A 230,686-nucleotide genomic window follows, 5' to 3' on the forward strand; every position below is an offset into this window, starting at 1 on the left:
CCTGCAAATGTAGGTCATAGTGCTAAAAATTCATCAAAAACGGCAGCAGAATATCTCCATGCTATTTTGTCAGATGATGTATTTAGGATTGACGGTATAAAAAGAGATGCATCAAAAATGAAGCTCCTTCTTAAATCCCTTGCCCGCAATGAAAGCAGTACGGCATCGAACCGCACCCTTAAAAACGATATCAGCTCAATAGATTACGAAGATATTGATATAGAAACTACCGCAACTTATCTTAATATCTTTGATCGTCTTTTTTTAACCGATAATCAATTACCTTTCTCTCATAATATGAGGTCTTCCGTGCGTATCAAACAAATGGAAAAAAGACATCTTGCAGACCCGTCTTTGGCTTGTGCCTTACTTGGGGCCGGAGAAAAAACTCTTTTATCTGATTTATCAACATTGGGTTTCTTGTTTGAGGCTCTATGCGAAAGAGACCTAAAGGTGTATGCCGATACCTTTGATGCATCGGTTTATCATTATCAAGATTATAAAAATCGGGAAATAGATGCAGTTATCGAAATGAAAGACGGTTCTTGGGCTGCATTTGAAATTAAACTTGGGACAAATCAAATAGATGAGGCAGCCGCAAATCTTATTAAGGTAAGGGATAGTTTAAAATCTGAGGGGGCCGGCTATCCTAAGCTTATGGGTGTTATATGCGGCTTAGCAAATGCCGCTTACTGCCGTAAAGACGGGGTGTTTGTAATTCCGATAACTTCGTTAAAGTGGTAAAAGGTCTTTCCAATTTAGACACTTGCTTCCAATTTGGAAGCCGCCTCTGCCCAGCTTTCCGAAAGTTCTTCAGCCCTTGTTCTTAGTTCTTCTATTTTTTTCTGAACAGCCTTGCTTTTTTCTCCGTTGGAATAAACTTCAGGTTGAGCTAAGATAGCTTCCTTTTCGGCTATTTCTTTTTCGCATTTTTCTATTTCGTTTAAAAGCCTTTCTTCTTCTTTTTCTAATTTTCTTCTTTCCGAGCGGAGCCGTTTTTGGTCTTCATATGAAAGCTGTGCCGATCCTTGCGGCTTTGAGCTTATTGCAGAGATATCCGAAATATTTCCTGATTTTGAGGCGGCAGGTTTATTCGGTTTTAGACTAACCTTATCTTCAGCCTCTTCTTGTTCGAGTCTGTAAAGATAATAATCATAGGTTCCCGGAAAATTCCTTATCCTTGAAGGTCCTAAGCCCTCTTCATCAGCCTTGAGCTCCAATACTCTTGTTGCAAGGCCCTGTATAAAGCCCTTATCGTGCGATACAAATACTACGGTTCCGTCAAAGCGTTTTAGGGCATCCAAAAGCACATCCTTTGAGTGCAGGTCTAAGTGGTTTGTAGGCTCATCCAAGATTAAAAGGTTTAACGGCTTTAAAAGAAGAAGGAGTAGGGCAAGTCTCGATTTTTCACCTCCCGATAAGACCGAAAGGCTTTTATAAATGTCATCTCCTCGGAATAAAAAGGCTGCAAGCATATCATAAAGTTTTGGAACAAGATCGGTAGGAGCCGAGCGCTCAAGGAGGCTGATGATGCTTTCGCTTCCCGTAATGGTTTCGGATTCGTCTTGAGAAAAATAGCCCATCCTCACACCGGCTCCTTCCTTTAAGTTACCCGTAAAGTTTTTATCCTCCCCTGCAAGAATACGCAAAAGGGTTGATTTTCCTGCACCGTTTTTTCCTGCCAACACAAGGCGTTCTCCTTTTTCGACGGTTAAATCCAAATTTTCGATTACCCTGTGAAGACCGCCGGTTTGGCCAAGGGATGGGCTTACAGCCGGGCTGTAAGCCCTGCTTCCAGCAATGTTATAGGCCTTGCTTATTCCTTCTGCCTGCAAGACTATTTTCCCCGAATGGGGGGCAGGAGGAAAACTGAAGCGTATTTTTTTTAGGTGCTCGGGAAGCTCTATCTTTTCCATTTTTTCGAGCCGCCTTATTCTGTCCTGCACCAAGGCTGCCCTGCTTTCGGTATACCTGAATTTACGGATAAAGTCTTCGGTTTTTGCTATTTCTTCCTGCTGCTGCTCATAGGCCTTTATAAGGCCTTCAACTTCAATAGTTCTTATTCTTTCATAATCGCTGTAGGTTCCCTTATATTTTTTTAAGTTTCCCTTAAAAAGCTCGTAAGTTTCGGTTACCGTTTGATCTAAAAAGTAGCGGTCATGGCTTACAAGTAAAAAGCCTCCCTTAAATTTTTTAAGCCAAAGCTCTAACCAAGATCGGGCTTCGATATCAAGGTAGTTTGTGGGTTCATCAAGAACAATTATGTCGGCATTTTGTAAAAGAACCTTTGCAAGAGCTATACGCATTTGCCAGCCCCCTGAAAATTCGTCCGTATTCTTATTAAAATCGGAAGAAGAAAAGCCTAAGCCGCGTAAGGTTTCGTCGATAAGTCCTTTTTTTGAATTCCAGCCTGAATTTTCAAGTCTTGTCTGCAAGGTGTGATAATCGTTTGCCAAGGCGAGGAGTTTTTGTTCATCCTTTTCTGTTTTCATTTTTTCGCCTATAGCGTCCATGGCCTTGATAATATCATAGCCGTAAGCAAAGGCCATTTCGGCTTCTTCCGCCAAGGTTTTTCCCTTATGGACAATGCCGGATTGAGGAAGATAAGCTATTGATGTATCTTTTTCTGATGCTATACCCCCTGAATCGGCTTTTATCTGACCTGCAACAATCTTCATTAAGGTAGATTTACCGCAGCCGTTTGCTCCCGTAAGGGCAGCCTTTGTTCCTGCTGTTAAAATGAGGGTTATGTCTTTTAAAATATCCCTGTCCCCAAAGGCAAGGGAAATTTTCGAAAGTTGAACAAAAGGCATAGCATTATTTTGCTGCAAAAAATAAAATCACAGGGTTCAAACTTCGGCGCATCACGATATTATCATTTATCCCTGAAGATTCCACCGCTTCAAGACGGAGTCCCTTTGAGGAAATACTGTACATAAATACAACAGGGTCTGCCGTTTTTTCAAATTTAAAACTTAAAACACCATCATAGTCGGATGAAAGTTTTTTATCCAAAAAATATTTTAAGCTTACTTTTCCCGAAGAACCCGCTCCCGAAGGTATAATTGAAGGGGTTATAAGGGTATACCCGCTCCAGATAAATTGCCCGTCAGACAGTATTTTTAAAGAACCGAAATTCTCCGATGTAAATTCGGATGAAGTTTTGGCTATTTTCTCTATTGCAGCCTCTCTTCTTTTTAGCTCATTATTGATTATATCTTCAGGTGAAGCATTTAGGGTGATAAAGTTTTCCAGCCTATGTTTTCCGCTGTCATCGGAGAACTCAAGGCTAATGATATCCTTACCCCTTATCTGCATCGAAAGGTTAGAGCCTTCAAAAAGATATTTGTTTCCTACTTTGATAACCTGAGTATATGGAAAAGAAAGCCTTGTGTTTTGAAGCTCTATTCTTGCAATACCTGAGCGTAAGCCGGGGAAAAAGCCCCAAGTAAGGCTCATTTTATCAAGATCAACTTGTCTGCTATTTATCATTTTTCTGTAATTTTCAGGGTACCAGAATTCATTTAAAACAGCCTCGAGCTCTTCATCTTTTTCTTGGGCTAAATTTATGCTTTCGGAGGAGCCTCTTTCCCGCTCATCATAGATATCAAGATTATATGAAAAACACCAGCCTCTTACACCGTCCTCGGTTATAACTTCATACCATTGGCCGTCCATAGGTTTCCCGCCTTTTAGAACAGGAATTCCTTCCCCGAACCATAGAATCTTTACAACTTGTCCTAATCTTAAGCGGTAAACCTGATTTGAGGTGTTGTCAGGGTTTGACCGCATCGGAAGGCCGTCTAATTTAACCCTTGCATAAGCATGTTTATGCTCGGCTAATCTTGCCTGAAACCTAGCTGCATCTTTTTTTGATTCAAAAAAGGTAAGCTGTGAAAGAGGAATTTCTACCCTCACTGTAGTTTTTTCGTTTAGGCCTACAATGTAAACTCTTTCAATATTTGATTTTACATAAACCGGTATTATATCTCCTGCAGCAAGGTTATATTCGGGGATTGACCAGTTTAATACACCGTAACCTAGATTTTTTGAACAGGAGATAAAAAAAATAGTTGATAGTGCAATAAAAACAAGCATTTTCCATTTTCGAAAAAAATTATTCATGCAAATACCTCAAAATATTTCTTAAAATATTTTTTTATAGAACGTAATCGACCCCGGCCTTCCACATATCAAGACAAAGCCTTGTGCGTTCTTTTTCTTCTTCCGAATCCCTTTCTCTTATGACTACATTGTTTTCGGGATGGGGCATAAGGCCAAGCACATTTCCCTTAGCATTGCATATACCGGCTATGTCAGCAAGAGATCCGTTAGGATTAAAAGGATATTCTCCTTTTGCCGGAATACCCTTATCGGCTTCCTTCCCTCCGTAAACTAAAGCAACCTGTCCTTTTTCAAACAACTCATCGAGAGTTTTTTGAGAATCCGTTAAAAACCGACCTTCGCCGTGGGCTATGGGGCAGCATATATTCCCTTTTAAATCTTTTGTCCAAATACAGTTTGATTTTTGAGGAATCATAGTTGTAAAACGGCATTCAAATCTTCCCTGTTTATTGTAGGTTAGGGTGGCCAGCCTGTTTTTATAGCCGTCCTTATCTAAAACTATCTTTCCGTCTTTTTCTTTTCCTGGCAAAATACCTGATTTTACCAATACTTGAAAACCGTTACAAATGCCTATAACGGGTTTTCCTGCCGATACGAATTCGCTTACCTCATCAAAAAAGTAATTGCTTAAATCGAGGGCAAAGAGTTTACCTGCCCCTAAAGCATCTGCATAAGAAAAGCCGCCGGGAATTACAAGAATTGCATAGTCTTTCCAATTTTTTTGCTTTGATTTAAGCTTATTTATATGTACAATCTCAGGTTCGGCACCTGCAAGTTCCAATGCCCTTGCCGCATCCCCGTCTCTGTTGGTACCTGTTGCATGTAATACTAAGGCTTTAGGTCTTATCATTATTCTTCCTCACTGTATTTGCATAAAAATAAATTTTTAATTTTATAAAAGTTTGAAGAGTCCAAAGGAGACTTTGCTCTATCGTCTGCCTTTAATTCGATATCAAATGAAAAATTAGTAGGGTCAAAGCCTTCTTTTTCAGCCTTTAGGACAAAAATAAATTTTTGGACATCTCCTGCATTTTTTTGCGGGAATTGCTCTTGGACAAAATGTATAAGCACCTGGGGTTTTGTCCGATATTGTATAGGGATTATCCCAAAGAATACTCATCTGGGGTACTAATTCTCCATTCATTTTAAGGCTTATTGTAACATTTTCCATAGGTTTAAAATTGCTTCCGTTTAAAATATTTCCGGTTATTGCCGGAAAGTTAAAAACAGGTGTGTTTTCGGTTTCAAATACGGGTTCACTGTCATGAGGCCTTTTTGTAGAAAGAACTCGATGCATGCCTTCAACTACCAAACTCGTAATATCTGCCATAATCTGTATTTTTTCCGTTTTTTCAAATTGTAAAAAGTGAGCCAGTCCTCTTCCCGATTTTATGTAGCGGGGTTTTAGCCTATTGAGTACATAGCACATGGTGTCAACTCTGCATTGCATACAACTGCATGTAAGCCAGCTTTCTTTTTTTTCTTCGGCTTCGTCAAATAGTTTGTTGACCTCATCATATACCAAGTCTTCCATAACATTATGAATGATCATAAAACTCTCCTTTAAGATTAGCTCATCGCTTTGTCAAAACAGCTAACCTATTTTACCCTATATTTAAAAAATCGGCAAGATTGTTTGCTTAAGATTTATGACTTTTTTATAAATTTTATCCGAAACGGCTATTCTTATTTTTCTTAAAGAAGGAACAAGGGTTTTGATAAATTCTTTTGAAAAAACCGTAGAACTTTCACTGAATATCTTTTTTTCATCCGCTATAAAAAGATCCGATTCAAAAGAAATACGCTCAGGTATATCTATAATGATGTCTTCACTTCCTGTTCGGGTTCCCGTTTTATTTGAAAAATATTCGGCTAAGGTTTCTTCTGCTGCCCGCCGTTTATATAAATCTTCCAATTCTTTATGCTTCGGATTCTCAGCTTGAAAGGCTTCCTCGTATATGATGCGGTATATTTTACCAAGTCTTAAATCTTCAGCCGTTTTTTTTTCGGGATAGTTATTTTTTTCCAAAAGTCTGAAAATACCCTCATCATCTTGATGATAAAGATCTTCAGGGCAAAATTTTCCCCTTTCCATTCCGGTAAATATAGCTTTTTTCATCATTGCGGTTGCTATACGCACATCTTTATGCCAGTAAACCGACTTATACATAAGATATTTAGAAAATAAGATACTTTCAACACTTATAATGGCTTTTGATTCTAGTTTTATTCCGTTTTTTTTATCGGGAATCAGCTGTGAAAGAATAAAATCCGTATCCTGAATTCCGTAAGGAACTCCGCAATAAAAAGCATCCCTGTTAAGATAATCCAGTTTATCCGGGTCTAGGACACCCGATAAAATTTTTTGAAAAAATAAGGTCTCGGCATCTTTTTTCCCTTTTCCTGTAATAATGGATGCTGTTTGTTCAGGGTCGGCTCCTGTTTTTGCCGCTGCAGAACGCAGAGGTTCTTTTAAAATCAGCTCTCCCGTCAGCTCCTCATGTTCTTTTAGGTTTAATTCTTTGAGGGAATGAGTAAAAGGAAAGTGTCCAAGGTCATGGAGAAGGGCTGCCGCCAAAAATGACATTGCTCCCTGCTGTGAAACCCAAGTATCAGCTCCTTTTTTTAAAAGAATATTAAGCATTTTTAAGGCTGTATTATAGACTCCGATACTGTGGGATGCCCTTGTGTGGCTGGCACCTGGATAAACAAGCTCGGTAGGCCCCAGCTGTTTTATATTATATAGCCGTAAAAATGGCTCTGCTTTAGTTATATCGTATAATTCATCGCTCATCCATATATGCTTCCATATCGGATCTCGAACGGCTTTTGAAAAATTACTTAATTCGGTCATAAAGTAATTGATATTCTAACATAAATCTGTTATAATGTCGATAACTGGGATTTTATATTTAAAAACCCCTGTAGAAACGGATTGAATTTGCCGATACTGATGGTGTACTTATTTTGCAAAAAATATTGTTTTAGGTTTGACAAATAATGTTTTTTACAATATAATACAACACAGAGTTTGAAACGAAACAAAAGGAGTTATACATGAAACATGGCGGTTTAGTTTTTGCGGGCATTGCTTTGATGTTGTTGTTCGCATTTGCACCTTTAACGGCGCAGCAAGGTTCGATTAATTATCAAACTTATATGGTCGATACATTTGATGATCCTGACGGTCAAGATTGGGCATATCAAGCAGTCGGCAGTAAATTTGTTACTGAAGGATATCCTGTTTTAAAGTATATTGACGGAATGCCGCATTCGGTTAGAGTAATGCAGGAAGATCCCGAAAAGGCTAAATTTCTTGGAATGCAAGTTAAATTTAACCGTAAAGGTGATAATTGGGTAGATATTATTCCGACAAAAAAAGGCGATAAAGGTGTAGAAGCCTATGAAATTCCCTTTAAAGGACATATTCATCGATTGGATATGTGGGTTTGGGGGGCAGGATATTATTATTATATAGAAATCCTCGTCCGTGACTGTGAGGGAAGAATACACGCATTACCTTTAGGTTATGTTAACTTTAAAGGTTGGCAGAATATGCATGTTACGGTACCGACTAATATTCCTCAAGCTTCAAGATATCTCGGAAATAAAAATAAGTTGGCTTTTGTCGCTTTTAGAATCAGAACATCGCCCACTGAAAGAGTAGATGACTTTAAAATTTATTTTGATCAATTTAAGGCTTTAACTGATGTATTTGTTGATTCATTTGACGGCTATGAATTGAGTGAAATCGATTTTGAACAAAAGACTGAATAGAACGGAGGTTAAAGTATGAAAAAGAGTATAGCTATAATTTTGTTTTTAGTAGGGTTTGTTGCTTTTTCTTTTGCTCAGCAAAATACAAATGAAAATGATTTTTCTACGATAGATGCTGCCGATCCTAATAAAGTAGGAATTGATACGGCAGAGCAGAGAATTAAAGAAGTTTCTATCGATAAGTTTGAAACCGAGGGTACATGGTATGCAAAGATGTCGGCTGATGAAGGCGTTATACGCTCCAGACTCTTTAACGGTAATCCGATGAATAAGAAACCTATTCCTGCCGAAGAAGGTCTTGAGCTGACGGATGAAAAGGTTTTGGGTGTAAAAGTTTCTTTTTATAGACGCGGTTATAACTCCTTTGAGGTTCATGCAACCAAAGCCCTTCCGGTAGAAGGAATAGCAAAAACTGCAAGTGTTTGGGTTGTAGGCCGAAGCTATCCGCACACAATGAAACTCATAGTAGAAGATTTTTGGGGAAAGAGATTTGAGCTTTATGTAGGAAAGTTAAATCATTCAGGTTGGAAACTTATGACCGTTGCAATTCCTCCGCAGAATTCGGCGGGAAAAACAGGTATTATCCAAAAAGATTACCACTATGGAACCAGCATGGGCTTGAAGATTGTAGGTTTCCGTGTTGAATGTGACCCGGAAGAGGCATACGGGCATTACTATATCTACTTTGATGATCTGCGCGTTGTAAGCGATTTGTACGAAGTTGATATGAGAGATAAGGACGATATGTCGGACAACTGGTAAAAATTACCGGTAAAATCCAATTTTACTATAAAGAAGGGTTAAAAATTTTTTAAGAAATTTTTTAGCCCTTTTTTTATAGATTTTTAATTTTTTGTACAGTGTAAACCGCTCTTTTTTTCCATCAGCTTTTATAATTCCTGCTTTTTTTAAAAACCAGCTTGTATAGGAAGTATATTTTTTTGCTCCAAGATTTTTTATGTCTTGGTTTGTAAATTCTTCAGGTAAAAAGTCTAATACCTTTTTACATATAGATTTAATGCTTGTATACTCTTCACTGCTGTGGATTTTAATAAGCTTTTTATTTATAACTCCTGGCCTTTGAGCTCTTCTTCTCTTTATCCCTCTATCGGTTTTTATAACCTCACAGCTTATATATACCAGTTTAAAACTCAAATTTTTATTATCTATGAGATGATAAAGGCCCGAAAGCTCTTTAAATATTTGAAAAAAGAATCCGTGTTTAGGGCTTTTTCTTCTATATCGAGTTGATCCGTCCTGGTTTAAGACACGTATATAAGAATCGACTGCTATAGGATAGACTATTAAAACCTTATGTTCAGGTAAAAATTTTTCTAACTTTAGTCTTAGAGCGCTTAAGTTTGAGGTTTGTATCTCTATTACTTGTCCCCCATCGCAGAGAATATCGCAGACACTTCTTAAAAGGGGCTGTTCTGTTTTTCCGTTTTTTGGACAAAAGTGTTCTTTTAGGCTTTTATGTAAGTCGCTTTCGTTATAGGTATTTATCATCTGCTGTAAGCGGTTTTAAATTTTTACGCATAATCTAAAAGTTCTTCCGCACTAAGCTGTTCAAGGATATATACGGTTTGAACTATTCCTCTTTCTTCTCTTGTTTGCTTTCCTTGGATTTGATAAACTATCATTTTATTTGTAGGAAGCCGACGCGGCAGCTCGTTTCCGTTTATATCTAAAAAGGCTCCTATGGATACGGGGCCGCTTATTTCTTGTTTTTCTCCATCAGGATAAATAATATAATATTCGTACAAAGTCATGGAATGATTTTACACTCTTTTTAAGTCATTGTCAATTTAGTAAAAATTTATGTCAAAATTTAGAAAAAATTGATTGTCAAAATTTGAAAAGTTAATATTTTATTATGTTATCTTATGTTATCTTATTTACATTTTTTTTTGAATGAGATATTATTTACTATTATGAATAAATTGGCTGAATTCCTTCCCGCTTTTATGCACTTTTCACGGCTTGAAAATACAAATCTTATTTTGCTGCTAGGCATAATTTTGCTTTTAGGCGCTATCGGCGGAACCGTATTTAAAAAATTAAAGATTCCTCAGGTCGTAGGTTACATTGTTATCGGAATCATAATAGGTCAGTCCGGTTTTCAGATTTTATCGTCTCAAATAATTACGGCTTTAGACCCCCTATCAAGTATAGCTCTTTCTCTTATAGGATTTTTGATTGGAGGAGAGTTAAAGACCAAGGTGATAAAAAAATACGGGACTCAGTTTGTGGGTATATTGATTTTTGAGTCAATAGTTCCATTTATAACGGTATCTATTTTTATTTCGCTTGTTGCATATTTGGTTACAAAGGATTTTGCTACCTCTGTTTCTTTAGGTTTAATCTTAGGCTCCGTATCTTCTGCAACGGCTCCCGCTGCAACTACCGATGTTCTACGTGAAAACAGAACCAGGGGTCCCTTAACAACAACGGTTTTAGGCATTGTTGCTATGGATGATGCTGTAGCTCTTGTATTATATGCTCTTGCTTCTTCAATAGCGGCTTCCCTTTTGGGAGCTCACACGGCAAGTTTCGGAAAACAGATTCTTATGCTTATTTACAATATCGTAGGCTCTATATGCTTGGGGAGCATAATAGGCTTTTTGTTAAGTTTGATTATCCGAAACATGATGACGGATTCAGGCCGTATTTTAGGCTTTTCGTTAGGAAGCCTCCTACTGTCAACTGGACTTTCTTATCTTCTTAATCTGGATACCATATTGGCTGCAATGGCTTTGGGTTTTTTTATGGTAAATTTTGCTCCTGCAAAAACTCGTTCCACTTTTACATTGGTAGAAAATTTTACGCCTCCCATTTATGTGCTTTTCTTTGTCTTGGTCGGGGCTAAATTGAATATTTGGAATGTAACACCCTTTGTTGCCCTTTTAGCTCTTTTATATATCTTTTTACGTACATTTGGAAAAACTATAGGGTCTATTTTCGGTTCATGGCTTACAAAGGCTCCCGAAACCGTTAGGAAGTATTTGCCTTTTTGTCTTTTAAGTCAGGCAGGAGTTGCCATAGGTCTTTCGATTTCGGCAGGCCATGATTTTTCGGACACCATCGGGCCGACCATCCTTCTTATAGTTACTGCAACCACTTTTGTAGTACAGCTGGTGGGGCCTATTTGTGTAAAATACGGAATCAAAAAATCCGGAGAATGCGGTTTGGATGTTACCGAAGAAGATTTGATGGAAACATTGTCGGTAGGAGATGTTATCTTAAACGGAAAAACGATTTGTTCTCCCGATTCTCCTGCCGTTATTTCTGAAAATGTTCCCTTAAGTGCTATAATAGATTCCTTTAGCCACAGTCCTAATTTGAATTATGCAGTTAGAAGCAGTGACGGCAGCCTTGCCGGTATGATAAGTTTGGATCATTTAAAGGAAACCTTGACAATGACAGGCATCTATGACTGTGTTTTTGCTATGGATATAATGCAGCCTGCAGATATTGTCTGTTCCGAAAAAACAGGTCTAAAAGATCTATATGAGCTTTATACCGAAAAAGATACCTATGCCGTTCCTATAGTGGGTGATAATGGAGAGCCTCTGGGCATGGCTGAAAAAGACACAATAGATCATTTTTTACATGGAAAAATAATAGAGCTTCATAAAACTGTTTCTGATGGGGACTAATCTATGTCTTGTTTTTCTCATGTAACCTATTGAAAATGTTTCTTTTTTATTGTATTATCACAACGTATTAAGCTTTTACGGCATTGGAATCTGTTTCGGCGATCCTTTGCAAGTCGGCTGGTCATTTGTTTTAAGATGAGCTTTTTTATAAAAATTATAAAAAAGCAGAGGTTTTCTATGCTCTTTTGAAAAAAAAGAAGGCTTATTTTAGGCAATGCAGATGGTATTGTCTAAAAACGCCGCGAGCGTGTAAAAAACCTCGTTTTATTGTATGTGTAAAGTCTTTTTAAGCTGACTTGTAGAAGTTTATTTTGCAATTGTACGCCTGTTATTTTGGAATGTGTGTTTTGTAGTTTTGAGTGGTGATATATGAATAATACCGAAGATATCCGCTGGAAGCAGCGATTTCAAAATTTTGAAAAAGCCCTTACCGTCTTTAAAGATAGGTGTTCGGACGTTAAGGAGAATCCAAAAGGTTCAAAATATTATGATGCTTTTCAGATGGCATTGGTGCAGGCTTTTGAAATTCTTATAGAGCTTTCTTGGAAGGTTTTAAAAGACTACCTTGAACATGAAGGGTATACGGAAGTCCAGACGGGAAAGAGAGCATTCCGCCAAGCCTTTCAAGATGGGATAATTAAAAATGGAGAGGTTTGGCTAAAAGCTCTTGAAATTAGAAATCATACAAGCCATATATATGATGTTTCTCTTCTTGAAGAGCTTAATATATTTATAGTTGAAAGTTTTTTACCTGAGGTTAAAAAACTCCATGATACACTGCAAGCGGAGCTTTAGTTTATGAGGTACGGCTTGCCTGAAGAACATATCAAAATAATTTTAGACTATATTTCAAGGTATAGCGAAATTGAAGAAGCCGTTTTATTCGGTTCCCGCGCATTAGGGACGTATAAGCCGGGTTCGGACGTAGATATTGCCTTAAAAGGAAATGAAGTAGATTCTTTTTTGGCTGCACATTTAAAATCGGAAATTGAAGAGGAAACATGCTTACCCTATTTTTTTGACTTTGTTGCCTATTCTAAATTGAACCATAAGGATTTAATCAGGCATATCGATAAGTACGGTGTGGTGTTGAAGTAAAGAAAATTTAAATTAGGTTAAGGGATTTTAATTATGAAAAAAAAGGTTTATCTTGGACTTACTGGAGATATTATTCATCCGGGGATTATCAACATTATCAATGAAGGTAAAAAATATGGACATCTTATAATAGGTCTATTAACCGATACGGCAATTGTTTCGCATAAGAGACTTCCGTATCTCTCTTATGAACAGCGTAAACAGGTTGTTGAAAACATTAAGGGTGTAAGCGAAGTCATTCCTCAGGAGGATTGGTCTTATATTCCGAACTTAAAAAAACTTAAGCCTGATTTTATTATTCACGGTGATGATTGGAAAAGCGGCTCTTTAAGTAAGATTCGGGATGAGGTTATCGAAGTGATGAAAGAGTGGGGCGGCGAGGTTATTGAAGTTCCTTATACTAAGGGAATTAATTCAAGCGCTCTTGCTTCAAATATGCACAGCATCGGTACCACCCCTGAAGTCAGAATGAAAACCTTGCGGCGTCTTATTGAAGCTAAGCCGATAGTTCGCATAATGGAAGCTCATTCAGGCCTTTCCGGACTTATTATAGAAAATCTTGAAGTACAAAAAGATGACGGTGTTCATCGTTATGACGGAATGTGGTCTTCCAGCTTGACAGACTCCACCAGTAAAGGAAAACCGGACATAGAAGCTGTTGATCTTACAACCCGTTTGCAAAGTTTAACTGATATTCTTGAATGTACTACCAAGCCTATTATTTATGATGGAGACACAGGGGGGAAAACAGAGCACTTTGTGTTTACTGTACGGACCCTTGAGCGCAATGGTGTTTCCGCCATCATAATTGAAGATAAGGTTGGCTTGAAGAAAAACAGTCTTTTCGGCACGGAAGCAAAACAGGAATTAGCATCTGTTGAAGATTTTTGTCATAAAATTTCCGAAGGAAAAAAAGCACAAGTTACAAAAGACTTTATGATAATAGCCCGTCTTGAGTCTCTTATAGCCGGACATTCCGTCGACGAAGCATTGGAGCGTGCTTTTGCCTATGTAAAAGCCGGTGCCGACGGCGTTATGATTCATAGTAAAGAAAAACACGGAAACGATATAAAAGAGTTTTGTGAACGCTTTAGAAAAGAATATGAGAAGGTTCCCATAGTCTTAGTTCCTACGACTTATAATCAGTTTACCGAAAAGGAATTGGCTGCATGGGGTGCAAACATAATCATCTATGCCAACCACATGCTGCGTGCTTCATATCCTGCAATGCTCAAAGCGGCAAAAACTATTTTAGAGGCTGAGCGTTCATTGGAAGTAAATGACATGTGCCTTTCGATTAAACAAATTTTGGAACTTATTCCGGGGACTAAATAAATGATAAGACCTCAGTTTTTTTATGAGTTGTTAAAAGAAAACGGTACCGGCTTTTTTACCGGTGTGCCCGATTCTCTTTTAAAAAACTTTTGTGCGTATTTAACCGATACAGCGGCAAGCAAAAATCATATTATCGCAGCAAATGAAGGCTGTGCCGTAGGACTTGCTGCGGGACATTATTTTGCAACAGGAAGAGTTCCGCTTGTTTATATGCAGAATTCCGGCTTGGGAAACACGGTCAACCCTCTACTTTCGCTTGCGGATAAGGAAGTGTATTCGGTTCCTCTGCTGCTGGTAATCGGATGGCGCGGTGAGCCGGGAGTTCACGATGAACCGCAGCATATAAAACAAGGCCGTGTTACCTGCTCTCTTCTTGATGCAATGGAAATTCCGTATTCCATCCTCTCGGATAAGGAAGAAGAGGCAAAACTTCAGCTTGAAAAAGCTTACTCGCATATAAAAGCTTCAAGTTCTCCTTATGCAGTTGTAGTGCGTAAAGGAATTTTTGATTCTTATACGTTAAAAACAAATGAGGCTGTCCCTGCCGAAATAAGCCGGGAGCAAGCTATAGAACAAATAATTCTCAATGCTCCTTTAAATGCCGTTTTTGTTTCAACTACGGGAATGGCATCGCGGGAACTTTATGAGCTGCGTGATAAACACGGCCAAGGTCATGCCAAAGATTTTTTAACGGTCGGCTCTATGGGGCATGCTTCACAAATTGCCCTAGGTATCGCTTTGACTAAAGAAGATAAAACCGTTTTTTGTATAGATGGAGATGGGGCTGCTATTATGCACTTAGGCGGCTTGACAGCAATCGGTTCACAGAGACCGAAAAATATGGTGCACTTTGTTTTGAACAACGGTGCGCATGATTCGGTAGGCGGTCAACCCACTGTAGCTCGAAAGATAAACTTATGCGCTGTTGCCGAAGCCTGCGGTTATGATAAGGTTGTGTCCGTTAAAACTCTTGAAGAATTACAATCAAGGTTAAAAGAACTGTGCACAAATTCCGGGTCTGTTTTTATCGAAGTTTTGGTATCAAAGGGTGCACGAGCCGATTTAGGAAGACCTAAGTCATCGCCTATTGAAAACAAAAAAGCTTTTATGGAATTTTTGGAGGGGAAAAAATGATTAAACAAGCTGTAATTTTGGCGGGCGGTTTGGGATCGCGCTTAAAAGATAAAACTAAGACTATGCCGAAGGGTTTTTTGGAAATAGGCGGTACTGCAATTGTTGAGCAATCCGTACAAAAGCTTCTTGCTCACGGAATTGAAAAAATCATAATCGGAACAGGACATTGCAGCGAATACTATGACCGTCTTGCAAAAAAATACCCTGCCATTATCACGGTAAAAAATGAAAATTATGTTGCTACCGGCAGCATGGGGACTCTTGAGGTTTGCGCCCCTCTTGCGGACGAAGATTTTTTGCTTTTAGAATCCGACCTTATTTATGATTCAGCCGGTTTATTTACGCTTATAAATGATGAACGGAAGAATCTTATTTTGGCAAGCGGTGCTACCCAATCGGGTGATGAGGTCTATCTTGAAGCCGATGAAAAAGCTTGTCTTACAGGCCTTTCTAAAAATAAAGAAACTTTGAAGAATGTTTTCGGCGAACTGGTCGGTATTACTAAATTGACAAAAGAAGCGTCAGATAAAATGTGTGCCTTTGCAAAAGCTCACCATACCGATTTACCTAAGATGGAATATGAACATGCGCTTTTGGAAGTTGCTAAAACGATGCCTGTTGCAATTAAAAAAATTGAGTACTTTGTTTGGCGCGAAATAGATAATGAAGATCATTTAGAGATGGCTGTAAAAAATATTTATCCGCATATTGTTGAAAACGAGCAGCTGCGTGCGGTACGCCGTGAGGTCTTACTTAATCCCGGGCCTGCAACAACTACCGACAGCGTAAAATATGCGCAAGTTTCTGCCGATATCTGCCCGCGTGAAAAAGTATTCGGCGATTTAATGCAGTGGCTTTGCGATGAATTAAAACTTTTTGCTCTAGGCTCTGGTACAAATCCTGCCGAATATGAAACTGTTATGTTCGGATGTTCGGGCACCGGTGCAGATGAGGTTATGGTTTCATCCTGTGTGCCTGATACGGGAAGACTTTTGGTAATAGATAACGGTTCCTACGGTGCCCGCATGGCAAAAATCGCACAAGTATATAAAATTCCGATGGACGTTTTTAAAAGTTCTACGTATGAACCGATTGATTTACAAAAATTGGAAGCGGAATTTGCAACAAAAAAATATACTCACCTTGCTTGTGTTTATCACGAAACTACTACAGGGCTTTTGAATCCCTTGCATATCATCTGCCCTATGGCGAAAAAATACGGCATGGTTACGATTGTCGATGCCGTAAGTGCATACTGCGGAATGCCTATGGACTTAAAAACACTCGGCATTGACTTTATGGCTTCTACCAGTAACAAAAACATTCAAGGAATGGCGGGCGTCGGTTTTGTTATCTGTAATAAGGCAGAACTTGAAAAGATAAAAGATTATCCCATGCGCAACTACTATCTTAATCTTTATGACCAATATGCTTATTTTTCAAAAACACACCAAACCCGTTTTACGCCGCCCGTACAAACCATGTATGCTTTGCGACAGGCTGTCTTAGAGACAAAACAGGAAACGGTTCAAAAACGTTATGAACGCTATACCGCATGTTGGAATATCTTAGTCGCAGCCGTTAAAAAGCTCGGTCTTAAAATGCTGGTAAAAGAAGAACACCAGAGTCATTTTATTACGGCAATATTGGAGCCTGAAACACCTAAATACAGCTTTGATGCCTTGCACGATTTTGCATCCGAACACAGTTTTACCATCTACCCCGGTAAACTCGGAAACATCAACACATTCCGCATTGCCAATATCGGCGATATCCAACCTGAAGAAATGCTCCGCTTTACAATGAAACTTGAAGAATATATGAAGGGGATTGGGGTAGGGGTGTAATGATATGCCATTTAGAATGGCATAAATATGTCGATGGTATTGACATATAATACGGAATAGAAATCATGCCTGCGTGGGAATATTTTGAATAATTTTTAAGGAACAGTTTATGACTCTAACAAAAACGGAAGAAACTTGGGATTTAATTATAGAACCAAAGCGTAAGCTTTTGGATATACCCATTCGCGAAGTAATAAGATATAGGGATCTTATTGCTCTTTTTATAAAGAGGGATTTTGTTACGCAGTACAAACAAACAATTTTGGGACCATTGTGGTTTATTATAAACCCGCTTATTTCAACGGTAATGTATGCTTTCGTATTCGGTAATCTGGCAAAGTTAAGTACTGACGGTGTTCCTCATATTTTATTTTATTATGCAGGCACAATGCTATGGTCTTTTTTTGCAGGCTGTTTTACCGATGCTACAAATATCTTTGTAAATAATGCATCTTTATTTGGAAAGGTTTATTTTCCTCGTCTGACTGTTCCTATAAGTAATATTGCGAGTAATGTTACAAGAATATTGGTGCAATTTTTGTGTTTGATGGGCTTTTTTGTTTATTATTTAGTAACTTCAGATGTTTTAAGACCTTCTTTGTTAGCTCTTCTTTTTCCGCTTATTTTGATTTGGATTGCATCTGTTGCAACAGGAATGGGAATGGTTATATCGGCTTTAACAACTAAGTATAAAGATTTAAGACTCCTAGTAAATTTTGCCTTAAATCTTGCAATGTATGCCACTGCTGTAGTTTATCCGGTGTCTCAAATTCCTCAAAGGTTTCATTGGGTATTATATGCTAATCCGATGAATGCTCCTATTGAACTTTTTAGACTTTGGTTTTATGGGGCCGGCGGAATTCCCTTTCAGGCAATTATTTCGAGTATTTTGCTGACTCTTTTCTTTTTGTTTATAGGGCTTATTATGTTTAATCAAAATGAGCGTAATTTTATTGATGTGGTGTAGGAGACATACAGCGAGCTTTAACAAGCAGGAATTATATGATGAAATCAATGATACGGGATTGCTTATGGGATTATAGTATCAGTGAACCGGAACTGCAGTCTATCATTACAGGCGGTGATATGAAAAAAAAGCAATGGCTTTTTAATCGCATTGTGTATAACTCGCAGGATAAAATCGGTGATTTGCTGTTGTTTTCCAAAAAGGATTTATGCACTCTTTTTGACGGCTTTACTTTTTCTCATCGTTCCGGTTTAACGTGGGAAGTATACATGGCCTTGAGAAACACAATGCTGAACGAACGGCAGTATATAGAAAAGTTACAATGGAAAAAACTATAGTGCAGAATTATGATGAGTTGTATGCTCTTCAAGATAGGGTATTAGGGATTGTCTTTTCAGAAGAAACGCCGTTTTATTTAACAGGGGGAACTGCACTCCATCGCTTTTATTGTAATGCACGTTATTCGGACGATTTGGATTTTTTTATGAACGGACAGCCCTATTTTTATGATGAAGTCAAAGAGATTATCTATAGGTTAAGAAAATACTTTGAGATTGAAACTGTGATAAATGCAAAAGATTTTTTGCGGATAAAAATAGGGCAATTGAAAATTGACTTTGTAAACGATAGAGTATATAAGTACGGAATTTCAAATAAAATATGCGATTTTGCAGTTGATAATGTGTTTAATATACTGGCAAATAAATTAACGGCAGTTATCGGACGTGATGAAGAAAAAGATGTATTTGATATTGTTTCCGTTTGTTTGATGTATGAGTTTGATTGGAAAATGATTTTGAAAGCAGCACATCAAAAAGAATACTTTGATGATTGTACGCTTATTGAGCGCTTAAAAACGTTTCCGCTTTGGTGGCTGGAAAATCTGAAATTGATAAAACCTATGCCTATAACGGAAACTCTGATTTTTACAATCTGTCATGATATAAGACAAAAGGATAAAAACTCGGTGTTTGGGATTAAATATGAGTAATACTGTAATAAAGATAGAGCATCTTTCAAAGATGTATAAACTGGGCCTAATAAACAACGATGCTCTTTTTAGGGATATTCAAAGTTGGTGGGCATTAAAACGAGGAAAGGAAGATCCTCATTCACAGATTGGTAAAGATAAATATCTAGGCTCCGATACCGAATTTTGGGCCTTAAAAGATTTAACATTTGATATTAAGCAGGGGGACAGGGTTGGTATAATCGGCAAAAATGGAGCTGGTAAGTCTACATTACTAAAAGTGCTTTCTCGTATAACTACTCCTACTGAAGGTTCTGTAAAAATAAGAGGAAAGGTTTCAAGCTTACTGGAAGTAGGTACGGGGTTTCACGGTGAACTTACAGGACGGGAAAATATTTATTTAAATGGAGCAATCCTCGGCATGAAAAAGGCTGAAATTGACCGTAAACTTGATGAGATTATAGATTTTTCAGGTATTGAAAAGCACATTGATACGCCTGTAAAACGGTATTCAAGCGGTATGTATGTCCGCCTTGCTTTTGCGGTTGCCGCCTATTTGGATAGCGATATTCTGATAGCTGATGAAGTGCTGGCCGTAGGAGATGTCGCCTTTCAAAAAAAAGCTTTGGGAAAGATGAACGAACTGAGTACGGGACAGGGCAGAACGGTACTGTTTGTAAGCCACAATATGACTATGGTTAGAAAATTGTGTGACAAAGGAATTTTTCTTGAAACAGGAAAAATTAAGTATGATGGCGATATTGAAAATGGGATTAAATTATATTTGGAAAAACATCCTGCTAATTTGAAAATTCACTATAACTTTGATGGGCAGATACGTAGCTTTTTAGATAGAGGAACCAATTTTATTATTCATGATTTTTATTTTTTAGATAAAGAAAATGCACAGTTTCTATCTACAGAACTAATGAAGTTTCGTATAAACATTGAAGCAAAACACAATTTTGAAAATTTACGTATTCGATTGGAGATACGAACTCTTGATGAAACGAATGTAGGAATGTCAGAATCAAAACCCTTGTTTTCAATTTATGCTGGAGAAAGCAAAATATTGGATTTTGGTTTTAATATTTCCAATCTGGCTGAAGGAATGTATACTCTGCGATTAACAATATTTGAGCTGAATCAATTGGGACTTCATAAGGGTTTTGATGAAACCACTGAACTTATTTATTTTGAAGTAATAGAATCGGAGTTGGATAGAACAAATTGGTTGCCGCAATATTGGGGACATGTAAAGCTATCACCGGTGCAAAGTCTCTTATAAGGAAAAACAATTATGAAAATAGGCATAATCACTTTATCAGCTTCGTACAATTGCGGTTCTATGTTACAGGCTTATGCTCTAAAATCAATCTTAAAAAAATATGGGGATGTAGAAATTATAAATTTTACTTCCGAGAAGTCCGAACGGCAATATCAAATTATACCTTCTTCAATTATTGATAAATTTAGATTTTTTAAAAATGATAGAAAACATTTTATTAAAGTGTTCTATGAAAAAAAAGGGTATACAGAGTTTCAACGATATAAGCTCAAACTTTCAAATAAAAAACTATATGCAAATCAATTATATACAATAGTTGAAAAGTTTGATGTCATTGTTGCTGGAAGTGACCAAATATGGAATGTAGATATGAATGATTTTGATGAAGCGTTTTTTTGTGACTGGTTTAAAGGAAAAAAAGTTGCCTACGCTCCAAGCTTAGGACAGACAGATATATCTACAAGTTCGAAAGCAGAAAAGTATAAAAAGTATATAGATTCTTTTGATTTTATTTCAGCTAGAGAAAAGTTTGGAAGTTTATGTTTAAAGAAATTGTTAAAAAAAGATATTCCTATTGTATTGGATCCTACGCTTTTGGTGACAAAAGAAGAATGGAAGCGCTTGATAGGGAAGCCTCTGATAGCAAGTGAATATATTTTCTATTATTCTTGGGCATATTTATGTAATGAATTAAATATATTAGTAAAAGAAAAAAGTGCAGGGAAAAAAATGCCTGTTTATGTTTTGGATGCTCATAAGTGGAGTAATTCTCATCATAAAAAATATGGTTTTAATTTGTTAAGTAGAGGCGGCCCGTCTGTTTTTTTAAATTTAATGTATTATGCAAAAGAATGTTATGTGGAATCGTTTCATGGTTTACTCTTTGCATATATCTTTAATAAGGATTTTTGGATCTTAAATGTATCTGAGAACCTTAAGGAAGATGATATCCGGTTATATGAAATGATGTCTTTGTTAAATGTACAAAATCGGTTATTATGGCCCAATAGGAAAGATATATCTTCCGATATATCTTTTAACTCTTCGAGATTGGATTTTTATGCTAAAAAATCTTTTTTATATTTGGATGAGGCTTTTAAATAAAGTATGAAATTTGCTTATTTGATTATGGCTCATGATAATCCAAACCAGTTAAAAATACTGCTTGAACTATTGGATTATGGGGTAAATGATATCTATTTGCATATTGATCCCAAAAGTAGTGAACTTAAAAAAATAGATTGGCTTAATTGGGTGAAATATGCAAAAATATTTGTATATTCAAAATATAATGTATTATGGGGAGATATAAGCCAAACAAAATGTCAAATGTTTCTATTAAAAGAGGCTTTATGTTTGCCGCACGATTATTATCATTTAATTTCAGGTAAAGACTTACCTATAAAACCACATACTGAAATAATAAATTTTTTTGAAAAAAATAAAGGAAAAGAGTTTGTTTTTTTTGAAGATACTGATTATTGTAAAAAAGATAGTTGTTTACATTATCATTTTTTCTATTATGTGGAAAATGAAAAAAACAAAATTTTACGAAATTTTAAGTTTTTATTAGATAATTTTCTTTTATGGATACAGAAGGCTTTAAAAGTTGAGAGAAAATTTTATTGCGGAGATAATTGGTTCAGTATAACGGAAAAATTAGCTTCAGATTTTTCTTCTAAAGGGAAAAAAATGATAAGGAAAGTAAAATTTTGTAAAAATTCAGATGAATTAATATTACAAACTTTTTTGTATCCAATTTATAAAGATTATGATTTATATTATAGAGGTTTTGACAGTAATCATATATCAATACTTCGCTATATCGACTGGGATAGAGGTAGCCCTTATGTTTGGAGATTGAAAGATTATGATCAATTGTGCGAATCTCCTTTTTTATTTGCTCGAAAATTTGATGAAACAATTGATAACAAGATCATACTAAAGATATACAATAAATTAAAAAACTGACATCTGTATGTTCAGACACCAAGAAAACTCGTTTTTGTTACCAGAAGAAGGTAGATTGTGAATTTTATTAAAAAAATAATACAAGGCAATGATTATAGATTAAATGACAAAAATAATAACATAAAACATTTGGATAATGTAAAGTGGATTCTGACATTGCTTATTGTGTTATATCATATCGGTTTACCCTATCAAAACAAGTATGAAAGTCTTTTTTATCTAATTAAGAATCTAGGGGATGGAGCCGTTCATGCCTTTGCTCTTATTTCAGGTTTTCTATTTTTTAAAACAGTTAAAAAATTTGAAGATTTGGAACATAAAATTAAAACTCGTTTCTTTTCATTAGTACTTCCGTATTTATTATGGAATTTTATACACACATGCGTACTTAGTATGATTAATTTATATAAATCGAACTATGCTGTGATTGATTTTAACATCAGAAATAATATTCTAAAATGGTCATCATCTCCCCATTTTTGGTATATATTTATGTTGATTTTTTGGACAGTTTTGTCCCCCATTTTATTTTTATTATTTAGAGATAAGAAATTACTCATATTACTTTTATTGTCACAGATTGGATATTATTTTTATAAAGGGAAGAATATTTTAGATTCAAGGTTTATATATATTCTATATACATGGGGGGGGGTAATCGGTTTTTATTATCCTGATTTAATTAATAAACTACAGGATATGAAAAAGAACTATAAAAAAGTATTATACTTTCTTGCGTTATTAATATTTATTCTTATCAGTTTTATACTTTTTAAATTTGATTTCGACATGCAGATTAAAACCTTATTATATGCTATAAAAGGTGCAGCTTCAATCATTTTAATTTTTAATTTACCACTACTAATTATTGGAAAGAAAACCGATTTTAAATATTCATTTTGGATTTTTGCTACTCATTTTTGGCTTGATTATTATATAGCTTATTATGTGAGTATATATATAGATAATATATTTTTTTATCAATTTATAACTTTTGTAGTCGTTTTTACTATATGTTTAGTATCCGGAATTATTGTTAATAAAACTATTCCGAAGTTATATACTTTACTTGTGGGTAACAGATCATAAAGTAAGATGTTAAATATTGTTATTTTGGAGGTTCATAAAAATGCATAACATTAAAACTTTTATCAAGTCGGTCTTACGTAAAAAGACAGCGTATGAAAAAGCTCTTACAGACGAAGAATGGGGAAAATTATACAACCCTTCTATCGTAGATAATTTAGTTAAGAATATTAAAGACAAAAATGTTTCTATATGGTCAAAACATCTAGTTGAAATAACTCAAAAAGATGAAAAAATACTTGAAATCGGTTGCGGAACAGGTATAACTTCGGTTTATTTAGCTATGTATGGCAGAAATTCTACTGCATTGGATTTTTCTAAAGAAGCCTTGGCTTGTGCAACAGAGTTGGCATCTCGGACAAATGTAGATATACATTCGACCTTTGCGGATGCTACAAAGCCCCTTCCGTTTAAGGAAAATGAATTTGATACGGTATTTCAGGCTGGTCTATTGGAACACTTTGATAGAGATGAGAGAATCTCTCTACTAAGAAATTGGGGGGGGGTAACAAAACGTATGATTTCTTTAATTCCCAATGCTGCCTCAATAGCATATAGAACAGGAAAAGCCATGATGGAAGCAAACGGTACTTGGCCGTATGGAAAAGAATGTCCGCAATACAGTTTGGCTAAAGAATTTGAAGAAGCAGGGTTTGAAAACATAACCGAATATACAATTGGAAAAGACCATGCTTTACAATTTTTACCAGAAGATAATTATTTGCGTATTGCTTTGGATAGATGGATAAAAGAGAATGCTTGTGAGGATGATTGTCATCAAGGGTATCTTTTGGTTACTATCGGAACCAAGAAATAAATTAACTACAAAAGGTAGAAAATATGGATAATATTCAGAGGTTTAAAAATTGTATTAACTGGATAAAAAATAATTCAATTAATGATTCCGGTATTGCTGTAACATCAAAACAAAAAAGAATATATCCCGAAGTAACCGGATATTACATACCTACTTTAATTGAATGGGGTTATAAAGGATTAGCAGCAAACTATGCAAAATCGCTATGTTCTCTGCAAAAATTTGATGGGGCTTGGTATGATTCAGGAAATATACATCCGTATATTTTTGATACGGCACAGATTCTAAAAGGATTGATCGCAATATATCCTGTAATGCCTGAAGTAAAAAAGAATATCATTAAAGGCTGTGATTGGATTTTGTGCAATATGACTGAAGAGGGGTGTTTAAAACCTGCTTTTGATAACTGCTTTCCTGAAGATGATTTTTTTTATTCGGAATTGGTCCATACTTATTGCCTTACTCCTTTAAAGGATGCCTCAAAACTTTTTAATAAGCCCGAATATGAAAAATCTGCAGTAAAAATAAAAGATTATTACATTGCAAACTTCAAGCAAAAAATTTTGAACTTTAATTTTTTATCTCATTTTTATGCATATGTTATGGAAGGTCTTCTTGATATGGGAGAAACCGAACTTATAAAAGAAGCTATGCATAATATTGAAAAATTCCGCAATAAAAAAGGCGGAATTCCCGGTTTAAATAATGTCGATTGGGTATGTTCTACCGGAATGTTTCAGTTGGCTCTTGTGTATTATAAATTAGGAGAACTTGAAAAAGGAAACAGCCTTTTTGAGTATGCCTGTTCATTGCAAAATGATTCGGGCGGCTGGTACGGAAGTTATCCGGTCTCATTTATAAATAAATACTTTACATTCGGCAATAAAAAAGCTCATTATTTTCCCGATGAAGAAATTTCTTGGGCAAATAAATATTTTTTGGATGCTTTGGCATATAAAGGAAAACTCGCATTTGAAAAAATGGCACCTGTTTTTATAGATACAATTAAAAAAACAGATGGTCGGTATCTTGCCGTAAAAAGTTTGTTGGAAGACTGCCAAAATAAAAACTCTTCTAATAACTCTGTAACTGTTTGCGATGTAGGATGCGGTAAAGGACGTTACTTAAATAATTTGATCGAAGATTATCCGTCTAATACATATTTTGCTGTAGACCTTTCAGAGACAGTAATGACAAAGATCAATAAAACTGTATCGAAAAAATCCGGACGGCTTACAAATATTCCGCATGAAAATGAAAAATTCGATTTTGTGTATGTATGTGAAGCATTAGAACATGCTATTAATATAAACGGTGCTTTACAGGAACTGTATCGGATAACGAAAAAAAACGGAACTTTTTTTGTTATTGACAAACCTATTGAAAAGCTTGGAGCTCTTGAACTTGATCCTTGGGAACAGTGGATTAGTGATAAGGATATGCATGATTTTGCCATTAGCCATAACTGTACCTTAGAAATAATACCGTCAATAAAATATGAGAATGGAAAAGATGACGGTTTATTTAGAGGCTGGATATTTAGAAAATAATATTTTGGGAGAACTGTAATTGAAGGTATTAGTTGTATTCGGTACCAGACCTGAAGCAATAAAAATGTGTCCTCTTATTTTAGAAATGAAAAACCGCCCTGAAATGGAAACTGTTATCTGCTTAACCGGACAGCATAAGGAAATGTTAAGACAGGTAATGGATGTTTTTAATATCAGTGAGTCATATAATCTCGATATAATGAAACATAGACAGACATTAACAAGCATAACGGCTTCCATTCTGGAAAAATTGGAACCCATTTTATTGAAGGAAGAACCGGATGTTGTCCTTGTTCATGGTGATACAACGACATCCTTTGCTGCAGCTTTAGCTGCATTTTATCAAAAAATTCCTGTCGGTCATGTGGAGGCGGGTTTACGAACTAACGATATGTATTCACCATTTCCTGAGGAAATGAATAGGCTTTTGACGGATAGGATAAGTTCTATCTATTTTGCTCCTACCGAACAAAATAAAGAGAATTTATTAAAAGAAGGTATCATAAATAATGTTTATGTTACAGGCAATACCGTTATAGACTCATTTGCAATAACTGTAAAAAAAGATTACACTTTTCATAATCAAACATTAAAGAGAATAGATTTTAGTTCAAAGCGTGTCGTATTAGTTACTGCACATAGAAGGGAAAATCTAGGAACCCCTATAGAAAATATCTGTGATGCAATTTCTAAGTTAGCAAATGAATACGCTGATGTTATTTTTATTTATCCTGTTCATTTAAACCCTGCTATACGTGATCTTGTTTTCGGTAAACTAGCCGGTATAAGTAATATTTTTTTAATTGATCCTGTTGATGTTTTGGATATGCACAATATGATGGCCAGATGCTATATGGTAATGACCGACTCAGGAGGAATACAGGAAGAGGCGCCTCATTTTGGAAAACCTGTTTTAGTGTTAAGAACCGAAACGGAACGCCCTGAAGCTGTAAAAGCCGGAACTGTGATGGTTGTTGGAGTGGATTCCGAAAAAATTTATAAGTCGGCAAAAGATTTGTTGGATGATAGTGTTTTATATTCCAATATGGCTAAAGCTGTTAATCCGTATGGTGACGGCCATGCCGGAAAAAGAATTGTCGATCTTTTATTACAAAAAGTTTTTTAAGGGAATTTTTATGCCTAGGGTCAGCATTGTTTTACCGACATTTAACGGATCAAAATATATTGCAGAATCATTAACAAGTATTATCAATCAAACTTTTACCGATTGGGAACTTATAGTAGTTAATGATTGCTCGACAGATAACACTTTAAATATAATCAATGAATTTTCTTTGAAAGATAGCAGAATAAAAGTTTTTACAAATAAAACAAATTTAAAATTACCTGCATCATTAAATGAAGGTTTTAAACATGCCTCCGGTATGTATTATACTTGGACCAGCGATGATAATAGATATAAGTCTAATGCTCTGGAAGAAATGGTTAAAATCTTGGATGTTAATCCGGATCTTGGACTTTTATACTGTAATATGGATATCATAAATGAAGCAGGTGAGGTTATTACTTCTTCCAATACTGTATCCCATCCAAGAAATATTGTAAATTATAATGTAGTAGGTGCTTGTTTTATGTACAGGGCGAATATTGCAAAAAAGATCGGGGGATATGAACCCGATTTTTTTTTAGCTGAAGATTATGAATATTGGTTGAGATTTTTTTTCAGTTCAAGTATTGATGGTTGTAATCTAAATTTATACGAGTACAGACAACATAATAAGAGTTTGACTTCAAGCAGTAGAGGACAGCAAATTCTTTTACAACGGGCGCGAGTTAAGTATAAGTATATTGCTCAATTTTTTGATAATATTTTTGATTTAGTTACAATACATGGCTTGTATTGTGAATTGGTATGCAATGGGATAGCATTAACAAAAAAAGATATAAATCTTTTTAAATCTAAGGATAAAAATATTAGAAGATGGTTTAAAGCCTTTGTTTTTTATAAAAACCATAAGCATATCGGGACAATTTTATATAAAAATTTTAATTTTGAACTACCTGATGGAATATTCGATTTTATTAACTTGCCCGAATCAAGCTTGATGAGGGTAATTAATATAGTTAAAAAAGCCGTAAAATGCATTTTACCTTATGGTTTTGTTAGAATCATACAAAAAATAGAACGACATTAAAAATAATATTTTTTGGAGAGCATAAATATGAAGAAAAAAACGGCAGTAGTAACCGGAGGAACATCAAATGACGTACCTGCAATGGCTTGTCTTGTAATGAATATAAAGGATACTAATCCTAATCTTGCAGATGAGATTGTAATTTTGCATGACGGTATTTCGGAAAAAGATCAGAAGTTGATTAATAGTATTTTTCCTACACGATTTATTTTGTATGAATCACCTTTTGAAAAAGTAGAAGGTTTTAAAGAAGTTATAACTAAATATTTTTCCTTGATGGTTTTTTGCCGTTACGAGTGTTTTAGATTGCTTGAGGATTATGAAATGGTAATATGGACGGATTATGATGTCGTTATTTTAAAAGATCTGTCTGAGCTTAAAAAAAACACGGATTCCGGTATGATATTTTCGTATACACTTGAACCTTTGAGCTCTCAGTTTTATCCTACAATTAGTCAAGTTATAAATACTGAATTTGATCTTACAAAAAAAGGAATCTGTATTCCGATTTTTGTATTAAATCATAAAATTAAGGATTATTTAATTTATTATCAATGGCTTATTGAAAATACTCCAATATATGCGGAGCATTTGCTTTTGCCGGAGGTCGCCATTGTAAATTTACTATTACAGAAATTTAATTTAAATTTTGATACATATATTACAAACAAGTATTATGCACATCCTGTTACGGATAAAGATATGCAGGATATAAAGATTCTTCATGCGTATGGTCGGCCGAAATTTTGGGACGGTATTCATAATGTAACTTGGGAAAAAAACTATAAAAAATGGATTAAAATGGGTGGTAGTCCGTATGAACATCGTACCTTAAAAAGTAAGATTAAAAGAACTTTTCTTTATAGAGGTTTACGAAAAGTGTTGAGGTCTTTTGTAAGATGAAAACAATAATTTTAGCGGGAGGACTTGGTACACGCCTTTCGGAAGAAACCGATTTAAAGCCTAAGCCCATGGTAGAGATAGGCGGAAAACCTATTCTTTGGCATATAATGAAGATATATTCTCACTATGGATATAATGATTTTATAATTTGTTGTGGATATAAGTCTTATTATATAAAGGATTATTTTTATCACTACTATATGCACTCAAGCGATATTACAGTAGATTTGGTTTCTAATGATGTTACCTATCACGATTCAGACTCGGAACCATGGAAAATTACATTGGTTGATACAGGTCTTAATACTATGACCGGAGGCAGAATCAAACGTGTTCAAAAATATATCGGTAATGAACCCTTTATGCTGACATATGGGGATGGCGTGGGGAATATAAATATACCTGAATTGTTGGATTTTCACAAAAGAAATAAAAAGTTGGTAACCCTTACTGCCGTATTGCCTGACGGTAAGTTTGGTGCTTTAAGTTTAAATAATGCTGATGATATAACCGAATTTAGGGAAAAACCTGCTGGTGATGGCAGCTGGATAAACGGAGGATTTTTTGTTTGCCAACCTGAAGTTTTTGACTATATTAAAAAAGGAGATTCGACCATTTTTGAGAGAGAACCATTGGAGGGGCTTGCTCGGGATAACCAATTAAAGGCTTATAAGCATACAGGTTTTTGGAAACCTATGGATACGTTAAAACAAAAAATGGAATTAAATGCTTTATGGAATTCTGATAATCCGCCTTGGAAGGTTTGGAAGTAGAGATGCTTAATTTTTATAAAAATAAACGTATTTTTATTACTGGACACACAGGGTTTAAAGGCACATGGCTTACACGAATTTTAGTTAATGCAGGAGCCAAAGTTACGGGTTATTCTCTTGCACCTCCAACTACACCTTCTTTGTATAAATTGACAGAAACGGATAATGATATAGACTCTATTTTAGGAGATATACGTGATGGTGTAAAGTTAGTTGAATCTGTAAAGGCTGCTAAACCTGATATTATATTTCATTTTGCAGCGCAGCCTTTGGTTCGTCTTTCTTATAAAGAACCTGTTGAAACCTATAGCACAAATGTTATGGGAACGGTAAATATTTTAGAAGCTCTCAGGCAATGTAATTCCATAAAATCTTTTGTAAATATCACTACCGATAAGGTATATGAAAACAGAGAATGGTGCTGGGGTTACCGCGAAAATGAAAATCTTTGCGGCTTTGATCCATATTCAAACAGTAAAAGCTGCAGTGAACTTGTTACCTACAGTTATAAAAATTCTTTTTTTATCGAGCCAGATAAACCTGCAATAAGCACTGCCAGAAGCGGAAATGTTATAGGCGGCGGAGATTATGCCGAAGACAGAATAATACCTGATTGTATCAGAGCTATTAAAAATGGTGAAACAATAGTATTAAGGAATCCAAATTCAACTCGTCCTTATCAGCATGTTCTTGAATGTTTATCCGGATACCTGCTTTTAGCAAAAGCACAATATGGAAACAAAAAGCTGGAAGGAGCTTATAATTTTGGTCCTGATGACGAAAGTAATGTTACAACGGGTGAGCTTTCGGATATTTTTTGTAAAGCTTGGGGAAACGGAGCCGCATGGAAAACTAATGCAGAAACTGATGCTCCGCACGAGGCAAACTTTTTAAAACTTGATAATACAAAAGCAAAAAACATATTAAGTTGGAGGCCTCATTGGAATATACGAACGGCTGTTGAAAAAGTTGTAGAATGGGAAAAAGCTGTAATAAATGGTGTATCTCCTAGAGAGATAACTGATAGGCAGATAGTGGAATATTTTAAAGGATTAACCAATGTTTGAAAATATAGTAAAATGGAAGCGCCTATTTATACTTGGTAACATATTTCTCGCTATAAAACATTATACAAGGATGTTTTGATCATGAAGATTCTTTGTACTGGAGCAACCGGTTTTATTGGAACAAACCTGGTATTGGCATTGTTGGATGATAAACATGAAGTCGCTATTTTGAAGCGTAGAACATCTGGTTTAAAACACTTAGAAGCGAAAAAAGATAGTTTAATAGTGTATGATTATTTAAATTATGAGGATATAGATTTTTCCATAAAAAACTATAAGCCGGATGTGATAATTCATTTAGCAACTTTATATATAAATAATCATACAAAAGATGAATTACAATCGTTGCTTGATTCAAATATTGTATTTGGTACACATTTATTGGAGGCAATGAAAACTAACGGCATAACTAAATTATTAAATTTCGGAACGCGCTGGCAGCATATAAATAATCAAATATATAATCCGGCAAATTTGTATGCAGCGACCAAGCAAGCTTTTGCTGATATTCTCTGTTGGTATAGTAAAAACGGTATTATGTCTAAGACCTTGGAATTATGCGACACATTCGGAAAAAATGATACACGAAAAAAAATCGTCAGTTTATTAGTTGATGCTTGTAAAAATAATGTTCCCGTTGAATTATCTAAAGGTGAACAAACTCTAGATATTATCCATGTCGATAATTTAATTCGATATATTATTTCAAATATCAAAAATGACGGTTTTTATGATAACACAGTAGAACAAATTATTGGAGAAGAAATAAAACTAAAAGATTTAGGATTGCTTATTGAAAAATTATATAAGGTAAAAGGACTATTTCTGTGGGGAGCTAAGGATTACCGTATGAATGAAGTAATGTATCCTCCATTGTGTGCAGATATTTCAAAGCATCATATATGCGGAAATTTGGAAACCGAACTCGGCCCCCCCCTGATTTATATGTAGCTAAATATTATTTTACCGGTCGAAAGGTTGCGTAATTATGGAAAAAATTATGCAACGCGGGATTTGTTTGATAACCGGAGTAAACGGTTTTATTGGAAGCCATTTAACAAATTTTTTAACCCAGAATAAAACAAAAGTATATGCAGTGGTAAGAAGTAAAAAATCGGATATTTCATTGCTGAAAAAAAACAGCTATCTTTCTATAATTTATTGTGATATGGATAATATTGCTGCTTTACCGGAGCTAGTACCGAACGAATATTATGATGCTGTTGTACATTTAGCATGGAACGGTTCCTGCGGAAAAATGCGAGCCGATTATCGTATTCAGTTGAAGAATGCGGAGTATACCTGCAATTTAATTTATACACTACAAAAAATAAAATGTAAAAGATTTTTATGTATGGGTACTGTATCTGAGCATTTATCAGAACAAATATTTAATGTTACCTTGCCCCCACCGAATTTAACCTATGCCGCTGCAAAAAAATGTACACATTTTTTAACGGATATAACATGTAAATTACTTAATCAAAAATATATCTGGATGCAGTGCGGCAATGTATACGGTCCTAAAAATTTTTCAGGGAACCTCATAAGTTATACTGTTTCTGAATTGGAAAAAGGACATAAGCCTGTTTATTCATCGGGAAAACAAATTTTGGATTTTGTATATATAGATGATGTTATAACGGCTATTTACTTATTGATATTTTCAACTGATGCGAAAAATTTTTATTACATAGGCTCGGGGAAATCAAAACCGCTCAAAGATTTTTTACATGAAATTGCACATATATATGGTAGAGAGGATGCTATCATATTGAATAAACTTCCCGATGACGGACTTGAATATAATCAGGAATGGTATGATATTTCCACTCTAACAAAAGATACGGGTTTCCATCCGCAATATGATTTCTCACGAGGAATAGCATTAACCATTAAAGGTATACTATGATTCAGCATTTTAATTTTACATTACAAAAAATTGAAGGCGTTTTTTTAATTACGCCCTTTTGTGCACAAGACAATCGTGGAATGTTTATAAAAGATTATTCCGTTGATATTTTTGAGCAAAATAATATACAGCATAATTTGAAAGAGGTTTTTTTACACATATTCTCGCAAAGGCGTTATACGTGCAATGCATTTTCAACGGGAAAAACAACAGGCAAAATTAGTACGGTGTATTAGTGGAAAAGTATTTGACGTTGTTGCTGATTTAAGAAAATCTTCAAAAACATTTGGCAAATGGATGAGTTTTGAATTATCACAAGAAAATCAGCATGAAATTTTAATACCGGAGGGTTGTGCACACGGTTATTTGGTTTTAGAAGATGCGGTTGTATCATATAAATGTGCTGAAGTGTTTTATGCCGAATACGATGACGGTATTATTTGGGATGATCCCGATTTGAATATACAATGGCCACTTGATTTAATTGGTGGAAAGGAAAAATTGATCCTTTCAGAAAAGGATAAAGGATTAAATTCTTTTATGAAATATAAGATGACTGGGTATTAAACTATGAATTTTATGCAAAATATGCTGCGTATTGCAAGAAAAATACGAGGTATCTTCTTCCCCCCCCCGTAGAATATGAAATTTTTTTGGAAAAATTCTATATGAAATTCAAAAATCCTAACTTTTGGCCTGCAGGGATATATGATATAAATAAAATGGAATTAAGTAAACACTCTTATGGAAGACTAAATCTTGCTTATGTGGATAGTGGTATCTTAAAAATAGGCAAATGTTGCTCAATTGCTGAAGATGTAGTTTTTTTATTAGGTGGACATCATCCTTATCAGACAGTATCTACCTTTCCATTTAATGTTTATTATTCCGAAAAAACAAAAAAAATACTAAAGATATATTTAAGAATCTTGATATAGAAAAATTAAAAGATGAAGAATCCATTACAGTTAACGATGATGTATGGATAGGGCATAAGGCTTTTATTTTACCAGGCATAACCATAGGACAAGGTGCTATAGTCGGCGCCTGTGCAGTAGTTACAAAGGATGTTCCACCTTATTCAATTGTAGCCGGTAATCCTGCACGAATTGTAAAATATAGGTTTAATGAAAATATCATAAAAGAATTATTATCTTTTGCCGATTATTCAAAGCTTACAGAGGAGAAAGTTATGAAGTACATGGATTTTTTGCTCACAGAGCCACTTACTGAGGAAAATATTGATAAATTTAGAGAAATATTTGATTAGGATATGTCTATGAAAAATGAAATTGTACCAAGGTATTCAATTATATTACCGGTAAAAAATGTAAGACCTTATATTGAGTCAGTCATTAATTCTGTATTATCACAAAATTATTCGGATTATGAACTAATTATTAGTGATAATCAATCCGATGATGGTACTTCTGAATATGTAGATACAGTCAATCATAAAAATGTAAAAATATTTCACACACCACGGTCTTTTACTATTGCCGAACATTTTGATTGGGCTCAGTCTCATGCTATCGGAACATGGCAGATATATTTAGGGGGGGATGATGCTCTTCAACCATATTTTTTTATTTTGGCTGATAAGCTTGCTGCAATAGCTGAATCAAAAAAAATACAAGCTATTTCAAGCAGACGCGTTTTTTATTTTTGGAAAGATTGCTATGAAAAATATGGTGACGTATGTATATCATATTCGGCAGAAAACAAATATAAAATATTATCAGCTAAAAAAGAAATGTATAAAGCTTTATACAGCAAATTACCGTGTGGATATTTTGATTTACCTCAAATGTATACAACATCACTTTTTCATAGGTCTCTTATAGACAATGTAAAAAAAGTACAACGAGGATTCTTTTTACATCCATATACGGTACAGGATGCTAATCTGGCAGCGATATCTGTATTGTTTTCAAAAAAAATACTTCGCTCTGAAATACCATTGGGCTGGGTCGGCACTTCTCCTAAAACAGCTTTGAGAGAAAAAACATGGAATGATAATTTTAAATTGAGATCTGAAACAGGAGATTTTAATATTGAATCTGCTGAATTATATTTATGGGATGCTTTATTAACTATTATGGAAACTGTTCCGAACTTAAAAATAAAAAAACTTTTTTCTTCTTTTTTAAAAGTTAAAATGTTTTCATCTATACTTGCAAATATTGAATATGCAAAAGAACCAAGTAAGTATGACGCTTTGTTAAAAGTAATAAAAGTAAATAATTGTAATATAACAGTTGTTAAATTATATAGTAAAATTTCTGTTATTTATATAAAAATTTTGAATTTCATAAGATGTATACTTTTTTTCCCTTGGCGTTGTATCAGATATATTTTAAGACGTATTCCTTTCACTAAAAAATACTTTATAAAAAACGATATTAGTCTGTATATTTCTTGGAATGATGATCCCAATATGACAATGCAAAAAGCATCAAAAATGGTTATGGATTTGATAAATAAAAACATAAATTTTGAAGAACTTAAAATGTAATAAACCTGTTTATAATTGATTAGTTAATTTTAATAAAAATTACTAAAATAAAATTAAAACTCAATGTTACTGTTATTGAGTTAAAAAATATAGTAATTGACGCCACTATGAATAAACTCACAGTCTTAATGCCTTCTTATAATCGAGGGGCATATGTTAATGAAGCAGTAACCTCCGTCTTAAACCAAAAAACTGATTTTGGCGTTAAGCTTATTATAACGGACGATTGTTCGACGGATGGGTCTATTGAAATAATAAAAGAACTACAAAGGCAATATCCCGAAAAAATTGAAATAATTTTATCCGAAAAAAACGAACGGCTTCTTGCTAACATTCTTAAAGCTCAAGTAAGGGTGCGGACTGAATATTTTTGTGTGCTCGATCCGGACGATTATTATACTGATGAGTTTTTTTTACAAAAAGCGGTTGATTTCCTTGATGCTCATAAAGATTTTACAATTTATAGCTCTAATTGTATGATGTTGTATGAGAACAAAACCAAAAAGCCGTTTATTGAAAGTAATGTAAAAGAAGCTATATTTGATTTTAATGATTTATTGCAAGATAAAGTTATTATAACGCAAACTGCCGGAAGCATTTTTAGAAATATCGTGTATAATAATGGTATTCCTCAGATAATAAAAGAATCTATAGGTACGCCGAGCGAATCGTCTTTTCGTGCCGATACCGAACGCTATATATTTCATTTGAAAAAAGGAAAGGCTTTTTTTAAAAATGAGATTGTTGCCGTATATAGGATACATAAAGATGGAATATGGACAAAAGAAAATCAATTTCACCGTAACTTACTTGCTGCACAGGCTTATTATGATTATTTTAGATACTTCAACTATACTCATGCCGAGTATTTTATACGTCATTCATTGTTTTATACAAAAGAATGTTTTGAAGAATTAAAAAAAGCAATAGATAAAAACGAATTTACACAAACGATTATGCAATCTGATGTAGAACAGTTATTTTCCATAATCATCGAAGATGAAAAATATTTTAACAAAACAGCTAAGGATAATGACAAATTTTATATAAAAAAAACTTTAACGGTAAGAAAAGTAATCAAGTGTCTGTTGCCATACGGTTTTGTGCGTCTGATTCAAAAAATAAGGAGATAATAATATGACTCTTCCCCCCCCAATAATTATAGGTACTTCCAGTTTTGCGCAATCAGGAGGTTCCGCTATTACAAATATTTTAGAAGAATTTTCTGCCTTTTCAGTTCTTAAGGGTGGAGCGGAATTTGAATGTAAATTTTTTACCGAAAATATATTTGCTTTGGAAACTGCTTTGAAAATAGGTAACGGTATAGATAAGGCTGTGAAAGCTTTTTTATATAATGCACTACAAGTTTCAAAGGATATTGATTATAAAAATAATTTCGGACCCGATTTTTTAAATTATACAATTGAATATGTAAATTCCGTTACGGAAAATTATCTAGGTGCCGTTCATAAAGATTATGATTATGCCTTTCTTGATCCGGCTGAACATGCTATATTCTCAAAAGCACAAAAGCTTTATAATTATAAGTACGGTAAACGCTCTTACGAAGCCTATGAACCGTACCATTGGGAACCTTCTTACGCTCCTTTTGGGAAAGTATATTACGGTAATTTTCCGAATGATTTTTATGATAAAACCCAAAAATATATAGAAAAAGTATTTTCGCCTCTTTATGAAAATGGAAAGAATTATATACTTGCAGATGCTATTTATAGTGCAACTACAATAACACCGCAAGAATTAATGTACTATAAAGATTCAAAGGCATTAATTGCCAATAGGGATCCTCGTGATTTATATGTGATGAATAAAGAAATATACGGCGAGTGGTTTATTCCGACTTGGAATGTAGAAGCTTGGATTAAATATTATAAAAATAGGCGGCAAAGTATTAAACCTCAAAAAGAAAACAATAAAGATAATATCTTACATCTTCAATTTGAAGAGCTTATTTACAATTATGAAGAAAGTTTAGCAAAAATTAAAGAGTTTTTAAACTTAAAAGATTCGGAGCATACAAAAAAAGGACAAATCTTTATTCCGGAAAAATCACAGACGAACACTCAAATGTTTAGAAAGTATCCGCAGTATTTAAAAGATATTGAAAAAATAGAGAAGGAATTGTCTGAATTCTGTTATCCTTACTCCGAAACTCAAATACGCCATTTTCTTCCCGAAGAAATAAAAAGTGAACACCGAGAAACACTGGAAGATATACGCAAAACTGTTTGTATTTTTCAAAAAACAGGAAAGTTGCCGTTTTCAAATATAAAAGGGGCAGGTATTTTTACAATTCTTTCTAAAAATATACAAACATTTAAAAACCGCAAGACTATAACGGCATATATAAAAGGTTGTATTAAAATTATAATAGGTTTGTGTCTTTTTCCATTTGATTTTATTTATCAGCTTATTTCAATTAAAAAATATCAAAATGATAATAAAAACAGAACAATCGAATTTAAATAATGTAGTCGAAATATATGTTAAAATATAAAATTGCAGTAGCCGGAACCGGCTATGTCGGATTAAGTATTGCCGTTCTCCTTTCGCAGCATAATGAAGTTTATGCGGTAGATATAGTACCTGACAGGGTTAATCTTATAAATAATAAAAAATCTCCTATTCAGGATAAGGAGATAGAAGATTATCTTTTAACAAAGCCGCTTAATCTTAAAGCTACGCTTGATGCAGTTTCTGCGTATTCTAATGCGGATTTTGTTGTAATTGCGACACCTACTAATTATGATCCGCAAAAAAATTTTTTTGATACAAGTGCTGTTGAAGCCGTAATAAAACTTGTTATGCATTATAATCCTAATGCTGTTATGGTTATCAAATCTACTATTCCGGTCGGTTTTACAAAAACAATACGGGAAAAAACCGGAAGCAAAAATATTTTATTTAGTCCGGAGTTTTTACGTGAAAGTAATGCTCTTTTTGATAACCTTCATCCAAGCAGAATTATTGTAGGCACGGATTTAGAAGATAAAAGACTCACTGAGGCAGCTAAAGAGTTTGCCCGATTATTGCAAGAAGGGGCTGTCAAAGAAAATATTGATACGCTGTTTATGGATTTTACTGAGGCGGAAGCTGTAAAGCTATTTGCAAATACCTATCTGGCTCTGAGAGTGAGCTTTTTTAATGAACTTGATACATACTCAGAACTGAAGGGGTTGAATACTCAGTCGATAATAAACGGTGTTTGTCTTGATCCGAGAATAGGGGCTTTTTATAATAATCCTTCATTTGGATATGGTGGTTATTGCCTTCCAAAAGATACAAAGCAGCTTTTAGCTAACTATCAGGATGTCCCGCAAAATCTTATTCAAGCAATTGTGGAATCCAATAGAACGCGAAAAGATTTTATTGCCGATAGAATTTTGCAAAAAGCCGGATATTATGATTATTCTGCTTCGGTTTCTTTTGATTCTTTTTCCGAAAAGAAGATAACTATAGGCGTCTATCGTCTTATTATGAAATCAAATAGCGATAACTTTCGCCAAAGTTCAATTCAAGGTATTATGAAACGTATTAAAGCAAAAGGTGCTGATGTTATCATATATGAACCTAATTTAAATGACGGCGAAACATTTTTCGGCAGTCTTGTTGTAAATGATTTGGAAAAATTTAAAAAAATGAGTGCAGTTATAATTGCAAACCGTTATGATTCTTTACTTGCCGATGTTCAAGAAAAAATATATACGCGGGATTTATTTGGAAGGGACTAGGGTTTGATATGAATACGAAAATCACGGTAGTAATTCCTACATATAATAAAGCTGCTTATATTTCTCAAACAATCGAAAGTATTTTAAGGCAAACCTATCAGGATTTTGAAATTGTCATAATAGACGATTGCTCAAAAGATGATACTGAACTTGTTGTTCAAAAATACTTGTCTGATAAGATTCGTTATTTTAAGCATACTAGAAATTGGGGGCCGGGTGCGACTTTTAATGATGGAATTGAAAAGTCAAATACGGAATATATAACTTTGATTGCAAGTGATGATGTTTTACTTCCGAATCATCTTGAACAAGTAATGCTTCAATTTAAAAAAGATGATTTAGTTGAAACAGTTTTTCCTAAACTTAAAGTAATAGATGAAAATAGTAATGATTTAAATGAAATTATTCAACAACCTTTTTTTGATAAATATAAGATGCTTAATCATCTTTTTTATGCAGGGAACGATATTCCTTCTCCCGGTGTTTCCTTTAAAAAAACTTTGTTTAAGAAAACTGCTGCTTATAATCAGAATTTGATTATGATGCATGACTATGATTTGAATGTGCGCTGTCTTATGCACGGAAAAACGGCTGTAGTTAATGAGCCTACTGTTTTTTATAGGAGATTTTCAAATCCAATAATAAATTTAAGCGGTAAAACAAGATGGCTTGATATGTGCCGTTCTATTGAAAGTAAATTTGTCCTTGATAATTATTTGAACTTAGACTATTATGAAATAAAGAAAGTTTTTCCTCAGTTAAAAACGTATAATCAAGAAGAGATAAAATTCAGGCTGCTTATTGATACTTGTAAAAATAAACAGTTGCGTTTAAGTTCTTGGGCCTTTGAGCGTCTTATTACATATCTTGAAAATAATAAAGATTTTTTTAGTACTAATGTGTTTGATTTTCAATACAAAGATTATATTGACTTATATAAAATAAATGCAAAAAATGTTATTGGGAAAACTCATAAAGAAAAACTATATAATGATGCAAAAATATTGATAAAAAAAATGTTCGGACTGAATTAAATTGTTTTAGCTGATATTCGAGGATAGATATGAAAGAAATAGAAGTTCCTAAGATTACCGACGGGCGCGGTAATCTTTCTTTTTTTGAAAGTGAACGAGCAGTTCCTTTTAAAATTAAAGGTGTATTTCTTATTAACATATATAATACCGGTGAGGAATATAAATTTACTAATAATGACTATTCAGAGTTTTTTATTACGCCGCTTTCAGGCAGTTTTTTGTTAGATGATAATAGTGCGCCGAAAAAAGAGTCAAACACTATATTCTTAAAAAATGCGAATAAAAGTTTATATATAGAAAGCAATACAGACTTTACTTTGCGGCAATTCGCTGAAAATACGGTCATTCTTATACTGTCCTCAAAAGAATCTATTAATTTTGTACGGAAAATCTAGATGAATACAGTTGATAACTGCATTTTGTTGAATTTGCATAAAGATTATACTAATAATATAACGAATCTCAATTATAAAAGTACCGTCCCGTTTGAGGTGAAACGAATTTATTACCTTTATGGTATACCTGAAACTCAAGATAGAGGCGCTCATGCACATAAAGAACTATTTCAACTTCTTCTTGCCGCTTCAGGATCTTTTAATGTTGAACTTGATGATGGAAAAAATAAGAAAAATTTCTTTTTAAATAGTCCGTCAAAGGGATTATTGATAGTTCCCGGTATTTGGCGGAATCTTACGGATTTTTCTTTTGGTTCGGTAGCGCTGGTGCTTGCTTCCGAATATTATACCGAAGATGATTATATCAGAAACTATGATGAATTTTTACAATACAGAAAATAAGTGAATATTAGGAATACAGTAAAAAATGTTTAAAATAGAACCTTATGAAAAAAAATATGAACAGCTTTGGGATGATTTTGTTTTAAATAAGTCGGTTAATGGAACTTTTTTACAGAGTAGAAATTTTTTAAATTACCATCCTGAGGATAGATTTAAGGATTGTTCTCTTTTAATTTTTAATCAAAAGGACAACTTGGCTGCTGTAATTCCTGCTTGTAAGGATCCTAAGGATCCGGCTTGTTTTTTTTCTCACAAAGGTTCTACCTACGGCGGCATAATTATCGATAAAAAGCATTATTCAGGTAATAGCCTTTTGGAAATAATTGAAGTTTTTGAACAGTATTTAAAAGAACATCGATTTACTTCCGTTTATTTAAAAATAACGCCGGATATTTTATCTATTGAAAGTCCTGCACTTTTAGAATATCTTTTGTATTATAAAAAATATCAACAATATTCCGAACTGAATACATATATTGATTTGGAAAATTATGATGATTTTATCCTTACCAATTTTATTCAAGGGAAAAGGACTCATGTAAATAATTGCTTAAAATTGGGAGCAGTGTGCAAAAAAATAGGTTCAAATGTAGAGATAGAACTATTGCATGAAATTATAAGTTCAAATTTAAGGAAATATGGAGTTATTCCTGTTCATTCTTTTAATGAATTTATTTTATTGAAGGAAAAATGTGTTACAAATAATATTTCCTTTTTCAAATGTGTATTAAATGATGATATAATTGGCGGCGCTGTAGTTTTTTATTTTCCAAAAACAAAAACGATACATACTCAATATTTATGCTCTAAAGAAGAATTTGCAAAATTAAGTCCGATGAGTTTTATGTATTATTCTATGATAGTTGAAGCAAAAAAAATAAATTATAAAAAAATATCATGGGGCGTTTCAACCGAGAATTTCGGGCACACTTTGAATCAAGGTTTATTAAAAAATAAAGAATCATACGGTAGTACTTATTCGATGAATAAAACTTTTTATAAAATGTTAACACTGGAGGTATAAATGCGAGATATAGAAAAATATGGAGAAGATTATAAAACAAAAAATGATTTTGAAGCCGTGCAGGTGTCATACCGAAGAAAAAAGGTGTTGGAATGTTTAAATAATGTTACCTCCCCCCCCGACAAATATTAGAAATTGGGTGCGGCTTGGAACCTCTCTTTTTATTCTATAAAGATTTTACAAAATATGTCATTGCAGAGCCTTGTTCTTTGTTTTTTGAAAATGCACAACAGCTGGCAAAACAAAATAGTATCGATGCTGTAATATGTTATAATGATTTTTTAGAAAATCTTGGAGTGGAGCTTTCGAATTATCAGTTCGATTATATTATTTGTTCAGGATTATTACATGAAGTTGAAAATCCTCGCCGGCTTTTACAGAATATTTTTAACCTTTGTATAAAGGATAACACGATTGTTCATATAAACGTCCCAAATATGAATTCTTTTCATCGGCTGCTTGCAAAAGAAAGCGGTCTTATAAAAGATGAACATGATAAATCTCAGAATAATATCTTATTGCAGCAGCATACAAATTTTGATATAAATATGTTAAAATCTATTGTACAAGATGTTGGTTTTCAGATTCTTAATTTAGGCGACTATTTTATAAAACCGTTTACTCATTCTCAGATGAAACATCTTATGGATATCGGTTTTTTAACAAATGAAATTCTAGACGGTTTTTATTCCATGCAAAAATATATGCCGAATCTCGGTTCTGAAATATTTATCGAAGCAAAAAAAGTATAGAGAGTATGAAAAGAATTATTTTACCCGCCGACTGCGGTATCGATTACGCAGGTAGTTTCAAAAGATATGGAGAAATCATTATATGACTAATCCTATACGTTGGAAACAACGCTTCCAAAACTTTGAAAAAGCTCTTGTTGTGTTTCAAGATCGTTGTACGGATGTCGGTGAGAATCCTCATGGGGCAAAGTATTATGAAACTTGCAGAATGGCTTTAATTCAGGCATTTGAAATTATTCTCGAACTTTCATGGAAAACATTGAAGGATTATCTTGAAGCACAAGGTTATATGGAAGTACAGAATGGTAAGCGTGCAATTAGACAGGCCTTTCAAGATGGACTGATAGATGATGGAGAACTTTGGTTAAAAGCACTTGATATTCGAAATATTACCAGCCATACCTATGATATGAACATGCTTGAGGATGGAATTGATTTTATTATTGTATCTTTCCAGCCTGCACTTATTTGTTTAAAAAATAAACTTGCAGCAGAATTGGATTCCTAACGCTATGCCATACGGTCTTAAAGAATATGAAATGAAAACTATTATTGAATATCTTTCTAAATGTACAGAAATAGAAGAAGCTGTATTGTTCGGTTCGCGGGCGATCGGTTTATATAAAAAAGGCTCGGATATTGATATCGCGATAAAAGGTATAAAAGTAACTCCTTTTATTGCTGCCGCTTTAAAGTCTGAATTAGAAGAAGAGACGGTAATTCCATATTTTTTTGATATTGTTTCATATCCGCAATTAAGACATCGTGAGTTTATACAGCATATTGATTCTCATGGAATTATTATTTATAAAAGATAGCATCTATACCATATATAAAGGTAGAATCTTAAATAAGTATAGCATAACTATATAGGTTTCTTATGCATATCCCTTTTTTATCCTTGCAAAAAATGACTGAAAGCTTTGAACCGTCTCTCTCGCAAAAAATAAGTGCGATTATAAAAAAAGGCTGGTATATTCACGGCGAAGAATGTACGGCTTTTGAAAAGAACTTTGCACAATTTTGCGGAGTTAAGCATTGCATTGGTGTAGGAAACGGTCTTGAAGCTTTAAAATTGATTCTCCGTGCATACAAGCTGCTTGGTGTTTTTGAAGAAGGTGATGAAATTATTGTCCCTTCAAACACTTTTATAGCTACTATTCTTGCCGTGAGTGCCGAAAATTTGACACCTGTTTTTGTTGAGCCGAATATAGATGATTATTTAATCGATGTAAAAAAAATAACAGATAAGATAAGTTCAAAAACTAAAGCAATTATGCCGGTGCATTTATACGGCAGGCTTTGCAATATGGAAGCTATTATTGACATTGCAAAACATCATAATTTAAAAGTGATTGAAGATGCAGCACAGGCACACGGTGCAAGGCAAGACGGAAAACGAAGCGGCTCCTTCGGCGATGCGGCCGGTTTCAGTTTTTATCCGGGTAAAAATTTAGGCTGTTTAGGCGACGGCGGCTGTGTTACTACTGATGACGACGAACTTGCAGATGTCATACGAAAGTTGGCAAATTACGGCTCAAGCGTAAAATATGTACACGAATACAAGGGGGAAAATTCCCGTCTTGATGAAATACAGTCCGCAGTGCTCTCGTTAAAACTGGAAAGGCTTGATACAGACAATGATCGCCGCCGTCAAATCGCAGTGATGTATAATGCAGGAATCAAAAATAAAGCGATTATTTTACCAAAACTCCACCAAAAAGAAGAACACGTGTGGCATATTTATTGCGTTCGGGTTCAAAACAGAAAAGCGTTTATTGACTATTTAAAAGATTGCGGAATAGAAACAGTTATTCACTATCCGACTCCGCCCCATAGACAAAAAGCATATAAAGAGTTTTCTCATCTTCACTTACCGATAAGTGAAAAAATACATGCGGAAGTGGTTAGCCTTCCGATGAGTCCATTATTAACCGATGAGGAAGTTAATTACGTAATTGAAAAAGTAAACGAATGGAAAGCTTAAATCTTGTATGGTAAATAAAAATATGAAAGTTTTTATAATCAATCTAAAAGAATCTACAGATCGCCGTCAATATATGATTGAAGAGATGAAAAAAACAAATCTTCAATATGAGTTTTTTGATGCGGTAAATGGTAAAGATATAAAATATATAGAAGAAGTTTATGATCATGAATATGCTGTAACAAAAGCCGGCGGTCCCTTAAATTTAGGCGAAATAGGTTGTTGCATGAGTCATCTTTTAATTTACAAAAAGATGATTGATGAAAATATCGAAAGAGCTTTGATACTTGAAGACGATATTATTATTAGTGAAAAAATTGATGAAATAATAAAAAAAATATTGGAATTTAATTTGCAAAATAGTATTGTACTCTTTGGACAGTCCTCTAAAAAGTTAAAAAGGAAAATATATAAGACTAAATTAGATGGTTGTTATACATTATCTAAACTTTTTAATTCCGGGTATGGGGCTTACGGATATATTATAGACAATAAAGCCGCAGAAAAGCTTTATCATTTTAACTATCCTGTGAAATATGCCTCAGATATGTGGCATGTATTTTGGAAATTTATAGATATTTATGTTCTTGAACCTTATTTGATCGATTATAAAAGAGACGGCTGTTCAGTAATTGATTCCTATTCTAAACGTACCTACGATTTAAAGAAAACCGATCGTTCGATATTTTATATTTTTTTTAGAAAGTCAATTAGTTTATATAAAAGAATCTTTTGGTTTTTACGTGATTGTATATATCGTGTTTTACCATAGGAATAAATAATGCAGCAAATAATAACATGCACAGGCTACGGATTTACCGGCAGTTCTGCAGCAACAAACATCATAGAAGAATTTGAAAATGTAAAAAGCCTTGATGCCGGTTTTGAGTGTACTTTTTTACATGAACCTGATGGTATCAGAGATTTGGAAACAGCTCTCAAAGAAGGACATCGTCTCAAAGTTGACATGGCGGTCAAAAGATTTTTAAGGCTTGTAAATATACTTAACTCCCAAGTCGAATTTCAAAAGTATTTTAATGGAAATTTTGAAAGACATTCAATCGATTATATAAATTCGATTTGTACTGCGCAGTGGCAAGGGAATTGGCACCGCGGTTCCGATACTATTAAGTTTTCAAAACAAGATTTACTTTATTATAATTTAGCAAAACAAATATTTCTTAATGAATATTCATATAAAAATTATTCTTTATATGAACCTGATACTTGGCATCCTACATATCAGATGAAAAATAATAGTTTCTATGCTTTTTTTGATGATTCTTTTTATGCTAAGACTCAAGATTATATAAAAAAACTTTTTTTGGAAGTCGGTATTCATACGGACGCAAAAAGAGTTTTGATAGATCAGTTTTTTCCTGCTTATAATATATCGGCATATTTGAAATATGCTCCGCAAACAAAAATTGTCATTGTTGACCGCGATCCGCGAGATCTTTATGTGTTAAATAAAAGTTCTTGGGGAGAGCCTTATATTCCGACTGATGATGTAAATACTTTTATAAGCTGGTATAAGGGTATACGTTTTTCACAAAAAACAGAAGCTGAAAATAAAAATGTTCTTTTACTTCATTTTGAAGAGTTTATTTCTGATTATGAAAATTCGTTATTAAAATTAAAAACATTTCTTGAACTGCGGGATGAAGAACATATCAAAAAGGGGCTTTATTTTAATCCTGAAAAATCGGCAAAAAATACATACAAATTTAAAAACTATCCTCAGTGGGAAGATGATATTTTTAAAATTGAAAAAGAGCTGGCTGAGTATTGTTACGATTTCCCTGATGGATTGGATAATGGTATTAAAGTCGATAAAAGTAAGCCTGTGGAAAAATATATTCAAGATTCTTATGAGTTTCAACTTAAACAAGAACTGCCTGAAGAGTATAAAAATAAAGCGTATAGGTTATTGTTTGGAATAACTTCTTTCGGCGGTGTTTGTGAAAGTTTTAATCATAGAAAGACTTTAAAAATGAAAGTTAAGGGGTTTGTAAAACTGTTTATGTTTTTTCCTTTTTTTTGATTGAATTTCCATATATGATTTTCAATTATTATAACTTAAAAAAATGAAATTCAGTATAATAATTCCGATATATAATCGCAGTTTTTTTATTGATAAAACTTTATCAAGTATTTTAAATCAGACCTATACAGATATTGAGATAATTTGTGTTGATGATTGCTCTACTGATGAAAGTTTACAAAAGATAAAATTATATGCCTTAAAAGATAAAAGAATAAAGGTTGTTACTCATTCAAAAAATCTTGGCCCCCATTGTGCAAGACAAACGGGTGTAAGTAATGCTTCGGGGGATTATATTCTTTTTTTGGACTGTGATGATGCTCTTGAAATATTTGCCTGTGCATCTTTATATGATATACTCTCAAAAACCGATTATGATGTTTTGGAATTTGCTTATAAACATAAAAATAAAAAAAGCCTATCTTTACCTGTTCCATCTATTACGATAGACAATCTTTTTGACAGTTTGGTATATTTTAAAAATCCCAGAGCCGGTACTGTTTGGAATAAGGTATATAAAAAAAAACTATTGCAAGAAGCTTTTTCAAAAATGCAAAGCTTTTATTCGGTAATGGGTGAAGATTTGTATGAATCTATTATCATTGCCTATTATGCAAAAAGCTATGCTTTTATAAATAAGCCTTTAATTTTGTATAATGATGGAAGCGGAATTTCAAATAAACAAAATGATTTATCTGCCGTAAAAAAAAGTTTAGCTTCTATTAAAGCTAATCTTAATGCTTTTAATGTTTTTTTTGATATGTATGCAAAAGAAAAAACTGATGCGGTTGTGTGTATCGAAAGACAATATTTTAAGTATGTTTTTTATATACAAATTTTAATGAATACACAAAAAAAAGATTGGCTTAATTCTTTGAATTTGCTGTCTGAGTGTTTTAGTAACGATATGCTTTTAACCTACGAAAAAAAATAAAAAAACAATTTTAGGCCTGCGTTTAGAGCTTATAAAATATAAAATAAACAATCATCTAAGACGACTTATGCCATACAAGCTAAAAAAAATTATAAAGGATCTTTATGCGAACTTTTGTGCTTAATCTGGAACATAATACAGAAAGAAAAAAATATATGCAAGACCTTCTCAAGGATATACCGATTGATTATGAATTTTTCCCTGCCGTTTATGGTAAATCAATAACAAACATAGATCAGTTTTATGATTCTAAATTGGCAGAAAAAAGAGCTAAGCGGCAATTAAATGTGGGAGAAATAGGAACTGCTATAAGTCATAAAAATATTTATAAAAAAATGATAGATGAAAATATTGAACAAGCTCTGATTCTTGAAGATGACGTTACTTTTTTAGATGGATTTATTGATGTTTATAAAAAAATTGAAAAAATCAATGTAGGTAATAAAATAATTTTACTGGGTACAATCGTCAAGAAGAAAATAAAAAAAATATGGAAAAAAATGCTGACACCCGAACATTCTATGTATTTGGTTTTAAATAATTATGCAGGGGCTTATGGATATGTCATAGGATTAGATGCTGCAAAAAGAATATATTATCATAATAAAAAAGTTTTTATAGAAGCAGATAAATGGAAGTATTACCGTAGACTTTCTCAAATATGGCTTGTGTCTCCTTCTGTCATAACGGTTGATGAGATTTTTCCCTCTGAAATAGGGGATGAATTAAGGCACTAAGCCCTGTTTATTATGTTTTTGATTTAGAGAAATTTAAATGTTAATTATTTTATATACACTTTTTATATACCCGCTTGAATCGATTATTGAATTGATTTTTTTGGTTGCGTTTAAGATTTTTAATGAGAATGTAGGCGGTGCAATAGTTATAGTAAGTTTATTTGTAAATATTGTTACTTTACCCATTTATGCTGCTGCAGAGCAATGGCAAAATAAGGAGAGATTATTACAAAAGAGATTAAAAAATAAGATTAAAGATATAAAAGCGGTATTTAAGGGAGATGAAAGGTATATGATTCTTTCTGCGTATTATCGCCAAAATAATTATCATCCCCTGTATTCTTTAAGAGGTATGTTGGGGCTCCTTTTTCAAATTCCTTTTTTTATTGCAGCATACCATTTTTTATCGGAACTAGCATTATTACAAGGCTCTGGGTTCTTTTTTTTAAATAATTTAGGCAAGCCTGATGCTTTGCTTAATATATTATCATATAAGATAAATTTTTTGCCGTTTTTAATGACTTTGGTCAATCTTTTATCGGTTATGATATATACGAAGAATTTTTCAATAAAAGAAAAAATACAGCTATATATAATGGCTATAGTTTTCCTTTTTTTACTTTATAATTCTCCTTCGGGCTTGGTTTTTTATTGGACTCTTAATAATATTTTTTCATTATTTAAAAATATTTTTGCAAAATGTAATTATAATAAAAAAATCTGGTACTGTTTAGGGCTTATTTTTATTGTGGCGGGAGGAGCTTTTTTTATAATTACGGCTCAGAAGCCTATTGCTATTATTCTTATGATTGGGATTATGGTAATATATATTTTAATTCCGTTTTTTATTAGACTTCTAAAATACTTTATCAATTCAATAACATTTTTTCAGAATATAAAAAACGTTAATTCTCTTTTTTATTTTTCTATAATTTCAATCACTGTTCTTTTAAGTATTGTAATTCCTTCCTCTTTGGTCTCTTCTTCCGTTCAAGAATTTTCCTATACAATTCAGTATCAAAGCCCTTTTTATTTGCTTTGGATTACTTTATTGCAAGGTTTCGGCTTTCTTTTTATTTGGCCTGCGATATTATATCGTTTGGCAAGCGAGAGAATTAAGCCGTTCTTTTCATTTATAGCTTTTATTATTTTGATCTGCTCTGTAATTAATGTTTTTGTATTCCAAGGGAATTACGGTTCGCTTACAGGCTTTCTTTCATTTTCAACAGATGAAGTTCTGATTCATTCAATAAACGAGAATGTGATTAACTTACTTTCTCTTTTTTTAGGTATAGTACTCATAGTAGTTACTCTTAAGTATAAGTTTTCTCAGAAATCTATTTTTATATCAAAGATTTTACTTGTTTCTTTTTTGATCCTTTCTTGTATTAATATGGTTAAAATATATTCAGGATATAAAAACGTTACAAGACTTATCAAAATAGATAAAAAGAATAAATCTATAGGACACATTGAGAAAGTTTATAGCTTTACTAAGACAGGTAAAAATGTATTAATTTTTATGCTTGATAGGATGCCTGGGATTTTTATTCCATCTATTTTTGATGATTTTCCTAAAATTGCAGAGAATTTTACGGGATTTACACTATATCCTAATACAATTTCTTTTGGAGGTCATACCTATATTGGAGCTCCGGCTTTATATGGCGGGTATGAATACACGCCTGCCGCGTTTAAAAAAAATACGGATTCAAATCGTGATATGTATAATGAATCTCTTTGCGTTATGCCGCGTCTTTTTTCGGAATCAGGTTGGAATGCGGTTATTACCGACGCTTCACTTGCCAATCATAGTTGGATACCGGATAATTCCATATTCGAGCCTTATCATGGGATTAAAGCTTTGAACATGGAAGGAAAATATGTAGGGGAGTGGATTCAAAAGCATAAAATAGGTGTGCAAAATAGTGTTCTTCCGTTTTCTGAAACCTTGAGGAACACAATCAGATTTTCTTTTTTAAAAGCATCTCCATATTTTTTGCGTAAAAGACTTTATAATAAAGGCAGGTATTTACAAAGTAAAGCCTCGGCATACGGTTTATTTGATTTTGTTGCAAAAATTGCTCCGCTTGAATTTATTGAGCGGGATATAAGTACAGGATATGATAAAGATTGTTTTAACTTAATTGTTAATAATATTTCTCATACGCCGATATCTGCTTCGCAGGCTCGTCTGTTTTGTTCGGATGAGTTTATAAAAAAGTGTGAAGACAGATCAAAAAATGAAATTACGTTAAATCATTATATATCGGATGCTTATCTTTTTTCGGCTCTTGGTGACATGATGAGAATTTTAAAAGAAAGCGGAGTGTATGATAATACAAGAATTATTTTTGTAGCCGATCATGCCTATGGAAATTTTATTTTAAATAATTCTATGTTTAATACTGATTTTAAGGATAAAACACTTCAGCAGACATATTATATGCCTATTTTGATGATGAAAGATTTTAATGCTTCCGGTAAATTGAAACTTAACATGGATTTTATGACCAATGCCGATGTTCCCATAATGGCAACAGACGGTTTTGATAATGTTACCCCCCCCTTACAAAAAATCCCTTTACCGGAAAAATATTTAAAGAAACCAAAGAAAAAGAAGAATTTATTATTGGTAATATCTTAGAAGATGATATTTTAAATATTCATCTTAAAGAAAAGGATATTTTTGTAGAATCGAATTGGGCAAAAGTAAAAAAATAACTTTTTTTGAATTTTAATTAGCAGGTTGTTATGTTAAATTTTTTATATATGATTTTTATATACCCTGTATATATGTTTGTTGAGTTTGTGTTTTTTCTTGCAAACAATATTACAGATGATTATATAGGGGGCTCTATTATTCTTTTAAGCATTATTGTAAATATTATTTGTTTACCAATATATAATGTTGCAGAGACTTGGCAAAAAAAAGAACGGGATATTCAAAAAAAACTAAAACCTAAAGTTAAAGATATAAGGGTAGTTTTTTCGGGCGACGAAAGGTACATGATTTTGTCGACATATTATCGGCAAAATAACTACCATCCCCTTTATGCTTTAAGAGGAATGTTTCCTTTACTTATTCAGATTCCGTTTTTCTTTGCTGCATATAAACTTCTTTCTAATCTAACGTTATTAAATAATGCTTCTTTTTGGTTTTTAAAAGACTTAGGAAAACCTGATAAATTGCTTAATATTGGAGGAATATATATAAATTTTCTTCCGATACTTATGACTATAATAAACGTATCCGCTTCTGCCGTTTATTCTAAGGGATTAAGCTTAAAAGAAAAAATACAGCTTTACCTTACAGCCGCTGTTTTTCTTGTTTTACTTTATAATTCTCCATCAGGTTTGGTTATGTATTGGACATTAAATAATTTATTTTCGTTATTAAAAAATATTTTTTATCGGGTAAGGTTAGATAAGCGAGTTTGGTATGCTGTAACCGTATTATGTTTTATATATTTTAGTATCTTTGTAAAAATCGATGATTCAAAATTGAGAATTAAGGTTATTGTTTATAGCCTTACCTCTATTGTTATACTTGTGCCTGTTATATGGCACTTTATTTCTAAATTTTTATTTAAAAATATTTGGAATATATTTTCAGATGATAGGAATAAGTTTTTTCTTTTTTTACAAGGTTCGCTAGCGTTTTTTATTTTTCTGGGCCTTGTGATTCCTTCATCTACTATTGCCAGTTCTCCATTGGAATTTGTAAACTTTGAAAATATTGCCAATCCGTTTCTTGTTCTTTTTTATTCGGGAGTTCAATCACTGGGATGTTTATTTTGGCTTGTATGCTTATATAAACTTTTTCAAAAAAAAACACAGACAGCTTTTACTCTTGCTTCGATAATTTTACTTGTAATTTCGGTTTTGAATGCCTTTGTTTTTAGAGATGGTTACGGAAGCATAAATAATCTTCTTGTATTTTCGGACGCGGGTAAACTTAGACACTCTTTAAGCGAAATACTGATCAACCTTTCAATAATTACAGTTGCAGGAATATTGGTTTTTATAGTTCTTTATTTTGATTCTTTGCGAAAATATGTTAGTGCAGCTTTAAAAATTATTATAGTTTCGTTTTTTGTTATTACGGTAATTTCTTCTATAACAATTTATAGAGAAGTTAAGACTATGAATCTTGCTACAAAATCGGTTTCCACTCCCGATAAAGCATATAGAGTAAGTAAAACCGGGAAAAATATTTTTATTTTTATGCTGGATCGCTCAATGAATTTTTTTATAGATCCTATATTTGAAACTTCAGAAATTGTAAAAAAAGAATATACGGGTTTTACTCTTTTTGAAAATGCCATAGCCTTCGGTTCAACTACTAATTTTAGTACTCCTTCTTTATTTGGAGGATATGAGTATACTCCTGAAAACATTGATAAAAGATCGGACGAACTATTGGTAGATAAGCATAATGAAGCTTTAAGTGTTCTTCCACGGCTTTTTAGTGAAAATAATTGGAGTGTAAGTTTCACCGATCCTTCTTGGCTTAATTATTCTTGGATTCCGGATTTATCTGTTTTTTCAAAATATAATATTATTGCAAAAAATATAGATGGTAACGGCTTATATACACAAGATTTTCTTAAAACCGACACGAAAGTAATACTTAAAAAAGACGGAATAAGCGGTATTCGCAGAAATATGTTATATTTTTCTTTTTTTAGAATTTTACCTCTTGAAGCTCGTAGAATTTTTTATGCAAATGGTATGTATGCTAGTGTAGGACTTCCAATTTATTCGGCTCCTTTTTTTAATGCATATTCAGCTCTGGAGAATATTGAAAAAGAAGTCGAATTTGTTGAAAATCAGAACTGCATAAATATTATTGTAAATAATTTAACGCATGAGCCCTCTGAGCCGAGTACTATTAAACTTGCCGGAAAAGATTTCCTTATTCCTATGGCAGACAACTACTGTTTAAACGGATATACATCAGAACATTTTTATGTTAATTATTTAGCTCATGAATCATGTGCTAAGTTCTTTAGATTTTTAAAAAATAATGATTGCTGGGATAATTCCCGAATAATAATTGCGGGAGATCATGGAAATGCTCCTATGAGAACCAAGTATACAACATATATAAGTAAATTTGCTAATCATGGTTTTATGCCTGATGTATTAATGCCGTTAATAATGATGAAGGATTTTAATTCTGAAGGAAATTTAAAAAAAGACAATACTTTTATGACTTTGGCTGATATTCCTCTTTTAACTACAAAGGACTTGCCTTCTGAATTACAAAAAAATCCTTTTACAGGTAAAACATTTATTGAAACGCAAGATAAAAAAGTTGTAAAAGCTGTGATGTCAGGAAACTGGCATGCTCATCATCAGCTTAAGGCTACTCAGTTTGATGTAGACAAGGATGGTTGGATTTATATAAAAGATAATGTCTATGATCCTGCTAATTGGAGTAGAACAAATTTTAATGAGGAATAAGGAGAATTTATTTTATGTTTCCATTGTTATATATTGATCCTGGCACGGGCAGTATTCTTTTTTCTATTGTAATAGGGCTAATTACGACTCTATATTTTTTGACAAAAACGGCTATAATAAGATTAAAAGTTTTAATCTACAAGGATAAAACGAAAGTTAATGAAAGCAAAACCGATTTTGTTTTTTACTCTGAGGGCAAACAATACTGGAATGTATTTGCTCCTATATGTAATGAATTTGAAAAGAATAAGGTAAAAGTTCTTTTTTATACATCTTCCGAAGACGATCCTGTGTTTTTACAAAATTATGAGTATATAAGTTCTGAATATATAGGAAAGGGAAATAAGGCCTTTGCTAGGCTTAATATGTTGGAGGCAGATATCTGTTTGATGACTACGCCCGGCCTGGATGTATATCAATTAAAGAGGTCAAAAAAAGTAAAGCATTACAGTCATATTCTTCATGCCCTTGATGATGCTACAAGTTACAGACTTTTCGGTCTTGATTATTTTGATTCGGTTCTTTTATCAGGTGAATATCAAATGCAGGGAATAAGAGAGCTTGAAGATTTGCGCGGAATAAAGAGGAAAGAATTATGCGTGGTGGGCTGTCCTTATTTGGATGTGCTTAAGGAAAAAATAAAGGACTTACCTCAGAAAAATGAGGCTTTTACCGTTTTGCTAGCTCCTTCATGGGGTACAAATGGTATTCTTTCCAAATATGGAGAAAAACTCCTTACACCTCTTGTAGAAACAGGATGGAATATTATCGTTCGTCCCCATCCTCAAAGTAAGATCGCCGAGTCCGATATGCTAAAAAAATTAGAAGAAAAGTACAAGGTAAATAGTAATCTTTCTTGGGATTATGAGCCTGAAAATATTATTTCTCTTTCAAAGTCCGATATAATGGTTTCCGATTTTTCGAGTGTTATCTTTGACTATTGCTTTTTATTTGACAAGCCGTTCTTATACTGTAATAATGAATTCGATCATCGCCCTTATGATTCAGGTGATCTAAAAGAGCTGCCATGGAAGTTTTCTATATTGAAAGAAATAGGAAGGGAGTTAAAATCTACAGATTTTACTGATATAAGAAAAATTATTAAAGAAACTTGCGAAAGTTCTACCTTAAAAGAAAACAGATTAAAAGCTAAAGATACTGCATGGCAAAATAGAGGGCGCTCAGGAGAAAAGGTATATGAATTCTTAATGGAGACTAAAAAAACATGTTAGATTTTTTGTATACAATATTTATTTATCCTGTATATATGTTTGTTGAGTTTGTATTATTTATAGCAAATAATATAACTCAAGATCATATAGGTTTATCAATAATTATTTTGAGCCTAGGTATAAATTTAATAACCTTGCCCATCTATAATGTAGCAGAGAAGTGGCAAGAGATGGAACGTATTATTCAAAAAAGAATGAAGCCTAAAGTAAAGGATATTAAGACTGTATTTAAAGGCGATGAGCGGTACATGATATTGTCTGTTTATTACAGGCAAAATAATTATCATCCCTTATATGCATTAAGGAGTATTTTTGCCTTATTTATACAGATACCTTTTTTTATAGCAGCATATCAGCTTTTATCAGAGTTGCCTGCGTTAAAAGAAACTTCTTTTTTATTTTTAAAAGATCTAGGCTCTCCGGATAAATTGGTTACCATCGGTTCTATTTCATTGAATCTTTTACCTGTAATAATGACTGTAATAAATATTGCTGCTTCTGCTGTGTATACAAAAGGCTTAGAGTTAAAGGACAAACTTACCCTATACCTGACAGCTTTTTTATTTTTGATATTATTGTATAACTCACCATCTGGACTGGTTTTATATTGGACGCTTAATAATATTTTTTCATTATTTAAAAATATTTTTATAAGATAAAGTTAAGTAAAAAAACTTGGTTTATTATTGCTAGTATAGTTGCAGTGACTTTAACGATAGTAATTGCTTCAACTGCCGGCAAGAAGAAACCTATTTTTATGTCCGTTGGTTTTACAGTTCTCCTTTTGATAACTCCTTTTATAAAGAAATTGTTTTTATATTTTGAAAGTAAACAAAAGAAGTCTATTTTTGATAGTGATAATAAAAGATTTTATATTTTTTTATCTGCTGTTTCTGCCTTTCTTATTTTTGTTGGACTTGTTATTCCCTCTACAACGATTGCCAGTTCTCCTCAAGAATTTGCTAATTTTGATAATTTTACAAATCCATTAGGAATTCTTTATTATACATTTATACAAACTTTTGGTATATTTGTTTGGCTCTTATGTTTATATAAACTATTTTCAAAACAGATTCAAAAATATTTTTCGTATATCGCTGTTTTTGTTTTAATGGGATCTTTAATAAATGCCTTTATTTTTACCGGAAACTATGGAGATATAAATAAATTTCTTGTTTTTGAAAATAGTGTACTTTTACATCATGGAGCAAAATATTTTATATTGAATATTTTTACCTTAAGTTTATGTATACTCATAATTTTAAGTTTTTTATACTCAAAATTTGTAAAATTTTTACCTTCTATTTTGACAATCATTGTTATTAGTTTTTTAACTGTATCCGGATTTTCCGGTATAAATATTTATAAAGAATATCAGCGATTGCAAAAGACGGATTTAAGGACGGTTATAAATGATAAAGCATATAAAGTAAGCAAAACAGGAAAAAATATTTTTATTTTTATGTTGGATCGCTCAATGAATTTTTTTATTGATCCTGTTTTTGAAAATAATTCTCTCGTAAAGAAAGAATATACAGGATTTACTTTGTTCAAAAACGCTCTTGCTTTTGGAGGTAATACAAATTTAAGTACACCATCTCTATTTGGGGGGTATGAATACACTCCTGATAATATGAATAAAAGAGATGGTGAGTTATTGGTCAAAAAGCATAATGAAGCTTTAAGTGTACTCCCTAAGCTTTTTAGTGAAAACGGTTGGAATGTAAGTTTTACGGATCCTTCTTGGCTTAATTATTCTTGGATTCCGGATTTATCTGTTTTTGACAAATATGATATGACGGCAAAAAATATTGATTATTATGGAATATATAGCCAGCTTTTTTTAAAAAATTTAAAAATTTTTGAGGATAAAAAAGGTTTATATGGAGTAAAGCGAAATATGCTTTATTTTTCTTTTTTTCGAATTTTACCCTCGGAAATAAGACGAGTTTTTTATTCCAGCGGTAACTATGCAAATGTTATGTTGCCGCAGTATATTCAAATGGCTTTTATTGATTCTTATTCTGCACTTATAAATTTAACAAAAGAAGTAGAATTTGTTGAAGATAAAAACTGTATAAATATAATTGTAAATAATATAACACATGAACCGCCTAAGCAATCTGATATTAAAATACTACAAAAAGAATTTTTAATCCCTCTTGCAGATAAGTATTGCCTAAATGAATATACGGCCGAACATTTTTATGCAAATTATTTAGCTCATGAAGAATGTGCAAAGTTTTTCAGGTTTTTAAAAGAAAATAATTGCTATAATAACAGCCGTATAATAATTGCGGGAGATCACGGAAGGTACTCTATGAAAACAAGGGATATGAGTTTTTTAAAAGATTTTGCCGGTACGGGGTTTAGACCTGAAGAACTGATTCCGCTTATGATGATGAAGGATTTTAACTCTGATGGCAATCTTAAAATAGATAATACTTTTATGACTTTGGCTGATATTCCGTTTTTAACGGTTAAAGATTTGGATGAAAAATTACAAATAAATCCTTTTACTGGAATACTTTTTAAGGATAGCCAACTTAAAAGCCCTGCAAAGATTATGATAGGCGGCGGGTGGCAGGCCGATAAAGAGCTTGAAATGACAAAGTTTAAAGCCGATGAAAATGATTGGGCCTTCGTTAAAGATGATGTATATAAACCTGAAAATTGGAGTCATAAAGAATTTAAATAAATTATTTAAGAGGTTAATTATGAAATTAAAATATTTTTATTGTTTATTTTTTTATTGGTTCCAGTATATGCCTTTGCTTATCTTGATCCGGGAACAGGAAGCCTCTTGTTATATGCCGTTATAGGTATAGCAAGTTCGGTTATTTTTGCATTGAGGAATTTGTGGTATAGGATTCTTGAGTTTGTGTTTTCAGGAAAAGGAAAAAATGCAGCAAGAAAAGACTTGCCGGATATTGTTTTTCATTCAGAAGGTAAAAAATATTGGCATATCTTTCAGCCAGTGGTAGAAGCTCTTTTGAAAAGAAATGTTCCATGTGCTTATATTAGTCCCGATAAAAGTGATCCGGGCTTGACTTTTAGGACCGATGACAAAAATTATCAGCCTATAAATCCCGGAAAAGAACTGGCTGCAATTTCGTATCTTAATATGATCAAAACAAAACTTGTGGTTTCTACTACGCCCGGACTTGATGTTTATATGTGGAAACGTTCAAAAAATGTGAAAAGATATGCTCATCTTTTTCATGCCCCGACAGGAGTGGATTTTTATGAAAAATATGCCTTATCATTTTATGATGATGTGTTTTCGGTAGGTCCATTTACGCAAAAAGCTCAAGATTTCCTTGATGATTACAGAAATTTACCGCGTAAAAAGTTTTATCCTACAGGATGTACATATTATGATTATCTTGTTAATGAGGCTGCGGAGAAGAAAAAAACAATTAAACCTGACGGTAATACCATATTATATGCCCCTTCTTGGGGTAAAAGGAGTTCGGTAACAAAATATAAAACTGAAATTATTTCCGAACTTATAAAAACAGGAATGAAGGTTATTTTTAGACCTCATCCTCAAAGTTTTATTTCGGATAAAAGTATAATTGATGATATTAAGCATAAATTTTCCGGTCATCCCCAATTTCATTTGGATTCCAATAATACCGGAATAGAAAGTATGGCTTCTGCCGATATTCTGGTAACGGACTTATCCGGTGTCCTTTTTGACTTTGCCTATCTTTATACACGCCCGATAATAATAGTTAATTATGAGACGGGGGTAGGTGGATATGAGGCTGAAGATATTGGTAATTCCGGATATGATATCGAAGCAAGTTTAACCCTTGCTGAAAAAGCCGGTGAAGATATTACAAAAATTCAAGAGAAAATTATGTTTATCATGAAAAACTATGACGATGTTTCAGATAAAATTAAGTCATTTAGAGAAAAAAATATCTATAATTTCGGATATGCCGGAGCGGCTGCCGCAGAACACATTATAAATATACTTAAGGAAGAAGTCGAAAAATGAGTTTTATATCTAAAATCTTAACAGGTTTATTGTATCCTTTCGTCGTTTTAATACAAACGGTATTTACTTACTCATATACTATTTGCGGGAATTACGGTATAGCCTTAATACTTTTAAGTTTATTTATAACCGCAATAACGGCTCCTCTTTATTATTTGGCAGAACGCTGGAAAAATAAAGAAAAAGTTGTTCAGAAAAAAATGCACAAAGATATAAAAAGTATAAATGAAAACTATGAAGGACAAAAAAGATTTTATCTTACAAAAGCGGCAAGGAAGATATATGATTATAAGTGGTGGTATACATTTAGGACATCTTTTGGTCTTATAATACAAATACCGTTTTTCTTTGCAGCTTATGAAGTATTGTCAAAGTATTCAGGATATAACGGTGTATCTTTTTTGTTTATAAAAGACTTGAGTATGCCTGACAATCTTATTTTTGGGGTCAATATTTTACCATTTTTGATGACGATAATAAATGTTGCATATTCAGTATATTATACGAAAAGTAAGAGTTGGACGGCAAATAAAGAACTATATATAATGGCTGGTATATTTTTAGTGTTGCTATATAACTCGCCGTCAGCCTTACTTTTGTATTGGACGATGAATAATGTATTTAGCTTTATAAAGGGGGTTATATTACGTAAAGCCGGTTTATCTGAGGTGCCTGTACTAATAGAAGGTGGGGCAGATAAGTCTTTAAAAGAGATAATAAAAGAGAATATCAATATTGTATATTTCTTTTTCTTTACTCTTTTATGCAGTTTACAGGTTTATTGGAATGTGAATTTTAGACATACGTATAAGTACTTTCTAATATTTATGCTTTTTGTATCGGTTTTCTTATCTTTTTTTACTTTGATAAGAAAGAAAGCTCAACATTATTTTGTTTCTATTTTTATTAGATGGTTAATTTTTTTTGCTATATTATTATTGTTTATTTTTGGGCGAAAATATAATAAATTTATTTCGAATGCTAATGTAAAACTTTTGACAGGATTTTATGCAACATATTTAATCACCTATTTAATATTTATTTTACAAAACTTATATTTTAAATATAATAGAGGTAGTATTCAAGTTCAAAAAAAATAATATTTCTGTCGTATTTCTTCTTGTGTTTTGGATATTTATCTATTTACCTATTGTATATTATACTTCAGATCCCAATTTAGTAAATATCCCATTTGGAGTATATTTTTTTAAGTTAGTACTGGTTGCATTTATATTTTTTTTAGTATTAACATTTATATATCATGTATCTAGTGAAAATATAAAAAATACGTATATGCAAGGCTTGATTTTTATTATATTATCTTTTTTTGTATATTCTCTTATTTTAAAAATTGATGTAGGCCAACTTGATTTTTTTATGTTTAAAAAAGAAAAGAACCTGTATGAATTACCTTTATTTTTTTATGTGTTAGACTCTATCGTTCTTGCTATATTGGCTTTTTTATCAAAAACTTTATATACGAAAAAAATTAAGTTTATTTTAAAATTTTGTATTGTAATTCCATTCTTATTGACTATAGTCTTGATTACTAAGGTTATTAATATGGAGCCTCTTCAAATTATCGATGATACTGCTAAATTATCTATACAGGAATTTGAAAGACATCAATTATCAAAAAACGGTACTAATGTAATATTTATTCTTGCAGATATGTTTAATGGAAATTATATGCAAAGAATTCTTGATGAAGAACCGGAGTATAAAGCAAAATTAGATGGCTTTGTATGGTATCCTGATTGTTTATCTATTTCTGATGAGACTTTGCGTTCTTTACCCGGATTGCTTGGAGGACATTCTGCAGTTAAAAAATCTTTGAATTATATTGATGATATTATTGAACAGGATTATAAAGATGCTATTGGTGAGACTTGTAATGATTTATTTAATGCTTTAAGATCAAATGAGTTTGAGATTACGGTATCAAATCAAAGTGATATAAAATATGCCGATTTATCTTTTGTTACTATTGATAAATTCTGGCTACATGAAAATGAATGGCGTAAGAGAAATAATTATGAAAGAAAAATTAATCAATCTGATAAGGTAAAGTTATATGTGCTTTTAGGTGTTTTTCAGTCTCTTCCTCATTATTTAAAATCTATTTTATATGATGAGCGAGGTTGGCTTTTTTTTCGAGAATCAAGTGCAATTACTGCTCAAACCGGCTTATGTATTTCAAGTGTTGTTCAACTTGATACATTATCCGACAGAAACATCGTAGTAAATGATAAAAAGAATACTTTTTTATTTTTACATTCTTTGCTTCCTCATTATCCATGGGGTATTAATCATGATGGAAATATTGTATCTGCTGATGATGATTTCACTGATACTTTTTCAATATCATTTACGGAAAAGTTTGCCTATTATTCTGCGAAAAAGACAATCTCTCTTTTAATAAAGTATATTGATTGGTTAAAACAGAATGGAATTTATAATAATTCTGTTATATATGTTTTTTCTGACCATGGAAATGACCGCAAAGATAGCGGTATTCCTGTCTCCAAAGCTGTCACATATCCAGATGCTGAAGATAATATATCGTGGGCTCATACTCTTCTATTAGTTAAGGATAAATATAAAACCGGAATGATTGAAATTAATCCTTTGTACGTAAGTTCTGCCGATATACCTTCTATGTTATTAACCGGTTTAAATATTAATTTTTTAAATGATATTGATCCTAGAAAAGTGACAATAGAAGAAAATAAAAATAGAACCCGTTTATTTTTTGCACCTTCGCGTACTGAAAATAAAAAAAATCTTTATTATGTAAAAGGTTCTATTTTTGATCCTAATTCATGGAGTGTGACACCTCCTAAAGAAGCCGAAAAATGAGTTTTATGTCTAAAGTTTTAACGAGTTTATTGTATCCTTTTGTTGTTTTAATACAAACGGTATTTAATTACTCATATAATATTTGCGGGAATTATGGTATAGCCTTAATACTTTTAAGTTTATTTATAACCGCAATAACGGCTCCTCTTTATTATTTGGCAGAACGCTGGAAAAATAAAGAAAAAGTTGTTCAGAAAAAAATGCACAAAGATATAAAAAGCATAAATGAAAACTATGAAGGACAAAAAAGATTTTATCTTACAAAAGCAGCAAGAAAGATATATGATTATAAGTGGTGGTATACATTTAGAACATCCTTTGGTCTTATAATACAAATACCGTTTTTCTTTGCAGCTTATGAGGTGTTGTCAAAGTATTCTGGATATAATGGTGTGTCATTCTTGTTTATAAAAGACTTAGGTATGCCTGATAATCTGGTTTCAGGAGTTAATGTATTACCCTTTGTGATGACAATAATAAATATAGCTTATTCCGTATATTATACGCGAAGTAAGAGTTGGAATGCAAATAAAGAGCTATATATAATGGCTGGTATATTTTTAGTGTTGCTATATAACTCGCCGTCAGCCTTACTTTTGTATTGGACGATGAATAATGTATTTAGCTTTATAAAGGGGGTTATATTACGTAAAGCCGGTTTATCTGAGGTGCCTGTACTAATAGAAGGTGGGGCAGATAAGTCTTTAAAAGAGATAATAAAAGAGAATATCAATATTGTATATTTCTTTTTCTTTACTCTTTTATGCAGTTTACAGGTTTATTGGTTTATGAATTGGCCCGTTACCGTCAAATATAGTGTATTACTTTTAGCCGGGATTTCCGGTATTTTATCCTTGTTTACTTTATATATAATAAGAACAAAAAATATTTTTCTTAAACTTTTATTACAATGGCTGGTATTTTTACCGTTTATTTATGTTTTTTTATTTAGACGTGATATGGAGTTTATACTTTCAAATCAAAATCTTAAGGTTTTTTATTTTCGTTTTTTGCTATAGGGCTAATTTTATATTGTATAAAAACTATACTTGGGATAAAGCATAAAAAATATGAATCAACTTATAAATTCTTTTTACCGGCTATTGCTTTAATTTTTTGGGTTTGTATTTATTTACCGGTCTTTTTTTATATACAAAACCCTGAAATAATAGATATATCTTTTACAAAATATATGATTACCCTTGTTTCTACAGCAGCATCCGTTGCGATAATATATACTCTTTTATATTATTTTCTGCCTAAAAATTTTAGATATACTTTAGAACTGATTACTGTTGTTCTATTATTAGCGGCAGTTATATACTCTTTATTTATAAAGATTGAAGTTGGTGAATTAGATGGTTATATTTTTACAAATCAAAATGAGCTTAAACGTATTTCTGTTATAAAATATTTTTTTGATGCAGTTTTACTTTCAATTCTTATTTTAGCCGGTAAATATATCATATTAAAAAAGAGAAAACAGTTAAATATATTTGTAATATTATGTATTATTTTTCTTACCGTAAATTTGTTTTTAAAGTATTCAAATACGGACTTCACAAAAGAACCTGAAATTATCAATACTGATATGCCTACAACTGCATACTCAAAGTATAAATTCTCTAAAAAAAATACCAATATAGTTTATTTTATTGCAGATATGTTTAACGGTAATTATATAAAACGTTTAATTGACGAACATCCTGAGTATAAAGAAAAGCTTTACGGTTTTGTTTGGTACCCTGACTCACTTTCAATTTCTTCAAATACTGAAAAATCTCTTGCCGGATTGTTGGGCGGTCCTAATATGACAGCATATATTGAGTATAAGAAGGGTACGGAAGATGATATGAAAGTAGCAAATCAAAAAGCCGGTGAATTCTTTTTTAAAAATGTTCTTGATGCAGGTTATACTTTAACAATGCAGGATGCTGCATATTTTAAATTAAGAGGCTTCAGATAAAATACATATAGATTCCAGTACAAATTATAAACCCTATTGGAAGGCAAAACATAACTATCCGCAGACTCCTAAAAAAGAGAATAATGGTTTTTTAATGATATTTCTTGCTATGTTTCAATCGGCACCTCATTTTTGTAAGCCTGTTATTTATGACAGCGGCAGCTGGATTTTCTATTATAATAAGAAATTCTTTATCAGGTTTACGGAAGCTGCAATAAGAGATTTAGCCGGAATTGAAATTTTGCATGAAGTTTCACAAGTTGATACGGAAACGGAAAATAAGTATTTCTTATATATCCATAATAATTTGGCTCATTCACCTTATGCAATAAACAAAGAGGGTGTCATTGTAAAAGAAGGATTTCCGGTGCCCGGTATAAAAAATGCAGAAAATTCCGTTGCAGCTATGTATTCTGCAAAAAAAACCTTAGATGTTTTGATAGGCTGGTTTGAATGGATGAAAAAAGAAGGCGTATATGATAATACGGTTATATATGTTTTTTCTGACCATGGTAATTGGTTTTGTGATAGCGATTTACCTGAACTTAATCATATTAACTATAATACCTTAGATGATGATATTTCTCATGCAAATACCTTGGTTTTAACAAAACAGCTGAATGCCGGCGGAACATTAAAAATATCTCCTCTTTATATTCATTCTTCTGATTTACCGGCAATGCTAGCTTCAGATACGGGGCTTCCAAATATTTTTGGGCAGGATCCTCGTACAAATAAAGATAATCAAAACAGAATCCGGTTTTATTATACATCGTCTTATAAAAAAAAGGAAAAGTATAATACTTATTATGTAAAAGGTTCTATTTTTGATCCTAATTCATGGAGTATGACACCTCCTAAAGAAGCCGAAAAATGAGTTTTATGTCTAAAGTTTTAACGGGTTTATTGTATCCTTTCGTTGTTTTAATACAAACAGTATTTAATTACTCATATAATATTTGCGGGAATTATGGTATAGCCTTAATACTTTTAAGTTTATTTATAACTGCAATAACGGCTCCTCTTTATTATTTGGCAGAACGCTGGAAAAATAAAGAAAAAGTTGTTCAGAAAAAAATGCACAAAGATATAAAAAGCATAAATGAAAACTATGAAGGACAAAAAAGATTTTATCTTACAAAAGCAGCAAGAAAGATATATGATTATAAGTGGTGGTATACATTTAGAACATCCTTTGGTCTTATAATACAAATACCGTTTTTCTTTGCAGCTTATGAGGTGTTGTCAAAGTATTCTGGATATAATGGTGTGTCATTCTTGTTTATAAAAGACTTAGGTATGCCTGATAATCTGGTTTCAGGAGTTAATGTATTACCCTTTGTGATGACAATAATAAATATAGCTTATTCCGTATATTATACGCGAAGTAAGAGTTGGAATGCAAATAAAGAGCTATATATAATGGCTGGTATATTTTTAGTGTTGCTATATAACTCGCCGTCAGCCTTACTTTTGTATTGGACGATGAATAATGTATTTAGCTTTATAAAGGGGGTTATATTACGTAAAGCCGGTTTATCTGAGGTGCCTGTACTAATAGAAGGTGGGGCAGATAAGTCTTTAAAAGAGATAATAAAAGAGGATATCAACATTGTATATTTCTTTTTCTTTACTCTTTTATGCAGTTTACAGGTTTATTCCCTCGTAAGGAATTCTATTACATATAAATATTTTCTTTTTTCCGTAATAGGTGCTTCTTTTATTTTAAGTCTTGTTGTGATTATATTTAAGTTTACAAGAAAAAACATCTATGAACTTTTATTTGTTTGGATTCTCTATCTGCCTTTTTTATATTTGCTAATTTTTACGTTAAGAACAAATATATATATTTCGCCGGATAATATAAAGCTTTTAAATGGATTTTATGCTACTTTTATTGTTGTGTTTTCATTCAGCCGTTTTTTCTATTATAAAAAAAATACCTATACTGAAAAGTCTTATATACATAATAGTATACCAATAATTTTTTTTATCGTATTTTGGCTATTTTTTTATTTACCCATTCTTTTTTATATAAATAATCCCGAAATTATTAAAATTGGGATATTTGAATACTTTGTTTCTTTGCTTATCCCTGCTGGCGTATTTTTTTGTTCTTTTGTGCTGCTTTATTTTTTGCTTCCAATGTACATAAAAATCAGATATGATTTATTATGTCTGTTTGTCTTGCTTGTGCTTCTCATATACTCTTTGATTTTTAAACTCAATGTAGGGGAACTTGATTTTTTTATGCTAAAAAATGCTGATGCAATTTTTAGTATGAGATTGATTTATTATATATTGGATGCTTTTATACTTTCAGGATTGTTGTATATTTCAAAACTTTTGATGGAAAAATATAAAAAAGCTGTATTTTCTTTTGGTTTGATTCTTCCTCTAATTTTATCTATAGTTTTAATAAATCTATATGGACAAAGACCTCGCGAAAAAATGCGAATAACTTCTGAAAATGCCGATATTGAGCTACCTCAGACAGTATATAATAATTATATTTTTTCTAAAAATAAAAAAAATCTTGTATGTGTTTTGGTAGATATGTTTAATGGAAATTATTTGGGAAAAATACTTAATGAAAATCCTGAATATAGACAAAAATTGTCTGGGTTTATCTGGTATCCCGATTGCCTTTCCGTTTCTATTTCTACAAAAAGGTCTCTTGCAGGTTTGTTGGGAGGGCATGAGTATAGTTTCAAAGCATCTGAGTCAATGGATTATAACGAAATAAATACTGAGGCCGCTTCTTTTTTCTTTAATAATATTTTTAGTTCAGGTTATGATATGAGTGTTGATTCAGGCAGTGATTACTCTGGTGTGGATATGTCTAACTACCATACAATTGAACAAGCAGGTATTTTTGAATACTGGAAAAAATTAAAAGATTATAAAGATGATAAGACATCCGGTGAATCAAATCCAATGCTGTTTATAATGTTATCAATATTACAATCAACTCCATACCATTTTAAATATATAATTTATGATGATGAAGAATGGCTTTTTTTTCATAAATCGGCTAAGTTGAGTAATATCCGACATTCTGTCATGAATAGAGCCGCCGGATTGGAACTTATACCTATGATTTCGTCCTCTAGAGATACTGAACGGAATAAGTGTATGTATATTCATACAATGCTTCCGCATTACCCTTATGGGGTTAATAAATTCGGAAAAATAATGGAAGAGGCTGAATTTGGGAATTTTAGTTATTCTGCCTTCAATAATAAAGATTTAGCCCTATATTCGGCAAAACTGACACTTGATTATTTGATAGCTTGGTTTGAATGGATGAAGGAAGCCGATGTTTATGATAATACCGTGGTATATATTTTTGCAGATCATGGTAATACTTTTTATGATTCTGATATTCCTAAATCAGCTAATATTACTTATCAAAATTCAGAAAAAAATCTTTCTACCGCTAACAGTCTTTTGTTGATTAAGCCGCTAGATTCCAGAGGTGACTTAGTTGATGACCCGCTATATATTAGTTCTGCTGATCTTCATTCAATGTTGGTTACTGATGCGGGATTGAATAAAATAGATGATGTTGATCCTCGTTTTTTATCCATTGAAGACAAACTTAAAAGAACAAGAATGTTTTTTGGGCCTAATGTTACTTTTTTAAAAAATGATAAGTACTATGTTACCGGATCCATATTTGATCCTAATTCGTGGAGTATGGAGTCTCCACAGGGAGAAATTACAAAATGATCCCAAAGGTAATCCATTATTGTTGGTTCGGAGAAAATCCTTTACCGGAAACGGCTCTTAGGTGTATCGAATCATGGAAAAAATATTGTCCCGATTATGAAATTAAAGAATGGAATGAAAAAAATTATGATGTAAATAAAATTACTTATACAGCTCAAGCTTATCAGGCAAAAAAGTATGCCTTTGTAAGTGATTACGCCAGATTTGATATTTTGTATCAATACGGCGGAGTGTATTTTGATACTGATGTTGAGGTTATAAAGCCTATTGATAAAATTATAGAAAGAGGGGCTTTTTTCGGTATGGAAACCTCGGGAACTGTAAATCCGGGCTTAGGTATTGCAGCTTCTGAGAAAGATCTGCTTTATGCTGAAATTTTAAACTCGTATGAGAAATCATCTTTCTTTAAATCTAACGGTAAGCCGGATCTTACAACAATTGTAGAGCGTGTTACCGATATATTATATAAACATGGTTTTTTAAAAGAAAATAAAATACAATTAATAAAAAATATTAATATATATCCTATTGATTATTTTAACCCTAAGGATCCAAGGACTGGGATAATCGGTATAACCCCTAATACATATGCTATTCATCACTTTGATGCCAGTTGGACTATTCCTTTACGAAAGAAATATATAAAATATTCCAGATTTTTGATTCCCAAGATAGGTTATATTCTAACTAATATTATTCTATCACCGGTGCGTATTATATGTATTTTTAAAGAAGTCGGTTTTATGGGAGCGATTAAAAAATTATTAGCTGTTATTAGAAACCGGAATATGGTATAAAGATGAAAATCTTACATATAATCACCAACACTGAACTTGGAGGCGCTCAAACCGTATGTATTTCTTTAGCCAATATGGCTTCTGATGAAGGAAATACCGTTGCTGTAGCTTCAATGGAGGGCGGATATCTATGGGATAAACTGATTCCTTCTGTTATTCGATTTAAGATTAAAAATATGATAAAACCTATTAGGTTATTACCGGATTTGAAATGCTATTTTGAGCTAAAGAAGGTAATTAATGAATTTTCTCCCGATATTATTCATCTACATTCAAGTAAGGCCGGAACGTTAGGCCGCTTTGCAGGCTTTAAGTATAGAAAAAAAATAATTTATACTGTGCATGGGTTTGATTCGATCCGTCTTCACCATAGATTTTTTTTACCGCTTGAGCGTTTTTTACAAAGGTTTTGTGCTGCAATAGTTGCAGTTTCAAAATATGATGAGAAAAAATTATATAAAGAAAAAATTACTAAAAATATAAAAATGATTTACAATGGTATAAGTTTGATTTCTGCCGATTCTTTAAAACCTTTTGATTCCTCTTTATATAAAAAAGTTATTATGACGATAGCACGTATTTCCAGACAAAAACGATTTCAAAGCTTTTTATCTGTTGCTTCCGATCCTTCAATGAAAGATTACCTCTTTGTCTGGGTCGGCGGCTCTGCCGATAAATCTATGGATGAGATAAAAAAAGAGTATTCTATTCCTTCCAATGTTTTTTTGCTTGGAGATTATCCTGATGCATCAAGCCTCTTACCGTATTGTGATCTTTTTGTCTTATTTAGCAACTATGAGGGGCTTCCGATGACTATTATAGAAGCCATGGCTCAAAAAAAGGCTATAGTTGCATCAGATGTAGGTGGAATTGCTGAGCTGGTTGATGTTACAAATGGTGCTTTAATCGAAACTGATGAAGATGCCGTTGAGGCAATAAGTAATATCTTGCAGGATGACAATAAAAAGGCTAAAATGGAAAGAGCTTCATTTAAAAAATTTTCAAAGTTTTTTACTTTGGATATTATGTGGGAAAATTACCGTAATTTATATAAAGAGATAACAAAGGATTAAAAATGCACATAGCAATAATAGGCGGTTCAGGTTTTATAGGAACGAGATTAACAAAGAGACTTTTAGCATCCGGACATAAAATTAAAATTCTTGATAAGCAGAATAGTAAGTACTATTCCAACTTGAGAGTCTTTGCTGATGTAAGAGATATAGATTCTTTAAAAAAAGAATTATCCTCTGACTTTGACTGCGTTATCAATTTGGCGGCTGAACATAGGGACGATGTTGAACCTAAAAGCCTATATGATGAAGTAAATGTTGACGGTGCTGAAAATGTATGCAATGTCTGTTCGGAATTGGAAATAAAAAAAATTATTTTTACAAGTTCTGTTGCAGTATATGGTTTTGCTCCCCTTAACACAAATGAGACAGGTGCTATAAATTATTTTAATGATTACGGTAGAACTAAGTGGCTAGCTGAAGGGAAATACCGTACTTGGCTTAAAACCGATAAAGAAAATTCCCTTACCATAATTAGACCTACTGTTGTATTCGGCGAGCAAAACAGAGGTAATGTTTATAATTTATTAAGACAAATAAGTTCAGGATTTTTTCCTTTTGTGGGCAATGGAAAAAATAAAAAGTCAATGGCCTATGTTGAAAACATAACAGCCTTTATCGAATTTTGTTTAAACAATGGAACAGGTGAACACTTATTTAATTATATAGATAAACCTGACTTTGATATGAATTCTCTTACCAATGAAGTTTATAAAATCTTAGGAAATGAGAATCATAAAATTTTTCATTGGCCATATTGGCTGGGCTATTTCGGCGGTCTGTGTTTTGATTTACTTTCCAAAATAACCGGAAAAAAATTCGCAATCAGCTCAATCAGGGTAAAAAAATTCTGTGCCGATACTCTTTTTGATTCGGTAAATATTTCAAAAACCGGATTTAGTGCTCCGGTTTCCTTAGCTGAGGGTCTAAGTAACACAGTAAAGTATGAATTTATCGATAAAATTGAAGATCATGTTTTTCATACCGAGTAAAAATTTTTAAGTACTTAAGTTTTTTATATTCTAAATTTCTTGGCAGGCGTTTTTATGAAAGCAATAATTTTAGCAGGAGGGGCAGGCACCCGTTTATCTCCGCTTACAAAGGCTGTTTCAAAACAAATTTTGCCCATGTATGATAAACCCATGATTTATTATCCCTTGTCGGTTATGATGCTGGCCGGTATACGTGAGGTTTTAATTATATCTACACCTCGGGATATAGGTCTTTTTAAAGAGCTCTTCGGTGATGGAAGCTGGCTGGGTATGAAATTTGAGTATGCCGTTCAAGATAAACCTAGAGGCCTTGCCGATGCTTTCATCGTGGGTGAAAAATTCATCGGATCCGATTCTTGTGCCTTGGTTTTGGGGGATAATATTTTTTATGGAAGGGGCTTCAGCAGCACCTTGGCGGACTCGGTTTTTTCCATAAAAACTAATGGAGGCGCCTTAATTTTCGGTTATTATGTTAAGGACCCAAGAGCTTACGGAGTAGTTGATTTTGATGATGAAGGAAATGTTTTGAACATTGAGGAAAAACCTCAAAATCCAAAATCAAATTATGCAATTCCGGGTTTGTATTTTTATGATAATGAGGTAATTCAAATTGCAAAATCGGTCAAGCCTTCGGCACGAGGTGAAATTGAAATTACATCCGTAAATAAAGCATATTTGGATATGGGCAAATTAAGAGTTGAAAAGCTGGGCCGCGGCATGGCATGGCTTGATACGGGAACTTATGACGGCCTTTTAGAAGCATCAAATTTTATAGCAACGATTCAAAAAAGGCAGGGGATGTATGTTTCCTGCATAGAAGAAATAGCTTATTTACAAAAATGGATTTCAAAGGCTCAGCTTTTAAATTTATCTTTATTGTATAATAATGAGTATGGGGATTATTTAAAATACATTGCGGAAAATTGTTAGGTCAAGGAGCTCCAATCAATGCGGAATTTTGAAAATATACTGGTAACCGGCGGTGCGGGTTTTATAGGTTCGAATTTTATCCGAAGTCTATTAAAAAAAGATTCTGATTTTAAGGGACGTATCGTCAATTTGGATGCTCTTACCTATGCAGGCAACGCTGCCAGCCTTGCCGATGTAGAATCAGAATTCGGCAAAAACCGTTACTTTTTTGTGCATGGAAATATCTGTGATAAAGAAATCGTCGACAAAATTTTTGCTGAATATAATATCGACACAGTTGTTCATTTTGCAGCTGAAAGTCATGTTGACCGCTCTATTTTAGGGCCTGAGATTTTCTTAAAGACAAATGTTTTGGGAACATTTAACCTTTTGGATGCTGCCAAAGAATTTTGGAAAAAACCTGACGGAACAATGCGTGATGGCGTTCTTTTTCATCATATAAGCACGGATGAAGTTTACGGCTCTTTGGGAAATGAAGGTTATTTTGAAGAAACTACAGCTTATTCTCCGCGCTCTCCTTATTCTGCAAGTAAGGCATCAAGCGATCACTTGGTAAAGGCTTACTTTTATACCTATGGACTTCCTGTTACTATTTCAAACTGTTCCAATAATTACGGCCCTTTTCAATTCCCTGAAAAATTGATTCCTCTTATGATTTTAAATATGCTTGAAGGCAAAAATCTTCCGGTTTACGGTGACGGTAAGCAGGTTAGAGACTGGATACATGTTGAAGATCACAATGAGGCTGTAAGGCTTATACTAAAAACAGGAAGACCGGGTGAAACCTATAATATAGGCGGCGAAAATGAGTGGGAAAATATAAAACTCTTAAATAAGCTCATTCAAATTGTTTGCAAAAAGACAGGTCTTAACGAAGAAAATGTAAGAAAAACCATTACCCATGTAACCGATAGGTTAGGTCACGACCGCCGCTATGCCATTGACTGTACTAAGATAAAAAATGAACTTAATTGGAAACGCCGTTTTGATTTTGAGACAGGCCTTGAAAATACTGTTGAGTGGTATTTAAATAATAAAAACTGGATAGAAAATGTCCGCTCCGGCGAGTATCTTAATTGGATAGAAAAAAACTATAAAAAAAGATAAACGTTGACTTAGTCAACGTTGACGAAGCCAACATTGATGAAGTCAGCGTTAGCGAAGTAAATATTGTATTCGTCAATGTTGACCCTTGTCCAATCTAAAAAAATATTGTAAAATAAGAACTATGAGTGATTTAATACAACCGAAAGTTTTAAAGGGCTTTAGGGATTTTCTTCCCCCTGCAGAAATTGAAAGAGCCTTGTTGATGGAAAAACTGGTAAAGGTTTTTAGAAATTACGGCTTTGTGCCTATCGACACTCCTGCCTTGGAGTATTCCGAAATTCTATTGAGAAAGAGCGGAGGAGAAACCGAGAAACAGGTTTTTCGGTTTAATGATAACGGCGGTAGGGATGTTGCTATGCGCTTTGACTTAACCGTTCCCTTAGCCCGATTTGTTGCAGAACATAAAAACGAAATATATTTTCCTTTCAAACGCTATCATTTGGGAAAAGTTTGGCGCGGAGAAAAGCCTCAGGCAGGCCGCTATAGGGAATTTTTACAGTGCGACTTTGATACTTTAGGTTCGGATACTGCCGCAGTTGATTTTGAAATTTTACGTATTATTAAAAAGGCCTTAAACGAATTAGGTGTTTCTAACTTTAAAATTCATGTTTCTCACAGAGGCATATTTAACCGTTTTTTACAATCTTTAAACTTGTCCGAAGATAGTGAAGAAGTTTTGAGAATTGTAGATAAAATTTCTAAAGTAGGTGAGAATGAAGTTTTAAGACTTCTTAGCGAATTAAGTTCTGAAGAAAAGGCTAAAAAAATATTGGATTATATTTCGGGTGTGAGCAAGGAACTAAAAAGTGAAGATTTTGAAAAAACTCTTTTACATCTTGAAACTCTTGCCGGAGGTTCAAGCGAAGATACAAAACGGATGAGGGATATCTACTCTTTGATAAAAGCTGTTGGAATCGAAGATTCAGTTGTTTTTGACCCTTCAATTACAAGAGGTTTGGACTATTATACCGGTGTAGTATTTGAAACTTTTTTGACCGATTTACCATCAATAGGTTCTGTGTGTTCCGGCGGAAGGTACGATAACCTGACTGGCCTTTACATGAAAGAGTCTATTACCGGAGTGGGAGCATCCATCGGGCTTGACAGGCTTTTAGCTGCCCTTGAGCAGCTGGGACATCAAAAAACAAAGGCCAGCTTTACCGATCTCCTTATTTTTTCTTTACCTGAAGATGATCAGGCCCTTTCTTATAAGATAGCAAGTATTTTTGAAAGCAAAAATATAAATGCTGAAGTATATCCTGAGCCTAAAAAGATGAATCCTCAGTACACCTATGCCGAAAAAAAAGACATAAGGTGGGGGCTTTTCTTAGGTAAAGATTCTTGTATGGAAGAATTCGATAAGGAACCCCAGAGTTTTAAGATAAAATTAAAGGATATGACTAATAGAACTGAGGATGAAATGCCTCTTAACGAAGCTGTAAAAAAGATAAATACCGCTAAGGCTTAAACTTGTTTTTTTCTGCTTATTTCATATAAAAGAATCCCCGCCGCTACTGAAACATTTAGACTGTCAAGTTTTCCGCGAGTGGGGATGGATACTATCTCATCGCAAGTTTCTTCTACAAGGCGGCTCATTCCCTTACCCTCGCTTCCCATAATGAGGGCCGTTTTTTTGGGGAAATTTGAGGCCGGGGAGAGCTTTTCCTCCGGCATCTGCTCCGTAAATCCAAAAGCCTTCCTTTTTTAGCCTTTCTACTGTCCTAACCAAATTGGTTACCTCTACAAATGGAACCCATGCGGAGGCTCCTGCACTTACCTTGCTTATAATCTCAAAGCCTCCCGCACTTTTGTTTTCAGGGACTATTATTCCGTCTATTCCGAACTGATCTGCACTTCGTATAATGGAGCCTGTATTGTGAGGGTCTGTAACGGAATCAAGTATTACCACAAAGGCCGATTCTTTTTCTGCAAGTTTTGCAAAAAACTCATCGACGCTAATTCTTTCTTTTTGATTTTCAGCTTCCGTTACAAGAACAATTCCTCTGTGATCCCTTAACTGTTCGGGCAAAGTTTTAGTAAGGGAATCAAGAAAGAGGTTGTCCTTTTGTTCAATCTTTACCTTTAATTTTCGTGCAGCTTCCAGAATTTTTTTTACCCTTGGTCTTTCTTTTGAGTAAAAAATTTCAAGGTTCGGCTTCCAATTCTTTTCTTTTTCTATTTTAAGTTTTTCAGCTCTTAAAATCTCGTCTATTGCATGAAAACCCGTAATTGTTTTTTTCATAAATTTAGTCCAAATTGTAGATTTCACCGTATTTTACCGTTTTTACGTCATTGTAACCGTTTTCGTTTAGGTATTGGGTAAAATAAGTTTGGGCCTTAGGTTCTCCATGAACCAAGAATATCGTTTTAAGTTTTGGATTTTCCAAAGAATTAAGCCATTGAGTAGATTCAAAATAGTCGGCATGAGCACTAAAAGCGTTCATCTGTAAGATTTCGGCTCTTACCTGATGCCATTCGCCGAAAATTTTTACTTCCTGTTCTCTGTTTTGAAGTCTGCGGCCGAGGGTGTCTTCTGCCATAAAACCTACCAGCATTACTTTTGTCGAGGGCTTTTCTATATTGTTTGCAAGATGGTGGGTTATACGCCCGAATTCACACATTCCGTCCGCACTTATTATAACCATGGGGCCGTCAATATTGTTCAGTTCTTTGGACTCGGCTACGCTCGTTATAAATTTAAGAGAGTTAAAGCCGAAGGGATTTTTATGATGTGTTAAAAAGGCTTCATGTGTTTGTGCATCATAACATTCCGGATGAACTTGAAAGATACTCGTTGCGTTTACAGCCATAGGTGAATCTACATAAATCGGAATATCGGGGATTATTTTTTTATCTACCAAAAGATGAAAATAGTAGACAATTTCTTGAGTTCTTTCAACGGCAAAGGCCGGAATTATCATCTTTCCCTTGTTTTCTACGAGCTCCTGTGTTTTTTCGGCAAGCAGTTTTAGGGCATTGTCGGTTTTCTCGTGGCGGCGGTTTCCGTAGGTGCTTTCAATAACTATATAATCTACAGGCGGAATAATTTCCGGATCGCGGATTATGGCCTTGTTTTTTCGCCCTAAGTCTCCGGTAAAGGCTATTTTTATCTCTTCCCCGCCCGAATCCTTGGCGGTAATCAGAGCCATTGCAGAACCTAAAATATGGCCGGCATCATAAAACTCCAGCTGAACATTGGGGCCTATCCAAGTAGGCCGATGATATGAGATTGTTACAAACTGATTTACGGTTTGTATTACATCGGTTTCATCAAAAAGAGGCACCCATTTAAAGGTTTCACCTTTTTTGGCTGCTTGTTTGGATAAGTATTCTCTATCTCTGGCCTGAATTCGTGCAGAATCCATCATAACAAGGTTTGCTATATCTCTTGTGGCAGGAGTTGAATATATATTGCCGTTAAATCCGTGCTTTCCCAGTAAGGGTAATAGGCCGCAATGGTCATAATGGCCGTGGGTTAAGATCACGGCTTCCAATTCGGGAGCGGGAACGTTAAAATCTCTGTTTTTTTTGTCTGCTTCAGCTCTTTTTCCTTGAAAAGCTCCGCAGTCTATCAAGTATTTATGCCCGTCAACTTCAAGAATATGTTTAGAACCTGTAACTTCTTCTGCAGCACCGAGCGAGTAAAATTTAATTGCCATAGGTTAAGGATACATTATAATCAGTGAAAAATCAAGTACTGTTTTTTATTTGTTTTTTATTGCCATAGATGATAACTATGAATCTTTTTTATAAAGCATATATTTCCGGTAATGAATAGGGTAAGACCGATACCCAATAAAAAATATGATGAGGTATATATTAGAAAAAAATAGCCGATTAAGGCACCTGTGAGTGAAATAGCTGCAAATAAATATTCTTTTATGCTTTTTGTTATGTAAACAAAAAAATAATTTATACAGGCCAAAATCGCCGTTATTAAAAATAAGTATATATATGAATGGCCGGCTTTAATATCCGAAATAAAATATCTGTTTATGTAAAAATTATTTATAGGCATAGATAGACATATCAAAAAAGATATAAAAAAGATGAAAAAGAATACGGAGCCTATTTTTCTGGTTATGATTTTATTTGCAAAGACCCCTGCCATAAAAAGAGACATAATTCCTGCTAATCTAAAAAAATATACCAATCGTGATAGGTTTGCAATAGTCTCAAGCCGTATATTTGAAAAGTTATATATGGGAAAAATCAGCCTTAAGCTTTCAAAACTTATGCAATAAACAAACATGGCAAAAAAAGAAATTTCTATCGCATGGGTTTTTTTAAACGTAAAATATACAAGTATCAAAAAAATAAGAGATAAAATTGGAAAAATTAAAATACTTATCAATACGGCATAACTATCAAGGTTTCTATAAAGAACAATACCTACAAAGGATATCAATGATAATATCAAAATTAAAGCTGTAATTGATATGGCGGCTAGGCGCACTCTGTTTCTTCCCGCAATTGTCATGCTAGGTAGTATACCAGTAAAAAAAATATTTGTAAATATGGGGCAAGCATTAAAAATTGAGATGGCTTCTTCCTCTTGCTTTTTTAACGTTTCTTTGATAGATTATCGGTTATGGCAAAGACAGTAGACGATAAAAAAATTATTTACACAATGGACAGGGTTTCAAGAACCCATGGGACAAAGCAGGTTTTAAAGGATATAAGCCTTTCTTATTTTTACGGTGCAAAAATAGGCGTTATAGGTTCTAACGGATCCGGTAAGTCAAGCCTTTTGCGTATTATGGCAGGGATTGACGGGGATTATACGGGCGAAGTTTCTTCGGCTCCCGGTTACACGATAGGCTATCTTGAACAGGAACCCCAGCTTCAAAGCGGAAAGACCGTACGGGAAGTTGTTTCCGAGGGAGTTCAGGAGTTGGTAGACCTTCTTGCAGAATTCGACAAGATAAACGAGGCCTTTGCCGACCCCGATGCCGATATGGATAAGCTGATGGAAAAACAGGCCAAGGTGCAGGAAAAACTGGATGCAACAGATGCTTGGAATTTGGACAGCCGCCTCGATCTTGCTATGGAAGCCTTAAGATGCCCGCCTGCCGATCAAGTAGTCGATGTGCTTTCGGGGGGAGAAAAAAGACGGGTTGCTCTTTGCAGGCTCCTTCTTCAAAAACCCGACATTCTTTTATTGGACGAACCTACCAACCACTTGGATGCGGAAACGGTAGCATGGCTTGAAAGGCATCTTCATCAATATGCAGGAACGATTATCTGCGTAACCCACGACCGCTATTTTTTGGATAATGTTGCAGGCTGGATATTGGAGCTTGACCGCGGAGAAGGCATTCCGTGGAAAGGAAACTATTCAAGCTGGCTCGACCAAAAGCAAAAAAGACTTGCCCTCGAAGAAAAAGGAGAAACCGAGCGCCAAAAGATATTGAAGCGGGAACTTGAATGGATTGGTATGAGCCCTAAGGGAAGACATGCCAAGAGCAAGGCCCGTATCAATGAGTACGAAAAACTTTTAGCCCAAGGCTCAAAGGAAAAAATAAAGGACTCTCAGATTACCATTCCGCCCGGTCCTAGGCTTGGGAACTTGGTTATAGATGTAAAAAATGCTGCAAAACATTATGGGGATAGAATCCTCTTCGATAAGCTTAATTTTTCGGTTCCTGCGGGAGCCATAGTCGGCATCATAGGCCCGAACGGTGCAGGTAAGACAACCCTCTTTAAGATGATAGTCGGAGCAGCAGGTTTTGAAACTCCCGAAGGTGCCGATCAAAAAAGGCAGATCGTAAAACCCGATGAGGGTGAAATCAAAATAGGGGAGTCGGTAAAACTTTGCTATGTAGACCAGACAAGAGAAAAACTTGATCCCAACAAGACTGTTTGGGAGCAGCTTTCAGACGGGCTTGATATTATAAAGCTGGGAGCTGCAGACGGTTCTTCAGGTGTACGCGAGGTAAACTCAAGGGCTTATTGTTCTTGGTTTAACTTTTCGGGACAAGACCAGTCCCGCAAGGTAGGCGTGCTTTCAGGCGGTGAGAGGAATAGGCTCAATTTGGCTATGATGCTAAAAGAGGGCGGAAACGTTTTAATGCTCGACGAGCCTACAAACGATTTGGATGTTACCACCCTTCGTGCCTTAGAAGAAGCCCTTGAAAGTTTTGCAGGTTCAGTCCTCGTTATAAGTCATGACCGCTGGTTTTTAGACAGGGTTTGCTCCCATATCTTGGCCTTCGAAGCTGACGGCGAAGTCGTATGGTTTGACGGCAACTGGACTGAATACGCCGAATGGAGACGCGAAAAGTACGGTAAGGATGCCGACACTCCCCACAGAGGCGTTTACAGAAAACTTGAAAGATAGGCAGTTTACACTATGAAAAGCCCTGCGATGATTATTTTCGATTATGGGAATACTCTTATCTATGAAAAGGAGCTTGATTTAGAAAGGGCATATAAGGCCCTTTATGCCCGAATTCATAGAAACCCCGATAAAATAGATTTTATTAACTTTTATGAAAAAGGAATGGCTATTTTTGAGAAGGTAAAATCAAAGGCTTTACAAAACGATCTGGAAATACACACTCATAATTTTTATAATTGCCTTTTTCAAAGCCTTAATATAGACTTTAACCTATCCTACACGGAGCTGGAGCTCCTTTTTTGGGAAGCTCTGGCTCCTTGCAGTCCAATGCCCAATATCGAAAAACTTTTGTCCTTTTTGGAAAGAAAAAATATCAGAACCGCCGTTATAAGCAATATTTCTTTTTCTGAAAAAGCCTTGACTGCAAGAATAAATAAATATCTTCCGCAAAACAAATTCGAATTTATAATAGCTTCAAGCGAGTACGGGTTTAGAAAACCCGAGCCCCTTCTTTTTGAAGCTGCCTTAAAAAGAGCCCGCCTTTCCGCCGATGAGGTTTGGTATTGCGGAGATAACCCGAGGGCTGATATCATAGGTTCAGCCTCCCTCGGAATAAAACCTATTTTGTATACAAGCTGCTTTTCCTGTCCCTACGACAACGAAACCCGTGTTTCTCCCGATTTTGAATTTACTAAAATAAGCGATTGGGACGAGCTGATAGAATTATTGATAAATTTATAGAAATATCCTAATGACCTTATTTGATAAATTCTTTACTTATCCCTTCTAAAATCCGCTAATCTATGCAGAACGCACCCTATTGACAAATTTACAATATAGTTCAAAATAGAAAGATGAATAAAAGAATAACTTGGATAAATACTATTATCTTTTTAGGCCTTCTGTTGGCGGCTGTTTTTTTTATGCCGCAGAGGGCCCCTGCGACATCGAATTCGGAATCCGATGCAGATAATGCCGATGTAAATTTAAGATATCTTGAATCCGTGTACAAACTCCTTCAAGAAAATTATGTAGATGAAATAGACCCCGCTCTTTTATATAAGGGGGCTATGGAGGGGATGATAAATTCTCTTGAAGACCCTTATACCTCTTATATTTTTAAGGATACGACGGTAGGTCATGATTTAGAGGATACTACAACAGGTGTGTTTGGAGGTATAGGTGTTCATATTACAAAAGCGAACGTATCTACCCCTGAACGTCCTGCCTATGTTGAAGTTGCAAGCCCTATTGAAGGAACTCCGGGCTGGAGGGCCGGACTTCAACCGGGAGACTATATTATCGAAATAGACGGAGTAAAAACCGAAGAGATTACCCAGGAGGATGTTTTAAATATGCTTCGGGGAAAAGAAGGTACTCAGGTAACGATAAAAATTCTTAGAGGAAAAAACCTAAAATTTGATCTTACGCTGACCCGTGCCATAATCGAAGTTCCTACCATAAAGTATACAAAAATCGGAAAGGATATTGCCTATATCCGTTTGATAGAGTTTAACCCTAATTCGGCAAAACGCATAACCGAGGCTATAGAAAAATTACAAGAAGAAGGCTGTACAAAGCTGATCTTTGATTTAAAGAATAATCCGGGAGGTTTGATTACAAGCTCTGTCGATGTAGCGAGTATATTTTTAGAATCGGGAGTTGTGGTTTCGACAAAGGGAAGAGCCATCAATACAAATGAAACTCGTAATGTACGCCGATTTGTAAAAAAACTTCCTAAAGATATGCCCATAGTTGTTCTCATCAATGAAGGCTCTGCAAGTGCTTCCGAAATTGTGGCAGGCGCTTTAAAAGATCATAAGAGGGCTTATCTTGTAGGAACCCGCTCTTACGGCAAGGGCTTGGTGCAACAGATAGTTCAGCTTAGCGAAAAGGAACTTGTGAAGCTTACTATAGCAAGATACTATTCTCCGAGCGGGGCAAATATCAATAAGCAGGGAATCCTTCCCGACTTGGAAGTTACAAGGCCTACTTTTACACCCGATGAAGAAAAGAGCGTTCTTGAGCTTTTAAAGACTTCTAAAATTGCAAACTTCACAAGGAGCAAGCCTTCTCTTTCAAAAAATGAGATGATAGATTTTTCTAAAAAACTTGGTAAAGAATACAATGTAAGGGATGAGCTGATTTTAAGTCTTGTAAAGGTTGAATACTACCGCTCTCACGAAAGTCCTGTTATAGATGAAGACGATGAACAGCTTCAGGCAGCAATAAATCTTTTAAACACAAAGGATGTAAATGCTCTTTGTAAAACTACGAAGACCCTTTTTGAGATGCAGGAAGAAGAAAAGGCAAAAACTGAAGATAAAAAATAATGAAGCAGCTGATTGTTTCCGCAGGGCCGGATAAGAATATAATCCGGCTCGATAAAAAAGATTATAACTATCTTGTTTCCGTGCGGAGAATTAAAGAAGGGCAGGCCTTATTGGTTTCTTTAAATGGAGTTAAGCCTGCCTCGGCTGAAGTTTTTAAAATTAATACCGAAAAAAATATGTAGAGCTTAAGCTTTTAAAGGATTGCCTTGTCTTAGATGCCGAACCTTATAAACCCCGTGCAGAAATTATTTTAATGCAATGGCTTATAAAGGGGAATCATATGGATATTGCAGTAAGGCAGGCTGCAGAAGCAGGCTGCTCGCTTATTGTTCCTGTTTTGGGAGAATTTTCTGTTATAAAAAAAGAAAATATAAATCAAACCGAAAGGCGTGAGCGTATTATCAGGGAGGCAAGACAGCAGTCAGGTTCCATTGTAAATACCAAGATTCTTCCTGCCCAAGAATTGAAGGCGGCTTTGGATTCGGTTTTGGAGTATACGCTAAACAGGAAAACCGCTTTTATAATGCTGAGCGAAAAAAAGGTAGGTTCGTTTAGCTTTTTTGACTGCTTATCGGCCGAGACCGAGGCGGTAGTGCTTGCCATAGGCTGTGAAGGCGGCATCAGCCCTAAAGAGATTGAATTTTTAAAAGAACATAAATTTGAAGAAGTACATTTTAATACAAATGTGCTCCGTGCCGAAACGGCTGCAATTTATTCGATTGCGGCCGCTCAGGTTATAATGGAGGAAAAAGGTGGCTGTAAAAAGAATTAATTTTTTAAATGTTCCGCTTGATGTTTTACATGAAGAAGATATAGAAGAAACCGTGATGTCTCTTTTAAATAAAGAAGGGCCTCAGCAGATTATCTTTATGACTCTGTGGGATGTTCTTAGAGCCCGCCGTAACGGAGAGTTTAGAAGCATGGTTGAAGAGGCTGCTCTATGTTTACCGGTTTCAAAAAGCCTGATACGCGGAGCCCGTTTTTTAAAAAAAGATGTCCCCGTAAGGCGGCAGCAGTTTTCGGTAGTGATAGATTTTCTAAACGTAATAGATTCCCACTATAAGAGCCTCTATCTTTTCGGAGGACGTCAGGAAAGTCTTCTTATTGCAGAAAAAAATGTGAGAAGCACTTTTCCCGGGCTGCGGTTGGTTGGCCGCTTTGCCGGTTACTATCATAAGTCGATGGAGCCCCATATTATTTCGGCGATTTCAAAGGCCGCTCCTTCTGTGGTCATAATAGGAAAGGGAGTTCCCGGTGGGAGAAAATGGATTCACCGCAACAAGGAACATTTTAGTTCAGGTATCTTTATTCGCTATGCAAACCTAATCGATATTTTTTCCAAATTTAAAAAGCGCCCCTCCGAAAAACTTTTTAATTCCGGATGGGATTTTATAATCCCTGTCATTAAAAATCCTTTTAGAATATTTACTTTTTTCGGTTATATTTGGTATAATATTCTGCTCTTATTTTATAGACTGTTTAGGAAAGATTAGATAGGTAACCTTTATGGAAAACTTTTTAATGAGTGTATCGATGTTTTTTTATAGGGTGCAGGATAAGGTCAGTATGACTATGTCTTTTTTTGTTATGGCGGCATGTATCATCGGTATTGTTCTTGTGCTCTTTATTGCAAGTACGAAATTAAAAAAAATAAATGCTGTACTTGCAATAGTATTGTCAACTGCCGTATCCTGTATTCTAATGATTCCGCTGATGACGGCATTTAATTCTTTTGTAAATAAAAAGGTAGTTAATGAGGTAACTGACAGCCAACTTGCCGAAATTGAGGCACGCAAAGCTCAAATAAAACTTCTTGCAGCAAATCAAGAATTAAAAGAAAAGGAAAAAGAAATTCTTGATAATAGAATAAACATGCAAAAGCAATCAATAGAAATAAGCGGTTTAGAAGACAGTTTAAGAGTTTTACAAAATACTCAATTGAACATGCAGAGTTTTAAGGAAATATTGGAGCTTGGATTACTGGAAGCGAATTTAAAACAGACAACCTTGTATCGAAAACAGTTAAGCGGTATTTTAACCGGAATGGGCTTAAAGGCCGATCAATACTATGATGAAGGGCTTGTCATTTTAACCCATGATATCGATGCAAAATTCGGTGTCGATTTAAAAAAAATTAAAATTACGGTATCAAAGGATTTTCCGAATATTCTTTGGATAAAGGATATTCAGCCTAAATTTTTAGGAGCAAGCAAAAACAAGCACGTAAAAGAGGTTGCCGAAATAAGGCGGGTCGATATAAAAAACAATATTAAAACCTATAATATCTTAAACGGTCAATCCGAGGTAAAAAGGGCAAATCAATATGCTGATCTATGTGAACAAGAATATCAGACCCGTTTAAGTCAGGGTCTTGAAACAAATTTTATGAATGCTGCCGTTTTAAAACTGGCTGAAAATTTTATAAAACTTATTTTAAGTCCTTTAAAAAAAGAAATCAGGTTTGATTCCGGATTAGGCGGAGACACTATGTCATTGGAAGACTATATCGAAACCGAATTAAAAGAAATCAGGGCAAAACGCTTAGAACTTGAAGATAGCAATAAAACCCTTGATGCCGAAACTCAAACAAAAGAAAAAGAACTTGAAAATTTAAAATCGAAGATAGGTGACTGAAACCTAAAAGTCGGTAAATTTAAATGCAAAAAACATTAAAATTTGCTAAAAAAATTGAAATTTTCATAAAATTTTGACATTTTGTAAATTTATCTTGATAAATCGTAAAAAAGATGTATACTATGTACATGGTATCTTGAGCAAAAAATTTATTCTAGGAGGAATGATATGGGTAAAGGTAAAAAATAGGACGAGATAATGATAAGGCTGCGTCTGTAGACATGGATATGTTTTCAATAGGGAATCCTATGCAGGGGCTTAGTGATGTAATATTTGGCGGTTGCGGTTGCGGCTGCGGCTGCGGTAATGGTAAAGATGGTAAAGACGGTAAAGACGGTAAAGATGGTAAAGATGGTAAAGATGGTAAAGATGGTAAAGATGGTAAAGACGGTAAAGACGGTAAAGATAGCGGTGGTTGCTGTTGTTGCTGCTGTTGTTGTTGTGGCGGCGGCTCCGGTCATCTTATAAATGAATCGGAGATAATTTTATAAGCTAAAACTTGCTCAAGATACTTTTTATTTTAAATTAATTGGAGATTTATATGGATAAGAATATTAAAAAAGCTTTTTTACATTTTTGGTGGCTCTCAGGTATTCTCTTATTTTTAATACTTTGGAACCTTGTGCAAATATTAAATCCTGAAATGTCTATACCGGATTTAAAAAAAAGATATTTTTATGGACTAGCAGTTATTTTAGATTTGTATTTGGTTATTTTTTGTTTTAAAATAAACCGTATTAATGTTAAAGAATATTTTAAATTTAAAAATCCTAATTTTATTTTAATTTTAAAATATACTTTGATTGTTCTTGCAATAAGTGCAATTTATTATCAGTTTAATACGCTTATTCCTGATATAAAATATTCTTTTAGTTTTTTTAAAGAAAATATGGGGAAAATATCCTATTACGATGTTTTTAAAAATCCGAATTTATGGAACTATGTTCTTATTGGAGGAATGATATCTGGACCTGTAGCGGAAGAATTGTTGTTCAGATACTGCATGTATAATGCTTTAAAATATAAATATTCGAGTGTCTTTATAGCTAATATTATTTCAAGTGTAATATTCGGTCTTATTCATATTAACGTGTATGGATATGATCTTAGTGCTGTTATGATAATAAGTATACTGGGCATGGTTCTTGCTTACGGTTATGAAAAAACAAAAACCATTTGGACGCCGATGATTATGCATTCCCTTTATAATGGTCTTATATATTTTGGAAGATGTTTAACTAACCCTTTTTTTACTATTTTAACTCTTACTTATATAATTCTGGGAGGAAGTCTTGGAATAATTGAGCTTATCAAACATCTAAAAAGGAGGAAACAAAATGCGATACAAACTAATTCCTTATCTCATGTACAAGAATGATGAGATTACCGTCATTCAAAATGAAAAAACTACGTGCATTATAACCGATACACATCTAATAGATTTTTTTACAAGGAATGATACGGATTACAATCTTACCTTTACCCTTGAAGACCTTAAAGAACGATACGGCGACGAAGGTGAGTTCTGTTTGGATTTTTTATTAAAAAATTTATTGGCAGTTAAAGATGAATTTACGGCTAAGCCGATAAATCGGCTTTATTTTTTTACTAATGCAAAAGAAATTACTTCTTCATTAAAATTCAATTTATCGGGATTAAATATTCCCTATGATATTATCACCTTTGATATAAATACAATAAGAGCCGGATTATTTTTAAATCTTGATAAGGAAGCCGTATATTATATTGTTTTAAATCCTTTTAATTATAAGCAATACACGGAACTTGCGAATATCTTAAAACAAAACAATGTAATTCATAAATTTGTTTTTTATTATAATTATAGTTTTTATTTTACAAATTATTATAAGGCCGATTGGCATAACTCATGTCCCTTGTGTTATTTCAGTCATTTGGAAGGCTCTTTACGCACCCAATCAAAACTTACTGGTAATGTTTCATTTCAAACAATTATCGATCTTATATACACAAAAACTACATATTTTAATACCGAAAGTATTCTCAGTAATTTTAAAATTATTAAGTTGATAAATGAGATTATAGACGATATAACAGACTTAAATGATTATACCGTAAAGCTTATAAAACAATTAAATATGAAAACGGGCAAAACCGATTATGATATTGCAATTCCTTGGGAGGTTTGTCCCTGCCATGAATAATAATTTTATATTAAATTCCATATTAAAATTTTATCAATTAAGTAATCCTTTAAGCCCCTTGTCAGCCGATACGGAAATCGATATAAATTTATTAAAAAACAATACCGAAAATTATTCTAAAATTAATTTAAAAGAGTATTCCATTGAAAAATTACCTAAAATAATTATTGAATTGGACTCCCTTATAAATAATATGCAAAATAAAGATTGCTCATATTTTTCGGTTTTTTCTTTTTATAATACCGATTTTGTAGAAGCGGGGAATTATGCTTATGACAATAGTTTTAAAAAGTTTATAAAATATTCCGAAATAAAAAATCTTAATGCCGAATACCAAATGTCCGTTTCTTTTTTTGTTTCTTTGTATAACTCCTTATATAAATACGGAACTTCATCTTTTATAAAATCTATTCTTGCAATAGGTGAAGCCGCCGGAAAAATAAAATCCTTTTGCAGTAAATATGATTTTGTATTCACGGAAAATACAGAGAATTTTAATAAAACTTCTTTTGATCTTAATATTGATTCATTAAAACAGCTTTATATTACTACAATAAATATAAAGGGTATATCGTATGTTTGATTATTATCAAAAATCTTTTTTTATGAATAAAACGGTTTTTAATAATGATCCTATAATTGGTTTAGGCGTTTTTAAAGTTGAAAAAACAAAAATAAAAAGAAAATTTTCCCGTATTCTAACACCTCATCGGGTAAAAATAAAATCGAAATTTTTGGAAAACTGTATAATGAATTTTTAGAACGCTTTAAAATGGTAAATAATTACCGTAGTAATAAAAAAACTGAAATTATTTTAATTAACGGATTAAAGAAAACTCTTGTAAAACGCAATGTGCTTACTTACGGTTATGATTCAAAATACGGTCATAAGGACACTACAGGAACGGCATCTGGTTTGAACTCTGCCATCTTAATAGAAAAAGCAATTTGCGAACTCTTGGAAAAAAATGAACTCATGCTTATGTGGTATAAAAAATTATGCAGCCTTATAAAAATTACCCCTGCCATAAAAGCTGTTTTACTGCAATACGGAATCAATGAAAAAAATATAAAAATATTTTATGCTCAAAATATAAGCAATATTCATACTATAATTGTTTTTATTTTGGATAATGATTTGCATATAATCGGTTCGGGTATTTCTGGCGATAAAGATGTTATGCGATCCCTTGTTTCTGCCATTGAAGAGGCTTTAATGCAAAAATGGATGGACGAGCTTTCTCCTAAGTCTATGTATCTTAAAAATAATAAAAAATTTGACGATTATTTTTTTGCTCTTTGTAATGTAAAACAAATAAGCATTGAGGATTTAAAACCTGTACAAAAAATAATAATAAATCCGCCTTTTGATGATATTGAAATAGGTTTATTAAATATTGCAGGCTGTAGAAGAGAAATTACCATAAAAGTCATATCAAAAACTATGTTTAATTGTATTCCTACAATTTCAAATATAAGGAAAAATAAAACAAGGGCTATTGCCGCTATTTACGGTATTGAAAAAGAGTTAAAAAATGCCGTAGAATGTGCTATAATATAGGGAGTTCAATATGTACGGCTTTTCATTTAATATAGGTTCAACAGCATTTAAAAAAGATTTAAAAAATATAACTTGTTATAAAAACCTTGATTATGCAAATATTCTCGGAAATGCTATTCGCAATACTAAATACGGTGCTGCTCTTTGTGCAATAGGGGAGACTTACGAGAGAAATGCTTTAATTGAATATAACCATATTCAAAATAAAACAATCGATGCCTTTTCATTACTGGATAATACCGTATATAATTTCTCACTTGATGAGCTAAAACAAAAGAATATTTTTTTTGATTCTTGCGGATGTGCAGCTCATGTAAATTCAAATAGTTGTCTTGAAAATGCTTTTTTTGAATTTTTGGAAAGGCAAAGTTTTATTTTTTGGTATCTTTCAAAGGGTAAAAGTTATAAAATAGATAAAAGTATTTTACACAAATATAATAGCTATAATATTTATTTTAACAATTTTGAATGTTATGAAATAAGTTTACTTAAATCATTTTATGTTGTCTTTTTTATCGGAGAATTAAAAGGCAAAATAGCGGTTTCATTAGGTTCAGGTAAAAATCTAAACACAGCGATTATTTCAGCCTTAAATGAATTACATCAAATGTATTTTAGTCTCCTCAACAGCATAAGCATAGATGATAGTAAACCGAAAGATTATGCTGAAACCTATTTATCAATAGCACCTGAAAGAATAAAAAAAGCTTTTGACTTTATAAATGAAAATGCCGTAAATTATACTGGCCGTATCGAGAAACAATATATTTCTATAAATAATGAGGTAAAACTATTAAATCAAAAATATAAAATGAATCCTCTTGTGTCTTTTTTGCCTCTTAATGAAACAAAAATAAATAATATTAAGGTGTGTAAAATTTTTGATTTAAATTGGTTTCCGTCGCTTTTACCTAAGACTTTTGATAAAAAAACTTATGATTTTATAGAATCGGTTACAGGTAAAACTTTGGATAGGCGATGCACCTATATTCCTTTTCCGTAAACTTGTAAGGAGCATTTATATGTTAAATAAAAAAAATTTAAACCGCTGGGCTGCCTCATTTATAAAGCCGTTTTTTCCGGTCTTGTTTTTTCTCCTTTGTTTTTCGCTTATAGGTAATTATGCAACTACCTTTGAGCCTCTATTTACCGGGAAGATAATCGATGCTTTAACCTTAAAGGATAAAGGAAGTTTTTTCTATTTTTTAAAAATCATTATTCTTTTTCAAATTGCAGGGCTTTTCTTTTCACTTTTAAGTTCTTGGTTTCAGTTTTTGCTCCACCGTAAAATGACCGTTTACACCGAAAGCCGCCTTTATTTAAACCTCTTACATTTACCGCCAAAAGGAAGTTCCGAGCAAGATTCGGGTAAACTTTTAAATCTTTTTTTATCCGATTTAGGGGTGATGACCGGTATCTATACTTCTCAAATTCCTTCTATAATGACTTCGCTTATTATGATGGGTATAATAGGTTTTAGGCTTTTTAAAATAGATGTCTTTATTTTTTGTCTTACTCTCATAGTTTCGGTTATTCCCGTTTTTTTAGCAAAATATTTCGGAACAAAACAGGCTGTTGTAAATGAAGCACAACGAAAAAGACAGGATGAATATACTGCATATATAAATGAAACGATAAGGGGGCTGCAGGAAATTAAAAATTATTCTTCACAAAAGTTTTTTATTTATAAGTTTAAAAATATTTTAAAGTATATTTTTATACATGTAAAAGAATCTACGATTATCGGAATGCAGTCCTCTTCCGCTTCTTTTTTTACTAATTTTACTATAAATATTTCTTTATTTGCCATTATCGGTTTAACCGTTCTTGAAGGAAAGAACACCGTCGGCACTATTACCGCCGCCCTTATGTATTCTCAAAAGTTTAGAAGCCTTGTTTCTTCCTGTGCCGAAACTTATAAGGGCATTATAGTTTCCTTTGTTTCGGTGGAACGCTTAAAAAGTATTTTTGATGAAAGACAAAATTCTTTTTCAATTATAAAGGAAGAAAAAGATACTTCAAATATAAAAAAAATCAAAATAGAAAATTTAAAGTTTGCTTATAAAAAAATAAATTTCTTTTTAAAAATCTAAATGCCGAATTTAAATTTCCCGGTCTTTATCTTATTAAGGGAGAAAACGGTTCCGGTAAAACAAGTCTTTTTAATATTATTTCAGGGAATATTGGTTTTAAAGGTGAATCCGTATTAGAGGGGAAGATTGATTTTTTAAATGTTGACTCAAGACTTTCATATATAAGTCAAAATCCTTTTATTTTTTCAGGGTCGATAAAAGAAAATCTATTATTCGGTAAAAAAGCCGATGGGGTTACAATAAAAGATATTTTGACAAAAACAAAACTTGATAAGGTTATAGATTCTTTGGATAAGGGGCTTGATACACAATTGGGAGGAAAAGAACATATCCTTTCGCAAGGACAAATTCAGCGTCTTGCCTTAAGCCGCTGCCTCTTGCAAAACAGTGAAGTTATTTTATTCGATGAGGTGGAAAACGCCCTCGATTCGGAAACCGATCTTGCATTAAGCTATCTTTTATCAGAGTTAAAAACTAAAAAACTTATTTTAATGATTACGCACCGCTCTTCGTATGATAAAATAGCCGATGGGGTGTTTATTCTAGGTAAAATTTGAAAAGTTTATACTTTTACAATAATGTCCTCCTCTACTTTTTTTAAAATAGGAAAATGTATAAAATTCGGGTATACTTTACAATTTCTCCTCTTTTCCTTAAAATAAGGCTGATTTTAATCTAACTTAGGAAGACCTTATGAGCACTCTTATTCACGGCTTTGAAATTATAAGCAAAAATCCCTTACCCGAATTTAATGCTATAGGTATTTATGCAAGGCATAAGAAAACGGGGCTTGAACTTTATCATATTTTAAACGATGACGATGAAAATCTTTTTTCATATAATTTTATGACGAGCTCTCCCAATTCAACGGGGGTAGCTCATATTATCGAGCACACGGTTTTATGCGGCTCTAAAAACTATCCGCTTAAAGACCCCTTTATGGTTTTGGCAAAGCAGAGCGTTAATACATTTTTAAATGCTATGACCTATCCCGATAAGACAGTTTATCCCGCAAGCTCCTTGGTTGAGGCCGATTACTTTAACCTTATGTCGGTTTACGGGGATGCAGTCTTCTTTCCCAATCTTGACGAATGGGCTTTTAAGCAGGAAGGGCACCGTTTTGAGCTGGACGAAAATGGAAAGATGAGCGTTCAGGGAGTTGTCTTAAACGAGATGAGGGCTAATTATTCCGACTTTGACGGGGTAATGTATGATTGGGCAGCTGCTTCCATTTGTCAGGGAAGTATCTATGCTAAGGATTCGGGCGGCTCTCCCTTGGAGATTCCCGATTTAACTTATGAAGAATACAAGGCCTTTCACAAAAAATATTATCATCCCGTAAACTGCCGAATTTTTTTAATGGGAAATATTCCGACCGAAAAGCAGATGAAATTTTTAGAAGAAAAATTTCTTTCTAAGTTTGAAGCTGCCGAAAAGCCTCCCTTTGTGCCGCAGATTGAGCCATACACAGAGCCCCGTTTCTTTTCGGTACCGGCCCCCGCCGGCGGCTCTGCTCAGGCAGGTGATACTGCTTCCGCCGAGGAGATGACTAAGGATTCCGTAATGCTTAACTGGCTCCTCCCCGAAACTTCGGATACCGAAAAACTTATGCAGGCCTATCTTATAGGAGAGGTTTTAATCGGGCACAGCGGAGCATACCTAAATAGGGTCTTATTGGAATCGGGAATAGGGGAAGACCTCTATCCTTATAACGGAATAGGAAAGAGTCTTAGAAACATTACCCTCACAATAGGAATGAAGGGAATTAAAAAGGGAACGCATGAGGATTTTAAAAAGCTGATTCTTAGTGCTCTTGAAGAGCTTTTAAAAAAAGGAATCGACCCTAAAGAGATTGAAACGGCCGTTCATTCTATAGATTTTAGCAACAGAGAAATAAGAAGAAACTACGGGCCATTCGGTATTAACCTGATGGAGCGTGCTATGGCAGGCTGGACATACGGGGTAAGTCCCGAAAAAACTCTTCAATACACTCCTGTTTTTGAAAAGGTAAAAAAAGACCTTGCCTCCGATAAAAGGTACATCGAAAAACTGATTGAAAAGTATTTACTAAAGAATAAACATCATGCTCTTGTAAGAGTTTATCCCGATGCGGATTTTTGTAAACGCTTGGACGAAAGTCTGGAAAAAAGAGCTGAAAATTTTAATGCAGGTTTAACTGAGGATGCTCGCAGGGCCATGCTCAAAGATCAGGAGAAGATGAACGAGTTTAAACAAAAAAGCGATTCCCCTGAAATGCTTGCCCTTATTCCCCATCTTTCAAAGAAAGACCTGCCTCCTCTTCCGCCTCCGATAGATGAAGAAATTGCCTTTATCGGAAAGGTTCCCCTTGTTATGCATGAGCAGCCTACAAACGGGATAGGTTATTTTCAATTAGGCTTTCCTGTAGACGGTTTAAGTGAAGAAGATTATAAATATCTGCCCCTTCTTTCAAGCTGTCTTACAGGAATGGGAACCAAAGACCTTTTATGGAGCGAGGTTTCTTCCAGGCTTGCAAATTTACTTGGAGGCTTTTCGGCAAGTGCCGGCGTTTTTACGGCAAACAAAAATCTTTCTTTATGTAAAAATGCGGATAAGATAAGGCTCTCCGATATAGCCGGAAGAGATTGGCTTTTTCTTTCGGGGAAGATACTCGGCGAATTGATTCCTGAAGCTGTCTGCTTTGTCTTGCAGTTTTTAAACGAAATTTCTTTTGACGATAAAAAACGCTTAAACGATTTGGTAACCCAGAGGAAAAACGATTTTGAAAGCCTCCTCGCCCTTGACGGAAACAGCCTAGCTCTTCTTAGGGCTGGTGCACCCCTGTCCGAAAAAAATGCACGGAGGGAGATGCTTTCGGGATTAAGTCAGCTTAAATTTTTGAGGGAGCTTTATTTAAAAGTTAAAGAAGATAATTCTAAAAAAGCCGACTCCGAAAACGCTGATTCCGAATTGAATAAATTATCAAATAAATTAAGTGCCGTATATAAATCGATTATAAAATCAGGTTTGATTATTGAAGTTACCGGTACAAAAGAAAATCTGGCCGCTTTAAAAACAGCCTTTGAAAAAAACTTAAGAGGTTTTAAGGCTCCCGATAAAACCGATAAGATTGTCTTTGAAAATCCATTTAAATTTAGGCCTTCCGAAAAAAAGAGGTTGGAACTTATTCCGGCTTCTCTTCAAGTAGGCTTTGCAGTTTCGGTTTTTAAGGCGGCAGCTTTCGCTACAAAGGAGCAAGCCTCACAGTTAATCCTGTGTAAATGGCTTTCAAGCGGCCCGATGTGGGAAAAGATAAGAAGTATAGGAGGAGCCTACGGTGCCTTTACCGTTCCTATGTCCTTGGAAGAACTTTTAGCCTTTGTTTCCTACAGGGATCCGAACCCGATAAATTCTCTTTCCGAATTTTTAAACTCGATAGATGAGACATTTAGCCAAGACTTTTCGGAAGAGATGATAGAAAAGCTTATTACGGGAAGATACAGCAAGGAGATTATCCCGATGACTCCTGCAGGGCGGGGAGCGGCAGCCTTTAGGGATCTTCTTTCGGGTATTTCATATTCCGAAAAAAAAGAAGTCGTTGAAAAGATGCTGGAAACTACGGCTGAGGATTTGCGTAATTGTGCAAAAAAATTATCGGTTCAACGGGATTCCCTTTCTTCCGTAGTCTTGGCTTCCGATTCGGCTCTTTCTCAAAAAGAAACGATAAAAGAACTTTATCCCGAGCCCCTCCTTTCGGAGAGGGTTTGAGAAAGTCTAAACAGGGCTTTAAGGAATTTTAAATGGGTATTTTAAAAGCAGCTTCCGATAAAAAAAAATTCTGCCCCTGCGTTATAGGGATTGATCCGGGCTTGGCAAATACGGGCTATGGAATTATAAGTTTTTCAAATAACCGCTTTGAGTGTATAGAATACGGCTCAATAAGTACCGAGCCTCATTTACTCCAAGGGGAAAGATTATTAAAAATTTTTGATAGGGTTTCGGAACTTATTGAAAAATACAGGCCTAAGGAGGCGGGAATAGAAACCTTATATTTTGCAAAAAATGCGACGAGTGCAATGTCCGTTTCGGAAGCCCGCGGAGTGGTTCTTCTGGCTTTGGCTCAAGGGGGGGTGAGGGTAGGAGAGTATGCTCCCAATTCGATAAAAAAAGCCGTAACGGGTATTGCTCAAGCTGAAAAAAGGCAGGTGCAGGAAGCCGTAAAATTGATTTTAGGTTTAAAGGAAATTCCTAGGCCTGATCATGCGGCCGATGCCTTGGCTGCTGCCATTACAAAAATAAATTTAGGAGATGTAGGGGAGGCACAAGCTTATGTTTAACAGTATCTCGGGTATTCTAAGCGGCAAAACCGCCGATTCCGTCTATGTTGAAAATTCAGGTATTGAGTGGGAAATCTTTGTTTCGGCCTTGACCCTCGATGCCTTAGGTTCTATCGGAAAAGAAGTCAAGGTTTATACATGGCTTTATCACAGAGAAGACCAGATGCGCCTCTTTGGGTTTCCCAACCAGGCAGAACGCTCCTTGTTTTTGGATCTTACAAAGGTTGAGGGGGTGGGGCCGCGTCAAGCCTTAAAGATAATGTCGGGGCTCAATTCCTCTTCACTTGAAAAAGCCTTGGAGGAGGGTGACCTTGATACCCTCCAAAAGGCTCCCGGAGTAGGTAAAAAGACTGCTCAAAAAATGATTCTTGCCTTAAAAGGAAAACTTACCAACTTAAACGAAGTTTCCTCAAAAGGGCAAACATCCGTTTCTTCCGAATACGAAGACATCGTTACGGCCTTAACCGAAATGGGCTTTGAAAGAAAATCCGTAATAATCCAAGTCGAAAAAATAGCCGAAGAAATGAAGGCCGCAGGTTCCGATCCTCTTAAAAACGAGAAAGAACTTTTTAGACGCTCCATCGTCGCTTTGAGCTGAAAAAACAATAGTTTTATAGTGTTGCTATGGCTTTTAAAATCCTTTAATATATGATATAATAAAATTATCTAAGGGGTTGTTATGAGTACTTTAAATAGAAAATATAAAGATTCAGTATTTGTTGACCTTTTCAGTGAAGATGAAAAGGCAAAAGAAAACTTTTTATCGCTTTATAATGCTCTACATGGTACGAAACTTAAAGATACAGAGCAGTTAAAAAACATAAGACTTGATCAGGTTCTATATATGTCATTTTATAATGATGTGTCTTATCTTGTTGACAATAAAATCATAGTTCTTGCAGAGCCCCAATCCACTATAAACCCGAATATGCCTCTTCGTTGCCTCGAATACATCAGCCGCCTGTATGAAACTATTTTTGAATCAAAGGAAAAATATAGCCGTAAACTATTAAATATTCCACGACCTGAGTTTTATGTCTTTTACAATGGGGAAGCCCCTTTTCCATGTGATAAGACTCTTAAACTCTCAGATGCTTTTATAGAAAAAAGTGAGCATCCTAATCTTGAATTGACCGTTAAAGTAATAAATATAAATCAGCAAAATCGTCATCCTATATTGAAAAACTGCCAAGCAATGTATGAATACAGTATATTTGTGGAAACGGTAAGAAAATGGAAGGAGATAGATCCTATAGACGGTTTTCAAAAGGCAATTGAAGAATGTATAACAAATAATATTTTGCAGGATTATTTAAAACGCAAAACGAAGGAGGTATTGAATATGTTATTAACCGAATATGATTATGAAACAGATATAGCTGTACAGCGTGCTGAAGAGCGTGAAATAGCCTTTGCTGAAGGAATTGAACGCGGTTTTTATGAGAATAAACTTGAAACGGCAAAGTTGTTAAAACATTTGGGAGATTCAATCCTTAAAATTACACAGGTTACAGGACTTTCTGCTGAAGAAATTGCGAACCTCTAAAAAATTCAGCTTTTTAGAGGTTCAAAAGTCTATCTCTGCCATAGTTTTGATGTATGGATGTATATGTGTGCTATTTTTAAAAATATTTATTCTACACTGCCCGTAATATTTATATTTCCCAGATCGGAGCGGGCAGTAATTTTGTACGAATTTTCCGATTTTGCCTTTGCCGAGTATTTTGATATTGTTTTTAAGTTATTGACCCTAATGTTTCCCTGAGTGCCGGTAGAAGCGGATATGTCATAATTGTTTATATCGCTTTCAAGATTTATATTTATGTTTCCTCTATGTGAAACAAATGAACTATGTCCGCCGAGTTTGCCGTCAATTTGTATATTACCGCCGCAGTCTATTTTTGCATTATTATATTCACAATTTAAAGTCAAAAAATTGCCGTATTCCAAGTCCGCTGTAAAAACTTCAGTTTTAAAATTTTTACCTGTAATGTTTCCATATTCGGTTTCCAAAACACAATTTTGAATACTATTGCTTTCTTCAAGATCAATATCAATGTTTCCATATTCACATGAAACATTCAAAGTATTTTTGACCTTGCCTTTTAGTTTAAAGTTTCCTCCGCTTTTAATTTTTATATTTTCAAAATTGCTTTTTGTTATATCGAAACTTCCGTAACCGCTTTCTCCATTAAAATCTATTGTTTGCATATCTTCAATTTCTATATTACCGTATTCGGAACTTACAAAAGATTGTTTTATTTTTGGAGAATCTTCAAGACCGATTTTAATATTTCCGTATTTGCTTTTAATTGAAAAACTTTCAGTTATTGCTGAAATAAAATTGATATTGGTGTTTGATTCAATATTCGCTTCCTTAAACCGGCATTTTTCAATATCGACATTTCCAAAATCCCCTCTTATCTTTAAATTATCCGCTTTAATATCTTCGCATTTAATATCCTTTTTGTTCTTAATAAGCATCAAATTAAAAATAAATTTTTCGGGTATAAGCATCTCAATATTTGAAATAATGAATTTATCTCTATCGTCATTACCGGAAGATGTTATGTTCCATATATCTTTTTCATTTATTTTTAAAGTTTTATCTTTTAAATTTATGTCGATAGCATTTTCAGGTAAACCTTTTACTTTTATTATGATTTTTTCAATTGTGGAATGTGTATAAAGATCTGCTGCAGTTAATATGTTTTCAAGTTCAAGGTTTTTTACTTCTTTTATATCGAATTCTTTTTGTATAACATGATCTTCCCATTCTTTGTTTACCTGAGTTTGAAATGTTTTATTAAAAGGTTTCTGTTTTGAAAAATCAAAATTTCCGCTGAATATTATACCTGCCAATATGCAGCATAATCCCATAAAAATTAAACACAATATCGAAAGAATTTTCTTTGACATACTCTCCTCCATAAATTTTTTTAAGTAGTTTTGCTTATGCAAAACTACTTCACTTATCTATTTTTTTACCGGTTTAATCTTTAAACTCAGTTTAATCTTTAAACCGTTTAATTCTTAAACCTGATATTTATCGAACCTATTCCGCCTTTGACGGTTATTGAGTTTTGGGCATTTGAATTGCTCTTTTGTCTGTCGGCTAAAAAGGTTTTTGATTTTTTTCCGTTTATTCTTACTTCGCCTAGGCCTGCGCTTACGTCAAAATCATAATCCTTTTCGGAACCGTCTATTCTAAGAATTACTTCGCCTATTCCTCCCTTGATGGAAGTTTTACCCAGTGCCGTACCTGAAAAGCTAAATGCGCCTACACCGGATTTTATATCCATATTGTTTACTTTTGAATCTTTAAAGTTTACATCTCCGACTCCGGCTCTGATTTCGGCATCTTTTAAAATATTTGCATCATAAATATTTACTTCCCCGACTCCCGTTGAAAGGCTAAATTTTTCTACATTGATATCGTGAATATTGAGTTCTCCGACTCCGCTTTTTATTTCAAAATTATTAAATACTATATTCCTCGGCAGACCTATATATATTTTTGGCGTATTGTTTTTAAAATTAAAGCCCAGATTCTTAAAAAGTTTTGAAGGAGTGTTGTCTTCAAAACTTATTGTGTCTCCTTTTTTTTCTACATCGAAATACTTAGGATTAATGTGTTCAATTTTATATGAGGCTTCATCCACGCGATCGCTTATTTCTATGATAACTTCTGCAACTTCAGATTTAAGAAAAAAATTCTTAATCCCCTCCAAACTGATTGTTTCAGCCTTTTTGTACTCATCTCCAAAATACTCGTCCATATCATCCTCCCAAGATTCTATATCGTTTTCCATATCATCGATACTCTCGTCTGCCGACATAATTTTATTATATGCTCTGTCAATAAAATTTCGTTCATGAATTCTATGCTTAGATCTATAAAAAAATCTTCCGCCTAAACTATAACCTATGCCGATAAGCATAAGTCCCAAAAGAATAATTAAAATTGTCTTTCCTATTTTTTTCATACAAATCTCCTCAATGATTTTTTGTGTGAACCGTTTATCGATTATCTTAATAATTTAATAATAACGAGTATTATTAAAGCCGGAATACCCACAACAATTGCGCCTACAAATAAAACAGGTATCAGCCAAAATACCAGTTTAAAGGCAAGAGCTAAAATTCCCCCGACAATCCCAAAGACTGCAGCAAGAATTCCAAAAATAAAGACAATAATTAAAAAAGTAATTAACATTTGCTCCTCCATAAAACGATGTTTTGTGCGAAGCACAAAACTCGAAGATAAATAGTGAGGCAGAATTTCTGCCGAACTGTTTATCGACCCTCCATAATTTAGATTTTTTTTACCAGCTGCGATATTTTTCTTATAATCGCAGTAACAAAAAGGTATAAAAGTCTGGTAAAACCTATGGCTATTAAAATAGCTCCTATTAAAAGAATGCCCGTACCGAAGTCTACAAAAAGCATACCGAATGCGAATACTGCCAATATACCGCCGCCGAAAACAAGGGCAATAGAGGCAACGCAAAGTCCTACGCATAGAAGAACTATTACTACAGTAAGAATTACAGCCAGCGGTATTGCAATCGGAGCTGCAAAGATTCCGAGGATTGTAAACCATAAGGCTCTTAAGCCGCCCCTTGCAGATTTTCTTGCTCCTTCGGCTTCTTTTATTGCATAGTCCGAAAGAATTTTTGAAGCAATGTGGGCAGGGCTTCTAAGCTCGTTTATTACCGTTTGCTCATTTTCACTTCCAGCCTCATCAAAATATTCTTCATAGAATTTAATTGCTTCCTTTCTATCCTTATAGGGCAGATGCCGAAGCCTGTCTTCAAGTTCTTCAATGAATTCTCTTCTTTTCATTTTATTCTCCTTCCTGAGTGCTTATTTTAATTTTTCCGAAAGCAGTGCTGATCTTTATATTGGTATCTGAAGTTTTACTTCCGAGGTTAAGCCTGTCTCCTTTTCCTTCAACATTTTCCCCATTTAGTTTTACCCTGCCTTGTTTAGAAAAAATATTTATATCGTAATTTTCTACTTTATCAGGTAAATTAAGATCCACTGAACCTATCGCAGAATTGATTTTAGCATAACTGTGTAAATTTCCTTGGAATATTATGCTTCCTGCTCCGGTGTTTAATATAGCTTCATTAAAATCGCATTTTTGGAATTTATTCGTTCCCGCTCCTGTATTGAATTTTCCTCTATCCGATTTTAATTCATTTCCCGTTATATTTCCGGCTCCCGAATTTGCATTGATGTAGGAGCTTTCGGTTTTTATAAAGTCAATTGTTCCTGCCCCTGTCGATGCGGAAATATTACCGGCTTTTATGTTTTCAAATTTTATAGCACCTGCCGAAGAAGAAAGCTTCATAGTTTCAATATCAATATCACTTATATTTATAGCACCTGCAGAAGTATTAAAATCTATTTTTTTGTGTAGACCGCTTTTTACTACAAAATTTCCGCATGTTGTGTAGCCTTCAATAACTTCTACATTTACTTCTTCTATTTTTAAAGAACCTATCTGGGAATTAAATTCGAGTTTTTCAAGATGAGTATCTTTGGGAATGTTTATGAGGATTTCTCTTTTGCTTGCATTAAAAGATGTGTTTATGTTAAAATTTTCCAAAAAGGAAGCAAAGCCTTTTTTGCTGAAAAAGAAAACGGGCCTTTCCTTTATTATAAGCTTTCCGTTTTCAATCTTTGCCGAAAAATCATCATCTGCAATATTTTGAGTGGTATACTTAATTTTTTCTTCTTGAGAAGCATTTATTAAAACTTTTGCGGCTGTTATGTTTAAAATAATTTCCGAAATGCTTTCATCGGGAGAAAACTGCTGGGAGACTTGAGTGTTTTCACCCCTATATGAGGTTTTATGAAAATCTATAATCTCCTCTGCAAGTTTTTTAGGTGAGCCGAGTTCTTCAATTGCTGCTTCTTCGTTTTCGGCATCTTCAAAGTATTCTTCATAAAACTCGATAGTATTTTTTCTGTCTTCAGGTTTTAAAACCGAAAGATAAGAATTAAGTTCGGTTAAAAATTGGTCCTTTGTCATCTTCAATCTCCTAAAGGGCTGTTCCCTTAAAAATCTTGTCTATTAGTTCCTTATAGGACTTCCATTCTCCAATGTAGAGTTCATGCTGCCTTAATCCCGCAGGCGTTATTTTGTAGTACTTACGGTTCCGCCCGTCGATAGGCTGATCGTAGGTTTCCAAATATCCGCTTGTTTGCAGTCTTTTTAGAACAGGGTATAAGGTAGATTCCGATATTGGAAGAAGGCTTTTGACATCCTGCGTTAATTTGTAGCCGTAAGAATCCGAGTCTTTTAAAAGGGCTAGAACGCAGGCTTCAAGCAAGCCCGTATTTATCGAAAAAATCATCCCATTAACCTCCTTGTTATATTTTATATTATATAATATTGCTTAACATATTATTTATATTTATATATTATATAAAATATAATATTATGTCAAGTATAAATATAAATTTTTTTTTAAATTTTTATAAAAATAATCTAGTTGCGAATTATTATCAGCGTAATTCCGTATTGGGGATAAAGCTTTTTGCAATGGCCGTAAGGCTTTGTGCAGTAGACAGCGGATAGGGCTCGACTGAATTCCACTGAGGGTCTAAACAGGCTCCCGGTACAAATTGGGCTAGCCTCCATCTTGCATTTTTAGGAAGGAGAGATGCTATTTTTTTTATTTCATCTTCGGATACGATGGGGGGGGCTAGAACCGTTCTATATTCCACTTCGATTTTTTCGGTATTTGATTTTAGAATATCGATGGTTTTTAAGAGGGCGGTTTTTGCTCTTTCTGCAGCTAACTCGGTTTTTGAGGCTAAAAGTTCTCCATACCTTTCAGGCGAAGTTTTTACATCGAGGGCTATCATATCGGGTTTAAGATTGGAAGAGTTTAAAATCTCTTCTATGCGTTCCGGAAAAAGGCCGTTTGTATCGATTTTGACTGCAAGGTTTAAGGATTTGGCTCTTTCGATTAGCTCGAACAAGGCTGGGGACATAAAGGGCTCCCCCCCTGATATTACAAGGCCCGAGATAAGATTTTTTCTTTTTTCTAAAAATTTATAGATTTCGCTAAGCTCATAATAATCATTGGAGCTTTCAGGATTTGCATTAAAGGAAGAAGGCGAGGCTAGGGCGAGCTCTGCATTGTGGCAGTAAGGGCATCGCATATTGCAGCCGGGCAAAAAAACCGCCGCTGCGACGCGGCGGGGAAAATTAACTAAAGTGGTTTTTTGTAAACCTGCAAGCATTAGGCTATTTGTTCTTTTTTTTCTGAAAGTTTTTCCGAATTTGAAAAATTTAAGGAACCGCTGATGGACGGGCAATCACAGCCGGACAGAGTTTTTTCAATCCTTTCGTTTTCGGAAGAGAACATAAGCCTGTGGTTATATTCTTCCCGTTTTCCTTTGTTCCAGTTACGGACAGATCGGTAGTAGCCTACAATTCTGGCATAAACCTCAGTTCCCGTACCATGAACATTTTCAAGTTCTTTTTTTACCTCTTCAATTTCTGCATTGACTTTTTCAATGTCTCTCATTTTTTCCTCCCAGTTTTCGGAATAAACCGTTATTTAGCGTTCTATTCCTTATATCGGCTATTCTAACACTATATGTAGTGTTTGTCAAGCAAAAAGTTAAAAAAATTAGAGAATTTTTACAATTCTTTTGCCTTGATGTATATAAAAATGTATGGTATATTAAACATGATAGTTAATTTATAGATGTAACTGCGAAATCAAGAGAAATTTATAAAGTGCATAATATATTAGCTCAAATTCGTTTTTTTATTGACAAAATATAAAAATTATAATTATAATATAGTTATGAAAATCAGCTTTGAATGGGATTTTGAAAAAGCAGAAATAAATTTTAAAAAGCATAAAGTTTCTTTTGAAGAAGCTCAAAGTGTTTTTTACGATCCCAATGCAATTTTAATATTAGATCCGGACCATTCGAGTGAAGAGGATAGATTTATTATTTTAGGAGTAAGTAATAAATCAAAAATACTGGTTGTATGTCATTGCTACCGAGTGAATGATGAGGTTATAAGAATAATTTCTGCAAGAAAAGCAACGACTAATGAAAAGAAACAATATGGAGGAAACAAAAATGCGAGAAGAATATGATTTTTCAACTGCAACAAAAAATCCATATATTGGAAAACTATCAAAACAACAGATAACAATTAAACTTGATGATACTGTAATTGAATATTTTAAGAATATGTCCGAAGAGACAGGAATGCCATATCAAAATATTATCAATTACTATTTACTTGATTGTGTGAAAAACAAGAAGCATTTGCAGCTTTCTTCTGCAAAATAAAGGAAAGTCTTACAAAATCTCTTTTTGACTTAAAAATTTCGGCAAATTCCCTTTTTTCTCTTGATGTATATAAAAATGTTATATTAAACGAGGAGGGATAAATTATGAAAGCAATTAATGTAACACAAGCTCATACCGATCTTTTTAAAATACTTGCCTTTGTTAATGATAATTCTCAACCTCTTACACTTACAAATAGCAAGGGTAAAAACGCAGCTTTGGGTGTCTGCCTATCCAAAAATGAAGTTAAATGGTAGTTAATTTGTAGATGGCAGCCTAATGTACAGATAGAATAAATATTCAATTGTCCTTTCAGTTTAAATTTATATTAATGTTTAAAAATAAATTTTTTTAAAATTTCCTCTTGACAAATTTTCTTCTTTTTGATATCATAGTGATATCAAAAAGAAATTTATATGGGAGAATTTTATGAATGAAGTAGAATTAAAAGCAAAAAACGGGTTTGTGATGCTATGTCTTTTTATGCTTATCGAACTTACTGCCTTTCCGGCCTTGGCCTGCTGTATCTATTTTATGGATTCGAATGTAATTCCGGCTTATATAGGTTTTCCCTGCATTGCGGCTCTTGTTTTAACGATTATAGCGGTTGCTATCTGTTTTTTCGGTATTAAAATCTTAAAACCGCAGGAAGCCCTCGTTCTAACCCTTTTCGGCAAGTACACAGGAACCCTAAAAAAGAGCGGTATGTATTTTGTCAATCCTTTTTCTATTGCAGTTAATCCTGCTGCAGAGACTGTTTTGCGCCAAAGCGGAGATGTAAACAAAAAGGTATATGCTCAAAATACAGGTCTTGATTTTGTATTGAACAAAAAGATTTCTCTAAAGCAGATGACTTTAAACAATAACCGGCAAAAGATAAACGACAGACTTGGAAATCCCGTAGAAATAGGTATTGCTGTACTCTGGAGGGTTGTAGATACTGCAAAGGCCGTTTTTGCAGTGGACAACTACAAAGAATTTTTATCTTTGCAATGCGATGTTGCTTTAAGAAATATAGTTAAAATCTATCCTTACGATATTGCAGAAAATGTCGATACAACGGGGGACGGTACTCCCGATGAGGGCTCGCTCAGAGGTTCTTCCGAAATTGTTGCAAATAGAATCAAAGGTGAAATTCAGTCTAAGGTTAATGGAGCGGGTATAGAGATTATTGAAGCCCGCATTACCTATCTTGCCTATGCCCAAGAAATAGCTGCCACAATGCTTCAAAGGCAGCAGGCTTCTGCAATTATCGATGCCCGAAAGATGATAGTTGACGGGGCCGTAGGTATGGTCGAGATGGCCTTGGATAAGTTAAACGAAAGCGGAAAGGTTATTCTCGATGAAGAGCGGAAGGCTGCCATGGTGTCTAACCTCCTTGTAGTCCTTTGCGGAAATAAGGATGCTCAGCCCATAGTAAATTCAGGTTCCTTATATTGATGGAAAAGGATGTGAAAAAACAGATACCCTTACGGGTATCTGCAAAACTATATCAGGATCTTGCTTCTTGGGCTGAAGACGATTTTCGTTCTATAAACGGACAGATAGAATATCTTTTAAGCCTCTGTGTTAAACAGCGCAAAAAAACGGGTAAGTATGTAAGCGATGAGATAGATGAGGAACCGGATCTGGGAGAGATTGTATAAAATTTTCTCAATCCTTATTGACAAAAGTTAGAATTTATGTATGCTATCTAGCTAGATAACTCGTTATACCGGTTGCAATCTTTGCGGTTAAATTAAATAAATGACTATTTACCGTTTAAAATATGACTTTTGTCACTGGTAAAACTGGTAAAAAATATGTAGGCTTACAAAAATGTAAGACAAAAGATTAAAATGTAAGCTACCGTAAATGCTTGTTTTAATTTTTTAGTATATTATGAACATCGAAAAACTTCAGCTTTTCGATGTTTTCCTTAGATTTATGTACAACTTTTTTTGGAGGTTTTGTATGAATATTGTACAAGTTAAAAACTTAAAAAAGACCTATCCCTTGGGAAAGGTTTTCGTTGAAGCCGTAAAAGGCATCGATTTTGCCATTGAACAAGGCGAATTCGTTTCGATTTCAGGGCCATCGGGTTCGGGCAAGTCAACCATTCTTAATATGATAGGTTTAATAGATACGCCGTCTGGGGGAGAGCTCATCATAAATAATGAGAGTATTTATAAGGAATCGGATTTTGCATCTCTTTTAAAAAAGCAAAATAAGAAGGTTAAGGTGCCCAACAAACTGGATAAAAAAATGACCGTACTTCGGCATGAGTATTTGGGCTTTATTTTTCAGTCCTTTAACCTTGTACCCGTTTTAAATGTTTATGAAAACATAGAATTTCCTCTTTTGTTCGGTAAAGCAAAAGAGAGTAAAGCAAAGCAAACCGAATGGATTAACTATTTAATCGACAAAGTAGGCTTGAGCGAATGGAGAAACCATAAGTCGAACGAGCTTTCAGGCGGTCAAAGGCAGAGGGTTGCCATTGCAAGGGCTTTGGCTACTAAACCTCAAATAGTTCTAGCCGATGAACCTACTGCTAACCTTGATTCAAAAACAGGTATTCAAATTTTAGAGCTTATGAAAGAGGTAAACAGGGAGCTTAAAACAACCTTTATCTTTTCGACACATGATGCAAAGATCGTAGATATGACAAATCACCGCATTAAGATTTTGGACGGTCAAATTCTCGAAGATGTAAAGGCTTCAGCTTAAACTTAGGAAAATTATTATGAATAAGACAATTTTAAAAATGGCGGTAAAAAATCTTTTTGCAAATAAAGCAAAGATGATTATTACCTTGTCACTTATAGGAATAGGAACGTTTTTAGTCATACTAGGATTCGGTATCTTAAATTTTTCATTGCAGCAAACCGAAGAAGTGTGCATAAGCGATTTTTCGGGAGACGTTTTAATTACGGGCAAGTCTGAAAAAGACACTGTAAGGGTACAGCTTTTGGGAATCTTTCAGACGGTAAGTGTCAGCATGGATGTACCTAAGATGCCTTATCTAACCCCTTTTGAAAAAGTTAAGTCTAAGGTTGAAAGCCTTCCTGAGGTAAAGGGGCTTACATATTCGGTTTTTGAAAGCGGTATGCTTAGGGCTCTTGATTTACCCGATTCATGGGAGGTAGAGGATGAAAATAGATATTCTATCCCTTATGCGCAGATTCTCGGTATTGAGCCTGAAAGTTATAAAAATCTTTTTGATACGATTAATATTTATGAAGGTGAATACCCTAAAACCTCAACAGAGAAGTTTGCTTTAATTCCCCGTGATTTAAAAGAAAAGTTTGAAAAGTATTATGGCAGGCCATTAAAGTTGGGAGATGAAATATTGGTATCGGCCTTTGCAGGGAAGGCAAGGCAGCAAAAAGTTATCGTAACTGGTTTTTTCGATTATGCTCACCCCGATACGGCAATAGACGGTATAGCCTATTTTGATGTAGATACTACCCGTATACTTGCCGATATGACAATGGGGGCAAAGACTGTAGCTGCCATTCCCGATTCAGTTGATTTAACTCTTTCCGACAAATCGGAAGATGAACTTTTTTCAGATGATTCGGGCTCGGATATTATAGATACTGTGCAGAGCACTAATGCAAAGATTGATTATGATAATCTTTTAGGAAGTACCGAGCTCAGAGACCAACTCAACTTAGCCGACAATGAAGCTTGGCACCATATCGTAATAAAGCTAAAAGATTCTTCAAAGACTCAAAGCGTTATAAAAACCTTAAATGATTGGTTTAAGGCAGAAGGAATAAATGCTCAAGCTATAAATTGGGAACTCGGAATGGCAACGTATTATGGAGCAATAGAAGGAACAAGAATTCTTTTTATTACAATGCTGGCTATCCTTTCCGTAGTAGTTTTAATAGTTATAATGAATACCTTGGTTGTAGCCGTTATGCAAAGAAGTTCCGAAATAGGAACAATGAGGGCTATTGGAGCTAAAAAGAGTTTTGTAAGAAAAATATTTTTTGCAGAATCTTTTTTTATGTCTTGTATAGGTGTTCTTATAGGCTTGGTACTTGCTCTTATCGCTGCAGCTATAATTAACGGTTTTGATATCAGGGTCGGAGATATACTTGCTGCTATGTTCGGAGGAAAACAAATAAGGGTAAGCATTTCTGTAGGTTCTGCTGTTTGGACAACGGCTGCAATGCTTTTAGCGGGGCTCGCAGCAAACTGGTATCCGGTAAGGCTTGCTTTAAAGATAAGTCCTCTTGAAGCAATCAACCGTTAAAAAAGGGAGATAAGTTATGAATATATTAAAAATAGCGTTTAAGAATTTAAACAGACAAAAAAGGCGGAGCATTCTTTTGGTTTTTGCAATAGCCTTTGCTTTCTTTGTCGTTATCTTTATAGACGGCATGACTTCCGGTGCCTTAAACAGTATGGCCGGAGAAATTTCAAAAATTGTAGGCGGTCATGTCTATGTAGTAGGAGCAAAAAAAGCTCCCGATAAATCGGCCGATGATTCTGCTCAAACCTATATGGATGTAAAAGATATTGAGTTTATCGAAAAGACCGTAAAAGAATTAGGTATAGATACTATGTATGCTATAAAACGAAACCGTGCATCGGGTAAGCTCATATTTGAAGGAAAAGAAGTTACCTCTCAAATTGACGGCTGTAAATTTGACGAAGAAGCAATTTTACATGACAGCATTCTTTTTAAAGAAGGAAATTGGGAGGCCATGAAAAAAGAAAATGCAATTCTTCTTTCAGAATCGGTAGCCAAAACCTTAAATGTAGACTTGCACGATATAATTTTGCTTGAAACTAAGACCTCGCAAGGCCAGCTTACGGTTATTGAACTTCAAGTAGAAGGTATTGCAGTAAACCGCTCTTCATTCGCCGGAATCACAAATTATATCAATTTTGATTATTTGCAAAAAATTGCAGAGATGGAAAAAGACAGTATAGAAGTATATTCGCTTTTTTTAAAAAATCCCGATATGCAGGAAATTTATGCACAACAGCTTGAAAGAAAAATCGCAGAAACGCATCCCGTTACAAGCAGGGACCTTGCCCGAACTATAAGCCCTTCACAGCCTGCAAGCAATGTATTTAAGCAACTTGAAGAAGGAAAGTGGCAGGGAACCAAATTCGGCATAGCTACTTTTTACGATTTTGCTCCGCAGGTTATTACCTTTATGAATACCTTAAACGGTATAAGTTTCGGTATTTTGATTGTGCTTTTGGTTATTACGATGATAGGTATTTCAAATACCTTTAAAATTATTGTATATGAGCGAAGAGGCGAGATCGGGACTATGCGCTCTTGCGGTGTTATGAGAAAGCATATAAGGCGTCTTTTTCTTGCAGAAGCTTCATTTTTATCCTTATTCGGAGCCGTGTGCGGTTTTGTCCTTGCTATTCTTGTAATGCAGATTATCTCGTTTATTCCGATTGCCGTAGATTCACCTTTTTCGGTCTTTACCAAAAACGGATACTTTACATGGAACTTATCATCTCTTTTAGTTTTGTTAAAGTTTGTGATAATGTTGGGTTTAACCCTTCTTACCGTAAGAGGTTCAGCGTCGAGAGCCGCTAATATGGTCCCTGCCGAAGCGTTAAGGTCGGGGAAATAAGTTTTTATAGGAGATTCGATAAACAGTTCGGCAGAAATTCAGCCTCACTGTTTATCTGGCGAGTTTTGTGCTTTGCACAAAATATCGCTTATTGTATGCGGTTTGTAAACAAACTGCGTGAAAAAACTTTTTTCGCAAATTGATATTTGCTGCAAAAAGTTTTTATGGGAGAATGTATGAAATATTTTATTAACAAAAAATTATTGATTATACTCATTGCTTTTTTTGTAAGCATTGCGGTATTTGCCGAGGTTCCTTCAATGGAGGAAATGTATAAGATTATGGATAAAGTTTTTGAAAGAGGAAATTTTAAAAAAGATTTTGCCTGTACCATCACTCTGATGGTAGAAAAACCTAATCAGCCTAGAGAGGCTGTTCAGTTTAAACTTTTTAGGCGTGATACTAAGGACCAAACCGTTCTTATTCAGTTGGCACCTGAGGCTGATAAGGGAAACGGTTATTTACAGGAAAAAGAAAACCTTTGGTTCTATGATCCTATTGCCCATCAGTTTACTCATTCTTCGCTTAAAAGAAATTTGGCAAACAGTGATACAAAGATATCCGATGTAAATAAAAAGTCCGAATTTATGCAAGCTTGGGAAATTCTTAAAATTGAAGAAGGAAAAGTTGGTAAGTATGAGGTTTATATAGTAACTGCTAAGGCCCTCGAAAAGGATGCTGCTTATGCGCAAGAAAAATTCTTTGTACAAAAAGATAAACCCCGTCTTTTAAAAACAGAAAGTTACGGTGCAAGCGGAAAGCACATGAGAACTACTTATACACCCAAACATATAGAGTTTGAAGGTATGCTGCTTCCCGTCCAGCAAATATATATAAATGAGCTTATCAAGGGAGAAAAAACAACGCAGATATTTCAAGACTTCAGCACTGCAAACATTGATGATGTTGTTTTTACAAAGGCTTATTTGGAGAAGATAAACTAATATGAAAAAGATTGTAATTTTTATTTTTGTTCTGTTTTTCCCTTTTTTGTGTTTACACAAGAAAACTCTTCCGATTTGGAAGATGATCTTTTCGGCGGAGATGAAGATACCCTTATATCTGCCGAAGAAGCTGGTTCTGACAGTAAGAGTAATTTAAAGTTTAAGGCTGATCTTGAAAAGGCAAACCTTAGCCTTGAGTCAAAAAAATTGAGAATAGGCGGAAGTTTAAGTTCTTCAATGGGAATAAATTATTCTTGGGCCGACCCATATTCAAAGAAGAATGATTACCTTAAATCTTTTAAAGACGGAAAGGGAATCTTTAACACAACCTTAAACGGAAGCCTTTTTTTTGATGCCCGTCCCAATGAAGACTTAAAACTTTACGGAAAATTTCTTTTCGGTTTTCCCTTCGAGAAGAGTTTGTCTGGACAAGGAGCTGCAATTATTCCCTCTGCGTCTGGTATACCTCCTACATTTGCAGGTTTAAAATTACCTGCTTTTGTTGAAAGCTCAGGTGTGCCTAATATTAAAATCCAAGAGCTTTACACTGATTTTTCCGCTAAGAACATTGCCTTTTTCCGTTTTGGAAAACATGCGGTAAAATGGGGAACCGGTTATTTTTATAGTCCTGCCGATGTTATAAATATTTCAAGAATCGATCCTCAAGATCCTACGGCTGATAGGGAAGGAGGGATTTCTTTAAGAACCCATATAATAATTCCCAAAACCCAGCACAATATCTGGCTCTATCTATTGCCTCCGGGGCAGGGTGACGGCAAAGACGGCTATGATCCCAAATACACGGCAGGAGCCGCAAAGGGCGAGTTTGTTGTCGGCAACTGGGAATTGGGATTTGGAGGCTGGTACAAATACGAAAAAGCCCCTCGTCTTATTACCACCGTTTCGGGCAGCATTGCAGGAAAGGTTGCCGTCTTCGGTGAGGGCGTTTTTGCTTGGGGAAGCGACTATACCTATTATAAGGCCGATATGAGCCCTTATCCTGAAAAAAATAAGCCATTTTTTCAGGCAACCCTCGGTGCTTCGTATTCAAATGCCGACACCAATACCGGTATCGCTTTACAATATTTTTATAACGGCTTCGGGTACTCCAATACGGATACCGCTCAAGATATTCTTTCAAAGGCTGCTGTGCACATAAAAAATAAGAATTACACTCATCCTTCAGTCCTTGCCTCAGGTGATATTTTTGCTATGGGAAATATAGGCCAACACTATATAGCTCTTAATATAAGCCAAAATAAACTCGGTACCGATAAGTTGAGCCTAAACCTTTTTCAGCAATTTGCTATATCGGAGCTTGAAGGTCTTTCAACGCTTACCCTTAACTGGAGAATCTATAAATTTGCTAGTATGAGTACAGGGCCTTCTTTTAGCTATCCCTTAAGTCCCGATTCAAAGACGAAGGGTGAGGTGAGGTATAGTCTTTCGTTCCGTTTAGGCGGCGGCACCTTCTAATCCGGCAATATGCGGCCGATGACTTTGTCGCTTCATAAAAATTAATCCTCAGCGTATCAAAGATACGCCTCCGGTTAATTTTTATTCGCTTCGCGTCCTCGGCTCGCCTATTGCCGGATTGGATTAATCCCCCGCCACGGATGGCGGTGGTTCCAAGATTTGAGAGTTTGTGCTTGCCACAAACTCTAAGATGAAAAATGTACAAGGACGTACATTTTTCATCGAACTACTGCGTTGCTGCGAAAAAATGAATGCTCGGCGTGCACAAAGCACGCCTGTGGGTGTTTTTTGTACGCGCCTTGTATCTGTACCCTCTATTTACGGCTTGGCTATTTCTCTTCCTCTAATCTCCAAAAAATCTTAAATACTTGCATATTCCATAAAAATGTGCGATAATTGACTTATACATTAAGAAAACTGCCGCTTATAGTATGTTTCGGCTATGTAAGGCTGGCTTTTTCTTACAATGTTTTTTATGCTTTAAGCCTGTTGATCTATTAAAGGTCAATGCTTTAGCATAATTTTTTACTTAGGTTTATTGAGATGGGAAGATTAATCATCATAATAGACCATGGATAAGCTATGTCATAAAAATGTGTATTGTGCTTTTTTAAGGAGGTTTTTATGTTTATTGAAATTAAGCCTTATGAAAAAGAACGTTTGTCGGTGCGTTTTAAAGCTGATGGAGAAGATTTTTCTAAAATTCTGCAATCAATAAAAAAAGTACCTAACAGGGTTTGGATACCGGTCGGATGTTTCTGGATTATACCTGCCGACCGTAATTCTTGCGATATGTTATTAAACAACCTTTATAATGAAGGACTATGCAGAGGGGATTCCGGCTTTACCTTTAAAGATTCTGGACTTAGTGATAGAAAGCCTCATGATATTGAGCCTTTGAATACCGAAATTATTAGAGAAAGGAATAATCATACTGTACCGGATATTCAGTATATTTTAAATAAGTTGGAAGAAGTTATTACTGCTAAACACTACAGTAAGCGTACAATGGAGATCTACAGCTATTGGATAAGCCGCTTTATTCGTGAAAATAATAATAAAAATCTTAAAACTCTTTCCGATAAGGAAATAAATTCCTTTGTGAGCCGTCTTGCAGTAAAAGAAAAGGCTGCCTCTTCAAGCCAAAATCAGGCTCTTGCAGCTCTTTTATTTTTATACAAAATATATTAGGATTACATATAAAGACTCCTGAAAATATAGTCCGTGCTAAAAAGCCTAAAAAGCTGCCTGCCGTAATGACCCGTGAGGAAACTGCAAAGATATTCTCTCTTTTGCCTGAAAACGATTACGGGCTTCTTATCCGTTTGCTTTACGGAACCGGAATGCGGCTTATGGAAGCTCTCCGTCTGCGTGTGCAGGATATAGATTTTTCTGCAAATGAAATTACGGTACACTGCGGAAAAGGTGCGAAAGACCGTTCTGCCTGTTTCGCTTAAATTTCCGCTTCAAAAACATTTGGAAAATGTCCGGCGTATTCATGAGGCAGACTGCAAGGACGGTTTCGGTTCGGCGCCGCTTCCGTTTGCTCTTGCAAAAAAATATCCCAATGCCGGCAAAACTTGGGCATGGCAGTGGGTGTTTCCCCAAGCACGCCGATGGCGGAATAAAGAAACCGGCGAGCAGGGGCGGCATCATATCGATCCTTCGGTTATTCAGCGTACCATGCATGAAGCGGTTTTAAGGTCAGGTATCCCTAAACCAATCGGCTGTCACACTTTCCGCCACTCATTTGCAACGCACCTGCTTGAAGCCGGCTACGATATCCGCACCATCCAAGAGCTTCTCGGCCACAGCGATGTTAAAACTACTATGGTTTACACCCATGTCCTAAACCGCGGCGGACTAGGTATTCAAAGCCCTATCGACAGGATGTGATCTTTCTTTTCTCCGTTTAGTGAGGATAGGCCTAATCTGCCGACCATCTATTTATCTGATTTGTATTTATGGTAGAAAGATGTTTTTTTTTGTTTTGCAGCAGTTTAGATTGCAAATTATTGGTTTTTATGCTATAGTGAGGAAGGGTCGAAGGAATGTTAGATGGACTCGTGCTACTGCACGAGCTGAATTTTTAGATATAAAGCTAGATTTAATATTAAAAAAAAGTATAATAGAGCTATGAAACCTAAAGAAAAAAAAGAGATTTTTAATTTCTTAGAATATAATAAAAACATTCTCCAGTCCTATGGCGTAAAAAAAATAGGTCTTTTTGGTTCTTATGTACATAATCAACAAAATAAAAATAGCGATATTGATATATTAGTAGAATTCCATGCTGATAAAAAAAATTATAATAACTTTATAAATTTAGTTTATTACTTGGAAGATAATTTGAATACAAAAATAGATTTATTAACCATAGAAAGTTTAAGTCCTTATATTGGTCAGAGAATACTCAATGAGGTTGAATATGTATCGATCAAATGAAGAGTTATTCAAGCATATTTTTGATGAAATTGTTTTTTTAGAATCTGAAACAAGGACCATATCAGAAGAAGTATTTTTAAAAGATGAAAAAACGCAACGAGCTTTTGCACGAAGTATTGAAATTATCGGAGAAGCCGTTAAAAATATTTCAAGTGATGTAATAATTAAATATAAAGAAGTTCCATGGAGAAATATTGCCGGTATGAGAGATAAACTCATTCATGTTTATTTTTCCGTTGATTATGAAATTGTGTGGGATGTTGCAAAAAACATTATTCCTGAATTTAAGAACCAGCTGATAAAAATTATAAATACAGAAAAAAAGAAAAATGACAATTAAAGAAATAATAACAGAAATCAATAAAATAGAAATAGATATTGATGATTTTATAAGTGGTTACAAAAGCGAACAATTTGTCAGTAATTACGATGATTGGAATTATAAAGATGTCATTGCGCATCTTTTGGAATGGATTATGTTTTCAAAAAATAAACTAAACGCTATTGTACATAACCAAGATTTTCAAGAAATAAGTAATATCGATATATTCAATAAACAAAATTATATAAAAAATAAGAATAAGCATATTACAGAATTACAGAAGAAATTAATCTTTGAACTGAATGAATATAAAAATATTGTGCTATTGTATACAGAAGCGGATTTACAGAGAAAAGATTTGCCAACAGGTTTTTCATTTGAATTATGGCGGTATATGATAATGGATACTATTATACACCCTGTAATGCATTTATTATATTATTTAATTAAAACAAAAAACTATAAGTTATTTTTCAAATTGTGTAAAAAATATAATGACATATTTTATTGTTATGCAAAAGAAAATCTTGAGGTGTATTCTTTTTATGAATATATTGAAGATAGTAAGAAATTTATTGAGAATATAAAAGAATTAGGCGAGCAATATAAAAATGATGATATGATACATGCAGTTTTAAAAGCCAATAAAATAGATGAAAACATCTAACACCCGCTTCAACGCTGACATTTGTTTTGTCACGAAAGTTGCTTGGACGGTCGCCTGCGCTCCCTTTTTTATGCAACTTTCGCGCCAACTTTGCCTTACGCTTCGCATCGGCAAAGACACAAATGCAGGTTAAGCGGTAGTTAGACGGATGCCTTACGGCACGATAAACTGTAACTTTGAAAAATAGCATATATTTTTATAAATTAAAGCTTAAAACCCGAATTAATAGCTTAGTTTCTTGAATAAAGTTATGTTTTATTATAATGGCTATTTGAGTAAGGAAAAATAAACTTTTATCTAAGTGTTTTTTAACTTGTTAAGGGGATATAAATGAGAAAAATGATTAGAATTTGTGTTATATTTTTGAGTTGTATTATACTACCTGGCATTATTGGAGGTCTTACTAATTTAATAAACTCTATTGTAAGTCCGGACTACTTTATTAAAATAATGCATTGGGAAAGTATAAAAAATATTATACAAACAGCGATAGCTCAAGGTATATATCAAGGAATAATACAGGGAATGTTTTTTTCATTAGTATTTTCTTGTGTTTATATTATTTCAAACAAAGCAGAATTAGCTGTTGTTTCAAGCATAAAATGGATTTTATTTATGGGTCTTATAACAATCGCACTTTGGGTGCTAGGTGGAATTATTGCGATATTATTATCAGTTCTCGGTCCTGAATTTTATAAAAAAACATTTATTGGAGTTCCGGATGAATTTGGAGCAATGATACGCTATGCATGGGTAGGAGGCTCAATTTGGGGCGTTTCTTTTGGTGGAATATTAGTAATGATAATTGGTACAATAATGTTTAGAAATAATTATAAACAGATTAAAGATAAAAAATATTAAAAAGCGTCTAACACGCAGTTCAAGACTGACAAAACCCGCTCTGAAGAGAGCGGCCGGCTAGAAGCCGGTACGTTTTGCAGCTTAACTGCATGTTATGGCGACAGCCCATTGGGCTGCGTTTTAGGAAGAAAATGAAAAAAGTATTTTTGGTATTTTCAACATTGATTGTCATATCTTTATCGGTTTTTACGCAAGAAATAAAATTTAGAATCGATGGAAAACTATATAATAAGCAAATATATGACGAAAACAATAATCAGATTACAAATTTTAAGAACTGGGAACTCATTCAAGATTTCTACATTTCTCCTGATAATAAAAAAATGCTTGTTTATCATAGACCTGATAAGGCTAAAGCATCCCTTATGACATTATATAATCTGAAAACAAAGAAAATAATAGCTGAATGTGAGCCTGGATGGGCATGTGATGATGTAAAATGGACAAAGAATTACTTGATTAAAGTTTGGGGCACTTCTGGAGGAGGAATAAGATTTGAATACAGAAGCTACGAAGATCTTTCTATTGTCAGAGTAGTAAACTCATACTATCCATTTGAAGATGTCGAAGGTAATATTTTAATTGATCCAGACTCTATGATGAAAAAGATTGTATTTTACCATTATTCTGATGGAACTGAAATAAAAACAATTGATTGTATAACAGAATTAGCAGATAAAAAGATTTATGCTGCTTGGATACACATCACTGAAGTTAAAAAAATAGGAAAGCGGAAGTATAAATTTTATATTGAAGGCAATCTAAATATAGAAGGAAGACAAGAAGAGGAATTCAAAACTGTTATTGAAATTGAAATAAAATGTGAACTTTAGGGCGAAGTACGGTAGTGGTAGTATGTGGCTTTACGGTACTTCGGTAATTATAATAATAGAAGTGTAGTTTTAAAAAAATGGAAAGAATATTTCTGAAAGAAAAAAGAAATTGAGAAATCTAATTCTGTAAAAGAAATAGTTTTGCCATAACACCCGCTTCAACCTGACATTGCGGACAAGCCGCAAATGCAGGTTAAGCGAATGTTAGATTGACCTGCCTTATGGCAGGCGGGTACGGAAGCAATTGGAACAGACTTTTGACCGAAAAATAAAATAATTGCAATGAAAAAGAACATTGCAAGAAGGAAGGTTAAGATGAAACAGAAAAAGATCGTTTCAATGATTGGAGCATTAGTTTTAATAACTAGTGCATTAGTATTAACTACTAGTTGTGTTACAACTAATGGAGGATCATCTGGTAAAGCTGAGATAGCAGCAGAGTATGTCGGGTCGTATGAAGGAATAAGTTCAGGCGAGGTTTCCGTATTATGGAAGATAAAGGCAGATGAAGCTGGATTTATTAGCGGAAAATTTAAACAAGAAGGAAAAATCTTTCTCATAACCGGAAATATAAAAAAGAATGGCAAATTTACTGCTTATACGAAAGTAAACGATGCAACTTATGATATTACAATTTCAGGAACAGTTGATAAAAAATCAGGCACAATATTCGGGACTTGTAAGCAGGGTTCTAAAAAAGGTGTTTTATTAGGATATAAGAAAGCTGAAAATGCTGAAGCTGTGGATAATAAGCTATTTTCGGTTTGGGAATTAAAATCAGTAAGACTAGAAAAAGAGTCATTTGAAATTAAATATCCTCTGGAAACAGCGATAGATGAAAGTGATTCTAGTAAAGTTATGAAGTCATCAGTATACTTTCTTTTTTTAGAAAATAATGAATTATATAACGCTGTAGAAATTAGTGGTGTACCAAATCCATCACCTGTACCAAATTTATCAAATGGATTATTTAAATCAAAACAAAATTATATTAGTGCTGGAGAACAGATAGCGATATGTCAAGACTTAATGACGATGGTTGGAAGTTTTAGTATTACTGAAAGCAAATTAATAATTGATGGGATGATGAAGATTGATTTTGATGATAAAGAAAAACCTATGAAATCAAAGTGGACATTTGAAAAAGTTTCAAAACCGACTGTAGATGAAATAAAAAAGGCGCCAAAACCTCCTGTTATTCAACCATAATTATTAAACAGGTATTATTATAATTTTGGATGGATATGAGTATAATTCTTGTTATTTAAGTAAATAACAGAAAAATATACAGGTTATAAAAAGATAATCTAACACCCGCTTCAACCTGACATTGCGGACGAGCCGCAAATGCAGGTTAAGCGGCAGTTCTACGGATTGAACCAAGGATAAATATGAAAACGCTCTATTTTGATGAAGCTGGTTATACTGGCAATAATTTACTTGATAAGGATCAAGCATTTTTTTGCTACCTCGGAATTGAATCTGATTCAGATAAGGAAAAGTTGTTTGCTAGTTTAAAGAAAAAATATAATTATATAGACAGCGAAGTAAAAGGGAAAAATATTTGTCGAAGTAATAAAGGGCAGAAATTTCTAACAGAGTTATGGGACAATTTTGGACCAAGTGTAAAATATGTCATTCATAATAAAAAGTATGCTCTGGCATGTAAATTATTCGAGTATACATATGAACCTGTATTTTCAGAAGTAAATACATTGCTATATGGTATGGGGTTTCACACCTTTATGGCATCTTTTTTTTATACAGGATTTATTGCATCTGATAAGACTGCGGAGTCAATTTTTAATGGGTTTTATCAATTTGTGAAAGAGCAAAAACCAGGATATAGATTAGAATTGTTAGGTCATAAACCAGAAAAAGATCATCCTTTGTCATGGTTTTACAATTTTTGTGTAAATAACAAAAAAGAAATAGCATCTGACATAGACTTTAATTCAGAAATAGAACATTGGTTGCTTGATCTTACTTCAACAAGTTTGTTTTCATTATTAACTCAATTTGCAGGAAATTCTGCAGAACCATTAAAGGTATTTTGTGATGAATCACGTCCACTCTTCTCCGATACATCTATGCACAATATTATGATTGGTGATGAGAGAGTTCTGTATCAGTATCTTGCTGGGAAGAAACTTAGGATTAATTTTAATCTCCAAGAGGCAATTATTCCTGCAAAATCAAAGGATATTTTATCAATACAAATAGCTGATATCCTTGCAGCATCTATTTGTTATGCGGTAAAAAATGAAAAAACAGAATTTGGACAAATGATTATAAAAAACACAGCTTCAAGTTTTATTAATGATAATTCGATATTGCCATTAAACTTAATATCAGATGTATCTATTTCAAATAGAGATATTTATCTTAGATTAATGTATGAATTATCAAGAAAAACAAATAAATCAAAAAAGATACAAGAAATATATAAATATAGTTACTTATATCTGTTAAATAATAAAATATTAGAACCGTAGAACACCCGCTTCAACCTGACATTGCCTTTACGGCAATGCAGGTCAAGCGGAAGTTAGCATGACACCGCTTTCGCGGTGCAAAAAAAGAATAATTTTTTTAAATTTTATTGTAGTAGGTATTGATATTGTATCATAAAAATGGTACAATATAATATGGATAAAGAAAATTGCTTGATATATGAAGGTGTCTTTTTTAGAATTGAATGGTTTTATGATAAAGCAGGATATAGTCAAGCATTTGAATACTTTAGAAAAGCATCACCTTCTCAAAAACGAAAATTTCTTATGTTGGTAAAGAAAATAGGTGATTTCGGTAAAATATTTGATAAAACAAAATTCAGATATGAAGGAGATGAAATTTATGCATTTAAACCTCAGCCTGATAGATATTTATGTTTTTTTAAGAAAGGACAGAAAATAATTGTAACAAATGGATTTTGTAAAAGAACGAATAAACTGCCGTTGGCAGAAAAGACAATCGCTTTAGAAAATAAAAAAATATATGAACATTTATATGAGGAGTGATGTGATTATGGAAGAGTCGACCTTTGATAAATACATAAAAAATGATATAAAACAAAAAAAGAAGTTTGATAAAGAGTATAATAACTTTCTACTATCGGAATTTATCCTTGAAAAAATGGAAGAGGAAAATATATCTGTTAGAGAACTTGCGAGGAAAGCTGAAGTATCACCGACAATCATTCAAAAATTACGAAATAATAAAACAGCAGATAAAATAAATTATCAAACTTTTTTATCTGTTGTAAATTCTCTTGGCTACAAGGTAAACATAGAAAGAATTTAAAAGTGCTAACACCCGCTTCAACCTGACATTGCGGACAAGCCGCAAATGCAGGTTAAGCGGTAGTTAGGTTCACGCTTTCGGCGGGCGAGGAAAAATGGGAAATAAGTATTTTGAATCTCATGAATGGAATGTTTTTTTAGATCGAACATTTGGTCCATTATCATGGATATATAATTCTGAAAATGTTTTTGAAGGAAGTTGTTTTATTCTAAAACATCTTGATAGATTCTTTGTTGTAACTGCTTTTCATGTAACAGAGAATAATAAGTTTATTCTTATCCCCTTTTTTTATAATTACGAAGATGGACCTTGTGATGGATTGGTTAAATCATGGAAAATATTTCTTAGAGAAAATATTAATTATTGGTTTGATTCAATTTTGGATATTGCAATAATTGAGATAGCAGATATTCCATACAAAGGAATAGAACCAGTTCAAATTAGTAATTTGTCTAAAAAGATTGATAAATCAAATTGGGTACACTATTGTGGATTCACTAAATCGCATGTTAATCAAGTAAGAAAAAATGAAAAGTCAAAGAAACTAAAGAATGAAACAACTGGAAAATTACTTTTTTATCCTTTTCATGTACTACAACCCATAATAAGCTTTGATGAAAAGTATATTTATGGTGAGTATAGCAATAGACTTCCACGTTATTCGGAAAGTGATAAAGTGATAATTGAAAAACTACCAAAACCTATTGGCCTTAGTGGAAGTGCTGTATGGAAATTTGATCTTTCAAATAGTAATGAAAATCCAGAGATAATTGGTATAGGGATAGAATATTATGATAGTAATCAAACAATTAAGATATTGAGATCTGAGATTATTATTGATTTCATTTATAAAAAAATTACCTAACACCCGCTTCAACCTGACATTGCCTTTACGGCAATGCAGGTCAAGCGAATGTTAGATTGACCTGCCTTGTGGCAGGCGGGTACGGAACCAATCGAAACAGACTTTCGACCAAAAAAATAAAGATAATTGCAATGAAAAAAAAACATTGCGAAAGGATGGTTGAAAGATGAAACAAAAGAGGTTAGTTTCAATGTTATTAGTTGCAGCATTATGTACTACATCATTGTTTGCAATTGATCTGAGTGTTGGTGGTGGTATTGATTTTACACATGCCACAAAAAAAGCAGAGATTGATACAGGGTGGTTTAAGGTTAGCCCTAAAGCAACTGGTAATTTTTTTGGTGTAAAATGTTTTTTTGATGCACAATATGTTTTGGGTACTCTCGGTTTTAGCTTTGGTAGTAGTGAAGTTACTCCTTTGGTATCTGGAATTAATATGAGTTACTTTAATATGGCTTTTTTTGGAAAATATCCATTTACAGTTGGTATTGCAAAGATTTATCCCCTGTTTGGATTTGATTTAAATTTTAATATTTCTTGTAAAAAAGATGGAGAAAATTATAAAGAGAAGCTTGATTCAAGTTATAATTTTCATCGACATTATGTTGCATTTGGTGTTGGATCAGATGTTTATGTAAAAGAAAGATTATTTTTAAAGCCTAGTTTATTACTTGGATTTCAGATGAATAAAAATATGGGTTCAGCAGCAACGAAAGAGAGCGGTTTTATGTTTAACCTTGGTTTTAGTGTTGGATATAAGTTATAGTTATAACTTTACAGTTTTGCATATAAAAAGTTCCGTAAAATATGCAAAACTGTTTTTAATGGAAGTTTAATATAGTCAAAGTATATAAAGGAAATCGAAAAAATGTGTTAGTTTTTGTTGGAAAAATAAAATCTAACACCCGCTTTAACCTGACATTGCGGACAAGCCGCAAGTGCAGGTTAAGCGGCAGTTAGCTTGACGCACTATCGTGCGCTTTTTTATAAAATATAATTTATATCAATTGTTTATATGATGTTAGTAAACAAGGTTATTCCAGAACAAAATATATCGACAATAATTATTGGGTGTTCCTGAAATAGATGTTGATATATATTGGATTAAATATTAATTTAAGAATAATGTTAGGAAAAACTTAAGCTAATGTTAGAATGATGACTTCGGTGTAGGAGTACAAATGCCAGAAAAATATGCACACATATTAATTGCAAAAAAATATCTTTATGGAATGGAATTGAATTTGTTAGATATTTCTGATTTTTTTCTTGGTTCAATTTATCCTGATTTATTCAATATTACTAATAAAGATGTTTTCTACACAAGTCATTTTATAAAAGAAGGTAAGGGATTCCAGTTATCATTATTGAATGAATTTTGTATTAATAATTATTCAAAATTTTCTAAGTATTTTTTTGAAGGAGTAAGGCTGCATATATTCTCAGACTTATATGTAAAGAAAACAATCGATGAATACTATTCATTTTTTAAGGATACAATTAATTATTCTGATTCTGATTTAGTGGATCAATTAATAAGATACAATAAATCACAGATAATATCTGAATTAAAAATATTAAAAGAAAATAAAGTCTACTTAAATGATTTACAAGAAAATTTTGATAATATATTTATTGCTGATGAAACAAATAATAAATCATTTTTAAATGTAGATGAGGAAAAATATAATAATTATTTAGAAAAAATGATTTCTGAGTATAAAATAAAGCAATTTGAAGAATTTGATGTTTAAGCTAACACCCGCTTCAACGCTGACAACAAGGACAAGCCTTGTTGCAGGTTAAGCGGTAGTTAGACGGATGCCTTACGGCACGATAAACTGTAACTTAGAAAAATGTGATATATTTTTATAAATTAAGACTTAAAACCAAAATTAATAACTTCGTTTTTTGATTAAAGTTATGTTTTATCATAATGACTAATTGAGTAAGAAAAAGTAAACTTTTATCCAAGTGTTTTTTAACTTATTAAGGAAATCAACGAACTAAAAGTCCTTTGGATGGTCATAGAGAGCTCTTTATTCACAATTAGTAAAAAATATGAGAGTTTAATCCACTTGACAGTTTATAAGTATTTTAAGATAATTATTTCGTAAAATATTACGAATATTAGAGGTATGTATGATTTCTATAAAACCTGTTTCGGATTTGCGTAATTATAATGAAGTTTTGCAGGATGTTGCTGATGAATCGCCGGTTTTTCTTACTAAAAATGGTAGGGGGTGTTATGCTGTGATTTCCATAAGAGATTACGAAAAATTGACGGCTACGCAAACTCTTTTTTCTGAATTGAAGAAAGGTGAAGAATCTGCTTTGCAAAACGGATGGCTGGATACAACTGAAGTCAGAAAAATGGCGGGTCTTTGATGTTTGAGATAAAGATTGCTCCGCAAGCGGCAGCAGATTTACTTGAAATTAAAAATTATATCGAGAATGAACTTCAAAATCCCATTGCCGCACATAATACCATTTCAAAAATTATAGAAACTTATGAAAATTTGACAGCTTTTCCAAATGTAGGGATTCCTGTGGGAAAATATGTTTCATTTCCTACAGATTATAAGTTCGTGCTTGCAAATAATTATTCAATACTTTATAGAATTGAAGACGAAGTTATAAGAATTGTAAGGATTTTGTATTCAAGAAGAGATTTTGTTCGTATTTTGTTTGGAGAGAATAACAAATAGCATCTAACACCCGCTTCAACGCTGACATTGCGGACGAGCCGCAAATGCAGGTTAAGCGGTAGTTATACGGACGGCTCACAGAGCCGCTTATTTGGAGAAAAAATGAATAAAAAATTAAATGTATTAGTTTTAGTATTTTGTTTCCTTATGTATAATATTTATGCAGAAAGGCTTCCGCCGTCAGAAGTAAAATATTTAACAAAAGATAATTTTACTTACAAAGCAGCTGGAAAAATTTCAAGTGATGAAAAGTATTTTTTCGGAATAATTGTTATCGAATCAATTGACAGGCCTAAATATATATTTACTGTTCCTATTTATGCAAAAAAAATAAATATATTTTTAGAGTCTGATGTTCAGTGGATATTTATAAAAAGCATGGAATTTAAAAACGATGAGATTATATCAATCATAAATGAGAATGATGAGATATATGAATTTAATATTAATACTTATGAAGTAAAATCTATTTCAGGAAAATCAGTTTCACATTTAAATGAACTTTATGCAGATTGGGTTAGAAAAGTTATAGAAGAAAATAAGAAATTTAAATATGCAGGTGCTCAACCTAAAAGGAATAAACTTTCAAAAATTGAAGCTTTAATTGACATCGTAGAAAATACTTTATTTCCAATTTATACGGAAGAACAGATAAAAAAAGAAATGCCTTATGTAATAAGTAAATATAAAAATAAATGGTTTATACATGGTTCTCTTCCAGATGGATGGGTCGGTGGAGTATTTGAAATTATAATAAATTCTGAAACTTCTGAAATTGAATCATTGATTCATAGTGAATAAAAAAAATCGTCTAACACCCGCTTCAACCTGACATTGCGGACAAGCCGCAAATGCAGGTTAAGCGAATGTTAGGTTGACGGCTTTGGCTCAGGAGATAAAATGCCATGGGTTACAAAAAAGGTTTGGTCTATTTTATTGATGTATTAGGAACAAAGGGGAGAGATTTTGATACTAATTTATCAATTACGCAAGTATTTCGTAAAGAGATGAATAATGTTCAAAAAAGGCATAGAAATACATCAGTTGTTGATCGTTGTGTATTCTCCTTCTCTGATTGTGCTTATATTGTTTATGCATTAAAGGATGAATATCAAAATAATACTGATATAAAATTAAAAGCAATATATCAAAGCCTTTACAATACTACACAAACTATAGCTACCTTTCTTTCAAAAGGTTTTCTTTGTCGAGGTGGAATTGCTTATGGCGATGTGTATTTTGATTTAAGTGAGAATATTGTTTTCGGTCCAGCTGTCAATTGCGCTTATAATTTAGAGAGCAAATTAGCTATTTATCCAAATATTATTATTGAAGAAAATTTAGCAAAAGAAATACTCGAATTTGATAGAAAGATTAAATCTGTAAATATAATGGCTAAGATACAAAATGGACAAATATTTTTGTATAATAACGAAACGAACCAGTATTATTTAAACTATTTAAATTATCTCTGTGGTGTTAGTTGTGCTGGGTTAGGTGATAAATCGTATTCATTCGAACAATTATATGAAGAAGCCATTAAAATGTCTACAAAAGAGATAGATAATAATTCTAATAATAAACGAGTAGTTGACAAATATCTATGGCAAATCAATTACTTAAATTCTATGAAAAGTATTCGAGAGGCTGAGGTTGAGGTAGATCCTATAGAAATATTTACAATGATGAGTAAATTAACTTAACACCGTTTTCAAAGCCGACACGCGGTCAAGCAGCAATGCAGTTTAAAACAATGTTATGTGGACGCCCCTCAGGGGCGCTTGGAGGAAAAATGTTATTTGTATTTGATTTAGATGGAACTTTATTAAATTCTAAAAAGGAAATATCTGAATCTAATAAAAGTGCTGTTCAAAAGCTATATTTAGCCGGTCATAAAATTGTAATAGCAACAGCTCGCCCTCCTAGAAGCATAGATTCTAAGATTAAAAAACTTGGAGTTCCAACTGATAATATTTATTATAATGGTGCTCTTGTTCACTGTTTTGATGGTATAACTTTTTCTCATTTTATAGAAAAAGATGTCTTTAAGGAAGTATTTTATTATATAAAAGAAAATGATAAATCTGCCGTGGTTTCTATCGAAGATAATGATAAATGGTTTTCATCTTCAGATTTTGATTTTAAGGGTTTTTATTCTGTAAAGGATGGTCCTGAAATTATTACTGAGGCTAAGTTACTTCAAAAAAATCCGAATAAGATATTGATAAATTCTTATTCAGATTTAAATTATTTAAATGAAAAGTTTAATAACATTTGTAATGTAATAGAAACGGATTCAAGGACATTAATTCAAATAATGGATAAGAATGCATCAAAAGAGAAATCAATTGATGAAATTTCTAAAAAATATAAAATTAGTTCTAATGATATATATTGTTTTGGTGATGATTACAATGATATTGAAATGTTCAAATTTTGTAAAAATGCCATAGCAATGGGAAATGCAATTAGTGAATTGAAAACAATTGCAAAATTTGTGACTGAGACAAATGACAACGATGGCATTGCTAAATTTCTTGTTGAAAAAGGAATTATCACCTAACACCCGCTTCAACCTGACATTGCGGACGAGCCGCAAATGCAGGTCAAGCGGTAGTTAGGTTGACCTGCCTGAAGGTAGGCATGTGTGGAACCGGCCTATACCATTTATTTCGATCAAAAATAAATTTATAAAATCATAGGAGGATTTTATGAAAAAAATATTTTTTTGTTTTGTAATTGCGTTATTTGTAGGAATTGAAGCTTATTCTCAGATATGCTATGCTGAAACTGCATTTAACGCCGAAAAAAATCGGCTTCTGCAAATTGCTCGTTCTGGTACACTTCCAAATGGATGCGGAGCGGCAGGTACTCCAGCAGCACTGGTAAATCTTCTCAATTCACTTGGTGATGGAGGTGCATGCGATCAACATGATATAGACTACAGCACATTGGGAATGTCAAAGGAACAAGCAGATGAGAATTTCTATAGAAATCTTCTGAGAGCTGGTGTACCTGATTACCTCGCATTACATTTTTTTATAGCAGTTTCAAAGGGAGGACAAAGTGCATACGACTCTGCACAATGGAGTGTCAGAACACTTAAAGAATTGGAGCCTGATCCATCTTCAAGAGAATATTGCATACCTTCTGATTATGATAGCAGCTTTGATGATAATGATTTCGATTTTAGTGAATAATAAAAGTTGAATTTGCCTTTAATACACGGAAATCAATTTTTGAAAAATGATATTGCAAGCTAACTATTTCTACGATGTTTTTAGAAAGAATGATGTGCTTTTTTAGTATTTTTCCGGTGGTTTCGGCTTCAATATCTATAAAAAGGGTAAAAATTGATTTTCGTGCTTTTAATTAGAGACCTATTAATTTTTTTAGTTTCTTGCTAAAGAAAAGATATATTAAAAAATTTTAAACAGAATGGATGTTTGGTAACATTTTCTCATATTTAATCCAAGTCCTAAATTAATAGATTGGTAAAAATATGATATAGCAAAATAAAAGTAAAACCTAACACCCGCTTCAACCTGACATTGCGGACGAGCCGCAAATGCAGGTTAAGCGTTGGTTAGGTGGACGCCCCACTGGGGCGCATGTGAAAAAAAAGAAAAATATTCGCCGCAAAAAAAAGTAATCAAAAAAAAATGAATTGAACTTTAGGGCAAGGGCGAAGAAGCATTTTAGAATAGGTATGTTTAATGAAAAAAAGTATCATATTATTAAGTATATTTATATTTTCACTCTTGGTTTTATATGCAAAAAGGACTCCGCCTCCAGAAGTTCCATCGATAATTCATAATGGATACGAGTATATTGTAAATTATTCAGATGGAATTTTTAAGGGAACCGGTCAGATGATTATTAAATCTATTAAAGACTCAAAAATAAAGAAAACAATATCAATTTATTCAATATGGTATAATCCGTTTTTAGAAAAAGATGTTCAATGGATTTTTATCAAAGAAACAGAATTGATTGATAATGATACGATTCGTATTTATAATGAAAATGATGAAATTTTTGATTTGGAATTAATTAACTATAAGGTTAAGAAAATAAAGAAAATCACATAACACCGTTTTCAAAGCCGACATTGCACTTTCGTGCAATGCGCTTTAAAACAATGTTAGGTTGACAAGCTAACCGCTTGCGGAAAGGTTTGTGCGGAACCGGCCTATAACATTTATTTCGATCTAAAAATAAATTTATAGGAGAGCGTAAAGGATGAGTAAAAATCCAAAAGTAAAAATTGAGCTTGAAAAAGCAGGTTGTGAAACTATCAGTATTGAGTGTTCACAAAAAGTAAAATTAACCGTATTGCAGACTTTGATTGAGTTGCGATATGGTTTACCGCCTTTGAATATCAAACCTATTGATAAAAAAGGTTTGGGGATATTGCTTGGAGCATTTGCCTTAATTTTTGTTGTTAATGCATTTGCATTTAGTTTTTATGGATTAATAGCTACATTAGGTATTATAGTGTTAAATTTAGTGATAACACAAAATTATTATGTAAACTATATCCAGAAAAAATTAAAAGAAGGTTATGAAGTCGTAGGGGATGACAGTAAAAAGATAGTAGAAGAAGCGGGTGTTACGCCTATTCCTAGTGATGAGAAATTAAAAAAGAAGAAAATATTTTATTACATATTTTCCGCTGTGATAGCACTATTTTTTATATTGTCATTTATTTTAGGAGTACAAAATGATATAGAGGAATCAGCGCGACCAATTGTTACTACAATTATACAAGAGCAACTATTTGCGACAGATATAGAATGTGAAAAGGTAACAATAGATGAAATTGTATCTGATGGATTTTATAAAGCCACAGCAATATTGAATAATGGAGCGGAAATAAAAATAACGATAAAAGAGATGTCTGATGGGCAAATTAAGGTTGTAATACCATATAATCAGTAGAGTGCAGAAGCAAGATTAGTCTAATATTGATATTATATGTTGAAATATTGGACTAATTTAGAAAAATGCTTTATAGTTATTCTATTGGTAAGTAAAAAAGAAAACCTAACACCCGCTTCAACCTGACATTGCGGACAAGCCGCAAATGCAGGTTAAGCGGCAGTTAGGCTGACGCCTTCGGCGCAGGAGAGAAAATGAAAAAAAATTTATTTTAATTACATTAATGTTACTGTTGATTTCAAATGTCTTTGCAGAAAAAAATATTATTTCTGTATTCAAAGATTCAAAAAATACAATTGATTTAGAAAAATATCTGGAAGACGGATTAAAAGAATTAAATATAGATATTACAAAAGAAATTCCAAAAGAAAATATATCTATAATAAATTATATTTTAAAATTTGCTTATGAAAATAATATTCATAAAATGAGAAATGAAAATGACAATGTAGTCTATACAAAAGAAACTGGTGAAGAAGTAGTTTTCAATAAAAATGGTGATTTAGTTACTAATGATTGGAATCAAGGTTCTTTTAATTATGGAAAATATGAGCAACCAATTAATAAGTTTTTACTTGATATATGGCCATGGTTAGTTTGGGGAAATACGAAAAATGATCCTACAACATTTGATGAAAGATTTTATTATTATTGTATGGATTTAGATCCTGGAATTCAGGAATATATTTTTTTAGAAGATAAATCACTATTAGAAAAAATAGAATATTCGGAACTAAAAGAAGAAGAAAAACTTGTATATCATTTTTTCAACTATCTATTCTTTAATGAAAAATTTAAATATAAATTAGATGAGAGAAATATTAAAAAGTATAAAAAAAGTGCAGAAAATTATTGGAAATATTTATCCCAAATAATGGAGCTCAGTGGATATAAACAATAATGCCTAACACCCGCTTCAACCTGACATTGCGGACGAGCCGCAAATGCAGGTTAAGCGAATGTTAGATGGACTCGTGCTACTGCACGAGCTGAATTTTTCAGGTATAAATCTAGATTTAATATTAAAAAAAGGTATAATAGAGGTATGAAACCTAAAGAAAAAAAAGAGATTTTTAATTTCTTAGAATATAATAAAAACATTCTCCAGTCCTATGGCGTAAAAAAAATAGGTCTTTTTGGTTCTTATGTACATAATCAACAAAATAAAAATAGCGATATTGATATATTAGTAGAATTTCATGCTAATAAAAAAAATTATAATAACTTTATAAATTTAGTTTATTACTTGGAAGATAATTTGAATACAAAAATAGATTTATTAACCATAGAAAGTTTAAGTCCGTATATTGGTCAGAGAATACTCAATAAGGTTGAATATGTATCGATCAAATAAAGATTTGTTTAATCATATTTTTGATGAAATCACTTTTTTGGAATCTGAAACAGATACTATGACAAAAGAGGCGTTTCTAAAAGATGAAAAAACGCAACGGGCATTTGCACGGAGTATTGAAATTATTGGAGAAGCCGTTAAAAACATTTCAAATGATATAATCATTCAATATAAAGAAGTTCCATGGAAAAATATTGCCGGTATGAGAGATAAACTTATTCATGGATATTTTTCGGTTGATTATGAAATTGTGTGGGATGTTGCAAAAAATATTATTCCAGAATTTAAAGAACAGTTGATAAAAATTATGAAAACAAAGAAAAATAAGTATGACAGTTAAAGAGATAGTTGTTGAAGTCAATAACAAAATATTGAAGATAACTAAAAAATTTACTGAGAATATAAAAAAAATTGGTAATGCTGTCTCAAAATAATGATATGATACATTCAGTCTTAAAAACTAATAAATGGAAACATCTAACACCCGCTTCAACCTGACATTGCGGGCAGCCGCAAATGCAGGTTAAGCGAATGTTATGTGGACTGCCCTTCGGGCAGCTTGAGGTAAAAATGAAGAAATATATTCCCAGTTAATAAGTCTATTTATCCTATGTAGTTGCCAAAGTACAGGATTTCTAATCGCTAAAGCAAAGGTTACAGTGATAAATGGAGTATATCCCTTCTGAACAATATATTGAATTGACTTAGATTACTTGTGATAATACAGAAGATAATTGGTGCTGATGGAATAGTAATCTTATGAAAATCTGCATTCGGAGGGGAAGGATAATTGGTTATATGTATTATATAGCAGCTGAAGAATATGGCATGAAAGTCATAGTTTTCAAATATGAACGATTTAGGCAGTGGAGCAAGCCCGCTTTTTTGAAAAAAATCCTTGACAAAAAACTATACAATGTATATACTAAAAATAATGGAGGTTGATTATGCAGGTTGTAGTTCAGAAATGGGGTAATAGTCTCGGGTTTAGAATACCCTCTCTTTGGGCAAAAGATAATAATGTAAAGAATGGAAGCAAAATAGAAGTAATCGCAGAAAAAGGAAAAATAGTAATTCTTCCTCAGGAAAAAACCCTTGATGATATGCTGGCAATGGTTACTTCTGAAAATGTTCATTCGGAAATCTCTACAGGTTATTCAGTAGGTAACGAAGAATGGTGAATTCAAATTATGTTCCCGATAGAGGCGATTTAGTTTGGCTTGATTTTACCCCGCAAGCAGGACATGAGCAGAAAGGTCGTCGTCCTGCAATTTGCATTTCTCAAAAACGATACAATCAAAAAGTCGGACTTGCTTTATTTTGTCCTATTACAAGCCATATAAAAGGCTATCCTTTTGAAATTGTATTGGATAATCATTCGATAAATGGCTGTATTCTTAGCGACCAAGTAAAGAACCTTGATTATAAAAAAAGAAGTTGTGATTTTATAGAAAAAACAACAGAAGAAGAGATAAATGCTGTTGTAGATAATATAAAGTTGTTGATTGAGTAATCACATAACACCCGCTTCAACCTGACAAACGGGACTATGCCCGTTTGCAGGTTAAGCGAATGTTAGGTTGACCTGCCGACGGCAGGCGGGTAGGGAACCAATCGAAACAGACTTTCGACCTAAAAATAAAGATAATTGCAATGAAAAAGGACATTGTGAAAGGATGGTTGAAAGATGAAACAAAAGAGATTAGTTTCAGTGATTGGTGCATTAGTTTTAATAACTAGTGCAGTAGCGTTAATTAGCGGTTGTCAACAGGCGAACGGTAATCAGAATAATACTAGCAGTGATTGGAAGCCTGTTTCAAACAAGAGTGATTTAGTGGGAACATGGAAGGCAGACTTTTCAATGTCAGGAGTTGTAGGCACAAAAACGCTTTTTGTTGCTTCTGATTTTTCGGGTTATTTACAACACGAGGAGGATTATTCAAGCGCAGATGCATCATATGCAGCTTCTGTAGCTGGTGCTGTATCAGAGCTGGAAGATATAGGATTTATTGTTACCCATGATCCCGCGAACAAGACAATCAGTGCAAGACTAAATTTTACACCTGAAGTTTTGGAAGGAATGCTTTTATTTATAAAACTAAATTCATCAAAAACGAAGATAAAATTCGGTATGGGTGAAAATTCTATGGAATATACAAAGCAATAAGAAGCGATTAACCGATACTGATGAATCGCCCCCTAAACGTGGATAAACATTTCAATTTTAGGGGGTATCAAAAGACAAAAAATAAGATTAATGATAAAATAGTTGCCTTGTATGATGAGGCTATCTAAGAAATAATTGTTAAAAAAATAGTGATGAAGTAAAGAAACATAAAACATAGGATTTATTGTATGAATTTTGAGGGTTGGTATTTTATTATTCTGTATGTACTATATTAAAAATCTAACACGCAGTTCAAGACTGACAAAACCCGCTCTGAAGAGCAGCCGGCTAGACGCCGGTACGTTTTGCAGCTTAACTGCATGTTAGACAGATGCCTTGCGGCACGATAAGCTGAAACTTTGAAAAAGTAGGGTGTATTTTTTATAGATTAAAGCTTAAAACCCGAATTAATAGCTTAGATTATTTGAGTAAAGCTAATGTTTTATTATAATAATTAACTTGTTAAAGAAAATAAAACTTTATAGATATAATGAAGAAAAGGCTTGAGTCAACTTTATACATCTTGACAATTTAGTATGATTTTAAGATAATTATTTCGTAAAATCTTACGAATATTAGAGGTATATATGATTACTATAAAGCCTGTTTCGGATTTACGTAATTATAATGAAGTTTTGCAAGATGTTGCTGATGAATCGCCAGTCTTTCTTACTAAAAATGGCAGGGGGTGTTATGCGGTAATTTCCATAAGAGATTACGAAAAATTGACGGCTGTGAAAACTCTTTTTTATGAATTGAAGAAAGGTGAAGAATCTGCTTTGCAAAACGGATGGCTGGATACAACTGAATTCAGAAAAATGGCAGGACTTTGATGTTTGAGATAAAGATTGCTCCGCAAGCGGCAGCAGATTTACTTGAAATCAAAGATTATATAGAGAATGAATTTCAAAATCCCATTTCATTTCCTACGGATTATAAGTTCGTGCTTGCAAATAATTATTCAATATTTTATAGAATTAAAGACGAAGTTATAAGAATTGTAAGGACTTTGTATTCAAGAAGAGATTTTGTTCGTGTTTTGTTTGGAGAGAATAGCGTCTACCCCCCCGCTTCAAGCTGACATTTGCTTTGCCACGAAATTTGTTTGAAAGGTCGCTGCTGATACAGCTCTCTTTGGGTGCAACTTTCGCACCAACCTTGCCTTAAGCTTTGCGTCTTCGACTCGCCTATTTCCGGATTGGATTATTCTCCCGACACGGAAGGATGGCGGATTCGGTTTTGGCCTTTCTCAGTACGAAATCTTTTGTATAATATTATCTTTTTGCCGCCAGTTTTTGTTTACGCGGACTTGAAGATCTAATTGAACCTTATAAGGGAAGATTTTACGCATTTCGGCCATGGATTTTATCCTTATGCTTTTGATGACGGCTGCTCCCTTGCCTATGAGCATGGCTTTTTGACTTTCTTTTTCTACATAGAGGAAGGCTCTCACCCAGAGTTCTTTACCGTTTTTACGCATTTCGGCATCTTCTATACCTGCATAAATGGCGTGGGGAAGCTCCTCTCTGGTGTGGAGAATGGCTTGTTCTCTTATAATTTCCGTAATCCTAAAGACTACATCCTGATCTGTGTATATGTCCTCGGGGTAGAGGGCTTCTCCTTCAGGGAGGAGTTCTATGAGGATAGAAAGAATTTTATTTATGCCCTTATCCTTTAGGGCCGAAATCTCAAAGATTCTTTCTTGCGGAACATCGGGTAAGAGGCTTAAAAGCTCTTTTTTTACAAGTTCCGTCTTTGAGGACGTAAGGTCTGCCTTATTTAGGCCTATTACGGTTTTTTCTTGTAAGGGGGTAAGAAGAGAGCAGATGTTTTTTTCTTCTTCTCCGAATTCCCGTGAAAGGTCTATCAGATATAAGACTGCATCTCCTTCCTCTAAACGGGTTTTAGCGACTTCTTGAAGTTTTAGGTTTAATTTTTTTTCGGATTTGTGATAGCCGGGGGTGTCGATAAAAACTATCTGCCCCTTGGTAGTGTTTACGATACCCCTGATTGCGTTTCGGGTGGTTTGCGGAGTTGATGAAACAATCGAAATCTTTTCGCCTGAAGCCGTATTTAAAAAGGTTGACTTTCCGGCTGAAGGACGGCCTATTATCGTTACAACTCCGCTGTTCATTTTATGCGCTTTGGCATCCTTCACAAGATGTGCAAGAGTTAAACTTTACCTTGTTTTCAGTGAGCATAAGAACCTTTGTCGGGCAGCCTTCAACACACTTATTGCAGGAATCGCAAAGAGTGTAATCTACCTTGGGTATTCCGTCTATTACTTTAATAGCTCCCGTAGGACAATTCTTTTCGCACTTCATGCACTTTATGCAGCCCCGTTTACAGTTTTTCATAATTTGAGGCTTACGGGGATTTCTGCATGAACAGAGGGCTATGGCTCCTTTTTGATCGGCAGGAACTGTTGTTAGAACATGCTGCGGACATTGGGCAACACAGACGGCACAGCCGGTACACTTATCATAGTCTACTTCAGGAAGTCCGTTTTCTTTGATATGGATGGCATCAAAGGGACATGCCCGCTCGCAGTCTCCAAGGCCTATACAGCCCCAGTCACATTCCTTTGTTCCGTTAATTGAAATTTTTGCGGCCTTACATGTTTTTATGCCTACATAGTCACACTTGTTTCGGCAAACATCATGGGAGCCTTGACAGGTTAAAACGGCAACTCTGGCGGAAGCCGAGGCATCAACTCCCATTATTTTTCCTATAGCCGCTGCAACAGGGGCGGCTCCTACAGGACATCCGTTTACAGGCGCATCTCCTGCCGCAACTGCTGCTGCAAATCCGTCACAGCCGGGATAACCGCAGGCACCGCAGTTTGCTCCCGGAAGCACCTCTCTTACGGCTGCCGCCGTCTTATCCGGTTCCACATAAAATATTTTCTTAAAAAAGCCCAGTAAAAGCCCCAACAAAAGAGATAACACCAGCGATACGGCCAAGGTCAATAAAATAATATTCATGCATACTCCAATAAAACTTTATTTCCCTTACATAATGCCATATTTTTAGATTTTGTGCAAGTAATGGATTTTAAAAATAGGTTAAGAAAGTGGTAATTTTGACAAATGAAATTTGAAAATTGACATAATCTTATTTTTTCATTATAATTAGCCCTATGTTAAATCCTGAAAATATACGCAATTTTTGTATTGTAGCTCACATAGACCACGGCAAGTCGACCCTTTCCGATCGGCTTATCGAAAAAACTAAAATAATAGATGAAAGATATCACCGCAACCAAATGACCGATGATATGGATATAGAACGGGAGCGGGGTATTACTATAAAAAGTCATGCCGTCCGAATTCCTTACACGGCTAAGGACGGTAAAAACTATGTTTTAAACTTTGTCGATACTCCCGGCCATGTGGACTTTTCCTATGAGGTTTCGCGTGCCATTGCCTCCTGCGAGGGTGCTATCTTAATTGTAGATGCAACTCAAGGTGTTGAATCCCAAACCCTTTCAAATATGTATCTTGCCCTTGAACATGACTTGGAAATCCTCCCAGTTATAAACAAGATAGATTTACCTGCTGCCGATGTAGATGCAGTAAAGCATCAGATTGACCATGATTTGGGGCTTGATTCGGATGCGGCTGTAGCCGTTTCTGCAAAAACGGGACAAAACATTGATGCCCTTTTTGAAGCAATTATAACAACCTTTCCGCCCCCCAAGGGCTCAAAAGATAATCCCTTACAGGCTCTTATCTTCGACTGCCACTATGACCCTTACAGGGGTGTTGTAGTCCATGTGCGTGTCTTTGAAGGAATGATAAAACCGGGCATGACTATCCGCTTTATGAATACAGGGGGTGAATACAAGGTAGAAGAAACAGGAACCTTTGTCCTCGATCTTGTAAAGCAGGATTCCTTACAGGCGGGAGAAGTCGGCTACATAATTGCAGGTATAAAAACCGTCTCCGATGTCGGGGTAGGCGATACCATCACCGATGCCGCTTTTCCGTGCAATGCCCCATTATCAGGCTTTAAAGAAGTAAAGCCCGTAGTTTTTTCTTCAGTCTATCCTACTGATACAAACGATTACGAGGAGCTCCGCGAATCCTTTGAAAAGCTAAAACTGAACGATGCAAGTTTGACATGGGAAAAAGATTCTTCCATTGCACTCGGTCACGGATTTAGGTGCGGCTTTTTAGGCCTTCTTCATCTTGAAATTGTTCAAGAAAGATTGGAAAGAGAATTCGGCCAGTCGGTTATCTTTACGGCTCCTTCGGTGCGTTATAAAATTACCATGCGTACTGGAGAAGAAATTATTTGCGATAACCCTGCAGATTATCCCGATGAGGGGCTTATAGCCTCGGCTGAAGAGCCTTATATAAAGGCAACGGTTATAACGCCTGCTTCCTACCTCGGAAACATTATGTCCCTCTGTATGGAAAAGAGGGGAGTGCAGACCAATATGACATATTTGGATGAAAAAAGGGTCGAAATGACCTATGAGATGCCCTTGTCCGAGGTCTTATTTGAGTTTTATGACAGGCTTAAAAGCATAAGCCGGGGTTATGCTTCCTTTGATTATGAAGTTATCGAAACCCGTCCTACCGATTTGGCAAAGATTGATATTTTAATTAACGGAAAGCCAGTTGATGCTCTTGCCCAGCTTGCCTATAAACCGAGTGCCTATGATAAGGCCCGACTTGTCTGCGAAAAACTTAAAGATGAAATTCCTCGCCAACAGTTTAAGATACCGATTCAGGGAGCCATAGGCAGTCAGATAATAGCTCGAGAAACAATTTCGGCCTTGCGTAAGGACGTTCTTGCCAAGTGTTACGGTGGCGACATCACCCGAAAGCGTAAACTCCTCGAAAAACAAAAGGAAGGAAAAAAACGCATGAAAATGATAGGCGACGTAGAACTCCCGCAGTCTGCATTCTTGGCTGTATTAAAAACTAAAGAAGATTAAACTATTAGTAGGGTGAGAGACACCACGTTAATAGCGGTGGCTTTTCCCTTCTTAACCCAATCCCTTTTGACCTAATTTACAGTTTTTCGATTTCAGATTCAGAAAGGCCTGTAACATGCATAATTTTCTGAATTGAATCACCTAATTGTTTTAAGATTTTAGCTGTTTCTCGTTTATTGTCATAAGCACCTTTATCCCTAGCATCCATTTCAAAAGTGGACATTAACCTGTATTCCTGCCTTGCCTGTTCGTTTTGTTTTATTGCTTGTATCATAGTTTCTATCTCCCTTGTAAATTCATTATTCGGCTTACCTTTTTTAAGGTATTCTAAAAATTCTTTTAATTCTTTGTCCTCAGTGTTATTAAAGGCCTCTGCATTTATTATAACCTTTAGAGTGCCGTCTTGTAAAGGGGTATTTTTATCCTCTATACAAAGGTTTTCAAAGGTATAAATAGGCCTATTTTTACCTATAACATCAAACAAGCAAATAAAAATTATAAAGCTGTCATTTAAGTTATTATAGGAATTACCTTTGTCTAAAAACGAAATATCTACGGCAGCTTGGTAAAACCGCATACGCTTCGGGATATTGCGTTCATTGCTTACCTGCATTTCAATGTCATAAAGTTTACCGCTTTCCGCCTGCACCAAAACATCAAACCGTACGGACTTTGTCTGTTCATAAGTGTTAATATTATGTTGTACCGAGATATAGGTAATTTTTCCTATTGTATCTGATAATATCATTTCAATAAGACCTTTGCATAGCTTCGGATTTTGCATGATTTTACAAAACATAAAATCATCCGTAAATGTTAAATCTTCAAATCTTTTTGCCATTTGTTTTCTCCCATTATATTTATAGGGTGTATTTGAAAAAAAGAGTAAGTTAGAAAGAAGATATACAGAAACTCTGATTAGCGGGTAGAAAAATTTAATAATTTTTTTAAATTTTACTTGGTATTTTAAAATTTTTGATGTATAATGATAGAACGAAGTACAAATGTAGAAGTATAAAGTGTGAATGACCAGATGCAAAACGCCGTTTGATATTCCTCATTTCTCGTTTTCTGGAAACGGCTAAAATTCATCAATCCTCGAAAATTGATATTTTCTGCGGTTGATGAATTTATATGGAGGTCTTTATGAAAAAAATGTTTTTTGTTTTGATGATACTTGTTTTGACGGTGTCATCCTGTAATTTATTTTTAAATGAAGAATACGGCGAGCTTATTTTGAGCTTTGATGGAACACTTCCCGATGGAGCCAGAGCCTTGGATTCCAACGGACTTCCCGTTCTTTCATCTTCACGTATGAAAATTGATATAATCAAAGAGAACGGCTATACTGTAACGAGGGAACTAAGTGCCGAAGAACCTAAATCTCTGGTTGAGCTGGTTCCTGTCGGTGAAACGATAGAGATAATAGTTACGGCGATTAACCCATCCGGTCAATGGTCGGGGATGGCTTCTCACACTGTAGTTTCAGGTCAAAATCATGTAAGAGTCCTCTTAAACAAAAACGTTTCCGGCTTAAACAATCTTTTGTTTACTCAAACTGTAGATGTCAAGCTCTGCTTCAACTTAACCCTCTACATGGGTGGAAAAGAAATTATGGCTCCCGGTTCGAAGCCACCTGCTCAGGAAAAACCGTACAGCTTTGCTCGCGACAGTAAGGGGCGGCTTTATGTCAGATATAAAGACTCCAATGTTTGGCTTGTCCGATATACGAGTGAGGGTGAACTTGATGTCCATCCGGCAGTTACAACGACGATCAAATTTCTCGCAAACGATTATACAACGGGAAAAATGTACGGGACGGATGGAGCTAACTTTGTAGAAATACGGGATGATTTGACTCCAGACCCTGTTTCTGGAGCCCCTTCCGTGACTGAGCTTTTTGCCGTAGATAACGGCAGAGTGGCATGGCTGTCCGGAAGTTCCGGTGCTTCCGGTAATATAAAAATAAACGCTGCAAGTTTGACCGGGGCATCTCATTCAGATACTCAGATTAATTCTCATATTAACATTGCCGGCTGCATGCCATCGGAAGTAAACGATCTTTTTATCCGCGGCGATTATGTATATGTGCTTTTTACTACAGTTAATGAAAGTATAACATCAAGTGATCCTAACCTTTACTCTTTAGGCGGGATTGTCCGTTATAATATAAACAATTTGACTGCTCCTCCTGTAAAAATCGGTTTTTCAGACAGCGTCAGCTTTGAAAATCGGGCAGTGCCCTCCTCTTATTATTCCAAGAACTTTTACGGGGCGATAAAAGTAATCGGTTTTGATGAAGAAAATATCTATATAGCCGATGACGGCTTTGATGCCGCTTATTTTGCTGAAAGTCCCCGTATCGTTAAAAACCGCAACCGTATAGCAGCTCTTAATATGGAAACAAATGCCTTGAGTTTTTTGGATGAAAGAACTGCAAAATGGTATAACGAATGGAAAGAGCGGCGTGCGCCCGATACCAAGACTATTGTATGGAACAAGGTGCATGATGAAAACGGCGCTTTCAAAAAAACGATATTCAAAGAGCAGGGGGCATCTGATAATTTGTTTGAAACCGCATCAAACCGTGAGGGCATTTTTACCTTTGATCAAAGCGGTACCTTGTATATTCCCCATGTTGACGGTTTCGATAACAAAATTAAACGCTTTGTGCAAAATGAAAACGGATCATATGAAGAAAACAAAAGCTGTCAAATTACCAATTTCCCCGATTTTATTGCGGCGGATACTTCTTGTTCCCTTAAATTTGTGGTCAGTGGTAATGATGCATATTACAATGTCTTATATTATGCAAACTATAGCAGCAATTTGGTGGAAAGATTGGTATGGCAAGATAACTTCGGAACCGCTTCCAAGGATATCGGATACAGTGCTGCAGGTGCTGCAATAAGCAGCGGCTGGGAAGTTACCGCACTTGCGGCGAATAAGGACGGCCTTTTCGTCGCTCTCCGTAAGCAAGATTCAGGCACGCATACCTACGGTATTAAAATAGAACGATACGCTAAAGATTCCGGCGCTTTATCGGGATCCGTTATTCTTGTACCTGAAGGAACTTCCGGTACAAAAGACAGCTTTAGAATCGATGAAAAAATAACAGCCTTACACATTCAGGACGGCATCTTGTATGCTTTAACCGCAAAAGAAATGAAAGACTCCAGCCCGAAACAGTACTTATTTTCTTCGGGTAAATTATGGTATATAAGCGGTACGGCCGATTTCGGGGATAGCAAAAGGGTATTGTATGCATCAAGTGAAACAAGTTCAGAAGATGATACATTGGAGAAAAACTTTACTCCCTGTCGCTTTATAGCCGTCAAACCGAAAAAACTGGTTATCGCTTCCGACGGATATTATGCTAAAGAACCGGGTTGGTATACGCCGAAGAATTTTGACAAGGTTGTTACCTTTGACATAGGTTCTTGGACACCTCTCGGGGAGCCGGTTGAAAATACTACGTTTACAACGGTTTTAACGGTTTCCGCGGGGTATCATTTTTTACCGTGATGGTTCCCCTTATAAGTCTTTCCGTTCCGGTGTATGGAACGGAAAGCTCTTTGCCCGTTCTTTTGGACAGTATTTTAGTGCAAAGTTTCTCTGCCGGCAGTGTCGGTCGGGAGGACGCTTTCTCTCATAAAGAAGATACTGTGCGCTCTCTGCATCCTTTGCGGTTAAATAAAAAAGATAAAACCTCTAATCAGGCAGGCTGCCCCCCTATCGAAATCCTCATCATAAATGACGGAAGCCCTGGCGGTGATTCTTTACCTAAAATCCTTAAACCCTATAAAAAAAAGTTTAAAAACCTCGGCGTGCCTCTGATTCTTTTGGAACACCGCAAAAATATGGGACTTTTTGAAGCCCGTCGTACGGGAGCTATAGCTGCATCGGGAGAATGGGTATGCTGCATCGATTCGGACGATTCCCTTCCGCCCGATGCTCTTTTGAATTTTTACGAGGGATTACTTGCTTCCGGCAATGGCACTCTTTCAAATGCGGCGGACATTATTCACGGCAAAATGGATTTAACCGTGCGGGATACGGATAAAATCGATGCCGAAGACCGCAAAAGATTTGAGCAAAAGGCGGAAATTGTAAAATCGGTTTTTAACGGCAGCCTTTCGGGTAACGAGATTCTTGACAATTTTTTAATCAAAAAAGAACATAACGGTTTTTTGTGTGCAAAACTCTTTCGCACTCGTATTCTGCGTTCGGTATACGAAAAGCTTCCCCATACCTACTGTATCAACGCCGAAGATTTACTGTTGTATTTTTTTATCTTGCTTGAAAAACCGTCCTATTACGGTATAGATAAGACTGTATACAATTACAGTCAGGATTCGGGCATTACTTCCAAGAATCAAATTACAAATCTTGAGCGCTGGGAAAAAGTGTGCTCTACCTCTTCGGTATTTACCCTTATTTTTTCGTATCTTGACGAACACCCCTTTCCCAGAGATTCGGCTCCCGCCTTAATAAAAGAACTGCGTGCAATATGCAACACATATCTTGCCTCAAACATTAACCAACTTAAACGTCTTGTTATCCCCTCCCTCCAAGCCGAAGCTTACTCAATTCTCTGCGATTACTGGGGCGAGGATTATGTAAAGCAAATTGAAAAAAGCATGAAGGATGAATAGGCTAAGGGGTTAAATTAAAAAAAACGCCAAGGCCGCAAAGCGTTGAGCTTCGCTCAACTTCGCAAAGAGAAAATTAAAGAATATCTTAACAAAGCTACCCTCAAATTCCTTTGCGCTCTCTGCGGGCGTTGTGGTTAAATAAAAAACTGCCCTTACAAAATTGCCGAAGTTGTGGTATAATACAATCAAGAGAGGGCATAGTTATGAGTACGTCAAACAGAAGATATAAAGACTCAGTGTTTGTCGATTTGTTCAGTGAAGACGAAAAGCAAAAGAAAATTTCTTGTCGCTTTACAACGCATTGCACGGCACCAATTTACCGCTTTCGTCTCCGGTAGAAAACATACGACTTGAAAACGTTATGTACATGAACATAATAAACGATGTTTCATGCCTTGTAGATGGTAAAATCATTGTATTGGCTGAACATCAATCTACGATAAACGAAAATATGCCATTGCGCTTTTTAGAATACATAGCGCGTCTCTATGAAAAACTGCAAGCACCGACGGACAGGTATTTAAGAAAGTTATCAAAAATACCGACACCTGAATTTTATGTCTTTTATAATGGATTAGACGATTACCTTGAAACTACGGTTCTAAAACTTTCGGATGCTTTTATTATAAAGTCCGAACACGCTCCGCTGGAACTAACAGTGCAGGTTTTAAACATCAACACGGACAAAGCAAACAAAGTGTTAACAGCCTGCAAGCAGCTAGAAGAGTACAGTCTCTTTGTAGAAGAAGTGAGAAAGCAAACACAACTCGACAACGAAAAAGGTTTTACTAATGCAGTAAAAATATGCATAGAAAAAGGAATCTTAAAAGAATATTTAATGAGAAAATCACGGGAGGTAATAAATATGTTAGTAGCCGAATATGACTACGATACTGATATAGCCGTACAAAGAGCTGAGGAAAGACAAATAGCTTTTGCCGACGGTTCGTACCAAACAAAACTTGAAACGGCAAAATTGATGAAACATGCTAATTGTGAAATTGATTTTATTATGCAGATGACCGGTCTCAGTAAAGAAGAAGTGGAAGCGGTTAATTAATTTGTAACGGACAGCCTCGATTTTTCATAAGTTTAGCTGTTTCTTTCTTAGTTTCATAAAAAAATTCCTTTGCGGTCTTTGTATCTTTGCGGTTAAATTAGGGGTATGGTTAAAATAAAGAAAGAAAACCTCTGATACGGTAAGCTAATTTTTATAGAGCTTCAATTTCTTCGCAGCTTAAGCCTGTCCTTTCGGCTATTTTAGCAATATCAAAGCCAAGCCGCTTAAAAGCCATAGCCGTTTCAAGCCTCGCTTGGTGCGAGCCTTAAGCTATGCCTTGTGCTATGCCTGCTTTCCAGCCTTCATTCCGTGCGTCTCTTTCAAATGAGTTGATTAACATATACTCCCTTACATAAAAACTTTTTGCAGCAAATATCAATTTGCGAAAAAAGTTTTTTCCTTGGCTTTTGCAACGAAGTGAAAAAGCACATATAATAATGCGATGTTTGCCGAAAGGCAAACTCGGTAGATAAACAGTTAGGCTGAATTCCTGCCGAACTGTTTATCATACCTCCTAAGTTATTCACTTTGTTTTACCTCTTTTATCCGCTGCTTTACTTTTTGGATAAACTCATCATTGCTTGCCTTACCGTTCATATACTGTAAAAAACTTTTAAGTGCAGGACTTGCTTCTTTTTCGGCTGCCTTGCTGTTAATGATTATTTTTGTAATACCGTCGGCAAGCTGTATTTTTGTGTTTTCGGTGCATAAGGTTTTAAATGTGTATACAGGTAAAGCTTCATAAGGTTTGTTTTTATCCAGAACGCTTATATCTATTGCAGATTGATAGTACCGGATGCGGCGGGCTAAGTCGTCTTTGTTGATTGCCTGCATTTCCACATCATAGATTGTGCCGTTTAAGTCTTTAGCCCAAACGTCAAAGCGTACGCCTTTTGCACTTCCTGCATCGGCTACCGTTTTTTGTAATTGAACGTCGATAATGGGTTCTGTTTTATCGTGCAGCACAATGTTTAAAAGCGTTTTACAGATATCCGTATTTTCATGACACGGTAGAACATATAATCATCTGCAATCGTCGACAGTAATCGACCTCCTGTCGATGTTTTGCCTTCAGGCAAAACTCGAAGTTCAATTCTGCTGTAGGAAGAATTGATACAAACTCTAAGCTGAAAAATGTACTCAGGATGTAATTCCCCAACCGCCATGGATGGCGGTGGTTATGTCAAATGCGTACGTCCTTGTACGCATTTGACACCGAGTTTTTCAAAGACAAGCTTTGAAAAACATCGCAATAGTCGACAGTAATCGACCTCCTGTCGATGTTTTGCCTTCAGGCAAAACTCGAAGTTCAATTCTGCGTATGCAGAATTGATACAAACTCTAAGCTGAAAATCGGACACGAATGTCCGATTTTCAGCTGACCCCCTTTCTCTTTTCCTAAAAGAATGGTATAATCGGCACGTTATTCTTTTAATGTAACTTAAATTTAATTTTAAGGATGGGAACAATTTATGAGCAAAAAGACCAACGATATTATTGTTATAGGTTTTGCTTTATTTGCTATGTTTTTAGGAGCCGGAAACTTAATATTTCCGCCTACCTTGGGGCATTTATCCGGAAAAGACTGGGGGTTTTCTCTTTTAGGATTTTTGGTAACGGGGGTAGGTATGCCTGTTTTGGGTATAATATCCATGGGAAAATGCGATGGGCACCTCTCCAACTTTACAAAAAATATAAATCAGTTATTCGGCACCTTTTTTATAATTTTTGTTATGCTTATAATAGGGCCTCTTTTTGCTATTCCGAGGACGGCTGCTACCACTTATGAAATAGCTATCAGACCCAACTTCGGGATAAGTTCTGTTTTATCATCTTTTATATTCTTTGCGATAACCCTTTTCTTTGTCCTAACACCGAATGATGTTGTTGACAGGGTAGGAAAGTTTTTAACGCCTGCCTTGATAGCCGTTTTAGGCCTCTTGGTTATAAAGGGCTTTATTACTCCCATAGGTAGGCCATCAGATCCTTCAGTCGATAAGATATTTTTAAGAGGCTTTAAAGAAGGCTATCAAACTATGGACGCTCTAGGCTCTATGATATTGGCTACAATAGTTATTTCGAGTATTACGGCAAAAGGGTACACTGAAAAAAAATCACTTTTAAAGATGACTATCTGGACAGGGCTTATTGCTTGTATAGGCTTGGGACTTGTTTACGGCGGGCTAGTATATGTAGGAGCAACCGGAAGTGCCGTCTTGCCTGATAATCTTTCGCGAACTGAAATTGTAGTTAAGTCCAGTGAAATATTATGGGGAAGGGGAGGTAGAATTGTTTTAGGCTTAGCAATAGGTTTGGCCTGTTTGACTACCTCAATAGGTCTTACTGCAACTGCAGGCGAATATTTTTCCAAAAGATTTAAAGACGATATAAGCTACCGTGCTACGGTTATAATTATCTGCGTTGTAAGTTTTTTCCTTTCAAATTTCGGTGTAGATAATATTATCTCTATTGCGGGGCCGATTCTTGAAGTCATCTATCCTGTTGCAATTGTGTTGATAGTTTTAAATTTGTTTGCAGAATTTATACCGAACAAGTATTTTTTCCATGGTGCGGTAATAGGCACTCTTTCGATAAGTATCCTTCAAGGCTGGGTTGCAGCTCAGGAGCTTATCAATAATTTGCTTATTAAACTTGAAGCCTTTCCGGCTATGGATCAAGTGGCTCTGAGCTTTAATACTACTATCAACGTATTAAAGACCCTCCCTTTTGAAGGCATAGGATTTCCTTGGCTCCTTCCTGCATTGGGGGCTTCTCTCTTGTTCGGTTTTGGCTATATTATTATGAAAAAAACGGAAACAGCTCCCTCGATGAAGGAAGAATCCGGAGAAAATAAGGATGAATAATGGCTGAGATAGAAAAAGTTGATTTATTGGATTTGGATGAAGAAGATTACGATACGGTTTTAGCTCCGGATATTTATTTTAGCGGTAAGATTGAATGTAAAAAGCCTTTTATGATTAAAGGGCATGTAGAAGGTTTTTTGGTTTCAACAAGCGATGTAACCGTTGATGAAAATTCTATCGTTAAGGCTAATATTCGGGCAGATAGGGTTGTAATCAAGGGATCTGTAGAAGGAAATGTCTTAGCCGATACTATCGTGCATGTTTTTTCCTGCGGAAAGCTTATAGGTGATGTTACGGCTCCCGAAGTTGTTCTTGAAAGCGGCTGCGTATTTAACGGTATCTGTACTATGACAAAGGATAATCAATTTGGAAGATAAAAAGAAAGAAATTAATTCGGTGTTTAAATTTGCTCTGATTTTTTTTCTATTTGCTGCGCCCTGCCTTTTTTCTCAAAATAAGCCTGATGCTCTTGTTTTGTATAAAAAAGGCCGCTATGCAGAGGCTATTGCCGTATGCGAGGCTGAAATTAAAGAGTCTCCTAATAACTTGGATAGTTATGTCGTAATGACATGGGCTCTCTTGGCCGACGGTCAATATCAAAAAACCTACGATATGAGTGAGGCAGGGCGTAAAATTGCTCAAACCGATCCGCGTCTTATAGCCACTCAGGCAGAGGCCTGTTATCATTTGGGCAAAAATTCCGAAGCCCTTAAACTTTTTCAAGACTATATTTCTTATGCGCCTAACGGTGTGCGTATTTCTTCTTCCTATTATTTTATGGGAGAAATATATTTACGGATGGCAAAATACAGGCATGCCGATATTGCTTTTTCGGTAGCTGTTACCTTGGAGGCTTTTAACAGTCTTTGGTGGGTACGCTTAGGCTATGCAAGAGAGCAGACAAAAGAATACCGCTATTCCCTTGAGGCATACAATAAGGCCTTGAGTTTAAATAAAAATCTTGTTGACGCTCAAAAGGGGCGTGAAAGGGTCTTACAGCGTTTTTAACCATGGGTAATTTTTTTTCGGTTAGAATAGAAACTCTCGGCTGCCGCTTAAACCAAGTGGAATCGGAGGCTCTTGTTGCCCGCTTTGCCGAATCCGGCTTTGACATTTTTTCAAAGGAAACACCAGAAACCGCTTTGCCTGTAAAACTTTGTATTGTAAATACCTGCACGGTTACGGGAAAGGCCGAACAAAAGGCCCGCCGCATTATCCGCCTTTTATTAAAGGAGCATGAAGCATCTGTTATTCTTGTTACAGGCTGCTATGCAGAGCTTGAAGCCGATACTATAGAAAAAATCGATAAAAGGGTCATAGCCTTTTCGGGCAAAAAAAAAGATGAACTTGACGGTTTGCCTCAATTTTTAAAAGAGGCTTGTCTTAAAAATAAGGAACTAAAAGAACGCCCTATTAGTCTTAAAGAAAATCTTCTTTTATTTAGAGACAAAATATATTCAAAAAAAGAGCAATCGGATAAATTCTTTTTTATAAAAGAGCCGGAAAGAAGAAAAGCTCTATTTAAGTTAAGTTCTCCGGTATTCTTTTTTCATTCCAGAGCCAGTTTAAAGGTACAAGACGGGTGCAATAACTCTTGTGCCTATTGCAGGATAAGACTTGCACGCGGCTCTTCCGTTTCTCTGCCTGCGGAAGAAGCCGTAAGGCGGATAGTTCAAATCGAAAGAAACGGAGCTGCAGAGGTTGTTTTATCGGGTGTAAACCTATCCCAATATAGGGATGAAACCTATGGAGGCTTTGCAAATCTTTTAGCTATGCTTTTGGAAAATACAAAAAAAATAAGAATCCGCATTTCGAGCATATATCCTGAATGTGTAGATGAAGAGGCCTTAAAAATTGTAAAGAATAAAAGAATATGCCCTCATTTTCATCTTTCGGTACAGTCGGGAAGCGATAAAATTTTAAAAGCTATGAATAGGTTCTATCGGGAAGAGGATATACGTAGGGCTGTAAATAATTTGCGGGAGGTAAAGGATAATCCATTTATAGGATGCGATATAATTACGGGCTTTCCTTCCGAAACTGAAGAAGATTTTTTGCAAACGTTTAAAATGTGTGAAGATTTAAAAATTCCCGGTATCCATGTTTTTCCTTTTTCGGCCCGACCGGGAACGAAAGCCTTTTCTATGAAACCGAAAGTTCCTGAAAGGGAGGCCGGAAGGAGGGCTTCGCTTCTTTCATCCTTGAGTGAAAAAAACTATCAAAGCTATTTAGCTTCTTGTGACAGGAAAGTTTTTTTTGGAGTTATAGAAAAAGTTCAAAAAAATGAAGATTTAAGGATTGTAACCGAAAATTATTTAACTCTTCCTTTAAAACCGGACAAAGGAACTGAAAATTATATGGGCGGCGAAGGCTTATATGTTATTATAAAGGATGGAGTTGCATATCTTGCGGATTAGTATTTTTTATGATAAAATTACTTTAAACTAAAGCATTGATACAGGAAATTTGAGCGGAGGTATATGTGAAGAAAATAATTGTTTTTTTATTCTTGTTTATGGTTTGTTGGTCAGGCTTTGCACAGATTTCTATGCCGGATCCCCTAGCCCCATCCTATGTTTCTCCACGCCTAAGCGGATTAGGTGCTCCTTTTACAACATATCAGGCCGGAACCGAGACTCTGTTTACAAATCCGGCTCTATTTCCGTTTTTGACTAAACGTTGGTCGGCAGGAAAGGCTGCATTTCATGCAAATGAGGGCGGTTTGGGAGGTTTAAATTCCATCTCCGAATCCGAAAAAATAAAGGCTTTTGCAGAATATCTTTATAAGGGCGATAGTAAATATGTTGACTTTTCTGCTACAGGCCCTTTAGCCCTGAGCTTAGCCGATAAAAATTTTGCTGTAGGTATTTTTAATAGATCTATTGTGAATGCCGATTTGGAAAATACTATAATGCGAAAGCTATTGATAGGAGAGGAGCTTTTTGTAACAGGTGGATACGGCATATGTCTTCATGATGATGGAATAAATAAGGTTTCTCTAGGTTTTCAGATGAAGGGCTTTTTTCAAACTTTCTCCTATGCTTTAAACAAAACTCAGATCGATATGGCTGCGGCGGTGAATTCCGGCTTTAAAAATTTAAACATTGTTTTTGTTAACGGACTCGGACTTGATGCAGGCTTTTTGTACAAGTATGACAATTACTTTTTTTTAGGGCTGACATGCAGGGATGCTTATACTCCTGTTTTTTTAACCCCTTATAATAGCTTTGAAGACTTTAAAAAAGCAAACACGGCTGGTAAGACAGAGTATAAAACGCTTTTGCCTAATTTGAGTGTGGGTATAGGTTCAATGCCTGTTTTTGATGATATGTGGACTACCGTTTCTTCATGGTCATTTTATATTGACTACCAAAACATTCTCGAGCCGATTTTTAATAGAAACAGAAGTCCCTTGCTTAATATTGCTGCAGGAACCGAAATAGTTTTTCATAAGGTGTTGAGCTTTAGATTGGGTATGAATGAGCTTTACCCTCATTTGGGAGTCGGACTTGATTTTACCTATTTTCAAATAGATTTTTCTGCTTTTTTAAAGGAAATGGGAAATAAACCTTGGGAAAAGTCTAAAACCTGTCTGGATTTTGCTTTTTCATTTGAATATTGATTTTAGCGTAATTTATTTTTAGGAATTCTTATGTCTTGTGAAGTAAAGGCCGAAAGCAATACTGAAATTTTTGTATGCAGGCGTGTTAAAATTTTGTCACGCCTTGCTCTTTTTTCGGCAACTCTTTTATGGGGAAGCACCTTTGTTGCAGTAAGCAGCACAAACGATTTTTTTAAGCCTAATTTTTTATTGGCCTGCCGCTTTTTACCTGCCTGTCTGATTCTTTGTGCCGTGTTTTTTAAACGACTAAAGCAGCTTGACAAGCATTACCTAAAGGCCGGATGTTTTTTAGGATTTATTATGTTTGCAGGTTATTCTTTACAAGCTATTGCCATTACTACTGCAGGAGGTCTTCCCGGCCGCAGTTCTTTTTTGGTTGCAACTTATTGTGTTCTTGTTCCCTTTGTAAACGCTGCGGTTTTAAAAAAGAAGCCGGACAAATTCAATCTTTTTGCGGCCTTTCTTTGCTTTGTAGGAATCCTCGCAATTTCGATGCCCGATTTGATTTCGGAAAGTCAAAACGGAGTAAACTGGGGCGATGCTTTTTCCCTTATAAGCAGCTTTATATTTGCAGTATATATTGTTCTTCTTCCTAAATTTATGGAAAAACTTGATGCTGTTCTTATAACGATTGTTCAATTTGCTTTTGCAGGAAGCTATGCCCTCATTTTTTCTCTTTTGTTCGAGGATAACTCCAATACCGTTTGGAATTATCAGTCTGTTTTTACGCTTGTTTATTTGACTGTCCTTTGTACGGCACTCTGTGTATTGCTTCAAGCTGTGGGGCAAAAGAATACTCCTCCTGCTACAGCCGCCCTTATTTTTTCTCTTGAATCCGTGTTCAGCATCTTCCTTTCGATAATGCTTACCGATGAAAAATTTACGCCTGCCTTGGGTTTGGGCTGTTCTTGCATTTTTATTGCAATTATAATCTCCGAAACAAAGCTGTCATTTTTAAGAAAAAAATCAATGGATGTAAACTGATTTTTACAAGAAGCCCAATAATCATTCAATCTAAGTAAGATTATCATTGAATTAAAGCTCTGTTTTAATATTCCGAAAATAAAATAAGAGTTATAGTTTATATAATAGGGTATCTCTAAAAACTCGGTTAGATTTTAGAGGTTCCCAACAGAACTTGAGAGGGGAAAGAATATGCTTCATAATATTGTTTTTCAAGATAATTTGTTTCAAATAACCAGAATGTTGGATGTAATAAAGGACGGTCTTAATTTAGACCTTTCAGAAATTATTTTTGCGGATAAGATGGTAAGAGATATTTTATTTTTTGATGCAGCCCTCCAAAAACTCTTTAGTCAGATAGAACCTCAGTCCCACTTGTCCGATTATATCGACACAATGAACTGCCTTTATTTTTGCATCAAAAAGTATATGAACATTTTAAATTTGATTTTAACCGAAAAACTCTGTCCTGAATCCGTTTTTAGCACGGAAAAAGCCCGTCTTGAAGGTATTTATAAAAAACATCAGGATTTTCTCGGCAAAATAAATATAGATATTTCCGATACGAATTTTGAAAATGAAACCTACAACATCGTCTCTCAAAATGAACTTTCAGAGTTATTGAACTTAGGATAGGTCTATGCTATAATTATTCCTATGAGAATAACCGGAGGAAGTTTAAAAAACAGACAGGTAGAGTGCCCTAAGGGGATAATAAGGCCTGCAATGGACAGAATGAGGGAGTCTGTTTTTTCCATACTTGGAGATCTTTCAGGTCTTTCTTTTTTAGACCTTTTTACGGGATCGGGAGTCTGCGGTTTGGAAGCCTATTCGCGCGGAGCCTATCCTGTCTATCTTGTAGAAAAAGATGCCGATAAATTTCCCGTTTTATTAAAAAACGTTTCCATGGCAGATAAAAAACTTGAATGTAAAAGGATGCCGGCAGAAACTTTTATAAAAAGAGCTAAGGTATCCTTTGATATTATCTACCTTGACCCACCCTTCCCCTATAAATTTCACGTAGAACTTCTAAAAAAAATAGAAGAATCAAAAATATTAAAAGAAGGCGGCCTTGTGATGATGCATAGGCCTTCTGAAAAAGCTATGCCTCAAACTATAGGCTCTCTGACAAAGAGAGATGAAAGAATATATGGAAGATCCATCGTGGATTTTTATCGCAAAGAAAATTATTGTATGCGGTTTGTAACCAAATCGCGTGATATGGAGGAAGGATGTTTAAGTTAAAAGAAAATTTTTTGCTTGGAGTTGCTACGGCTTCTACCCAGATTGAGGGAGGAAGGGTAAATTCTAACTGGAACGATTTTTGTAACCGCAAAATGACAAATGACGGCTCGGACGTGTCCCGTGCAAATATGCACTACGAAAAGATTGAAGAAGATACCAAGCTTTTAAAAAAAATGGGGATTCAAAGCTACCGCATGTCCTTAGAATGGGCACGAATTGAGCCTGAAAAGGGAAAATTCGATACTAAAGCCCTTGATCACTATAAAGAAGAATTAAGCCTTTTAAAAAGAGCAGGTATAAGGCCCTTAATAAGCCTATACCATTTTAGCCATCCCATGTGGTTTGAAAATTCGGGAGGCTTTACAAAAAAAGAAAATGTTGAAGTCTTTTTAAATTATGTAAAGACTTGCATAAGCGAGCTCGGCAGCTTTTGCAGCGACTATGTTACAATAAATGAGCCTAATGTCTATGCGGTTCAATCCTTTTTTTTAGGTCTTTGGCCGCCTGAAAAAAAGTCTCTTTTTATGACTTTAAAGGTAATGAACGTCCTCGTAGCCGCCCATTGTAAGGCCTATGAGTTAATCCATAAAATACGCAAAGAGAAGGGCTTTACGGACACAAGGGTAAGCTTTGCCCACCACATGCAGGCCTTCCATCCAAAAGATAAAAATAGAAAAGCCGATCAAAGGGCTGCTAAAAGAATAAGCAAAATTTTTCAAGACGGAATTATGAAAGCCTGTTTTAAGGGAGAATTTTCATTTCCTTTAAAAAATATCCTAAACATAAAAAACAAAACTACGTAGATTTTATAGCCATCAACTATTATTCAAGGCAGGCAGTAAGAGGTTTTTCTTACAAAGCCTTTGAAAACACTCCTAAAAACGATTTAGGCTGGGATATTTATCCATTGGGCATAATTGAATGTGCCCAAAACTGCTATGACTGCCTTCCTCTGCCGATAGTCATAAGCGAAAACGGAACATGCGACAATAATGATGCGTTTAGATGCCGATATATTTATGATCACCTAAAACTTATAAGCGAATCACCCCTTCCCTTTGAAGCCTATTATCATTGGTGCTTTATCGACAATTTCGAGTGGAAGGAAGGGGAATCTGCCAGATTCGGCCTTGTGCACTGTAATTACGAAACTCAAGAAAGAACGGTCAAAAAAAGCGGGGAATTCTACAGCGAAATGATCAAAAAGCGAGGTGTCGATAAATCGATGATGGAAAAATATGTTGAACCTTGTAAGTATAATGTAAAATAATTGAACACGGGTATTCTACAACAATAACATTATATTTACCTAATAGCTATGAATATGTTAAAAAAAAGTATAATATTTTTAAAATTAGAATTGGAATAACAAATATTTATTTGTATATTTATTATTTTTAATACTAAACAGGCGTGGAGCTTTATCGGTTTAGGAATAGTTTCAGCGGCTTTTTGTACATTTTTTTATTTGCGGGATAATAGATAAGTGATAAGTTATGGATAAATAATGCCGATAAAATTAAACAGTTTTTCTCAAGCCTATTGACATTTTATGCGGTTTTTTGCTATATTTAGTCCCTAGTGTTTAAATTTGTCCGGTATAAACCCGTTAATATGCCGGCAAAAGTTTTTTTATGAGGTATAAAGATGTACGCACTTATTGAGTATAAAGGCAAACAGTATAAAGCTGAGAAGGGTGTAAAACTCGTAGTTGATAAACTTTCTGCCGAAAGCGGAAGCAAAATCGACATCGACACCGTTCTTTTAATCAGCGATGGAGATAAAGTTACTGTGGGAACTCCCTACGTAAGCGGAGCTAAGGTTTCTGCAACAGTAGGAGATTCTTTTAGAGAAAGAAAGATTATTGTTTACAAGCATAAGGCTAAGAAAAACTACCACAGAACCCAAGGACATAGGCAGGGACATACCTGCATTACTGTTGACGATATTGTCGGATAAAAAAAGTGGTAAAAATTCGGCTTCTTTCAAATGCTGAAAACTGTTTTTCGGCCTTTGAATCGTCAGGCCATGCCGGCGGCAGTTACGCTTTGTGCGGTGATAATGACGGCAAGCCGGAAAAAGGCGGCAATATAGTTTGTGCCGCCGTTACCATTTTGCTTAAAACGGCCGTTTTAAGCTTAAGCTCGGCTCAAAAAGAGAGCTCAAGTTTAAAGGCCGAAATACTGGCTGATAATCCGGGCTATCTTTCGGCAAAAGTAACAGCTTTTTCGGAAAAAGATATGCCCAGATTGCAGTATTTACTGGAATTTTTAACAATAGGTTTAATGGCCATTGAGGCCGAATATCCCGATTGTTTGGATTTACAGATAGCTTAAAGATTTTGATAATTTTTTTGGAGGATTATTATGGCACGTAAAAAGGGCGGCAGCGGTGCAAAAAACGGAAGAGATTCCAATCCTAAATATTTGGGTGTTAAAGTTTACGGCGGAACGGAAGTATCGGCCGGTTCAATTTTGGTTCGCCAGAGAGGTACTTCAATCCATCCGGGTAACAATGTAGGCTGCGGAAAAGACTATACATTATTTGCAAAAGCTGACGGTGTAGTTACCTACCATGAAAGAAAGGGTAGAAAACTCGCATCTATCGAAGCAAAATAATTTGGCTTCGAGTTAATGTATAAAAAAGCCGGTTTTTGCCGGCTTTTTTTGTAGGAAAAAAGAGCAATTATGGTAAAATTTGCAGATGAATCTAAAATAAGAGTTTCCTCAGGAAAGGGCGGCAACGGCTGTATAGCATTTAGACGGGAAAAGTATGTTCCTATGGGTGGCCCCTCGGGAGGGGACGGCGGCCGAGGCGGAGACCTTATCTTTGAAATACGCCGCAACATGAGAACACTGGTTCATTTGAGACATAAAAGGGTTTACAAGGCAAAAAACGGCGGGGGAGGGGAAGGCTCTCAACGTTTCGGTAAAAAAGGCGATGACTGCATAATACCTCTTCCTCCCGGCTGCGTAATAAAAGACCCGGAAACGGGAAAAACTATTTTGGATTTTGGAGATGCTGAAGAAGGCCGCTTTGTTTTTCTCAAAGGCGGAAACGGCGGTTGGGGAAACTGTCATTTTAAGACCTCCACCAATCAAGCTCCTAAAACTGCTCTTCCCGGACAAGAAGGGGAAACAAGAGAAATAATCGTCGAGCTTAACATAATAGCCGATATAGGCTTGGTAGGCTTTCCTAATGCGGGAAAATCTTCTCTTCTCGACTATTTTACAAATGCAAGGCCTAAAATTGCTCCCTATCCCTTTACCACCAAAATTCCGAACCTTGGAGTTTTGCGTGTAGACGAAGAAAGGGATGTTATCATTGCCGACATACCGGGAATCCTTGAGGGGGCTTCAGAGGGTATAGGACTCGGCATAAGATTTTTAAAGCATATAGCCCGTTCTGCAGGTCTCGCCTTTTTAATAGACCTTTCAGACGATAACTATTTAAGGGCATACGATGTTCTTTGTAAAGAACTGGAAAGCTATTCAAAAGAATTGGCCCAAAAGAAAAGAATTATAATTGCCACAAAATTGGACTTGCCCGATGCAAAAGAAAGATTAGCAGAGCTTAAAAATGCAATTCCCGATCAGGAAATTTTAGGTATTTCTCTTTATAATGAATGGGGTTTGGGAGAAGTAAAAAAAGCCTTTATTAACTTGGCCGATGAAATGCAAAAAACAAAACAGCAAAAAGAAAGCCTTGACCCATATCAACAAAACAAAAATTTTATGACGGCAGAACTCGATGATGTTTTTTATGAAGAAAAAAATGATGACGATCACTTCGGGGCAACAGTCAGCTTGAGCCGTAAAAGGAAACCTAAAAAATGAGGCTGGCAATCTTAGGCGGTTCTTTTAATCCCATACATCTTGGACACTTAAATTTAGCTTTTCACTCTTACAAGGAATTAGCCTATGATAAGATTGCTATTGTTCCGGCCTATATTTCTCCTTTTAAAATTTTTTCTAAAGATACGGAAGTTGAAGATAGGCTTAAAATGATAGACCTTGCTATTGCCGATAAACCTTATCTGTACTGTGAGTTATATGAGATTGAAAGGCAGGGCGTTTCTTACACAATAGATACGATAAATTATCTTTATAAAAAATTTCCCGATATCGAAGGAAAAATAGGCCTAATTATCGGGGATGATTTAAAAGATAATTTTTCCCGCTGGAAAGATGCTGAAGAAATTATAAAGAAGACCGACATAATTATAGGGAGAAGAACAGGCCTTAAAGGCCATTCAAATATCTTAAATACCGGCTTTGCAGAGGCTTCTGTCAAGGAGCTAAAAAACGAAATCTTAAATATTTCGTCAACCCAAATAAGAGATGCGGTTTTAAAAGATGAAGATTTTTCTTCCCTCGTTCCCAAGGGAGTCTATGATTACATTGTGGAACACGGCCTTTATAAAAATAATACTTCGGTCTTGAATATAAATACATCAGATATAGAATTAAAAACAAAAGAAATAGACAGTTTTGCAAAAAGTGTTTTAACCGAATCACGCTATGCCCATTCAGTGCGTGTTGCAGAATATGCGCGTTATCTTGCACAAGAGTATGCAAAAGAAGGTGTATCCCCGTCTCTTGCTTATTTTACAGGCCTTGCTCATGATATTTGTAAAAAATGTTCCGATGAAGAGCTGGTAAAACTTGTAGAAGCCGACGGGCTTGGAATTGACAATATTGAAAATAGCCGCTTAAATCTTTTACACGGAAGAGCGGCTGCCGTAGTTTTGCAAAACAAATTCGGCATCAATGATGAGTCCGTTTTAAAAGCCGCTGCCTTTCATACTTTCGGATATGAGGGAATAGATGCCTTGGGAAAGATTATTTATATCGCCGATAAAATAGAACCCGGCCGTCCTAATACCCAAAACTTTCGAGATATGGTAAAATCTTCTTCTCTTAATGAGTTGATGCTTGCAGTCTTGGATTGGAACCTTGCCTATATCGAAAAAAAAGGAGCGAGCACTCATCCGGAAACAAAAAAAATGTATGAGCAAATACAAAAGGAGCTTAAAAGGTGAAAATAAAACTTATGGATACGGGGAAAAATATTATATTCCTTGTAGTAATTCTTATTGTTTTAATTACTTCCTTTGTTGTAGTTCTTTTAAAAATGCAAAGAGATATCGTTAAGGATTATCTTTCCTCCGATAAGATTTTAAAAGTTCTTTTAGTGGTTGAAGATAAGGGTGTTCCTATTTCTATAAGTATATTAGCCTATTATCCTGAAACAAAAAGAGCTGCTATGTTTGATGTGCCGGCGAATATAGGCTTGATTATTCAATCCTTAAACCGCACGGATGCAATAGGAGCCGTATACACCGAAAAAGGTATATCGAGCTTTAAGGCTGAAATAGAAAAACTTGCCGGTATTTCAGTTCCGTTTTATTTGACATGTAATCTTGACAACTTTGCTATGTTGACCGATATGCTGGGCGGGCTATCGGTATTTATTCCTTCGCCGGTAGACATAGATAACGATAATATGCGCATCCTCTTACCTTCAGGTTCCGTTTCTCTTGACGGAGACAAAATACGGGACTTTCTTGTTTATGAGGATGAATTGGATGCTGAAGGCGAGGCTGCTGCAAGAAAACAAAAGGCTGTTTTGGCTCTTTTTAGGGCTATAAACGATAATTCACCTGAGATTTTTTCTAAGGAGAGATTTTCGATTTTAAGCGATAATTTCAACTCGAATGTTTCCGGTTCCGATTTAAAGAATTTGCTTGAATCCATAAGCAAGATGGACTCTGAGCGTTTGGTTCCGCAGAGGCTTACAGGAGCTCTTCGAATTATCGAAGACAAGCGTCTTTTAACTCCGTTTAGAGAAGGGCAGCAGATAAAAGAAATTATCCGCCAAACAATTGCAGTATTGGCTTCCGATGATTCTTCAGCCCTTGAGCGTGTTTATGCTTTGGAAATTTTAAACGGAACAAATGTACAAGGCCTTGCAAAGACTACCTCAGAGCTTTATCAAAGCTTTGCCTATGATGTTGTAAGTATAGGAAATTCCGAAAATCCTGTAGAGGAAACGGTTTTGATAGATAGAATCGGAAACCCTTCCGTAGCAAACATTGTTGCAAAGGTTATAAGATGTAAAAATATTCAAACTACGCAGCTTCCTGCCGAAGGAGAATACGGAAGTGAAACCAATGTTGACTTTACCCTGATTTTGGGTTCGGATTTTAACGGTTTTTTTGTCGTTGAAAAAAAGAACGATAAAAAAGATAATGGTGATTGATAAGGATAAAACTAATGATAGAAAATTTTGACTTTTATGCTCCGGCCTTGGAGCTTGGAAAATTATTGCGCGATTTTAAGGGCGAAGATGTTGTTGTACTGGACTTACGGGATAAAAATATTTGGACGGATTTTTTTGTAATTTGTACCGTAACAAGTGCCGCTCATTCGGGCGGTTTGGAAAAAAGAGTTTACGAATTCTTACCTGAACACAATCTGGAAGAATATCATACCAAGCGTAAATCTCCCGACGGAGATGAGTGGAGGCTTATAGATTTGGGCGGTATTGTTGTGCATCTAATGAGCGAAACTGCCCGCAATTTTTACAGCCTTGAAAAAATTTGGTTTGATTCTAAAAATATTCTTGAAGACTAACCTTTACGATAAGAAGATGTAAAAATGAACAAAGCAAATCGTTTAAAAAACTATTCCTCTCTTTTTGTAAGTTTTTTTAAGATAGGACTTGTAACTTTCGGCGGAGGCCTTGCCATGCTGCCTATATTAAAAAGAGATTTGGTTGATTCTAAGGGCTGGCTTACCGAGGATGAAATTTTAGATTATTTTGCAATAGGTCAGAGTACACCCGGAATTATCGCTGTAAATGTTGCGACCTTTGTCGGGTATAAAAGAGGCGGGTTAATAGGCTCTATTTTTTCTACATCAGGAATTGTATTTCCGTCTCTGATAATCATTACCCTCATAGCCGCCTTTGTTTCAAATTTTAATGAATTGATTTGGGTACAAAAAGCCTTAAAGGGAGTAAATGTTGCAGTTTCCGTATTATTGGTAAAAGCGGTTTTTTCATTCGGAAAAAAAACGATTTTTGACCTTTGCACATTTTTTATAGCGGCTCTTTCATTTATTCTAATGTTTGTTTTTAATGTGCAGGGTGTATGGATAGTCATAGGTTCAGCCTTTTCAGGCTGGCTTTTTCAAACAATCAAATCAAGCCGGCTTTTAAAAAAGAATGAGGAAACCTTATGAGCCTTATTGCTTTGTTCTTCTTATTTATGTACATAGGTCTTTGTTCAATAGGCGGCGGCCTTGTTTCTATTACTCTCATGCAGCAGGAATTAATTTCTCGAGGACTTATAAGTTCCGAAGATTTTTTTGCTATGGTTGCTATTTCTGAATCTACACCTGGGCCTATGGGGATCAATATGGCAACCTATGTAGGCTATGAGCTTTACGGTATTTTAGGAAGTGTAGTTTTAACTACGGGTATTGTTCTTCCTTCTTTGGTAGTTATAGTTTTGATAGCCCGTTTTGCTTCGGCATTTCAAGAAAAACCTTTGGTAAAAAAAAGCTTTTACGGCTTAAGGGCGGGATCTGTCGGTATGATTGCAGTTGCCTGTTGGCAGGTAATAAATATTTCCATTTTAAATTTACCTGTATTTAGAGTAAGCGGTAAAATAACCGACATAGTACATATAAAACAATTTGCTTTTTTTTGGATCCTATTTTTTGTAAGTTTGTTTTTTAAAAAGCTTCATCCTATCGTTTTGGTTGCAGCCGGAGCCCTATTCGGCGTTCTGTTTTTATAAAGCTTTTTTTTAGATGAATATTTTTACTTTGCCGGTAATGTTGTTTTAATGTGAGCCAATGCGACTACTAGACATACCGCCTAAATAAATGCTAGCATTACAAATTCTATGATGAAAAAAAATGATAACTATGCTCTTTTAGGTATCTCTTCCGAGGCTTCGGTTGCCGAAATAAAAACGGCTTTTAGAAAAAAAGCAAAACTTCATCATCCCGATTTAATTCAGCATAAAACCGGAGAACAAAAAGAAAAATCCGAATCGGCTATGAGGCTTCTTTTAAATGCCTATCAAGCCATATTAAAAGAAAAAACGGCCGGCGAAAACCCGTTCGATTATTTTGATTTTTTTTCAAAAAAGAATACAGCTGAAAGTTTTGATTACCGTTTATGGCTTTTAAAAAAAACGGATTATGAAAGCCGTGCAAAACTAATTTTTTTTGATCTTTTCCACGGATTGGAACAATCTGCCGTAGAAGAATACAATAAAAGAAGGAGCGAGGCTGGAGGTTTCTACCTTTCAAAATATTTTGATAAAGAAGATTTTATGGACTGCGGTTTTGTCCTTGCAGAAGAACTTTATTTTCGATGCGAATACTATGAATCTTTTTTACTTTTGGAAGAGATTTTTTATTTGGAAAAACAAAAACCTTATTTTAAACATTTTTTTCCTGAAGTTACAGACTTGATAAAATCCATAATAAAAGATAAACTGCATAGGTATGTGGAAGATGAGCTTGCGCTAGACTGCTATGAAGCCTCTTTAGAATTGGGTTTTAAAAAGATAGATAGGGCTAACATTTTTAAGCGTATGTCCGAAATATATTATAGGTTTGGAGATACATACAGGGCATCTCAATATTTAAATGAGGCAATGCAGCTTAGCCCCAAACTAAAAGGAATAAAAATTATTCAAAATCAATTGGAGAATCGTTATGATTATAATTAAAACGGAAGAACAAATTAACGGAATCAGAAAATCCTGCAAGGCTCTTGCTCAACTCTTTGAAGAATTAAAGCCCGTAATCAAGCCCGGGATTAGTACAAAAGAGCTGGATGATTTTTGTGTTAACTACATAAAAAAAATCGGAGGTGTTCCCGCTTGGTATTCAGAAGGCTTTCCGGGGGCTGCCTGCATTTCGATAAATGAAGAGGTTATTCACGGCGTGCCCGGCAAAAGAATAGTAAAAGACGGAGACCTTGTTTCGATGGATATAGGAATAGACCTTGGCGGCTATATAAGTGATGCCTGCATAACCTATCCCGTCGGCAATGTCTCAAAGGAAAATAAAAAACTTTTAGAGGTTACTACGCAATGTCTTTATGCAGGAATTGAAGCATGTAAGGCAGGAAAAAGAGTTTCAGACATTTCAAAGGCTGTATTTAATTTGGCTAGTGCCCATAATTACGGGGTTGTTTATGACTACTGCGGACACGGTGTAGGACTCGGTGTACACGAAGATCCGAGTATTCCGAATGTGCCTGAAAGAATGAGGCCTAATCCCCGCCTAAGGGCCGGAATGGTGGTCGCAATAGAGCCTATGATTAACATGGGAACGGCCGATGTTGAGGTAAAAAAGACGGTTGGACTGTTGTAACGGCTGATAGGTCGGTTTCATGCCATATGGAACACACGGTTGCCATCTTTGAAGACCACACCGAAATCTTATCGCAGTTATAAAAGTTTTTATGGGGGAATAATGAATTCGATTATTTCATGGAATGTAAACGGCATCAGAGCCGTTGAAAAAAAAGGCTTTTTGGATTGGCTTAATACCGAAAATCCTGATGTGCTTTGCGTACAGGAAACAAAGGCTTCAAAGGCTCAACTTAGCAAAGAGCTTACCGAACCGGAACTGCCGAAAGGGAAATACCTTGCCTATTGGTCTTCTGCAAAAAGAGCCGGTTATTCGGGAACAGCTATTTTTACAAAAAAGGAACCTCTTCAAATAAGGACAATGGGTTTAAAGGAATTTGACGATGAAGGAAGAGTCCTTATTGCCGACTTTGACAAGGTTTCGATTATTTCTGCTTATTTTCCTAACTCACAAGACGGAGGAGCCCGTCTAGGCTACAAGCTGGATTTTTGTGCAGCCATACTCGAATTTTGTGATTCCATTCAAAAAAAAGGAAATAATGTTATTCTATGCGGAGACTATAATATTGCTCATAAACCCATAGACCTTGCAAACCCGAAAGCAAACGAAAAAAATCCCGGCTACCTTCCTGAAGAAAGGGCGTGGATGGATGAGTTTACCTCATCGGGCTATACCGACACCTTTCGGCATTTTTGTAAAGAAAAGGAAAAATACACATGGTGGAGCTACCGCTTTAGGGCCAGAGAAAAGAATATCGGTTGGAGACTGGATTATCATTGTGTAAATGATTCGTTTTTACCCAAAATAAAAGAATCGGTTATTTTAGACGGAGTAATGGGATCCGACCACTGTCCGGTCAAGCTAATTTATTAGTGCGGGTTAATACCCTGTTGCTGCGCAACGTACGCTCTGCGTCGGGGTTGTTGATTAGTAAGGCAATGTATTGAAAAATCAAAATCAAGGACAACTGATGAGCAAAACTCACCCCAAAAAACTGAAGTTTTTCGAGGTTTCCTATTGACATAATTTGGAAAAACTGATAATATCGCCTTTGTTACGCCGTTGTAGCTCAGTCGGTAGAGCAAAGGACTGAAAATCCTTGTGTCGACAGTTCGATTCTGTCCGACGGCACTTAAAGGGATATAAGATTTTCTTATATCCCTTTTTTTATTAAAAATTATCATAAATTTTATCTTTTTTAACACATTTTTCACAAAAAATTTAAGTTTTTTTTGTATAAACCCGATAATATAAGTAACGGTCGGGGTTATAGACGGCATTATTTTGACATCCGGATGCCGTTTTTTCTTAACCGATAATAATACGTTTTGAATCTTACTTCAAGAGCGTTTAATTTAGAGATTGGCACAAGTGCCAATCTCTTTTTTTATGCCGCTTTTATATTGCCTTTTTTATATGTAAATGTTATAATGAAGACATGGAAATTTATGATAAGGAGTATGCAAATGGCTTATAAAATTTCTAATGAGTGCACGAACTGTGCTGCGTGCGAAAGTGAATGCCCCGTAAACGCTATCAGCGAAGCCGGAGGCAAACACGTAATTGATGCTGATACCTGTATCAGCTGCGGTGCTTGTGCAGGCGTTTGTCCTGTTGAAGCAATCTCAGAGGAATAATCCGGCTTAAATTTTAAGACGTGATAACCTCAATCACGAGTCCGGAGGGCTTTATGAGTTTTGGAAAAATTATTAGGGGCTATGGGTCGTTTTTTTTCGGTCTGTTGACCTTTTCGGCTATTGCCGGAGTGTGTGTACTTGCAGGTGTCGCAGTAGCCTATCCTTTATGGTTTTTAGCTGTTACTAATGTAAGTTTGTACACAATAATTTCAATAAGCGTTTTTGTATGCGGGATTCTTTACATTTTAGTAAAGAAAACAATCAAAGCATATAAAAAAAGCCCTAGCGGACTCATTATTTCCATTTTAAAAAAAATAACCGTAATAGGCGGCCTTATATTATGTGCTAAATTGGTTTTGACCTTTAATAAGATACCGGCTATAATTGTTCTTATTTTGATTTTTGTGATCTACGGTTTTTTAGCCTTTGGAATAGACCAATCAAAAAATAAACGGTAATGAAGGCTTTTAAATTTCTATTTTTATTCTTTTTTTTATCAGCTTCAATTTTAAGAGCCCAAGTTCCCTATCCTCAAATAGAAAAATTAACTATTGATGACTATCTTTTTGTTCAATATTGCGACGATGTAGCTGATGCACGCAAAGCTTTGGCTGCAGCAAAAACAGGAAATGAACTTCCTATCAGATTTTACACCTATAAGGCAACCGGTGAAGACACTATAATAAAAATTGCAGCCCGATGTTCTATTCCATATGATGCAATTGTTACCTTAAATAGAATTGAGTCCGTTCAAACTGACATTGCAGGGCGTACCTTGATTCTTCCGACAATGCCTGCCGTTTATCTTCCAGAAAAATCCCTTTCAAGTATCGAAAAACTTACCGAAGCCCTTTTTAAAAAGAATAAAACAGAACCGGTAAAAATAAAAATATACGGCACCGAAGAGAAACGTGAGATATTTTGTTTTCCGGGAGAAATTTTTGACGGAACGGTGAGGGCTTTTTTCTTTATGCCCTTTTACCGCTTTCCTCTTAAAGATGCGGTTGTAACTTCGGGCTTCGGCAAAAGGCAGGACCCATTTACGGGCAAGGCAAGCTATCATCCGGGAATAGACCTTGCGGCTCCTACAGGAAGCCCCGTTATGGCCTGTGCAGCAGGCAGGGTAAAGGAAGTATCTTATAACAATGTTTATGGAAACTATATTATTTTAACCCACACCGATGGAAGGGCCAGCCTATACGGCCATTTGAGCAAGGTGTATGCGAGCTTGAATGAAACTGTAAAATCGGGTACAATTATCGGTGCAGTGGGCTCTACCGGAATGTCGACAGGGCCTCATCTTCATTTTGAAATACGTGAGCAAGGTATACCAAAAAACCCTGCCGATTTTGTAGATAAAAATAAATAAGGAATATTATTGGAGTTATAAATGATGGAAGCTAGGTTTTTAACATCCGAATATAAAGACGAGTTCGATAAGGTTGTTTCTCATCCCATCCAATCATGGGCTTGGGGAGATTTTAAAAAAAGCATGGGAGCTATTCCTGAGCGTATAGGTTTTTTTGAAGACGGAAAGCTTGTAGGAGGCTTGCAAATAATTTTCTCAAAATTATCAAAAACAAGGTATACCATCGGATATTCGGCAAAAGGAATAATTCCTAATGATGAACAAATGGGAATTATAAAAATAGCTGCAAAAAAACATAATGCTGTTTTTATAAAAATTGAACCGGATATATATGAGCCGGTATCAAGTAATTCGCAAGAGAATAAATCTTTTATAGATACCGAAAAATATCTTTTATCGAAGGGTGCAGCACGCGGAAAGCCATTATTTACAAAATATGATTTTCATTTAAATATAAGTGCGGGTTATGATGAGCTTTTAGCTTCTTTTCATTCAAAGACAAGGTATAACATTCGCCTTGCTGAAAAAAAAGGAGTAAAAATCATAGAAAATAGTACCGAAAAGGGAATGGAAAATTATATAAGTCTTATGTATGAGACAACAAAGAGACAGAATTTTTTTTAACCACAATGCCCAATATTTTCAAAATTTATTTAAAATATTTCCAAAAAGCAATCTAAAAATATTTGAAGCCGTTTATGAAGAAGAGGTTTTAACTGCATGGATACTCTTTAAATTTAACGGGAAACTTTATTATCCATACGGGGCATCAAGCAATAATCATAGAGAATTAATGCCCAATAACCTTATAATGTGGAAGGCTATTCAATACGGAAAAGAGGCAAATTGTTCTCTTTTTGACCTTTGGGGCTGCTTAGGACCAAATCCTGACACAAAGAATTCATGGTACGGCTTTCATAAATTTAAAGCAGGCTATAATCCTCAGTTGGTAGAATACATAGGGACATTCGACTTTGTGTATAAGCCTCTTATGTACAAATTATTTAACCTTGCAGATAAAATCAGATGGATTATTCTAAAAAATAAGAAAAGATAAATTTAAGAGGGCCTCTAAAAATCTAACCAAGTTTTTAAAGATGCTCTTAAGTTTTTTTATACTTAGCCGATAAATAAATATCGGCGGCCGGTTCCCCTCCCACCCACCGGCTGCCGATAGCCTGATGGGCGGGCCGGTTTTTAACCGGCTCTTTTTTATAAAAAATTACCCACTTGTAAAAAACTCAAAATTATGTTTTATTTAACTGTATGAATAAGCTGAGCAAGATAATATATTTATATCTTATTTTGATTTTTCTCGTTTTAGCGGGCGGAGCCTTTGCTCTCGGAAAAATGCTTGCAATGACAAAAAATATAAAGCAAAGCGAATTATTTGTTGACTTTAACCCATCGCTACCGTCAAGAATATTGGACATAAGAGGAGACCTAATCACCGAATTCTCATTGGACGAAAAGAGAGAGCTCATCAATTACGGAGATATTTCTCCTAATCTGATTGCAGCTCTTTTAGCCCGTGAAGACCGTCTATTCTACGAACACAAGGGCTTTAGAATAAAATCAATTATAAGGGCTGTCATAGGACAACTTATGGGAAAATCTTTAGGGGGAGGAAGTACAATTACCCAGCAAATTGCAGGCCTTCTCTATTGTGATAGAACCGACAGAAGCATAAAAAGAAAGGTAAAAGAACTCTGGTGGGCAATCCAGATGGAAAGGCGGCATTCAAAAGATGAGATAATGATGCTATATCTGAACGAAGCTTATTTCGGCGGAGGCACAAATGGGGTAAGCGCCGCATCCCGTTTTTATTTTGGACATTCGGCAGCAGAGCTTACACCTGCAGAGGCGGCTATCTTAATTATTCAGCTCTCAAACCCTACCAGATACAATCCCTTTACTTATCCTAACCGAGCAAGGGAAAGACAGGAAAATGTCCTTGAGGCCATGATAAACTTAGGCTTTGTATCAAAGGAGGAAGCGGCTGATTCCTTTGAAGACTATTGGGCTAACTTTGACTATACCAGAATTGCACTATCGGCATGGCTTACCCGTGAAGACAAGGCCAGATGGTTTTCGGAATATGTAAGACGAGAAGTGGCCGACAATATGTTATACGGCACTATGAACCTTTACAAGGACGGATATACCGTACATACTACCTGTGATTTAAGGCATCAAGAAATAGCAGATAATGAATTTCAAAAATACATTGAAATAGCTAATAACAGAGTAATTGCCTCAACCTCAACCTCCTTTAGTCAGGCGGAACAGTACAGTAATCTGACATCCCTTTTGACCCTCTGCTTCGGAATAGAATCTCTTAATATGGGAGAAAAACAACTCAAAGTAAAAACTAATTCCTATTACCGAAACAATCTAAATAATACCATCGATGTACTAGCCCTAATGTGCGGCATAGACAACCTAAAAACTCTTACCAAGCAGTCAACCGTCAAAATGCAGGAAGTTTTAATGGAAAGAGTTGTAGAAGGAACCTTTATTTCAATAGAAAACGAAACAGGCTATATAACTGCCCTGATTGGAGGAAGCCAATTCAATGAGTCCAATCAGCTTATAAGGGCAACTCAATCAAAACTTCAGGTAGGAAGTACAATAAAACCTTTGATATATTCTGCAGCAATTGACGAAAAGGTGATTACAGCTGCTACAAGAATGGATGACTCACCTCAAGTCTTTGAATCCGCGGATGGAGTGCAATATATTCCAAATAACTACGGTGGAAAGTGGAACGGAACAGTCTTGGTTTATAGGGCATTACCGCTTTCTTTAAATATTCCTGCAATTAAAACTTTGGAAATGGTGGGCTTTGATAGAGCTATAGACCGTATTGCAAGTCTTATGGGTATTACCGACCCGGCCGAAATTGACAGAACCTTTGAAAAGGTCTATCCTTTAGCCCTTGGAATAAGTTCCGTTACGCCTGTACAGCTTTTACGAGCCTTTGCAATATTCGGAAACCAAGGCAGAGCTGTAGATCCCATAGCCGTAAGATCTATCGAAAATAGGAACGGTGTTACAATAATGGACCCTGAGCTTGACTTACGTATTGAACAGCGTAAACGCGGAACGGCAATGCAGGTTATAAGTCCAAGTAATGCCTTTATAATGACCGAAATCTTAAAAAAATCCATAACCTTAGGAACTCTATTCGGTGCTTCTTCAGGCGGTAAAAAATTCGATTATAAAGATGAAAGAACGGGAAGAACATTTAGAATGCCTATGGCTGCAAAGAGCGGAACGACGCAAAACTGGTCAGCTTCATGGGCAGCAATGTATTCTCCATATTATTCTGCTATTGCATGGTACGGCTTTGACAGGGGAGGATATTCTTTAGGAACTGATAACACTGGTTCAATGCTTTCTGGATATGTAGCGGCAAACTTTATGCGTGAAGTTCATAAAAATAAGCCTTTTAAGGATTTTGTGAGACCCGAAAAAGGGGTTATAATGGTGGATGTATGTAAAAAATCAGGAATGCTGCCTTCAGAAAACTGTACCGATGAAACAGTTACTCTTCCATTTTTATATGGAACACAGCCGACGGAAGTCTGTACGGAACATACGTCCGGCATAAAGCTAAGAGATATAGGTATAGATAGAATAAAGGATTCCGGTATGGCTCAGGGCGAAGAAGAAATAAAAATAGACTCAGCCCCTCTTGAAATTGATCCTTCTATTTTTATCGATCCTCCGGCAAATGACGAAATTATGCCTGAAATCACAGACACAGAGGAAACTTCAAATGAAAATTAGTTTTAGTTTTTGTTTTCTATTGACTTTTTTTTGATTATCTGATAAAATCGTTTCAGTTGCGGCGGTGGTGGAATGGTAGACACGTCAGCTTGAGGTGCTGATGCCTTAACGGGTGTGCTGGTTCAAGTCCAGTTCGCCGCAAAAAAAGAACTCAATAATTTGAGTTCTTTTTTTTGAAATTTATTTTTTATTTAAAAAGTTCATAGATTTCTTTGCGGTAAAGCTGATTTATCTTATGACGCATCATTTCGCCCTTTGCAGATAATTCCCTGCCCGCCTGAAACTCTTCAGGAAGAAGGACAATCCTATTTATTCTTTCAAATAGTTTAAAACCGGTTTTGGAGTTAACCAGTTCTGCAACCTCAGCCTCATACATTTTTTGTACATTCAAGTCATGTACAAGCTCTGCGACAGGCACATTTCTTAAGCCGTTATTTGCCGCCCATGTTTGGAGGTTTTCTTTATTAACCACAATTAGGGCTCCCAAGGCTCTTTGATCTTGGCCTAAAACGACGGCAATAGAAATTAAGGGAGATTCCTGCAGTTTTACTTCTATCGGAACAGGCTCGATGTTTTCTCCGCCTCTTAAAACTATAGTATTTTTTCGGCGGCCTTTAAGAATTAATTCTCCATCAATTGTTTTTATAGCAAGGTCTCCGGTATCAAACCAGCCGTCCTTATCTATAACCTCAGCTGTCCTTTCAGGATCCTTATAATAGCCCTTTGTTACGGCATCACCTTTGACAAGAAGCAATCCTTTTCTGTTATGAGGCAATTCGTTTCCGTTTTTATCTATAATTTTAGATTCAAAACAAGCGAGCGGTTTACCCAAAGTACCGAAAACAGGCTTAGGCATCGGCCGTACACAAATAACCGGAGCCGTTTCTGTGATACCGTAACCTTCGACAACGCTTATTCGGATTGCCCAAAAAAATTCATCAACATTGGGCGGCAAGGCACCTCCTCCGGAGACTCCTGCTCTAAAGCATTTTCCGAACTTTTTGCGGATTGTTCGGTAAATAAGCAAATCCCCGATATAATACATAGGAGCAATACATAAAAGCGGTATAAGAGCCAATATTGGGTAGAGCACCTTAGTTATGCGCTGAAAATGCGGGCATTGCCCCGTTACTCTCCTTTTTAGGCGCATTGTTTTTATTCCGACTTCAATAAAGAATAAGAAGAGGTAATAAAGGGGGCGGCCTCTTTTTTTCATTGCCTTAAAGATGCCGTCATAAACGGCTTCCCAGATTCTTGGGACAGAGGGGAAAAGAGTCGGGTTTATTTTTAGCATATCCGCTAAAAGAATACTTCCTATCGGCTTTGAATAAGCGATAGTACCGCCTGAAATAATTATAACATATTCACAAGCTCTTTCAAATGAATGCCAAACGGGAAGTACCGAAATAGCTTTTTGGCCCGGTTTAAGTATAATCCTATCCGGAAGCTCCATAAGCTGCGTCATAAAGTTTCTGTGGGTCATAGTAACACCCTTAGGGTTTCCGGTAGTACCCGATGTGAAGATTATAGATGCCAAATCATCGGTATCGACGTTTTCCGCATATTCTTCAGGATTGAATTTACCTTCAATTCTTGCAGTTTTGCCCAATTCTATAATTTGAGCATAAGTATAAAATTTAATATTTCTTTCTTTAATGCCGAATTCTTCTTCAAATTTTTTAAAATCGGCATTATCTATGCTTATAATCGATTGCAGAAGGGGAATTTCTGCTATATTGCTTAAAACTTTTTTTATTTGTGCTTCATTTTCTAAAACGGCAAATTTACATTCTGAGAAGGAAAGGATGTGAGTAATTTCCTGTTCGGTAGCATCACAGCCTCGCGGAACATCTGCAGCTCCGATATTCATGATGCCGAAACTTGCATGAAGCCATTCTTTACGGTTATCGGCTATAAGCCCCACATGGTCTTTAGGCCTTACCCCTATAGAAAGCAGTCCTGCTGCAAAATCAAGGGAAATTTCATATAACTGTTTATAAGAAAGACTTTTAAATTCCTTATCCTCACCCTTAAACATTTGAGCTCGTATGTTTGGATATTGTGCCGAAATCCGTTTTAATAATAACGGTAATGATTTGTCGAGAGTTCTCATATTGTAAATGCTATCATAAATGTAAGAATATATCAATATATAAATAAAAAAAGATATTGATTTTATACTTGATTTGTATAGAGAAATTTGATATAATCATAAGGCATAAGATAAAATATTTTATCTTGTCCGATCACAACTTTTACCGGGAGAGAAGTTTATGAAACATAAGAAATTTATATTTTTCGGCATTCTAATTCTGATTATTTTAGCATCATGCAAGCAAGGATTTGTAAAAAAAGTTAAGATAAAAGCAGCCCCTCAAGTAAAGGTTAACCTTGGTAGTAAGGAAATAAATGTAGGAAATATTGTTTATGAAAATATAAGTGAGACCTTAAAAAACAATGAAAATGTAAAGATTTATAAATATACGCCAAAAGATAATCAAGGTAATGCCCTTCATTATTTGTTTCACTATGCAGTACCTGAAAAAGAAATCGATATGACGGACTATGCGGAAAAGATAAACAGTATACCATCAAAACAAGAAATAACCATTCTCAAAAATTCGGTAACTATTCCAACTATTAATATTAGTCACACTACAGGACCATTAAAGTCTATACAAAACACAAACGGTAGTGATCTGAGCATGAATAACGAAAAAATTGATATATCTCCTGAAATTTCTATCCAATTAACTACACCGAATTTATCCTACGCAGACATCGAAAAGGGAATTCTTGAAATAACCCTAGGCAGTATTGATGATATTTTAAAAGAAAAACTTACAATAAATTATGAGCATGTGCAGATAAATCAAGAAAGTCAACTTTCAGGAAACTTTGAAAAAAAGAACAATCTAACAGGTGAACTTAATTTAAAAGATAAAAGAATTACAAACAATACAATTAAAATTTCAGGCTATGTAGAAATAAGCGGTACAATTCCTGCAGATTATACACAAGTAATCAATTTAAAATTAAAAGTTAGCTCCAATATAGAAAAATTTAAAGAAATTAAAATTACTAACCAAACAATTACACCAAATATTAATGAAACAATAAATATACCGAACGAAATAAAGGATTATGTTGAAGAAATAACTTTAGATCCTATTTTGATAAAAGCTAACATAACAAATAAATTACCTGCCGATGTAGGAATAAAATTAGAATCTGAAGCCCTCAATATTCATCAAACAGAATTTACTCAATTTAAGGCAAACCATACCAATGATAAACCTCAAGAAAAAGACATATTTAAAGGAAAAAGCACACTGATGCTCAATGCTACCCCCTCCTTGGATATTAAGGTAAAGATCAAAATTGCAGGGTATGATGACTCTAATCAAACTCTAACTCTTTACAATATTACTCCGGGATCGGAATACTCATTCGAAGGAAAAGTAAATGTGAATTTCGAGTTAGAAAAAGCTATAATTAAGCCTATAGGAACAAATTTAAAAATTGATAATGAATATACCATCAATACCGATATATTAAAAAACAACGAAATTTTAAGCAGAATAAGCCCTAAACCTATTAATGCTTATATCTATCTTGTTTCCGATTTATCAGGTAATGGGGCTCCTGCACCTTTCCTAACTACAAAGCTAGAACTCGAATACGGCAGCACAAAAAAAGAAATTATTAATAAAAATAATGAAAAAACACAATTTGTGGCAGATCCTACTTTTAATAATAATATCCCTAAAGCCAGCATAGAGCAAAGTTCTATAGACCTAGAAAATGTTTTTGAATCCAAACCTGAAGCATTTAAATTTAAAATTGATATGAGTTTAAACAAGCTCACACTTACAAAAGATGTAATAAATAAAATAAAAAAAGATAAAAAGGCTGAATTTAAAGCACATGCTCTTCTTGATATACCTATGGCTGTAACAATAAATGATAATATATGTAAAGAGGTATTGTCTATCAATGATTTATTATCAAGACAATCAGGAGAAACCATAGCCGGCCCATCCAGCCAAGTTCTTGATTCAATAAAAGAATTAAACCTTATTATTGAGTATACAAATAATACTGGATTGACGCTTGATGCAAGAATTTACAATCCCGAATGGAAAGACGGCAGTATATTCAAATTTGAAAAAAAACTAAAGCTAAAAGAAAAAAGACCTATGTCTATCAACTTGTCAAAGGAAGAAATAGAAGATATAAAGAGAAGCAGTAAATTCCCCATTGTTATTGAAGTAACGATTCCAAAGGACAGCGAAATAAATATCAAAAACGGCACCTTAAACTTTTCGGCTTATACTGTCGCAAATATGGATATAACTTATGAATTTTAAGAGGTAATGCAAATGAAAAAATATATTTTTTTATTTTTAATATTTTCATTTTTTGTTTTAAATACATATTCCGAAGAAGATATCTCTTCAGCTTATGATTCAGATGAGCAAACAGAAACAATGCTCAACGAAATAAGAAAAAGAAACGGAATAGATTTAGTTGAGTCTCCTGTTAATGATGATGAAAATACTGAGCAAGAGGATTCTAAAGAACCCGAAACGGAAATACCTGAAAATACCGAAACCGAAGTTCAAGAAATTGAAAAGCCTCCTAAGGAATCGTTTTTTAAAAACAGCAGAGAGGCTTTTGCGTTCGGTATTGAAGTTAAAGTTGGGGTTTCCAATTCATATTTTAAAATTACCGATTTATTTCAAAAAACTCTTGAAATTGACTTATCCGCAATGTCAAAAGCCTTGCCTAAGGCAGGGTTTGATTTATCTGCAGCCGGAACGGCAAATATATACTTGGATATTTATATAAAGTCAAAAGCCGAATTCGGCTTTTTTATAAAAACAGAGGGTTACGAATTTTCAAATATTCCCAAAAATATAATCGATTTTGCAGCAAATGGAAATCTTTCTTCAAACAGCTTCAGTGGAAAAATAACGGGAATATCACAAGGCTTTACAGATACGGGTATTTTTTATGGTATGAAATTTAATTCATTTAAATTTAGAGTAAGCACTTCTTATTTTATACCAGCATTTTATATGGAATCGGATATGGGGGATTATGAGTTTATCAATGATCCTATAACCGGAAAAATAGTTGCAAGGGGTAAGTTAAAACTAAATTTGTACTCTCACCTTCCTACATTTGGAGACCCCAATTCCAAATTAGATATAGGAGATATTTTATCAAGAGGCGGTGTAGATTTTAACTTTTACGGTACCTATACTTTCAATGATCTTGCTAATCTGAATTTTAATGTTATAAATATTCCTATTTTTCCGTCCAGACTAAATAAGGGTATTTCGAAAATATATGAGGGAGATTTTAGAATGGAATCTCTAATTCAATATATGAATGGCTTTATAACACCTGATCAAGCATCTCAAATAAAGCCTCCCAGCGGATCTTTTACCGAGACAAATTTAACCTATGATTTACCTACAAAAAATATATTCAGGCCATTAAAACTTTCAGTAAGCTCGGATATAAGACCTTTTTTTAATGATTATTTGATTATTACGCCCAGCATAGGCTGCCATTGTTATAAGCCCTTTTATGTTGATGCGGGACTAAAATTGGAAAGCCGTTTTTTAAAGGTTTTGGGCGCATATATTGGAATGAGTCGTGAAGATAGAGTTTGGAAAAATCAACTGGGGCTCTTTTTGGAAACAAGGGTTTTTAGGCTTGAAACGGCGGTTTCGGCTGCATCTCCTTCATTTACAGGAAGTTTTAAAGGTACCGGAGCCGAAGCAAAAATAAAACTTGTTTTCGGATATTAAAAGGTAAGTATAAAAAAAGAACTTCGTTTTAAAAAAACGAAGTTCTTTATCGGGCAACCCGGATTTGAACCGGGGACCCCAAGTCCCCCAGACTTGTACGCTAACCAACTGCGCTATTGCCCGTAATGAGGGGTATAATATAGCAAAACTAAAAAAATGTCAATAGGTTTTGCAAAGTTCGATAGCGGCGTTTAACCTATTGTCTTGCGCAATTTATTGGATTAAGTATGGAGGCAAAATGCTTACAAATACGGATATTGAAAAAACAACTCTTATGAACACAAAGCGTTTTTGGTTTTTAATGTGGGGATTGGGCATTGCAGGTCAATTGTGCTGGAACATTGAAAATCAGTGGTTTAATACCTTTGTATATGCTAAAATCGCAAAAGATTCTTCAATCGTAACCCTTATGGTTATTACGAGTGCATTGGTAACAACCTTTTCGACCTTTATCTTCGGTACCATATCGGATAGAGTAGGAGAGCGCCGCCGTTTTGTTTCAATAGGCTACATCGTCTGGGGCCTTACCACCATCCTTTTCGGCCTAACAGAATTTGTAGGAAGCGGGCAGGTTGGAACCGGTGCTAAGGTATCTGTATGGGCTGCCGTACTTGTTATCCTCGCCGATGATTTTATGAGCTTTTTCGGTTCCATGGCAAATGATTCAGGTTACAACGCATGGAGTAACGATATGACGAATGATAAAAACCGAGGACAGGTTGGGGCTGTGCTTGCAATTATGCCAGTTATCAGTACAATAGCCGGTACTGTGTTGGGCGGCCTTTTAATCGGAGCCGACAATAATTACCAGCGTCTTTTTTGGTGTATGGGCTTATTTGTCATAGGTACAGGCCTTATTTCACTTTTTTTATTAAAAGATTCGCCCGGCTTGAAGCCTCATAAAGCCGGCTCTTTTGCACGGCAGTTTGCAGCAGTATTTAAGGCCGAAGGTTTTTTTTCGCACAAAGAACTTATGCTGGCTTGTATAACAAGTTCCGTCTTTTTTATTTCATTTAATGTTTATTTTGTTCACATGGGAAACTGGATGATTTACCGTATGGGCTTCGATGCAGCGAAAATGGGAATCATTCAAGGTTTAAGCCTGCTTGCCGCCTCCTTATCCGTTATTCCGGCAAGCAGGCTTATAAATAAAGGATATACACCTATCCTTGCTTTTTGTGCAATCCTTTTTAACAGTTTAGGTCTTTGTGTTTTAGCTCTTTTTATAAATCCATCATCGGTTAATCAGGATGCTGTGTTCAGCCTGCAAAATATTCCTCTTTTTTTATCGGTTTTTTTAGCCGGTGCAGGCCAGATTCTTGTAACTCAATCTATGACTATGTGGGTAAAAGAGCTTTACCCTGAAACTTCACGCGGTCAGTTTGAAGGTATGCGTATTCTATTTTTTGTGTTGACCCCAATGATCATTGGAACAGTGATAGGAAATTTTTTGGTAAAAAATGGAGCCGGTTCCGTGGTAAACGAATTCGGCATAACAGAAAATATTCCGGTAGAGTCTATCTATGTCTGGGGTGCCGTTTTAGCCCTCTGCGCCTTCATTCCACTTTACTTTGCATCTAAGCTTTACAATAAACGAAAAAACAATGAGCCTAAGGACACTGAATCCTATGAGAAAAAATAAACCTATAAAACAGCTTTTAACACCTTGGGGCGAAAGCCTAAACAAGGACTGCCCATTAAACGAATATCCGAGACCTCAACTTGTAAGAGAAAACTGGCAGTGTTTAAACGGACGGTGGGACTATGCAATAACTGAAACAGAAGGACATCCCATAAAATGGGAACCTCCCATAAAATGGGAGGGGTCTATAATTGTTCCATTTTCTCCGGAAAGTCTGCTTTCAGGAGTACAAAGACAGCTTCTTCCCGGAAAAAAATTATGGTACCGCAGAGAATTTGCCTTTGAAAAGTGTAAGGATGGGGAAAGGCTTTTATTGCATTTCGGTGCGGTTGATCAGCATTGTTCGGTCTATATAAACGGAAAAAAAGCCGGTTCTCATTCCGGAGGTTATTGGCCGTTTTATTTCGATATAACCGATTTTATAAATTCGGATAAAACCGAAATTACGGTTTTAGTTATAGATAATACTGATACTGGGGATGAAGCTTACGGAAAACAGACCCTAAACCGCGGAGAGATTTGGTACACGGGGCAAAGCGGTATTTGGCAAACGGTATGGTCTGAAAGAGTCCCCGAAAACTACATTCAGACTGTAAAAATAACCCCTCACTTTAAAAAGGCAGAGGTTGAATTGGAACTCTTTATGTGCTGCGGAGCCGGTTTGCCTCCTCAGATAGGTAATATCTCGGTTAAAATATTTGATGGAGAAAAAGCGGTCTCAGAAGGAAACATTCAAGATAACCATATCTTTTTAAAAATGCCGGATGACTTTAAAAGCTGGAGCCCAGAAAGTCCTTTTTTATATGACCTTGAAATCAAAGCCGGAAAAGATACTGTGTATTCTTATTTCGGTATGAGGGAATTCGGACTTCTTGACGGCAAATCCGGACCTGTTTTAAGTTTAAATGGAAAGCCGATTTTTCATCACGGTCTCTTGGATCAAGGTTATTGGAGCGACGGCATGTACACCCCTTCTTCAGATGAGGCTATGATATGGGAAATTAAAACGCTTAAAAATATGGGTTTTAATATGCTTAGAAAGCACATAAAAATAGAACCGCTTCGTTGGTATTATCATTGCGATAAACTAGGTATGCTTGTATGGCAAGACTTTGTAAGCGGGGGCGGCCCATATAAAGACTTTGTCGTAAAGTATGCTCCTTGGCTCGGTTTTAATTTTAAGGACGGGAAAAGCCGCTATGCTCTTCATGGAAGAAAAAGCGAATCAGGCCGAAAAAATTTTATGCGCGATGCAGAGCGTACTATCGATTTATTGTATAGCATAACTTCCATTGCAGTCTGGGTTCCCTTTAACGAAGGCTGGGGACAGTTCGATGCTGCCTATGCCGCCGCCCTTATACGCAAAAAAGACACAACACGCTTAATTGATCATGCAAGCGGTTACTTTGATCAGGGAGAAGGGGATTTTCACAGTTACCACATTTACTATAAGACCTTTAGGCCGAAAAAAGACAAGAGGGGAAGGATACTTGCCCTTACGGAATTCGGAGGGTTTAGTTTGCCGGTTCAAGGACACATGAGCTCGGATATTTTATTCGGCTATAAAATGTTCGTCAGCAAAGAAGAATTGAATGAAGCTGTTTGGAATCTTTATAAAAAAGATGTTTTGCCTGCTATTGAAAAAGGTTTGAGTGCCTCAATCTATACTCAGGTAAGCGACGTAGAAGACGAAATAAACGGCATATTTACCTATGATCGGAAGGAAATAAAATTTAACGAAGACTTAGGATTAAAAATTGCAAAAAAATTAAATGAAATTTTTAAAGATAAATTTAATGGGAATTTATAATTACACAGTTAAAGACAGCTCAATCTCAAGTCAAAGTTTAAGATTGACGGTACTTTATTCTTGTGATATAATCCCTCATCAAGATAAAACCAAAAACCGATTGAGATGTTTTATAATTGAGAACAAAAATTAGGAGTTATGATGAAATTTAAAAACATTTTTATGATTTTATTTTTTGCGGTATTTTTTCAAATTTTGGGCGCTCAGGCTGTTCTAAGCCCTGAAGTTCTGAAAAAAATAAACGGAGCGGTATTTGAAGTCATTGTTTTAAAACCGGAAGAGGGAAAGCTGGAATATGAAAAAAAACTTCCCATGGATAGGATTCCATTTGCAATACGAAATGACAAATACATTCCTATAGGAACCGCCTTTTTAATGGATGACGGCAAATTTTATTCGGCCGCTCATGTTTTTAATCTTTATGAAGAAAGTTTTTATAACGACTACCACCTCCGTTCGGTATCGGGAGATGTTTATAAGGTAGGATCGGTTTTAAGTTACTCTGTTGAACGGGACTTTATAGTTTTTGAGGCAGAAAATTATAAGCATGTAAAAGGCGAAGGCCTTTCAGCCTTGAATGAGTTTAACTTAAATACCCCGACCTTTTCTGTCGGCAATGCTTTAGGAGAAGGTATTATAATCCGTAACGGACTTCTTACAAGTCAAACATTTGAAGAAAGAAACGGAGAATGGAAGTGGCTTAGGTTTTCGGCAGCAGCAAGCCCCGGTAATTCCGGAGGCCCTCTTATTTCACCTGATGGAATGGTTTTAGGGATTATTACAATGAAAAGCCAAAATGAAAATTTAAACTATGCACTTCCCTTTGCCGAGACGAAAAACATTGCAAAAAATGTAGGCACTGTCTATCTTCCCATTTTTTATAGGCTGCCTCACATTATCGAAGAAAGCAGCTTTTATGAATACAAGTATGAAGAAAAATTACCTAAAAAACTGACGGAGGTTCGAAAGTCCGTTCTATCCGATTATAAAAAATTTACACTAAACATTATAGATGATTTGAAGAAAAAATATAGTTTTTCAGGAACTGAATCTTTTACAAAAGCCTCGGGTTCTGAAGAGATTATGTACGAATCTTGGGCACCTTCTTTTCCTCTTTATTTGGTACGCCAAGAAAATAAAAAATGGGGATTATTTATTCCCAATGATATAAAAGAATATAAACTTCCTCAAAACGGTAAAGTCGTTTACGGTAAAATGCTTAATTCAATAATGGCTTTGATAAAAAAACCTGATAATGTGAGCGAAAAAGAGCTTATACAATCTCCTAAATTATACATGGACTATATTTTAAGTGCTGACCGTATTTATAGAACCATTGCAGGTGAAAAAGTTCCTATTTTATCTTATGGTCAAGCATCAAGGTCTGAAACTCATATAGATGTTTACGGTAGAAAATGGCTTATAAATTATTGGGAGCTTCCCTTTGCAGACATGGAAGTTATATCGTTTTCTCTTCCTGTTCCCGGAGGAATATATGTTATGAGTAGAATCGATTCAATTTCTTCGACAAGGAACGAACATAACCTTGATTATAGTTTTATGACTGACTATATTATTCTTTCGTATAATGCAAATTTCGGAGATTGGAAAGAATTTTTATCTTTATCTCCCAAAGATTATCCTATTGATCCTATGCTTGCAGCAATTAAATTTGATTTTAATTCAAAGAATACAACGATAAAGGCCGGAGATTATGATTTTTCAATATCGAAAAAAGACTTTCCCTGTGATAAAGAAACTACTTTAGAGCTTTCTTTGGGATTTAATTTAAAAGGTAATACACCTGATATTGAAGTGCGCGGTTTACAGATGTATACAAAAACTAGAAGAGACGATTATACATATATCGGCCTTTCAAAAGATTTGAAACCGCCTAAGGAAGCCCCCGAAAAAAATATTGAACAGTGGCAGCAAAAAATAGATAATGCCGCTCCTTATAATGCAAAACCGTATAACCAAGATCAATATACATGTTATGATGAAATTCTTTTTATGGATGATATAAAAAAATCGGATAAAGAAAAAATCAATCAATTGTACTATATAAGTTTAGAGTTAAAACAGCAGGATAGGTTTGACGAAATTCAAAAATTGGCCGCTGAAATAAAAAAAGTTTAAAATCTCCCTTAAAAAAGAACTAGGGAGTTATTTGCAGGAGGTGTGATAAACAGTTCGGTACAAATGGTGCCTCACTGTTTATCGATATTGTATGCAGTTTGTAAACAAACTACGTGAAAAAACTTTTTTCGCAAATTGATTCGCTGTCCGCTTTAGCGGATACGATGAAAAATTTCCTTGCAGAACAGAGCCGAAAGGCTCTGATATTTGCTGCAAAAAGTTTTTATAGGAGAAATTATGGCAAAAGAATTTAGAACAAAATCTGAAATTGATTTAGGCGAAGGTTTTAAAGTTGAATGTGAGGCATCTGGCAAGAAGGTTATTGCGGATGAACCCCTAAGTTTTGGAGGAACCGATTTAGGGATGAACCCGATTGAACTTCTTTTAAGCGGTTTGGGAGCATGCAAATGTGTTACTTCAAAGGTAATTGCAAAGAAAAACGGCCTCAAATTGGATTATTTGGCCGTTGAATGCATCGGTTTTTTCCATCCGGGAAAGCTTGGGCTTTCGGATATTGAAACAATATATCATATTAAGTCAGATGCTTCAGATGAGGAGCTTGAAAAATTTATGGCTTTGGTTGATGACAGTTGTCCGGTACACGCCACAATTAAAAATTCTGCTCCGATCGCCCATAAACTTATCCGTGTTTGATCTATAATTTTCGTTAGCTTTTAAGATACGGATTTATTCGTGCAGAGGGTTGTTGATTTAATCCGTATCTTTTTGAGTGTCTTGTTTTTTAACTCTTTTCTTGCGCCTATGCTTAGTCTGTTTGCCGAGTTTTGCAGGCCGCCCTTGAGTTCTGTCCATTGGTACCTTAATTCCCAAGTCATTTAAAATGCTTTTTACTGCAAATTCCAACTCCCGCCTTTGAGGATTCATCGGAAGAATAAAATGCCTGCATTCCTTATAAACATAAGTATATACTTCTTGCAGCTGCCCTTCGGGATCTGCAATCAGTTTTATGTAATCTTTAAGTAATGGTTTTAAACATTCTCCTTGTTTTATTTGAGGTTTAATATTAATGTTCTTATCCAAAAGAGCAAGATTTTCTATATATACCTCTTTAAATTTTGAAGACGAATCTATAAAGGCACAGGCTCCCGGCTGTAAGTAAACATAGAGTTTAAAATCCAAAAGTTTTTTTATAATATCTCTTGCATGCCCGCTAAAAATAATTTTATTTATTTCTTCGGTTATCCTTGAAGGGGATACAAATTCCAAAAGGTGTGCATTTTTATGTATTTGAAGCTGAACAAAAAACGGAATACCCGAATCCGTCATAGCTGCATACTTTATAGCCCGAATCATTCTTACGGGATCTTCAGAAAATATAAGTTTTAGCGGAATAATAGGCCTTATTTTTTTTTCTCTTATATCTTTGACACCGCCTACATAATCGATTACTAGCTCATGGATTGGGTCATAGTAAAGGGCGTTTAAAGTAAAGTCTCTTCGGTGTACATCCTCATCTATCGTTCCGAATTTGTTTCCTATGCTTCCGTCTTCCGTTGATCGAAAGGTGCTTACCTCATATATTTTTTCGCCGAAAAATACATGAACCAACCTAAAACGCCGGCCTATTACTCTGGAATTCCTGAACATTTTTCTTATTTTTGAAGGTTCAGCAGAAGTTGCTATATCAAAATCCTTAGGGATATGACCTATTAAAAGATCTCTGACCGCTCCTCCTACTATGTAGGCTTCAAAACCTTGAGAATTTAAACGTTGTATAATTTTTACGGCTTCAATGTCTATTTTTTCGGGAGCAATGTGGTGCTCGTCCTTAGTATAGACCAAAGCCTGCCGAACCTGCTTTCCTTCGGCATTTTGACCGTATCGAACTAACATTTTTGAATAAGTATTATTGCATGTAAAAAGGCTTTTTGTCAATGAGTACCGCCTATTTTTATCAAAATTCTACGGTTTTAGATAAAAAAGCTCTTTAAAAATTCATTATAATGTAGTATAATGTTTCCCGTATATATTAGGTAATTGCATATTGGGGAAGTTGCGAAAAGAATATGACAATAAATAGTGCAGGACTCGGAACTATAATCTCTACAGATATCGTTGTTCTAAATGATCACGAAAAAAACTTGGTTGAATGTGCTTTTGAGCGCCTGAACGGCGAATATAAGTCCGCTGTTCTGGAAATAGGAAAAAAACTTATGGATTTGGAAAGAATGTCGGTTGCGATTTCACGCTTTCCTTCAATCCATGAAACAAGCGTTCTTGCCGGGGAAAAAAGAAATCAAGATACCTTAATAGAAAACCTTTGTAAAACCCCTTCCGATTCCCGTACTCTTTCAATGCCGACAAAAGCCGTTTTAGGACGCGGTTTTCTTGTTGCAAAATTCCACATCTTTTCGGCTCTTACTAAGGTTGCTTCAAATTCCTCCTTTTCGGAAGAAGAAATTGAAGAACTCAGATCGGCTACTATGAATATCATGTTTACGATTATGTCCGAAGATGTTTATATTTCAATTTTGGACAGTAATATTTTGGATAAACAAAAACAAAAAAAAGTTGCAAATGCTTTAACCTACCTTTGGGAGCACAGGTTGGATCAAAATACCACCTCATTTGCTCCCGTTCTAACAAGAGTTTGGACAGCCCGTGACACAATAGCTCCGGTATTCGGCACAATGATGGGTACCAGCGAACTTTTTTTACTTTCTTCCAAATTGGATGACTCATGGCAAAGTTTCATGCTTGCAAAACTTTCAAATAAAATAGTAGGACAATCCTTGGAGGAATTTTTGTTCGGTATATCCTATGAGGATATTCTTTATGTCCGCCAACAGCTGGTAAGCTGCAAGATACCGGCAATGGGAAGAGAAGATGTTGCCAAGCTATTAAATAAAAAGCTGGATTTTGATAATGCCGACCCGCGCCTTTTTTATTCTTCTTATGTGCAGCGCCGAAACAATGCCGATGCCCGAAAACGCCTAAATGCCGCAGGCCCTAAGAACACCCTTGAGGACTACTATATCAGCTTTTTATTTGAAAAAGGCTTGGAGTTAAAAGACGGGAAGGCGGAGACAAAAAAATAAGGTTCATTCTCGTCAAGTATTTTTGGGGAGAATTGACGAGATTTATTTACTTTAATTTGTCTATCGTTTTGACCATCGGTTTATACCGTGAGAGATTTTTGTTTGTAACATTGTCCCATGCCGTGTACATGTGCCCGAGCATAGCAGGGTTATCCTTGTATAAAAGTGAATAGTCAATGAGAGCATTTACCGCTTTAATGCCCTTGAAACTTGTAGGCAGGACACGGAAGCCCTTGTTTAAAAAAAACGGAATGGAACCATAACGTTTCAGCTCGTCATAGTGCCAGTCGCAGATGATGATGTCCTTAGGAATGAGGTCGACAGCGGGGTAGGTGCCGTTACACGAGCTTTCGTATTCACCCTTATAACCGCTTTCTTCATCCTCGCTGTCGATTAGGCGGTCGCCCCACATATACATCGTCAGTCCCCGTTTTTTGACGCAGTGGTCGTAGAGTCTGTTCACAGCACCGGCGAACAGTTCAGCCTTGTCTTTTCCGCTGCAAAGGGGGCAGGCATCTTCGCCTATCAGAAACACCTCGTCCAAGCCGACGTGTATTTTTTTTACCGAGAATACTTCTGTAATTTCATCAATTAAACCGAATAAAATTGTGTAAACTTTTTCATTGGAAGAGCAGAGACTTCGGCAATAAATACCCTTATTGCCTGGGTAGAAGCCTGGCGTTTCGTCAAATTCGGGATAGGCTTTGAGAAGGGCAAAGGTTTTGTTTTTCCACGATTGATGGCCGAGGCAGTTTATTTCGGGAATAAGGTCGATTGAAAGCCTGCGGCATTCGGCTGCAATTTCGCGTGCGACGGTTTCCGAAAGCACGTATTTGTTATAGAGTTTCGGATCGCTTTTCCATTGATAGTTGTAACCTATTTGGAGAAAAAGCGTGTTGATTCCCCGTTTTTGTAAATCGGGCAGTTCTTTTATCAGATTTTTACCCGTTTTGTCGGTATTTACAATTGCGTGAAAAGCAATGACGAGTTTGCGTTTCGGCACGCCGTTTGTTTGAGTGTAAACAGCCTGCTGTAAAAGCAAAAGCAGTAAGAATAAAGGTACGAGTACCATTGCTTTTTCTTTGATAGTTTTTGCTGTCATAGTGAACCTCCTCATTTAGTATACCGCCTTCATCACTCCCACTCAATAATTACCATAGCATATTTGTTTCTTTTATGTATTGTCAGTATCTATTAAGTTTCTAAAACCAAACATTTTATACCTATTTTTTGTGGTTTTAGAGGTTTTTAGTATCAAAACAGTATCAATAGTGATACTAAAAATATTACTATCATAATCATTCCATTTTTATCTTTAATACCACATCACTATTGCTTAATAATCGCTTTATTTCTTCCTTGCTTAAATTTTTAATCTTCCCAATTCGAGTATATTCCCATGTGTTTGCTCCATAAAATACAACTATTTTGTTTCCGGAGTACAGCATTATATCTCCGGCTTCTGCTGTAATTCTTTTATCAGATGAGGAGTAAGTTTTACCCAATTCTCCTACCTGCTCGAAATCGCTATATTTAGATAACCGGATGGTTACCTCTCCTTGTTTTAATTCTTCCTTTAGTTCCTTTACAGTATTATTGTTTTCCCATTCAACATCAAGTACAGTGCCATCTATTTGCATGTCTTTTATCATATTTTCATAGGCATCTTTTCCAAAGTAATAGCTATGTGCCTTATCCCCATGAACGATAAGTACAGCACTACGGATTTCATTACTATACTGTAGAATTGGTTGGTTTAGAAAAGATATCATCCCTACAGTATTCCATCCCTCATTGGAATTAAGCGACCTGCTATGATAACCACGCTCTGTCTTATAATAAGCATAATAATCTTTTACAAACTGAGGTGCATCTTCAGGAAGTGGATCGACTACTCCACCTGCCCTTTCATATGCTCCTGTTTGATAGTCTTTTATTCTTTGCTCATTAAATGCACATAGCTGAAAGATTTTACAATCTTAAAGTCATGTGCTTTTTATGCTGTTTGATGCTTTAGACAAACTGGAGTTGTTCTAAGTCTTCTCGGTTGCACCTTCTTGCCCTTCGGACAAGGAGTCTCCCTCGTTCAAAGAGCTCGGTCAATTTCTGTTTAACGATTCCTTTTTCCGGTATTTTCTGTCCCTCGGATTTCCTCATGATAGAAATAATCCACGATCACCGGATGTCCCTGCGGGACTCTGCCATAAGGCATTTCATTATCCACAAAGGGACAATCATACTTCTTAGCCATTTCCTCAGCTTTTACTTCAAGCGCTTCAAAGTAGCTGCGGTTATGCTTGTTATAGATCTCATCGTAAAGCGGTACAAGATCAGGATATTTTCCAGCGATATAATCCATAATCGTCTTCTTGAAACCGCCCCGAAGATTGAGATTCTCGAGCCAGAACAGATCGCACTGATCCTTTATCCGCTCAAAGATCGCTTCAAAGTCCGTGATACCGGGGAATACCGGGGATACGAAACAGACTGTACGGATCCCTGCGTCATATACCTGCTTCATAGAAGCGATACGACGCTCAATGCTCGAAGCAGAGTCCATATCGTTCTTAAAATTTTCATCCAGTGTGTTGATCGACCATGAAACGGTTACTCGTCCAAGCTTCTTCAGCAGATCGATATCCCGTACCACAAGATCAGACTTTGTGCAGATTAGAATATCTGCGTCACTGCCGATCAGCTGCTCCAGAAGTTTTCTGGTATTCTCGAATTGCCCCTCCTGTGGATTGTAGCCATCCGTCACAGAACCGATGACCACCCGCTGTCCGGCATATTTCTTCGGATTTTTAATTTCCGGCCAATGCTTCACATCAAGGAAAGTGCCCCATTCCTCCTTGTGTCCGGTAAAGCGCTTCATAAAAGAAGCATAGCAATACTTGCAGTCATGTGTACAGCCTACATAGGGATTGACCGAGTAACCGCCTACCGGCAGACTGGATTTGGTCATGATGTTCTTTGTTTCCACCTCACTAATGAGGATTCCATCGATTACTTCTGCCATGATCTCTGTACCTCCAACACTTTATTGAATTCTTCCGGCATTTCCTGAATCATATTTTCATCCCCTATGATAGAGACAAGGTCTTCCTTCATAAACACCGGAATGCCGAGCTCGTGTGCCTGGTCCGTCAGAGACCATGCCCACTCCGGCTCCGTATGAACCTTCCTGCTCAGAACTCCGGTCATGGTGCCGACAACAATCCAGTTGATTCTGGAAAGGTCAACTGAACCGGGATCGTCGAATAACGGTTCAAAGGTAACATGATAGTGTTTTGCTCTGACATTTTCCCGAAGCGCGTCAATACGCCACAGTTCTGCTTTCCTCGTCACCGTAACGCCAAACCATGCGTTTTCCAAATCTGTATCAAAATCCAGAAGATCGGGGCGCTTGGTAAGGAATAGGAACTGATGCTGTGGATTTTCACGGATCTTTGCAAATACCTCGTCTCTCCATTCCGGCTTCCATCCGGAGAGATCGCTCATGCCGGTAAGAAGAAAGTTCTGCGGACGTTTCTTTTCCATCATCTTGAGCTTACCCGGAAAGAATTCAGGGTCAGCGAAGTCATCAATCATATGCCAGCGTTTCACATTGTTGCGGGCATAGCAATATGCACACCCCACTGTGCAGCCGATGACGATATTCATGTTTTGAATCTGATCTTTGATACAAATACTCATGACTTCTGCCACTCCTCAAGATTCTTTCTGATACGGTCGAGGCATTCCTCAAACCGGGTAATTTCTTCCTCTGAAAAACCTTTGTAGTAAATACTGCCCATCTCATCAGATACAGAATTGTACTCGTCCTTTAAGGCATGTGCTTTCTCAGTCAGAAATAGGAGTATTTTCCTTTTGTCCGTTTCAGACTGAACGCGGCTTATCAGCCCTTGATTTTCCATTCTTTCCAGCATCGTCGTAAGAGAAGTTATCGCTAATCCACATTTGATCGATAGTGACCCAATCGGGATTCCATTCTCCTGCCACAGCACATAAAGAATACGCCCCTGGGCTCCATTGAACGCATCAATATTCTTTTCACTGAGAATCCTCTCAAAGATCCGGTCTCCAAGCTGTTTTATTTTGGTGACAAGAAATCCTCCATTCATTTCCATACAAAAGCTCCTATATAGTAGTTTATCAAATCATACTATATAGGAGCTTTGTTGTCAACAGTTTGTATGTCTAAATAGAGGTAAATTCAAATTTATCAACCACTATTTCCACAAAAGCCTCCCACCAAAATGATGGAAAGCTTTCTAAACAATTTATCTAAATTCAACAACTTCCTTTTAAACCTACTTTTTCTCATTTTTAGTATCAAAACAGTATCACTAAGGAGCTTTTTGCTTCCGTAAACCGTTGTAATATTGTATTTTCAACGATTTTACGGAAGAAACATTTTTGTTACTCTACTCCCACTCAATCGTAGCAGGCGGTTTTGAGGTTATGTCGTAGACTATTCGATTGATGCCCTTTACCTCGTTTATGATACGGGAAGAAACCTTGTCCAAAACCTCGTAGGGGATGCGTACCCAATCGGCTGTCATAAAGTCCGAGGTTTTTACTGCACGCAGGGCGAGGGTGTAGTCATAGGTTCTAAAGTCTCCCATAACACCCACCGTCTTTGTGGATGTAAGAACGGCAAAATACTGGCTCAAATCCTTTTTTATGTCTGCCCGCTCAAGTTCGCTTCGCCAAATAGCATCGGCTTCCCTTAAAATATCCAGCTTTTCTTCGGTTATCTCGCCCATAATTCTTATGGCAAGGCCGGGACCCGGGAATGGCTGGCGGTGTACCAGATAATCGGGGAGGCCAAGCTCCGTTCCTAACTTTCTTATTTCGTCCTTAAAAAGCGTTTTTAAGGGCTCAATTAGGGACTTAAAACTTATGTGATCGGGAAGACCTCCCACATTGTGATGGCTTTTTATGACGGCGGAACCCTTGCTACCGCTTTCAACTACATCGGCGTAAATTGTGCCTTGGGCAAGGAAGTCCACCGTTCCGATTTTTTTAGCTTCTTCTTCAAAAACACGGATAAACTCTTCACCGATTATTTTGCGTTTTTTTTCAGGGTCGGAAACGCCTTTTAACTTGCCCAAAAAACGGCTTTCCGCATTTACGCGGATAAAATTCATTGGAGTATCCCTAAAGGCCGCTTCTACCTCATCTCCCTCGTTTTTGCGCATAAGGCCGTGATCCACAAAAATACAGGTTAGATTTTTACCGACAGCCTTATTTAAAAGAGCCGCAAGCACGGAAGAATCTACTCCTCCCGATAGGGCTAAAAGCACCTTGCCGTCTTTTACGGTATTTTGTACATCTTTTATAGCCTCGGCCAAAAAGTTTTTCATATTCCAATCGCCCTTAGCACCGCAAACGTTGTACAAAAAGTTTTTGATTATATTTTGTCCTTCTTCGGAATGTTCAACTTCGGCATGGAATTGGATGCCGTAAAGTTTTTTTTCTTTATTTGCCATTGCCGCATTTTTTGTATTTGCCGTTTGAGCTGCCGAAACAAAGCCTTCAGGCAGGCGTGAAACGCAGTCTACATGACTCATCCAAACCGAAGATTTATCTTTTATATTTTTAAAGAGCGGAATACCTGTGTCGAATTTTGTTAAGGTTTTGCCGAATTCTCTTTTTAAGCTTTTTTCTACCTTGCCGCCTAGACAATGAGCCATGGCCTGCATACCGTAACAAATGCCCAAAATCGGAATACCTAAGTCAAAAATTTCTTTTGGGGGCAGGGGAGCTTTTTCTTCATAAACGCTGTTAGGCCCTCCCGTAAAAATAATACCTATGGGCTTATTTTCCCTTATGTAGTCAAGGGCCTTTGAAACCGGCACAATATCGGAATAAACATTTAGGTCGCGCACACGCCTTGCTATGAGCTGATTATACTGACCTCCGAAATCCACAATTAAAATCTTTTCCGTAATCTTCATAAAAGTATTTTAGCCGATAAGAGCTTTTTTTTCAAGTAAATGGAACCTCTAAAAGCTTCAGTTTTTTATAGGTTTACCTTAGATTTAACCAAATTTTTTATGAAGACATAAAAAAGCCCCATCTTTATAGATGGAGCTTTTTAAGGATTAGTGTAAAATTAGAACTTATATCCTACGCCTACACCGAATTCCAACTTCATTGGATGGCCGCCTTTTACTTTTGAATCATTTTTCTTTGCGTCTTTTACATATGAGCTCTCTGTCAAATCAAAGCCGAAAGTTGCCTTGGGGGTTACAAAAAGATTGCCTGAAACAGTGATATCGGCTCCTGCACCTAAAACGAGGTAGTAATGGTTATAATCCTGTTTTTGCTCATCTTTTAGGTCCTTTTTTACATCTTTACCGTCATACTTAACGGAAACGTTAAAATCTGCTTCCAGACCTAGTAATGGATAAAGTTTTACAATCTCGGCAATAGTAAAGGGGTATTTACCTAAAACCGAGAGGCGGAAATTTGTAAAGGAAAACTTATTATCAGTGTCAGAACTAGAATTTCCTTCACCATCGTTCGCTTTTACTGTTACGCCGCCTACACTGAAATTAAGCCCTAAGCCTGCTCTTACATACTCGGCATCAAAGAAACCGTTAAAACCTAAAAGGTTCATAGAATCTGTATTTTTTGCCTTTTCTCTTTGTAATGTACTCCACATATGAGCAAAGCTGAAATCGCCGCCGGCACTAAGATCCAGCGCAGCCAAAGGTGCTGCAATCAATGCAGCCAATAAAAAAACAAAAATAAGTTTTTTCATGTGATTCTCCTTTTCCGTAATTTTATTAAAGTTTACGGAACAATATTTTTTTTGAGAAAATTCTCATTTGGTTGTATCATATAAGCTTTTAAATTTATCGATAAGTTTACGCAATACAACACTGGCTTAAGCGTAAGCTATTTTAAAAAAAAAGTCAAGTCCCCGCATTTTGTTTTTTAATTTTACGGCTAAAATGACACATCATGTTAACATAAAATTTTTACATCATCTTGACTTTCATGTTGACTTTCAATTGACTTATGATAATGATTATGTTATACTTTTTTAAGAGGTATACAAATGTTTTTAAACAGTGTTGCCATCCGCACGGATGAAATGGAAAAATCACTTGAGTTTTATGAAAAAGTACTTGGATTTACTTTTAATTATATGATGTCGGCCGCTCCGGGAAAAAGAATTGCTTTTTTAACGGAACCCGACAGCGGAATGAATCTTGAGCTCATAAGCCATGATGTTCCAAAAGCCCAAAACGGCAGCCGCCTTTCTCTTACGATTCAGGTTGATCAGATAAGCGAGGCTGAAAAATACCTAAAATCTAAGAATGTCCGCATAACGGCTCCCCCAAGAACCGCAAAAGACGGTAAAAAGATTTTAACTGCTGTAGATCCTAACGGGGTTGAAATAGATTTCATCGAATTCAAAAAAGAAAACGAGTAAAGTTAAATTTAAGGGAAGGTAATCGAGGCTGTATAAAATAAAAATATCTGGAGGTAATATGATTAAGACTGTAAAAGATGTAAATTTAAAAGATAAACGCATAATAATGCGTGTCGATTTTAATGTTCCTATGAAGGATGGAGTAGTGCAGGATGATACGAGGATTAGGGCGGCTCTTCCTACAATAAAATATATATTGGAACAAGGAGCTCGAAGTCTTGTTTTGATGAGCCATTTGGGCGATCCTTCAAAGGATGCAAAAAAAGCCAAGGAAAAGGCCGAAAAAGACGGAAAACCCTTTGATGAAGAATCTTACATTAACGGAAAGCACAGGATGAAGCCTGTTGCAGAATACTTATCCGGCCTTCTTAAACTTCCGGTTGATTTTGCTCCCTCCTGCATGGGGCAGCTTGAAAGGGTAAAAGCCCTTCCTCATGGCGGAATCCTTATGCTTGAAAACACCCGCTTCCACAAAGAGGAAACTTCAAAGGAAAAGGCTGAGCAGCAAATCTTGGCAAAAGAGCTAAGCCTATACGGCGACATCTATGTAAATGATGCTTTTGGAACAGCTCACCGCTCCCATGCTTCTACAGCCGAAATTGCAAACTTTGTAAATACAAGGGTAGCCGGCTTTCTTATGGAAAAAGAAATTAAATATCTTGAGCCGATGTTAAATAACCCTGCAAAGCCCATGACGGCAATTATAGGAGGAGCAAAGGTCTCTTCCAAAATCGCTGTTTTGGAAAGCCTCTTAAAAAATGCCTCTTCCTTAATTATCGGCGGAGGAATGGCCTACACTTTCTTAAAAGTTCAAGGAAAAAAGATCGGTAAATCCTTATTTGAAGAAGATTATATGGATACGGCAAAAAATCTTTTGGATAAGGCTGCAAAACAGGGTGTAAAGATAATACTCCCCATTGACCACATATGCTCCGAAACCTTTTCTCCCAATGCCGAAGCGGTTTTAGTTGAAGACATAGATATTCCCGATAATCTTATGGGAATGGACGTAGGGCCTAAGACCTTAGCTCTTTATAAAGATATTATTTTGGCATCAAAGTCGATTGTCTGGAACGGGCCTGTAGGAGTTTTTGAGTTTGAGGCCTTTTCAAAGGGAACGGAAGAAACTGCCAGACTTGTAGCAGCTGCAACCGAAAAAGGTGCTTTAAGCATTGTAGGCGGCGGAGATTCGGTCGCAGCCGTAAATAAGTTCAATCTTGCCGATAAGATGAGCCATGTTTCTACGGGCGGCGGCGCTTCCCTTGAATTCCTTGAAGGAAAAGTCCTCCCGGGCATTGCATGTCTTGATACTATCTAACTTTTTAATGAAAAATAGTGCAAATAAACGGGCTTTTTTTTCTATTTTTCTCTTAATTTTCCTTTGTTTAAAAGCCTTTTCTGCCGGTGTTTCGGTTACCGATGCCGCAGAAAGGCTCGACCTTGATATTTCGTGGGATCCGCTTTCGCAAGAACTTATTTTTATGAAGGATTCATCTCAGGTAAGCTGTAAAATAGGCGAAAGTCTTATAATTTTCGATAACAAAAAAGCCGATTTTATTCCGCCTCCATATCAAAAAGACGGCCTTACTTTTATAAGCAGCGAAATGTATAAAGAGCTTGAAACATTTTTTTCGGTTCCCCAAAAAGAAACAAAATATAGGGTAGGGGTCATTTTGATAGATCCGGGGCACGGAGGCCGTGATCCAGGCTGTGTCGGTTCGTATATTGAAAATAAAAAAACAATAATACTCAATGAAAAGACGGTAGCTCTAAACGTCAGTTTGGACCTATACAATATGCTTAAAAAAGCCTATCCCGATAAAAAAATTCTTTTAACCAGAGACAAGGACGTCTATCCTACCCTTGAAGACAGGGTAAAAATGGCAAATTCGGTAAAATTGAAAAAAAATGAAAGCATTCTATATGTTTCCGTCCATGTTAATGCTTCTCTTAACTCTAAGGCGGCCGGTTTTGAGGTTTGGTATCTGCCTGCCGAGTACAGGCGTGAAGTAGTGGATAAAAACACTGTTCCAAAAGAAATTCATCCTATATTGAATTCAATGATGGAAGAAGAATTTACGATGGAAAGTATTTTAATGGCTCAAAATATTTTGGACGGTTTGGATGCTCAAATCGGAAAAAAAAGCCCCAATCGGGGAATTAGGGCAAATCAATGGTTTGTTGTCCGTAATGTTAAAATGCCCAGTGTTTTGGTTGAATTAGGTTTTATCAGTAATAAAACCGAAATTAAGCTTTTAAATTCTCCCGACTACTTGAAAAAATGCTCCTTGGGCATATATAATGGCCTGTCTGCTTTTATAAGCAATTTTGAAAATAATTGATTCGGAGTACTGATGAATTACATAAAAACGAAGATTATTTCGGCTTCTTTATTGCTCGTTATAATAATTATCACACTGTTTACCTCGGTTTTAAATAAAAAACATGATCGATATGTTCTATTTTTTAAAAATTCCATCACCGGTAAGATTGAGACCGAAATACGCTATGTTCCGGTGCAAAATATAGTGGAGCCTGAAGCTGCTTTTTTTGAAGAATTAATGCTGGGGCCTATTAACCATTATTGTTATGCATTTATTCCTGAAGGTTCTAAGATTGGCTCATGCTTTGTAAAAGAAGGAATTTTGTACGCAGATTTACCTGCTGCTTTTATTGAAGGTATAAAAAAAGACTTTGATTCGGATGAAAATAAGAGACTTTTACAAAAGAATATATTTACCAACTGTAAGACCTTAAAAGCTGCCAATATCTTTGTAGAAGGCACTCATATTTATGAATTATTACAAAAATAACATTAAAAATCAAAAAAAAGTGTTGACAAAATTGAATTATTACGTATACTTATAATAACAGGGCATGAATTAAGTTCATAAAAGGAGTTTTTGAATGAAAAAAACATTTATACTTGTAGCTATGGCATTTCTTTTGATGGGTGCCGTCGCTGTTGCTGAAGAAGCGATTATTATTGATTTCGCACTTTTGAATGCCGATATTATCGCTGATACCAATGGTAAGATGACACAAAACCGAAGAACCGTTATGGATTACGGTCAAGTAGCCGGAGCATCTTACACTGACCAGCAAAAAGCTTTGATGAGATCATCTTTGGCTATTGAGCAATGGGAAGTAAAGTTAAATTCTTCCTCTCAGAATCCTCTTTCTGTTGAAACTTCAACCGTTAAGGAATCTAAGGTAAGAGATGAAGGTGATAAATTCGCTGGCCAAACTTTGATGGGCGTACGTATCATGTTCCCCGAATGGGCACATAATGCTAATGCAACAATTAAGCCCGGATTCTTAATCCCTGCTTATGAAAAAATGGCTCAGGTTGATGATCAGGGCAATTTGCAGGAGGCCACTGCAGAAGATAAGGCTTCAGGAAAATCAAGATTTGAAGAAGGTTACGGTGTAGTTCGAAATACCGGTGTTATCAAATCTATCGCTGTAAATACTTACGGTATGAATTTTCCGCATGGTCTTTATGTTCTTCTTAGGGATCAAAACAATGTAGTTAAAAGATACTTCATGGGATACCTTTTGTTTGACGGCTGGAGAGAAATGGTATGGAACAATCCTTCATATGTTTCACATGTAAAGGCAAGAGAATTAAGGCTCTATCCCGTTTATCCCGTATCTCTTCCCCATGTAGCTTTTGAAGGCTTTTTAATTACTAGAGATGCTGCCCATGACGGCGGTGATGCTATTGCATACTTCAAAGATGTTAAGGTCATCTATGACAAAGCCGTATTAACAACAGTACGAGACTTTGCTGATGAAGACATCTGGGGTATTCAGACTGAAAGAGATTTAAAACGAAAAAAGATTGAAGTTGAAAGATTCGGTCAAACTCAAGTGTTACGATTCCTAGAACAGGAAAAGTTGGCAACTGAAGAAGGCTTCACACCTTCAGCAGGTTCCGAAAAACAACAATAAGTCTTAACAATTAATAAAGCGGTCGAGGACAGCTCGGCCGCTTTTGTTGTTGATGTCCTGTTTCAAAAAATATACTAAATATGTTGTCTGAAGACGTACCTTGGCTCCCAAAGAAAGAAAAGCTTAGGGAAACTTATACCTCTTATGTACCTCATTTAAATGTACTGATAGTGCGTATAGAGGAATTTTTGCGTTCTATAATTAAAATAACTTCTACTCCAACTTACAAGACTAGGGTAAAAAGTTTTAATAGCTACTATCTTAAGCTTTTAAAATTTCCGCCTAAAAAGGAAACTTCCGATCTTCCTGTACTTACAGATATTATGGGAGTGCGTATCATATGCCCTTTTTTACAGGATATAAATGAAGTTGAGACTGTATTATTAAAAAATTTTACAGTGATAGAAGTGGAACGCAAGGGGTCTGAGAGAACTTTTAGGGAATTTGGGTATGAATCTGTGCATTTTTTACTTGAAATACCTGAAGAATTTAAGGTCGGCCTTGTCTTACCCAAGGATTTAATTTTTGAAATACAGCTTCGAACTATTCTTCAAGATGCTTGGGCTGAGGTTGAACATGAATTGATATATAAGTCGGAGTTTTCTCCCTTTGACCAGCCCTTAAAAAGAAAGCTTGCTTCAATAAATGCAAGTTTAAGTTTAGCTGATATTATTTTTCAAGAAATTCGCGATTATCAAAACAAACTTAATGCCGAACTTGAAAAAAGACGCTTAGAATTTTATTCTATGGCTGATGAGCACACAGCAATGGTCTTGCCCGAAACCAATACGGTTCACCATGATAATCCGGATCATAGTGAGGATTTGAAGGTTGCCGAAACTATTGATGATTTGATTTTATCTGCAATTGAGGCCCATAATCAAAATCTTTTTGGTAAGGCTGAAAAAATTTATACCAAAATAATTGAACAAAATCCAAACGATATAGTTCTATCGGTTGTATTTAAGCATAGAGGGATGGCTTACTTTGCCCAAGCTAATTATGAAGAAGCATATTCCGACTTTTTGCAGAGCTGTAAATATAATCCTGCAAATTTCCGCTCTCATTATTATGTGGGGATAGCTTTAACTCTGTTAAACAGAGATGACGAAGCCATTGAATATTTTTCAAAATCACTTGAAATAAATAAATTCCAAGCCCATGTTTATTTTAGGCGTGCTTTGTCCTATTTTAAATTAGCTTTATATCCTGAGGCTGCAAAGGATTTGGATTCAGCATCCGACCTTGGTTTGCCTGAAGAAGATGTAAAAAAATTGCGTATAGCTATTGCAAAAAAAATTGATATGGTGTAATCTAAGCAGCTGTATTATGCCATATACAATAACTATAGTTTTAAATTAATTACGGAGGTACCTTAAATGAAAAATCGATCTGCGATTAAAAGACATAACCAGAGTGAAGTCCGCCGAATGCGAAACCGTTCTGCCAAGAGTAAAGTACGAACAACAGCTAGAAAATATACTGAGGCTGTTCATGCTAAGAATGCAGAAACTGCTGCAGCATTGCTTCGCGAACTCTCCAGTCAACTTGATTCGGCAGCCCGAAAAGGAATTTTAGCAAAGAATTCGGCAGCCCGCAAAAAGTCAAGAATGCAGCTCTTGTATAACGCTTCATTTGAAGCAAAATAACGATGAAGAAAAACCGCAAAACCTGTTCGGGTTTGCGGTATTTTCTTATAATGATAATGAAAAAAAAACGGTCAAAGATTGACATAATAGATTCCGTTTATCGTAAAAATTCTCAATATCAGCTTAAACAGATTAATTGTATAAGTAACCTGTTTTTGGAAGAACTTTCGATGTTTTTAAAACAAGGGATCCCTGTAGAGATACGGGGGCTGGGTACTTTTGATTTTACTGTTTTGCAAGGCAAAAAAAATGCCCGTAATCCTAAAACAGGAGAAAAGGTTTTAACTTATGATAGGTGTAAAATAAGGTTTAAACCCGGCAAAGAGCTTAAAGGAGCTTTGCGCAAAATAGACACACAAGAGCTTATTGATCATGAAAAATAAATTCATATTTTTTTCTTTAAACTTTTTATTTGCCGTTTTAGGATCTATTCTTTTTGCCTTATCGCATCCTAATTATTTGAATCTAAACGGGTTCCCTATTTTTGCATATATAGCCCTTATTCCGTTTTTTTTATTACTTAAAAGAACTAAGCTAAAATTTTCATTTTTATGGGGCGCCTTTTCCGGTGCTCTTTCATATTTTATCTTTAATTTTTGGATAATATTTTTTCATCCTATTGCTATTTATATAATAATTGCAAAGTATTGTATTCTTTATTCTCTTCTGTTCCTTGTTTTAAAAATAATCGATTCTTATTTTTTTAAAAGAGCCTTTCTTTTTCAAGCTATAGCTTGGGTTGCTTTTGAATATTTAAACACCCTAGGTTTTTTAGGTTATCCTTACGGTATAATGGGCTATACTCAATGGAATTTTCCTATTTTAATTAGAGTTTCTTCAATTTTTGGGGTTTGGGGGATATCCTTTTTGCTTGTTTTATTTTCATCTTGCACAGCCTTGTTTATTTTTGACTCTTATAAAGAAAAAAATATAAATGTTTATAAAAGATATAAATTGCCTATGATGATTTGGTTAGGTACATTTTTTGCATTTATTTTATATGGAGCCTTTACAAAAATAGATCTTTCCGGAAATCCAAAAACTAAGATAGCACTAGTTCAGCCTAACAGAGACCCATGGCTTGGAAATTTAGAAGTCTATAAAAATAATTATGAAGAACTAAAATTTTTGTCCGAAAAAGCCGTCAAAAATTTTCCCGATATAGAATTAGTAGTTTGGCCTGAAACAGCCTTTATTCCTAGGATAAAATGGCATTATAAATACTCCTCAGCCTACAATCCTTCTTCTCTTTTGGTAAGAGAATTATTGTATTTTTTGGATAGTCAAAAAATTCCTTTTTTAATAGGAAGCGATGAAGGAGTTTTGGATGAAAAATTTTCAGCAAGCTCATCTGAAAATCTTGATGATAAGCGGATAGATTATAATGCTGCATTGCTCTTTATTCCGAGCACTAATGTTTTGCCTCCTGAGCCTCAAGTGTACCGAAAGATCCATTTAGTTCCGTTTACTGAACATTTTCCGTATCAAAAACTTTTTCCGCATGTTTATGAATTCTTAAAAGAAAATGATACGCATTTTTGGGAAAAAGGAACGGATACAAATCTTCTTGAATTTAAGAATTTAAAAATTGGGACACCTATTTGTTTTGAAGACGGTTTCGGTTATATCACAAGAGCTTTTTCAAAAAAAAGGCGCTAATATAATAATTAACCTTACAAATGATGCTTGGGCTCAAAGTACCGTAAGTCAGTATCAGCATTTATCTATGTCAGTTTTTAGGGCTGTCGAAAACCGGCTTCCTGTTTTACGAGCGACAAGTTCAGGGCAGACGGCCTTTATTGATCAAAACGGAAATATCAAAAAAATGCTTCCCCCCTTTGCTAAGGATATTTTAATTGCAGATGTTACCGTATTGACAGAGGGTCATAAAACCGTTTACTCTTATCTGGGCGATTTTTTTTGGAATATTTTGCACAATTGTTTTAATTGTAATTTTGTGCTTTATCATAATTAATAAATTGATTAAAAAAGATCGGAGGTAAAATGAAACGAAACAATAAATATAAAGAAAAGAGTGTAACCGTACTGGGAAAAGAAACGGTTTTTGACGGAGTTATGAAATTTTCTGAAACTTTACAAATTGAAGGAAAATTTATCGGGGCAATTGATTCTCAAGGTTCTTTACATATATCAAAAAGTGCCGACTGCCGAGTTCAATATGTAAAAGCAGCCTCCATTGTAGTTGAAGGTACTGTAGTAGGTTCTCTTTCTGCAGCAGACAAAGTCGATTTAAAGTCAGGTTCTTCCGTTAAGGGGGATATTACTGCAGGCCGTCTTAGGATAGCCGATAAGGTTTCTTTTGAAGGCTCCGTAAAAATGGTTAAAAACAATAGTTTCCCCGAAAAAAACTTTTTTTCTATAAAGTCCGATCAGCTTAAAGAACAGCTTAGCCGCCAGTGATTTTTTGTTTAGAGGAATTTTAGTGATTGATGTTGAGCTTATAAAAAAAGTTTTTTTTGTTCTAAAAGAAAAAGGCATAAGGCTTATAACTTGCGAATCTTTAACAGGCGGGTTAATAGCTTCCGAATTTACAAAAATTCCCGGCGCATCTGAGGTGTTTTGGGGGGGGTATGTTGTGTATACAGCCGAGGCTAAAATCAGCCTGTTAGACGTATGTCCGGAAACTTTAAAAAACTTTGGTCTTGTTAGTGCACAAACCGTAGAAGAAATGGCTTTCGGTTCTATTAAAAGATTCTTTGATGCTTCTTTTGTGCCGGTGCCTATTGTTTCTCTTGCAGTAAGCGGGGCTGCGGGCCCTTCAAGTCTTGAAGGGCATCCGCCTGGAACAGTGTGTGTTTGTTCTGCTTTTTATCCGGAAACTTTTGATTCAACGAATTTACATGATTTAAAAATTTTTAAAAAGGAAGCTCTTGTTTTTAAAACTCATACTTATAAATTTTTAGGCTCGCGGGATGAGGTACGGGAGCAAACCTTAAATAAGGCTTTTTTACATGTTTTGTCCTTAACGGAACATTGGAACTCTTAATTGAAAACAAGCTGTTTTATTCGTATGGAATAACCTCTGTTCTCCATAAAATCATAAAATGAATAGCAGTGTCTTCGTATTTTGTACCCTTGTACACATCCAATATGGTAATCTTAACATCCTCCAGTCCTGATAAAAAACTTATGTCCACAGTTTGAGGATGAGGAGTATCCTTTACAGTGAATTCTTTTTTATTACCGCTTATAACTCCCTCAACCATTATCTTTTTAATTCTTCCGTTTTCATCATAAAGTTTAGGATTTGAAGCGGAAATATAGCCGTTCATTAAGAGAATGTATTTATCGTCACTGTTATTCCATGTTTTTATAACGAATGACTCTCCTATACCCCAGCCGTCTACACCTTCTACCCAAGGGGTTTCTTCTCTCATGTCGCATAGATTTTCTATCTTGTACTCTCGTTTTCCTTCTTTTGATTCTTCGACAAGATAAGAACTTACTTTTTTATATTTAAAATAAGGTACTTCTCCGGTTCCTCCTGTGGGGAATCTTGTAAAAAATCCTGATGCTTTTTCGCCTTTGAGTGCAGGCAGCATGCCTAGTCCTATAACGGCATCCTCGTTTTCTCCCCAAGCTTTTTTCGCCAAGCCCGTTAAAAGCATAAATTTATTTCCTAAATATTCTTTTGATTGTGGATTAAGATTTGCATATAGATCATCGGGCATATCTGCATCCAATTCAAATAATGGAAAACGGCCTATATACTTTTTTTTGTAAGTATAGAGCTTTTTTACCTCTTCTTCTTTAGCATTATACCAGCTTATTTCGATCTTATTTCCTTTTTGGAATTCGATAAAATAAGCAAGCGGAGGTCCGCCGGTATATCCGAAGCCTGCCAAATCAAAGTTTTGCCCTACGGCAAAACTACCCATAATTAAAAAAAGGCATAAGAATGAACTTTTTTTTAATAAATTGATTTTTCTTTTTAAAGACATTTCTTTCTCTCCTTGTAAAAAATGGAAGATAAACAGACCGGCACCATTTGTGCCGAACTGTTTATCAGGTCGCCTTACCGGTTTGTTTGTTCATAGATGTATATCAATCCTATAACTTCACCATTTTCCTTATCTGGAAGCCAAATTTCAAGTTGTGTATTGCCGATATTTTTATTAAAAAATTTGACTATTATCGAAATACCATTACTTTGGCCATCTGTAACGGTAAAGTCAAATTTCTTTTTTTCGAGCTTTTTAATAATTTGTGAATATGTATTACCTTTTTCGATAATAAGTCCCTTTACATCAGCCCTATGAACAATCTCGAAATTAATACCTATATATTCAAAAATACCGTCATTAGTAAGGCTAATTATAAATCCATCATCCTCATACACAATATCATATCTTCCCGGTTTATACCTATAAAAGGTCGGCTTACCTAATTCCTTTTCAATATCTTCTTTAGTGTGTGCCGTATAAAATTCAAACTTTTTTCCACGCAATATTATGGGGCCGTCATTGATTTTAACTTCGCTAACATCATTGGAATATATTTGTATTACAAAAATACAAAATAAAATACAAATAAAAATATTCTTTTTCTTTTTAAACACATTTTCTTTTATCTCCTTGTAATCAATTGCTGTGTTACTTATTAGCAATATCCATATATACTACTGCAACAAGTAGGACATTTTGCTTTTCATATCGGGAACACACAATCGTTGTGTTTACTTTTCCGAATTTTTTGCTCACAAACTCCATATCTATGAGATGATTATTACCTTCTTGTTCATAGAGATTGTATGTAATATTGAGAGCTTTTATCTTTTTTTGAATACTTTCATAAGTATCATTCTTTGTGATTTCTAAATCATATATTTTAACCGGACACATATCTTCTTTCGTTAAAAAAAAGCTAAATCCGCAAAAATAATTTTTACTGTCAAATGAAAACGCTACTCCTTCATCTTTATAAAAAATCTCACCAAAGTTTTCCTTATTTGAACTGCCGTCAGCTTTACCTATCTTTTTTTGTAATTTTTCCGGCGTATATTTTTCAGTTGGAATTAACTTTTGATTTCTAAAGATAAAGGGCTCATCATTGACGATAAATTTTGCCTTTTCTGCAGCATTAAGAGTTGCTGCAAAACTACCCATAATTAGAAAAAGACATAAAAATGAACTTTTTTTAAATAAATCGATTTTTCTTTTTAAAAACATTTTTCTTTCTCCTTGTAAAAGTTTTATTCGTATGGGATAACTTCTGTTCTCCACAAAATCATAAAATGAATGGCTGTGTCTTGGTATTTTGTACCTTTGTACACATCCAATATTGTTACCTTAACATCTTCTTGTTTGGGTAAAAAACTTATGTTTATAGTTTGCGGGTGGGGTGTATCCTTTACGGTGAACTCTTTTTTCTTACCGCTTGTAACTCCCTCAACCAATATCTTTTTAATTCTTCCGTTTTCATCATAAAGTTTAGGATTTGAAGCTGAAATATAGCCGTTCATCAAGAGTATGTATTTATAAAAAGACATGTTTTTGGTGCTTATTGTAAAGGTCTCTCCTATACCCCATCCGTCTACGCCTTCTACCCAAGGGGTGTCCTGTTCCATAATTGATAAATTTTCTATTTTATACTCTCTTTTTCCTTCTTTTGATCCTTCGACAAAATACGAACTTACATTTTCATAATTAAAACAAGGATATTCTCCTGTTCCTCCCATAGGAAAATCAGAAAAAAAGTCTGCTGCTTTTTTACCCTTACGTGAAGGCAGCATGCCGAGGCCTACAATGTCGTCCTTATTTTCTCCCAAAGTTTTTTTCGCCAATCCTGTTAAAAGCATAAATTTATTTCCGTAGTAATTTTTTGATTCGGGATTAAGGCCTGCATATAGGTCTTCAGGTATATCGGCATCCAATTCAAATAAGGGAAACCTACCTATGTACTTTTTTTTGTAGGTGTAGAGCTTTTTTATCTTTTCCTGATTTGCATTATACCAGCTTATTTCGAGCTTGTTTCCTTTTTGGAATTCTATAAAATAGGGGCATGGTACCGTATCCGTATATCCGAAGCCTGCCAAATCAAAGTTTTGCCCTACGGCAAAACTACCCATAATTAAAAAAGACATAAAAATAAACTTTTTTAAATAAACCGATTTTACTTTTTAAAAACATTTTCTTTCTCCTTGTAAAAGTTTTTACTTAATTTTTTTTAACCGGACAGGCCTTTACGGCCTGTCCGGAGTTCATTTTAATAAAATATTTTATTTTTTATTTTAAAATAAAAACCTCCTAAATTTGATGTAAAGTCTGCTGTACTACTGCTTCCTCTTACATCTTCCCATTGTTCTCCATGCCGCCCCATGTATGGATCAATAAAGCCACCGCTTGCGTATCCAATAGCATGTTGCCCGTCTTCTGGAAGTGTATCATTTCCCCAAAAGTCTCTTTGCGGAAATTTTATCATAGCCGGATTATCTCCAACCAAAGTTTTTAAGTCTTGCAGACTTATGCCTTTCGGTATTTCATAATAAACAGCATCTACTCCAAAGACTTCCTTGATAACATCAGTATATAGTTTATTGCCTTTATCGGAAATAGCATCATTCGCCATTTTCTCTGCTCTTTCTTTTGTCACGTCGGCTTTGTAGTTATGTCCTGCAAGGTTAACTGCTCCCACTACTGAGTCATAGTGACAAGCATTAGGATATATAACATTTCCATTTTTATCCTTTTGCATCGGAAGATTTTTCCATCTTTCACTAATCACCTCATCAAAGCTCAACTTTTTCTTTGTGACTTTATCATCATAATAAACAGCTAACATATCGTTTTTATTTGCAGCCTTAAGATTATCAAGCTCCCATTGCGAAAAATTTAACAAAGCTGCTTTTCCTTTGTCTCTTGGAGAAACGGCAGCCGGTGTTTCATTTGAATTACCAGCATTATTACTATTTAACAGAGGCGCTTGGTCTACTCCAGTACCTTCATTAGAGCTTGAGCTGGGCGATGTCCCGCTCAAAGCCGTATTGCCGGCTCCGCTATCCGAACTTTCATTACTTTGATGATTATGATGATAATCGTCCTCATCATCATAATTGTCGTACACGGAATTATGGTCATCATAATAATTGCTCCCGTCTCCGCTATTTCCGCTGCCGGTACCGCTTCCGCCATTTGACGGAATATCCGTTTCGCCTGCAGTATTATGACCGGCATCTTGGCCTGTTTCATCATTTGCAGGTTCGGACGGAGCCGAACCTGTTCCGGACGGAGCCGAACTTGTTGTGGAATCAGCCGGTTCCGGAGTTGTGGTTCCCGGACTAGGTACAGCCGGATTACTACCTGTGCCGGAATCGCCGTTTCCTTCTTCGGGTACAACATGAGGCTCATCGTCATTTATATTGAACCCTACGCCTCTTGTAGAATTTACTACAACATCACCTCCGAGGCCGAGGACAAAATCATCACCTTCCATTAAGTGATATGAATTTTTCCAATTTACCATAAATTTCTCCTTGTGAAAATTTTTTTCCATGCATAGAAAATATGGAAGCTATAGAAAATCACTTAGTTTTCCTCCTGCTTCCATTATATTATAGGTTTTTATTAAAAACAAGACTACTTTTTAATGATAAAGATAAATTTATTTTATTTATGTTCTAAAATGGTTTAAAAAAACAATATTTTAATTTAATTCGGAATAAAACCGTATATCCCGTGTGTTTTGTTTAAGGCCTTCCCAAGAAATCAACAACCCCGCCGCAAGCGTACATTACGCAGCAACAGGGTATTAACCCCTCGCAAGAATAAAGAATATAAGTGAATAAAAAAAAATCATATAATGCCTCTCTTGACACTATGGCATTGATTGTATAATATTAACCTCATGGGAGGGGCTATATGAAATTGGTTTTAGTCAGACACGGCGAAAGTGAATGGAATAAGCTTAATTTATTTACCGGATGGACGGATGTCGATTTGAGTGAAAAAGGTGTAGAAGAGGCAAAAGAGGGCGGAACCTACTTAAAAAAAGAAGGTTTTGACTTTGATATTTGCTATACCTCTTATTTAAAAAGGGCAATTCATACCCTCAATTATATTTTAAACGAGATGGATAGGGAATGGCTTCCCGTTATAAAAACTTGGAAGCTGAACGAAAGGCATTACGGGGGCTTGCAGGGCCTAAACAAGGCGGAAACAGCCGAAAAATACGGAGAGGATCAGGTAAAAATTTGGCGCCGTTCCTTTGATATTGCTCCTCCCGTTTTGGAAGAAGGAGATAAGCGCTGTCCCTATTTGCAGGAACAGTACAGGGGTATTGAAAAATCAGAGCTCCCTTTAACCGAAAGTTTAAAAGATACCATCGCCAGAGCAGTTCCCTTTTTTGAAAAGACTATAAAACCTCAAATGCTCGAAGGAAAAAGGATCCTTATCACTGCCCACGGTAATTCCCTGAGAGCCTTGGTTAAATATTTTGAAAATTTAAGCGATGAAGAAATAATATCGGTAAATATTCCGACAGGCGTTCCCTTGGTTTACGAATTCGATAAAAATTTTAAGGTTCTTAGTAAACGCTACCTTGGAGATCAAGAAAAAATCAACGCTAAAATAAATGCAGTTGCAAATCAAGGAAAAAAGAAATAAGGTAAGAGCATAAATGAAGCGAATTTTAGTAGGATGCATAAATCATGAGTCAAACAGCTTTAACCCTATAATTACGGGAATTGAAGATTTTGTTATTTTTAGGGGAAAAGAAGTTTTAACAAAGGGCTTAAAACCATACTATTCTTCTACGGGAATTATTGAGACTATTCAAAAATGGGGCTGGGAGGTAGTACCTGCCGTAGTTGCAAGGGCTGTGCCTAACGGCTTGGTTGATTATAATCTATACACCGAACTTAAAAAAGATTTTTTAGCTTATATAGATAAGGCTCTTTTGGAGGCTCCTATTGACGGCATTTGTCTAGGTCTTCACGGCTCCTTAAAGGTTCAAAACATAGGGCCTGCCGAAAGCGATCTTTTAAAGGCCATCCGCGAAAAGCTTCCCCATATTCCTTTAACGACGGCTCTCGACATGCATGCTACGGTAACCGATGAGATGATTAAGTATTGTGACGGCATTGTAGGCTATAAAACAGCTCCTCATATTGACTGCTATGAAACCGGAGTTCATGCAGCTGAGCTTTTAAAAAAAGCTTTGGAGACTTCAAATAAACTTTGCATAGGAAGGGTAAAAATCCCAATGCTGGTAGCAGGCGAAAAAAGCGAAACTGCCGCAGAGCCTATGAAAAGCCTAATAGCCTCATGTGTTGAGGCCGAAAAAGAAAAAGACTTACTTGCAGCCTCAGTTCTTTTGGGCTTCCCATGGGCAGACAGTAAGGATAACGGCGTAACCATAGTAACGACTGCCTTAAACGATCAAGCCCTTGCAGATAGGGCGGCCTTAAAAATAGCTAAGGAATTTTGGGCTGAGCGTCATAATTTTAAATTTAAGGTAGAGCATTATGATTCCTTTACTTCAATAAAAACGGCTATAGAATCTGTAATGCAAAATAAAGAATTCCCTGTTTTTGTTTCGGATTCGGGAGATAACCCTACAGCCGGTTCTACAGGAGATTCTACCGAGTGTTTTGAGGCTCTCTTAAAACAAAAAGAAGCTTTAAAAGCTCTTCCCACAAAGGTGCTTTATTCGGGTTTTTTTGATAAGGCTGCTGTAGAAAAATGCTTTGATGCAGGGGAGGGGGCTCCCCTGGAAATAACTATAGGCGGAACCTGGGATAAAATTAACGGCAAAAAAATTCCTTGTTCCGTGAAAGTCTTAAAACTTGTAAAAAACTACGGAGTTTATAATTCCCGTTTAGCCCTTGTCGAAATGGGGGACATAAGAATAGTTTTAACCTCAAATCACATAGGCTTTGGGGATGAAGAGCTTTTACCTGCCCTAGATGTAAAAGCTGAGGATTATTGTATCGTTATTGTAAAGCTCGGTTATTTGGAACCTTGCTTTCAATGTATAGCAAAGAGGGCAATATTGGCGGAATCTAAAGGATGCTCAAATGAGATTTTGGAAACATTAGACTATCCTCAAACTCCGCGTCCCATATATCCATTGGATAAGGACATGGATATAAAATTATAATTTAGAATCGGTTGGTGTTATGAATAAAGATAGAGTGCTGCGCTTCGGAATAGATGTAGGTTCTACAACTGTAAAAGTTGTTGTATTAGAGGATAACGGAACAATCCTGTTTAGTAAATATCAAAGGCACAGAGCCGATATAAGAACGACTATCATATCCGTGTGCGAACTTGCTGTTGAAGCTGTCGAAAAAGCATATGGTGAAGATGTAGAGCTTTCCCTAATCGTAACCGGCTCCGGAGGTCTTGCAGTCTCTCACTGGCTTAACATTCCATTTATTCAAGAAGTGGTAGCCTCCACTGCTGCTGTCCGTAAATTAATTCCTCAAACCGATGTTATAATAGAATTAGGCGGTGAGGATGCAAAAATTACTTATTTTGAGCACACGAATATCGAACAAAGAATGAACGGTACCTGTGCTGGCGGTACCGGCTCCTTTATAGACCAGATGGCCGCCCTCTTGGAAACCGATGCGCTAGGTTTAAACGAACTTGCAAGAAATGCTCAAACCATCTACCCTATAGCCGCCCGCTGTGGAGTTTTTGCCAAAACGGATGTTCAGCCCCTTATAAACGAGGGAGCAAAAAGGGAAGATATAGCAGCAAGTATATTTCAGGCTGTTGTAAGCCAGACTATTTCGGGCCTTGCCTGCGGTAAACCAATTCGCGGAAAGGTTGCCTTTTTAGGCGGCCCCTTGCACTTTTTAGACCAGCTAAGGCATAGATTTATCGAAACCTTAAAACTTAAAAGTGACGAAATTATCACTCCTGAAAATTCCGAGCTTTTTGTAGCTATGGGAGCAGCCCTAAGTGCTGCAGGAGGCCTTAGTATACCCGCGGCTTCAGCTTCTCCTTTTAAACAGCCAGTTCCATTGGATCTAAAAAAAGCCCAATTTAAGCCATCCTTAAAAAAAGAAGAAAAAAAACAGCCTCTTATTTTTGAAGAAGAGCCTGCTGCAATCAAACCTCATTTTATAAAACTTTCTCAATTTAAAAAAGATATTTATAAGATAGCATCTTCAGAAATGCCTGAGGTGCAGCGCCTTCCGCCCCTTTTTAAAGATGAAGAAGAACTTGAAAGTTTTAGAATAAGGCATGCAAAGGAGATGGCTCCTTCAGGCGATATTTTTACGGCCGAAGGACCCGTATTTTTAGGACTTGATGCGGGCTCAACTACAACCAAAGCCGTTTTAATAGACGATAACGGAAAAATCCTCTGGCGTTTTTATGATGTAAATGCAGGAAATCCCGTCGAACTTGCAGTAAAGGTTTTAAAAGACCTGTATAAAATGCTCCCTCCGAAGGCCTACATAGCCCGCTCGGTTTCTACCGGATATGGAGAAAGCCTTTTTCAGGCTGCTTTAGGCGTGGATGCCGGCGAGGTTGAAACCATAGCCCATTACCGTGCCGCCGAATTCTTTTTGCCCGGGGTGGATTTCCTTTTGGATATAGGCGGACAGGATATGAAATGCCTCCGCATGAAAAACGGAGCGATAAGTTCTATTCAGTTAAATGAGGCCTGCTCATCAGGCTGCGGAAGCTTTTTGGATAATTTTGCCCGCTCTCTTGGAATGAATATAAGCGAATTTGCAAATAAAGCTCTTCTTGCCGAAAAACCGGTAGACCTCGGTACAAGGTGTACGGTCTTTATGAATAGCCGCGTTAAACAGGCTCAAAAAGAAGGCGCCTCCGTAGGAGACATTTCTTCGGGCCTTTCATATTCAGTTATAAAGAATGCCCTTTTTAAGGTTATTAAATTGCGCGATGCCTCCGAAGTAGGAAGCAAGGTAATAGTGCAAGGCGGAACATTTAATAATGATGCGGTTTTGCGTGCCTTTGAACTTGTTTCAGGAAGGCAGGCTGTCCGCCCCGATGTTGCAGGTCTTATGGGAGCTTACGGAGCTGCCTTAATTGCAAAAGACCAATGGCATGACCTTGAAGAAGAAAATCTTTCCGAAGGCAAAATAAGATCAAACATTGCCGATATTGAAGGTTTGGAAAATTTTAAGGTAAAGCTTGATTTATTGCGTTGTCCCAAATGTCCCAATAACTGCCTTTTGACGGTAAATACCTTTGACATATCCGGAGTAAAGCGCCGTTTTATTACAGGAAACAGGTGTGAAAGGGGAGCCGAGCTTGATAAAAACAGCGGAATTGAAGAATGTTCATCCCCTGCTTCCGTTAAAGATAAAGAGACGGTAAACAAAAAGGATATCCCGAATCTTTTTGACTGGAAGTATAAAAGGCTTTTTAAATATAAACCCCTTCCTAAAAATGAAGCACCTAGAGGCGAGATAGGAATTCCTAGGGTTTTAAATATGTATGAAAACTATCCCTTCTGGTTTACCTTTTTTACGGAACTGGGCTTTTCGGTTAGAATTTCTCCGCGCTCCACGCGGGGAACTTACGAGATGGGGCTTGAATCCATTCCTTCCGAATCGGTTTGTTATCCTGCAAAGATTGCCCACGGCCATATCGAAGCCCTCTTAAAGTTGGGAGTAAAAAATATTTTTTACCCCTGTATCCCGTACGAAAAAAAAGAAGATGATGGGGCAGGAAACCATTATAATTGTCCCATTGTTACAAGCTATCCAGAAGTTCTAAAAAACAATATCGATGTTCTCAGGCAGGACGCTAATATAATTTATCTAAATCCTTTTTTACCGTATTACGATAAACACCGTTTAATAGACCGTCTTTATGAAGAATTGGGTACAAAGTTTTCGATAAGTTTGGAAGCTATAAGAAATGCCGTTAATACTGCTTGGGCAGAAGAAAATAATTTTAAAAAAGAAACGGAAGAAAAGGGCGAAGAGGTCTTGCGGTTAATAAAGGAAAAAAATATTAAAGGCATTGTGCTCGCAGGCCGCCCTTATCACCTTGACCCTGAAATTAACCACGGCATTCCTGAGATGCTAACCGGCCTCGGTCTTGCTGTTTTGACGGAGGATTCAGTGGCTCACTTGGGAAAGATAGAACGCCCCTTGCGAGTTGTAGACCAGTGGACCTATCACAACCGCTTATACAGAGCAGGAAATTTTACCTCAACTCAAGATAATTTGGAATTTATACAGCTTACCAGTTTCGGCTGCGGCTTGGATGCGGTAACGGCCGATCAAGTGCAGGAAATAATAGAATCTAAGGGAAAAATGTATACCCTCATAAAAATAGATGAGGGCTCTAATTTGGGGGCCGTAAGAATAAGGGTAAGAAGCCTTTTAGCTGCCGTAAAGGAAAGAAAAAGAAGCCGGCTTATTTTGAGTAAAAAATCGGCTGCCTATGACCGAATTGTTTTTTCAAAAGAGATGGAAAAACGTTATACAATCTTAGCCCCTCAAATGTCTCCTATTCATTTTGACCTTATAGGGGCAGCGATTTCTCATTCCGGTTATAACCTTGAAATCCTTACTGAAATCGATAAAAATGCCGTCGAATACGGCTTAAAATATATAAATAATGATGCCTGCTATCCTGCCATAATAGTTGCAGGTCAAATGATATCTGCCCTAAAATCAGGCCGTTATGATTTACGCACTACAGCCTTAGCTATAACCCAAACCGGAGGAGGCTGCCGTGCAACAAATTACATAGGTTTTATAAGGCGCGCTCTTATAGATGCAGGCTTGGGCTTTGTTCCCGTAATAGGCATCAGTGCCCAGTCCATCGAAAAAAATCCCGGCTTTAAATTAAAACTTCCAGTTTTGCATAGGGTGGCTCAAGCTATGTGCCTTGGCGACCTTTTAATGAGGGTTCTTTACCGTACACGTCCCTACGAAAAAGTTCCCGGTTCTGCAAACGAAATATATAAAAAATATGCCGTCCTTATCAAGGATGCTCTAAAAAAAATGACAGCCGGAAAATATAAGGAAATAATCAGGGGCATTGTAAAAGAATTCGATAACCTGCCCTTAAAAAATATCCGAAAACCTCGTGTAGGTGTAGTAGGAGAAATATTGGTTAAGTTTCATCCTGCCGCAAATAATGATATTTTCAGTACCATTGAAAGGGAAGGAGCGGAATGTGTTGTTCCAGACTTATTGGATTTTTTCCTTTATTCTACGGTTTCGGGTATCTATAAAAATACCTATCTTGATTACTCGTTTAAAAAACGCCTCATTGCAAAGCTCAGCATCTGGGTGATTGAACGGTACAGAAAACCTATAAAAAAAGCTTTAAATAAAAGTAAACGGTTTACCTCTCCTGAGAGCATATATAGATTGGCCGATTCGGTTGACGGAATTTTACAGCTTGGAAATGTTACCGGTGAAGGCTGGTTTTTAACTGCCGAAATGATAGAACTCATTCATTCAGGCGTTTCAAACATTGCCTGTGTTCAGCCCTTTGCCTGTCTTCCAAATCATGTAACAGGAAAAGGAATGATAAAAGAATTGCGCCGCCGCTACCCGGAGGCAAATATCTCGGCCATCGACTTTGACCCGGGTGCCAGCGAAGTAAACCAGCTCAACCGCTTAAAACTCCTCCTGGCCAACGCAAAACCCGGCCTTCACCCCGATGAAGCAAAGTGAGGAGGAGAAAGTGTTAAATACCTTGCTCCTTTTACTTGATAAAATAAGATAAATTGAGTATTATTATAATTATTGATAAGGATGTGTGATAAACAGTTCGGCACAAATGGTGCCTCACTGTTTATCTTATGGGAGAAATAAAATGAAAAATAGAAATTTTACAATTGCGGCAGCCGCAGCTATTATTGGGATGGCTTTGATTTGTACAGCCTGTCAATTTGACGGACAAAAAATTGTAGATCAGTTTCTTTTAGGTTCTTACGGAACATATAAATGGGATGGAGATAAACTGACCATCTCCAGCACTGAAAGTAACTTTAAAACGCACTTTGCAGGATCGGGCGTAGATAAAGTTACTCTTACAAAAGAAAAGGTAAACGACTGCGACTATCTTACAAGCGGGACACATTATCTTGACGCAAAAGATATGGGCGGTGATGTTTGGCAGGGAATTTTTTATTTAAACGGGATGGGCTTCCGCACAATTAAAATTACGCTCAAAAGCGGCGGCATTTGTGAGATTCAGCCCGGATTATCGGTTGAAGAAGGTATTAAATTTCCTGAAGATTTAAAGATAACAGGAACCTTGAAATTAAATGGTGTAAATATATTGCCGAAAGAAGATGAACTTTCTACTACCGGTATGCCGACATACACCAAGCAGTTTTTTGCCGCCGTAAAATCAGGCTCGTTAAAAACGCAATGGGTAGGAAAAGAAGTTGAAACTTTCACAGGCCGCCATGAAAGTTCGGAAACCAATTTAGGAATCACAACAACTACGGAAACATGGAAGGGCTCATCGCAGCTTTTTAAAACAAAAGCCGACGAAGTCTACTATAAGAAAGTTTATAAAGTTGACGGTTCAGGTCATTTTATGCCCGATCCTAATAACTTTTTTGAAATCTATATTTCGAAAGGTACAGCACTGAAGCCCAATCTTTAATTAATGGGTGTTTAATCTATGTTTTAAGGGAAGGGAAATATCTTTCCTCTTTTTTCCCTCTAAAATTATATGATAAATAATATTAAAAAGAAATGGCCGTTTTTTTTGGTATTTGTCATAGTGTTAGCAGTAACATCATGGTTGTTATATACTCAAATTATTGATTTATATAAATTTAACCTCGATATAAAATTGATTTTAAAACAAAATCAAAGAGTTGAAGCCGTTGTTATTAAAAAACATTACATACGATTTTCTCCCTTATTGACATCAAACCTTTTATTTTAGTATAATTCACGACTATTAAGGTATAAAAGGCTATTTAAAAGAATAACCATAAGGAGTTTGCTTTGACAAGAGATTTAGGAGTATTAAAAGGAATTTATCTTGCTCCTTACATGCAGGTTGCTACAGTCTTAATCGGAAAGGCCCGTCATGCAGGAGGTAATATGTTCCGGCATCAGGTGGATACTATGGCTATTCTTATAGACTACGGGTACATCGACAGCGTTCTTTTAAAGGCTTCTCTAATCCATGATGTCATTGAAGATATCGAAGATTTTAATGTAAATGAAATTTTAAACATAGATTCGGAATCGGGACAGGTTTATGAACTTGTTTTGGAAGTTACAAAGAAAAAAGGACAAGAAAAGACCGAGTACCTAAAAAATATAATAAAAAACGGGTCTGAAAAGGCTAAAATTTTAAAATGTGCCGACAGAATAAGCAATATGATAAGTTTGGGTTTTGTAACGGATCCCGAATTTATTGAACGCTATTGTAATGAAACCGAGCTCTATATTTTTCCTATCGCTCTTGAGGTTAATTTTGAAATGTATAAGGAACTTATGGCCTTGGTCGTTTCGCGCAGACAATATTTAGTTGAATGCGGCTATCTTGAAGAAAGTATAAAAAAAATGCGCCAGGCACGGTAAAGGGAGTTATGATAAACATTTCGGCAGAAATTCAGCCCCACTGCTTATTTTATTAAAGGGAGGTGTGATAAACAGTTCGGCACAAATACTGCCTCACTGTTTATCTGCCGAGTTTGCCTTTCGGCAAACGTCGTGTTATTGTATGCGGTTTGCAAGCAAACCGCTTGAAAAAACTTTTTTCGCAAATTGCTATTTGCTGCAAAAAGTTTTTATGGGAGTATTTATGATTGAAATTTCAAATGTATCAAAGGCCTACGGTTCTTCTAAGACAAAGGCTGTAGACGGCATTTCGGTGAATGTACGAAACGGTGAAATCTTCGGCTTTTTAGGGCCTAACGGAGCCGGAAAAACAACTACAATTAAAATGATAACCGGTGTTCTTAATCCTGATTCAGGGGCGATAATCGTTGACGGTGTAAACATAGCCGAAGACCCTATGGAAGCAAAAAGAAGAATAGGCTATGTTACCGATAACCCCGAGCTTTTTTCGCAACTGAAGGCTGTTGAATATTTAAATTTCATAGGGGATGTTTATGCCGTTCCTACTGATTTGAGACGGGAAAAAATTGAGCGTTATACCAAGCTCTTCGGCATAAATGATGCTTTAAACGGGAGCATAGGAAGTTTTTCTCACGGAATGAAGCAAAAACTTTTGGTTATCGGAAGTCTCTTATCTGACCCTTCCGTTTGGATTTTAGATGAACCCATGGTAGGTTTGGACCCTAAATCGGCTTTTTCCTTAAAGGAAATTATGAGAGAAAGAGCCGATGCCGGAAAGGTTGTTTTCTTTTCTACACATGTTATGGAAGTGGCCGAAAAACTTTGCGATAGGCTTGCAATTATAAATGCCGGTAAAATTATGTTTGCAGGTTCTTTACAGGAGCTGAGGGAAAAAAGAGGAGAAAACGCTTCTCTTGAAAAGCTCTTTTTGGAGCTCGTTGATGATAAACCTTCTTCTAGTTTTGAAAACGGAGAAGTTTAAGAGAGTTAAAAATATGAAAGTTTTTTTTAGATTGGTTAAAATTTATTTGGCTTCGGTTTTTAACTTTAAGAATTTTAGAGCCCAAATTAAAAAAAGAAAAAAAAGGGTGATCAAACCGTAACAAGAAATTCCAAGGTTAAAATATTTGGCATGGCAATTCTGTTTTTATTTGTCTTTGCAGAATTTTTATTTATTTTCGGGTTTTTGATTTTCGGTCTATACGGAACGGCAAAGGCCGTAAACAATATAAGTATTCTTTTTGAAGTAACGGCTGTTCTGATTTCTTTTATGAGCCTTTTGTTCGGCTTTATGCTTACTATTTCTACTTACTATATCGGCGAAATTGAAGAACAGTTTTTGTCCATGCCCATCAGGCCCCGCACCTTGTTTGCATCAAAATTTTTTGCAAATAGCGTTAATTCGCTTATTACCTCTTTTGCCTTTTTTGCGGTTTTGATGGGAATTTACGGGTATATGGAATCTCCGCCTTTTATGTTTTATGCATCGGCCGTCATCTGCGCCCTTGTGATTCCTCTGCCGATGATTTCAGTCTGTTATTTTTTTAATATCCTGATTATGCGCTTTACTCGAGTTTTTAAAAATAAAAACGTCATTATGGCTTTAAACGGAATTGTAGGTATGGCTCTTGCTCTGGGTTTTAATTATATAATCCAATCTGCTTCCGGTTCCGATCCTGAGGCTCTTTACAAAATGGTTGAATCCAATGCTTCAGCCTTTCAAACCTACGGCTCATACTATCCTCCGATAAAACTTGTGGGTTATATTTTAAGTGAGCCTTCTTCCGGTTTAAGTTTTTTATATATCTTATTGCTGGTTGGTTTTTGTGCACTTCTTCCGGCCTTGGTTATAGGATTTATGTCAAAACTTTATACCGGCAGCTTAATAGGTTTTAATGAAAGAAGTATAAAAAAACTTGAAGCAAAACAGGTTTCGTCTTTTTTACATAAAAATATAAAAAAATCTTCTCCCTTTATCGCTTACGTAAAAAGAGAATTTAAAATGATGAACCGCACTCCGATTTATCTTTTAAACGGCCCTTTTTCTATTATACTTATGCCCATATTGCTTATTGTTATAAGCATTGCAAAGGGATTAAATCTTAATAATATTCCGCCCCATATAATTGATTTTATGCATGGAAATGCGGGCTTTGTAATTACGGGTATTGCATCAGGATTTTTAGGTTCAATGACTAATATTGCGGATACGGCCCTTTCCAGGGATGCTAAATTTATTCCTTTTGTTAAAAGCTTACCGATTGATGCTGCAGCTTATATGTATGCTAAATTAGCCCATGCCATGATTTTTGCCCTTTTTGCGATAGTAATAGGGGTGGGCTTTGCAGGTTTTGTATTTAACTTCGGTCTTCTTCATATAATTTTAGCATCTCTAGTGGCTCTTTGTTTTTCGGCCTTTGTAAACCTTGTTTCTTTATTTTTAGACACGGCTCATCCTAAACTTAATTGGGATAATCCTGTTGCAGCAATGAAGCAAAATATGAACGTGCTTTTTATCATGTTTTTTAATATGATTATTTTAGTTCTTTCTGCTGTTGTAGTATTTTTCAGCATGAATTCTTATCTTTGGGTTATTTTAATATATTTTTGCGGTATTCCTGCAGCCTTGTTTGCAATATTGATTAAACCGTATGGAATTTATGCAGAAAAGAAAATAGCAAGTATTGAATTATAATTACCTGCTAGACTAAAATACGTTTTTTTGTAATCTTTTAAAATATTATGGAAAAACTTAAATTATATGTTTCTTATTTTAAGAACAAGATTCTAAAAAAATATGAATCTAAAAAAGCTCAACCGATAGATAATGAAGAAATCAAAGAAGAAATATGGGAAGCCGATTTTTCTAAAAAAGAAAAAGCCCGTTTTATTGAAGAAACCGGAGACGGTTATCAGTCCTTATTTGAAAAAAATCTTGACGATAAACATTCCTACTCTCTGGAATTAAAACGCAAGCATCTTTATGCCTGGGTCCTAAATCCCGTATTTCGATATAAGGACTTTGTGCTTGATGCCGAAATTGAGCTGCCTGTTTTTACTGATAATTTCTTTCCTGAAGAAAATACAAGTGCAGGCTATTGTGCGGCGGGTTTTGTATTTAGGCACATAAGCGATAAGGCTTTTTATTCCCTTCTTATTTCAGACAAAGGATTGATGAGGCTTGAGGCTGTTGTTAATTCTACACCTATGCCCATTCTAGGCTGGACAAAACCTTTGACCGATATTGATAGTTCAAAATTTAAAATAAAACTGATTTGTGCAGGGACAAGTATAACTGTGCTTGTAAACAATACTTGGTTAGGCAAATTTGAATCCGATATTGTTCAAGCTGCAGGAAAAATAGGTTTTGCAGGACAAAACTGGGAATCTTATCCAAAGATAAAATTCTACTTAAATGAATTTAAAATTATTTCTCAACCCTTTCTTGTAGAAAATACCGATTCTGCGGCTAATAATCCCGATGCCATTTCCCCTGAAGCCTATATCAACCTGGCTTCTACATATTATGCAATGGGGCAATATGTTGCGGCTATTTACCAAATAAAACAAGCATGGAAACTCCGTGAGCCTATTATTCAAGATCATATTTTGGCCGGAAGAATATATTTTGCACAGCATCTAAATGACGAGGCTGAAAAAGAATTTTTAGATGCCCTAGATATTGAACATGATAATTATGAAATAATGGCTGAACTTGCAGGCCTGTATTATCAATCCGGCGATATGAAAAAACTGGGCTCTCTTTTAAAAGGCATCCCAAAAGATGAAATTGAAAAGTCGGTCTTGCTTTGTTCTTTGCAGGGACATTTTTTAAATTCTCAAGGAGAACATGAAAAATCAGCCGCCTTTTATGCAAGGGCTTTTGAGCTAAAGCCGGATCAAGGCTTACTAAAGTATAATGAAGCAAACGAGCTCAATCTTGCGGGAAAAAAAAGTGAGGCGATTGACGCTTATGCTGAAGCCGGAAAAATCTTTTTGGCTTCTGAAGAATATAACGAAATGGCCGACGTAATAAATGCTCTTGAACGGATTGCCCCGGATGATGAGCGTACTTGGGCTTTAAGCGGTAAATTCTATTATGCTATCGATAACAAGTGGGAAGCTAAACTTAATTTTAAAAAACTATGCGACGCAAAGACAAGTGATTCTACAATATGGTATTTGTACGGTCTTCTCATTCATGATGAAGACCCTGAAGAAGCTGTCAAGTTTTTTAAAAAGGCTTGTAAGTTGGGACCCGAACACGGCCTTTATCATTTCCGCTTGGCTGAAGCCTTGTACCTTACAGGGGAAGACTGTTCTGTTCCTCTTTCAAAGGCCGAAGCTCTTGAACCTGATAATGGCTGGGTTTTTAATTTAAAAGCTCTTTGTGCGATTGACGAAGATGCCTTTTTTGATGCTCAGATAGAAATCGAAAAAGCCCGTAAGATGCTTCCCGATGAGATAGTCATTTTGGAAAACTATGTAGAGGTTATGCGCCTTCAAGGCCGCTTAAAGGAATGTGCCCCTCTTTTTGACATTGAGGCAGGAACGGCGGATTTGGCAGCTGAAAGAAATAGGGCTGAGGCTTTTCATATTTATGCAAATGCTTTATTCTTTGACGAGCAATATGATGAGGCAGATATTTGGTATCAAAAAGCCTTAAAGCTTCATCCTACAGATCCGGTTCTTTTAACCGACAAAGCGGAAAACTCCATAAAGATAGGCTATCTAAACGATGCCGACGGCCTTTTGGTTAAGGCTATGGATATTGAACCTACGGAAAGAATATATAGGCTTATTGCTCTTCTTGCAATAAAAAAAGGCGACCATGCCCGTGCCGAAGTTACATTGAGAAAGGCCATCGAAGAATTCGGTGAAAGTGATGAGCTTTTGTTTGATCTTACAAACCTTTATATCCAAACAAACCGGAAAGAAAAGGCCAAGGAAACATTAAAGCTCTTAGCGGATTGCGAAGATCAAGAACGCCTAAAGGAACTCAAAGCTCTTTTAAAAAAATGATTTTAAAGATTAAAAAATCAAAACCTATATCTCCCTTGTCCATTGAGGTGCCTCCTTCAAAGAGTCATTCGATGAGGGCCATTGTTTTAGCATCTATGGCTGAAGCTCCTTCCGAAATAAAAAATCTTTTAATTAGCGGAGACTCTAAAACGGCTATATCGGTATTTGAGTCCTTAGGTGTAAAATTTAAGATTGAGTGTAAAACAATATCTTCTGCAGATGTTATTGTTTTCCCTCCGAAAGAAGGCTTAAAAAAACGAATTGAAAAACAAAAGTCTATTAAAATAGATGCAGGAAATTCCGGCACTCTTTTTTATTTTTTAGGTTCTCTTCTTTCCTTAACGGCTTCCGATTTTGTTTTGACCGGGGATTCATCGATTTTAAGGAGGCCTATAAAACCCTTAATCGAAATTTATGAGGGTCTCGGTATAAAATACGAATTTCTTGACAAGTCTGAAAAACCGCCTCTTAGGGTTTTTAGCCATGAAAATTCACCTAAGAATTTTGAAGAAAAAAAACTTTATCTTGAAGGGGCTTTTTCTCAGGTTGTAAGCGGCCTCTTGCTTGCAGCAGGTTTAATTGATTTTCCACTGCAAATAAATTTAAAAAGAGCAGGGGAGCTTCCATACTTAAAAATGACCCTTCATTGGCTTAAAAATTGCGGTATTGAATTAGACGTTTCGAACGATTTTAATACTTTTAAAATTAGAGGAAAGCAAAAAATTTCTTCTTTCTCGGCAAGCATTCCTGCCGATTGGTCAAGTGCGGCTTTCCCAATTGCTCTCTCGCTTATTACATCTTCTGCTATCAGCATAAAGAACATAGATATAAATGATGTTCAAGGAGATGCCCGTATAGTCAAAATTTTAAAAGAGATGAATGCGGATATTCATTTTGATGATAAAAATAAAATTCTTCAAATATTTCCTTCAAGTTTAAGGGGAGGAGAATTTGATTGTTCCGATACTCCGGATGCGGTTCCGGCTCTTTCCGCAATTGCTTGTTTTGCAAATGGTGAAACCGTTTTAAAAAATATAGAAATCTGCCGGTACAAAGAGTGTGATAGACTTTTTGCAATTTCCTCAGAACTAAAAAAACTTGGAGCCGATATTGTAGAGGGCCGGGATTTTTTAATTGTTCGCGGAACAGGAGGAAAAGACCTAAGACCTGCTAAAGTTTATTCCCATGGAGATCACCGAATAGCTATGATGCTTATGGTTATGGGAGCGGGTATCGATAATAAAGATGATTCGGATTTTATCCTTCAAGATGCAGAGTGTTTTGATATAAGTTATCCGTCTTTTTTAGATGAGCTTAAAAATATGGGACTCAGTATTACTTCGTATGATTTATAGAAATTACTTAAAATGCTTTCGATTAAAATAATTTAAAACTAAAAAAATTCCTATTGACCATTGCAAAAATAAGGTGTAGACTGTGTTTATGAAAGATAAAATAATTGACGCTGCGATTAGACGCGTTCCCGACTTCCCAAAAAAGGGAATTCTTTTTTATGATATTACAGGTATTTTGGTTAATCCAAAAGTTTTTAGCTATTGCCTTGATAAAATGATGGAAATGTACAAGGATGAAAAGGTAGATGCAGTAGCCGCCATTGAAGCGCGGGGCTTTATCTTTGCTTCCCCATTTGCTTATAAAATGGGAATCCCTCTTATTTTAATCCGCAAAAAGGGAAAACTCCCAGGAGAAACTTACTCCGCTTCTTACGATCTTGAGTATGGTCAGGCTGCTGTTGAAGTACATAAAACCGACGTAATAAAAGGTCAAAAAGTTCTTCTTTTGGATGACCTGATTGCTACAGGAGGAACTTTAAATGCTGCCCGAAGTATTTTAGAAGAGGGCGGAGCAAAGGTTGTGGGTTTTTGCGGCGTTGTAGGCCTTCCTTTTTTAAATTATAACAAGGTACTTGGAGATTTGCCTGTAAAAACTCTTATAGAATATGACAGTGAAAAAATTTAGTTATATTTTTAACATTTTTTGATTTTTTTTGTCTTGAATATTTTTAACTTATATGATAAAATCTAAAAGTTGTTTTATAAATTTTTATAAAACGACTTTTAAGATTAGGATTTATGCTTTATATACAGTATTTGGAGTTATGATATGACTAAAACAAAAGGAAAAGTAGCCGGTATTAACGGTAACATGATAAGCGTTGCTTTTGAAGGCTTGGTTACTCTTAATGAAGTCGGCTATGTTGAAGTTGGTTCAAAAAAACTAAAAAGCGAGGTAATACGTATTCGGGGGGATGTAGCTCAGCTTCAAGTATTTGAAATTACAAAGGGAATAAAGGTCGGCGATATAGTAGAGTTTACCGGAGACCTTCTTTCCGTTGAATTAGGTCCCGGCCTTTTAGGACAGGTCTATGACGGCCTGCAAAACCCATTACCGGAGCTTGCAGAAAAAGCCGGCTATTTTTTGGAAAGAGGTATATACTTAAATGCTCTTTCCCGAACAGCCAAATGGCACTTTACTCCGGTTGCTAAAGAAGGCGATAGCCTTAAGCGTGCAGACCTTTTAGGAACCGTACCTGAAGGCAGTTTTACCCACCGTATCATGATTCCTTTTAACATGTATGGAACTTATAAATTAAAATCTATCAAACCTGAAGGTGATTATACCGTAGATGATACAATAGCTGAGGTTACGGACGAAAGAGGAAACGTAATACCTCTTACCATGAGTTTTAAGTGGCCTGTAAAGCGTGCAATCGACTGTTATGCAGAACGCTTAAAACCGACGGAAACCTTGGTTACAAAGATGAGAACAATGGATACATTTTTCCCCGTTGCAAAGGGCGGAACCTATTGTATTCCCGGTCCCTTCGGTGCAGGAAAAACCGTTTTGCAGCATGCTACCAGCCGAAATGCCGATGTCGACATCGTTATTATTGCAGCCTGCGGTGAGCGTGCCGGTGAAGTTGTAGAAACTCTTACAGAATTTCCTGAGCTTAAAGACCCCAAAACGGGCCGAACCCTCATGGAGAGAACGATAATTATCTGTAATACGTCTTCAATGCCTGTTGCTGCCCGTGAAGCTTCGGTTTATACGGGTGTAACACTCGCAGAATACTACCGACAAATGGGTTTGGACGTTCTTCTTCTTGCAGACTCTACAAGCCGCTGGGCTCAGGCTCTTCGAGAAATGTCCGGCCGCTTGGAAGAAATACCCGGTGAAGAAGCCTTCCCTGCCTATCTTGAATCCTACATTGCAGCCTTTTACGAAAGAGCCGGAATTGTACGTCTAAGCGACGGCTCAAAGGGTTCCGTTACAATCGGAGGAACCGTATCTCCTGCGGGAGGTAACTTTGAAGAGCCCGTAACTCAGGCTACGCTAAAGGTTGTAGGCGCATTTCACGGCCTTTCACGAGAAAGATCCGATGCCCGAAAGTATCCGGCAATTCATCCTCTCGATTCTTGGTCAAAATATCCCAGCGTTCTTCCTTTAGAAGAAGTCAAATACGGGAGAAGTTTTTTACGACGAGGCACAGAAGTTGAGCAGATGATGAAGGTTGTAGGTGAAGAAGGAACAAGTATCGAAGATTTTATAATTTACTTAAAAGGCGACTTACTCGATGCCGTCTACTTACAGCAAAACTCTTTTGATAAAGTCGATGATGCGGTTTCGGTTGAGCGCCAGCAGCACATATATAATATTTTAGTTGAAATTCTAGGTACTTCATTTAAATTTGTTTCAAAGGATGAAGCCCGTTCTTATTTCAGCAAACTTAAACTTATGTTCATTGACTATAACTACTCGCCTTGGGGTTCGGATGCGTTTAAATCCCATGAAGACGGAATTAAAAAGCTCATCGCCGAAAAAGCGGACAGCCTAGACGAAAGAGCAAAAAAATTATTGAAGCAGGCGGTATAAGATGAAAAAGGTATATAGTAAAATAGAATCGATAAACGGTTCGGTTATTACGGTTAAAGCCGACGGTGTATCATACGGAGAATTGGCTGAGGTTCAAACCCGTTTTGGAGCTTCCCTTGCAGAAGTTAATAAACTTGACGGAGACTTGGTTTCCTTGCAAGTTTTTGCAGGCGGCCGAGGTGTTTCAACCGGGGATGAGGTGCGCTTTTTAGGCAAGGAAATGCAGGTAAGCTATTCCGAAGACTTGCTCGGCCGCATTTTTAACGGTTCGGGCGAACCTCGTGATTCAGGCCCTGCCTTAAAGGATAACATGATTCCTATAGGCGGACCTTCGGTAAACCCCTCGAAGCGTATTCTTGCAAACAGAATGATCAGAACCGGTATTCCGATGATCGACGTATTTAATACCCTGGTTGTTTCTCAAAAGCTGCCCATATTTTCAAGTTCAGGTGAACCTTATAACGAGCTTTTAGCCCGAATAGCCATGCAGGCCGAGGTTGATGTAATTATCTTGGGCGGAATGGGCTTAAAATATGATGACTACCTCTATTTTAAGGACACCCTTGAAGAAGCCGGTGCTTTGAGCCGAACAGCCATGTTCGTTCATACGGCAGCCGACCCGACAGTTGAATGCCTTATGATTCCGGATATGTGTCTTGCAGTTGCGGAAAAATTCGCCATTGCAGGTAAAGACGTATTGGTTCTTTTAACGGATATGACAAACTTTGCAGATGCAATGAAAGAAATAGCTATTATTCAAGAACAAGTTCCTTCAAACCGAGGTTATCCCGGAGACCTTTACAGTCAGCTTGCAGCCCGCTATGAAAAGGCTGTAGACTTTGCCGACGCAGGTTCCGTTACGGTATTGGCCGTTACGACAATGCCCGGAGATGACGTAACGCATCCGGTTCCCGATAACACCGGTTATATTACTGAAGGTCAGTTCTATCTTAAAAACGGACGAATTGAGCCTTTTGGAAGCCTTTCACGATTAAAGCAAAACGTAAACGGTAAAACAAGAGATGACCACCGAGCCTTGATGGATAATATGATTAAGCTCTACGCTTCGTATAAGGACACCTTGGAAAAAAAGTCCATGGGCTTTATGATGAGCGAATGGGACGAAAAACTCTTAAAATACGGTGCAAGATTCGAATCCGGAATGATGGACCTGTCGGTAAACATTCCGCTTGAAGATGCTCTCAGCCTAGGCTGGAAAATTCTTGCCGAATGTTTTACCCGTGAAGAAACCGGTATTAAATCCGACTTGGTAAATAAGTACTGGCCGGCAAACTAAAGGGTAGGCTATGGCAATAAAACTGACAAAAAATGAGCTTAAGAATCAAAAAGAATCTTTAAAAATGTACAGAAGATACTTGCCGACTCTTCAGCTTAAAAAACAGCAGCTTCAAACCGAAATCCGCACTATCGAGTCCAGAGCTAAAGAAGTAAGGCTTCACAGAGATGCTCTTAATAAGGAATTCGAAGACTGGGTAGCGGTATTCGGTGAGCAAAATGTTTTTAAACCCTCGATGGTTAAGATAAAAGAGCTTTTAACTTCAACCGGAAATATTGCCGGAGTAAGTATCCCTGTTTTTTCCGGTGCGGAATTTGAACGCTCTAAATATGATCTTTATAAGACTCCTCTTTGGGTTGATACGGCTGCCGAAAAATTGCAGGAAGTTTTGAGCTTAGACCTTGAGGCAAAGGTGCTTGATGAACAAGTCCGCCTATTGAATTCGGAGCTTAGAACTACTACCCAGCGCGTAAACCTGTTTGAAAAGGTTAAGATACCCGCAACTAGAGCAAACATAAAGAAGATTACGGTTTATTTGGGAGACCAACAGGTTGCAGCTGTTGTTCGCGGTAAAATTTCAAAGAAGAACCTTGAAAAGGTTCACCATAAGGATGAAGCTCTATGATTGTACCGATGAAAAAAGTAACTCTTTTAGTTTTAAAAAAAGAGCAGCGTCATGCCTTAAAAGATTTAAGAAAATTAGGGCTTTTACATATTGAAGACCGTCCTGCAAACGGTACCTTGATAAACGAGCTACGATCCGAGAAAAACGACATAACTCTTGCTATAAGCCTTTTAACGGAATATCTTCCCAAAAAAGAGAAAAAAGGAATAACGCCTCCCTCTCTTTTAAGCGAAGAAGATACTCTTACCTTTGTAGATTCCGTTTTGTCCTTGACTGCTTCTTATAAGAGTAACATGGAAGAATCTGCAAGGCTTTCAGGTGATATAGCATCTTATGCCGAGTGGGGAGAAATAAATACTGCCGATTTTAATTTTTTGGAAGAAAAAGGTATCTATCTTTTTCCTGCAACTACCTCAGTAAAAACTTATTCTTCCCTTTCCGAAGATATTAAAACTATTTTACTGGGGAAGGGGAAAACGGGGGTAAGGTTTTTAATCTGGAGTGAAACAAATGCTCTTCCGGTTGACTTGCCTCAGGATATTATTCCTTTAAAATTGCCTGAAACTTCCGTTAAGGCCTTAAAAGAAAAACTTAAGAGTTTAACGGCTAAGATTTCTTCTTATAAGAAAGAAATGACGAAGATGTCTGCCTACTTAAACTCTCTCCATGTCTTGGATGAGATTGTAAGCAAAAAACTTCAATTTGAGATTGTGCATGATGGTATGCAGACAATAGATTTCGGAAATCAAGATGATGATGAGAGGGTTCAATTGGTTTGGCTCACAGGTTATATTCCATGCGAAGATGAGTCAAAGCTTTCTTCCCTCGTAAGGGAAAAATCTTGGGCCTATATTTCTCAAACTCCCGAAGAAGATGACCCTGTTCCGACAAAGATAAAGCGTAATAAACTTGTAAATCTTATTTCTCCGCTAATCGACTTTTTAGGGACTGTTCCCGGTTATACGGAGCCTGATATATCTCTTTGGTTTTTGATCTTTTTTGGAATTTTCTTTGCAATGATTTTTGGAGATGCGGGCTACGGTGCGGTTTTGTTCTTAATTTCAATTGTTTTGATCTTAAAAGCAAAAGCAAAAAAACAAAAAGTGCCTACAGCCTTTTATATGTTCGGTTATTTAGGTTTAATGACCGTTATCTGGGGTACTCTGGTTTGTAACTGGTTCGGTATGCCTACCGGAATTTTACCGTCTTTTCTTAAAAACTTAGCTGTTCCTGCGATTGCAAACTTTACGCCTGAGGATATACGCAATCAAAACCAGATTCTGCTCTGTTTTACACTAGGCTTGACCCAGCTGATGATAGCCCATCTCGTGAGCTTATTTAGGAATATCAAATCCCCTAAATTCCTTGCCGATCTGGGCTCAATTTCGATGCTTGGCGGAATGTATTTTGTTGTTTTAAATCTTGTTGTAGATTCGCAAAAGTATGCAATCAATAATACAATATTGCTTGCCATAGGGCTGGGTTTTGCCTTAAACTTTATTTTTGCAAACTATTCTACAGGAATAGGACAGGCCATTGTTGAAAGTTTAAAGAATATAATAAATATGTTTTTGGGCGTAGTAAACGTATTTGCAGATATTATGAGCTACATAAGACTTTGGGCTGTAGGTCTTGCAGGAGGCGCTATAAGTGCAACCGTAAATGAGATGGCAGGCCCTGCATTAGGAGGCATAATAATCTTTGCAGGTGTTTTACTTTTATTGTTCGGACACGGCCTTAACTATATTATGAACGTGCTTTCCGTTATAGTCCACGGTGTTCGGTTGAATACCTTGGAATTCTCTAATCATGTAGGCTTGACTTGGTCGGGCTTTAAATATGAACCCTTTAATGAATAAATTTGGAGGAAGGATATGACTTTTGGTTTTTTTGGTGCTGCTGCTGCGTTGGGTATTTCAGCTATCGGTTCTGCAATCGGTCTTGCCATTGCAGGTCAGTCAACAATAGGTGCATGGAAACGATGTTATTTAAATAACAAGCCCGCTCCCTTTAGTTTGGTTGCTTTTGCAGGTGCTCCTCTTACGCAGACTCTCTACGGTTTCTTGCTTATGAATAGGATGCTCACCTCATCTCAGAGCGATTGGTTTTTATTGGGCTTAGGCCTTGTTTGCGGTGTTTCTATTGCAGCATCTGCTATTGCTCAAGGTAAGGCTTCAGCTTCAGGTTCAGATGCCATGGCTGAAACTGGAAAAGGCTTTGTACAGTACATTACCATAGTAGGTCTTTGCGAAACCGTTGCTCTTTTCGTAATGGTTTTCGGCATGATGAAGTGCTAAAGCTTGCACACTATGCCGGCATGATGAAATGCTAGGCTTAACCGGTTTTATGCACGGTTTTAGCCGGGCTAAAACCCTGGTATTGACTAAGATAGTATTTTTTGCTATTCTATAAAAACTCCGGCTCGCAGAAAATGCGGGCCTCAGAAATGTGTCCATAGGAGGGAACATGAGAAACTATGAACTTATGACGGTTTTTCCGGTTGAAGAAGATCTTTATAAACCGGGAATAGATGCTCTACATTCAATTCTGGCGGATTTCGGTGTTCAGATCAAGTCTGAAGAGCCTTTCGGCGATCGGGATTTAGCTTATGAAATCAAAAAGAAGACAAAGGGACGTTATGTGCTTTTCAACATCGAAGCAGATCCTGCAAAGATGATTGAATTGGACAAGCGTTTTAAGCTGATTACTCAGATGTTGACATATCTTTTTGTTCGTTTAGAGGACTAAAAAGGAGACTTTATGGCAGATATAAATCATGTAGTATTGGTTGGCCGCTTGACTCGAGATGCTGAGCTTAAATATACGTCTTCCGGTATTGCGGTTTGTAATTTTGCCGTAGCGGTCAATAGAAGACGGAAAACAGGCGATGACTGGAGCGAAGAAGCAAGTTTTTTTGACGTGGTTCTTTGGGGCCGGCAGGGTGAAGCCCTAAATCAGTATCTTGTAAAAGGTAAACAAGTTGCTATTGACGGTGAACTTAGACAAAACCGTTGGGAGCAAGACGGGCAAACCAGAAGCAAGGTGGAAATTGTAGCTAACAATATTCAGCTTGTCGGAGGCTCGGCAGGTCAGAGCGGACAATCGCAGTCCGCACCTCAGCGCCAGGGATCATATCAGGGCAGCGGAAATAATCCGTATAATGATGGAAGTCAGAGGCCTTCTGCTTATCAAAAAAGACAAGAACCTTCCTATGACGATTATCAGCCGGATATGGGAAATTCAGATTTGGATAATATTCCATTTTAAGGAGATTTAAATGTCGGATGAAACAATGAATGATGTAGACATGGAAGTTAACATGCAGGATAATATTCGCGAAGGCGAAGACAAAAGAAAAGGCAGGGCTTTTTACCGAAAAAAAGTTTGCCGTTTTTGTACGCAAAAGTTAAAGATCGATTATAAAGAACCGGATGCCTTACGCCGCTTTATAACCGAGAGAGGTAAGATTCTTCCCAGAAGGATTACCGGAACTTGTGCAAAACACCAGCGAAAACTTGCCGTTGAAATTAAGCGTGCAAGAGCTGTTGCCTTGCTTCCTTTTGTTATGAACGAATAGAATTTTAATGTAAGCAGCTGTCTAAAACTTTATTGCTTTAGAGCGATTGCTTACATTAAAAATTAGCCTATGTTAAAAAGCCCTTTCCGACTCCCGGAATTGGGCGGATATTTTTTTAGGAGCTTGTATATGAAAGTAATTTTAAATGAAGATGTTAAATATCTTGGAGAAGAAGGAGATATTAAAAACGTAGCTAAGGGCTATGCCAGAAACTATCTTTTCCCAAGAAACTTAGCTGTTCCTTGTAATGAGTTTACTCTGGCTCATTTTGAATCACGCAAAGAAGAAATTGAAGCTAAAAAGGCTGCAAAACGCCAAGATGCAACAGGGCTTAAAGAAAAACTTGAAGCTCTTTCAATTAAGGTTATTATGCCTGCGGGGCCTAACGGAAAACTCTACGGTGCCGTTACAACCCAAACTCTTTTTGATGAGCTTCAAAAACTTGATTTCGATATTGAAAGAAAGCGCATCGAAATTCCGGGCCAAACCGTTAAGAGTACAGGTGTGCATAAGGCCCTTATAAAGCTTTATGAAAACACCTCGGCAGAGATATCTTTTACGGTAGAAGCTCAAATTGCCGAAGAAAAACCTGCTAAGGTTTCAGATCGAAAAGGGCGTAAGCCTCGCCGGGAAGAGGAAGTTTCAGCTGAGGATGATTCAACTGAAGTTTCCGGAGAACCCGCTGTATCCGATAGCCCTATTTCGGAAGAAGGCCAAGTTTCGGAATCGGAGAACTAACAGTTTATAAATATGCGGATAAATATCCGCATATTTTCTTTAAATTTCAAATTAAAACTTATGGATAGTAAAGATATAAAGCCTTATACCCAATATAAACGTTTTACTATTCGCTTTTTAGACCGCTCGATAAGATTTTTGAGTGCCTCTGTTTTTATTTTTATTCTTTTTTATGTTTTAAGCAGTTCTCAAGATTTTTTGGATTCCAGCTTGTTTTTGATTTTAAACGTATTAATGAATCTTTGTGTATTGCTTATAATTTTTACATTTGCATCAATTGTATTTAAAGCTTATTTTATAATCCGCTATAAAGAAACGAAATATATTTTAAAATTTATAATCGATATTTTTTTATGTTTTTTATCGATAATTTTAGCAGTTATTTTTTCATTTCTTGTGGTGGTTGCTCAAGGAAATGCATAAAAAAGGCTGCCTAAAGCCGCTTTAAAGCGCTAAAGCCGCTCTAAAAAGCTAAAGTTTTGCTCTCTGTGCTAAGCCAGCCCTTTTTATTGAATTAGGATTTTTAAAACTTATGCAGTTTTTCCGTCTAACAATCTTATTTTAGGTTTAAATGTAGTACTTCCGACCATTTTTTTATTTACAATAAGTTCCTTTTTACCCTTTAATGAAGGAGCTTCAAACATTGCATCCAGCATAAGCTTTTCTACAATTGAACGCAAGCCCCTGGCTCCCGTGTTTTGGTCTATCGCCTGCTGAGCTATAGCTGTAATTGCATCTTCTTCAAAGTGTAAGTCTACATTATCAAGCCTAAAGGTTGCCTGAAATTGTTTTATTATAGCATTTTTAGGTTCAATCAAGATACGGGTTAAATCTTCTTTTGTAAGCTCATTTAAGGCTACCTTTATAGGAATCCGTCCTATCAATTCCGGGATAAGACCGAACTTTACCAAATCATCGGGCGAAACCTGATCATACAACTCGGTAAGATTTTTTTCATTCAGTTTTTTTACTTCGGCACCAAAACCTATCGGTTTTGTAGAGATACGGGCTTCTACTATTTTATCCAATCCTACAAAGGCTCCGCCGCAAATGAAGAGTATATTTGTTGTATCTATTTTAAGCATATCCTGATTAGGATGCTTTCTGCCGCCCTGAGGAGGAACGGAAGCCGTAGTACCCTCAATTATTTTGAGTAAGGCCTGTTGTACTCCTTCACCTGATACGTCACGGGTAATTGAAACATTTTCGCTCTTTCTGGAAATTTTATCTATTTCATCAATAAAAATAATACCTCTTTCGGCTTCTTTTATATCCCCGTTTGCATTTTGAATAAGTTTAAGCAAGATATTTTCGACATCCTCTCCTACATATCCTGCTTCAGTTAAAGTCGTTGCATCGGCTATGGCAAAGGGAACCTCCATTTTTTGTGCAAGGGTTCTTGCTAAAAGAGTCTTACCCGATCCCGTAGGGCCTAATAAAAGAACATTTGATTTTTCTATAACTATATCATCTTTTAAAGGAGGATTCATTATTCGTTTATAATGATTATAAACGGCTACAGATAATACCCTCTTTGCTTGCTCTTGGCCGATTACATATTCATCAAGATACTCTTTTAGTTCTTGAGGCGTAGGGATAGGTCCGGATCTTTCTACAGGGCGTACCGTCCGATATGATTTTATGTAACTTTCACAAAGATCAACACATCTGTCGCAGATACATACCCCCGCAGGTCCCGGCACTATAAACCTGTCTTTACTTTCCGGCTTATTGCAAAACGAGCATATTAAAGCCCCGTCCATCCTATTTCTAGCCATCTTTTCTCCTATTCATAACGGTATCTATAATGCCATAGGCTAAGGCTTCCTCTGCCGACATAAAGAAGTCTCTTTCCATATCGGCTGCTACCTGTTTTTCCGTTTTGCCGGTATTTTCTGCAAAATATTTAATGGTAAGTTTTTTTAATCTTACTATTTCTTTGGCTTGGATATTGATATCTACGGCTTGGCCTTGAACTCCTCCCCATGGTTGATGAATCATAACACGGGATGAGGGCAGGGCATAGCGCTTATTTTTTGCGCCTCCCGCCAAAAGAACAGCTCCCATACTGGCGCATTGGCCCAAACAAATTGTTTGTACATCGGGACGAATATGCTGCATAGTATCGTAAATTGCAAGGCCGGCAGTTACGGAACCTCCGGGACTGTTTATATAGAGGCTGATATCCTTATCGGGATTTTGTGCCTCTAAAAATAAAAGCTGGGCTACAACCAAATCAGCCGACATATCGTTTATTTCTCCGTCTACAAAGATAATTCTATCCTTTAAAAGACGGGAGAAAATATCATAACTGCGTTCTCCGTTTCCGGTTTGTTCAATTACATAAGGTACAAGTGTACTCATTTTTTTTCCTTAAAACAGCAAGATTTAATCTTTTAAAAGTTCTTCAAAGGTAATTTTTTTACCTTTTTTGATTGTCGATTTTTCATAAAGAGCTTTAAAAAGTTTTTCTTCTTTTAGGCCTTCACTTAAATATTCTTTTTCACGGGGATTTGCATAATATTTTTTCAGCTCATCAACAGCGATATCCATTCTTTCAGATAAACGGGAATACTCGGCTTCAATCTCGTCATCGCTTACTTCAATATTTTTTTCTTTAAGAAGGGTTTCAATTAAAACTCTTTCTTTTAAGTTCTTTTCGGAATCCTCCCGCCAGCTTTCCATAAGAGCTGCTTTTGATTGCGGCCCCTTACCGAGCATTTTTTCAAGTTCTTCAGGAGTGGTTCTAAATTGATTAGCCATCATCATCCATCTGGATTCAAGTTCTGCTTTTATCATGGATTCGGGAAGATCTATCGTATGCTCCTTAACCATTTGTTCCATTAAAGCATTTTTTTGTAAAGATTCTATTTTTTCTTCCATGCTTATTTCAAACTTTTTCTTGATATCGGCCTTTAGTTCATCTAAGTTCTTATATTTTTCATTTATGTCTTGAGCAAAATCATCATCAATGGCCGGTAAATCTTTGTATTTAAGAGCGGTAAGAGTTACCTTTATTTTTTTTGTTTTTCCTGCAAGTTCTTTGTTTGAATCGTCTTCCGGGAATGTTTTAGTGATTTCTTTAGATTCACCTTTTTTCATGCCTATTATATCATCATCAATTTTATAGATATTTAGGCCAGAACCTATTGTAAACACAAAGTCTTGCCTTTCAGTACCGGATATGGTTTTCCCTTCATCATCAATTTCACAATAGTCAATTGTTGCAATATGATTTTTTTCGGCTAAAGCCCCTTCTTTGCAAGCTGTAACAAGGGCATTCCGCTCTTGAAGTCTTTCCAGTTCTTTTTTTATGTCGTCATCGGAAACGCTTGCTTCGGGCACTTCAATAGTAAAGCCTTCCGTCTTTTTAATTTCTACCTTGGGGAAGACATCATAGTGGACTGTAAAGGAAAAGTCTTCTTCAACTTTTAATTCCGGTTTTTCGTTAAGTTCGGGGTAGGAGTAGGGGAGAGGTCTTTCATATTCGTTTAAAGATTCAAAAATTTCTTTTAAAGAATCTTCGATTAGTTCTCCTGCAAGGTCACCTCTAATGGCATCACCGTATTTTGTTTCAAGTACGGATATGGGAACTTTTCCTTTTCTAAATCCCGGTATTTGAAGCTCTTTTGAATATTTGTTGAGCAATTTTTTATAGCTTTCTTGAACTTCAGTCTTTTTGATTTTTACTGAAAGTTCCGCATGTGATTTTTCTTTAAGAGTTACGTTTTTTTCGTAGTCCATTTTTCCTTCCTTAGAGTTGATTTTAAGACTGCCCTTTGTAAAGGGGTAAAAAAAAAGCGATCCGTTCACCGAATCGCTTTAGAAGCGGGAAACGAGGATTGAACTCGCGACATCCACCTTGGCAAGGTGGCGCTCTACCACTGAGCTATTCCCGCAATTCTACTCCACTTTTTGTTTTGTGGAATTGTGCGAGAGGAGGGACTTGAACCCTCACGCCGAAGCACTAGATCCTAAGTCTAGCGTGTCTGCCAATTCCACCACTCTCGCTTAACAGTGAGCGTGTGTATAATATACATAAACCCAAAAAATGTCAAGTATTGCAATGTTATGAGTAAGTCATCTAAAATGTCTTGCTCATGGGGAGGAGTATATTCTTTTTTTTATTTTTGTCAATAGTTTGAGCTAAAAATCTCAAAATAATTGACAATTCTTATAAAAATGGCTATCATCTAAAGGTGTGTCGCTAAATTTTAAGTAGACTGTTTGGGAGTTTTAAATGTTGAATGATATTTATAAAAATGAAATAATTAATGCATGGGTAGAAGACAATGAGCCTGTAGATTTGATTGAAAAAAGGTATAAAAATATAAGCAATATTGTTGATGGCATGTACGATTTTGTATTATCATTTTCTTATTATTATACTATAAGGAGAGATTATGGTACGGGTAAGAAATATACGATGATTGAAATGCATATTTTGACCGATATTTATGATAATGAAAATATAACGGTTTCAGCTTTGGCAAAAAAATGGAATAGAACATCAAGTGCAATTTCTCAAATTGTACATAGGCTTATAAAATGGGGCTTGGTTTATAAGAAGGTGAACGAAGCTGACGGCAAAGTCTTTTTTTTGCACACTACGGAAAAAGCAAAAGAAACGGTTTTAAAGCATAAAGCTTATGACAATAAAGACAATATAAAGACAAGGAAAAAACTTCTTGAAACTTTTACTGTTGACGAGATGGTAGCTTTTGATAAAATTTTGAAAGCTTATACCGACATCCTCGAAAAAAATAACCGAAAAAATGAATCTTTATAAAAGTCCTCCTCATATTTTATATATTAAATATGAGGAGGAATTTTACCGGCAGTAAATTTTATTTTTAATGCCGATTTTTAAGATCTTTTAAGGCCTTATTTAGTCTTTCTAAACTTTCTTGAATAACAGATGATGGAGCTGCCAAGTTGATTCTTTCAAATCCTATACCTCCGTCTCCGAAAATATAGCCTTCATCAAAAAATATTTGAGCTTTGTGAATCATAAATTCTTCCATAGCCTTATGATCCATTTTCAAAGCTCTAAAATCTATCCATTGTAAATAGGTGCCTTCAATAAGAGGAGCCTTTATTTCGGGGTGATTTACTTCAAAAAAATCTTTTACAATTCTTTGATTTTTGTCTATTACCTTTATGCAGTCATCCAGCCATTTTCCGCATTCTTTATAGCAAATTTCGCAAGCCTTATATCCGAGTGTAGTAAAGGGCATTCCGCTTGTAATATCCCGAGACTTTGTAAACCTTTCCCTGATATCCGGATTTTTAATTATTATATTGCTCATGCCCATTCCTGCAATATTAAATGTTTTAGACGGCGCAGTAAAAGTAATCGTTTTATCGGCAAGCTCTTCATCAATAGATTGGAACACTGTATGCTCATAACCGGGCATAATTAAGTCAAAGTGAATTTCATCTGACCATAGCATAAGATCGGATTTTAAAACTATGTCCTTTATTTTTTGAA

At 35.5% G+C, this 230,686-nt stretch carries 219 protein-coding genes, 5 tRNA genes and 11 pseudogenes (2 of these 235 only partly in view); 193 read left to right on the plus strand and 42 right to left on the minus strand.

The genetic code is table 11. The features are described 5' to 3' along the window. Positions 1-744: the 3' portion of an ATP-binding protein gene (locus JO40_RS09170; protein ID WP_044979071.1), read on the plus strand. It extends 534 nt beyond the left edge of the window; the window shows 744 of its 1,278 coding nt (coding positions 535-1,278); the start codon falls outside the window, past its left edge; it ends in the stop codon at positions 742-744. Between the two features lie 14 nt (positions 745-758). Here JO40_RS09170 and JO40_RS09175 read toward each other — a convergent pair whose 3' ends face one another. The 5 genes from JO40_RS09175 to JO40_RS09195 all read right to left on the minus strand — a co-directional run bounded on the left by JO40_RS09175 (position 759) and on the right by JO40_RS09195 (position 6,979). Next, positions 759-2,813: an ABC-F family ATP-binding cassette domain-containing protein gene (locus JO40_RS09175; RefSeq protein ID WP_044979784.1), complete on the minus strand. Its 2,055-nt coding sequence runs from the start codon at positions 2,811-2,813 to the stop codon at positions 759-761. 4 nt (positions 2,814-2,817) lie between these two features. After that, positions 2,818-4,125, minus strand: a complete 1,308-nt coding sequence (locus JO40_RS09180) for an SH3 domain-containing protein (protein ID WP_044979072.1) — start codon at positions 4,123-4,125, stop codon at positions 2,818-2,820. Between the two features lie 34 nt (positions 4,126-4,159). Further along, positions 4,160-4,975, minus strand: coding sequence for a phosphoribosylformylglycinamidine synthase I (gene purQ / locus JO40_RS09185; protein ID WP_044979073.1), 816 nt, complete (start codon positions 4,973-4,975; stop codon positions 4,160-4,162). 138 nt (positions 4,976-5,113) lie between these two features. Continuing rightward, positions 5,114-5,677, minus strand: coding sequence for a late competence development ComFB family protein (locus JO40_RS09190; protein WP_245608829.1), 564 nt, complete (start codon positions 5,675-5,677; stop codon positions 5,114-5,116). 63 nt (positions 5,678-5,740) lie between these two features. Beyond that, on the minus strand, positions 5,741-6,979 hold the full coding sequence (locus JO40_RS09195; protein WP_044979074.1) for an HD domain-containing protein: 1,239 nt from the start codon (positions 6,977-6,979) through the stop codon (positions 5,741-5,743). 203 nt (positions 6,980-7,182) lie between these two features. Here JO40_RS09195 and JO40_RS09200 point away from each other — a divergent pair, with 203 nt between their 5' ends. Beyond that, positions 7,183-7,902, plus strand: a complete 720-nt coding sequence (locus JO40_RS09200) for a flagellar filament outer layer protein FlaA (protein WP_044979075.1) — start codon at positions 7,183-7,185, stop codon at positions 7,900-7,902. 15 nt (positions 7,903-7,917) lie between these two features. Further along, positions 7,918-8,664, plus strand: coding sequence for a flagellar filament outer layer protein FlaA (locus JO40_RS09205; RefSeq protein WP_044979076.1), 747 nt, complete (start codon positions 7,918-7,920; stop codon positions 8,662-8,664). A 3-nt stretch (positions 8,665-8,667) separates the two neighbouring features. On the opposite strand, the gene JO40_RS09210 is transcribed toward JO40_RS09205, so the two are convergent. Further along, entirely contained in the window at positions 8,668-9,411 is a 744-nt protein-coding gene (locus JO40_RS09210; RefSeq protein ID WP_245608830.1) for a DUF8091 domain-containing protein, read from the minus strand. Between the two features lie 23 nt (positions 9,412-9,434). Further along, positions 9,435-9,674, minus strand: a complete 240-nt coding sequence (locus tag JO40_RS09215; protein WP_044979077.1) for a hypothetical protein — start codon at positions 9,672-9,674, stop codon at positions 9,435-9,437. Between the two features lie 162 nt (positions 9,675-9,836). Between JO40_RS09215 and JO40_RS09220 the strand changes: the two genes are divergently transcribed. From JO40_RS09220 to hisS, 59 genes and pseudogenes are all read left to right on the plus strand, one after another. Continuing rightward, the gene (locus JO40_RS09220; protein WP_044979078.1) at positions 9,837-11,561 is read left to right on the plus strand and encodes a cation:proton antiporter domain-containing protein; all 1,725 of its coding nucleotides are present in this window, start codon (positions 9,837-9,839) and stop codon (positions 11,559-11,561) included. A gap of 369 nt (positions 11,562-11,930) precedes the next feature. After that, positions 11,931-12,356, plus strand: coding sequence for an HI0074 family nucleotidyltransferase substrate-binding subunit (locus JO40_RS09230; RefSeq protein WP_044979080.1), 426 nt, complete (start codon positions 11,931-11,933; stop codon positions 12,354-12,356). Between the two features lie 3 nt (positions 12,357-12,359). Continuing rightward, positions 12,360-12,659, plus strand: a complete 300-nt coding sequence (locus tag JO40_RS09235) for a nucleotidyltransferase family protein (RefSeq protein WP_044979081.1) — start codon at positions 12,360-12,362, stop codon at positions 12,657-12,659. Positions 12,660-12,692: 33 nt separating this feature from the next. After that, the gene (gene aepX, locus JO40_RS09240) at positions 12,693-13,994 is read left to right on the plus strand and encodes a phosphoenolpyruvate mutase (protein ID WP_044979082.1); all 1,302 of its coding nucleotides are present in this window, start codon (positions 12,693-12,695) and stop codon (positions 13,992-13,994) included. Continuing rightward, positions 13,995-15,128, plus strand: coding sequence for a phosphonopyruvate decarboxylase (gene aepY, locus JO40_RS09245; protein WP_044979083.1), 1,134 nt, complete (start codon positions 13,995-13,997; stop codon positions 15,126-15,128). Continuing rightward, positions 15,125-16,975 (plus strand): 2-aminoethylphosphonate aminotransferase, encoded by a 1,851-nt coding sequence (locus JO40_RS09250; protein WP_044979084.1) that lies wholly within the window; start codon positions 15,125-15,127, stop codon positions 16,973-16,975. Before aepY ends, JO40_RS09250 begins: the two co-directional genes overlap by 4 nt. A 109-nt stretch (positions 16,976-17,084) precedes the next feature. Further along, positions 17,085-17,942 (plus strand): ABC transporter permease, encoded by an 858-nt coding sequence (locus tag JO40_RS09255; RefSeq protein WP_044979085.1) that lies wholly within the window; start codon positions 17,085-17,087, stop codon positions 17,940-17,942. 35 nt (positions 17,943-17,977) lie between these two features. Beyond that, positions 17,978-18,280 carry a hypothetical protein gene (locus tag JO40_RS09260; protein WP_044979086.1) on the plus strand — a complete coding sequence of 101 codons (303 nt, stop codon included), beginning with the start codon at positions 17,978-17,980 and terminating at the stop codon, positions 18,278-18,280. Continuing rightward, positions 18,265-18,933: a nucleotidyl transferase AbiEii/AbiGii toxin family protein gene (locus JO40_RS09265; RefSeq protein WP_044979087.1), complete on the plus strand. Its 669-nt coding sequence runs from the start codon at positions 18,265-18,267 to the stop codon at positions 18,931-18,933. Before JO40_RS09260 ends, JO40_RS09265 begins: the two co-directional genes overlap by 16 nt. Then, a complete protein-coding gene (locus JO40_RS09270) occupies positions 18,926-20,200 on the plus strand; it encodes an ABC transporter ATP-binding protein (protein ID WP_044979088.1) in 1,275 nt (424 codons plus the stop codon). Before JO40_RS09265 ends, JO40_RS09270 begins: the two co-directional genes overlap by 8 nt. Before the next feature lie 12 nt (positions 20,201-20,212). Continuing rightward, complete coding sequence (locus JO40_RS09275; RefSeq protein ID WP_084224532.1) at positions 20,213-21,304, plus strand: polysaccharide pyruvyl transferase family protein; 1,092 nt, start codon at positions 20,213-20,215, stop codon at positions 21,302-21,304. Positions 21,305-21,307: 3 nt separating this feature from the next. Next, on the plus strand, positions 21,308-22,171 hold the full coding sequence (locus JO40_RS09280) for a beta-1,6-N-acetylglucosaminyltransferase (protein WP_044979090.1): 864 nt from the start codon (positions 21,308-21,310) through the stop codon (positions 22,169-22,171). A 57-nt stretch (positions 22,172-22,228) separates the two neighbouring features. Next, complete coding sequence (locus JO40_RS09285; RefSeq protein WP_044979091.1) at positions 22,229-23,260, plus strand: acyltransferase family protein; 1,032 nt, start codon at positions 22,229-22,231, stop codon at positions 23,258-23,260. A 40-nt stretch (positions 23,261-23,300) separates the two neighbouring features. Beyond that, on the plus strand, positions 23,301-24,074 hold the full coding sequence (locus tag JO40_RS09290; protein WP_044979092.1) for a class I SAM-dependent methyltransferase: 774 nt from the start codon (positions 23,301-23,303) through the stop codon (positions 24,072-24,074). Between the two features lie 23 nt (positions 24,075-24,097). Then, positions 24,098-25,624, plus strand: a complete 1,527-nt coding sequence (locus JO40_RS09295) for a methyltransferase domain-containing protein (protein WP_084224534.1) — start codon at positions 24,098-24,100, stop codon at positions 25,622-25,624. 19 nt (positions 25,625-25,643) lie between these two features. After that, entirely contained in the window at positions 25,644-26,750 is a 1,107-nt protein-coding gene (wecB, locus tag JO40_RS09305; RefSeq protein ID WP_084224535.1) for a non-hydrolyzing UDP-N-acetylglucosamine 2-epimerase, read from the plus strand. Beyond that, entirely contained in the window at positions 26,704-27,780 is a 1,077-nt protein-coding gene (locus JO40_RS09310) for a glycosyltransferase family 2 protein (RefSeq protein ID WP_245608831.1), read from the plus strand. The genes wecB and JO40_RS09310 overlap by 47 nt, the downstream gene beginning before the upstream one ends. A gap of 27 nt (positions 27,781-27,807) precedes the next feature. Next, the gene (locus JO40_RS09315; protein WP_044979093.1) at positions 27,808-28,683 is read left to right on the plus strand and encodes a glycosyltransferase; all 876 of its coding nucleotides are present in this window, start codon (positions 27,808-27,810) and stop codon (positions 28,681-28,683) included. Continuing rightward, positions 28,680-29,456: a glucose-1-phosphate cytidylyltransferase gene (gene rfbF / locus JO40_RS09320; RefSeq protein WP_044979094.1), complete on the plus strand. Its 777-nt coding sequence runs from the start codon at positions 28,680-28,682 to the stop codon at positions 29,454-29,456. Before JO40_RS09315 ends, rfbF begins: the two co-directional genes overlap by 4 nt. Positions 29,457-29,458: 2 nt before the next feature. Next, on the plus strand, positions 29,459-30,523 hold the full coding sequence (gene rfbG, locus JO40_RS09325) for a CDP-glucose 4,6-dehydratase (protein ID WP_044979095.1): 1,065 nt from the start codon (positions 29,459-29,461) through the stop codon (positions 30,521-30,523). A gap of 81 nt (positions 30,524-30,604) precedes the next feature. Next, entirely contained in the window at positions 30,605-31,474 is an 870-nt protein-coding gene (locus tag JO40_RS09330; protein ID WP_049992360.1) for an NAD-dependent epimerase/dehydratase family protein, read from the plus strand. Between the two features lie 37 nt (positions 31,475-31,511). Then, complete coding sequence (locus JO40_RS09335; RefSeq protein ID WP_044979096.1) at positions 31,512-32,435, plus strand: NAD-dependent epimerase/dehydratase family protein; 924 nt, start codon at positions 31,512-31,514, stop codon at positions 32,433-32,435. 168 nt (positions 32,436-32,603) lie between these two features. After that, positions 32,604-33,002 (plus strand): annotated as a pseudogene (locus tag JO40_RS09340) (dTDP-4-dehydrorhamnose 3,5-epimerase family protein); the annotation flags it as partial. Between the two features lie 101 nt (positions 33,003-33,103). Continuing rightward, on the plus strand, positions 33,104-33,373 hold the full coding sequence (locus JO40_RS14765; protein WP_245608832.1) for an LbetaH domain-containing protein: 270 nt from the start codon (positions 33,104-33,106) through the stop codon (positions 33,371-33,373). Positions 33,374-33,438: 65 nt separating this feature from the next. Beyond that, a complete protein-coding gene (locus tag JO40_RS15075) occupies positions 33,439-33,705 on the plus strand; it encodes an LbetaH domain-containing protein (RefSeq protein ID WP_276324862.1) in 267 nt (88 codons plus the stop codon). A 9-nt stretch (positions 33,706-33,714) separates the two neighbouring features. Beyond that, complete coding sequence (locus JO40_RS09350; RefSeq protein WP_044979097.1) at positions 33,715-34,950, plus strand: glycosyltransferase family 2 protein; 1,236 nt, start codon at positions 33,715-33,717, stop codon at positions 34,948-34,950. 107 nt (positions 34,951-35,057) lie between these two features. Beyond that, complete coding sequence (locus JO40_RS09355; RefSeq protein ID WP_044979098.1) at positions 35,058-36,083, plus strand: glycosyltransferase family 2 protein; 1,026 nt, start codon at positions 35,058-35,060, stop codon at positions 36,081-36,083. A 4-nt stretch (positions 36,084-36,087) separates the two neighbouring features. Beyond that, positions 36,088-37,440 carry a sulfotransferase family protein gene (locus JO40_RS09360; protein WP_044979099.1) on the plus strand — a complete coding sequence of 451 codons (1,353 nt, stop codon included), beginning with the start codon at positions 36,088-36,090 and terminating at the stop codon, positions 37,438-37,440. A gap of 14 nt (positions 37,441-37,454) precedes the next feature. After that, positions 37,455-38,702, plus strand: a complete 1,248-nt coding sequence (locus JO40_RS09365; protein WP_044979100.1) for a nucleotide sugar dehydrogenase — start codon at positions 37,455-37,457, stop codon at positions 38,700-38,702. 8 nt (positions 38,703-38,710) lie between these two features. Then, entirely contained in the window at positions 38,711-39,736 is a 1,026-nt protein-coding gene (locus JO40_RS09370; protein WP_044979101.1) for a glycosyltransferase, read from the plus strand. Positions 39,737-39,765: 29 nt separating this feature from the next. Continuing rightward, positions 39,766-40,131, plus strand: coding sequence for a sugar 3,4-ketoisomerase (locus tag JO40_RS09375; protein ID WP_044979102.1), 366 nt, complete (start codon positions 39,766-39,768; stop codon positions 40,129-40,131). Further along, entirely contained in the window at positions 40,132-40,533 is a 402-nt protein-coding gene (locus JO40_RS09380; protein WP_044979103.1) for a sugar 3,4-ketoisomerase, read from the plus strand. A gap of 25 nt (positions 40,534-40,558) precedes the next feature. Next, complete coding sequence (locus JO40_RS09385) at positions 40,559-41,557, plus strand: hypothetical protein (RefSeq protein WP_044979104.1); 999 nt, start codon at positions 40,559-40,561, stop codon at positions 41,555-41,557. Next, positions 41,558-41,689: a hypothetical protein gene (locus JO40_RS15080; protein WP_276324829.1), complete on the plus strand. Its 132-nt coding sequence runs from the start codon at positions 41,558-41,560 to the stop codon at positions 41,687-41,689. Between the two features lie 14 nt (positions 41,690-41,703). Next, the gene (locus tag JO40_RS09390) at positions 41,704-42,309 is read left to right on the plus strand and encodes a methyltransferase domain-containing protein (RefSeq protein ID WP_044979105.1); all 606 of its coding nucleotides are present in this window, start codon (positions 41,704-41,706) and stop codon (positions 42,307-42,309) included. Positions 42,310-42,391: 82 nt separating this feature from the next. Beyond that, complete coding sequence (locus JO40_RS09395; protein ID WP_044979106.1) at positions 42,392-42,817, plus strand: HI0074 family nucleotidyltransferase substrate-binding subunit; 426 nt, start codon at positions 42,392-42,394, stop codon at positions 42,815-42,817. A 31-nt stretch (positions 42,818-42,848) separates the two neighbouring features. Continuing rightward, the gene (locus JO40_RS09400) at positions 42,849-43,127 is read left to right on the plus strand and encodes a nucleotidyltransferase family protein (protein WP_245608833.1); all 279 of its coding nucleotides are present in this window, start codon (positions 42,849-42,851) and stop codon (positions 43,125-43,127) included. A 62-nt stretch (positions 43,128-43,189) separates the two neighbouring features. Beyond that, a complete protein-coding gene (locus JO40_RS09405; protein WP_044979108.1) occupies positions 43,190-44,296 on the plus strand; it encodes a DegT/DnrJ/EryC1/StrS family aminotransferase in 1,107 nt (368 codons plus the stop codon). Positions 44,297-44,303: 7 nt separating this feature from the next. Then, positions 44,304-45,068 (plus strand): glycosyltransferase family 25 protein, encoded by a 765-nt coding sequence (locus JO40_RS09410; RefSeq protein WP_044979109.1) that lies wholly within the window; start codon positions 44,304-44,306, stop codon positions 45,066-45,068. 9 nt (positions 45,069-45,077) lie between these two features. Next, positions 45,078-46,387 (plus strand): annotated as a pseudogene (locus tag JO40_RS09415) (sulfotransferase family protein). Further along, positions 46,384-47,274 carry a glycosyltransferase family 2 protein gene (locus tag JO40_RS09420; protein WP_245608834.1) on the plus strand — a complete coding sequence of 297 codons (891 nt, stop codon included), beginning with the start codon at positions 46,384-46,386 and terminating at the stop codon, positions 47,272-47,274. The pseudogene JO40_RS09415 and the gene JO40_RS09420 overlap by 4 nt, the downstream one beginning before the upstream one ends. A 104-nt stretch (positions 47,275-47,378) precedes the next feature. Next, positions 47,379-48,011 (plus strand): glycosyltransferase family 25 protein, encoded by a 633-nt coding sequence (locus tag JO40_RS09425; RefSeq protein WP_044979111.1) that lies wholly within the window; start codon positions 47,379-47,381, stop codon positions 48,009-48,011. Positions 48,012-48,048: 37 nt separating this feature from the next. Next, positions 48,049-50,658, plus strand: coding sequence for a membrane protein insertase YidC (locus tag JO40_RS09430; protein WP_245608835.1), 2,610 nt, complete (start codon positions 48,049-48,051; stop codon positions 50,656-50,658). 107 nt (positions 50,659-50,765) lie between these two features. After that, positions 50,766-53,480: a YidC/Oxa1 family membrane protein insertase gene (locus JO40_RS09435; RefSeq protein ID WP_044979112.1), complete on the plus strand. Its 2,715-nt coding sequence runs from the start codon at positions 50,766-50,768 to the stop codon at positions 53,478-53,480. A gap of 14 nt (positions 53,481-53,494) precedes the next feature. Continuing rightward, a complete protein-coding gene (locus tag JO40_RS09440; RefSeq protein WP_044979114.1) occupies positions 53,495-54,712 on the plus strand; it encodes a CDP-glycerol glycerophosphotransferase family protein in 1,218 nt (405 codons plus the stop codon). After that, positions 54,706-57,410: pseudogene (locus JO40_RS09445) on the plus strand (YidC/Oxa1 family membrane protein insertase). The gene JO40_RS09440 and the pseudogene JO40_RS09445 overlap by 7 nt, the downstream one beginning before the upstream one ends. 39 nt (positions 57,411-57,449) lie before the next feature. After that, on the plus strand, positions 57,450-58,718 hold the full coding sequence (locus JO40_RS09450; protein WP_144242273.1) for a CDP-glycerol glycerophosphotransferase family protein: 1,269 nt from the start codon (positions 57,450-57,452) through the stop codon (positions 58,716-58,718). Further along, positions 58,715-59,818, plus strand: a complete 1,104-nt coding sequence (locus JO40_RS14775) for a YidC/Oxa1 family membrane protein insertase (protein WP_245608836.1) — start codon at positions 58,715-58,717, stop codon at positions 59,816-59,818. The genes JO40_RS09450 and JO40_RS14775 overlap by 4 nt, the downstream gene beginning before the upstream one ends. Positions 59,819-60,011: 193 nt before the next feature. Continuing rightward, entirely contained in the window at positions 60,012-61,577 is a 1,566-nt protein-coding gene (locus tag JO40_RS14780) for a sulfatase-like hydrolase/transferase (RefSeq protein WP_245608837.1), read from the plus strand. Continuing rightward, on the plus strand, positions 61,574-62,596 hold the full coding sequence (locus JO40_RS14785) for a YidC/Oxa1 family membrane protein insertase (RefSeq protein ID WP_245608838.1): 1,023 nt from the start codon (positions 61,574-61,576) through the stop codon (positions 62,594-62,596). The genes JO40_RS14780 and JO40_RS14785 overlap by 4 nt, the downstream gene beginning before the upstream one ends. Positions 62,597-62,769: 173 nt before the next feature. Continuing rightward, positions 62,770-63,543 carry a hypothetical protein gene (locus JO40_RS14790; protein WP_245608839.1) on the plus strand — a complete coding sequence of 258 codons (774 nt, stop codon included), beginning with the start codon at positions 62,770-62,772 and terminating at the stop codon, positions 63,541-63,543. Positions 63,544-63,637: 94 nt separating this feature from the next. Next, on the plus strand, positions 63,638-64,420 hold the full coding sequence (locus tag JO40_RS14795; RefSeq protein WP_245608840.1) for an alkaline phosphatase family protein: 783 nt from the start codon (positions 63,638-63,640) through the stop codon (positions 64,418-64,420). Beyond that, positions 64,417-67,275: a YidC/Oxa1 family membrane protein insertase gene (locus JO40_RS09465; RefSeq protein ID WP_044979115.1), complete on the plus strand. Its 2,859-nt coding sequence runs from the start codon at positions 64,417-64,419 to the stop codon at positions 67,273-67,275. The genes JO40_RS14795 and JO40_RS09465 overlap by 4 nt, the downstream gene beginning before the upstream one ends. Beyond that, positions 67,272-68,072, plus strand: coding sequence for a glycosyltransferase family 32 protein (locus JO40_RS09470; protein WP_044979116.1), 801 nt, complete (start codon positions 67,272-67,274; stop codon positions 68,070-68,072). Before JO40_RS09465 ends, JO40_RS09470 begins: the two co-directional genes overlap by 4 nt. A gap of 2 nt (positions 68,073-68,074) precedes the next feature. After that, positions 68,075-69,145, plus strand: coding sequence for a glycosyltransferase (locus tag JO40_RS09475; protein ID WP_044979117.1), 1,071 nt, complete (start codon positions 68,075-68,077; stop codon positions 69,143-69,145). Positions 69,146-69,147: 2 nt separating this feature from the next. Continuing rightward, positions 69,148-70,137 carry an NAD-dependent epimerase/dehydratase family protein gene (locus JO40_RS09480; RefSeq protein ID WP_044979118.1) on the plus strand — a complete coding sequence of 330 codons (990 nt, stop codon included), beginning with the start codon at positions 69,148-69,150 and terminating at the stop codon, positions 70,135-70,137. Positions 70,138-70,191: 54 nt separating this feature from the next. Next, on the plus strand, positions 70,192-71,067 hold the full coding sequence (gene rfbA, locus JO40_RS09485; protein ID WP_044979119.1) for a glucose-1-phosphate thymidylyltransferase RfbA: 876 nt from the start codon (positions 70,192-70,194) through the stop codon (positions 71,065-71,067). Between the two features lie 18 nt (positions 71,068-71,085). After that, positions 71,086-72,174, plus strand: a complete 1,089-nt coding sequence (gene rfbB / locus JO40_RS09490; protein WP_044979120.1) for a dTDP-glucose 4,6-dehydratase — start codon at positions 71,086-71,088, stop codon at positions 72,172-72,174. A gap of 121 nt (positions 72,175-72,295) precedes the next feature. After that, positions 72,296-73,642 (plus strand): histidine--tRNA ligase, encoded by a 1,347-nt coding sequence (gene hisS / locus JO40_RS09495; RefSeq protein WP_044979121.1) that lies wholly within the window; start codon positions 72,296-72,298, stop codon positions 73,640-73,642. Here the strand turns inward: hisS and rlmB are convergent. Then, positions 73,639-74,416 (minus strand): annotated as a pseudogene (gene rlmB, locus JO40_RS09500) (23S rRNA (guanosine(2251)-2'-O)-methyltransferase RlmB). The gene hisS and the pseudogene rlmB sit on opposite strands and share 4 nt — an antisense overlap. A gap of 4 nt (positions 74,417-74,420) precedes the next feature. Continuing rightward, on the minus strand, positions 74,421-75,833 hold the full coding sequence (locus JO40_RS09505) for an MBL fold metallo-hydrolase RNA specificity domain-containing protein (RefSeq protein ID WP_044979122.1): 1,413 nt from the start codon (positions 75,831-75,833) through the stop codon (positions 74,421-74,423). A 390-nt stretch (positions 75,834-76,223) separates the two neighbouring features. Between JO40_RS09505 and JO40_RS14075 the strand changes: the two genes are divergently transcribed. The 19 genes and pseudogenes from JO40_RS14075 to JO40_RS09595 all read left to right on the plus strand — a co-directional run bounded on the left by JO40_RS14075 (position 76,224) and on the right by JO40_RS09595 (position 95,180). Further along, the gene (locus JO40_RS14075) at positions 76,224-76,418 is read left to right on the plus strand and encodes a hypothetical protein (RefSeq protein WP_173402615.1); all 195 of its coding nucleotides are present in this window, start codon (positions 76,224-76,226) and stop codon (positions 76,416-76,418) included. A 347-nt stretch (positions 76,419-76,765) separates the two neighbouring features. After that, on the plus strand, positions 76,766-78,514 hold the full coding sequence (gene ettA, locus JO40_RS09515) for an energy-dependent translational throttle protein EttA (protein ID WP_044979125.1): 1,749 nt from the start codon (positions 76,766-76,768) through the stop codon (positions 78,512-78,514). 12 nt (positions 78,515-78,526) lie between these two features. Next, a complete protein-coding gene (locus tag JO40_RS09520; protein WP_044979126.1) occupies positions 78,527-79,255 on the plus strand; it encodes an HAD family hydrolase in 729 nt (242 codons plus the stop codon). A 113-nt stretch (positions 79,256-79,368) separates the two neighbouring features. After that, positions 79,369-80,847, plus strand: coding sequence for a S41 family peptidase (locus tag JO40_RS09525; RefSeq protein ID WP_044979128.1), 1,479 nt, complete (start codon positions 79,369-79,371; stop codon positions 80,845-80,847). Beyond that, positions 80,847-81,619, plus strand: a pseudogene (locus tag JO40_RS09530) (16S rRNA (uracil(1498)-N(3))-methyltransferase). Before JO40_RS09525 ends, JO40_RS09530 begins: the two are co-directional and overlap by 1 nt. After that, a complete protein-coding gene (locus tag JO40_RS09535) occupies positions 81,600-82,340 on the plus strand; it encodes a WecB/TagA/CpsF family glycosyltransferase (protein ID WP_044979129.1) in 741 nt (246 codons plus the stop codon). The pseudogene JO40_RS09530 and the gene JO40_RS09535 overlap by 20 nt, the downstream one beginning before the upstream one ends. A gap of 13 nt (positions 82,341-82,353) precedes the next feature. Beyond that, a complete protein-coding gene (locus JO40_RS09540) occupies positions 82,354-83,481 on the plus strand; it encodes a hypothetical protein (RefSeq protein ID WP_044979130.1) in 1,128 nt (375 codons plus the stop codon). 273 nt (positions 83,482-83,754) lie between these two features. Continuing rightward, positions 83,755-83,949 (plus strand): hypothetical protein, encoded by a 195-nt coding sequence (locus JO40_RS09545; protein ID WP_044979131.1) that lies wholly within the window; start codon positions 83,755-83,757, stop codon positions 83,947-83,949. Between the two features lie 73 nt (positions 83,950-84,022). Then, the gene (locus JO40_RS09550; protein WP_044979132.1) at positions 84,023-84,859 is read left to right on the plus strand and encodes a CPBP family intramembrane glutamic endopeptidase; all 837 of its coding nucleotides are present in this window, start codon (positions 84,023-84,025) and stop codon (positions 84,857-84,859) included. Then, positions 84,819-85,664 carry an McbB family protein gene (locus JO40_RS09555; protein ID WP_044979133.1) on the plus strand — a complete coding sequence of 282 codons (846 nt, stop codon included), beginning with the start codon at positions 84,819-84,821 and terminating at the stop codon, positions 85,662-85,664. The genes JO40_RS09550 and JO40_RS09555 overlap by 41 nt, the downstream gene beginning before the upstream one ends. After that, a complete protein-coding gene (locus JO40_RS09560; protein WP_044979134.1) occupies positions 85,657-86,247 on the plus strand; it encodes a hypothetical protein in 591 nt (196 codons plus the stop codon). Before JO40_RS09555 ends, JO40_RS09560 begins: the two co-directional genes overlap by 8 nt. A 189-nt stretch (positions 86,248-86,436) precedes the next feature. Next, complete coding sequence (locus tag JO40_RS09565; protein ID WP_245608843.1) at positions 86,437-87,225, plus strand: YcaO-like family protein; 789 nt, start codon at positions 86,437-86,439, stop codon at positions 87,223-87,225. Positions 87,226-87,235: 10 nt separating this feature from the next. Next, positions 87,236-88,228, plus strand: a complete 993-nt coding sequence (locus JO40_RS09570; protein ID WP_044979135.1) for a YcaO-like family protein — start codon at positions 87,236-87,238, stop codon at positions 88,226-88,228. Positions 88,229-88,247: 19 nt separating this feature from the next. Further along, positions 88,248-89,318: an ABC transporter transmembrane domain-containing protein gene (locus JO40_RS09575; protein ID WP_201771182.1), complete on the plus strand. Its 1,071-nt coding sequence runs from the start codon at positions 88,248-88,250 to the stop codon at positions 89,316-89,318. Positions 89,319-89,350: 32 nt separating this feature from the next. Continuing rightward, positions 89,351-89,875, plus strand: a complete 525-nt coding sequence (locus tag JO40_RS14215) for an ATP-binding cassette domain-containing protein (RefSeq protein WP_201771197.1) — start codon at positions 89,351-89,353, stop codon at positions 89,873-89,875. Positions 89,876-90,011: 136 nt separating this feature from the next. After that, complete coding sequence (locus JO40_RS09580; RefSeq protein WP_044979136.1) at positions 90,012-93,065, plus strand: insulinase family protein; 3,054 nt, start codon at positions 90,012-90,014, stop codon at positions 93,063-93,065. A 32-nt stretch (positions 93,066-93,097) separates the two neighbouring features. Then, positions 93,098-93,634, plus strand: a complete 537-nt coding sequence (ruvC, locus tag JO40_RS09585) for a crossover junction endodeoxyribonuclease RuvC (protein WP_044979137.1) — start codon at positions 93,098-93,100, stop codon at positions 93,632-93,634. Continuing rightward, a complete protein-coding gene (gene ruvA, locus JO40_RS09590) occupies positions 93,627-94,232 on the plus strand; it encodes a Holliday junction branch migration protein RuvA (RefSeq protein WP_044979138.1) in 606 nt (201 codons plus the stop codon). The genes ruvC and ruvA overlap by 8 nt, the downstream gene beginning before the upstream one ends. Before the next feature lie 81 nt (positions 94,233-94,313). Continuing rightward, positions 94,314-95,180 (plus strand): RpnC/YadD family protein, encoded by an 867-nt coding sequence (locus tag JO40_RS09595; protein WP_044979140.1) that lies wholly within the window; start codon positions 94,314-94,316, stop codon positions 95,178-95,180. Between the two features lie 86 nt (positions 95,181-95,266). Here JO40_RS09595 and JO40_RS09600 read toward each other — a convergent pair whose 3' ends face one another. From JO40_RS09600 to nrdD, 8 genes are all read right to left on the minus strand, one after another. Continuing rightward, a complete protein-coding gene (locus tag JO40_RS09600) occupies positions 95,267-96,553 on the minus strand; it encodes a DUF4097 family beta strand repeat-containing protein (RefSeq protein WP_044979141.1) in 1,287 nt (428 codons plus the stop codon). A 107-nt stretch (positions 96,554-96,660) separates the two neighbouring features. Further along, positions 96,661-97,620, minus strand: coding sequence for a DUF4097 family beta strand repeat-containing protein (locus JO40_RS09605; protein WP_044979142.1), 960 nt, complete (start codon positions 97,618-97,620; stop codon positions 96,661-96,663). A gap of 41 nt (positions 97,621-97,661) precedes the next feature. After that, positions 97,662-97,850, minus strand: coding sequence for a hypothetical protein (locus tag JO40_RS09610; RefSeq protein ID WP_044979143.1), 189 nt, complete (start codon positions 97,848-97,850; stop codon positions 97,662-97,664). Positions 97,851-97,948: 98 nt separating this feature from the next. Then, complete coding sequence (locus tag JO40_RS09615) at positions 97,949-98,479, minus strand: DUF1700 domain-containing protein (RefSeq protein WP_002669622.1); 531 nt, start codon at positions 98,477-98,479, stop codon at positions 97,949-97,951. 1 nt (position 98,480) lies between these two features. Beyond that, positions 98,481-99,674 (minus strand): DUF4097 family beta strand repeat-containing protein, encoded by a 1,194-nt coding sequence (locus JO40_RS09620; protein WP_044979144.1) that lies wholly within the window; start codon positions 99,672-99,674, stop codon positions 98,481-98,483. A 10-nt stretch (positions 99,675-99,684) separates the two neighbouring features. Then, positions 99,685-99,999, minus strand: a complete 315-nt coding sequence (locus JO40_RS09625) for a PadR family transcriptional regulator (RefSeq protein ID WP_002669619.1) — start codon at positions 99,997-99,999, stop codon at positions 99,685-99,687. A 151-nt stretch (positions 100,000-100,150) separates the two neighbouring features. Next, positions 100,151-100,894, minus strand: a complete 744-nt coding sequence (locus JO40_RS09630) for an anaerobic ribonucleoside-triphosphate reductase activating protein (RefSeq protein ID WP_044979146.1) — start codon at positions 100,892-100,894, stop codon at positions 100,151-100,153. Beyond that, complete coding sequence (gene nrdD / locus JO40_RS09635; protein WP_044979147.1) at positions 100,894-101,181, minus strand: anaerobic ribonucleoside-triphosphate reductase; 288 nt, start codon at positions 101,179-101,181, stop codon at positions 100,894-100,896. The genes JO40_RS09630 and nrdD overlap by 1 nt, the downstream gene beginning before the upstream one ends. 285 nt (positions 101,182-101,466) lie before the next feature. On the opposite strand from nrdD, the gene JO40_RS09640 reads away from it, so the two are divergent. The 39 genes and pseudogenes from JO40_RS09640 (at position 101,467) to JO40_RS09825 (ending at position 131,529) form a co-directional block, all read left to right on the plus strand. Beyond that, on the plus strand, positions 101,467-101,769 hold the full coding sequence (locus JO40_RS09640; RefSeq protein WP_044979148.1) for a BrnT family toxin: 303 nt from the start codon (positions 101,467-101,469) through the stop codon (positions 101,767-101,769). Then, a complete protein-coding gene (locus JO40_RS09645) occupies positions 101,753-101,968 on the plus strand; it encodes a BrnA antitoxin family protein (RefSeq protein ID WP_044979149.1) in 216 nt (71 codons plus the stop codon). The genes JO40_RS09640 and JO40_RS09645 overlap by 17 nt, the downstream gene beginning before the upstream one ends. 104 nt (positions 101,969-102,072) lie before the next feature. Next, the gene (locus JO40_RS14080; RefSeq protein ID WP_170225393.1) at positions 102,073-102,225 is read left to right on the plus strand and encodes a hypothetical protein; all 153 of its coding nucleotides are present in this window, start codon (positions 102,073-102,075) and stop codon (positions 102,223-102,225) included. A gap of 172 nt (positions 102,226-102,397) precedes the next feature. Further along, a complete protein-coding gene (locus JO40_RS09650; protein WP_044979150.1) occupies positions 102,398-103,408 on the plus strand; it encodes an SPFH domain-containing protein in 1,011 nt (336 codons plus the stop codon). Continuing rightward, positions 103,408-103,614: a type II toxin-antitoxin system antitoxin gene (locus tag JO40_RS09655; protein WP_044979151.1), complete on the plus strand. Its 207-nt coding sequence runs from the start codon at positions 103,408-103,410 to the stop codon at positions 103,612-103,614. Before JO40_RS09650 ends, JO40_RS09655 begins: the two co-directional genes overlap by 1 nt. A gap of 307 nt (positions 103,615-103,921) precedes the next feature. After that, positions 103,922-104,674 carry an ABC transporter ATP-binding protein gene (locus tag JO40_RS09660; protein WP_044979152.1) on the plus strand — a complete coding sequence of 251 codons (753 nt, stop codon included), beginning with the start codon at positions 103,922-103,924 and terminating at the stop codon, positions 104,672-104,674. A 16-nt stretch (positions 104,675-104,690) separates the two neighbouring features. Then, the gene (locus JO40_RS09665) at positions 104,691-106,211 is read left to right on the plus strand and encodes an ABC transporter permease (RefSeq protein WP_044979153.1); all 1,521 of its coding nucleotides are present in this window, start codon (positions 104,691-104,693) and stop codon (positions 106,209-106,211) included. A 16-nt stretch (positions 106,212-106,227) separates the two neighbouring features. Then, positions 106,228-107,562 (plus strand): ABC transporter permease, encoded by a 1,335-nt coding sequence (locus JO40_RS09670; protein ID WP_044979154.1) that lies wholly within the window; start codon positions 106,228-106,230, stop codon positions 107,560-107,562. A gap of 176 nt (positions 107,563-107,738) precedes the next feature. Beyond that, complete coding sequence (locus tag JO40_RS09675) at positions 107,739-108,506, plus strand: outer membrane lipoprotein-sorting protein (RefSeq protein WP_044979155.1); 768 nt, start codon at positions 107,739-107,741, stop codon at positions 108,504-108,506. 75 nt (positions 108,507-108,581) lie between these two features. Continuing rightward, positions 108,582-109,982 (plus strand): hypothetical protein, encoded by a 1,401-nt coding sequence (locus JO40_RS09680; protein ID WP_420864559.1) that lies wholly within the window; start codon positions 108,582-108,584, stop codon positions 109,980-109,982. Positions 109,983-110,606: 624 nt separating this feature from the next. Then, positions 110,607-111,878: pseudogene (locus tag JO40_RS15260) on the plus strand (integron integrase). Positions 111,879-112,118: 240 nt separating this feature from the next. Next, positions 112,119-112,427, plus strand: a complete 309-nt coding sequence (locus tag JO40_RS09690; RefSeq protein WP_002673432.1) for a nucleotidyltransferase family protein — start codon at positions 112,119-112,121, stop codon at positions 112,425-112,427. Then, positions 112,411-112,767, plus strand: a complete 357-nt coding sequence (locus JO40_RS09695) for a HepT-like ribonuclease domain-containing protein (protein ID WP_044979156.1) — start codon at positions 112,411-112,413, stop codon at positions 112,765-112,767. The genes JO40_RS09690 and JO40_RS09695 overlap by 17 nt, the downstream gene beginning before the upstream one ends. Next, a complete protein-coding gene (locus JO40_RS09700; protein ID WP_044979157.1) occupies positions 112,757-113,416 on the plus strand; it encodes a hypothetical protein in 660 nt (219 codons plus the stop codon). The genes JO40_RS09695 and JO40_RS09700 overlap by 11 nt, the downstream gene beginning before the upstream one ends. A gap of 330 nt (positions 113,417-113,746) precedes the next feature. Then, positions 113,747-114,277 (plus strand): hypothetical protein, encoded by a 531-nt coding sequence (locus tag JO40_RS09705; protein ID WP_044979158.1) that lies wholly within the window; start codon positions 113,747-113,749, stop codon positions 114,275-114,277. A gap of 131 nt (positions 114,278-114,408) precedes the next feature. Further along, positions 114,409-115,110 carry a hypothetical protein gene (locus JO40_RS09710; RefSeq protein ID WP_044979159.1) on the plus strand — a complete coding sequence of 234 codons (702 nt, stop codon included), beginning with the start codon at positions 114,409-114,411 and terminating at the stop codon, positions 115,108-115,110. A gap of 315 nt (positions 115,111-115,425) precedes the next feature. Further along, the gene (locus JO40_RS09715; RefSeq protein WP_044979160.1) at positions 115,426-116,319 is read left to right on the plus strand and encodes a hypothetical protein; all 894 of its coding nucleotides are present in this window, start codon (positions 115,426-115,428) and stop codon (positions 116,317-116,319) included. Positions 116,320-116,501: 182 nt separating this feature from the next. Beyond that, positions 116,502-117,605: a DUF3800 domain-containing protein gene (locus JO40_RS09720; RefSeq protein WP_044979161.1), complete on the plus strand. Its 1,104-nt coding sequence runs from the start codon at positions 116,502-116,504 to the stop codon at positions 117,603-117,605. Between the two features lie 138 nt (positions 117,606-117,743). Next, positions 117,744-118,130 (plus strand): type II toxin-antitoxin system RelE/ParE family toxin, encoded by a 387-nt coding sequence (locus tag JO40_RS09725; protein WP_044979162.1) that lies wholly within the window; start codon positions 117,744-117,746, stop codon positions 118,128-118,130. A gap of 7 nt (positions 118,131-118,137) precedes the next feature. Continuing rightward, positions 118,138-118,413, plus strand: coding sequence for a helix-turn-helix domain-containing protein (locus JO40_RS09730; protein WP_044979163.1), 276 nt, complete (start codon positions 118,138-118,140; stop codon positions 118,411-118,413). Between the two features lie 94 nt (positions 118,414-118,507). Further along, positions 118,508-119,278 carry a hypothetical protein gene (locus tag JO40_RS09735; RefSeq protein WP_044979164.1) on the plus strand — a complete coding sequence of 257 codons (771 nt, stop codon included), beginning with the start codon at positions 118,508-118,510 and terminating at the stop codon, positions 119,276-119,278. Between the two features lie 166 nt (positions 119,279-119,444). Next, entirely contained in the window at positions 119,445-120,044 is a 600-nt protein-coding gene (locus JO40_RS09740) for a hypothetical protein (protein ID WP_044979165.1), read from the plus strand. A 415-nt stretch (positions 120,045-120,459) separates the two neighbouring features. Beyond that, positions 120,460-121,032 carry a hypothetical protein gene (locus JO40_RS12900; RefSeq protein ID WP_049992339.1) on the plus strand — a complete coding sequence of 191 codons (573 nt, stop codon included), beginning with the start codon at positions 120,460-120,462 and terminating at the stop codon, positions 121,030-121,032. 388 nt (positions 121,033-121,420) lie between these two features. Continuing rightward, positions 121,421-121,666, plus strand: coding sequence for a type II toxin-antitoxin system prevent-host-death family antitoxin (locus JO40_RS09750; RefSeq protein WP_044979166.1), 246 nt, complete (start codon positions 121,421-121,423; stop codon positions 121,664-121,666). Continuing rightward, on the plus strand, positions 121,666-121,986 hold the full coding sequence (locus tag JO40_RS09755) for a type II toxin-antitoxin system RelE/ParE family toxin (protein WP_044979167.1): 321 nt from the start codon (positions 121,666-121,668) through the stop codon (positions 121,984-121,986). The genes JO40_RS09750 and JO40_RS09755 overlap by 1 nt, the downstream gene beginning before the upstream one ends. Positions 121,987-122,088: 102 nt before the next feature. Further along, complete coding sequence (locus JO40_RS09760) at positions 122,089-122,787, plus strand: NTF2 fold immunity protein (protein WP_044979168.1); 699 nt, start codon at positions 122,089-122,091, stop codon at positions 122,785-122,787. A gap of 104 nt (positions 122,788-122,891) precedes the next feature. Further along, a complete protein-coding gene (locus JO40_RS09765) occupies positions 122,892-123,689 on the plus strand; it encodes a hypothetical protein (protein WP_044979169.1) in 798 nt (265 codons plus the stop codon). Positions 123,690-123,724: 35 nt separating this feature from the next. Continuing rightward, entirely contained in the window at positions 123,725-124,549 is an 825-nt protein-coding gene (locus tag JO40_RS09770; RefSeq protein ID WP_245608846.1) for an HAD family hydrolase, read from the plus strand. Between the two features lie 148 nt (positions 124,550-124,697). Further along, positions 124,698-125,186, plus strand: coding sequence for a hypothetical protein (locus JO40_RS09775; protein WP_044979173.1), 489 nt, complete (start codon positions 124,698-124,700; stop codon positions 125,184-125,186). Between the two features lie 516 nt (positions 125,187-125,702). Then, positions 125,703-126,077, plus strand: a complete 375-nt coding sequence (locus JO40_RS09780; protein ID WP_044979174.1) for a hypothetical protein — start codon at positions 125,703-125,705, stop codon at positions 126,075-126,077. Positions 126,078-126,228: 151 nt separating this feature from the next. Beyond that, complete coding sequence (locus tag JO40_RS12905) at positions 126,229-126,927, plus strand: hypothetical protein (RefSeq protein WP_010690396.1); 699 nt, start codon at positions 126,229-126,231, stop codon at positions 126,925-126,927. A gap of 223 nt (positions 126,928-127,150) precedes the next feature. After that, positions 127,151-127,828: a hypothetical protein gene (locus JO40_RS09790; protein ID WP_044979175.1), complete on the plus strand. Its 678-nt coding sequence runs from the start codon at positions 127,151-127,153 to the stop codon at positions 127,826-127,828. A 144-nt stretch (positions 127,829-127,972) separates the two neighbouring features. Further along, complete coding sequence (locus JO40_RS09795; RefSeq protein WP_044979176.1) at positions 127,973-128,281, plus strand: nucleotidyltransferase family protein; 309 nt, start codon at positions 127,973-127,975, stop codon at positions 128,279-128,281. Further along, positions 128,265-128,621 (plus strand): HepT-like ribonuclease domain-containing protein, encoded by a 357-nt coding sequence (locus JO40_RS09800; RefSeq protein WP_044979178.1) that lies wholly within the window; start codon positions 128,265-128,267, stop codon positions 128,619-128,621. Before JO40_RS09795 ends, JO40_RS09800 begins: the two co-directional genes overlap by 17 nt. A 607-nt stretch (positions 128,622-129,228) precedes the next feature. Beyond that, a complete protein-coding gene (locus JO40_RS09805; RefSeq protein ID WP_044979179.1) occupies positions 129,229-129,462 on the plus strand; it encodes an AbrB/MazE/SpoVT family DNA-binding domain-containing protein in 234 nt (77 codons plus the stop codon). Continuing rightward, positions 129,456-129,794: an endoribonuclease MazF gene (gene mazF / locus JO40_RS09810; protein WP_044979180.1), complete on the plus strand. Its 339-nt coding sequence runs from the start codon at positions 129,456-129,458 to the stop codon at positions 129,792-129,794. The genes JO40_RS09805 and mazF overlap by 7 nt, the downstream gene beginning before the upstream one ends. Before the next feature lie 174 nt (positions 129,795-129,968). Further along, positions 129,969-130,448 (plus strand): hypothetical protein, encoded by a 480-nt coding sequence (locus JO40_RS09815; protein WP_044979181.1) that lies wholly within the window; start codon positions 129,969-129,971, stop codon positions 130,446-130,448. A 587-nt stretch (positions 130,449-131,035) separates the two neighbouring features. Continuing rightward, complete coding sequence (locus JO40_RS09820; protein ID WP_044979182.1) at positions 131,036-131,281, plus strand: type II toxin-antitoxin system prevent-host-death family antitoxin; 246 nt, start codon at positions 131,036-131,038, stop codon at positions 131,279-131,281. Beyond that, the gene (locus JO40_RS09825) at positions 131,281-131,529 is read left to right on the plus strand and encodes a type II toxin-antitoxin system RelE/ParE family toxin (RefSeq protein ID WP_044979183.1); all 249 of its coding nucleotides are present in this window, start codon (positions 131,281-131,283) and stop codon (positions 131,527-131,529) included. Before JO40_RS09820 ends, JO40_RS09825 begins: the two co-directional genes overlap by 1 nt. A gap of 168 nt (positions 131,530-131,697) precedes the next feature. Here the strand turns inward: JO40_RS09825 and era are convergent, their stop codons facing one another. Together era and JO40_RS09835 are read right to left on the minus strand one after the other, a co-directional pair. Beyond that, positions 131,698-132,582 carry a GTPase Era gene (era, locus tag JO40_RS09830; protein ID WP_044979184.1) on the minus strand — a complete coding sequence of 295 codons (885 nt, stop codon included), beginning with the start codon at positions 132,580-132,582 and terminating at the stop codon, positions 131,698-131,700. A gap of 1 nt (position 132,583) precedes the next feature. Next, complete coding sequence (locus tag JO40_RS09835; RefSeq protein WP_044979185.1) at positions 132,584-133,432, minus strand: RnfABCDGE type electron transport complex subunit B; 849 nt, start codon at positions 133,430-133,432, stop codon at positions 132,584-132,586. A gap of 155 nt (positions 133,433-133,587) precedes the next feature. Here JO40_RS09835 and lepA point away from each other — a divergent pair, with 155 nt between their 5' ends. Further along, positions 133,588-135,393 (plus strand): translation elongation factor 4, encoded by a 1,806-nt coding sequence (lepA, locus tag JO40_RS09840; RefSeq protein ID WP_044979187.1) that lies wholly within the window; start codon positions 133,588-133,590, stop codon positions 135,391-135,393. 76 nt (positions 135,394-135,469) lie between these two features. On the opposite strand, the gene JO40_RS09845 is transcribed toward lepA, so the two are convergent. Continuing rightward, on the minus strand, positions 135,470-136,234 hold the full coding sequence (locus JO40_RS09845; RefSeq protein WP_044979188.1) for an Rpn family recombination-promoting nuclease/putative transposase: 765 nt from the start codon (positions 136,232-136,234) through the stop codon (positions 135,470-135,472). Positions 136,235-136,539: 305 nt separating this feature from the next. Here JO40_RS09845 and JO40_RS09850 point away from each other — a divergent pair, with 305 nt between their 5' ends. From JO40_RS09850 to JO40_RS09860, 3 genes and pseudogenes are all read left to right on the plus strand, one after another. Further along, entirely contained in the window at positions 136,540-138,918 is a 2,379-nt protein-coding gene (locus JO40_RS09850) for a hypothetical protein (protein WP_044979189.1), read from the plus strand. Then, entirely contained in the window at positions 138,918-140,048 is a 1,131-nt protein-coding gene (locus JO40_RS09855; RefSeq protein ID WP_044979190.1) for a glycosyltransferase family 2 protein, read from the plus strand. Before JO40_RS09850 ends, JO40_RS09855 begins: the two co-directional genes overlap by 1 nt. A 203-nt stretch (positions 140,049-140,251) precedes the next feature. Then, positions 140,252-141,108: pseudogene (locus JO40_RS09860) on the plus strand (Rpn family recombination-promoting nuclease/putative transposase). A 519-nt stretch (positions 141,109-141,627) separates the two neighbouring features. On the opposite strand, the gene JO40_RS09875 reads toward JO40_RS09860, so the two are convergent. Further along, positions 141,628-142,074 carry a PD-(D/E)XK nuclease family transposase gene (locus JO40_RS09875; protein ID WP_049992361.1) on the minus strand — a complete coding sequence of 149 codons (447 nt, stop codon included), beginning with the start codon at positions 142,072-142,074 and terminating at the stop codon, positions 141,628-141,630. A 506-nt stretch (positions 142,075-142,580) separates the two neighbouring features. Here JO40_RS09875 and brnQ point away from each other — a divergent pair. The 29 genes and pseudogenes from brnQ to JO40_RS10015 all read left to right on the plus strand — a co-directional run bounded on the left by brnQ (position 142,581) and on the right by JO40_RS10015 (position 166,139). Continuing rightward, positions 142,581-143,972 carry a branched-chain amino acid transport system II carrier protein gene (gene brnQ / locus JO40_RS09880; protein WP_044979192.1) on the plus strand — a complete coding sequence of 464 codons (1,392 nt, stop codon included), beginning with the start codon at positions 142,581-142,583 and terminating at the stop codon, positions 143,970-143,972. Then, the gene (locus tag JO40_RS09885; RefSeq protein WP_044979193.1) at positions 143,972-144,349 is read left to right on the plus strand and encodes a bactofilin family protein; all 378 of its coding nucleotides are present in this window, start codon (positions 143,972-143,974) and stop codon (positions 144,347-144,349) included. The genes brnQ and JO40_RS09885 overlap by 1 nt, the downstream gene beginning before the upstream one ends. Next, positions 144,339-144,980, plus strand: a complete 642-nt coding sequence (locus tag JO40_RS09890) for a tetratricopeptide repeat protein (protein ID WP_044979194.1) — start codon at positions 144,339-144,341, stop codon at positions 144,978-144,980. Before JO40_RS09885 ends, JO40_RS09890 begins: the two co-directional genes overlap by 11 nt. A gap of 2 nt (positions 144,981-144,982) precedes the next feature. Continuing rightward, complete coding sequence (gene mtaB / locus JO40_RS09895) at positions 144,983-146,389, plus strand: tRNA (N(6)-L-threonylcarbamoyladenosine(37)-C(2))-methylthiotransferase MtaB (RefSeq protein ID WP_044979195.1); 1,407 nt, start codon at positions 144,983-144,985, stop codon at positions 146,387-146,389. 65 nt (positions 146,390-146,454) lie between these two features. After that, entirely contained in the window at positions 146,455-147,594 is a 1,140-nt protein-coding gene (locus tag JO40_RS09900) for a hypothetical protein (protein ID WP_044979196.1), read from the plus strand. A 30-nt stretch (positions 147,595-147,624) separates the two neighbouring features. Further along, positions 147,625-148,578, plus strand: coding sequence for a DMT family transporter (locus JO40_RS09905; protein ID WP_044979197.1), 954 nt, complete (start codon positions 147,625-147,627; stop codon positions 148,576-148,578). Positions 148,579-148,749: 171 nt separating this feature from the next. Next, entirely contained in the window at positions 148,750-149,193 is a 444-nt protein-coding gene (locus JO40_RS09910) for a hypothetical protein (protein ID WP_044979198.1), read from the plus strand. A gap of 21 nt (positions 149,194-149,214) precedes the next feature. Continuing rightward, complete coding sequence (gene rsmD, locus JO40_RS09915) at positions 149,215-149,802, plus strand: 16S rRNA (guanine(966)-N(2))-methyltransferase RsmD (protein ID WP_044979199.1); 588 nt, start codon at positions 149,215-149,217, stop codon at positions 149,800-149,802. Next, a pseudogene (locus tag JO40_RS09920) lies at positions 149,790-151,072 on the plus strand (glycoside hydrolase family 1 protein). Before rsmD ends, JO40_RS09920 begins: the two are co-directional and overlap by 13 nt. A gap of 377 nt (positions 151,073-151,449) precedes the next feature. Beyond that, on the plus strand, positions 151,450-151,761 hold the full coding sequence (gene rplU / locus JO40_RS09925) for a 50S ribosomal protein L21 (RefSeq protein WP_044979200.1): 312 nt from the start codon (positions 151,450-151,452) through the stop codon (positions 151,759-151,761). Between the two features lie 5 nt (positions 151,762-151,766). Beyond that, positions 151,767-152,138, plus strand: coding sequence for a ribosomal-processing cysteine protease Prp (locus JO40_RS09930; RefSeq protein ID WP_044979201.1), 372 nt, complete (start codon positions 151,767-151,769; stop codon positions 152,136-152,138). 30 nt (positions 152,139-152,168) lie between these two features. Further along, entirely contained in the window at positions 152,169-152,420 is a 252-nt protein-coding gene (gene rpmA / locus JO40_RS09935; protein ID WP_002669471.1) for a 50S ribosomal protein L27, read from the plus strand. Between the two features lie 69 nt (positions 152,421-152,489). Further along, positions 152,490-153,638, plus strand: a complete 1,149-nt coding sequence (gene obgE / locus JO40_RS09940; RefSeq protein ID WP_044979203.1) for a GTPase ObgE — start codon at positions 152,490-152,492, stop codon at positions 153,636-153,638. Next, complete coding sequence (locus JO40_RS09945; protein ID WP_044979204.1) at positions 153,635-154,843, plus strand: nicotinate-nucleotide adenylyltransferase; 1,209 nt, start codon at positions 153,635-153,637, stop codon at positions 154,841-154,843. The genes obgE and JO40_RS09945 overlap by 4 nt, the downstream gene beginning before the upstream one ends. Further along, positions 154,840-156,063: an LCP family protein gene (locus JO40_RS09950; protein ID WP_144242275.1), complete on the plus strand. Its 1,224-nt coding sequence runs from the start codon at positions 154,840-154,842 to the stop codon at positions 156,061-156,063. Before JO40_RS09945 ends, JO40_RS09950 begins: the two co-directional genes overlap by 4 nt. A 14-nt stretch (positions 156,064-156,077) precedes the next feature. Beyond that, on the plus strand, positions 156,078-156,437 hold the full coding sequence (rsfS, locus tag JO40_RS09955; RefSeq protein WP_044979205.1) for a ribosome silencing factor: 360 nt from the start codon (positions 156,078-156,080) through the stop codon (positions 156,435-156,437). A gap of 24 nt (positions 156,438-156,461) precedes the next feature. Continuing rightward, positions 156,462-157,046: a chromate transporter gene (locus JO40_RS09960; RefSeq protein WP_044979206.1), complete on the plus strand. Its 585-nt coding sequence runs from the start codon at positions 156,462-156,464 to the stop codon at positions 157,044-157,046. Next, a complete protein-coding gene (locus JO40_RS09965; RefSeq protein WP_044979208.1) occupies positions 157,043-157,606 on the plus strand; it encodes a chromate transporter in 564 nt (187 codons plus the stop codon). The genes JO40_RS09960 and JO40_RS09965 overlap by 4 nt, the downstream gene beginning before the upstream one ends. Before the next feature lie 108 nt (positions 157,607-157,714). Then, positions 157,715-158,551: a DnaJ domain-containing protein gene (locus JO40_RS09970; protein ID WP_044979209.1), complete on the plus strand. Its 837-nt coding sequence runs from the start codon at positions 157,715-157,717 to the stop codon at positions 158,549-158,551. Continuing rightward, a pseudogene (map, locus tag JO40_RS09975) lies at positions 158,538-159,283 on the plus strand (type I methionyl aminopeptidase). The gene JO40_RS09970 and the pseudogene map overlap by 14 nt, the downstream one beginning before the upstream one ends. Before the next feature lie 19 nt (positions 159,284-159,302). After that, on the plus strand, positions 159,303-160,073 hold the full coding sequence (locus tag JO40_RS09980; RefSeq protein WP_044979210.1) for an exodeoxyribonuclease III: 771 nt from the start codon (positions 159,303-159,305) through the stop codon (positions 160,071-160,073). 185 nt (positions 160,074-160,258) lie between these two features. Continuing rightward, positions 160,259-160,331, plus strand: a tRNA-Phe gene (locus tag JO40_RS09985). A 335-nt stretch (positions 160,332-160,666) separates the two neighbouring features. Then, positions 160,667-160,837, plus strand: a complete 171-nt coding sequence (locus JO40_RS09990; protein ID WP_002670897.1) for a DUF362 domain-containing protein — start codon at positions 160,667-160,669, stop codon at positions 160,835-160,837. Between the two features lie 53 nt (positions 160,838-160,890). Then, the gene (locus JO40_RS09995) at positions 160,891-161,295 is read left to right on the plus strand and encodes a hypothetical protein (protein WP_245608847.1); all 405 of its coding nucleotides are present in this window, start codon (positions 160,891-160,893) and stop codon (positions 161,293-161,295) included. Then, positions 161,295-162,206: a LysM peptidoglycan-binding domain-containing M23 family metallopeptidase gene (locus JO40_RS10000; protein WP_044979211.1), complete on the plus strand. Its 912-nt coding sequence runs from the start codon at positions 161,295-161,297 to the stop codon at positions 162,204-162,206. The genes JO40_RS09995 and JO40_RS10000 overlap by 1 nt, the downstream gene beginning before the upstream one ends. A 21-nt stretch (positions 162,207-162,227) precedes the next feature. Then, positions 162,228-162,830, plus strand: coding sequence for a lipid II:glycine glycyltransferase FemX (locus tag JO40_RS14815; RefSeq protein WP_245608848.1), 603 nt, complete (start codon positions 162,228-162,230; stop codon positions 162,828-162,830). Further along, positions 162,799-163,263 carry a lipid II:glycine glycyltransferase FemX gene (locus JO40_RS14820; RefSeq protein WP_245608849.1) on the plus strand — a complete coding sequence of 155 codons (465 nt, stop codon included), beginning with the start codon at positions 162,799-162,801 and terminating at the stop codon, positions 163,261-163,263. Before JO40_RS14815 ends, JO40_RS14820 begins: the two co-directional genes overlap by 32 nt. A gap of 209 nt (positions 163,264-163,472) precedes the next feature. After that, entirely contained in the window at positions 163,473-165,998 is a 2,526-nt protein-coding gene (locus tag JO40_RS10010) for a penicillin-binding protein 1A (protein WP_044979212.1), read from the plus strand. 58 nt (positions 165,999-166,056) lie between these two features. Further along, a tRNA-Leu gene (locus JO40_RS10015) sits at positions 166,057-166,139 on the plus strand. Positions 166,140-166,185: 46 nt separating this feature from the next. On the opposite strand, the gene JO40_RS10020 is transcribed toward JO40_RS10015, so the two are convergent. After that, on the minus strand, positions 166,186-168,111 hold the full coding sequence (locus JO40_RS10020; RefSeq protein ID WP_044979213.1) for an AMP-dependent synthetase/ligase: 1,926 nt from the start codon (positions 168,109-168,111) through the stop codon (positions 166,186-166,188). A 160-nt stretch (positions 168,112-168,271) separates the two neighbouring features. Between JO40_RS10020 and JO40_RS10025 the strand changes: the two genes are divergently transcribed. Together JO40_RS10025 and JO40_RS10030 are read left to right on the plus strand one after the other, a co-directional pair. Continuing rightward, a complete protein-coding gene (locus tag JO40_RS10025) occupies positions 168,272-170,368 on the plus strand; it encodes a hypothetical protein (RefSeq protein ID WP_044979214.1) in 2,097 nt (698 codons plus the stop codon). 12 nt (positions 170,369-170,380) lie between these two features. Beyond that, positions 170,381-171,820 (plus strand): hypothetical protein, encoded by a 1,440-nt coding sequence (locus JO40_RS10030; protein WP_044979215.1) that lies wholly within the window; start codon positions 170,381-170,383, stop codon positions 171,818-171,820. Positions 171,821-171,869: 49 nt separating this feature from the next. Here the strand turns inward: JO40_RS10030 and JO40_RS10035 are convergent. Beyond that, positions 171,870-171,943 (minus strand) — tRNA-Pro (locus JO40_RS10035). A gap of 115 nt (positions 171,944-172,058) precedes the next feature. Here JO40_RS10035 and JO40_RS10040 point away from each other — a divergent pair. The 4 genes from JO40_RS10040 (at position 172,059) to JO40_RS10060 (ending at position 178,065) form a co-directional block, all read left to right on the plus strand. Beyond that, positions 172,059-173,462: an MFS transporter gene (locus tag JO40_RS10040; RefSeq protein WP_044979216.1), complete on the plus strand. Its 1,404-nt coding sequence runs from the start codon at positions 172,059-172,061 to the stop codon at positions 173,460-173,462. Continuing rightward, positions 173,449-175,272 carry a glycoside hydrolase family 2 protein gene (locus tag JO40_RS10045; protein ID WP_044979217.1) on the plus strand — a complete coding sequence of 608 codons (1,824 nt, stop codon included), beginning with the start codon at positions 173,449-173,451 and terminating at the stop codon, positions 175,270-175,272. The genes JO40_RS10040 and JO40_RS10045 overlap by 14 nt, the downstream gene beginning before the upstream one ends. Positions 175,273-175,410: 138 nt before the next feature. Continuing rightward, positions 175,411-177,411, plus strand: coding sequence for a S1 family peptidase (locus JO40_RS10050; protein ID WP_173402616.1), 2,001 nt, complete (start codon positions 175,411-175,413; stop codon positions 177,409-177,411). A gap of 237 nt (positions 177,412-177,648) precedes the next feature. Beyond that, positions 177,649-178,065 (plus strand): OsmC family protein, encoded by a 417-nt coding sequence (locus JO40_RS10060; RefSeq protein ID WP_044979219.1) that lies wholly within the window; start codon positions 177,649-177,651, stop codon positions 178,063-178,065. Between the two features lie 57 nt (positions 178,066-178,122). On the opposite strand, the gene pcnB is transcribed toward JO40_RS10060, so the two are convergent. After that, the gene (gene pcnB, locus JO40_RS10065) at positions 178,123-179,265 is read right to left on the minus strand and encodes a polynucleotide adenylyltransferase PcnB (RefSeq protein WP_044979793.1); all 1,143 of its coding nucleotides are present in this window, start codon (positions 179,263-179,265) and stop codon (positions 178,123-178,125) included. Between the two features lie 173 nt (positions 179,266-179,438). On the opposite strand from pcnB, the gene JO40_RS10070 reads away from it, so the two are divergent. Further along, the gene (locus tag JO40_RS10070; RefSeq protein WP_044979221.1) at positions 179,439-180,470 is read left to right on the plus strand and encodes a hypothetical protein; all 1,032 of its coding nucleotides are present in this window, start codon (positions 179,439-179,441) and stop codon (positions 180,468-180,470) included. 46 nt (positions 180,471-180,516) lie between these two features. Here the strand turns inward: JO40_RS10070 and JO40_RS10075 are convergent, their stop codons facing one another. The 7 genes from JO40_RS10075 to JO40_RS10105 form a co-directional block, all read right to left on the minus strand. Next, on the minus strand, positions 180,517-181,572 hold the full coding sequence (locus tag JO40_RS10075; protein ID WP_044979222.1) for a family 20 glycosylhydrolase: 1,056 nt from the start codon (positions 181,570-181,572) through the stop codon (positions 180,517-180,519). A gap of 196 nt (positions 181,573-181,768) precedes the next feature. Beyond that, a complete protein-coding gene (locus JO40_RS10080; RefSeq protein WP_010697472.1) occupies positions 181,769-182,242 on the minus strand; it encodes a cyclophilin-like fold protein in 474 nt (157 codons plus the stop codon). A 338-nt stretch (positions 182,243-182,580) separates the two neighbouring features. Next, the gene (locus tag JO40_RS10085; protein WP_044979224.1) at positions 182,581-183,489 is read right to left on the minus strand and encodes a radical SAM mobile pair protein B; all 909 of its coding nucleotides are present in this window, start codon (positions 183,487-183,489) and stop codon (positions 182,581-182,583) included. Beyond that, a complete protein-coding gene (locus tag JO40_RS10090; protein WP_044979225.1) occupies positions 183,477-184,166 on the minus strand; it encodes a radical SAM mobile pair protein A in 690 nt (229 codons plus the stop codon). The genes JO40_RS10085 and JO40_RS10090 overlap by 13 nt, the downstream gene beginning before the upstream one ends. Further along, on the minus strand, positions 184,163-184,600 hold the full coding sequence (locus tag JO40_RS10095) for a radical SAM mobile pair system MarR family transcriptional regulator (RefSeq protein WP_044979226.1): 438 nt from the start codon (positions 184,598-184,600) through the stop codon (positions 184,163-184,165). The genes JO40_RS10090 and JO40_RS10095 overlap by 4 nt, the downstream gene beginning before the upstream one ends. A gap of 297 nt (positions 184,601-184,897) precedes the next feature. Beyond that, on the minus strand, positions 184,898-186,433 hold the full coding sequence (gene guaA, locus JO40_RS10100) for a glutamine-hydrolyzing GMP synthase (RefSeq protein ID WP_044979227.1): 1,536 nt from the start codon (positions 186,431-186,433) through the stop codon (positions 184,898-184,900). Positions 186,434-186,591: 158 nt separating this feature from the next. After that, positions 186,592-187,242, minus strand: a complete 651-nt coding sequence (locus tag JO40_RS10105; RefSeq protein ID WP_044979228.1) for a TDE1717 family outer membrane beta-barrel protein — start codon at positions 187,240-187,242, stop codon at positions 186,592-186,594. Between the two features lie 300 nt (positions 187,243-187,542). On the opposite strand from JO40_RS10105, the gene JO40_RS10110 reads away from it, so the two are divergent. The 12 genes from JO40_RS10110 to JO40_RS10160 all read left to right on the plus strand — a co-directional run bounded on the left by JO40_RS10110 (position 187,543) and on the right by JO40_RS10160 (position 196,530). Beyond that, positions 187,543-187,920, plus strand: a complete 378-nt coding sequence (locus tag JO40_RS10110) for a VOC family protein (RefSeq protein WP_044979229.1) — start codon at positions 187,543-187,545, stop codon at positions 187,918-187,920. Positions 187,921-187,978: 58 nt separating this feature from the next. Next, positions 187,979-189,238 carry a phosphoglycerate kinase gene (locus JO40_RS10115; RefSeq protein WP_044979230.1) on the plus strand — a complete coding sequence of 420 codons (1,260 nt, stop codon included), beginning with the start codon at positions 187,979-187,981 and terminating at the stop codon, positions 189,236-189,238. A 7-nt stretch (positions 189,239-189,245) separates the two neighbouring features. Continuing rightward, positions 189,246-190,262: an N-acetylmuramoyl-L-alanine amidase gene (locus tag JO40_RS10120; RefSeq protein ID WP_044979231.1), complete on the plus strand. Its 1,017-nt coding sequence runs from the start codon at positions 189,246-189,248 to the stop codon at positions 190,260-190,262. Between the two features lie 12 nt (positions 190,263-190,274). Continuing rightward, the gene (locus JO40_RS10125) at positions 190,275-190,733 is read left to right on the plus strand and encodes a GerMN domain-containing protein (protein WP_044979232.1); all 459 of its coding nucleotides are present in this window, start codon (positions 190,275-190,277) and stop codon (positions 190,731-190,733) included. A gap of 94 nt (positions 190,734-190,827) precedes the next feature. Next, positions 190,828-191,874, plus strand: coding sequence for a flagellar filament outer layer protein FlaA (locus JO40_RS10130; RefSeq protein WP_044979233.1), 1,047 nt, complete (start codon positions 190,828-190,830; stop codon positions 191,872-191,874). Positions 191,875-191,954: 80 nt separating this feature from the next. Beyond that, the gene (locus JO40_RS10135; protein WP_044979235.1) at positions 191,955-193,187 is read left to right on the plus strand and encodes a RelA/SpoT domain-containing protein; all 1,233 of its coding nucleotides are present in this window, start codon (positions 191,955-191,957) and stop codon (positions 193,185-193,187) included. 66 nt (positions 193,188-193,253) lie between these two features. Continuing rightward, positions 193,254-193,523: a 30S ribosomal protein S20 gene (rpsT, locus tag JO40_RS10140; RefSeq protein ID WP_044979236.1), complete on the plus strand. Its 270-nt coding sequence runs from the start codon at positions 193,254-193,256 to the stop codon at positions 193,521-193,523. A gap of 56 nt (positions 193,524-193,579) precedes the next feature. Further along, positions 193,580-193,906, plus strand: coding sequence for an HU family DNA-binding protein (locus JO40_RS10145; protein ID WP_044979794.1), 327 nt, complete (start codon positions 193,580-193,582; stop codon positions 193,904-193,906). Then, entirely contained in the window at positions 193,896-195,182 is a 1,287-nt protein-coding gene (lnt, locus tag JO40_RS10150; RefSeq protein ID WP_276324832.1) for an apolipoprotein N-acyltransferase, read from the plus strand. Before JO40_RS10145 ends, lnt begins: the two co-directional genes overlap by 11 nt. Then, positions 195,130-195,498, plus strand: a complete 369-nt coding sequence (locus JO40_RS15090; RefSeq protein ID WP_276324833.1) for a nitrilase-related carbon-nitrogen hydrolase — start codon at positions 195,130-195,132, stop codon at positions 195,496-195,498. The genes lnt and JO40_RS15090 overlap by 53 nt, the downstream gene beginning before the upstream one ends. A gap of 29 nt (positions 195,499-195,527) precedes the next feature. After that, positions 195,528-195,944: a bactofilin family protein gene (locus JO40_RS10155; RefSeq protein ID WP_044979237.1), complete on the plus strand. Its 417-nt coding sequence runs from the start codon at positions 195,528-195,530 to the stop codon at positions 195,942-195,944. A gap of 22 nt (positions 195,945-195,966) precedes the next feature. After that, a complete protein-coding gene (locus JO40_RS10160; protein WP_044979238.1) occupies positions 195,967-196,530 on the plus strand; it encodes a CinA family protein in 564 nt (187 codons plus the stop codon). Between the two features lie 16 nt (positions 196,531-196,546). Here JO40_RS10160 and JO40_RS10165 read toward each other — a convergent pair whose 3' ends face one another. The 5 genes and pseudogenes from JO40_RS10165 to JO40_RS10185 all read right to left on the minus strand — a co-directional run bounded on the left by JO40_RS10165 (position 196,547) and on the right by JO40_RS10185 (position 201,005). Further along, positions 196,547-197,485: an NADase-type glycan-binding domain-containing protein gene (locus JO40_RS10165; RefSeq protein WP_044979239.1), complete on the minus strand. Its 939-nt coding sequence runs from the start codon at positions 197,483-197,485 to the stop codon at positions 196,547-196,549. Between the two features lie 74 nt (positions 197,486-197,559). Next, positions 197,560-198,102, minus strand: coding sequence for a hypothetical protein (locus tag JO40_RS10170; protein WP_044979240.1), 543 nt, complete (start codon positions 198,100-198,102; stop codon positions 197,560-197,562). Between the two features lie 34 nt (positions 198,103-198,136). Beyond that, positions 198,137-198,712 (minus strand): hypothetical protein, encoded by a 576-nt coding sequence (locus JO40_RS10175; protein WP_044979241.1) that lies wholly within the window; start codon positions 198,710-198,712, stop codon positions 198,137-198,139. 23 nt (positions 198,713-198,735) lie between these two features. Then, positions 198,736-199,672 (minus strand): annotated as a pseudogene (locus JO40_RS10180) (NADase-type glycan-binding domain-containing protein). Between the two features lie 76 nt (positions 199,673-199,748). Then, entirely contained in the window at positions 199,749-201,005 is a 1,257-nt protein-coding gene (locus tag JO40_RS10185) for a hypothetical protein (RefSeq protein ID WP_044979242.1), read from the minus strand. Positions 201,006-201,400: 395 nt separating this feature from the next. On the opposite strand from JO40_RS10185, the gene gpmA reads away from it, so the two are divergent. From gpmA to JO40_RS10290, 20 genes and pseudogenes are all read left to right on the plus strand, one after another. After that, on the plus strand, positions 201,401-202,144 hold the full coding sequence (gene gpmA / locus JO40_RS10190) for a 2,3-diphosphoglycerate-dependent phosphoglycerate mutase (protein ID WP_002678467.1): 744 nt from the start codon (positions 201,401-201,403) through the stop codon (positions 202,142-202,144). Between the two features lie 13 nt (positions 202,145-202,157). Continuing rightward, positions 202,158-203,639: a M81 family metallopeptidase gene (locus JO40_RS10195; protein WP_044979243.1), complete on the plus strand. Its 1,482-nt coding sequence runs from the start codon at positions 202,158-202,160 to the stop codon at positions 203,637-203,639. 19 nt (positions 203,640-203,658) lie between these two features. Further along, on the plus strand, positions 203,659-208,164 hold the full coding sequence (locus tag JO40_RS10200; RefSeq protein ID WP_044979244.1) for an acyl-CoA dehydratase activase-related protein: 4,506 nt from the start codon (positions 203,659-203,661) through the stop codon (positions 208,162-208,164). Positions 208,165-208,306: 142 nt separating this feature from the next. Beyond that, positions 208,307-209,107 carry a hypothetical protein gene (locus JO40_RS10205; protein ID WP_044979245.1) on the plus strand — a complete coding sequence of 267 codons (801 nt, stop codon included), beginning with the start codon at positions 208,307-208,309 and terminating at the stop codon, positions 209,105-209,107. A 350-nt stretch (positions 209,108-209,457) separates the two neighbouring features. Continuing rightward, on the plus strand, positions 209,458-210,042 hold the full coding sequence (locus tag JO40_RS10215) for a hypothetical protein (protein WP_044979249.1): 585 nt from the start codon (positions 209,458-209,460) through the stop codon (positions 210,040-210,042). A gap of 223 nt (positions 210,043-210,265) precedes the next feature. Next, positions 210,266-211,024, plus strand: a complete 759-nt coding sequence (locus JO40_RS10220; protein ID WP_044979798.1) for an ABC transporter ATP-binding protein — start codon at positions 210,266-210,268, stop codon at positions 211,022-211,024. Between the two features lie 13 nt (positions 211,025-211,037). After that, a pseudogene (locus tag JO40_RS10225) lies at positions 211,038-212,737 on the plus strand (hypothetical protein). 47 nt (positions 212,738-212,784) lie between these two features. Further along, positions 212,785-215,064: a tetratricopeptide repeat protein gene (locus JO40_RS10230; RefSeq protein ID WP_044979251.1), complete on the plus strand. Its 2,280-nt coding sequence runs from the start codon at positions 212,785-212,787 to the stop codon at positions 215,062-215,064. Then, complete coding sequence (gene aroA / locus JO40_RS10235) at positions 215,061-216,419, plus strand: 3-phosphoshikimate 1-carboxyvinyltransferase (protein ID WP_044979252.1); 1,359 nt, start codon at positions 215,061-215,063, stop codon at positions 216,417-216,419. Before JO40_RS10230 ends, aroA begins: the two co-directional genes overlap by 4 nt. Before the next feature lie 88 nt (positions 216,420-216,507). Next, complete coding sequence (locus tag JO40_RS10240) at positions 216,508-217,044, plus strand: adenine phosphoribosyltransferase (RefSeq protein WP_044979253.1); 537 nt, start codon at positions 216,508-216,510, stop codon at positions 217,042-217,044. Positions 217,045-217,188: 144 nt separating this feature from the next. Continuing rightward, positions 217,189-218,958 (plus strand): V-type ATP synthase subunit A, encoded by a 1,770-nt coding sequence (locus tag JO40_RS10245; protein ID WP_044979254.1) that lies wholly within the window; start codon positions 217,189-217,191, stop codon positions 218,956-218,958. A 1-nt stretch (position 218,959) separates the two neighbouring features. Next, the gene (locus JO40_RS10250; protein WP_044979256.1) at positions 218,960-220,255 is read left to right on the plus strand and encodes a V-type ATP synthase subunit B; all 1,296 of its coding nucleotides are present in this window, start codon (positions 218,960-218,962) and stop codon (positions 220,253-220,255) included. A gap of 10 nt (positions 220,256-220,265) precedes the next feature. Beyond that, positions 220,266-220,880, plus strand: coding sequence for a V-type ATP synthase subunit D (locus tag JO40_RS10255; protein ID WP_044979257.1), 615 nt, complete (start codon positions 220,266-220,268; stop codon positions 220,878-220,880). Further along, the gene (locus JO40_RS10260) at positions 220,877-222,739 is read left to right on the plus strand and encodes a V-type ATPase 116kDa subunit family protein (RefSeq protein ID WP_044979258.1); all 1,863 of its coding nucleotides are present in this window, start codon (positions 220,877-220,879) and stop codon (positions 222,737-222,739) included. Before JO40_RS10255 ends, JO40_RS10260 begins: the two co-directional genes overlap by 4 nt. Positions 222,740-222,754: 15 nt before the next feature. Continuing rightward, positions 222,755-223,177: an ATP synthase subunit K gene (locus JO40_RS10265; RefSeq protein WP_002669353.1), complete on the plus strand. Its 423-nt coding sequence runs from the start codon at positions 222,755-222,757 to the stop codon at positions 223,175-223,177. Between the two features lie 169 nt (positions 223,178-223,346). Beyond that, positions 223,347-223,628, plus strand: coding sequence for a 30S ribosomal protein S6 (gene rpsF, locus JO40_RS10270; protein ID WP_002669351.1), 282 nt, complete (start codon positions 223,347-223,349; stop codon positions 223,626-223,628). Positions 223,629-223,640: 12 nt separating this feature from the next. Then, a complete protein-coding gene (locus JO40_RS10275) occupies positions 223,641-224,147 on the plus strand; it encodes a single-stranded DNA-binding protein (RefSeq protein ID WP_044979259.1) in 507 nt (168 codons plus the stop codon). Positions 224,148-224,187: 40 nt separating this feature from the next. Next, positions 224,188-224,457: a 30S ribosomal protein S18 gene (gene rpsR / locus JO40_RS10280; RefSeq protein WP_144242356.1), complete on the plus strand. Its 270-nt coding sequence runs from the start codon at positions 224,188-224,190 to the stop codon at positions 224,455-224,457. A gap of 129 nt (positions 224,458-224,586) precedes the next feature. Continuing rightward, entirely contained in the window at positions 224,587-225,195 is a 609-nt protein-coding gene (gene rplI, locus JO40_RS10285; protein WP_044979261.1) for a 50S ribosomal protein L9, read from the plus strand. A 60-nt stretch (positions 225,196-225,255) separates the two neighbouring features. Further along, entirely contained in the window at positions 225,256-225,618 is a 363-nt protein-coding gene (locus JO40_RS10290) for a hypothetical protein (RefSeq protein ID WP_044979799.1), read from the plus strand. Between the two features lie 107 nt (positions 225,619-225,725). Here the strand turns inward: JO40_RS10290 and clpX are convergent, their stop codons facing one another. The 5 genes from clpX to JO40_RS10315 form a co-directional block, all read right to left on the minus strand. After that, entirely contained in the window at positions 225,726-226,973 is a 1,248-nt protein-coding gene (gene clpX / locus JO40_RS10295) for an ATP-dependent Clp protease ATP-binding subunit ClpX (protein ID WP_044979262.1), read from the minus strand. Beyond that, positions 226,966-227,559, minus strand: a complete 594-nt coding sequence (gene clpP / locus JO40_RS10300; RefSeq protein ID WP_002669341.1) for an ATP-dependent Clp endopeptidase proteolytic subunit ClpP — start codon at positions 227,557-227,559, stop codon at positions 226,966-226,968. Before clpP ends, clpX begins: the two co-directional genes overlap by 8 nt. Positions 227,560-227,583: 24 nt before the next feature. Beyond that, positions 227,584-228,939, minus strand: a complete 1,356-nt coding sequence (tig, locus tag JO40_RS10305) for a trigger factor (protein WP_044979800.1) — start codon at positions 228,937-228,939, stop codon at positions 227,584-227,586. 83 nt (positions 228,940-229,022) lie between these two features. Then, positions 229,023-229,094, minus strand: a tRNA-Gly gene (locus JO40_RS10310). A 32-nt stretch (positions 229,095-229,126) separates the two neighbouring features. Further along, positions 229,127-229,206, minus strand: a tRNA-Leu gene (locus tag JO40_RS10315). Positions 229,207-229,435: 229 nt separating this feature from the next. Between JO40_RS10315 and JO40_RS10320 the strand changes: the two genes are divergently transcribed. Then, positions 229,436-229,984, plus strand: coding sequence for a MarR family transcriptional regulator (locus JO40_RS10320; RefSeq protein WP_044979263.1), 549 nt, complete (start codon positions 229,436-229,438; stop codon positions 229,982-229,984). Between the two features lie 64 nt (positions 229,985-230,048). On the opposite strand, the gene JO40_RS10325 is transcribed toward JO40_RS10320, so the two are convergent. Continuing rightward, a protein-coding gene (locus JO40_RS10325) for a cystalysin (RefSeq protein ID WP_044979264.1) crosses the window boundary here: on the minus strand, positions 230,049-230,686 show its 3' portion. It continues 556 nt past the right edge of the window; 638 of the gene's 1,194 nt are visible here — the last part of the coding sequence; its start codon lies beyond the right edge, outside the window; its stop codon occupies positions 230,049-230,051.

Origin of the sequence: Treponema putidum (assembly GCF_000755145.1) — a bacterium.
Lineage (GTDB): Bacteria > Spirochaetota > Spirochaetia > Treponematales > Treponemataceae > Treponema_B > Treponema_B putidum.

Coding starts and splice junctions, on each gene's coding strand:
- JO40_RS10120 (WP_044979231.1), top strand. CDS start 189,246: ATGAAAAATAGTGCAAATAAACGGGCTTTTTTTTCTATTTTTCTCTTA.
- aroA (WP_044979252.1), top strand. CDS start 215,061: ATGATTTTAAAGATTAAAAAATCAAAACCTATATCTCCCTTGTCCATT.
- JO40_RS09645 (WP_044979149.1), top strand. CDS start 101,753: ATGCGAGAAGAATATGATTTTTCAACTGCAACAAAAAATCCATATATT.
- JO40_RS09575 (WP_201771182.1), top strand. CDS start 88,248: ATGTTAAATAAAAAAAATTTAAACCGCTGGGCTGCCTCATTTATAAAG.
- JO40_RS09850 (WP_044979189.1), top strand. CDS start 136,540: ATGAAAAAAATGTTTTTTGTTTTGATGATACTTGTTTTGACGGTGTCA.
- JO40_RS09720 (WP_044979161.1), top strand. CDS start 116,502: ATGAAAACGCTCTATTTTGATGAAGCTGGTTATACTGGCAATAATTTA.
- JO40_RS09605 (WP_044979142.1), bottom strand. CDS start 97,620: ATGAAAAAAATAGGAAAGACAATTTTAATTATTCTTTTGGGACTTATG.
- JO40_RS09945 (WP_044979204.1), top strand. CDS start 153,635: ATGAGGCTGGCAATCTTAGGCGGTTCTTTTAATCCCATACATCTTGGA.
- JO40_RS10290 (WP_044979799.1), top strand. CDS start 225,256: ATGGATAGTAAAGATATAAAGCCTTATACCCAATATAAACGTTTTACT.
- JO40_RS09845 (WP_044979188.1), bottom strand. CDS start 136,234: ATGGCAAAAAGATTTGAAGATTTAACATTTACGGATGATTTTATGTTT.
- lepA (WP_044979187.1), top strand. CDS start 133,588: ATGTTAAATCCTGAAAATATACGCAATTTTTGTATTGTAGCTCACATA.
- JO40_RS09740 (WP_044979165.1), top strand. CDS start 119,445: ATGAAACAAAAGAGGTTAGTTTCAATGTTATTAGTTGCAGCATTATGT.
- JO40_RS14775 (WP_245608836.1), top strand. CDS start 58,715: ATGAGTTTTATATCTAAAATCTTAACAGGTTTATTGTATCCTTTCGTC.
- JO40_RS09595 (WP_044979140.1), top strand. CDS start 94,314: ATGAGTACTTTAAATAGAAAATATAAAGATTCAGTATTTGTTGACCTT.
- rsmD (WP_044979199.1), top strand. CDS start 149,215: ATGAGAATAACCGGAGGAAGTTTAAAAAACAGACAGGTAGAGTGCCCT.
- JO40_RS14815 (WP_245608848.1), top strand. CDS start 162,228: ATGATGGAAGCTAGGTTTTTAACATCCGAATATAAAGACGAGTTCGAT.
- JO40_RS09820 (WP_044979182.1), top strand. CDS start 131,036: ATGATTACTATAAAGCCTGTTTCGGATTTACGTAATTATAATGAAGTT.
- JO40_RS09725 (WP_044979162.1), top strand. CDS start 117,744: ATGGTACAATATAATATGGATAAAGAAAATTGCTTGATATATGAAGGT.
- JO40_RS09540 (WP_044979130.1), top strand. CDS start 82,354: ATGGAAAACTTTTTAATGAGTGTATCGATGTTTTTTTATAGGGTGCAG.
- ruvA (WP_044979138.1), top strand. CDS start 93,627: ATGTTTAACAGTATCTCGGGTATTCTAAGCGGCAAAACCGCCGATTCC.
- JO40_RS09995 (WP_245608847.1), top strand. CDS start 160,891: ATGAGTTTTGGAAAAATTATTAGGGGCTATGGGTCGTTTTTTTTCGGT.
- JO40_RS09670 (WP_044979154.1), top strand. CDS start 106,228: ATGAATATATTAAAAATAGCGTTTAAGAATTTAAACAGACAAAAAAGG.
- JO40_RS09235 (WP_044979081.1), top strand. CDS start 12,360: ATGAGGTACGGCTTGCCTGAAGAACATATCAAAATAATTTTAGACTAT.
- brnQ (WP_044979192.1), top strand. CDS start 142,581: ATGAGCAAAAAGACCAACGATATTATTGTTATAGGTTTTGCTTTATTT.
- JO40_RS09520 (WP_044979126.1), top strand. CDS start 78,527: ATGAAAAGCCCTGCGATGATTATTTTCGATTATGGGAATACTCTTATC.
- JO40_RS09190 (WP_245608829.1), bottom strand. CDS start 5,677: ATGATCATTCATAATGTTATGGAAGACTTGGTATATGATGAGGTCAAC.
- JO40_RS09360 (WP_044979099.1), top strand. CDS start 36,088: ATGACTCTTCCCCCCCCAATAATTATAGGTACTTCCAGTTTTGCGCAA.
- JO40_RS10060 (WP_044979219.1), top strand. CDS start 177,649: ATGGCAAAAGAATTTAGAACAAAATCTGAAATTGATTTAGGCGAAGGT.
- JO40_RS10025 (WP_044979214.1), top strand. CDS start 168,272: ATGAAACATAAGAAATTTATATTTTTCGGCATTCTAATTCTGATTATT.
- JO40_RS10095 (WP_044979226.1), bottom strand. CDS start 184,600: ATGGAAATGAATGGAGGATTTCTTGTCACCAAAATAAAACAGCTTGGA.
- JO40_RS09265 (WP_044979087.1), top strand. CDS start 18,265: ATGGAAAAAACTATAGTGCAGAATTATGATGAGTTGTATGCTCTTCAA.
- JO40_RS09580 (WP_044979136.1), top strand. CDS start 90,012: ATGAGCACTCTTATTCACGGCTTTGAAATTATAAGCAAAAATCCCTTA.
- JO40_RS10250 (WP_044979256.1), top strand. CDS start 218,960: ATGAAAAAGGTATATAGTAAAATAGAATCGATAAACGGTTCGGTTATT.
- JO40_RS09205 (WP_044979076.1), top strand. CDS start 7,918: ATGAAAAAGAGTATAGCTATAATTTTGTTTTTAGTAGGGTTTGTTGCT.
- JO40_RS10125 (WP_044979232.1), top strand. CDS start 190,275: ATGAATTACATAAAAACGAAGATTATTTCGGCTTCTTTATTGCTCGTT.
- JO40_RS10110 (WP_044979229.1), top strand. CDS start 187,543: ATGTTTTTAAACAGTGTTGCCATCCGCACGGATGAAATGGAAAAATCA.
- JO40_RS09905 (WP_044979197.1), top strand. CDS start 147,625: ATGTCTTGTGAAGTAAAGGCCGAAAGCAATACTGAAATTTTTGTATGC.
- rfbF (WP_044979094.1), top strand. CDS start 28,680: ATGAAAACAATAATTTTAGCGGGAGGACTTGGTACACGCCTTTCGGAA.
- JO40_RS10090 (WP_044979225.1), bottom strand. CDS start 184,166: ATGAGTATTTGTATCAAAGATCAGATTCAAAACATGAATATCGTCATC.
- JO40_RS09910 (WP_044979198.1), top strand. CDS start 148,750: ATGCTTCATAATATTGTTTTTCAAGATAATTTGTTTCAAATAACCAGA.
- JO40_RS09290 (WP_044979092.1), top strand. CDS start 23,301: ATGCATAACATTAAAACTTTTATCAAGTCGGTCTTACGTAAAAAGACA.
- JO40_RS09800 (WP_044979178.1), top strand. CDS start 128,265: ATGTATCGATCAAATAAAGATTTGTTTAATCATATTTTTGATGAAATC.
- JO40_RS15080 (WP_276324829.1), top strand. CDS start 41,558: ATGCGAGATATAGAAAAATATGGAGAAGATTATAAAACAAAAAATGAT.
- JO40_RS10130 (WP_044979233.1), top strand. CDS start 190,828: ATGAAAAAAACATTTATACTTGTAGCTATGGCATTTCTTTTGATGGGT.
- JO40_RS14780 (WP_245608837.1), top strand. CDS start 60,012: ATGCAAGGCTTGATTTTTATTATATTATCTTTTTTTGTATATTCTCTT.
- JO40_RS09400 (WP_245608833.1), top strand. CDS start 42,849: ATGAAAACTATTATTGAATATCTTTCTAAATGTACAGAAATAGAAGAA.
- JO40_RS09625 (WP_002669619.1), bottom strand. CDS start 99,999: ATGATTTTTTCGATAAATACGGGCTTGCTTGAAGCCTGCGTTCTAGCC.
- JO40_RS09610 (WP_044979143.1), bottom strand. CDS start 97,850: ATGTTAATTACTTTTTTAATTATTGTCTTTATTTTTGGAATTCTTGCT.
- tig (WP_044979800.1), bottom strand. CDS start 228,939: ATGGACTACGAAAAAAACGTAACTCTTAAAGAAAAATCACATGCGGAA.
- JO40_RS09565 (WP_245608843.1), top strand. CDS start 86,437: ATGGTAAATAATTACCGTAGTAATAAAAAAACTGAAATTATTTTAATT.
- JO40_RS09570 (WP_044979135.1), top strand. CDS start 87,236: ATGTACGGCTTTTCATTTAATATAGGTTCAACAGCATTTAAAAAAGAT.
- JO40_RS09330 (WP_049992360.1), top strand. CDS start 30,605: ATGAAGATTCTTTGTACTGGAGCAACCGGTTTTATTGGAACAAACCTG.
- rfbB (WP_044979120.1), top strand. CDS start 71,086: ATGCGGAATTTTGAAAATATACTGGTAACCGGCGGTGCGGGTTTTATA.
- JO40_RS10175 (WP_044979241.1), bottom strand. CDS start 198,712: ATGTTTTTAAAAAGAAAAATCGATTTATTTAAAAAAAGTTCATTTTTA.
- JO40_RS10045 (WP_044979217.1), top strand. CDS start 173,449: ATGAGAAAAAATAAACCTATAAAACAGCTTTTAACACCTTGGGGCGAA.
- JO40_RS09795 (WP_044979176.1), top strand. CDS start 127,973: ATGAAACCTAAAGAAAAAAAAGAGATTTTTAATTTCTTAGAATATAAT.
- JO40_RS10030 (WP_044979215.1), top strand. CDS start 170,381: ATGAAAAAATATATTTTTTTATTTTTAATATTTTCATTTTTTGTTTTA.
- JO40_RS10145 (WP_044979794.1), top strand. CDS start 193,580: ATGAAAAAAAAACGGTCAAAGATTGACATAATAGATTCCGTTTATCGT.
- JO40_RS09440 (WP_044979114.1), top strand. CDS start 53,495: ATGTTTCCATTGTTATATATTGATCCTGGCACGGGCAGTATTCTTTTT.
- JO40_RS10265 (WP_002669353.1), top strand. CDS start 222,755: ATGACTTTTGGTTTTTTTGGTGCTGCTGCTGCGTTGGGTATTTCAGCT.
- JO40_RS09395 (WP_044979106.1), top strand. CDS start 42,392: ATGACTAATCCTATACGTTGGAAACAACGCTTCCAAAACTTTGAAAAA.
- rsfS (WP_044979205.1), top strand. CDS start 156,078: ATGATAGAAAATTTTGACTTTTATGCTCCGGCCTTGGAGCTTGGAAAA.
- JO40_RS09200 (WP_044979075.1), top strand. CDS start 7,183: ATGAAACATGGCGGTTTAGTTTTTGCGGGCATTGCTTTGATGTTGTTG.
- JO40_RS14785 (WP_245608838.1), top strand. CDS start 61,574: ATGAGTTTTATGTCTAAAGTTTTAACGAGTTTATTGTATCCTTTTGTT.
- JO40_RS10050 (WP_173402616.1), top strand. CDS start 175,411: ATGATGAAATTTAAAAACATTTTTATGATTTTATTTTTTGCGGTATTT.
- JO40_RS09315 (WP_044979093.1), top strand. CDS start 27,808: ATGAAGAAAAAAACGGCAGTAGTAACCGGAGGAACATCAAATGACGTA.
- JO40_RS10155 (WP_044979237.1), top strand. CDS start 195,528: ATGAAACGAAACAATAAATATAAAGAAAAGAGTGTAACCGTACTGGGA.
- JO40_RS09250 (WP_044979084.1), top strand. CDS start 15,125: ATGATTAAACAAGCTGTAATTTTGGCGGGCGGTTTGGGATCGCGCTTA.
- JO40_RS09480 (WP_044979118.1), top strand. CDS start 69,148: ATGCACATAGCAATAATAGGCGGTTCAGGTTTTATAGGAACGAGATTA.
- JO40_RS10230 (WP_044979251.1), top strand. CDS start 212,785: ATGGAAAAACTTAAATTATATGTTTCTTATTTTAAGAACAAGATTCTA.
- JO40_RS09375 (WP_044979102.1), top strand. CDS start 39,766: ATGAAAGAAATAGAAGTTCCTAAGATTACCGACGGGCGCGGTAATCTT.
- clpP (WP_002669341.1), bottom strand. CDS start 227,559: ATGAGTACACTTGTACCTTATGTAATTGAACAAACCGGAAACGGAGAA.
- aepY (WP_044979083.1), top strand. CDS start 13,995: ATGATAAGACCTCAGTTTTTTTATGAGTTGTTAAAAGAAAACGGTACC.
- JO40_RS10240 (WP_044979253.1), top strand. CDS start 216,508: ATGAAAGATAAAATAATTGACGCTGCGATTAGACGCGTTCCCGACTTC.
- JO40_RS09280 (WP_044979090.1), top strand. CDS start 21,308: ATGAAATTTGCTTATTTGATTATGGCTCATGATAATCCAAACCAGTTA.
- JO40_RS09195 (WP_044979074.1), bottom strand. CDS start 6,979: ATGACCGAATTAAGTAATTTTTCAAAAGCCGTTCGAGATCCGATATGG.
- gpmA (WP_002678467.1), top strand. CDS start 201,401: ATGAAATTGGTTTTAGTCAGACACGGCGAAAGTGAATGGAATAAGCTT.
- JO40_RS10185 (WP_044979242.1), bottom strand. CDS start 201,005: ATGGTAAATTGGAAAAATTCATATCACTTAATGGAAGGTGATGATTTT.
- JO40_RS09765 (WP_044979169.1), top strand. CDS start 122,892: ATGGGTTACAAAAAAGGTTTGGTCTATTTTATTGATGTATTAGGAACA.
- JO40_RS09705 (WP_044979158.1), top strand. CDS start 113,747: ATGAGAAAAATGATTAGAATTTGTGTTATATTTTTGAGTTGTATTATA.
- JO40_RS09355 (WP_044979098.1), top strand. CDS start 35,058: ATGAATAAACTCACAGTCTTAATGCCTTCTTATAATCGAGGGGCATAT.
- JO40_RS09710 (WP_044979159.1), top strand. CDS start 114,409: ATGAAAAAAGTATTTTTGGTATTTTCAACATTGATTGTCATATCTTTA.
- rfbG (WP_044979095.1), top strand. CDS start 29,459: ATGCTTAATTTTTATAAAAATAAACGTATTTTTATTACTGGACACACA.
- JO40_RS09380 (WP_044979103.1), top strand. CDS start 40,132: ATGAATACAGTTGATAACTGCATTTTGTTGAATTTGCATAAAGATTAT.
- JO40_RS09805 (WP_044979179.1), top strand. CDS start 129,229: ATGCAGGTTGTAGTTCAGAAATGGGGTAATAGTCTCGGGTTTAGAATA.
- JO40_RS10020 (WP_044979213.1), bottom strand. CDS start 168,111: ATGAGAACTCTCGACAAATCATTACCGTTATTATTAAAACGGATTTCG.
- JO40_RS09960 (WP_044979206.1), top strand. CDS start 156,462: ATGAACAAAGCAAATCGTTTAAAAAACTATTCCTCTCTTTTTGTAAGT.
- JO40_RS09275 (WP_084224532.1), top strand. CDS start 20,213: ATGAAAATAGGCATAATCACTTTATCAGCTTCGTACAATTGCGGTTCT.
- mazF (WP_044979180.1), top strand. CDS start 129,456: ATGGTGAATTCAAATTATGTTCCCGATAGAGGCGATTTAGTTTGGCTT.
- lnt (WP_276324832.1), top strand. CDS start 193,896: ATGAAAAATAAATTCATATTTTTTTCTTTAAACTTTTTATTTGCCGTT.
- JO40_RS10135 (WP_044979235.1), top strand. CDS start 191,955: ATGTTGTCTGAAGACGTACCTTGGCTCCCAAAGAAAGAAAAGCTTAGG.
- ettA (WP_044979125.1), top strand. CDS start 76,766: ATGGCAAAGACAGTAGACGATAAAAAAATTATTTACACAATGGACAGG.
- JO40_RS09675 (WP_044979155.1), top strand. CDS start 107,739: ATGAAATATTTTATTAACAAAAAATTATTGATTATACTCATTGCTTTT.
- ruvC (WP_044979137.1), top strand. CDS start 93,098: ATGGGTATTTTAAAAGCAGCTTCCGATAAAAAAAAATTCTGCCCCTGC.
- hisS (WP_044979121.1), top strand. CDS start 72,296: ATGAGTGATTTAATACAACCGAAAGTTTTAAAGGGCTTTAGGGATTTT.
- era (WP_044979184.1), bottom strand. CDS start 132,582: ATGAACAGCGGAGTTGTAACGATAATAGGCCGTCCTTCAGCCGGAAAG.
- JO40_RS09630 (WP_044979146.1), bottom strand. CDS start 100,894: ATGCTTGCAGGTTTACAAAAAACCACTTTAGTTAATTTTCCCCGCCGC.
- JO40_RS09260 (WP_044979086.1), top strand. CDS start 17,978: ATGATGAAATCAATGATACGGGATTGCTTATGGGATTATAGTATCAGT.
- JO40_RS09700 (WP_044979157.1), top strand. CDS start 112,757: ATGACAATTAAAGAAATAATAACAGAAATCAATAAAATAGAAATAGAT.
- JO40_RS10195 (WP_044979243.1), top strand. CDS start 202,158: ATGAAGCGAATTTTAGTAGGATGCATAAATCATGAGTCAAACAGCTTT.
- JO40_RS09735 (WP_044979164.1), top strand. CDS start 118,508: ATGGGAAATAAGTATTTTGAATCTCATGAATGGAATGTTTTTTTAGAT.
- JO40_RS09550 (WP_044979132.1), top strand. CDS start 84,023: ATGGATAAGAATATTAAAAAAGCTTTTTTACATTTTTGGTGGCTCTCA.
- JO40_RS09465 (WP_044979115.1), top strand. CDS start 64,417: ATGAGTTTTATGTCTAAAGTTTTAACGGGTTTATTGTATCCTTTCGTT.
- JO40_RS10200 (WP_044979244.1), top strand. CDS start 203,659: ATGAATAAAGATAGAGTGCTGCGCTTCGGAATAGATGTAGGTTCTACA.
- JO40_RS09665 (WP_044979153.1), top strand. CDS start 104,691: ATGAATAAGACAATTTTAAAAATGGCGGTAAAAAATCTTTTTGCAAAT.
- guaA (WP_044979227.1), bottom strand. CDS start 186,433: ATGAAGATTACGGAAAAGATTTTAATTGTGGATTTCGGAGGTCAGTAT.
- JO40_RS09650 (WP_044979150.1), top strand. CDS start 102,398: ATGAATGAAGTAGAATTAAAAGCAAAAAACGGGTTTGTGATGCTATGT.
- JO40_RS09885 (WP_044979193.1), top strand. CDS start 143,972: ATGGCTGAGATAGAAAAAGTTGATTTATTGGATTTGGATGAAGAAGAT.
- JO40_RS09180 (WP_044979072.1), bottom strand. CDS start 4,125: ATGAATAATTTTTTTCGAAAATGGAAAATGCTTGTTTTTATTGCACTA.
- JO40_RS14790 (WP_245608839.1), top strand. CDS start 62,770: ATGATTACCCTTGTTTCTACAGCAGCATCCGTTGCGATAATATATACT.
- JO40_RS09475 (WP_044979117.1), top strand. CDS start 68,075: ATGAAAATCTTACATATAATCACCAACACTGAACTTGGAGGCGCTCAA.
- JO40_RS09775 (WP_044979173.1), top strand. CDS start 124,698: ATGAAAAAAATATTTTTTTGTTTTGTAATTGCGTTATTTGTAGGAATT.
- rpsR (WP_144242356.1), top strand. CDS start 224,188: ATGGAAGTTAACATGCAGGATAATATTCGCGAAGGCGAAGACAAAAGA.
- JO40_RS09525 (WP_044979128.1), top strand. CDS start 79,369: ATGAATAAAAGAATAACTTGGATAAATACTATTATCTTTTTAGGCCTT.
- JO40_RS09335 (WP_044979096.1), top strand. CDS start 31,512: ATGGAAAAAATTATGCAACGCGGGATTTGTTTGATAACCGGAGTAAAC.
- JO40_RS09855 (WP_044979190.1), top strand. CDS start 138,918: ATGGTTCCCCTTATAAGTCTTTCCGTTCCGGTGTATGGAACGGAAAGC.
- JO40_RS12900 (WP_049992339.1), top strand. CDS start 120,460: ATGCCAGAAAAATATGCACACATATTAATTGCAAAAAAATATCTTTAT.
- rpsT (WP_044979236.1), top strand. CDS start 193,254: ATGAAAAATCGATCTGCGATTAAAAGACATAACCAGAGTGAAGTCCGC.
- JO40_RS14795 (WP_245608840.1), top strand. CDS start 63,638: ATGATATTTCTTGCTATGTTTCAATCGGCACCTCATTTTTGTAAGCCT.
- JO40_RS09385 (WP_044979104.1), top strand. CDS start 40,559: ATGTTTAAAATAGAACCTTATGAAAAAAAATATGAACAGCTTTGGGAT.
- JO40_RS09690 (WP_002673432.1), top strand. CDS start 112,119: ATGAAACCTAAAGAAAAAAAAGAGATTTTTAATTTCTTAGAATATAAT.
- JO40_RS09980 (WP_044979210.1), top strand. CDS start 159,303: ATGAATTCGATTATTTCATGGAATGTAAACGGCATCAGAGCCGTTGAA.
- JO40_RS09425 (WP_044979111.1), top strand. CDS start 47,379: ATGCGAACTTTTGTGCTTAATCTGGAACATAATACAGAAAGAAAAAAA.
- JO40_RS09470 (WP_044979116.1), top strand. CDS start 67,272: ATGATCCCAAAGGTAATCCATTATTGTTGGTTCGGAGAAAATCCTTTA.
- JO40_RS10165 (WP_044979239.1), bottom strand. CDS start 197,485: ATGTCTTTAAAAAGAAAAATCAATTTATTAAAAAAAAGTTCATTCTTA.
- obgE (WP_044979203.1), top strand. CDS start 152,490: ATGGTAAAATTTGCAGATGAATCTAAAATAAGAGTTTCCTCAGGAAAG.
- JO40_RS09835 (WP_044979185.1), bottom strand. CDS start 133,432: ATGAATATTATTTTATTGACCTTGGCCGTATCGCTGGTGTTATCTCTT.
- JO40_RS09715 (WP_044979160.1), top strand. CDS start 115,426: ATGAAACAGAAAAAGATCGTTTCAATGATTGGAGCATTAGTTTTAATA.
- JO40_RS09405 (WP_044979108.1), top strand. CDS start 43,190: ATGCATATCCCTTTTTTATCCTTGCAAAAAATGACTGAAAGCTTTGAA.
- JO40_RS10260 (WP_044979258.1), top strand. CDS start 220,877: ATGATTGTACCGATGAAAAAAGTAACTCTTTTAGTTTTAAAAAAAGAG.
- JO40_RS09695 (WP_044979156.1), top strand. CDS start 112,411: ATGTATCGATCAAATGAAGAGTTATTCAAGCATATTTTTGATGAAATT.
- JO40_RS09270 (WP_044979088.1), top strand. CDS start 18,926: ATGAGTAATACTGTAATAAAGATAGAGCATCTTTCAAAGATGTATAAA.
- JO40_RS10115 (WP_044979230.1), top strand. CDS start 187,979: ATGATTAAGACTGTAAAAGATGTAAATTTAAAAGATAAACGCATAATA.
- pcnB (WP_044979793.1), bottom strand. CDS start 179,265: ATGTTAGTTCGATACGGTCAAAATGCCGAAGGAAAGCAGGTTCGGCAG.
- JO40_RS09750 (WP_044979166.1), top strand. CDS start 121,421: ATGATTTCTATAAAACCTGTTTCGGATTTGCGTAATTATAATGAAGTT.
- JO40_RS09640 (WP_044979148.1), top strand. CDS start 101,467: ATGAAAATCAGCTTTGAATGGGATTTTGAAAAAGCAGAAATAAATTTT.
- JO40_RS10085 (WP_044979224.1), bottom strand. CDS start 183,489: ATGGCAGAAGTAATCGATGGAATCCTCATTAGTGAGGTGGAAACAAAG.
- JO40_RS09790 (WP_044979175.1), top strand. CDS start 127,151: ATGTTACTGTTGATTTCAAATGTCTTTGCAGAAAAAAATATTATTTCT.
- JO40_RS09560 (WP_044979134.1), top strand. CDS start 85,657: ATGAATAATAATTTTATATTAAATTCCATATTAAAATTTTATCAATTA.
- JO40_RS09210 (WP_245608830.1), bottom strand. CDS start 9,411: ATGATAAATACCTATAACGAAAGCGACTTACATAAAAGCCTAAAAGAA.
- JO40_RS09215 (WP_044979077.1), bottom strand. CDS start 9,674: ATGACTTTGTACGAATATTATATTATTTATCCTGATGGAGAAAAACAA.
- JO40_RS12905 (WP_010690396.1), top strand. CDS start 126,229: ATGAGTAAAAATCCAAAAGTAAAAATTGAGCTTGAAAAAGCAGGTTGT.
- mtaB (WP_044979195.1), top strand. CDS start 144,983: ATGGGTAATTTTTTTTCGGTTAGAATAGAAACTCTCGGCTGCCGCTTA.
- JO40_RS10245 (WP_044979254.1), top strand. CDS start 217,189: ATGACTAAAACAAAAGGAAAAGTAGCCGGTATTAACGGTAACATGATA.
- JO40_RS09175 (WP_044979784.1), bottom strand. CDS start 2,813: ATGCCTTTTGTTCAACTTTCGAAAATTTCCCTTGCCTTTGGGGACAGG.
- nrdD (WP_044979147.1), bottom strand. CDS start 101,181: ATGAGAGACATTGAAAAAGTCAATGCAGAAATTGAAGAGGTAAAAAAA.
- JO40_RS09620 (WP_044979144.1), bottom strand. CDS start 99,674: ATGACAAAGGACCAATTTTTAACCGAACTTAATTCTTATCTTTCGGTT.
- JO40_RS09755 (WP_044979167.1), top strand. CDS start 121,666: ATGTTTGAGATAAAGATTGCTCCGCAAGCGGCAGCAGATTTACTTGAA.
- JO40_RS09255 (WP_044979085.1), top strand. CDS start 17,085: ATGACTCTAACAAAAACGGAAGAAACTTGGGATTTAATTATAGAACCA.
- JO40_RS09350 (WP_044979097.1), top strand. CDS start 33,715: ATGAAAAATGAAATTGTACCAAGGTATTCAATTATATTACCGGTAAAA.
- rplI (WP_044979261.1), top strand. CDS start 224,587: ATGAAAGTAATTTTAAATGAAGATGTTAAATATCTTGGAGAAGAAGGA.
- JO40_RS09230 (WP_044979080.1), top strand. CDS start 11,931: ATGAATAATACCGAAGATATCCGCTGGAAGCAGCGATTTCAAAATTTT.
- JO40_RS09970 (WP_044979209.1), top strand. CDS start 157,715: ATGATGAAAAAAAATGATAACTATGCTCTTTTAGGTATCTCTTCCGAG.
- JO40_RS09410 (WP_044979109.1), top strand. CDS start 44,304: ATGGTAAATAAAAATATGAAAGTTTTTATAATCAATCTAAAAGAATCT.
- rplU (WP_044979200.1), top strand. CDS start 151,450: ATGTACGCACTTATTGAGTATAAAGGCAAACAGTATAAAGCTGAGAAG.
- JO40_RS10275 (WP_044979259.1), top strand. CDS start 223,641: ATGGCAGATATAAATCATGTAGTATTGGTTGGCCGCTTGACTCGAGAT.
- JO40_RS10040 (WP_044979216.1), top strand. CDS start 172,059: ATGCTTACAAATACGGATATTGAAAAAACAACTCTTATGAACACAAAG.
- JO40_RS14820 (WP_245608849.1), top strand. CDS start 162,799: ATGAGACAACAAAGAGACAGAATTTTTTTTAACCACAATGCCCAATAT.
- JO40_RS09660 (WP_044979152.1), top strand. CDS start 103,922: ATGAATATTGTACAAGTTAAAAACTTAAAAAAGACCTATCCCTTGGGA.
- JO40_RS10220 (WP_044979798.1), top strand. CDS start 210,266: ATGATTGAAATTTCAAATGTATCAAAGGCCTACGGTTCTTCTAAGACA.
- JO40_RS10205 (WP_044979245.1), top strand. CDS start 208,307: ATGAAAAATAGAAATTTTACAATTGCGGCAGCCGCAGCTATTATTGGG.
- purQ (WP_044979073.1), bottom strand. CDS start 4,975: ATGATAAGACCTAAAGCCTTAGTATTACATGCAACAGGTACCAACAGA.
- JO40_RS09815 (WP_044979181.1), top strand. CDS start 129,969: ATGAAACAAAAGAGATTAGTTTCAGTGATTGGTGCATTAGTTTTAATA.
- JO40_RS09435 (WP_044979112.1), top strand. CDS start 50,766: ATGTTAAATTTTTTATATATGATTTTTATATACCCTGTATATATGTTT.
- JO40_RS09420 (WP_245608834.1), top strand. CDS start 46,384: ATGAAATTCAGTATAATAATTCCGATATATAATCGCAGTTTTTTTATT.
- JO40_RS10010 (WP_044979212.1), top strand. CDS start 163,473: ATGAATAAGCTGAGCAAGATAATATATTTATATCTTATTTTGATTTTT.
- JO40_RS09555 (WP_044979133.1), top strand. CDS start 84,819: ATGCGATACAAACTAATTCCTTATCTCATGTACAAGAATGATGAGATT.
- JO40_RS09990 (WP_002670897.1), top strand. CDS start 160,667: ATGGCTTATAAAATTTCTAATGAGTGCACGAACTGTGCTGCGTGCGAA.
- JO40_RS10080 (WP_010697472.1), bottom strand. CDS start 182,242: ATGATATCTTTTCTAAACCAACCAATTCTACAGTATAGTAATGAAATC.
- JO40_RS10075 (WP_044979222.1), bottom strand. CDS start 181,572: ATGACAGCAAAAACTATCAAAGAAAAAGCAATGGTACTCGTACCTTTA.
- aepX (WP_044979082.1), top strand. CDS start 12,693: ATGAAAAAAAAGGTTTATCTTGGACTTACTGGAGATATTATTCATCCG.
- JO40_RS10255 (WP_044979257.1), top strand. CDS start 220,266: ATGGCAATAAAACTGACAAAAAATGAGCTTAAGAATCAAAAAGAATCT.
- JO40_RS10320 (WP_044979263.1), top strand. CDS start 229,436: ATGTTGAATGATATTTATAAAAATGAAATAATTAATGCATGGGTAGAA.
- JO40_RS09615 (WP_002669622.1), bottom strand. CDS start 98,479: ATGAAAAGAAGAGAATTCATTGAAGAACTTGAAGACAGGCTTCGGCAT.
- clpX (WP_044979262.1), bottom strand. CDS start 226,973: ATGGCTAGAAATAGGATGGACGGGGCTTTAATATGCTCGTTTTGCAAT.
- JO40_RS14080 (WP_170225393.1), top strand. CDS start 102,073: ATGAAAGCAATTAATGTAACACAAGCTCATACCGATCTTTTTAAAATA.
- rpmA (WP_002669471.1), top strand. CDS start 152,169: ATGGCACGTAAAAAGGGCGGCAGCGGTGCAAAAAACGGAAGAGATTCC.
- JO40_RS09220 (WP_044979078.1), top strand. CDS start 9,837: ATGAATAAATTGGCTGAATTCCTTCCCGCTTTTATGCACTTTTCACGG.
- rpsF (WP_002669351.1), top strand. CDS start 223,347: ATGAGAAACTATGAACTTATGACGGTTTTTCCGGTTGAAGAAGATCTT.
- JO40_RS09370 (WP_044979101.1), top strand. CDS start 38,711: ATGAATACGAAAATCACGGTAGTAATTCCTACATATAATAAAGCTGCT.
- JO40_RS09295 (WP_084224534.1), top strand. CDS start 24,098: ATGGATAATATTCAGAGGTTTAAAAATTGTATTAACTGGATAAAAAAT.
- JO40_RS09965 (WP_044979208.1), top strand. CDS start 157,043: ATGAGCCTTATTGCTTTGTTCTTCTTATTTATGTACATAGGTCTTTGT.
- JO40_RS09730 (WP_044979163.1), top strand. CDS start 118,138: ATGGAAGAGTCGACCTTTGATAAATACATAAAAAATGATATAAAACAA.
- JO40_RS09365 (WP_044979100.1), top strand. CDS start 37,455: ATGTTAAAATATAAAATTGCAGTAGCCGGAACCGGCTATGTCGGATTA.
- JO40_RS09600 (WP_044979141.1), bottom strand. CDS start 96,553: ATGTCAAAGAAAATTCTTTCGATATTGTGTTTAATTTTTATGGGATTA.
- JO40_RS09310 (WP_245608831.1), top strand. CDS start 26,704: ATGCCGGAAAAAGAATTGTCGATCTTTTATTACAAAAAGTTTTTTAAG.
- JO40_RS10070 (WP_044979221.1), top strand. CDS start 179,439: ATGACAATAAATAGTGCAGGACTCGGAACTATAATCTCTACAGATATC.
- JO40_RS09430 (WP_245608835.1), top strand. CDS start 48,049: ATGTTAATTATTTTATATACACTTTTTATATACCCGCTTGAATCGATT.
- JO40_RS14075 (WP_173402615.1), top strand. CDS start 76,224: ATGAAAAAGAATACGGAGCCTATTTTTCTGGTTATGATTTTATTTGCA.
- JO40_RS09770 (WP_245608846.1), top strand. CDS start 123,725: ATGCAGTTTAAAACAATGTTATGTGGACGCCCCTCAGGGGCGCTTGGA.
- JO40_RS14765 (WP_245608832.1), top strand. CDS start 33,104: ATGAAATTCAAAAATCCTAACTTTTGGCCTGCAGGGATATATGATATA.
- JO40_RS10000 (WP_044979211.1), top strand. CDS start 161,295: ATGAAGGCTTTTAAATTTCTATTTTTATTCTTTTTTTTATCAGCTTCA.
- JO40_RS09505 (WP_044979122.1), bottom strand. CDS start 75,833: ATGGCAATTAAATTTTACTCGCTCGGTGCTGCAGAAGAAGTTACAGGT.
- JO40_RS09655 (WP_044979151.1), top strand. CDS start 103,408: ATGGAAAAGGATGTGAAAAAACAGATACCCTTACGGGTATCTGCAAAA.
- JO40_RS09780 (WP_044979174.1), top strand. CDS start 125,703: ATGAAAAAAAGTATCATATTATTAAGTATATTTATATTTTCACTCTTG.
- JO40_RS10105 (WP_044979228.1), bottom strand. CDS start 187,242: ATGAAAAAACTTATTTTTGTTTTTTTATTGGCTGCATTGATTGCAGCA.
- rfbA (WP_044979119.1), top strand. CDS start 70,192: ATGAAAGCAATAATTTTAGCAGGAGGGGCAGGCACCCGTTTATCTCCG.
- JO40_RS09825 (WP_044979183.1), top strand. CDS start 131,281: ATGTTTGAGATAAAGATTGCTCCGCAAGCGGCAGCAGATTTACTTGAA.
- JO40_RS09760 (WP_044979168.1), top strand. CDS start 122,089: ATGAATAAAAAATTAAATGTATTAGTTTTAGTATTTTGTTTCCTTATG.